Origin of the sequence: Streptomyces caelestis, from assembly GCF_001279005.1 — a bacterium.
GTDB classification, from domain to species: domain Bacteria; phylum Actinomycetota; class Actinomycetes; order Streptomycetales; family Streptomycetaceae; genus Streptomyces; species Streptomyces heliomycini.
In genome coordinates this window covers 115,344-314,898 of the sequence record NZ_LGCN01000001.1, presented here as the reverse complement: position 1 = coordinate 314,898, position 199,555 = coordinate 115,344, and the positions used below count along the sequence as shown (strand labels likewise).

Genomic DNA, 199,555 nt, shown 5'->3' with positions numbered 1-199,555 from the left:
GCCGGGGGGTGGGGTGGCGGGGTGAGGTTTCTAGTTGGGCTTGGGTTTGGTTGAGCGTGTGGGGGTGATCCCGTTCCGGTGTTGCGTATTCGCGTTTCGATGTGTACTGTAGTTATCACGAGGTCGGGGGAACGAAGAACCGGCCGAGAACCACACCACCTGAACCCTGTTGGAGGGGATCTTCATGTCCGGCACCCAGACGTTCACCACCCCGGCCGGTAACACCTACGCCTACACCGTCGAGGCCGGCGAGAACGGCGAGGCCGTCTACGACCTGTCCCAGGTCTTCCAGGACGGCGTGTTCCCGATCGGCTCGGTCGTGGTCCACCCGAACTGGGAGCTGTTCCCGGCCGTCAAGGGTCTGCTGAACGTCCAGTTCGGCAAGGGCAGCCCGGAGGACCGGCACGGCCGGACCGACCTCCCGATGCTCGGTGACGGCGATCTGCCGTACGTCGTCGGCTCCCACCTGGTCAACCCGGCGGACCTGACCGCCGAGACCGACGGAGAGGGCGCGGCGCTGCTGAAGTTCCGCAAGCGGATGCTCGGGGCGGCGTTCCCGACCAACTCCCCGGCCGAGAGCGCGAGCCAGGAGACGTTCGAGAAGGTCCGGGACCTGGTGACCGGTCTGGTCAAGGTCTACCAGGCCGACAAGGACACCGAGACGCGCGAGGCCGCGTACGAGAACTTCCTCAACGGCAAGCGCGCGGAGGCCATCGAGGCCGAGATCGGCAAGCTCGACGGCAGGGTCCAGGCGCTCATGATCCAGCGCGCCGCGCTGGTCGAGAAGCTGAACCGCTACAAGGCCGCCTGAGCCCCCACAGACCGCCCGGCGGCCCCAACCCCCCACCCCAGGGCCGCCGGGCCCCACACCACCCAAGAGGAAGCAGCCAAGATGCGCGACAGCCGGTCTGAGATATCCACGTGCCCCGGATGGGGCGAGGAGTGCGGCAACGAGACTGAGGGGTCCGACCTCTGCCCCGACTGCCTCATGGCGCGGCTGAACGCGCAGTCCCCCCGAATTCCTCTCTGACTCGTCCCTGCCCGGTGCGGGCGGCCCTATCCCCAAGGGCCGCCCGCACCCACCACCGGCCCCGCCCCACCAACCCGCCTACCTGGGAGCACTGATGAACCGGAAGATCGGACGCAGGACCGGAATCGTTCTGGGTGCCTTGCTCGGGGGCATCGCCCTTGGCCTTACCTGGCTCGCGTTCCAGGTCTCTATGGACGCTGTGCGCGCCATGCCGGACTTCGGCGCTGTCGCTCCCCCGGGACACAGCTGCCGATAGGGGTCGCTTCCCACCGGGAATCGGCTCCCACAGGCCGCCCGTGTCGCTCCCGCACGCCCACGGGCTCCGGGCAGTGCAGGCGACAGACACGGGCGGCCCCTGACCCCGCTACAGATCCCTTGCAGATGGAGAGGACACCCCATGGCCACCGACAAGCTCACCGAGCTGCTGGCCCGCGCGGCTGACGGCGACGTCGAGGCCGCCGCCGCGTTCCTGCGAGCGCGGGCGGTCCGGGCCCGCGCGGCGGATCGCGTCACCTCTAGCGCACGGGTCGCCGCTCTGCGGATGATCCGCGCGGACCGGTAGGCCCCTCTGCCCGACCCCGCCCCTCCTGACGCGCCCCCCTCCCCCACCTCCTTTGCACGCGCCCCGCTCAGCGTTTCGCTGGGCGGGGCCGCTTGCGTTCCGCGCCGATCTACGACGGCTCAACTCCCCGGCCCACTCGAACCTCGGACCCCGTCTCGGCCTCCTGGCTCCTGTGGCTCGTAGTCCTTCGCGTTTCCCGTTCCCCTGTCCGTCTCCGGTCTCGTGTTCTGTCTGTCTCTCGTTTGGTCGTTGTCCCCTGCGGCTGCCCTCTATCTCCTCAGCTCTTGCGCTTCTGGGGTTCTTCGTCTCGCTTGCTGTTGTCGTCTAACTGCTCCCGCTGCTCACTGCCCTCTTTCCTCTTGTTCTGCTGCTCTCCCATCCATGTCGCTTGCTCCTCGCTTCCCTCCGGCTTCCTCCCTCCTGTCGTTCGTCTGTGGCTCTTCGCTAGTGTCCTCAGTGCCCTTGGGGGTCTCGTAGAGAAGTAGTCGGCGCGCTCAGGCCCCCTTGACTGTGCCGCTGAAGTGCATGTTTCCCCGTTGAGGGTGCCGTGTGGGGGCAACTTGTAGGGCAACTTGCAGGGCGACTTGAAAAGCAACTTGAAAAGCAACTTGTAGGGCAACTTGTAGGGCAACCTGGTGTCGGGCCGTGTGTGCAGGGTCAGGACCGGTCTGTCATGGGGGGGAGATCTCTCCCCTCTCGGCGGTTCTTCTTAGGGGGAGAGAAATCACCCCCCGAAGCTGGCTCTTTCAGGGGGGGAGAAATCTCCCTCGCGCGGGGAGGGAGATTTCTCAGTACCGCGAGGGGGGAGATTTCTCCCCCCTCGCGGGAGGGGGGGAGAAATCACAGTCCCAAGGGTGCAGCCCCGGGCGACTGGCGGCCGCGCAGGGCCGGCAGACACCGAGGTGCCTGCCGGCCCTGCGCCGCTCGGGTGCAGCGTGCTCACGCGTCCCGTGGCACTACGCTGCTCGTGGCCGGCTCGGAGGCGGGGATGCGACCGTCGAGGCAGAGTTCGCGGTAGCCGGGCGTGTAGGTGAAGCCGTGTCCCTCGCAGGTAGCGCAGTCGAGGGCATGGGTGGTGGGGGCGCCGTAGCAGAGGATCGGTTCCTGGTGGACGGCGGTATAGATGTCGTCGCCGTGGTGCTCCCAGGTGAGCACGGTGAGGACTTCGCCGGTGCCGGCGCAGCGCCCTGCGCAGTCGTGGGGGTGTGGGTCGACGTCTTCGTCCTGGTCGTCGAAGTCGCGGAAGGCGTCGAGGAGGTACGCGCGGGCGCGGGGGTCGCTCAGCGTGGATCGGCGGTCGAAGGCCCGCAGGGCGTGGCCTGCGTTGGCCGCGGCCGCCGCCGTGGCGTTGTCGGTCGGGGCCGCGGTGGCGGCCCAGTCGAGGAGGAGTCCGCGGGTCATGATGTGTAGCCGCTGTTCGCTGGCGACGTCGACGGCGGGGAATCGGGGAGTGCGGCCGAGGTTGGCCCAGGCGTAGGTGTCGAGCATTTGGCGAACCAGCCGGGGGCCGGATCGGCGGAACGTGCGTTGGGGCGGCAGAGAGTCGTCAGTGGCTTGGGACGCTCGGCATGCGTCGCCGTGGGTGTGGTGGTGGAGTCGGGCGTATTGGGCTCGTAGGTGGTTGAGGCCGTTGTGGGGATGGTCGTTGAGGGCCAGGCCGTCGACCTCGCGGAGGAGGGCGCCGTGGTCGCGGGCGGCTTCGTAGAGGTCGGTGTCTCGGGTGCGCAGGGCAAGGATGTCGACGAGCGCGCCGGCGTGCAGGAGCTTGAGGCGGCGCAGGGCGGGGACGCCGTTGTGGTCGGGGTCGTGTTCGAGGACATCGGTGAGGCGATAGTGCGCCGACCGTGCTTCGAGGATGAGGCGGGCGATGGACGGGCGTTCATCCCAGTACGCCTTTACGGCGTGTTCGGGGTGGTGGCCGACGGGCATAGGGCTTCCCCTTCAGGGTGACTGGTCGCGGGTGAGTGAGGTTTGGTCAGCCTGCGGCCTTGGGTGTGCTGCGGGCGAGGTCACGATGGCGCGGCGCAGGGGTGTGCTCGGTCGGGGGCTTGCGCTGTGGCTAGCGTCGTTCTTCGTCGAGGAGGTGCGCGTGGCCCCAGGGGTTGGGCTGGGGAACCGGTCGTCCGTGTGCGATGTCGCGGCGGCGCTCGGGGCGGCGTTCTTGTACGTAGCCGCGGCAGTGCAGGGCGTCATGCTGGGAGGTGGGCCAGGACGAGGCTGTGGCGCACCAGGGGCAGTGCGGTTTCCGGGTCATGCGCCGGCTCAGGGCGAGAGCGAGCAGGGTGACGGCGGCTCCGAGATGGTTCCGAGAACGAAGGCGTGCATCTGGTGTCTCCCACTGGATGATGCGGGGCCACCGGGTGGTGGCCCCGCATCGGAGGTCGTCGGGGGCGGGTGTGTTGGGGTGGGTAACTGGTCGCGTGGCAGCGGATCGCCAGGGAAGAGGGCCTGGTGGGCCTCGTCGGGGCTCTTTGGCGTCGGTTTTCGTGTCGCTTCGATCACCACCAGTGCCGGAACAGGTAGTTACCGCGCGGGAGTTCGCTGCGGCGGATGAGATCGGCGAGGATCAGGTTCAGCGACGGGGAGAAGGCGCGATCGGCGAAGAATCGGCTCTCGAACACGGTGTTCTCAAGGTCTTGCGTATCGGGCGGGTTCGCCTCGACAGTGGCGGGCGTGTTCTCGTCAGCGACGCGAATGCTCAGCCAGTAGTCCAGCTCGGTCATGCCGGTCTTGTAAACGACCTCACCGAGACCGGAGTCCCAGCCCAAGTACACCCTCGCCTCATCGAACTGGTCGAGCGCCTCCTCGTAGTCCCCCTCGGAGGTGAGTTCGTACAGCTTCACGCTGTCATTGGGGATGTGCTCGTCGTCCCGCTGGCAACCGCGCAGCGAGTTGTACGGCTTGCCGTAGACGCGCTCGGCGATGGCTTCGATCGGGATGTGGCCGTTCTCGGCGGTCGCATACTCAGCGTGCGGCTCCAGCATGTAGATGCTGTAGGGGGTGTACTCGGGTGCACCGGGCATGACAGATCTCCCTCTGGGTCTCGGGGGGGTCAGATGCGGTCGTGGAGATCGGTGTCGTTGTAGGTGGTCTCGGAGACCGTGATCCAGCCGGTTCGGTCGCCGTCGCGGAGCTGGAGCTCCCACTTGCCCGGCTGCCAGTGCTGACCGGTCTGCTTCCGGCCGACGTGGTGGCGCTGGCACTGCTTGGTGGACTGGCTGCTGCCGTCGGTGGTCGAGCCGGACGATCCGGGCTGGGTGGTGCCGGAGGTGCCCCCGTTTGTGAGGGGCTTGCCGGGCGGGGTGCCGCCGGACGAACCTCCGGAGCCGTCGGGGTTGGTGTCGTTGTTCTTCTTGCCGGTACTGCCCGACGAGCTGGACTTGCCGCCGCTGGACTTGCTGCCGCTGGAGCCGCTGCTGCGGCCCGCGAAGGCGGTGGTGGTGAACGAGCTGGTGCGGATGGTCGAGCAGTCCTGGCGGTACACGTCCTCGTACTCGGGGATCCAGGAACCGGCGTAGCCGCGCTTGTCGATGACCTCGCCGTGCTTGATGGGACTGTTGGTGCAGCCGGTGATGATGAGGGCGGTACTCGCGAGGGCGGTTCCGATCATCAGGGTGCGGGGCGTGGGCACGTTGGGCTCCAGGAGGTGTGTGGGTGCGCTCGTCTGCTACAGGTGTTGTGCGCGAGCGGCGTGTGACACAGAGGCGGAACTTTCTCCGCGACCACCACAGTACATATTGAAATACTAATAAGCAACATCGAGTTGAGGGGGTAGGCCAGCTCGCGCTGCGAGGTGTTGGTTGGAGCAGCCGTGGCCCTGGGAGTGCGGCTGGACGATCGTGCGTCAGTGCATGGTCTGGATGATCCAGGCGAGCAGACAGACGACGGCGATGGCCGCCCACATGCGCAGGGCGGCCGGATCCTTAGCGATCGACTTGGCGTTGGACTCGAACACCTCGGCCGTTGGGGTCATGCCGGGGTGGACGGTGTTCCGATGTTCGTCCCGCTTGGCGGAGGCCTGATCCTTCGGCAGCCATCCTGTCGTGACCCCGCACGGGCCGCACTCGTACCGCCATGCCATCGCGGACCCCTCCACTGGTCTTGCGGGTGTGGTTCGACGGTACCGGGCGGCCGCGCTCTACGGGACGGGAACAGGCTGATAGGGCACGGTAGATGGGGGTGATAGATGCATCTAGCGTTGGGGTAGATCCGCAGGTCAGGCGGTCGTAGATGTGACCGATAGATGGCTGGTCGAGCCCCTGTGGGGGAGGGGAGTGGCAGCCGGCCGGAGGACATTTGCGGACGCCCGGGAGCCCCCTCTGGCCGGCGGCCGAGGGAGCTCCCGGGCGGATGGTTCAGTCGGCCTCTGCAGGAGCCTTGAGGAAGGCCACTTCGGGGGGCGGAGCGGGAGGCTCGGCAGGGGGCGCGGCGGGGGCGTTCGGGGTGAGGTCGGGGACAAGCTGGGCGGGGATCCTCAGGGGCCTGCCGAGGGCCTGCTCGAGGTTCTCGACATGCACACCGAAGTAGTTCCTCCCCTGGATGCCCATCTGGGTCCGGACGGGGATGCCAAGGGACTTGCACTTCTGCCTGAGCATGGGCTCCGTCCAGTCGGCCAGCATGTGCTCCTGGTGGATCCGCTTGAGCAGGGTGTCGGTGTGGACGCCCTTGCGGCCTTGGCGGACGGCGAAGGCGACGCTGTGCTCAATGAACACTGCGAAGGCGGCGTCGGCTTCGGCCGAAGTGGCCTGAGGAGTCGTTTCAGGGCCTCGCTCCCCCGCCATTTCATGATCGTTTACGCTGTCGCTCCCCTGCGGCTCCTCCTCGGATGGGGCATGTGCGGCTTCCAGGTCCGCTACTGTGCGGCCGGCTGACAGGCCGGTGCGGACGGCGACGGTCGTGACGACGACCAGCCCAGTGGCGCTGTAGACGTACCAGAGCCCGGGGTGCTTCTCGCTGAAGTGCAGGGCGACGTAGCCGGCGAGGCCGAGTGCGGTGAGGCGGACGAGAAACCCGCCGCGTTCCTGGTCGCCGGCGCGCAGCCAGGCGCCGACGTAGCGCAGCGCGACCATGGTGGCGCTTACCAGGACCGGGACCTCGCGCACGAACGGGATGTGCTCCAGCCTGATCTTCCGCCGTTCCTGCTTGGTGGTGCTCGTCTTGTCCGGCTGCCTGGTCATGCGCCCACCAGGGACAGTGCGGCGGTGGCGACGGAGATGACCGCCCGCCAGATGGAGCCCTGCGCGGCGGCCATGGCGGCCGCGGTAAGCATTCCCCACAGGGCACCGGTGAACGGCACGATGGGGGCGAAGGCGGACAGCACAAGCAGGATGATCACCACGGCAGTCATGCCGATGGATCCCAGGTCTGGGTTCGCGGCGACCTGGCGCGGGATGTCCTGGACGGCGATGCCGAGGTCGTGGGGCCAGCTGTCGGCGCGCAGGAAGGCGAGCTCGGCGAAGAAGCCGATGGCCTGGGCGGGGCCTCGGGCCAGCTTCTTCTTCCCCTTGCCCCAGATGCCGTAGATGAGGGTGACGATCAGGATGATGCTGACGGCGGTGGCGGACATCGGGCCGAGGGCGCTGGTTCCGGCCGCGGCGGCGAGCGGGGTGGTCACGGGTGTCCTTCAAAGGTGGAGGGCAGGAACAGCAGGACGGCAATGCCGGCGGAGGCGACCGGGATGTGGGTGAGGAAGCGGACGGCGGCGCAGAACGAGGGCAGGCGGTACAGCCACTTCTCCACGAAGGCGGTGATGGCGCCGCCGGCAACCGCGGCGATCAGCATCACGCCGCCGCCGACGATGAACGGAGTGGTGGGCTCGTTGCTGCTGGCGGCAGCGTCGTGCATGACGGCGAGCGTCCACTGGGGCAGGCCGGTGTTCCACTGGGCGGTGAACAAACCCCAGCTCCAGGCGCCGACGGTCGCGGCCGCTCCGTTGTGGAGGATGAACCGCTGCAACGGGGTGAGCGACACCCACCAGGCGGTGAGAGAGCTGCGGTTGCGGCCGGGGCCGGTCCCCTCCCCTGCGCGTGCCGGCGGCTCCTGGCCTGTGCCGTAGTAGTGGTGATGCACCTCGTACGTGTCCGGGTCTGGTGCCTGCAGAGCGGCGGTCTTCTGTACGCGGAACCAGTCGGGCTCGTCGCCCTCCGGCTCCGGGAGGTCTTCGTCCGCGTCCGAGGCGGCCGCGCCCTCGGCCTGGTCGTCGTCCTTGTGTCGACGCCAGGGATCACGAGGTGGCCACACCCTCTTCACCGGCTCACCCGCGGGCTGCGCCTCTGCGGGCCCGGCCGGCTCAGGCGTGGCGTCCTGGCCCTCTGCGGGCATCGGCTCGTCGGCCGGGGCCTGCTGCTCGGGGATGTCCGTGAGGTCGATGGTCTGCCCGGGCACGGGCAGCCGGCCGCCGGGCGACATCGAGATCCGACGGGTGGCACCGGCGGACGTCAGTTCCTGCTCGGGGCGGGCCGCGGCCGGCTCGGGCTCCTCGTCGACGGGCTGCTCGGCGTGACCGAGGGGCCGGACACCGATGCGGGACAAGAGGCGACGCAGCTGCGTCTCGTCGTCCGGGACTCCGCTCTCCGCCTCCGCGGTCTGGGGCGGTTCGCCCTGAGAGGTGTTGGAGTGCGTCCGGTTTCTCCGGCCGCGATTGGAAGGGGTCGTGCTCACTGCTCGCTCACCTCTCGGGAGATGGGGCGTCGCACGAGGGCGAGGCGGGGCCGGCCGCGCTGCGGGGCGCTGGCCGACCCGGCCGGTCCGGTAGCGGTGACGGGCCGGCGGGCCGGTGCGACGAGGGCGAGGGCCTCGTTGACGTGCTGGTCGAAGGTGGTGGCGGACATGTGTGGTCCTCACGGTCGTGCTCGCGGGCAACCCTCCTGAGCGCCCTGCGGAGCGGGGCGTCAGGGTCGGCTGCCGGCGGCGGGGACGAGGAGGCCGCTGTCGTGCTGCTCGAAGTGGTCGCCCACGGTCGGGTCGAGGTGGACGAGCTCGTCGAGGAGCGGCTGCTGGCCAGCCGGCGCCGGGTCGGGCTGGAGGTCTTGGCGGCCGGCGGCCGACTGCGGCGGCTCGTTCGCGAGGGCGAGGGCCTGGTCGAAGTGGTCCGGTTCTTCGCCGTCGGCGCCGTGCGCCGCGGGATGGGCGGCCAGCGCCTTGGGCAGCCACTCGGCCTGCGTCTTCAGGAACTTCTCGGCCCGCGGGTTGCCAATGCCGAGGGCTTCGGCGCACTTGTTGATGCCCCAGGCGAACGTGCCGTCATCCTTGCGCGGGACGATCTCGACGAAAGCGGCCATGACCTCCTCGTCGGTCTTCCGCTCCGCAGCCGTGGTCTCATCCTGCTCGGCGTCGACGTCCGGGTGCGGCGAGACGGTGTTCTCGTCATCGCTGGCGTCCTCGGGCCCACCGCTCTCGGTCATCCTGGCCTTGACCTGTGACTCTTCGCCGTCGGCGGGGTGGGATGAGGGCGCAGGATGAGGTTCAGTTGCCTGGGATGGGATGGTCGGGATGGTGCCGATCAGGGTGTTGAGGATGCCCTCGAACGCCGCGGGATTGCGCAGGTTCATCCCGGCGATGTCAGCCTGGCGCACACGGAGCTGGAGCCGGGCGACGACGCGCTTCAGGATGACGGGGTCGGAGCATCCCGCTCGTTCGCTGGCATCCTGGGCGCGGGCGTCGGCGTGCATCTCGGCGAGGCGGTATGCCCAGTGGGTCATCCAGCCGCTCCTCTTGACCGCGTCCTGGGCGCGGCGCAGCCGGTACCAGCGGTAGGCGGCCCGGGAGATGCGGACCTCGGTGGTGGCTTCCTCCTGAGCCAGGTCCTGGCGGGCGGCGAGGAGCAGCGCGACGCGGAAGGCCTCGACGGGGTGGAGCAGGCGCACCAGGGCGATGCGGCGATCCGGGCGTCCGCCCTTGTTGCGGGCGGCGCGGCGCTCCTCAAGGGAGCCGATCTCCCAGAGCACGGCGGCCAGGACTGGCCACACCGCGCGGACGGCGCCGCCGAGGACGGAGTCGGCTTCGGACGCGGAGAAGACGGCGCTGATGCCGGCCAGGGTCCAGAAGAGTGCTCCGGACAGGCCCGGTCCGTCGCCGTCGTGGGCGCGGCGGCGGGCGCGGCGGCCGCAGACCATCGCCGCGACGTCGAGCGCGACGAAGGGCAGGAGGTCGAAGGGGGCATCCAGGCCCATCTGGTGGTGGCCGACCCGGCGCAGACCGGTGGCCGACAGGGCAGCCGCAGCCGCAGCGATGACGACGGTGAGGAGGTCCTCGAACCGGCGCCCGCGGCGGTCGGCGGCCGCGGCCCGCTCGTTGTCGGTGAGCTCGGCCAGGGCCAGGCGGCGCCGGCGCAGGGCGATCGCTGGCCCGAGGGTGAGGACGAGCGTGCCGAGGACGAACTGCCAGCTGCCGAGGAGCTCGGCGAGGTCCGCGCCCTGGGGGGCGAGGTCGGGTGTCACGGGGAGTCCCTCCGGGCAAGGTTGCTGGCCGCATCGGCGGCCCGGGCGCGCAGCGGGTCGCCACTGGGCTGGATCGGGTCCTGGGTGACCCAGGTCCTGAAGGCGTCACGCTCGGCGGTGACCTGACCGAGCAGGCCCAGGAGCATCGCGGTGAGCGGGTTGACGGGCGGTACGTCGGTGCCGGCCGGTACGAGGACGGGGAGTAAGAGGACGTCGTCGCGGCGGGCGAGGGCGCTGACCAGGGCGCGGTTGAGGGCGTATGCGTCGTCGGCGGGGTTCATGCGGCGACCGTCCAGCCGGCGGAACGGCGGTGGGCGGCGACGAGCTCGTCGCGGCGCCGGGTGGCCTCGCGGATGTTCTCCATGTTCTCCAGGCGCTTCTCGCGCTTGCCGGAGGTGCCGAGGTACTGACCGGCCAGCCGCTGAACCTCGCGCGCCGCGGCGATGCGGGCCTGCTGCTGCTGGGCGGCGTGCTGGTCCTCGGCGAGGGCCTGGTCGAGCCGGTCGCGCTCCATGACGAGCCGGCGCTTGAGCTTCTCGGGGGACAGCCCGCCGCGGATGCCGACGGTGTCGCCCTCACGGAGGGCGAGTTCGGCGCACGCGGCGCGCACCGGGCACACAGAGCAGTGGTCGCGGACGGTCTGGGCACGGCGGCGGCGCCAGTCGGTGTCCGGCTCTCCGTCCTCCTGGTAGAAGTGGCCGATGTCCGGTTCGGCGGTGAGGCAGACCGAGTACTTCATCGCCTGGCGCAGTTGCGGGGTGCGCAGCTCCTGTGCGACGTAGTGGCCGTCCTGCCGATCAAGGAAGCCGCTGGCGACGAGGCTGTCGAGCGGGCCGGTCGAGGCGACGAACTGGGCGATGCTCGCCTCGGCCGAGCCCGGGTTCGGGCGGGAAGTCGGCGGGTGGGCTGCCATCATGGTGTTCACGCGATCTCATCTCCTGTGACGCTCTGGTGGGTGGATGAGGCGCGTTCACGGCCTCCGGGGGGACCAGCCCCGGGGGCCGCTTGCGTTTTCACGCCCCATCTGACTTAACTGACTGCGTCAGTTGAGTCAGATCATGCATGGCGATGCCGATCACGTCAAGGAGAGGGCGGTCGATCACGTGACGAAGCAGCTGTGGCTGGTGCGGCAAGATGTGGGCATGACGTCCCATCACCCGCACGAACGCGCCGCGGCGGCGCTGCGCGCCGACATCACGGCGGGAACGTTCGCCGCCGGCGAGGCGCTGCCCGGGCAGCGGGAGCTCGCGGAGAAGTACGGCGTCGCCCAGAACACGATGGGACAGGCGCTGCGCCTACTGGAGGCCGAGGGGCTGGTCGAGATGGCACCCCGCCGCCGGACCCGGGTGCTGCAGTCGTTCCCGCAGGTGGAGGTGCAGGTCTCCGACGCCGGCCATCTCTGGCCGGTCGACAGCGAGAGCCTCGGCCATACCGACCTTCACGCCGGCGCCAGAGTCGCCAACCAGCAGGCCGCGGAAGCACTCCTCCTCCCCCCCGGCGCGCGGCTCTTCGAGCGCCAGGCCGTCCTGCTCCACACGGGGACCCCCTGGGCCTGGCAGACGCTGTTCACCGCGACCGAGCTGAACTCGGACAGTGGCGGCCACGCCGTCACCGTCGCCCCCTTCGTCACCGGTGGCGCGCGACAGGAGAGCGGGCACAGCAGCCGTTGGTCCGCGCGGCCGGCGACTGCCGAGGAGAACCGGCTGCTCCGGGGTCACAGCCTGACGGTCCTGGAGGTCCGCAGAGTCGGATACGTCGAGGAACGCCCCAATACATACCTGTTGACGGTCGTACGGGCAGATCGAGCGACCGTCCTCACGGGAAGCTCCAGTTCGTAGCCCTCTGCCCCAACTGCCCTTTTTTGTTAGTACTTTTCGACGCCGAGTGGAGAACGCGCCGAGAGCGTGTGCGCGACGGCTGTCAGGGGATAGGGTGACTTTCGCTTGATCCAATACGCCTCACCTCGGGCCCCCGGTGCACAGCGCCGAGGATGAGCCCGGTGAACCGAGAAGGCGGTTCTCCCATGAGCAGCACCGCACAGCTTCTGAGCGGCTCCGCCGCCCCGGGCGCGATGCTGCCATGGGCGCCGTCCGGCGCGATCGGGCCCAGAGATGCGAAAGCCCCCTGGAAGGGGGAGTTGAGGATGTCGTAGACCTTCCGGGCGGGCGCCTCTAGCAAAGGCTGCTCCTCGCCCCTCTCCACCGGCTTCGGAGTTAGCGGCTCCTCTGCCGGCCGTCACCGCTCAGTCCTGGGTTAGCGGCCCAGTTTTGAGCGAGGGCCAGACCGAATGGTCCGGCAATCACTGCCTCCAGCAGCAATCCCCCCGAAGGGGTTTGTCGTTTCCCGGGGCAACCCGGGAGAACGGGGTCCATCTTGCAGTACACCCATGCCCTTTGTCAGCTCGGACGCCACCGAAGCAACCCGATCGCGATGGTTTTTCGCCCGTCCGTGACGCCAACGCCACGCTCCGTTCCCACTCTCGCGGCCAGCGCTCCCGCCGGGATCCGTCGTGGCCCAGCTCGGTCCAGTGGCCGGCCCTTGACCAGCTCCAGCCGGCACCCCTTGACCAACAAGGCCGATGCCTCGCTCCCCACAGCTGGCCGATGTCCCTTCACGGGCTTGGTCAAGGGGCTGGTCAAGGGGGCCCGCCGCCACCCCGGACACCCCCTTGACGCGCAGGTCACAGGCTTGCCAGGGATTTTCTCGGCCCGACTGTCACACCGTCGGCTTTTTCGACACCCGTAGCAGCTGAAGGGCCCTTTCCTTCAGCTTCCGCCCGAGTGCCTCTGGCCAGACCCCAGACCGCGCGTCCCCGCCGGACGCCGTCGAGACCCAGCGCACACGAGTCGCCGCCCCGCGGCGCCGGTGCGCCAGGAGAAGCGTGCCCCGCACAACAGCAGTACCGAGCAGCCCGCCGCCAGCGGGCGATCAGGCGCGCCCGCAGCGCCGCCAGCGGGTCAAGGTGCCCCTGCGCCTCGTCACCAACCCGCACTACGCCGACGTCGCGGTGACCACGTACGTGAAGATCGCCGCGTTGGCCTCACGTCCCGAGGGCTGCACGGCGGCGACCGCGACCATCGCGGAGTACGTCGGCCTGTCGAAGGCCTCCGTCGAACGCGGCATGACGCAGCTGATGCGCCCCGGGCCCGACGGCGTCGTCGAGCTGTCCTCGACCCGCCGTTCCCTGCCCGGCGGATGCGGCACCTCGGCGGTGCGCCGTACCCGGCCGCTGTCCGCGACCGAGCGATTCGTGTGGATCCCGGTGGCCGCGGCCGAGGACCTCACCCCGCGCCAGCTGCGCGCGTACGCGCTCATCGCCTACGCCCAGGCCCAGAAGATCCCGCTCACCGAGTCGGAAATCGCAGGGGCGCTCCACCACCACAGCGGCCAGCGGGCCGGACAGCCGCTCACCACCGCGGCAGCCGGTGCGATCGTCGACGAGCTGGAAGCAACGCGGTGGATCACCGTGGAGCGGCGGGCCGGCGTGCGCGGCCGCCACCACTTCATCGCTCACGACATCCCGTCCGCCGCCCAGGACCTGCCCTGTGGACAACCGTCCCCCACGGGCGTCGCGCCCTCCTCCACCTCTGCTCCTGGTGAGGGATCGGGTTCCTCGGCTGGTGCGGGATCACTCGCGACTAAGGAAGAACCTAGGACTGACCGACCTGATGACGAGCGCGCACTCTTCTCACCCGCCGTAGGCGAGGTACAGGTAGGTGAAGGTGTGGAAAACCGCTGTGCTCGACTGCCACACGACTCCGGCGAAGACGGCCTCGCGCTGCGCGCGGATGACCACCAGACCCCCTTGACCACCCCCTTGACCAACCCCAGCGGCTCCTACGACGGGCCCGGGCTGACCGTCAGCGCCCGGGTCCACGCCGTCCTCGAGCCGGTGCACTGGCTCTTCCGGCAGACCAGCGTCTACATGCAGCGGCGCATCGCCAGGGAAGTCGGCCGCCAGTTGCGCTCCGGCATCGACGACGCCCGGCTGCGGCAGCGGCTGGAGACACGGGTCTGTCGCACCTTCACCGACGAGATCCGCGATCCCGGCCGGTGGATCCTCGGTGTCGGCCTGCCCCGCTGGGGCTGCGGCATCTTCGACTGCGAAGCCGGCGTCCTGTGGAGCAGCGGCCGCCGGTGCTCAGTGTGCGAGGAGATCGTCCGTGACCGGCGCCGCACCACGGCTCAGCCCGAGGCACCCACTCCCGCCATCGTCCATCCTGTCCCTGCTCCTGTTCCCGTCCAGCCGTCCGCTCTCGCAGCTCCCCGGGGCCGGTGCCCGGAGTGCGGCTGCGCCGTCCTGGTGCTGAACCGCGCCCAGCCAGCCCCCCGGTGCAAGCCCTGCCGAGAGGAGCACGAGGGTGGACGGGCAAGTGGTCCGCCCCCGTCGGCACACCCCGAAGTGTGCGCGGGATGGGACGGCAGTGGATGCACCCGTCCGGCCCTCGGCTCCACCGGCCTCTGTGTCCGATGCCGGACCCGCCGGATGGAGCGGGCCGCATCATGAGCCGCCCACTTCACCCGTCGAGACTCACCACTCCCGGGTCGCCCCGGGCCACCTCCACCGGAACGCGTCCCACTCCGCAGGCGCCGAAGGAGCAGAGCTCGGCATCAACCGCACCGCAGCGCCGTCAGCCGTTCCGGACATCGGGACCGCGGGCATGGTCGACGTCCCGGCACCGGACCAAGGTTTCTCGTAGCGCCACGGCCCCCTTGACCGGCCTTCCCCACCCGCCGGGCTCCTCCTTGACGCGCGGTCCGGGTCAAGGGGAAACCTGACCGCCCATCGCCGGGTGCCGCAGCACCTCGAAGTCACCATCGTGGAGTGGCGCCGAGGGTCGCGGCCGCCGGATGAGTGGACGCCACCGAGGCCGATGCGTCGGCCCCATCCTTCCCGGTCCACTCGCGCAACCGCCATCCATCGCCCGCCGCCGCGCACTAAGTGGGCTCCACCGTGTGCGCGGTGGAGCCCACTCAGTGGAGTGGAGTGAGGCCCGACCCCCGCCATCGGGTGTCGCTCATCGGCCACTCCCCCCGGTGGACGACACCCGATGCACCGGCCGGCCCGGTCTCCACTCAGTGGCCTCCACTCGATGCCCCCGGATCCCCTCGCACCGGTAGCACCCGCCGATGGGACCCGGCGGACAAGGCGAGAGACGACGAATGCCCGAAGCACAGAAGGGATCGTGGAGAGCGGGAGCATCCGTCCAGGACGTCCGCCGACGGCACCCTCTGTCAGAGCCCCTCTGCCCTCTCGCCCCCTTGACCACCTGCCTCGCGCAGGTTGCCCCACCCCCTTGACCGGCCTCCGTTCCACCCCTTGACCACCGGCCGTGGCCCTGCCCTGCCGTTTCCCCTTGACCTCGGCCCAGGTCAAGGGGAAACCCGGCGTCCGATCAACGTCCAGGAACCGATGCGGCTGGGGCGCAGCACCGACTCCAGCGGCAACCGATTCGACACGGGCCAGCCGATCAGCGGACGAACGACAGTGCGGACAGGCTTCCTCCCGGGCGAGCACCGGGGCGGGCGGAACACCGTGCAGGGGTGATGGGGGTCCGGGGCTTCAGCACGACCTCGCGGTGGCGTCCATCGCAATGGACCGAAGTGTGGGTGGACGGCGCAGCGCGAGGCCTGAGTGCGGATGGACCCGAGCACCCCGCGATGGGGCCGGCCCATCCACTCGATGTACTCCATCCAATCCAGTGGACCGGAGTGGGCAACCGGCGCCGGAGTCCACCCACAGAGTGGAGGGTGGACTCCATCCGGGGCTCCGCGCACACCTTGGTGCCCACCCGATGGAGTGCCGGCCGCGCCATCGGGTGTCGTCCACCGGCCAGCCAACCCCAGTGGGGCGACACCCAGCCGCCCACCCACACAGTGGGCTCCGCCCGGTCGCGAGAGGCCAAAGCGGAAGGCCGCCCGAAGTGTCGGTGGAAGGTGAAGCGGAGCGTGCCACACACCGAGACGGCCCCCAGCGAGCATCTGCTGACGGCGCCCTCCGGCCGCCCTTGCCCACCTGCACTGCGCAGGCTCCCCACCCCCTTGACCGGCCTCCGTTCCACCCCTTGACCACCGGCCGTGGCCCCTGCCGTTTCCCCTTGACCTCGGCCCAGGTCAAGGGGAAACCCGGCGTCCGATCAACGTCCAGGAACCGATGCGGCTGGGGCGCAGCACCGACTCCAGCCGAGCCGTGGGTCGATCTGCTGGGACCAACCTGCGGATGAGCATCGTGGCCGCAGGGCTTCATCCCCGGCACGCACCGAGCGCCCCGGCGGCGATGGCGGCAGCCCGAGCCTTCGATGGCGTCCATCGCGATGGGTGGATGGGTGGATGTGGGAGCACCGAGCCCACTGGGTGGCCACCACATGGACGTACGCGAGCGCCGCGACAGAGGCGCGGTCCATCCACTCGGTGGGCTCCATCCACTGCCAGTGGCCTCCACTCCTGCCCCTGGTCGGAGTGCGGCCACACCCCCATCCACCCGCCCAGTGGACGCCCCTTGCCCACTCCGCCCGCCCTTGACCATGGCCCTCCTGCTCACCCAGACACCCGGAGCGGGCCGAGCCCTAGACTCATAAACCCTTGACATCGTTTAGGGTTTATGCCAGAGTATCTCTAGACGGTGTTTAGGGATTTGGGGTAAGTTGGATGAACAGCAAGGACGTCCGGCAGCTCATCAAGAAGCTGAAGGCTCAGGGCTTCGAGGCCACCCCGACTAAGGGCGGCCATTGGCTGGTGAAGAAGGGCAGCGTTCGAGTCACCACACTGCCGGGCACGCCGTCTGACCCACGCAGCCTGAAGAACTGCATCGCCGCCCTCAAGCGGCACGGATACACCCCGTAGACCACGGGGCCCGCCCGGCAAACCGGGCGGGCCCCCCAACCGCCCCCACCGAGAACTGGAGACGATCATGACCCAGGCATGGAGCATCTACGTCGAGCTCGGCTGCTGCGATGCTCCGGACGACCTCTACGACGACCTGCACGACCGGCTTGCCACCGCCCATCCCGCCGTCGGCACCGCTCCCAACGGCAACCTGTCCGTGCGCATCTTCGTAGAGGCCTCCACCGCCCGGCAGGCCGTCGACACCGGCCTGAAGACCGTCTCCGCTGCCCTGAAGGACCTCGGCGTCACCGCCCCCGTTGTGGGCGTCGAAGCCATCACCGAAGCCGAACTGGACCGCCGCAACGCCGAGAAGGACGTCCCGGCACTCGCCGGCGTCGGCGAGATCGCCGAACTCTTCGGCGTCACCCGGGGCCGCGCTGGACAGCTCACCAAGCGCGACGACTTTCCCCCTGCGGTCGCCATCCTGAAGTCCGGACCGGTCTACGTGAAGGAGCAGGTACAGGCCTTCGGGCAGCGCTGGGACCGCAAGGGAGGCCGTCCGGCGAAGCCCGTCGTCCTGACCGAGGCGGAGAAGGTTCTGCTTGCGGCGCTCCGGGATGCACAGGCCGCCCACTCCCGCGCGACCGTGGGCTGGGCGGAGCAGGGGGACCAGCTCGTCGTCACGAGCGGAGAGGGCCGTGCCTTCGTGGTGGAGCTGAAGGCCTCCGCGACCGGCGAGGCGCAGATCCCCGATGAGGTCATCGAGAAGCTCTCGAAGGAGAAGTTGGTCAGCGTGACCCGCCGCAGCGACGAGCTGGATGTCGAACTGACGGCGAAGGGTGAGAAGCACGCCGCCGAGATGTGAATGGCGGACAACCGACGGAGGCCCGCCCCGGCATCGGGGCGGGCCTCCACACGTTCCGGGGGACCACGCCGGCAACTCGCGGTCCACTCCCACCGCGGGCGCTGCGTACTGAGGGGGCTCCATCCAGTGCTCCGCGGTCTGATGGAGCCCACTCGGTGGAAAGCCACCCACCCATTGCATGTCGTCCATCGGCCCGCACCATCTGGTCGACGAAACCCGATGGACCGGGTCTTGTCCACCCACGCAGTGGGCTCCATCCAACCCGGTGCACCGGTGGCATCCATCGATGACGCACGGTGGAGGAGGCGGGGAGCGGCATGTGCCACCACCCGGAGTGGGTCTCAGGCAGGCGGCTTCTGGTGATGCCTCCTCTGTCCTTCCCACCCCCTTGGCCGGCCCCCCTTCCGCCCCTTGACCACGGGCCTGCGCCTCTGCTGTTTCCCCTTGACCTCGGCCCAGGTCAAGGGGAAACAGCACGGGCGTTCCCAACCCAGAACCGCAGAGGCTGGCGCACTGCACGGCAGGTGCGGGCGGCCGGTCCAATGGAGCCGGAAGTGTCTCTCCCTTCGCGCACCGGAGGGGTACGGAACGACGTCCGGATGTGATGGCGGGGCGCAGGTCTCCACCCGAGCTGGCGATGGGGTCCATCGCGATGGCGATGGGTAGGAGCGCCGAGCCCACTGGGTGGCCACCGCGTGGGCGTGCGCAAGCCCCGCGAGGAGGGGCGCGGGCCATCCACTCAGTGGACTCCATCCAAGCCGGTGGATGGAACCGGCGCCGAAGTCCGTCCACTCCACCCTGGCCCCAGCCGGAGTGGGCGCGCACCTCCGTCCACCTCACCCGGTGGGCGTCCATCCCCTTGACCACTCCGCCCACCCCTTGACCACGGCCCCCTTGCCCACCTGGGCCACTCAGGTGCCAGGGCCCGTTTCCCCTTGACCTCGTCACGCCGCGAGAGCGGTCAGACCGCGGTCAAGGGGGGTGTCGGGAGTGTGAGCGCCATCGAGACCAGATGGCGCGAAAGGACGGACACGGACGTGGCCACCACCCAGCACACCCCGGCAACCGACTCCTCCGAGTCCGTGACCCGCTACACCACGATCTCCCTGATGAACCGCGACTGGGACGTGCTCTGCCGCGACCTGAGGGCCGCCGACCGGGTGGCCGCCTGGGCGGAGGAGCACGCCGAGCTCGCCGGAGCAGCAACGCCCCAGGACGTCGTGGACAAGATCTCCGACCTCCACCGCCGCGGCGAGTTCGACCAGCACGACCGCGTGATGCACCTGCTGGTCGAGCGGGCCGCCGAGGTCGGCTTCGATGCCCACCTCGCGTGGAGGATCACGGTCCGGGTCCTGCTGCCCAAGGCGATCCTCATGGCCAAGACCCAGCGCCGTACCGGCCTGCCGTGGGACGACGTGTGCGCGGCCGTGTTCGGCGCCGCCTTCGAGGTCGTCCGCACCTACCCGCTCGACCGGCGGCCGCGGCGGATCTTCAACAACCTCGCCCTCGACACCCTGCAGCTCGCCCGCCGCACCCTGGCCGCCTGTCTCGACGACATCGAGGAGGTCCAGGAGTTCGCCTCCGGTGTCGCCCCGCTGGCCGCAGCCGAGCACCACACCCGATACACGCACGTCGTCTCCAGCGAGGACCCCGACACCCCCCACCGCACGGTCGAGCTCGCCGACCTGCTGATGCGGGCCGCCCAGATGGAGCTCGTCGACGTCGACGAGCCGGCCCTGTCGCGTCACGAGACACGGACCGAGGTCCTCGACCTGCTGCTGTGGGCGGTGGAGGTCGGAGCGCTCAAGGAGCTCGAGGCGCAGCGCATCGCCCGGTACTACCTGTCCACCTCGCAGCGCCCCAACCAGCGCCACATGACCACCCGGTCCATGGGCCACGAGGGAGACCTGCTGCGGCAGCACGCCAGCCGTGCCGTACGCACGCTGCGCGCGAAGTCGGACCTCTCGCAGTACCGCGCCGCGGCCTGAGAGCTGCCGGCGCCCGTCGGAAGGGCGCCGGCGGAAATCGCCCGAAAAAATTTCAGCCCGACTGTCACACCGCGCGCTTCCTCAACACCTGTAGCAGGCGAGAGGGCCGCCAGATCGGTCCAGCCCCACCTGAACACCCACCCCCACTCTTCTCGACTCCGGGAGAACCGACGTGACCACGATGTCCCCGGCCGGCACCGGCCGACAGCTGCTCGACGCCGATGAGGCCCGTGTGGCCCGTGCTTCGCGCGAGCTGACCAAGATCGCCGCTGCTCTGGTGAGCCGGCCGATGGACCGTGACCTGCACGAGCAGATGCGCGCCTTCCTCGACAGGGAGTCGGAGGCCTCTCTGGCGTCGTGGGATGTGCTGCTGCAGCGCACGCCGGACCAGCTCAAGGAGCGCATCTCGACGGTCCTGACCGTCCAGGCACTGCGGAGGGCTTCGTGAAGCGGCCGCGTCGGCAGCGCAAGGCGGCCAAGAAGCACCTCGTCGAGGCGGAGGTCTGGGACGAGGAGGTCGAGGAGCTTCAGGAGACGTCGGCGGACGAGCCGGACGAGACCGGGTGGAAGACCAGCACGGCCCAGATGGCCGGGCTCTCCCGCCTGGTCAGCGCCGGGGTCTGGGTGCTCGTTGTCTCCGGCCCGGTTCTCGGAGCGCTCGCGTTCCTCTCCTCGTCCGCTCCGGCCCAGGGCGCGGCCAAGCCTGTCGCCACGGCGACGCCGGCGTCGCCGGTCGGGCCGGCCGGCTTCGCCGAGCTGTTCGTCGCCGCCTACCTGCAGGCCGGCCAGGGAACCGAGCGGGACCTGGCGCCGTACTACTCCGGCTCCGTCGCGCTCGCGGTCAAGCCCGGGACCCGCACGGCCACGCAGTCCACCGTGATCGCATCCCGCGAGGTTCAGCCCGGCTACTGGTCCATCACCGTTGCCGCCGACGTCACCGCCCACGACGACAAAGGCAAGTCCACGCGGCTGGGCGTCCAGTACTTCCGCGTCGGCATCCAGGCCACCGGCCCGGCCGGCGCCGGCGGAACCGCACAAGGCGCTGCCCCTGCCGGCTACGTGGCGACATCGCTGCCGGCGCAGGTGGCCGCGCCTGCCGCACTCAAGCCGGGCGGCCTGGCGTACGAGACCGACCGCGGGTCGAGCAGTGCGGACCCGTCGGTCGAGACCGCGCGCGGGTTCCTGACCGCCTACCTGACCGGTACGACCGAGCTCGACCGCTACACCTCGCCCGGCACCCGACTGCAGCCGATCACCCCTGCGCCGTACGCCGCGGTGAAGGTGACCGGCGTCCAGGACGACTCGTCCGGCCCGGGCCAGCAGAAGGTGCCAGCCGACGGCACGGTGCTGCACCAACTGGTCCAGGTCGACGCCACCGACCAGGCCGGCAGCCCGGCATCGCTGAGCTACGCACTCACCCTCAAGTCCCGCGCCGGCCGCTGGGAGGTCGCCTCCGTCGACGACGCCCCGGCCATCCGCGCGAGCAGCCCGCCGTCGGCGGCGCCGCACACCACCACGAGCCCTGACGCAGCTACGGCATCTGACTCGCCGTCGCCGTCGCACTCCTGAAGAAAGAGGAATCGTTCATGCACACCCTGGCAGCCGCCAACCCCCACCACGTTGTCCTCGCCGGCGACGTCCTCGACTGGGCCAACACCAAGACGGGGCAGGTCCGTGCACTGGTCCTCACCGTGGCCGCCCTCATGGCGATCATCGCCGTGCTGATGGCCTGGTGGAAGACCCGCTCCTTCGTCGGCACCCTCGTCGCCTTCGTCCTGGCCGCCCTCGTGCTCTGGGGGATCAGCAACCTCAACGTCCTGCAGACCAAGGTCGGATCCGAGATCAACGACACCGGGGCCGCGGCAGCCTCCAGGTTCCACGTCGCCGGTGACGCCCCCGCTATGGCGGGTGAGGGCTGGCAGGTCTCGTGAGCGCCTCGGAGGAGGAGCTGATCGGGCACTCGTACACGCGAGCCCGTAAGCACCCACTCGTCATCGGCAAGCTCCCGGGAGCCGGCCGGCTCCCGGGAGGGCCCTACACGATCACCCAGGTCATGACCATGGTGATCACCTTCGGGCTCCTCGTCATGACGAAGGATCTGTGGGCCCACTTCGGCGCCATGAACTTCATCCTCATGGCGCTGATCCCCTGGGGCCTGGCCTGGGTGCTGCGATACGCGCGGCTCGACGGCCGCGATCCGGCACGCGCCGTGCGCAGCCTGCTCATCTACTCCTCCACTCCGGCCCAGGGGCGCCTGGCCGGCAAGCCACAGCGGGTCGCTCGACCTCGACTGGCGACCGCCACCTGCACGGTGCGCGTCCGGTCCGTCGAGCGACCCGCCCCGGCGGCGGCCCCGCAGCCTGCTGCAGCGCCCGCACCCGCGGCCAGGCGCAGAGCCCGCCCGGCACCTGTGCCAGCGGCGGCCGCAGCGAGCCGGCCAGAGCCGAAGACCGGGCTGCAGGCCCTCCTCGCCTCCCTTGACGAGCAGTAACCAGCCGCCCCGCCGTCACCACCAGCACAGAAAGAAGAACCCCATGCGTCTCCCCGTCCGGCACATCAGCGGCCACCTGATCTGGACCACTGCCGCCACCGTGTGGGCGGTGTGGCGCGTCGACACCGAGAACTACACCCACGCCTCCAAGTCCACGAAGCGCGAGCGGCTGGACGCACTGGAGTCCCTCTTCAAGTCCCTGCGGGGCGAGGCCCTCCTGCTCAGCCTGTGCCCGAGCGTCGACGCCGCGTCGGTCGTCACCCGCATGACCGCCGGCGTCGACCTCGACGCCTCCCCCGAGTACGTCGACCTGGCGCTGAAGGTCCTCGACCAGCTCCAGGACCTCGAGCTCACCGGCCGCGTCGACTTCCTCGCCGTCCCGTTGCCTCACCTCGACTTCAAGCAGAGCGCCCGGGCGGTCCTCTCCTCCCTCCAGGCGGAGGTGATGGGCACGCTCGGTCTGCCGGTCGCCCCGATATCGCTCTCCGAGGAGCGCCAGCGCCTGGAGCAGGCGACCCGCCTGGCCGCCGGCTGGCCCTCCGGCATCAAGATGCGGCCTGCCACCGAGGCGGAGATCTTGTGGATCTACGGGCACAGCGCCCGCCGGGGCCTGAGCGAGCCGCTCCTGCCCGAGGACGGCGCACCGCGCGGTCTTCGCGGTCGCGGCCACACGGTGACCGCCCACACCCAGGTGATCCTGGACGAGGGCGGCCGCGGCACCCGGGCCTCCAAGGGCCCGACCAACCCTTTCAAGCGCCGCTACCTGCGCGCCACCAGCGAACACGGCGACTCCTACCAGGCGTTCTGCGTGCTCTCCGAGATGCCGGAAGCCTTCCGGTTCCCCGGCAGCGAGTACCTGGCCGCGCTGGACGAGTTCAACTTCCCCGTGGACTGGGCCGTCCGTCTGCACGTCGAGTCCGGCTCGAAGGCCGAGCCGAAGTCCCGGCGCCAGCAGCGCGAGCTCGCGCACCAGCGCGGTGAGTACGACGGCGAGACCTCCGGCGTGCCGGCCTCCCTCGACAAGGCGTCCCTCGCCCTGGACGAGTACCGCGACCGGCTCACCGCCTCCTCCACCGAGGTCGAGATCCGTGCCACCGTCGCCACCTGCGTGTGGGGGACCACCCCCGAGGAGGCCGACGAGAAGGCGACGTCGCTGGCCAACCACTTCGGCGGCAACGACTACACGCTCGTGAGGCCCACCGGCGACCAGGTCGCGCTCTTCCACGGCATGCTGCCCGGCACCAAGACGCCCGGCCCGATGCTCGACTACACCCAGTACCTCCTGGCCCGCGATTTCGCGATGTCGATGCCGTTCTGCGGCGCCGGCCTGGGCGACGACTCCGGCAGCCTCTTCGGCCTCCAGCTCAACGGCGGCGGCGTACGCCCGGTGCTCGTTGACTTCTCCCACGGCCCCCGCGTCAACGCCTCCGCGTCCGCCGCGTTCGTCGGCGAGCTCGGCTCCGGCAAGTCGGTGGCGATGAAGTGCGCGATGTACTCGATCCTGACCACCGGCCACCGGGCCGGGCAGAGGAACTCCCGCGGCCGTGCCCTGGTCATCGACCGGACCCCGCAGCAGGAGTGGTCGCGGTTCGCGAACGCGTGCCCCGGCACGACCCAGATCATCAACGTCGACGAGAACGCCGGCGTCTCCCTCGATCCCCTGCGCGTCTTCCGCGGCCCGCGCGCCGCCCGCTACACCGAGTCGTTCCTCACCCCACTCCTGGACATCGGCTCGATGAGCATCGAGGGCATCACCCTCGCCGAGGCGATCGAGGCCACCCGGCTCGGTCCCAAGCCGAGCATGACCGCGCTGATGGACACGCTCGCCAACCGGGCCCGCACGCCCGACCCGGAGGAGCCGAACGACGCCGCGGTACGTGCCGCCGCCTCCGAGCTCGTCCGCAAGCTGCGGTCGCTGGCCAAGAAGGACCTCGGCCGCGTCATCTTCGACCCCACGCTGCCGGTCGTACGGATCACCGACGCCGACAGCATCGTCTTCGCCGTCGACCGCCTGGGCCTGCCCACCAAGGAGGAGCTCTCCGAGCACCGCCTCCCGAGCCTGGAGGTCGAGAAGCGGTTCGGCTGGCGGCTGATGTACCTGATGACCGCGCTGTGCCGCGAAATCGCGTTCGCCGACCCCAACGAGTTCGCCGGCGTCTTCCTCGACGAGTGCTGGTGGCTCACCTCGTCCGCCGAGGGCTCCAACCTGCTGCTCGAGCTCATCGCCGACGGCCGCAAGCACAACGCCGGCGCCTTCGCTGGCAGCCACGACCCCTACGACATCGGCCCGAAGTCCGAGATCGGCGACAAGATCCGGGCGCTGCTGTCCCACATCTTCGTCTTCCGCCACCGCGGCAAGGCGCTGGCCGCGCGCTGCCTGGAGTTCCTCGACCTCGACCCGACTGACGACGAGATGCTCAAGGTCATCACCGAGAACCTCAGCCCGCTCAACGTCAGCGAGACCGAGCGCGCCCTGCGGGCCGGCGAGGGCCTGTACCGAGACCTCCGCAAGCGCATCGGTGGGATCAAGGTGCTGATCCCCGCCGATGAGAACGCGGCCGCCGCCATCACCACAACGCCTGGGCAGAGCGACGAAGAAGACGACGAGGCCGTGGAGTTGTTCGCCGAGGCGGACGGAGCCCTGGCATGAGCCACATACAGCGAGGGCGCGTCAAGCGGCGCCTGGGGCTGATCGCCGTCCTGCTGGCCCTGTTCAGCGTGGTGCTGGCCCCTGCCGCCATGGCAGATCCGTCGCCGTCGCCCAGCACGTCCGCTCCTGCGGCGGGCCCCCCGAACTTGAACCAGAAGCCTAAGGACGGCAGTGACGGCCTCCTTCAGCCGTTCAATGTGACGGACAAGGACGGCGTCCCGATCAGCTCCTACACCGTCAAGACGGACACGGGCGGTTGGAAGGACATCGACCTCAAGATATGGAACATCGTCGCCCAACTGTTCTTCGGCGTCTCGAAGTGGGTCATCGGCTTCACCTGCTGGCTGATCAAGTGGGCGCTGAACTTCGGCCTGGCCAAGGTCATGGTCGGACCCGTCGAGGACATCTCCAGCACCCTCAAGTCCCAGGTCATCGACAGGTTGGGGCTTCCCGGCTTGTTCCTGACGTTCGCCGGCTTCTACTGCGGCTGGCTGATCCTCTTCAAGGAGCGCTCGCGCGGTTTCGCCGAGATCGGGGTCTCCCTGGTCGTCGCCGCGCTGACCACCACCGTGCTCGTCTCGCCGGCCCAGGTGCTGCTCGGCCAGCACGATCAGCCGCAGCCGCAGGGCTCCACCATGCTGCTCTCCGAGGAGGGCCTGCTGGGGAAGTCGAAGGACTTCACCCTCGAGGTCGCCAGCATCGTGCTGGCCGACGATCCCGCGAGCGCCCAGGGCAGTGCCGACCCCAACAACGTGGCGAAGCCGATCACCGACGCCCTGGTGGAGGCGTTCATCGTCAAGCCCAACCAGCTCATGGTCTACGGACAGACCTTCGACGGCGCCTGCGACAAGGCCTTCCGACAGTTCAAGCTCGCCGAGTTCAACCTCAACCAGCTGGGGATGAACTACTGGGACGCCATCGTGATGGATTCGATGTACGACACGAACTTCATCGGGCAGCTCAACGAGAACTCCAAGAAGTTCGAGGCCGCGTGCGGGGACGTGAAGCCTAAGGCCAAGCGGGCCTCCGCGGACCTCGCCTTCTCCGCCCTGTTTGTCGCCATCGCCGCCGTCATCGTGGCGATCCTCATGGTCCTGGTCACCGGCACGTTCCTTACCGCGCAGGGCTGGCTGGCCTTCGAAGCCATCCGCGGCCACTGGGCACTGACCGCCGGCATCCTGCCAGGCGGCGGCCGCGCCACCCTGTGGCGCTGGTGCTCCGCAATCACCAAGGCCGTCCTCGGCATCATCATCGCCATTCTCTTCCTGGCGATCTTCATCCTCATCGTCCTGGCCCTGATCGACGCGGACACCGGCGACGTCCTGGCCGTCAAGTTCATCGTCATCGACGTCACCGCCATCGCCGGCCTGGCCGGTCACAAGCGCATCAAGCAGACTGCCCAGAGCATCGCGGTCAACCTCAACCGGAAGCTCGCCAACGCCCGCGTCGGCGGGGCCGGCCGCCGCTCCGTGTTCAGCAGCCCCGGCCGGTACGCCGAGACCGCCCCCGGCCTGAAGCAGATGTGGAGTGAGGCCCGCGGCGAGGCCAGGCGCGTGAGCAGGCCCGTCGGTCAGGGCCTGAGGAGCGCCAAGAAGGCCTGGGTCGGCCCGCCGCAGGCGAACCGCAAGGCCAGCCGGCTGCGGACCGCAGCCCGGGTCGCTACCAACGCCGCCGCGGCTGTGGGTACCGGCGGCGCCAGCGCGGCCGCGAAGGTCGCGGCGCAGCAGGCGGCCAAGCAGACCTTGAAGAAGAGGCTGGCCACGGCGGCCGCGAACAAGATGTCCCAGACCCGGGGCGGCAGGGCCACCATGGCCACCGGCAAGGCGGCCGCCGCCACCGCCAAGTACGGCGCCAAGGCGACCAAGTTCGCCTTCATGGCCACGGTGGGCGCGCCGGTGGGCATTCCCCGTGGAGTCGCCGCGACGAAGCGAGGCGCTGCCGCGGCAACGGCCCGTGCCGGGCAGGTGCGCGACCAGCTGAAGGCCGTCAAGGCACGGACCGTCGACAAGAAGGTCCAGGAGGCCAAGGACTTCGGAGCCGAGTACAAGCGCAACGTCGTCACGGCCGGCAAGTTCGTCGCGAAGCAGGGAACGAAGGCCCAGGTCAACCTTGGTCTGGCCCAGATTCAGCCGGATCCGAAGGCAGGGAATCCTCCTGGGCCCCGGGCCGGTGCCGTCGCGCCGAAGACCCCCGGCGGCGCGCCGGCGGCGGCTGGCACGAAGACACCGAGCTCGGTGAAGCCCCCGGCCGCCGGGCCGACCGCGGTGCCGAAGATGCCCACCCCGCCCACCCCTGCGTCGGCGACGGCCCCGGCTGCGAAGAAGTCGACGCCGGCCAAGCCGCCGGCTCCGCCTCGGACCATCCGGCGTGCCACTCGGCCGCCCGGCCCGCCCAAGCCCCGGCCGTAGCCGGACTGCGGCCGGGACTCCACAGGTCCCGGCCGCCCAGATCACCGCACCAGAACCACCTGACGGGGGACCCCCATGCCTCAAACCGATGCCGCGCGTGCCCGCACCCAGCGCGCGACGATCGCGCTGTTCGTCGCTGCGGCCGTCCTGGCAACTGTCGGTGTCACCCTCCTGTTCGGCCTCCCTGATGAGGCTGACCGTCCTGCCACCGACTCGACTCCGGTCACGGCCTCTTCCTCCGCCCCTGCGGTCGGCAGCGCCTCCGGCGGCACGCGCCCGGCCGAGGCCTCCCCCGCGGCGGAACCGCCGACGTCTCCTGAGCACTTGAGCCCGAGGCAGGTGCCGACGCCGGTCGAGGAGGCGGCCCGGTCCTTCGTGACCGCGTGGGCCAGCCACGACGCCCGACCGGGCCGGGACACCTCGTACGACGACGCGTCCCGGCGGGCCACGACCTACGCTGCCGGAGATCTTGCCGAGGACCTGCGCACTCACACCAGCGGCAGCGCCGCCAGGCAGCAGTGGCTGAGCTGGAAGGACCATCAGGTCCAGGTGGCGGTAGCGGTCGTGCGGGTGTCACTGCCGGACGGAGCGCCCGCACCGAGCGAAGACTCCGCCTTCGCGCGCGTGATCTACAAGCTGACCGAAACGCCAGCCAAGGGCCCTGCCAGCCAGTCGGAAGAGCACGTGGCGCTCAAGCTCCGCCGCGGCGCCGACGGAAGCTGGCGCGTCGTCGGACTCCCCAATGTCTGAGCAGGGCAAGTCCAAGACTCTGCGGAACGTGCTGATCGCGGCGATCCTCTCCTGCCTGCTCGGATTCGGCCTGATCCTGAGTGCCGTACTGGCGCTGTCGTCGGCAATCGGCGAGGACAACACCAGCAGCGCACTGGAGAACGCGGGCTTCGGCGGCGGTCTGTCGGACACCAAGGAGATCCCTGACTGGCTGCGTCCCATCATCCTCGACGCTGTGGCGAGGTACGGCTGTGCGGAGGTCACCCCATCGCTGATCGCCGCCCAGCTCTACCAGGAGTCCACCTTCCGCAAGAACCCGCCCGACGGTGGAGCCGGCGCGATGGGCATCGCCCAGTTCATCCCCTCCACCTGGGCGACCGAAGGTATCGACGCCAACAACAAGGGCGGCGCGGACCCGCTGGACCCTGAGGACGCAGTTCCGTCGATGGTGGCCTACGACTGCAAGCTCGCCGACGAGATCCGCAGCGTGCCGGGCGACGTCATCGACAACATGCTCGCCGCCTACAACGCCGGCGGGAACAAGGTGAAGAAGTACGGCGGCATCCCGCCGTACGAGGAGACGCGCAAGTACGTCCGCGAAATCCGGGACCGGGCGGAGAAGTGGTCCGCGCCGATGGACGGCAAGGTCTCCGGCGGACTGTCCAAGGTTGTGGCCGCAGCCAAAGAGGCGCTCAACACCCCATACGTCCTGGGCGGCAGCTGCAAGCCTCCGTTCCAGGGAGCCAAGGGATGCGACTGCTCCAGCCTGGTCAAGTACGCCTGGAGCAAGGTCGGCGTGAACCTTCCACGAGTCACCTACGACCAGGTCGACATCGGCACCAAGGTGACGTCGGCGAACGACCTGCGCCCCGGTGACCTGATCTTCTCAGGCGGCAGCGCGTCCAGCCCGGAGCACGTATCCATGTACATAGGGGGCGGCGAGGTCATCGACGCGCCGCACACCGGCGCCCGTGTCCGCATCAAGCCCCTGTCCTTCTGGAAGGGCCGGATCCTGATCATGAAACGGCCCAACTACACCGAGCCGGGGTCGGGTGGCACCTCAGGCACGTGGGTCGCCCCTGTCGCCGACGATCACGTAGGCACCGGGTACCGGGTCTCCGGATCGATGTGGTCGAGCGGCTACCACACCGGCGTGGACTTCCCCGTGCGCACCGGAACTGCGACCCGCGCGGTGGGCCCGGGCACCGTGGTGACGGCCGGCTGGAACAACGCGTACGGCTACCAGGTAGTGATCAAACACGGCGACGGCATGTACTCGCAGTACGCCCACCACTCCTCGCTGGCGGTGGTCGTCGGCCAGAAGGTGAAGGGCGGCGACCGGATCGGGTACTCCGGCGCAACGGGCAACGTCAGCGGTGCGCACCTCCACTTCGAGATACGCACCGGCCCGGAGTACGGATCGGACATCGACCCACTGGCCTACCTCCGTAGTCACGGCGTCAAGATCTGACCTGCCGGCCGGCGTCACGCTCTCCCGCAGGGGCATGACGCCGGCCGACGCCATACCGCGAAGAAATTCGGAGCGGAGTGTCACACCGAGCCGGATCCCGACACCTGTAGCAGGTGAAAGGCCCGTTTGCTCTTCGGAGGTGCCGCCATGCTCCCGACTTCCCCCGTGCCCGCTCCGGCCGCCGCGGTGCCGCCGTGCGCCTCGTCCTCGGACGGTGGGCGATGACCACGACCGACCTCATCGATGGCGCAATCGGCTTCGTCGACGACCTCCCGGGCCACGTCGAGCGCCTGGCGGACTCGGTGATGGCCAACGCCTGGTGGGTTGCGCTGGTCGCCCTGGCAGCCAGCGGGGTAGCCGCCGCGGTCCGCTGGGCCCTGTCCCGTGGCCCGATGTCCAAGCGAACGGCTCTGGAGGTGCTGCCGACCACAGGCTTCGACCCGAAGCCGGAAGAGGTCGTCCGCTTCGGGCACCAGATGGCCCGCGCGCACAAGAGCGTGTCGCGCTGGCTCGTGTCCTCGGCCCGCACCAATGCTCTGCGCATCCGGTTCACCTGCTCCAACGGGTCGCTGTCCATGAGGGTCGAGGGCCCGGATCGAGCGATGTCGGTGCTGCGCCACCAGGGCTACGCCCAGGTCGAGATGCGGCCTATCGAGGCCGACGGGCGTGCCGCGCGCGAACGTCCACAGATCCGGCTCGGCTCCTGACGCACCGACGGACACCACAGACAGGTAGATCATGACCACCGCACCACACCCGACCGCCGCCCCGCCGGTCGATCTCGCCAAGCCGGAAGCTGATGACCACGGCAAGCCGGCCACCCAGGAGATGCACTACGCCCGCGCCGAGCTCGCCCTGGCCCTTCCTGACCACCTCGCCCTGCGCGAAGTGCCGCTCACCCCGGATCCGCTCGAGGCCCTGGCCAACGCGGTAGCCGACGTCCGCGAGGACCTCGGCGAGAGCGCCGACGTCGTCCTGGACCTCGTTCCCGTCGCCCCGAACCGTGTCAGCAGCCGCCGCCGGCGCCTGCTGGCCCAGGCCCGCCGCAACCCCACCGACGGGCCGGCCATACCCGGCATGCCGCAGCAGCGCGGCAACCGGTTCGGCTTCGACCTCGCCCAGGTGCTGTCCGAGATTGCCACCGAGATGAAGGGCAACCAGGGCGGCGGTGCCCGGCAACGGCAGCACCAGCAGCGCGCTCACCGCGTCACGGACATGAAGGCCGCCATGGGCAAGCTCGCCCCCGGCGCCGAGCCCGTCTTCTCCATGCAGTTGCTCGTCCGCACCCGCGCGCGCGACGAGTACCGGGCCCGGATGCTGCTGGACCAGGTCCTCGCTGCCCTGGAGCCGTGGTCCGGCGACAACCACCTGCGTCCCGTCGGGCTCCACCTCGGCGTCACCCGCCTCCGGGCGGACCACTGGCTCCACCGGCGCAAGTTCGACCGCCGTTTCGAGAGCGGGCTCTTCATGCCGCGTCGGCATTCCTGGGTGACCGCCCAGGAGATTGCCGGGCTGCTCAAGCCGCCCACCAAGCACAACATGGCCCCGAACATCGCCCGCTCGGGCGGAGTCGTCCCACCGCCGCCCGCAGCGCTCCCGACGTGGACAGGACAGCGAGGCCTGCTGCCCCTGGGGTGGGTGGCCAAGTCCGGCGGCGGGGAGCGCCTCGCCGGCGTCCCGCTGAAGTACCTGCTCTTCGCCCTGTTCCTCGGCAAGTCCGGCTTCGGCAAGACCGAGATGTCGCTCGTGCAGGCGATCGCGATCGCCCACGGCGGGTACGGCGTGCTCTTTCTCGACCCTCATGGTGACGGCTGGGTACGCGCTCGCCCCTACCTGGCCCACAAAGAACTGGCCGACCGGATCTGGGAGATCGACCTCACGAGCCCCGAGCTCGACAAGATGGTCGGCTCCTGGAACCCGCTGTCCATGGAACGCCGGCGCGAGTCCGAGATCCCCGACATCGTCCAGTACATCGTCACCGGCTTCGCCGCGGCCCTGAACTGGTCCGACTCCGCCGGACGTGCGAAGACCATCCTCACGCGTGCGGTCGAGTCACTGGTGTACCTCTCCTGGCATGTCTGCCGCGCCGGCCGGCCCGACCTGGCCCCCACCGTCTTCCAGATCCGCACGATCCTCACCGATGCCGTCTGGCGCACCAGCGTCTTGCCGTACCTGCCCAAGGACATCCGGGACTTCTGGGAGAACGTCTTCCCGGGCTACAGCAAGGAAGCCATCCCGGTCGTCACCAACATCATCGAACGGCTCTCGTCCAGCAACGCGATCAAGGCGTTCCTCGGGTCAAGCCGGTCGACGTACGACATCCGGCACGCCATGGACACCGGGAAGATCGTTTTCGTCTGCCCCGCCGGCACCGGCGATGTCGACCGCATCATCAGCTCCCTGCTGATCTACGACTTCTTCCGGGCCGGCCTGTCACGGCGGGACACCCCGCCCGACCAGCGCCGCGACTTCTATACCTTCATCGACGAGCTGACCAGCGTGGACGGCGCCTCCAAGGGCACGCTCGCCCAGATCACCGAGCAACTGCGCAAGTACAACGTGAAGCTGCTCGCCATGACGCAGATGGCGCAGCGGCTGAGCGCCACCACCCGGCAGGGACTGCTGCAGAACCTGTCCATCCTGTCGACGACCGCGTCCGACGTCGACGAGGCGACGCTGGTCACCCGCCGCTGGGGCAAGAAGGTTGCCCCCGACACGATCGTCCAGCTCAACCGGTACAGCTACGTGATGTCCGTGACCCTCGAAGGCGGCACGACCGACCCGTTCCGCGTCCGCGGTGCCTCGGTGGAGGACCTTTACGGCGACTACTACCGGCCGCAGAACGAGAAACTCCTGACGCAGGCCATCGACGAGAACCTCCAGCGCCGCTCAGTCCGCGACATCCTCACCGACCTGCGCCGACTGGACCCGCGGCTGCGCCGGTTCCTCGTCACCCTCCCCGTCCCGCCGGACGACGACGAGCCCGCCGCCGCCGATCTGCCGGCCGACGAGCCCGAATCCGACGAGACCGCACCGCGCGACCCCGAAGGGCCGGACGGACCGGCCGGCGGCACTGCGTCCGGTGGCGGGGAGGCCAAGCCGCGCGTCCACGACAGCGAAGGCACCGTCATCAGCGGTGGGCCGGACCCGGCCGATGAAGCCCACGACAACGTCCACCCGATCAACCCCCACCAGAACCAGTCGAGGATCGGATGAACCTGCCCCCTGTCGAAGCGACCGCCGCGGCAGCGCTCACGCGCAGTTTCCACGCGATCAGCGGCGAGGTTTTGGAGCTGCTGTACCAGCACCGGGTGCTCTCCACTCAGCAACTGCACGTGCTGCTCACCCCGCCCGAGAAGCGACCGGCCCGCCCCGTGTACCTGCGTCGGCAGCTCGGCGAGCTCCACAAGGCAGGGTTGGTCGAGCGGATCCGGGCGAAGGGGCCCGGTGGCCGCGGGCGGCTACAGAGCCAGCCGTTCCTGTGGTTTCTGACCGAAGCCGGTGCCGAGTCCGTGGAGGAGGCCGGTGAGCTGCCCCCACGGCCATACCGGGTGACGCCCGAGTCCGTCGCCGGTGCCCGCCAGGCGCACACGCTGGGTGTGAACGAAGTCGGCATCGCCTTCGTCGAGTGGGCTCGCCGACTGGGGCACGAGTGTGGGCCGCTGGACTGGACCCCTGAGGTCGCCAACCGGATCCGCGACGGTCAGCGTCGATTCGAGGACGACCACGTCATCAGCGACGCCGTCCTCAACTACGTACACGTAGAGCGTGGCGGCCGCCGGACGATGCTCAGCTTCTTCGTCGAGTTCGACCGTGCCACGATGACCTCCGCGCGGCTCGCCGCGAAACTCGAAGCGTACGGCCGACTGTACGAGTACGTTCCACAGAGCGCGGACCGCGCGCGCCGGACCTCGAACGCGACCCGGCCAGCGTGGATGTACAACTATCCGGTCTTTCCCCGCGTCCTGGTGGTCCTCGACGCGGCGCCCCCGAAGGCCGGGGAGCCGGACCGGCGGGCCCAGCGCCTTGCCGCCCGTACCGAAGACCTGTACGCGCGCGCCGGCGCGGACGTCCGTCTCAGCCGGCTGAAGGGCGACATCAACATCGGCGTCACCACCCTGCAGCAACTCCAGGAGCACGGGCCGCTCGCCCCGATCTTCACCCCGTTGCTGCGTGGCACGCCGTCCGCCCGCCCCGCCCCCACCGACCTCTACCTCGCCTCGAAGTGACCGGCCGCTCCCCGCGGTCTTGAAGGAAGCAGCGCCATGACCAGTACCTCGCTCGAGGTCCCGCCCGACGGCGGGAGCATGATCCGGCTCACCGAGATCCTGCACCGCAGCGTCAAGCTGCGGCAGCGGCGATTCGAGATGCTGCCGCTGCGCGGCCAGGGCGCGCCCTTCACCGAGACCCACGCCCGCAACCCCTCCGACTCCCTGCCGCCGTCCGAACTCGCCGACTTGATCTCCTCCATGTCCGTCATCGGCCTCTTGGAGCCGGTCCTGGCCGAAGAGATCGTCGTCGACGGCAAGGCGCCGACGATCCGCCTGGTCACCGGGGAGCGCCGCCTGCGCGCCATGCGCTGGGGCGCCGTCAATAGACCGGACAACCCGCACTTCCAGGCCCTGCCGGCTGTGGTCTGCCCGGGCCCGTTGTCCGAGGAGGAGCGCCACATGTGGCGCTTCGTCGAGAACTTCGCCCGCGAGCCCCTCCGCCCCGGGGAGCAGGCCGCCGCGTTGCTGTACCAGCGGTGCGCCATCCTCGTCGGCAAGCTCCTCAAGGCCGGCAAGCCCGTGCCACAGGAGGTTTACGCGATCCCCGACCCGGCCGAGCGGTTCCTTGCCCTGGAGAAGATCCGCGGCACCGACAGTTCCTGCGCCGCCCCCTGGAGCGAGGTGCTGGACCGCCTCGGGCTGCAGCTCAACGAACGCAAGGCCAGCGAGCTCGTACGTGCCTTCCGCGCGCTGCCCCGGGACCTCACCGAGGAGATGGACGAAGCCGCGATCCGTCTGAACACCCGGATCCGGTTCGCCGAGCTCCGCAACGGCCGGGCACAGGCTGCAGAGGGCATCTGGGCCGCCTTGAAGTCCTCCAAGCGGCTCCACCTGCTGCCGACCGCCGTGAACGTCGGCCTGGAGGACCCCGACCTCGGACCAGAAGAGATCATCGCCGAAGCCGAAGAGCGGCAAGACACGGCGAACGCCGGCCGCCGGGCCAAGCTCACCCGGGTGCCCACGCAGACGGAGGACCAGGAGGAACCCGAAGACGGCGAGGACGTTGGAGACCCCTCGGCACTCGGCCCAAGCACGGTGCCAGAGGTCACACAGCCCGGCGATCCGTTGGCGCCCGCGGCGCCAGCAGCGGCCGCAGATGCGATACCCGCCGACGCTCCCCCGCGTCGACCGGCTGTGGAGTCGAACACGATCCGCACCGCGCTGGACGGGATCCGGGGGCTGCTGGCCGAGGTCCGGGCCGGCAAGGAGATCGCGCGGTACGACCGTGGCTCGCTGCTCCTCGCCCTGCGCGAACTCAGTACCCACCTCGACGACGCCCCCATCGACGGCGCGACGGACCACGATGCAATCAGCGAAGGAAGCGAAGCAGCATGACCAGTGTCTCCCTGCCCATCCCGACCGTCGGCGTGCCCCTTCCGGGCCGCGGCTGCGACTGCAACAGCTGCGCCTTCTACGCCGGACCCGACGGCCGCGGAGGCCCGGCGACCGTCGAGCCCCTGTGCACCGGCCAGAACTCGGACTGCCGGTTCTGCGGGTGCTCGGCGGCCGAGGCGGACGCGCCGGCGAACGCGTGCGTGACCCGCAAGTGCCCGATCCGGTGCGGGAGCCGTACCGACATAGCCGGGTGGATGGCCGACGTGGGCGGCACCCTGACGTTCGACGACATCAGCGTCGACAGCACGCTGCCCGACGGCCTGCCATCCTTCATCCCCATGACCGACGGCTCCGCGGTCACCAAGCTCGACGCCAGCCTGAACTGGCCGGCCTACGGCGTCGGACTGCGACGCGTGTTCTCGCCCGACACCCACACGCTCTACAAGCGCTTCACCGAGCAGACCGCCCGTCAGGCCCTCGCGCTCGGGGACCACCAGAAGGCCGTGCTGGTCGGCTACGGCGAGGACCCGCTCGTCGAAGCCTTCTGGACTCGCCGCGGACGCGACAGGCTCGTCGAGCGCATCGCGGAGCAGGAGTGGGACCTGGTGCTGTCATGCAACTACTCGATCTATGGCGACTGGCCGCGGACGGAGCACCTGCTCAACATGCGCCGCTCCCTCCTGCTCGCGCAGGAGTTCGCCGAAGCCGGCGTGAACGTCGTGCCGAACGTGTACTGGTTCCGGCTCGAGGATCTCCAGCGCTACCTCTCGTGGATCGAGGACACCCAGCCGGCCGCCATTGCCATCAACGTGCAGACCGTCCGTGACAACGCCGACTGGGACAGCTGGGAGCGGCCCGGCCTGCACTGGCTTGCCGAGAACCTCCCCGAGGACATGCCGGTCATCCTCACCGGCCTGTCCCGGGCCAACCGGATCGCCGAGATGGTCCAGATCTTCGGCTCCCGGCTGACGCTGATCTCCCAGAACCCGCACCAGTACGCCCTGCACGGCGCGATCATGACGCCCAACGGCCGCGAGGACGTCCATGCCCGGACCGAGGATGCCTTCGCCGCGACGGTCCAGTACATGGCCTCGCTCCTGCCGAGCCGCTGAAACTTCTTCGCTCGCACTGTCACACCGGCGGCTCCTCCCACACCTGTAGCAGGTGAAACGACCTTTGGGAGGAGCCTCCGTGACGACCGAACCCAACCCCACCATCGCCGAGACCGCGGAGCTGTCGACGGCCGCTCCGGCCTGGCGGCTGTGGATCCTGCTCGTTTGGCACCCCACCCTCGGCCTCCCCGTCGATCCCGTCGCCGTGCTCGGCCTCGACGAGAGCCGACAGCCCGCCGAGCGGATCGTGCGCTGGGTGCCCCTCGTCTACGAGCAGGCCGACCCCTGGCGCGAGCGCCTGGGCCAGACCACCACCAGCGAGGACATCGAGCGCTGGATCGCGCACTCCGGCGGCGCGTGCTCGCTCGAGCCGGCCGACGTCCCGGAAGGCGCGCTCGACCTCACACACGCAGCCGACCTCGTTCTGGACGAACTGCTCGCCGAGGTCATCCCTGCGCTCCCGCCGCGGGGTGACGGCTGATGGGCACGGGCAGCAAGTCCTCCCACGCCTCCTACGCGGTGGGCCCCACCACGGCGTCCGAAGCGGACGACGTAGTGGCCGAGGCGCCGGCGCAGGCGATGTCCGAGGAAGAAGTCCAAGCCAAGGCCGACCTCCTGATGGCGATGAACCTCATGGAGGAGATCGCCGACCCTCCGTTCGCCATCGACTTCGAGGACGCAGTCCCGACCGACCCGGTGGAGCGGTACGACCTCTTCGTCACCCAGGTCGAGCAGGCTCAGGAGGCCATCGAGAAGCTGAAGGAAGCAGGCGCCTCCGAGGAAGAGATCGAGGCCCACACCAAGGCGCTCAAGGCGCAGACGCTCGCGTACCTGAACTCGCTCGACGAGGATGACCTGCGCGAGATCGCCGAGGCCAAGGGCTTCGAGCACCCTGCGCTGGTGGGCCTGTCCGGCAAGGGCCAGCATCCCCTGGTCCACTGGCTCGACCCCGCGTACCCGGGCGACATCCCGTCCAAGGAGAAGATCCAGGCCGCCGCGCTCAACCGGTACAACGAGTTGCTCGCCGGCAAGACGGTCGGCGGAATGACGCTCGCCGACCTGCACGAGATCGAGGGCACCAAACCGCCCCTCAGTGGCGGCGCATGGAAGGCCACGCCGGACGACGTCGCGGCCTCCGCCCAGGCAGTAACCGCGTCGATCGACGCCTGGAACGAGGCGTCGAAGACCTACGGGCCCCAGTGGCAGGAACAGCGGGCCGAGGCCCTGCAAACGATGCTCGCGGCCGAGCAGAAGCTGGCCTCAGCCGACTGTCCTGAGCTCGGCGAGGACCTGGCCAAGACCAAGGCCGAGGCCAAGTTGGCGGTCGATGAGGTTCTCACGCACACGTACATGCACCCGAAGGTGGTCCAGCCCTCGGTGCAGGAAGCTCTCGCCTCGGGCCAGCTGAGCGAGACCGAGGCGATGCATCTCGGGGGCCACCAGCTCGTGGCTCTGATGCGGCCGAACACACCCGAGAGCGAAGTGGAGTCGCTGAAGGCCCTGGCGGTCAAGCGGCAGGAGCAGCTGGCGAACCTCGACGCCGGCTACGCCGCTCACATTGCGATGGCCCCCGAGGGCGGGCAGCCGTTGAACCTGCCGTCGGCTGGCGACCCGGGCGCGCCGCAGGCGATCGCCGCGTGGGCGAAGAACGCCGGCGACGTCCAGGACATGCAGATGGACGTGAAGGGCTGGTACGCCTACACCCAGCAGGGAGGCGCCAGCGACACTCCGTACGCCGAGCACCCGGCCCTGGGACCGGGGAAGCACCTCCACTCTGGCGATCTGACGAGCGACTTCAAGGCGTGGGCCGCGAAGCAGAAGCTCTCCGACCTGCGCGCCGTCGCGGCCGAGCTGGGCATGGACAACAACGCCAAAGCCACACGGGCCCAGGTCCAGAACTACATCGCCGCGAGCTTCAACAAGAAATACGACCAGCAGGCCATCAAGGACAAGGTCACCGCGGACGTCGCCAAGAAGGAGGCGGCCAAGGCCGCCAAGGCAGCGGGCGCGGCGGCGCCTGCGACGAAGCCCGATGCCGGTTTGGCCTCCGACGAGGCGGTCCAAGCCCTGGCGAGCAAACTGCCATCGAACAGCACCGGCGCCAAGGCGAAGCCAACGAAGACTCCAAAGCCGGGGTCGTTCAACGCCAACGTCCAGGCCATGATGGCGGCGGTACAGCACGCCAAGGCGACCAGTCAGGACCTGCCGGCCCGTGTCGACGCCAAGGAGGTCGCGAGCTGGAACTTCGGTTCTGGCACCAAGGCGTCGAACCTGGGCGGCACGTACGCCAAGACCGTCCATGTTGGCCCTGACGGCTCGCAGTGGATGTTCAAGGCCGACCACAACCACGGCGGTGCTCTGGGGCACACCGAAGCCGCCGCGTCTCACGTCCTGTCGCTGGGCGGCGTACCGGCAGTGCCGGTGTACCACCACAAGAAGGCCGACGGCACGGCTGGCTCCATCCAGCCGCTACTCAAGGACGCCAAGCCGTTCACGTCCAGCCCTAGCCAGTGGACTCAGTTCCAGGTCGACGCGATCGTCCGGTCGCACGTCGGGTCGTGGCTCGTCGGCGAGCACGACGGTCACCAGGACAACTGGCTGGCCACGCCCTCCGGCGGGCTCGTGCAGATCGACCGCGGCCAGGCCTTCAAGCACTTCGGCGCCGACAAGCTGTCGGTCGACTACGCCCCCAGCGGCGGAGGCGGGTTCACCCCCGTCCACCAGAAGCTCTACCAGGCGGCCCTGGGCGGTGGTCTCGCCAACGGCGTCAAGATCAACCCGGCTGCCGCACACCCGGTGATCAAGAAATTCGAGTCCATGCCGGACGCACAGCTGCGCTCCATCCTGCACTCCACTGCGCACGAGGGCGCCAAGGCCGGAGTGGCGTGGGTGCCGCACATGCGCAGCCGAGCAGCCAAGGCCCTGAAGATCCCGCAGTCCCAGGTCACGCACGACCAGATCGCCACGGCGTTCCTCGACCACGCCGTAGAGAGGAAGAACAACTTGCGCCAGAACTTCTCCGACTTCTTCGTCAAGCAGCTGGGCCTCCCCTCCGGCGCCTCCCTCAAGCACGGCGGTGGTAACTGATGGGAACCGGATCCAAGTCGAGCCACCAGAGCTACGCGGTCAGCCCCACCGCGCTCGCCGAGGCCCCTGCCGCCCCGTTGGACATCACCAGCGCGCCGGCTGCGGGCGAGGGGACCGACCTCACGGGCGCGGCCGCGGGGGGCCAGGCGTTCGAGGTGCCCGAGCTCCCCGAGGTCGAGTCGGCTCCCCCTGCGGAACTTCCGGTCGACGAGCCGCCAGCGGATCTCGACGCGCTCCTGGGCGGCGCTGAATCTGCCCCCGAGCCTGTCGTGTCCGCGCCGCCGCCTGAGGACGAAGTGGAGGAGGCGTCTGCCGAGGCCGAGGGTGTCGTGGCCGAAGAGGAGCTGCAGAGCAGCGGCGAGGAGCCGCCGGCCGACCAGGCCGTGCTGCTCCAGGCCGAGGACATCGAGGAGGTCCAGGAGGAAGAGGAGGAAACGGACCCTCCGCTGACACCGGTGCCAGCAGCGCCTCCGGTCGGCGAGCCCACCGGCACGCCGATCCTGGTGGGCGGCGATGACTTCATCAACTCCGAAGCGACCCTGGTTGCCTACGACTCTCCGGACGGGCCGCGGGAAGTGCTGCTCACGCACATCTCCGAGGAGGCCGAAGAGAAGCTCCTCGACGCGCTGAGCATCCCCGGCACGCACATGGAGGAGATCCAGGTCGAGGAGGAGGTCAAGGAGCGCCTCGACCTCGACAAGGAGAAGAAGCTGGCCGAGCTGACCAAGACCGCGGTCAGCTCGGTGCAGCACAAGCTGAAGACCGGCTCTCCGATGTCGGACGCGTCGATCGCCAAGCACCAGGCCGCCGTCGACGCCGTTTCCGCCGTCCTCAACGATCCGTCGATCAGCGACGACGAGAAGGCCATGGCCCAGCACTACATGGACCAGCTGAACGTCGTAAAGGACAAGATCGACAACGGCGGGGCGCCCATGCCGTGGATGGACGCTTACGAGGTGACCACGACCAAGATGGTCACCAAGCAGATACCGGTGCCCAACGGGGACCCGGAACCCGGCACGCTCGCCGCGACGGTCCGCAAGGCCAGCCGGATCAAGGCGAACCTGAACCCGGATACCGGGCAGACGTCGTGGGACGGCGTCACCCGCTCCTCCGCCAACGGCACGGAGTACGAGATCGACATGGGCGATGGCTGGAAGGCTGTCTACCGCCCCTACAAGGAGAACGATCCCAAGACCACGGAGTACTCGCTACGGGGGCAGCTCGAGGTCCATGCCCCCGCGGGCGCCGGCCACGGTAAGGACCTCGTGGAGCGGCTGGAACAGCTGCACCTGATGAACAAGCCGATGACCGCAGCCGAGGGCGAGTGGACGTACCTGGCCAACAACATCAAGGCCCAGGGGCTGGAGGGTGCCCCCGGCATGAAGGCCGCCATGGAAACGGCTCAGGGTCTCCAGGATCTCCAGGTTCAGGAAATCGTGCACCAGCGCATGGAGTCCCTCATGGGTCTCGACAGCGACGCCCTGCAGACGGCCATGAAGAGGATCCACCTGGAGGCGTCCCACAAGGTGCTGCCGATGAAGGTCGAGGTCGTCCGGGACGCCGTCGCGAAGGCCTCCGGATTCGCCAGCGGTGCCGAACTGGCGGCCAGCCCGGGCTACGAGCCGACGCCCTCGACTGGAGGGAAGTGGCTGACCTGGTCGCGCTTCGACGTGACCGGTAAGAAGGCCGCAGTCCAGGAGGCTTTCAAGGGCCGGTCACTGACCCACAATCTCAACGGCGGCGATCTCGCCAGCCTCCTCGGAACGGGGGTCCTGGCCTCCACTGAGAAGCGGGCCGTGATGGGCATCGGCGGCGGGCTCGGCATGAGTGAGCAGGCCGACAAGATGACCGGTGGCGCCAACTCGGTGTTCCTGCGCGTCAAGAAGACGCCCTCCAAGCCGGGCGGCGGCCGGCTGATCTGGGACGACCCGAGCGTGCTCATGCAGCGCAGCGACTACTACGCCTACAACGGCGACCACTACGGCGCCATCAACCCCGCGCACGGCCATTACAACGCGGGGGCGATCACCCGGGACCCGATGAAGATCGCCAAGTTCACCGGCAGCAGCAACGAAATCATGTTCCGCAACGGGATCGACCTGCTCGGGGCTGAGGCCCCCAGCCGGATCGTGTGCCACACCGCCGCGGAGCGCAGCAGCATCCTCGCCTCCCTCACCTCTCGGGGCATCACGCAGCTCGGCGGGAAGCCTGTCGAGGATGTCCTGTGCACGGAAGCCGACTACTACAGCTGATCAGGAGCGACTTGATGACAGCAACACAGCAGCAGTGGCGCCAGCGGTTCTCGGACCTCATCGCCGGCAACCACAGTCCTACCGGTGACCCGGTAGACGCCGGCGCGCGCCTGGTCGTGACGGACCCCGACGGGACGGAGGTCTTCCGCGCCGCTCTCGCTCGCCACCACCGCTTCGAGGACGACGGCGACCAGGTCGTGTGGATCAGGCCTCTGGTCGGCGGCCAGGACACCGGGAGCGGATACCTGTTCAACCTCAGCCTGACTCGGCGGCGATCTCTTCCGGTGGTACGGGCCGACCTCGTGGCCGACGGGGTGGAGATAGACCTGGCCTCGGGGCAGAAAGCGCGGATAGAGCCGGCCGACGGCCCTGAGCTTGAGGAGCTGATCCGCTGGGACGACTTCACCAACCGTCTCACCCCCGAGGAGGACACCGCACTCGGGCGGCTGGACGCCGACTCCTGGCACGGACGCTATGCGTGAGCGGCCTCCTCGCCGCTGCCGAAGGGCGGCCGCGGGGCGTGTTGGCATGATGTCCTCGCGGCCCGACAGCCGAGAGATGACCGGCCGGCCCCGAAACCGGGACCGCCGGCCTGGACGACGTAGACGCATGTGCGCCGGACCGCACTCGAGAGGAGGAGAACCATGGCAGATCGAGCACACCCGGTGACTCAACAACGGCACGCTGCCCTGCGGAGCCCACTGCCAGAACACGAGCGCGACCTTCCCGTCGACGTGCACTGGCTGCGTCGGCGCGCCAAGCTGTTCTCGGCCGTGTCCGGGCGCGAGTTCCACCTCGTCACTGACCTCGCGGCGTACGCCTCGGTCAGCGGCATGCCCTACCTCTCGCACTATGCCGCCCAGGTGTATCGGGGCCCGAAGTCCGCACGGTTGAAGGTTCCGTTGATGGCCATGAACCTCGGGCTGGTGACCACGCGCGAGGAGGCCGATCGCGCGCTGGCGCACGAGACCATGCACCTGGTCGTTCCTTCGTACGGACACAAGACGGCCGCCTTCGCCCGGGCTCAGCTCCTGCTCGACAAGGTCGGACAGCTCGCCGCCGCGCCTGCGTAGGTCACGTCCTCTCGAGCCGGCCGGCTATGCCGCTGCCTACGTGTACGACTCCCTATGGGTGCAGCGACTGGCCGGCCACCCCTTCCCCCTGGATATTGCTTATTCTCGTTTCAATGTGTAGTGTCATGTCTGTCGGGCGGGCGCTGCCGCCGACCGGAGCCGCTGTTCGCGGCCTTCGAATCAAGCCCCGGTGACCACGACGCACGTGCCAGCGTGCAATCCACGGGCCCAATCCACCTCGGAGACCCCATGCCGAGCACCATGAGGAAGCCGTTCAACTACGTCGAGACCGCCGCCGTACAGGCCGCAGTGAAGCGCGCACGGACCGGTCAGGCCGGCCAGGTCGGCCCGGACCCGGCCCTCCACAGCGAGGACGCCGAGCTGCGCTGGGTGGAGGCAGTGCTCCGCCACCGCCTCTCACTCCACTCCTTCGACCGCCCGGTCGGCATCCGCGCCCAGAACGACGACACGCATCCGCTCGTCGCGAATGGCCGGCACTTCCCCGCGGTCGCGCTCACCATCCCCTTCGCGGACAGGACGCTGGACTTTCTCGCGACCTACAACGACCGCGGCCGCCTCACCTTCGATGTCATCGCCCCGTGCGCCCAGTGCGGCAAGCCGGTGCCCACCGAGGAGATCAACTCCCTGGAGGACTTGGGCGACTACCTCCTCCAGGCGCGCGACACGCTCGGAGGATCCCCCCGCCTCCGCACCTCCCCGGCGCACGCCAGCGCCTGCCCCGCGCGCGGCAACTGACCGCGCTTCCCCCTTTTCCCTGGCGCCCCCGGCTGTATCAGCCGGGGGCGCCCTGCATGGAGCGGTCCCTCACCATGACGACAACCATTCCTCCCGCCGGCGCCGACAAAGAGCCCGGGCGGGCCGAACCGGGCCCAAAGCCCGTCCCTGACTCGCACGGCCCCTTCGGCCGGGTGGTCACCGCCCCCGGAAACGCCGCGACGGGGGCGTCATCCCCGTGGGTGACGTGGCTGCTGTTCATGGTCCCGCTGTACATCGCTGAGTTCCGAGAGGTCTCAGAGCCCGACATCGAGCGTCTCGCGGCGCGGGCGGTCGACCTGATTGCCAGCCACGGTGACGACGCCCAGTACGGCGGCCACCACCAGCGCAGCGCGCGCACGGCCATCGCTCAGGGGCTCGCCGTGCTCGCGCGGGCCGACGGCGGAGTGACCGCGCTCGGGATCCACGCGTGCGTCCGCCCGCACTTCGACTGCCCCGGCGGTTCACCCGCCCACGTCACTCTGCCGACGAGGAATGATCACAATGCCTGAGAGCACGAGCACGCCCGGCCGCACCGCACGTAAATGGCTCCTCACTCAGAACTCCGATCTGAGGAGGATTGGCGTCTTCAACTGGACGCTTCCCGCATTCGTCATCGAATTGCCCGACGGGAGCCACTTCAACGTCTGCCCTCAGGCAGGTGTTTGCGCCCAGCTGTGCTACGCCAGGGTCGGCACGTACAGGTTCAAGAATGTACGCGCAGCGCACATTCGGAATCTCCTTCTCTGCCGGGACACTCCGGAGGAGTTCGAGAGGCAGATGACGGAGGAGCTGAGACACAAGCGGTACGTCGGCAAGTGGATTCGCGTACACGATTCAGGCGAGTTTTTTTCCGACGATTACCTTCTCACCTGGATGCGCATCATGCGCAACTCACCGGGCGTGCGCTTCTACTGCTACACCAAGGAGATCAGCCGTTTCAAGCGGCTCGTCGTGAACGACGCGCCGGACAACTTCCTCTGGTGCTACAGCCTCGGAGGGAAGGAGGATCACCTTATCGACCTGAATACCGAAAGGCATGCGGACGTCTTCCCCGACGTGGAAGCGCTGATCGCCGCCGAATACACCGACCAGACAGAGTCGGACCTTTTGTCGGTCCTCAGCGAGTCCCCTCTCGTCGGAATCCCGGCGAACCGGATTCCTCACCTTCTCAAGAAACAGGGGCGGGAGACCTTCGGCAGTCTTCAGCGAGCGCGCGACGAGAAGCTGCGCGCGAAGAACGAACGTGCGGGCCAGAGGTTCGCGCTGGCGCACTAAAATCCCGCGGGGGTGTCTTCGGGGCCGGGTGGACATACGCCCGGCCCCGAAGACACCCCCGCCGGCGTGCGGCGGCATCACCCGCGGGCACGTTGCGTATTGTTCTCTCGGGATGTACTTTAGTGCCTCCCCCTGCGCGATCGAGGGCCGGCGCCGTCTTAGAACCGATGATGCTGGCTCCACCTCGAGTTCGACCGACCAGGTCCCCACCCGCGGGACCATGACCACGGCCTGCGGGTCCACTGCCGGTCCGACAAGGAGTAACGGTGATTCCCGCCGACGCAGATGAACTGGTGACTACACAGGACATCGCGGAGAAGTACCAGGCCAACGAGGCCACGGTGACCTACTGGACCACGCTCCCGGGCTTCCCAGAGGGCTGGCCCGCCGGCCCTGGGCGGACCCTGGTGCGCGAAGCAGCTGAGGTGGACGCCTGGCTGAAGGAAAACCTCCCGGTCCACTGGGCGAAAGGGCAAGACTCGGACAACCCGTTCGGCCTGCCCGCCGGCGGCCCGAAGGACCTGGTGACTCTGTCGGACATCTGTGCCTGGGAGGGCAAGGCTCTCGGGCGGTCGGAGCCAGTGCCGGAAGGCACCCTGCGCAGTTACATGTCCAAGAAGCCGCCGAAGATGCCCGGCCCTGACCGCGTGCCCGGAGACGGGAAGACGCCGGAGGTCACGGAGCGGATGTGGTTTCGCGAGACGGCCTACGCGTTCGTGAACCGTCCGCGGCGCATGCGCCGGCAGACGAAGGCCGAGGAACCGCCGGCCGGCGAGCAGACCCCTGCAGCCGGCAGCGCGCTGCCCAGCCGTTCAGCCACCGCGCGCACGGGGCACCTGGACGCCCATGCCATCGCAACCACGTACGGCGTCAGCGGGCAGACGGCCCGGGGGTGGATCCGCGCTGCAGGATTCCCCGAGGCCGGCGAGCACGGCTACAGCGCGGCCGAGGTGGATGAGTGGATGCGCGAGAATCGCCAGCGGACTTGGGCCAAGGCTCAGCGCCGCGCAGAGCTGTCCGGCCAGGCGTGGGCCGGATCATCGGCAACCGACGAGGACGCCGCCGTCCAGAGGGAGCTCGCCGAGCCGACGGCTTCGGCGGAGCCGGCCACCGAGGCGCAGGGCGACCGGGCGCAGCTCACCGCAGAGATGATCGGTCCGCGGTATGGCGTTTCCGAGTACACCGGCCTCCAATGGACCAACGTCAAGGAGAAGCGCGAGGGCGGCAAGGTCGTTCGCCAAGCCTTCCCGGCGCCGCGGCGCACGCAGCCGCGTACATATGACGAGCGCGAGGTCGACGCGTGGGTCGAGAAGCACCGTCCGCATGTCTGGGCGGCTTTCAAGGGCACCGGGCCGGCGCTGGTCCATGAACTGCCCGAAGGGGATCCACGGGACCTGCTGGACATCAACGACTTCGCCGAGGTGCTGGGCATGGCCACCCGTGGCGAGGCCCTCGCACGCGAGACGGTCCACGCCTACCACGCCCGGGGGCAAATCCCGTTTGCCGACCGGACTGCGGATGACGGCAAGAAGCCTCGGGTCTTCCAAGATCATTGGTACCGCGAGACGGTCTACAGGTTCGTCCTCAGCCGCAGGGGGCCCGGCCGCTTCGGCCCCAGGAGCTAGGAGGCCTCCGTTGCCTCGTCCCGTGGAGCGTGTACCTGCTCGTGACCGAGTCGCTGAGCCGGCCTGGATTCCGGTCGGCAGGGCAGACGGCCACGGAAGCGCGAGAGCCCGCCAGTCAGACGACTGGCGGGCTCTCGGCTTTCGCGTGCTGCTGCATGCGGCCGTGCCAAGGTGAGGTCCGATCGGGGACCCGGCTGCGATGTCCTGCGTAACGACGGGGGCTCGGCAAGAGCCGTGATGCGGTAGGTCCTTTCGCGGCCTGCCTCATGCGTCGTTCCCGTCCGCTCGGGGTGACCGTCACCAGTTCAGTTTCTGTCCTAGGCAGGGACGTCGCCCATAAGGCGCCGCTGGGCGCGGTCTCCGGGTGGAGGCCGCGCCCAGCCGTATGGCGCCCCGGGTCAGGTGCGCTTCCGGAAGAAGCGGCGGCGAGGGCGGGGCTTCGGCGGGTTCGGCGGCTGCCCTGCCAGCTCGTAGACGGCGTTGTGGAGCTGCGGGTGCGCCAGGAGGGTCCAGTGCTTGTCCAGGGCCGCCCAGACTTCTGTCAGGGCGGTGCGGGGGTCGGTTCCCAGGAGCGTGCTGTAGGCGGCCGCCACGGCGGGGGTGCGCGAGCGGCCCGCAACGCAGTGGACGAAGACCCGCTTGCCCTCCTTGCGGAGGCGGAGAATCTGGCGTGCCGCCTGGTCGAGGGCGTAGTGAAGGTTGGGGTTCTCGCCTTCCTTGTCGACCAGCCAGACGCGGACGTGCTCGACGTCGGCGTGGGAGAAGATCGGCCCCTGTCCGACGCGGCACAGAGACACGACCGCATCGACCGGCGGTGCGCCAGCGAACTCGGTCATGGGGAGGTTGCCGAGCAGGACGCCAGGATCGGCGGGGTGCCGCGCGACGTAGCCCTTTCCGGCGTAGCCGGGGATCTTGACGCGCGGGGCCGAGGGCCAGCCGTCACCGTCGTCCATGCCCTTGCGGGCGGTCAGGACGGCCAGGCGGACGAGATCGGGGCCGGACATCGTGGGCCAGCCGTTCACGGCCTGCTGCCAGGCGAGGGGGATGGCCGAGACTCCCCAGCGCGCGCCCAGGAGGGCGCCTGCGATCGCGGCTACGGTGTCCGTGTCGTTGCCCGCCCGGACGGCCGCTTCGGTGGCGAGCTGGAAGTGCTGGGCGGGGAACGATCCACGCTCCGGTGCCAGCTCGGGAACGGGCGTGCGGGTGATTGCGGACCACGCGGCCTGGAGGGCGGTGACGACGTACCCGTTGCGGTCCCAGTGGTGCGGCGGGTTCGCCTCCGCCTCGTCCAGCCTTGCGTGCCAGATCTCCTGCCGGTCCTCGGGAAGCAGCGCGATGCCGTCACGGACGCCGTCGAAGGTTCCTTCCAGCACAGCGACCCGGATGCCTGAGCACCACAGGATGCACGCCTCGATGCACTCGGGGTCGCTGTGGGTGAGGGAGCTGATCATGGTCGCGGCCCTGATCATTCCGTCAACGTCGTCCAGGTAGGCGAGGGCGACGACGCCGGTCCGCATCAGCGAGCCGTTGCCCGCGCTGAACCGGGTGCGGGCGGTGTAGGCGTCAGCTTCCGCCGTCATGGCCTGGGCGGGCGTGCCCGTCTTGTGGGTTTTCGCAGCGCGGAGCACGCTGCTGGTCTGGTTCCCGATGTCGGTGGCGCCGCCGTCGCGCCAGCGGTGGAAGTTGCGGGCGATCTGGTCGAGTGCGGTCGGGCTGGTGAGGTCCGTGCCGGTGGACGCGACGGCGGCGATGCACACGTGCATCTGGGTGTCGTCGGAGTATTCACCGGGCTTATAGGGGCCCAGGCCGCCGCCGATCATGGCGGGTCGTTCCTCGGCGCCCAGTCGGCGGGCGAACTCGTAGGGCACGCCGAGGGCGTCACCGCACGCAGCACCGAGGAGGACGCCGGCTGCGCGGTCGGTGGCGTGAACGTTGAGCGGGTGCGCCGCCGGGGTCAGGGTGGGGGTCATGAAGTCAACGGGCTTCGTTTTCACGGGTGTTCTCCCGAGGTCATGTGCTACGTGCGTGGTCTGAGGAGGGCGGGGGCGGGGAGCGCGGCGTCAACTCGCCTCGCGCTCAGACCCGCTGTCGCTACGTCAGAATGGCACGACCGAACGACTTTCGTCAACATGACGATTAGCGTTGCGTGTTTTTTTTTCAATGTGTACTGTGATTGCTGTCGGAGGCGCTCGGACCGTCCTGGGTGACGCGCCCCCGTTCCTTTCGTCGGCACCGCGCCCTGAATGTCAGCGGCCCTATGTCCGGCATCGAAGTGCACGCCCACCTACAGGAGTTCTGTCATGAACAAGGCCCAGCTCATCGACGCGATCGCGGACAAGATGGGCGGCCGCCAGCAGGCCGCCGACGCTGTCGACCACGTGCTCGACGCCATCGTCCGCGCTGTCGTTGCCGGAGATCGCGTCTCCGTCACCGGATTCGGCTCGTTCGAGAAGGTCAGCCGACCGGCCCGCTACGCCCGCAACCCCCAGACCGGCGAGAGGGTGCTGGTCAAGAAGACCTCCATCCCCCGCTTCCGGGCCGGGCAGGGCTTCAAGGACCTGGTCAGCGGCGCCAAGAAGCTCCCCAAGGGCGAGGTCTCCGTCAAGAAGGCCCCCAAGGGAAGCCTCACCGGCGGCGCCCCCGCCGTGATGAAGAAGGCAACGGTCAAGAAGGCCGCCCCGAAGAAGGCGGGAGCAGCGGCCAAGAAGACGGGCCCGGCCATGAAGGCCGGGGCGAAGAAGCCCGTCAAGACCTCCTCCAAGAAGGCGCTCGCCTGATCAGCCGTTGCCGGGTCCCACCCTCCCGGCGTTCCTGCTCGACGGCCGGGCGCTGATGCGCCCGGCCGGACCGGAGAGATCCTGATGAACTACCTCGTGATCGACGGCGCCCGCGTCGTCTCTGCTCACCGAACTCTGGCCTCTGCCCGCTCATCGGAGCAGCAGGGGCTCGGGTCCAGCACCGAACCCGGCCCACTGCTGGACGGCGAACCGGCATGGTGGTCGCGGACTCGGCGAAACGGCGATGTCGCTGAGCTCGGCATCCTTCGGAGCGAGGCGACCGAGCTCGGCTTCCGCTTCGAACTGCGCGCCTGCCAGGCCCCGGCCGGCTCTTGCCGTCATAGCCCATGCGGCACCTACACCACGTGGGCCGTGAGCCGCTGCTACGAGCTGCTCAGCAAGCTCGCCGCGTTCGTTCCCCTGTCGTGGATCTGGGTCGGCAAGCGCAGCGACGACCCTCGCGGCGACGCCCCGCAGTTCCTCGCCGAGGGCTGGGCCCTCATCGACCGCCTGACCGCAGAGATGCAGGAATCCCTGCGGGTCGTCGAGTTGTTGCCGGCCGACACCCGAACCCTGGACGAGCGAGCCCAGGCAGCTCACGCCCTTGTCGTACGGTTCCTGGCGGGGCATTTCGGCCCCGCGCCCGAACCGGAGTCCGTTCTTGTCCGGCCGGTCCTCCACGGCCAGGACCTGCACCTGCACCCGTTCTCAGCGGACCTTCCCATCTGCGGCGCCGTCTTGTCGGGCCGTGGCACTGACGCCACCGGCGCCGAACTGAACGCACACACCTGTGACCAGTGCTTCGGGCGCGCCCCCATCGACCCGCCCCCGGTTCTCACCGCCGCCGAGTACGAGGCGTGGACCGCGTACATCCACCAGTCCGGCTCGTGACCGGCGAATCGAGGAGGACTCCCCTCGTGTCCGAGGATTCAGCCGCCGTGCGCACCAACTCGCCCAAGCAGCAGGCACTTCGCCTGCTCCGCCGCAGGTCCTTCAGGGCCGGATACCTGGCGCAAGTGATCGATCTTGCCGTACGGGAGGTGGTCCGTAGCCAGTTCGACGAACCCGACGAGCGCGAAGCGACCCAAGTCCAGCAGCGGCTGACCCGCTACGCCGCGAACGGGCAGCCCGGCGCCACCGAGCTGGCCCGCGCCATGCTGGACGTCAAACACGCCATAGACCTTGTGCGGCACGGGCACTACCGAGCTACCACCGTTCCCGAGAGCGGACCCGCCACAACCGTCTCAGCGGAACAACTGCTTGAGCTGATCACCGAGGCCGGCCGTGACCGCGTGCTCGCGGCGCAGGGCGGAGCACTGGTTCTCCTCGCCGAGGACGAGGAGACCAGCACCGTCTACCGACCGGTGTCCGCAGCAGAGGCGAATGCACTGCGGCAGGCAGCGCGGAGCGCCAAAGAGGAGGCGATCCGCCTCTACGAAAGTGCAGTTGAGACGCTGCGACCGCACGTACGCATGGCCGACTGGAGCAAGAACGACGGTTACGGAGTCGCCGTCGACGTGGCGAACGGAGAAGTGTCGGTGCAGTGGTGGCCGGCCTCGCTGCCCGAGTCCCAGGAGCTGTGGGAGCGGGGCGGAATCCGGGCGCTCTGCGCGGCGCTGCTGTCAGCCAGGTTCACCGTGTCCGAACGAAATGAAAGGGCACCCCACCCCATCATGTTGCGTATTTAGGTTTCAATGTGTAATATGGTGTTGTCTGGTTGATCAGCCGTCCTATGCCTCGCAGCCCGTACGTCGGTCCTCGCCGGCGCCATGAGGGCGGCCGCCAGGCCACCGCACAGCTGCGCGGCGAATCCCGCAGCCTCATCTCACCGCCCCGGGCCGCCGAATCGCCCGCCTCGTACTGGGAGACCGCCATGGGTATGAGCAGCCCCCACCCGCGCCGGACGCCGCCCCTCGACACCCTCAGAGAACTGGTGCCGGGCGCCGAGCTCATCAAGGTCCGCGCCAACCCCAACAACTGGGACCAGGCCATGCTCCTCGCCGCGTACACCTGGCCGCAGCACCAGGGCGACCGCCTGGTCCCCCTCGAACACGGCGCCTACCCCGACGACTCGCACCACACCGCACTGACCATCGGCGAGTTCCTCAGCCGGTACCGGCAGCTCCCCGTCGTGCGTGTGCTCCAAGCCAGCGCCGCCGCCTACACCTTCCTCGTCGAACTCGCCCGCCCCTCCTGGGAGCTCTCCGGCGGTGATTCCCAGTGAGCGCCCCGGCGATCCCCGCAACGTGCGCGCACCGCCCCACCCACGGGGGTCTGGTGGTCCCGTACGTCTCGTTCGAGCACAACGGACTGCCGGTCTTCGGCGGCCTCGACCCGGGCAAGCGAGCCCGGGCCTTCGAGAACGGCCTGTGCCAGATCTGCGAAAGCCCTCTCGGGCGGTGGTTCTACGTGCTGGTCCGTCCAATGGACGTGAGCGTCGGGCACGCGCCAGAACCGGGACTCCACCCGCCGTGCCTGATGTATTCGGAGAAGGCGTGCCCGATGCTCAACGGCACCAGCGCCACCTACCGGCCGGGCGGCGTCATCGCCCAGCACCCGGCGGGCCGCCCGTGCGACGACCCGGCCTGTTCCTGCCCAGCGACGGCCCCCACAGCGGAATCCCAGGTGCGGGCCGGGCGCAAGGCCGACGACTGGGACGCCTGGATGCTCTCAGCAGACCAGTACGAGCTGCGCCGAGACGCCCACAGCACCGCCGTGGGCATCCAGCTTCCTTCCGACCCCAAGCGCATCCGCCGCGTGCGGATCTCCCCCGAGCGCGAGCGCGGCCTTGCCCTGATCACAGCGCTCCTGGAACTGGGCGCGTAGCCCTCCCCCTTCCATGCCCGGCGGGCCCGCCCATGCCCGCCGGGCGCTGCACCAACGAGGATGACCATGCTTGCTGAGCGCTTCCGCCCCTCCGACATCGAAAGCCTGGTGCGCATCGCCGGCACCCTGGCCCACTCACCGTCCGCGGCTGAACTGCCGCCGCACTACCGTGAGCTCGCCCAGCGCGTTCACGCCGAGATCGTCGCCGAAGCCGCCGGCCGCCGGTCCCCGGCCTCCTCCGCACTCCTGGGGCCCCGCCCGGGCGAGCAGGTCTGGATGCTGCGCATCTGGACCCGCCACGAGGACACCACGGAGCCGTACGCCACGAAGGGCGCCGCGCTCGCGGAGCTCGCCGCGCACGTGCGCAGCAGCTGGGACAACGTAGGCGGCCAGGGCGACGTGCCGGAAGAGCCTCCGGCCGACGACGCTGAGGCCATCGACCTCTACTACGGCCCCGACGGCGACGCGGTGCCCGATCAGGGCTACGAGCTGTATCCCGAGGAGATCAGACGGCAGCAGCGCTCGCGGACAGTACCCCTGAACTTCCACTTTCCCGACGACGTGACAGCCGAGGCCCTCAACCGCCGCGCGGTCTTCTACGCCGCCGACGACGACGGACCGTCGTGCAGCGAGGTGGCTGGCGTACTCGTCTTCGGCTACCTGGACGCCAAGGACGGCGTCGTGCGGGTCTCGGTCCACACCGACAGCGCCGACCCCGAGCACGTCGTCCGGCCGGACGGGACCGTGCCGCTGCGCGTCGTCGTCGACGACACCGTCGTCTTCGACGACAGCAACCACCACGCCCCGCACCCCCCTGTGCTGGAGCAGCTCCTGGACGCGGCCGACCCGGAGCAGGAAGCGGTGGTCTACTCGCTGGCGGTCTCGGCGGGGCTGATGTGGAGCTGCCCGAGGTGCCGGTGGCCCAACCCGCGGGCGACGGAACGGTGCGCACGCCCCGGCTGCGGACGCAAAGCCAAGGCGGTGGCGATCGATTCGCAGGCAGCCGCACTCCCGGCGCCGACTCTCGCGCTGGAGGGACCGCGATGACCGTCAAGACCTATCCGCCGGCGCCCAAGCACCTCCGGGCCGCGTGCGCTCACCCTCAGGGGCACCTCACGTCACACGGCAGCCGTGCAACGCTCCAGGCCTACCTGGACGACGGCCTGGTCTACCGCAACGACGCCGACGGCTACCGGCTGCCAGCGGAGACGGCGCAGGCGCACGGCGTCGGACCGTACGTCATCACCGGCGCCGGGCGGCGGGCGATCCTGAACGAATCGCAGTTGGCGGCCATCGATTCCGCTGACGAGGACGGCGCGCTGCGGAACGTCAGCTGGCCCACCGCCGCCGCCCTCGCCCGCCTCGCCCTCGTCGAGTACCGGGACGCCACCGGCACCCCGCAGCCCACCGACGGCGACGACGGCCGCACTGGCCCGAAGCACCGGCCTTTCCTCACCCCGGCGGGCGTCGAGGCCGCACGCGCCTCGAAACCCCAGCCCTGATTCCCCGCTCCCCCGGTGGGTGCGGCCTCCCCGCCGCACCCGCCCTGGTCTCCGCAGGTACGCGCCCATGACTTCCCTCACCCTGTTCGATCCCGACCTCGACGAGGCCAGCCTCACAACGTCGCCCGGCGGGGCGGCTCCGGCCGAGGTTGCCTCCGCGGAGGCTCTGCAATCCTTCCGCGCGACGAAGCACAAGTCGCTGAACTTCGGTCTCGGCGTCGACTCGACGGCCCTGGTCCTGGCGATCATCGACGATCCAACCGCCTTCGGGATCGCCGAGGACTTCTCCGACTTCTCGATCGTGACGGCGATGACCGGGTTCGAGTTTCCCGACACGATCGCCGACGTCGAGAGCCACGTTCTCCCGCTGCTCCGGAGTAAGGGCATCCGGTACACGCAGGTCGCGCGGGCCGGGCGTCAGGACTCGGCAGGCGTCGAGGTCCTCTCCGACACCACGAGCCCTGGCAAGGTGTTCGGTAAGGGCCCGTGGACGCTCATGGACGAGCTGGAGGAGAACGGCACGGTCCCCCAGTACGCCGGCGGTCACGTATGCAGCCAGAAGCACAAGGCCTTCCCGATCGACCGCCTCCAGCTCAAGCGGTCGGGCGGGCAGACCGTCGGCAAGCTCTTCGGTTACAACGCCGACGAGCACAAGCGCGCGGTCAAGGCCAACAAGTTCCAGGCCGAGCGCAACCAGACGGCGGGCTACGAGACCTTCGCCCTGGACTACCCGCTGCTCAGGCTCGGCTGGTCTCGTCAGGACGTGCAGGGCTACGTGAAGAACCGCCTCGGGATTGACATGGCCAAGTCATACTGTCCAGTATGCCCGTTTTCTGGGGTGTGCTCACCTCAGCCGGATCACCTGAAGCGGCTGCGGAAGTACCCCGGCCTCGCGGCGCGCGTGCTGCGTCTGGAGTACCTGTCGATGGCCCTGAACGACAACATGTCCCTCTACAAGGACGACACCCTGTTCAGGCGGGTCACCGACGACCAGAACACCGAGGCGATCGGTCGGTTCAACGCTCGGCTGGACGAGGAGCCGTGGGCGGTCTACCGGTTGCAGCGCGCCTACACCGCTGGCCGTCGACCCGAGTGCAAGACCGCACACGGCAACCGCTGCGCCAAGCCGGAGTGCCGCGACAGCAGCTTCAAGGGCACCGTCTACCGGTCGGTGAAAACCGTCCGCACCGGCAGCCGCGCCGAAGTCGGCACCTTCCTGCACAACGCCGCCACGGCCCTCAACCGACCGGTTGAGCACTCCACGAGGGCCCACGGCGTCGGCATCGACCGCGTCCGCACTCGCGTCCGCCCGGACCCCAAGGTCTACGGCACGGTCGAGGACTTCTACGTGACCGCCCCGGCTGGCGTGCAGGACAAGGCCCGCGACGGCTTCGCCAAAGTGTGGGCCGCGATGACCGCCGGCCAGTAGACCACCGCCCCTGCGAGGAGAGATGACCACGCGCACCCTGCCCCCCGCCGCCTACGACAAGGTCACCGCCACGGTCGGGCGCGACACTGGCGAGCAGCGCACGGCGACCCTCTGGACCCATGCTGCGGCCCTCGTCCGGCACGCTCATGACCACGGCCTGGCCCCGACCGACGACCGCCCGGCGGGCCCGGACGGCCTGCTCAAGTCCCTGGAGAGCCTCGCCGACTGCCACCCCTCCCTGGCCCCGCTCGCCGATCCGGCCGTACTGCCGCTGTGGGAGCAGCCGCTCAACGCCACCGCCTGGGCCGCCATCGAGGAGTTCTGGGATCGGCACCCCGCCCTCGAAGACGAGCACCGCGTGGACGGCTACGCCCTCGGCGACACCTACCAGCTGCTGTCCGAGGAGGCCCGCAAGGGGCGGGCCCTGTGCCAGACGCCGCCCTGGGTCGCCCGACTCCTGCTGCGTCTGTCGCTGGAGCCTGCCATGGAGGAGTGGGGGCCGGCCAACGTCCGGATGATCGACCCCGCCTGCGGGACCGGGCACATCGCCGTCGCCGCGTTCCACATGACCCGCGTTCCGCCAGTCCGCGGCCGCCGGCCCGCCCCGGTTGGGCACGGGCCGCAGGCAGTCGAGCGTGCTCTGGCAGCGGTGACGGGCGTGGACCTCGACGCGTACGCCGTGGCGCTGACCGCCTACCGCCTTCTGGCCAGCTCGGCGTCCGTCCTCGGCGTGAGCCTGGACCGCGTCCCGGCGTCGTGGCCCGTCAACGTGACCGCCGCCGACTCCCTGCTGGACCGCACCGAGCCCCTGCTGGCCGCTGGCACGTACCACGCGTGCGTAGCCAACCCGCCTTACATCACCCCGAAGGACCCCGTCGTCCGCGACCAGGTCCGCGCCGCGTACCCGCAGGTTGCGGCCGGCAAATACTCACTGGCTCTGCCCTTTACCGCGCTGATGCTCGAGCACCTGGCTGTCCCGGACGGCTTCGTGGCGCAGCTGACCGCGAACTCGTTCATGAAGCGGGAGTTCGGCAGGCGGTACGTCACGGAGTTCCTTCCCCGCTTCGACGCGCGCTGGATCATCGACACCTCCGGGGCCTACATCCCCGGTCACGGGACGCCCACCTGCATCCTCGTTCACCGAGCCCGTCCGCCGGTCGGCGACACGGTCACGGTGGTCCGGGGCAACCGCGGGGAGCCGCACATTCCAGAGGACCCCGCGCAAGGGCTGGTCTGGAGAGCGATCGAGGAAGCGGTCGACAGCCGGCTGGCCTGGGACCGGTTCCAAGCGGGTGCGGACCTCGCGCGGCGCGACGGAGGCGACACCGCCTAGGTGTTGCGTATCCTCATTTCAATGTGTACTGTCATTCTCAGGTCGGGCCAACGCCCCGCCTCGCCAAACCACTTGACGAGCGCCGCTCCAGGCGTCGCGCCGTCTCAGCGCATCCGGGGACTGATACAGATGAAGCGGAACAAGCCGCTCATAAAGCGCCGCAAGGCGGGAACGCAGTACATGCGGCGGAGACCGTACCGGTGGCAGGTAAGGTCCACTGGCCACTGGGTGCTGGCCGTGCCTCAGGCGTTCGTCGGGACCAGCCAGACCGTCCTCGACATGACCGGAGCCGTGCCCGCGGGCGCTGACGAATCGTCCCCCGACGACCCGCGTTACGACGGCTCTATATTGCGCTGGCGGCTCGACCGCGACGGCCAGACCCAGTTCGTCTACGGGTTCTGGACATGGGGTCGGAGCCAGTCGGCCAAGGGTAAGCGCTTCTCGGCCAGGTTCCGTCTCTCTCTCCCCGCTACATCGGACGTGTACCACGTGTTCGCAGCGGAACGTCCCGCGTGCGCACGCGGGACGCGGTGCCCGCTCGCGCAGCACTGGTACACGGCTATCGAGGCCGACCTGGCGACGCACCGACCCGATCAGTGCCCGATGGGCGTGCTGAATGACGGTCCGCCCTGGCGCCTGATCGGCCGGACAGTGCCCGACGGCCGCCACATCTACTGACGCCTCAGCACAGGACACCGGGCCGCCCGACAGTTGTCTCAACTCCGGTCGGCCCGGTCCCAAGCCCGAACGCAATCCAGCCTGGCCAAGGCCGCCGCTGGAACTCCTCCACAGCTCTTCCCTTCCGCCATTCCAGAGGCGACGCACCGCGTCTCATACACCCAGGAGCCATCATGGGCACCGCCCGTACCCGTCTGCCTGGCATCACGCTCCGCGACGTGGCGCCCACCGACGCGGACGCCGTTATGCGACTCCTCGCCGACGTGAACCCCGGCGATCCCGACGCCTTCGAGGACGTCCGGCCGAACCTGTCTTTGCCGCAGGAGGGACCCCTCTCGCACTTCCGGAACCTGATGGTCGTGGCACTAAGCGATGCAGGCGAGATCCTCGGCGTCCTCATCGGAGGCGTCCCGCTCTGGCTCTTCAGCCACATCGGTGTCGATCCCGTCCTGGCACACCGCCTGGCGGAACGAATCGCGACCATCACGGCAGTGGCCGTGCTGCCCCAGCAGCGCGGGCGCGGCATCGGAGCCGAACTTGTCCGGCACTCGGTGCGCCGTTTCACGCGCGCCGGCTACGGACTGCTGACCCTCAACTGCTTCCCTGAGCTGGAAAGCTACTACCAGGGCTTGGGCTTCACGATCATGGACGACCTGAACGTGTCCCTCGGTCCTCTGAACCCGGTACAGCAGCAGTGGGGCGACACGCGAGTGGCCGCCCGGGCTCTGGACCGGTACACCGCACTCGTCGATGTCCCCGGTCTTTCCTCTCCGGTCGTCTCGGGCATTCTCCCCAACACGAGCTTGCCCCGAGGTACCTACTTCGACGGTGAGCGGCTGTGGCCCTGAACTGCCGAAGGCCAGGCTGAAACGTTCATCCCGGCTAGAGCATGCGTACGAATGCAGGTACGGATCTGCATCCACAACCAAGGAGAATCTGATGCCAGTTGCTGAGAGACAGGGCCCCGCGCCGCGCCCCTGGGCCCGGTGGTCGCTTCGCTGGGGCGCGCCGAGTGCGGCGGTCGCCCTGGTCAGCGTGTGGGTGATAGAGCCCGGCAGCTCGTCGGCGGGATCGTTGCGGTCGGGGTGGCGCTGGCGGCGCTCCTGGTCTTCGTCGGGACGATGCCCCGGCGACAGCCCCAGGAGCGGCGAGCGCGCAGGGATGCTGCCGGCGCGGGCGAGTAGCGGGAGCCCAGTGCCGCGGCCGTTGCGCCGCGCACCTGAGACTCCGGATGGTGGTCCGGGTGAGCGTGTGAGCACCCCGGCCCACCATCCGGGGGCGTGGGTACTCTCGAGCATCCTGGATGTTGCTTATTCTCATTTCAGTATGTAGATTGGTTGCATTGCTGGCTAACCTTCAAGCCCGCGCCACACCTCCCCCCTTCTCCTCAGGAGTCCTCCCATGCTTGCTGTCGTCCATGAGGTTGACGCCGCGCTTCTCGCCTACCGGCGGGGCTGGGCCGATGTCTGGCTGACCCTGGTGGACATCACCACCGACTTGATGCACCTGGCCAGTCACATGCGCACCGACGTCGAACGCTGCCTCGACGGCGACGCGAAGGCGCGCCTGGACGAACGCCCCCTGGCCGCCATGCCGAACCTCGCACCCTCCGTCGAGCCGATCCACAACACGGATGACTCGGCCGCCGAGGACCACCTCTTCGACGTATACGTGCACGCCAGCGACGCTGCTGCCGCCCTTCGAGTACACATGGCAGACGCCCCCTACCCCACCTTCTCGAAGGCGCTGCACGTCCTGCTCAACGATCTGCGCGCCTACGCCCAGGACCTCGGCTTCGACTGGGACGAGGTCATGCGCGCGGCTGCGCAGGCCCACCGGGTCGACCAGCGCAAGGCCAAGTAGCCGGACGCCGCCCGGCGCCGTCACCACGGTGCCGCCGCCCCACGAACGATTCCGCCAGAAAGGGACCAGCATCATGACCAGGGCCGTGATCCGCACTCCGGAAGCCGACTACCCTCCCCGCGGCTCCATACGGATGTACCTCGACCGCGGTGTGCACCCGGCGACCGGGGCGCCGCTCCTCGGCGCCGATCTCGACAACCCGCCCGCCGTCTGCGGAGGCTGCGCCCACACGGTGCTGAAGCGGCTCGCTGACGGTCGCGAGCGGCTCAAGTGCGGGCGTCGGCCGTGCGGGAGCCGCGGGCTGCGCGGTCCCGATTTGCGCGACTCCATGCCCGCGTGCGCGGAGTACACCGCCGCATCCGCCGCACTGCACAGCACCTGATCTCCCTGACCGCCGCGCCCGGGTGCGTTCCGCCCAGACCTACGCGGTCCTGCACGCCGCAGGCGGCAGGACCCGGGCGTAGGCAGGTCCCCCGTAGCCCCAACCCCCAACCCGCTTCACCCGGAGATGTGATCATGCTGCCCGGCCTCGCCCAGCACATCGACTTCCAGCCGGCCCACAACGACTACACCCGCGGGTTCCTCGTGGTGAGCAAGACCGACCGCACCACCGTGTACGGGTACGTGTGGGAACACACCCTCCCGGACCGCACCACCACGTGGGTCGCCCAGCCCGACGCGACCAACCACGCTTCGCGTATCGCCGGCTTCCAGTCCCGGGAGTGGGGCGGCGAGTTCCTGTACGAGCGCGAGTGGCCCAAGTTCGTCCATCGCGAGGGCGCCAAGGCCGACGCTCTCCCGCAGGTGGGATGCACCGAGCACACGCCGTGCGGGACCTGCTCCCTGTGCGAACCCGACCTGGCCCGCCGCGGAATTCTCTGAGCGAAACGGCTGCGCCGCTCGTACGGCACTCATCACCACAACGTGCAGGCCCGGTGCCGCAGACGGCGCCTTCCCACCCGCGGCACCGGTCCCGACTCCCTGTTCCCGACCACAACACCCCACCCATGCCCTGGAACCCTCATGCCCGCTGATTCCACCGCCACCATCGTGACCAAGGCCATCGATCAGGTGATCACCCACAGGGAAGGGGACTGTACCGATCCGAGTTGCGCCCGGCACGCCGGTACGACCAACTGCCCCCCGATCACCGTCAGCCGTAGCCCCGGCTCCGTCCTCGGCGAAGCAGTCGCCGAGGCCTGGCACGCCGCCGGCGGCAGCCGGCTCGACATCCCCGCAGGGGTCGTCGCCGCCCTCGCTCTGTGGCCCCAGAAGTCCCCCGGCGCCGAGGCCGCCGACACAATCGCCGCGTACATCGCCGCACAGCCCCCGCGCGTCCTGGTCCGCGGCCTGGCCGACAGCGCCGACTACTACTACCGCCTTCGCCCCGACCTGTGGGCCACCGCCCGCCCGCTGTTCGACTGGACCAGGGAGGACCTGCACGACACCCACCTCGCGGGCGTACGCGCCGTGGCCCGTGCCGCGCTGCGCCACGGAGTCCTCCAGCACACCGGAGACACCGACCCCGCCGAGCGGTCCCGGATCGACCTCATGTCCTGGGTCATCACGAGCCTGCGCCACCACCACTCCCGGCGCAGCCTCGGCGAGTACCACACCCCGCCCGACATCAGCAATCTGATCGCCACCGTGCTGGCCGACGAGGGCCGCACAGGAAGGCGACCCCACCGACGCGGCGAATGGGCGCTCGAGCCGACCGCCGGAACAGGAGGGCTCTTCCGCTCCGCCGCGCAGGACCTGCGCCGCGCCGGCGAGGACCCGGCAGAGCGCGGCTGGGTCATGCTCGAACTCGATCCCCTGGCCGCCGCCGGAGCCGCCGTCAACGCCCTGGTTTGGGAACTGGGCCCCCGCGCGTTCGTCGGATGCGGAGATGTCCTCGCACAGCCCAACCTCGCCGAGGACACCCTCGCCCGGGCGCGCGACATGGCCCGCCACCGCGACGACGTCATGGATCTGATCCGCTTCGCGATCGCCACACGCACGACCGACCGCCTGCTCGACGCCCTCATGGCCACCAACTAGCCGCCCCACCCGGCCCGCGACCTCGTGGGCCGAGCCCGAAGGAGAGACCATGGGCCAAGCCCACGACCACCGCGAGAGCCAGGCCGTAGCCCAGGCGCTGCGCACCGTCCTGCCAGCGCCCAGCCGCACCTATGTGTACGTGCTCGCCTGCGGATGCACCGACGCCGAGGGTCTGCTGTCCTGGCACATCGACACCGAGGCCCGGTCCTACGAGCTCGAGCTCTCCCCCGCCGCAGTCGGCCCGAGGGAGGTCCGGCTGACGAGCCGGCCGCTCATCGGCGACGAGCCCGCCTGGAGCGAGGAGTTCCTCATCGGCGGCGCATCAGCCAGCTGGGCGCACTCCCTCGCACGTCTGGTCGCCCGGCTCACCCTCTCCGACCGGAGCCCTCTCCCCCTCGACTGAGCAAAGGACCCCCGTGTTGAGCCCCGCCCCCCTGTCCGACTGCCTGCCGGCCTTCGGCCGGCACCGCGGCTACCCACCGCGCTACGGGTGGCTCCGCAAGGTCTACGACGCCCTGCTCCAAAACCCCACCGCCCTGCGCCGCCCCGACGCGACCGTCGTGCTCGGCGTCGGCAAGAGCATGGTGCCGTCCATGGCCTTCTGGTCCCAGGCCTTCGGACTGGCCGTCCGCAACAGCCAGGGCCTGGTGCCCACGGACCGCGCCCACTGGCTCCTGCACGACGAGACCGGCGCCGACCCCTACCTCGAGCTCGATGCCAGCCTGTGGCTGCTGCACTGGTGGCTGGTGAGCGCCCGGCCGTGCCATGTGCCCACCTGGCGGTACCTCTTCGGGTACTCCCCGCTCAGCCGGTCCAGCCGCGCAGAGACGCAGGGGCGCCTGGCGGCCGCCGCTGAAGCGGCCGGCCTCAGGAGCCCGGCTTCGTCGGTGCTCGCCTCGGACATCGCCTGCCTGGTGAGCATGTATGCGCCCGGCGACCGCTCTGCCGCGAACATCGAGGACGAGCTCTCTAACCCGTTCCGCACCCTCCACCTGCTCGACCCAGAACCGCCCGCCGACCGCATGGCCGACCGCAGCCACCTCGTCGTGCTCCGCCGAACGGCCGGCCGACACTGTCCCGCGCCCGTTCAGGTGTACGCGAGCCTGGACTTCGCAGCCCGGACCGCCGGCCCGGAGGTCGGCTCCGTCACCCTGGCTCGGCTCGCCTCCGATCCCCTCGGGCCCGGCCGGCTCCTTCTCACGAGCACCGCCGGCCTCCGCCGCGCCCTGCACCAGATCGCCGGCCAGCATGGGGGTCTGGCCGTCGTGGAGTCCGGCGACGGCCAGGAGAAACTCGTCTACTCATGCCCGCCCGCACTGCTCGCCGAGGACGTCCTCGCCGACGCCTACCCCTCCCTACGGCCGACCACATGCCGTGCTGGGAGATGGGGAGTTGCCCATCCCGGCCCTGACGGACTGACTCCCGACTTCCGCTCGCCGAGGCGGGATCCCGGGCTCGGCGAACCCAGCACTCATGTTGCTTATTAGGTTTTCCATGTGTACTGTGATCCTTGTTGGTGGTGCTCGCCTCCGGGCTCGAGCACCCCCGCGTCTTCCCCTACCGACGAGACAGGCCCAGGAGACACGCATGCGCATCAAGACCGGTGGACAGCACCAGGGATGGACCGTCGTACACCAGGCGCGACGCGCGTGGCGCGGCTCCTTCGAGGGCGTGTGGCTCGGCGTGGAGGAGTCCGCCGGTCACTGGATGGTCGGCCGCCAGCACGACGGGCAGTCGATGGACGACGGCTTCGACGCGGACGGCAACTGGGCCACGTCCCGGCACTTCCGCGAGCGCAACGAGTACCTCAACATGCGCCGGGCTCTGGCCGCGTACGACGAGGAGGCCCAGAATGCGAGCGACGTCTGGAACGGAATGTGGGACCAGCGCGCCCACGAGGCCGTCGCCCGGCACCTCGCGCACCGCGTTCCCTTCCCCGCGCCGGTCCGGCTCTCGGCCGGATGGATCGGGCGCGGCCTGACCGATCACCACCCCCCGCGCGGGTCGACGTTCCCGCTCGACGGGCCGGAGGCCAAGTACGAGCTGATCCGCTACCTCCAGGGCCAGACCCGGTTCGACGAGATCGTGACGGAGCCGGGCTCGGTCTCCGAGGAGGAGGCGTACCAGCTGGCCATCAACGCGACGGGGCCGATCCGCTTCGTGTGCCGTGGCGTGACCTTCTACCTGGGCGAATGAGCCCGACGGCACGGGCGCGGGACCACAGCGCGCACCGCGCCCGTGCCGCCGGACCACAAGTCGTCCAGCCAACCACCGACGTACCCACCGAAGGCGAGGACGCCGCCCCTGGGGGCGGTTGAGACGAGATGGACCACAAGAACCTCATCGGCCACGACGGCGCCGTTCACGAGGGCCTGCTCAACAGCCACACCGGATTCATGATTGACGTGGCCTGCGACGCGGGCCGGTACGCGGTCGTCCACCACTACGAGAAGCTCGACCCGGCGCGCGTCACCGACGCTCCCCTGACCTGTCCTGAGTGCGTCGCCGCGAACTCCCCCGCCACCGCACAGCTGCACCGCGGACGCATCGCCCATCGGTACGCCGAAGACGTCCTCGCCCTCGCCGATACCCGCGCATGCCCGCCTGCCCAAGACGACGAAGGGCTCCGACTGGCCTTCGTGGCACTCGCGACAGAGAACCCGCCGCCCCGGGCCCTATACGCGCTGATCAGGGAGCACGTGACCGACATGCTGACCGATCGCGCCCTGGCCGTGCCGGAAGGGGTCCCGCAGGTCCTCGTGCCCTACAAGCGGTACACCGGCGGCACAGTCCAGGCCCCCGTCGGCCCTGGGGACCGCCTCATGCACTACAGCGCCGCCGGCGGGTACTTCCAGTACGTCTGGGTCGATGGGCTCGATGAGTCTCCGGACGGAATCGTCGTCACGGTCCACGAGAAGGACCGGCGTCCGGTCACGTACTCGGCGCGCGAGGTCAGCCAGCGGTACTCGAAGCTCGACCGGGCGGCACCGCTGCCGTCGAGCGGTGGGTGATCGAAGCTGACGGCTACGGCCTGACCTCAAACAGTCCTGGGCAGGCCGGGCACTGATGACGCTCTCTGAAAGCGACCACTGGGTGCTCTGAGGTGGGGGCAAACCTGCTCTGTTGATCTCCCCACCCATCGTGTGATCTTGCTCGGTGTGTCGGAGTGTGTGGGTGTTCGACGGGAGAGCCTGCGTGCGCATGAAGTTCGGCCTGTTCGGGGGCCTGGATGCTCACGCGGGAGGAAGACGTGGACGCTCATGCTCTGCGTCGGCAGGGTTGGACGATCTCGGCGATCGCTAGGCATCTGGGTCGTGACCGCAAGACGATCCGTGCCTATCTGAACGGCGAACAGGTCCCTGGGCAGCGGCGGCAGTCGCCGGACGCGTTCGTGCCGTACTTGGAGTACTGCCGACAGCGGCTGGCTGATGATCCGCATCTGTGGGCGTCGACGCTGTTCGACGAGGTCACCGGCCTGGGCTATGAGGGCGGCTACTCGACGTTCACCCGTGCCCTTCGCCGGTATCAGGTCCGGCCGCACTGCGAGCCGTGTCACGCGGCGACGGGCCGCAACGTCGCGGTGATCGCGCATCCGCCGGGTGAGGAGATCCAGTTCGACTGGCTGGAGTTGCCGGACGCGCCGGACGGGTGGGGAGTGGGTGAGCACGCCCATCTGTTGGTCGGGGCGCTCGCGCACTCGGGCCGGTGGCGGGCGGTGCTCGCGGAATCCGAGGACTTCCCGCATCTGGTCCAGGCCCTCGATCAGGTGGTGCGCAAGCTGGGCGGCACCGCGAGGCGGTGGCGCTTCGACCGGATGGCGACGGTCTGTTATCCGAGCAGCGGCCAGGTCACCGCGTCCTTCGCGGCGGTCGCGAAGTACTACGGGGTCGGGGTGGACATCTGTCCGCCGCGCCGCGGCAACCGCAAGGGCGTGGTGGAGAAGGCCAACCACTCGGCCGCGCAACGCTGGTGGCGCACGGTCCCCGATGCTCTGAGCGTGATCCAGGCCCAGTCCGGCATCGACAAGCTGGCCGTCCGGATGGACGACCGGCGCCGGGTCGTGGCCGGGATCAAGATGACAGTGGGTGAACTCGCCGCCTGTGAACCGTTGTTGGACATCCCGGTTCGTCCGTTCCCGGCCGAGCTGGAGGTCGAGCGGACGGTCAGTGCCCAGAGCCTGGTGTCCTTCGACGGGAATCTGTACTCGGTGCCGCCGGGCCTGCCCGGCGCCCAGGTCCGGGTCCTGCACCGGCTCGGTGAGGACCATCTCAGCATCGCCACCGCCGGCCGGGCGGTCATCGCCCGCCACCGCCGGGCGCCTCGCGGCGCCGGGCAGACAGTGCGGGACGCCGGGCACGTGATCGCGTTGGAACGCGAGGTGCTGGCCGCCTTCTCCGACCGGGCTCCGTGCAAGAACAAGGTCCGCCGCCCGCCGTCGCCGGCCGCGCTCGCGGAGGCCGAGCGGCTGCGCGGACAGCAGGCCGCGGGTGATCCGGCCGAACGGGTCGTGATCGACCTGTCCCACTATGCCGCCGTGGCCGACCGGCTGCGGAGTGTTCCCTCACCGAAGGAGGAGAACAAGGAGTGAGTACATCGCCGATGCAGATGAGCGAAGCACGCCGCTTCCAGCAGCTGCGGGGCCATCTGTCCTACCTCAAACTCAACGACGCCGCCGAGGCGTTGAACCGGGTCTGTGATCAGGCTCGCGCCGAACGGATGTCGCTGACCGCGGCCCTGGAACGGCTGCTGGAGATCGAGGTCGAGGCCACCGAGGCCCGACGGCTGGCGGCCCGGCTGCGGTTCGCCTGTCTGCCCGAACCCTGGACCCTGAACGACTTCGACTTCGCCGCCCAGCCGGGCGTCGACGAGAAACTCATCCGCGACCTGGCCACCCTGCGCTTCCTCGACGACGCCTCCAACGTCCTGTTCGTCGGGCCGCCCGGAGTCGGCAAGACCATGCTGTCCGTCGCGCTCGGGCGGGCCGCGGTCGAGGCCGGCAACCGCGTCTACTTCACCACAGCCGCCGAACTCGCGGCCAAGTGCCACAAGGCCGCGCTCGAAGGGCGGTGGAAGACCTGCATGAACTTCTTTGCCGGACCGAAGCTGTTGATCATCGACGAGCTGGGCTATCTCCCGCTGCCCGAGGACGGGGCCTCGGCCCTGTTCCAGGTGATCAACCAGAGGTATCTGAAATCGTCCACGATCTTGACGACCAACGTCGGGATCGCCGACTGGGCCGGGGCGTTCGGGGACGCCACGGTCGCGGCCGCGATGCTCGACCGGCTCCTGCACCGGGCCGCGGTCGCCGGCATCGACGGCCCCTCCTACCGGCTTCGCAGCCACCAGACCACAGCCGATGCCTTGCGGGCGGGAGTGAACGCGCGTGTCTCGTGACAGCATCCCCAACACCGCCGAGGTCCCTTCGGACACGGCCCGACGCTGCCCGTTCTGCGAGACGGACTTCACCGTCACCGACCACACCAGCCGCCAGGTCTACTGCTCTCCCGCCTGCCGGGAAGCCAACCGCCAGAGAGTGCCTGTCCAGCGGACCTGCCCGGTCTGCAGCACTGAGTTCACCACCGACGTCAGCCCCAAGCGCGTCTTCTGCTCGCGTGAATGCCGCACCAAGGCCCGCTCCAGCGAACACGCGCTGGAGAAACGCGCCTGCCCGGTCTGCAACGACGCCTTCGCGGCACCCAGAACCGTCCGGCAGGTCTATTGCTCGCCCGCCTGCCGCAAGGACGCCGACCGGCGCCGGGGCCAGGCCCGGGACGACGACCGGGCCCGTCGTCTCGGCGAGAGCCCGCGACCGGCGCGACCGGTGGGCGAACTGCCCACCGCCCGGCCCGCACCCCGTCAACAACCGGGAGTCCGGGACCCGTTGGAACCCACCGCGACCCGCAACTGCCCGCACTGCGACCAGCCGATCACCATCGTCGCCCTGCTGGCCACCCCGGAAGCCGCCCGCCCCTCGATCACCAGCCGCGTCCCGGACATCACTCCGCTGCGGCGGACACCGTGAACACGTCCCTGCACCCCGGTGACCTCTCCGTCTGACCCTCACCGATCACCAGGACCCGGCGGCCTTCGGCCGCCGGGTCCTCACACATGCTCTTCGCTCCCCAGCCTCCCCACTCACTTCAAGATCCAACGATGTGAAGGGAAGAGCGACCCTGGCCGATTCCAAAGATCCTCATCAGCACGTACCGTCGCGGCTGATCCCGCCCCCCACCAGCAGGTGTGCGCCGGGATAACGCTCGTCCATCGCGGCCAGGTCCCCACCGCGATGGCGTCGGCCAGTTCAGGTCTTCTCACCCGCGGCCCGTGCCGGGATCCCCTCGGCCCCAGCACCGCGGCGGATGCGCCCCACCACCGTCCTGCCGTCCAACTGCCCCTCTCTTTTCAGGATGCTGCGCCGCGCCGTCGCCGCGCCGCCGCCTCACCCGACTCCGGAGGCGCCCACACCATGACCACCGACAGTCCGCACGTCGCCTACCTGGCCCCTTCCGATCCGGCCCGCCCCCAGCCCGGCCGAGACAACGACGAGGAGGCCGACCGCTCCGAGAACGCGGTCCTGACCGCCTACCTCTTCCACCTGACGGCCAAGGGACACCGTGTCCTGCGGCACCGCGTCGTCACGGATCCCGTCCTGGCGTCCACCGACCTCTTCGACGCGACTGCCGGAGAGGTGGTGATGGCCTGTCACCGATCGCACTACCCCGCGCTCATCGCCGCGTATGGAGTGATCAGCGACTGCGCGCGGTTCTTCTCCCCGGCCCGCCGCGCACTGCTGTTCACCGCCGAGCCGGGCTCGGTCGCCAAGGAGTTCCTGTCCCACCACAAGATCATCGCGATCTGGCCCGAGGGCGAGTCCTTCGTCCGCGCGGACCCGGCAGCCGAGACAGGCGGAGCGTGAACCGCCAGAGCTTCGGGCCACCGTCGACGAGAGCCGAGGAACGCGGCTGGCGCGCGGCCGGTCTCCTCGTCGACGTGGCCGGGCGCGTACTGCCGGCCACGGCCCCGCTCTGCGGCTTCTGCGACGGCGAGGACATCGGCGACACCTGCCCGGCATCCCTGACCTGCCCCACATGCAAAGCCACGCCCCGACAAAGGTGCCGCCGGCCGAGCGGTCACACCGCCGAGCAGTGGCACCGCAGCCGCGTCCGCGCCGCCGACCTGGAAGACCAGCGCCGCGAGGAAGACGGCGACACCACCCTGCCCGCCCGCTGGGCTGACACCCCGCCGGCGCCGACCCCATCACGAGGAACACGATGACCACCGACCACCCCCGCAACAGTGCCACGGCCACGTCGCCCGGCGCCCCGGACCGGCCGCGTACGGCCGGAGCCTTCACACCCCGCATCACCCCCGCCCAGCGCCGCGCCCTCCTCGCCGGGGCCAGGGACCCGATCGGGCTGCTGCCCAAGTCCGTCAACCTGCGGACCCTGGCGTCCCTCGCCGACATCGGCTACGTCGGCCTGGATCAGAGCCGCGACGTCCTTCGTGGACAGGAGGCAACGCGGGACGCGCTGGACATCTGGGGCGGTGCTCTGACCGAGGACGGCTGGGAGCGGGCCCGCGCCGAGGGCGCGGGCAGGTTCCGGATCGTCGTCGTCGGCTGCGGAAAGGCCAAGCAGGACCGCCGCGTGACCGCCGGCGTGATGTACGTCGGCACCTTCCACGGCTCCTGCCGGGAGACGGCCAAAGCCCTACTCCAGGACGGCGGCCGCCAGTACATCCTCTCCGCCGCCCACGGGCTCCTCGACCTGTCCACGCAGATCGACCCGTACGACATCACCGTGGGCGACCCCGGCAGCGTCAGCGCGGACTTCGTGCAGGCGCAGGTCTGGGAACGCGGCATCGAGTCGGCGGAGGTGACAGTGCTGGCCGGCAGCAAGTACGTGGCCCTCGCCCGGCACTCCTGGCCGGACCTTCAGGCGCCGCTCGCCGGAGCCGGCGGGATCGGGGAGATGAAACAACGCCTCTCCCAGATCCGTCTCGCCGCGCGGGCCGAAGCCGGGCAGGAGCGGTGAGCGCACCGCTCGGGCCCGCTCCGGCTCGGTGGGAGGCCATGGCTGCCGGCAGCGCCGAGGGCTGGGCTCAGCGTTGGAGCCGCGGTGTGCCGACGTGGGTCCATACGTCGCAAGGCGGCTTCGACCGGCGCCGCTACGAGGTGGTCGAGCTGGCGGAGGCGCCCGCCCGGCGACGACGGCGTCCGGCATCGTCTGCTCGATGAGCAGCGCGGGCGGCAGCGCGATCTCCGCCGCGATGACGCTGGCCGCGACCGCGCGCCAGAGACGAACGTCCCGGTCGGTGAGGTTTCCAGCGTGGCGGCGGACGAAGCCGGAGCGGCAGGCCCCAGGGGCCGGGGTGCCGCAGGGGGTCAGCGCTCGGGCTTGGGGGGCCGCTGCATCAGCGCGGACGCGGCCTGGTCGAGCGTGACCTTCTCGTGCAGCAGGTCGGAGACGATCTCGGTGATCGGCATCTCAACGTCGTGGGCGCCGGCCAGGGCGAGGATCGCCTCGGCGCTCTTGACGCCCTCGGTGGTCTGCCGGGTCGCGGCCGTGGCCTCGGCCATCGTCAAGCCGTGGCCGAGGTGGGTGCCGAAGGTGCGGTTGCGCGACAGCGGGGAGGAGCAGGTCGCCACCAGGTCGCCCAGGCCGGCGAGCCCGGCGAGGGTGGCCGGGTGGGCGCCCATCGCGGTGGCCAGCCGGGTGGTCTCCGCCAGTCCCCGGGTGATGAGCATGGCCTGCGCGTTGTGTCCCAGGCCCATGCCGGAGGCGATGCCGACCGCGAGGGCGATGACGTTCTTGACCGCGCCGCCGAGCTCGCAGCCGGTGACGTCGGTGGAGGTGTAGGGCCGGAAGTAGGGGGTGTGGCACGCGCGCTGGACGCGGTGGGCGGCGTCCTCGTCGGGGCAGGCGATGGTGGCGGCGGCGGGCTGGCCGCCCATGATCTCGCCCGCGAGGTTCGGGCCGGACAGCACCGCGACCCGGTATGCGGGGATGCCGGTCACCTCGGTGATGATCTGGCTCGCCCGCAGCCCGCTGCCGATCTCGATACCCTTCATCAGCGACACGATCACGGTGTCGGGGCCGATGTGCGGGGCCCAGGCCGCCAGGCTGGTGCGCAGGGACTGCGCGGGGATGGACAGCACAAGGAAGTCCGCGCCCGCGAGCGCGGCGGCTGGATCGGTCGTCGCGCTCACCGTGTGGGGCAGCTCGACGTCCGGGAAGTAGCCTGGGTTGCGGTGCGTGGTGTTGATCGCGTCGCCGATCTCGGCGCGGCGGGCGTGCATGATCACGCTGGTGCCGGCGTCGGCCATGATCTTGCCCACGGCGGTGCCCCAGGAACCAGCCGAGAACACCGCCGCACGGACGTGGTGCTGATTCACTGCGGGGTCTCCATGCTGGACGCGGGCCGGGCGCCGAGACGGCGGCCGGGCGCCGCCATCCTATCGGCCGACACCACTTCGGGCGGGGCGTGAAGACGCCGCAGGGTCAGCAGCACGGCCCGCCGACCGCGCAGGGTGGGGAGAACCTGGTGCGCCTCGCGGAGCACCCTGGGATCCCAGTCGGAACGGACCAGGAAACCGGTGTTGCTGTCAGAAGTCTTGACAGGTGGTGATCCGGGCCGCGTCACCAAGGACGAATGTGGTTCGGCCGTAGCGTCGTACGCGGTGTATGTGACGAACAGCCTCCGGGCGGGCATCCTGAGCGGCATGGACTTCCATCCGGTTGAGCGTGCCTCGCAGGCGTTCCAGCAGTCACTGACGGCGGAGGAGATCGAACAGGTCTGCCGACGGGCCTTCGGCGGCGACGCCGCGCCTGTGTCCGCTGTCGAGCTGGGCACGGGGATGTACAACAACGTCTACCGCGTCACCCTGGCCGGCCAGGTCCGGCCGGTGATCCTGCGGGTCGCGCCGCCGGAGAGCCGTCAGTTCCGGAGTGAGCGCCACCTGATGCGCAACGAGTTCGCGAGCCTGCCGTGGCTGGCGGTGATCGCGCCGCTGATGCCGCGGGTGCTCGCCGCCGACTGGTCGCACGAGGTGATCGGCCGGGACTGGATGATCCAGACCCACCTGGACGGCATCGCGGCCCCGGAGCACCTGGGAACGTATCCGCGTACCACGTGGCCGGCGTTCTTCCGGCGGATGGGCGATATCGCCCGCTCCGTGCACGACGTGCGCGGCCCGCACTTCGGGCCTGTCAGCGGCCCGGGGTACGCCACCTGGAGCGAAGCGGTGATCGCTTCGTTGGAGGAGATCGCTGCCGACCTGGACGGCGTCGGCCTGGACGCGGCCGACGTGCGGAAGGTCGCGGCGGTGGCCGCGCACGAGAGCGCCGTGTTCGACGAGGTCACCGAACCGAGGCTGCTGACCGGGGACCTGTGGACCGTCAACGCCCTGATGGACCCGGCAGCCCCCGAGCCGGTGATCACCGGCGTCCTGGACTTCGACCGCACATGGTTCGGTGACCCCGCCGCTGACTGGACCATCCGCATGGCGACGGCCAAGGCGGACGAGCGCGAAGCGTTCTGGGAGCCCTATGGAGTGCTGGACCGCTCGACCGCCGCAGTGTGGCGGGCGCGGGTGTACGAGGCCCGGCACCTGGGCGCGATCCGCCTGGAGCGCCACCGGCTGGCCAAGGCGGACGCGGTCCGCGAGAGCTACGGCGCGATGGCCGAGGTGCTCGCCGGACTGACCTGACCGGGCCCGTCCATCGGTTCGACGTGGATGCGGAATTGCCGCAGGAGCGCGTCGGCCCGCTCCTCGACCTCGGCGGCGTCCGGGCCGGTGACCACGAACGACCCCAGCCGGTGGCCGTTGGCGTCCGGCTCGTGGACAAGGCCGCCGATCGCCACCCGCCGGCGGACGAACGGTACGCCCGGACCCGTCCCCGGGAGCCCAGAGAACGACGTCAGCCGTCCCGCGCGCGGGCTGGTCACGAACCGCACGGTCGCGTAACCGCGGGCGGTGGGGGTGAGTGCGGCCGGGCGTCCGAGGGCGACGTCGAGCAGCGCCGCCCACACGTCTACGCCCAGGGCGTGCTGGATCAGGAGCCCGATCTGCCCGGCGGCGAGGCGGGCACCGATCTCGATGACCACGCACCGCCCGTCCCTGCCGACCATGACTTCGGTGTGCGAGGCGCCGTGCCGGATACCGGCCGCCCGGATGGCCGCCTCCGTCTCCCTGTACACGGCTGCCTCGACGGCCGGGGGCAGGTGGACGGGGAGGCTGTGCCCCGTCTCGACTCTGTTCGCGCCGCCCGTCACCTGCTTGTGGGTGACGGCGAGGTGCGTCGTGGTGCCGCCCTGGGTGAAGGACTCGACGCTGTACTCCGTCCCGGCGGCGTACGCCTGGACCAGGACACGCGGGTCGCCTCCGCTTGCGTACATGCCGGCCACCGCGCGGGCGGCGTCGACGGCCTCGGCCGCACCAGCCGGGCCGCTCACCACCCTGACGCCGGCGGAGCCCGCCCCGGCAGCCGGCTTTATGACGCACGGGAAGCCGACCCGCGGGTCCGCCAGCGCGGCCCGCAGCCCCTCCTTGTCCCGGACAAGGACCGTGTACGGGGCGCGCACCCCTGCCGCGGCGAACGCCTCGGCCATGGCCGCCTTGTCCCGGGCCGCCCGTGCCCGGCCCGGGTCGTTACCGGGCACCCCCAGCTCGGCGCAGAGATGCGCGGCGAGTTCGGTCAGGTACTCGTTGACGGTCAGCACCGCGCCGACACCGCGGCGACGGGCATGCGCGGCAAGCTCGGCCAGGGCCCGGTCGGGCCGGGCGAAGTCGGTGACGATGTGCCCGGCCAGCAGGTCCTTCAGCTCAGGCCCGTAGCCCTCGTACGCCGTGGCGGTGGTCGCGGCGTGGACCTGGTGCCCCCGGGCGGCGGCCGCCATGGCGAGGGCGCCCGCTTCGGGGCCGGCCGCGTCCAGCAGCAGCACGCCCGGGAGGGTCACGACAGGTAGTCCTCGAAGCCGCCGGTGCGGTGCGTGTCCAGGGTGAAGCAGTGGAACCCGCCCCCGAACAGGCGCCGGTGCCGGTGGCGTACGGGCACCACGCCGAAGCCCTCGGCCTCCAGCAGCTTGGCCAGGCCGGTGCACTCCTCGTTGACGAGCACCGTGCTCTCGTCGACCGAGAGGACGTTGAGGTCGATGTAGGGGCTGGTGAGGACGAGGTCCTCGTAGTCGTCGTAGACCGGGAACGCGCCCGCGTCCGGCTCCGGCGGCACGATGTAGCGCCACGAGCGCAAGCGTTCGGGCATCAGGTCCCGGATGCCGTCGTGCCGGGCCAGGAACACCCCCGGCTTCAGGGCGAGGACCATCGAGTCGATGTGGTTGTCCGCCATCCGCCACACCCGGTGGACGCGGTACTGGTGGCCGAGGTGCCGCTCCAGCCACTCCGCGCCCCGGGTGTGGTTCTCCTGCGCGACGTTGACGACCAGGTCGCGGCCCAGCCGCAGCACCTGCGCGCCGTCCAGCATCATCTCCACGCCGACGTCGTACGGGCTCGGCTGCGGGTCCTCGATCGCCTCGGTCGGCCCGCCCAGGGTGGTCGCGGTGTCGCGCGCGTACGACAGGTCGAAGCTGTTGTCGGTGAGGGTGGGGCGGGGCATCGTCGTCCACCGCGCGCCGTCCTCCCAGTAGCTGGTGAAGACCGGGGCGAGCAGGCGGGTCTCCAGGTAGCGGGAGCGGATCGCGGGCGGCGTCTCGATGATCTCGGCCCCGAGGATCAGCGTGTTGTCGCGGATGTTCAGCGCGGGCGTGGGGGCGGCCTCCCAGCCCAGGCCCGCGATCGGGGCCGCGTTGGCAGGCAGGGGCAGCGGCCGGTGCACGGCGATTCCGAGCTCGGCGAGCGTGGCCGCCAGCGCCTCCACGTCCTCGTGCAGCTCCTCGGCGTACCGCGCCTTGATGGTCCAGCTCTCCCGGTGGCCAGCCGCCGCCTTCGTCAGGCGCGGATAGGCCCAGTCCGACCGGAAGCCGCTCAGGTTCTCGTGGTGGAACAGCTCGAAGCTGACGTCGCGGTCGTGTCCCACGTAGTTGGCGGCGGACCCGACGATGACCTCCTTGAGCGGGGTGAAGTCGTCGTGACTGTTCAGGCGGGGCATGGGCGTTCCTCTCCGGCGGACGGGGCGGGTCAGGGGGTGCGGGGGGCTGCGGTCATGTGCCGGTCGGCGAGCGCGCGGCCCCGGCGGACGCGCAGGGTCAGACCGGCGCCGTCGTTGTCCGGCTGGAGGGTGCGCTGCTCGCTCCAGCCGGAGAACCGGAACTCTCCGGCGTCGCCAGCCGGAACGAGGGCGAAGGTGGGCCCGGCGATCGTCAGGGTGAGGACGCCGTCGGCGTCGCGGGCGATGCGGGCGGGGATGAGGGAGCCGTCCAGCGGGGCGGCCGCGTCGAAGTCCGCGAACCCGGACGGCAGCAGCGCCTCGTAGGGCAGTCCGGCGGGCCAGGCAGGGTCCGGGCCCGGGCCGGTGCGGTTGAACAGGACCTCGCCACGGGTCAGCAGTTGCTGCCAGGAGTCCGGGAACCAGTCCGCGAGGTCCGCGGTGAGCAGGGCGTCGATGACGACGTGCACCCGGGTCACCGCGGTGCTGGTGTTGCGTACCAGGTGCTCGCGGGAGAAGTCCCCGTACCAGAGGGTGCCCGGCTGCCAGCAGTGTTCGACGCCGCCCAGGACGAGCACGGCGCCCGGGTCGGTGATGACGGGGATGTGCAGGCGGACGATGCCCCGGTCCAGGCGGTACTTGGGGTCGCTGTGCGGGTTGGAGACGGCGCCGGGCCCCAGCGCCATCAGCCGCACTGCGTTCAGCGGGGCCGGGAGCGAGTGAAGGATCTGAGCGAGGTAGGGCAGCTGGTCGAGCCAGCGGGTCGCCGCGAAGGGCTGAGGGCCGGGGCCGCCCGGGTCGGTGCGCTCCGGGTCGCCGCCGAGGCTGCGCAGGGGCAGGACGCGCCAGTCGATCGAGGCGGCTTGGCCGACCTGCCCGCCGTAGGTGTGGATGCGCTGCGGGTTCCACGTGTGGGCGGTGACGGCGGCGAGTTCGGCGGCGAGCTTGTCGGCGTCGAAGACGGGGGAGAGCTGGGCGGCCTCGGCGGCCGCGGTGAGCGAGGTGGTCATGGTGAGGCTCCCGGGTCAGGAGGAGAAGGACACGGCGCCGGTGCCGATGTGCTGGCTGGCGTCGTAGGTGCCGGCGGGCACGGTCGCGAACCGCGCGTCGAGCCGGCCGAAGGCGCCCGCGTGGCCCTCGGCGGGGTCGTAGGCGATGCAGAACACGAACTGCACCGGCTCCCCGGGGGCCAGGGGGATGGCAGGCATCGACACGATCACCCCCATGCGGGTGGCCGGGTCGTACGTCAGGCCCAGCTCGTCGAGCGCGGCCAGGAACGCGGTGAAGGAGGACACGGCCCAGGTGGGCGGGACGTGGTACTCGACCACCTGCCGGGCCGGGGCGGCGGCGACCTCGACGATGCCGTGGGCGATCGACTGGTAGATGTGCAGCGATCCGCTGACCTGGGCGTTGACCTCGGTGAACACCACCCGCCCGCCGGGCAGGACCAGGGCGTCCGCGCTCAGGTGCCCACGGTAGCCCATCGACCGGTACGCCTCGGCGAGGCGGGTGCCGCCGTCCAGGAGTGCCGTACGCACGGGCTCGGTGACGCCGTTGAGGGGTACCACCTGGTGGCTCAGGCGGCGACCGACGTAGTGCAGGCGGCCCGTCTCGGTGGCCCGGGTGCCCTCATCGGACGTGTAATGCTCGGAGTACACCGCATCGGCGCCGGGCGCGAACTCCTCGATGACGACCGGCCACCGGTCTTCCCTGCTCGCCCACGGCCACCGCTTCGCCCAGTACGCGGTGATGCCGTCCGGGCCCGGGGCCAGGTGGTGCAGGTGCCGGGCACCGACGTGGTCCACCGCCATCTCCTGATCGCGCACGAGCAGCTGGTTGCCGACTCCGGCACCGTTGTGGGCCTGCTTGACCACGACGGCCCCGCTCGCAGAGGTCTCCAGCAGCGCGCCGGTCGCCTCGATGGCTTCGGCGCGGCTGCGGCAGATGCGGCCCGGCAGGATCGGCACCCCGGACGCCGCCGCCAGGGCCCGGAAGTTCGCTTTGTTGTTGCCGATCTCCCCGCCGCCCTGCTCGAAGAAGGCCGCCCCGGGGAAGCGGTCGCTCACGCCCAGGGCGTTGGCGAGCCGTGCCACGGCGGCCGACGGCCACAGCGCGAACACCTCGCTCACCGCGCCGCCCCCATCCGGGCCGAGCGCGGCCCGCACCTGCTCCACGAACGCGGGCACGGTCAGCGAGGCGGGATCGAGCAGCCGGTTGCCCCACGCTCCTGCCGGGGCGGTCAGCACGGTCAGCTCCTCGCGCTTCACGCCGGTGTGGGCCAGGGCGTAGTCGACGAACACCGCATCCGGCTCGCAGCACAGGATGAGCAGGTCACCGGGGCGGGCGAACCAGAACAGGCGCTGCGTCCAGGCGCGCATGTCGCCGCGCGCGCGGATCGAGGGATCGATGTGGTTGCCGATGAGGATGCGCACGACGGACTCCTTCAAGAGGTGGGCGGGCGGCGCCTCGCGGCACCGGGCGAGGGGGAGGGGATCAGCGATGAAGCAGGGCGGCGGGCAGCGTGTCGAAGGCGCGCATGGTCGCCGTGCGGCGCCGTACGCCGTCGTCGGCAGCGGCCAGGTGGGCTCGGTGGTCGCTCAGGGCGGCGACCAGGGCGCGCAGTCCGGCCTGGGCGACGGTCGTACCGATGCAGGAATGCGGCCCCCACCCGTACCCGAGATGCGGGTTCGGGGTGCGGTCCAGCACCAGCTCGTCCGCCCGCGCGAAGGCGGCCGGGTCACGGTTGGCCGCCGCGAACAAGGTGACGACCTTCTGCCCGGCGGCGATCTCGACCCCGCCGATCCGGCACGCCCGTACCGCCGTGCGCGTGGTGCCCTGCACCGGCCCGTCGAAGCGCACCAGCTCGTCCACACCCGTGGCCAGCAGCGCCCGGTCCCGCAGCCGGTCGAGGACTCCCGGGTGGATGAGAAGGGTGTGCACGGCGTTGCCGACGGCGGCCGCCATCGTGCTGTAGCCGCCCTGGAACATCACCCGCGCGGTGTTCTTCACGTACAGCCGGGCAGCCGCGTCGCCGCCGGGGGCCGCCGCCTGGCGGACCCGGGCCAGCAGGCCGGGCCGGGCCGAGGCCGCGAACCAGGAGTCGACCAGGTCGCTCAGCTGCTGACGAGCAATCCGCCCCGGCTCCACGAGCGCCGGGTTGAGGCCGCCATCCATGCTCCGCATGATCGCGTCCGACACGGCGGCGAACTCCCCGTACGGCGGGGGCTCAACACCCAGCAGATCGGCCACGACGGCCACGGACAGCGGCACGGCAAGCTCGGCCACCACGTCGAACGGACCCCCGCCGGCCAGCACGTCGAGCCGCTCCAGCACCAGGCGGCGGGCGCGCTCCTCGATCGCGGTGAGGTCCTGGGCGCGCAGCGCGGTCATGAACAGGGAGCGGACCTGGCTCTGCTGCGGCGGGTCGAGCGTCTGCACGCTCAAGGACGGCTCGGGCACCGTGCCCCCGGTGCGCCGCGGGTCACGGGCGAACGTGGCGTGGTCGCGCAGCACGCGCACGCTGTCCGCGTACCGGGTCAGCGCCCACGAGTCCATGCCAACGTGCCAGAACACGGGCTCGCGCTGCCGCAGTTCGGCCAGCACCGGATACGGGTCGCGCAGGACCTCCGGGTCCAAGGGGTCGTAGCGGTCGGTCACAGAGGGCATCGCGGGTCCTTCCAGAGCGGGGAGGGCGGGCCCGCCCCAGCGGACCCGCCCCGAATGCCTCGGACTCAGTGGTCGTACGACATGGCAGTCCCCTTCCTCGGCGTTGGCGACGGCGGACGTCCCGCAGGGTGGCGAAGGCTCCGTTCGGCCCTCGCCCGACGGGCGGCCAGGTGCAGCCCGGCGGGCGGGACAAAGGCCGTAGGAAACGGGTTCGTCACCGTGGTCCCGCCCGGTCGCACAGGCGCCGAGCGGAACACCACGAAGTACAGCCCCCGCCGAACTCCGTGCCCAGACGCGCGCCCTATCCCCGCCCTATCCCCGGTCTGCACGAACCGCTCCCCCTGGGGGCGGAGCGGGTGGTGCAATGAGCGGGTGGACGACGAAATCCGCCACCCCCTCGCGTACGCCAGGAACGAGCGCGGATGGTCGCAGGAGGAACTGGCCCGCCGCATCCGGCGGGCCGCCGAGCGCCGTGGCCTGCGCTCAGGCACCAGAGGGTCACGGATCTACAAGTGGGAGACCGGCCGGGCCACCCCCGACGAAGACGAATCCCAGCCCCTCATCGCCGAGGTCTTCGGCATCGACTACGCGGCCGTCGCCCATCTCGGCTGGCCCCACTGGCTCCCGAGCCAGGACAGCCCGCTGCCGCTGGGCCCGCACAACGCCGTCCCCTCCCTCCGAGAGGCCCTGATGACCTCCCTGGACCGCCGCTCCTTCCTCGCCTACACCAGCGGCTCCCTGGCAGCCCTCGCCCACCAGTGGGCCATCACCGAGCCCGGCCGGTTCCCGCGCCTCACCGCGCGCGGTGAAGTCGACGCCGAGATGGTCGCCTGGCTGGAGAACAGCGGCGCCGAACTGATCCGCCTCGCCACCGAACGCCGGCAGCACACCCACCGTCTGCTCGACGCGCACCTGACCGCCGTCACCGACCTCATCAGCGAGGGCCGCTACACCCGCCCCGTCGAACAAAGGCTGCATACGCTGGCCGCCGCCCTCTCCCAGGCCATCGCCTGGCAGCACTTCGACGAACGCCGCCACGCCTCCGCCGGCCGTTTCTGGCACGCAGCCCTCCACAACGCCCACGCCGCCGACCAGCGCGACCTCGGTGCGGGCATCTTGTCCGACCTCGCGTACCAGTTGCTGTGGCTTCGGAACGCGCGTACCGCGGCCGACATCCTCGAATACGCGATCCCCCGCACTCGGCACCCCGCCGCGCGATCTCTCCTGCACCTGCGACAGGCCCGCGCCCTCGCCGCCCTCGACGAGGGCGGCCGGTGCCGCCGCGCCCTCACCGCCGCGGAGAAGGCCCTGGACACCTCGTCGTACGACCCCGCACCCGCCTGGTGTTCATGGATGTCACACGCCGATCTCGCAGCGGACGGCGGGCGCTGCCTCGCGGATCTCGGCCAGCGGCGCCAAGCACACCAGCTGATGGACGAGGGCATTGCCCTGCTGCCCGCCACCCGCTCCAAGACTCGATCCGTCTTCCTCACCTACCAGGCCGAGACCTACCTCCGGGACGGCGAACCGGAGATCGCCGCAGCGACCGCTACCCATTCCCTGGACCTGGCCAGCCGGATCGCCGCACCCCGGTGCGTGACCATGGTGCGCGACCTCGAACCGGAGCTGTCTCGGTACGCGCACACACCCGGCGTCGGCGAACTCCTCGAACGACTCCGAGCCGTCGGCTGAAACTCTGCGACCGGCTGCCCGGCCCCGCTTGTGAAGCTCGAACGGATGCGCCGCCATTGGACGTTGCTCATCCTGAAGTTGGTCGAAGGCGACCGCGCCATCGCCGGACACCTCCACGAAGCCCACATCGGCACCCACTTCGCCCGCGCCTACGTCATCCCCGTCGGCCGACCCCGCATGAGAGTGCCCGCAGTCGGCCCCGGCACCGCTTTTCCCCCGTGCCGTGGGGCGCTGCGGGGGCCGACGCAGCGGCCACTCTCGACCCCGGAGCATCCGGCCTACGCGAGCGGGGCGTTGGCGCCGGTGAGGTCTTCGACCACGCCCGGGTCGAGCTCCGCGGCGCGATCCCGCAGGCGCATCTGCTGCGCGGGGGTCAGGCCAAGCTCGTCGTCGAAGGCGAGGCGTTCGAGGGCGGCGGCGATGTAGCCGGGCGCGGCTGCTGCCAGGGCCTGGCGCACGGCCTCGCCGACAACGTCTGCCACGGGCAGGTCAGCGGAGTAGTGCGCGGCGATGCCGTTTGTCTCGGCCGCCCGCATGTTGATCCGCTCCAGAGCGGCCTGCACGCTGGCGTCACCGTGGTCGGCACGCAGGACGAGGTCCACTTGGTCGCGGCCGCTTGCGGCAGCGGTCACCGGCCGGAGACCAGACGCAGCCGGCCGCTCGGGGGCAGCCTCCTGCACCACCTCGGCGGCCAGAGTGTCCTTGGGCCTTCGTCGCACCTTCTCCTTGAAACGACGCGCCCCCTCCTTGAGGTATGGGGTGGCAACCTCCACGGCGGCGACCGTCACGGTTCGAGCGACCTCCACCGCAATGTCGGTGGCGCAGTTGACGAGGATGTTCCTTAGGCCGTCCTTGTAGCCCTCGTCGTACCGGTCGTCGGCGTCGAAGAGTTCGGCCTGGGCAACGAGCGAGTTGTCCCGGTCATCGCGGGCGGTACCCCGCATACCGCCGGAGGAGGCACGGGAACGGTCGAGGTGAGTGCCGGCGGGGAACTCGACCAGCATGAACTTTCGATTCGGCTGCAACCGTTGATAGTTGGACATGACGGAACTGTAGGGGGCCGCACCGACAGCGCGGCCGTTTCCAGGGATCGCCATCTGCCGTCGCTGAGGAAGTCGTTTACCTCGCCCTCGCTCTGCTCGAGTGCCTCGGCCGTAGCCCCTATTGTGCCGACCCTCCCGCGTCCGGCGGCGAGGAACGTGCCTGATGTGCCTGAACAGGATATGGGCCTGTGACCAGCAGGAGCACTTGACAGATGCAGATAATCCCCTCGGCAGTCCACCGGTTCGGGCTGGTGGACCTCGAGCCCGCAGGGGGCGACGACGGCCAGGTGGTCGACGGCCAACTGCTGGTGGGTGTCGACAACAGCCTCAGCAGCTCCAAGTCTCCCGGCCGTTGAGGGTCGCGCATGCCGCGTCGGCGGCAGTCGCGCAGCAGGTCGGCCCACGACTCGGTCGACTCCCGCAGGCCCTCGGCCAGGGCGATCAGTGTGCAGAAGCGCCTACTCGCCGCCTGAAGACGCCCGCCTAGTCGTCGTTCGGCAGGTACCACCCGTGCTCGCGATGCCTGGGCTCTGGTGGGTTCGGGTTCTCGCGGGCATAGGCCTCGTTTGCACGGCGAGTCATCTCTGCGTCGTAGCGGTGCAGCTCGTCGTAGAGTTTGTCCGCCTCGTTGACATCCCCAGCGGATACGTAACGCTCTCGCAGCGCCTCGCGCTCGTCTGCGAGTTCCGCGTCGGACAGCGGGCGGAGGCTACCGAGGCCACGCGCGATGGCGTCGAAGATGCCCATGCGTTGATGTTGTCACACTGGCGGCTACCGCCGCGCCGTTGTCCGCCAATACCGCCTCGAAGGTACGCGAAGATGCCCGGCTCGCGGCCGCCGAGATCACCGCGCCGGAAAGCCCCATCCACAAACTCTTGACTGTTACTCGAGGTTTTTGACCGACACCACGGCCGTCTCGAACCCGGTGGACGGAGTCCGGCACGGATCTGCCCGCATAGCAGGTGATGCCCCTCCTCCGGAGGGACCTCGGCAGTTTCCAGGACCAGTGCCGTCGGCAGTCGACCTCGTTCGACTGCCGACGGCAGTTGGAATGGCCAGCCCTTGTTACTGGGTGGCGCGGCCCGGGTCGCGTGCCTAGATCTCCTTGAAGGTGGCCGCGATGCCCAGTTCCTGAAGGCGCTGCTGAATCTGCTCGGCGGCATAGGCGTTGAGGACGACCTGGATCGTTCCCTGCAGATAGCTGATCTGTCGTTCGTCCAGGGCCATGTAGAACGCCCGGAACAGTGCGGCAAACCCGTCGGCGCTGTCGGCGCTGGCCAGCAGGTTACTGGTGAACGAGAACGCCGCCTGCTTGTCCTTGGCGGGTGGAGGGGTGTCGGCGTCTGAACGGCCGCCGCTTGTTGTTCGGCTGTCGTCGTTAGTCGGACCGTTCGACGCACCGGGGCTGGCTGCGCCGCTCGGGGTCGCCTCATCCGGGGCTTCCGGGGCACTGTTGGTCACGCACGGGCCCTCGTGGGCTGGTTCGCTGCACGCCGGGCATGCCCGAGGTTGCGGTTTCGCCAGCCGCAGGCTCGTGCTCGCGAGGTTGACCTGCCCGGGTGCGGTGACAGCAACTTCCGTGCCCATGCCGTCGACGATGCTGACGAGGTTCTCGTTGACGGCGTCGTAGATCGCTTGCTGGAGGTCACGGTCGCCGCCGTAGAGCAAGGGCAGCCGCGGGGCGCTGTAGAACGCGGCCCGGATGTCCGAGAGGGTTTTGCCGTAGTCCTGGTCGCGGAGGTTGTGCTGCAGGGCCCTGGGGGTGAACTCCCCTACGTCGAAGACCTTGTCCCGGGCGGCGAGTGCCTTCCAGACGGCGGTGCCGTTGAGGGCGGTGAAGTTGTCGTCGTCGTGCGTGAGCTCGTCGAGGTAGCGTTCTCCGTCCGGGTCGGGCTGGGCGAGGAAGACGATGTGCTGGTAGGCCCGCTTGAGGGCCTTCTCCATCTGGTCCTTCGCGGCGGCGAGCTCCTTGGTTCCGGTCGTCTTGAGTTCGCTGTCGTTCTGTACTTCGGGTGCAGCCAGGGCCCTCTGCCGGGCCAGGTACTCGACGGCCAGGCTGCGTACGAGGCTGCGGCGCTGAGTGTTCGCTACCGCGTAGACCGCGCTGCTGGCCCACTGGACGGGGAGTCGCTGTGCGCCCTGTCCGAGTCCCATCGCGACGGTGAGCGCCTCAAGGGTCGACTTTTCCATGCCGTTGCGCAGGCTGAACTGCGCAGGGTCGAGCACGATGAGGCGGGTCGTGTAGGCGGTGTCCAGGCCGCTCGTGGCCATGACCTCGGTCGCGGTGCGCTGAAGGTCGGCGGGCAGGAACTTGAGCTCGCGGAACGGGCCGTTGCTGGCCAGTTTCTGGGCGAACTCAGAGATGACTTGGTCACGCTCGTCTTCGGTGATGGTGCGCCGGATATTGGTGACGAGCATTCGGTGGGTGAGCCGGGTGGACAGGAAGTACCGGGCCGGCTTGTTGTTGCCCTGTCCGCGGACGATGTCGAGGGCGCTTATGCCCCGGCCCTGGTCGACGAGTTCGTCGACCACGCTGTCGGCATCCGTGATCGTGTAGCGCATGTCCGGCACGCTGGTGACGGCTTTGACCTCGGGTGCGCTGGCGCCGCGTCCGCGTCCAGGGCGCAGGGTTCCGACGATGCTCGCCAGGAAGATGAAGGTGGCCGCGCGCTCGGCCGCGTGCGGATTGGCTTCGATCCAGGGGGCTTCAGACCGCTTGAGATCCTGTCGGCGTGCGGTTCCCGTGGATCCGTCGTGGTTGACGATCTCGATCTCCGCGAGGCTGCGGTAGTTCGCGATCGTGCGGTCGTCCTCGACAAGGCCGCTGCCCAGGAGTGCTTCGCGAACAGTGCTGTCCGAGAGCGGGAGGTCGCCTGGGCCAATGAGCGCTGGCGCCCACTCACCGGCCTTGCCGCGCTGCTGGAGGGCATACACCGTGGCGGCGAAGATGCGGATCGTGGAGCGGACCCGCTGGAACCCGGTGACCCTGCTCCACTCGTCCTTCGCCAAGGCCATCAGCATGGGGTGGAAGGGATAGCAGGCAGCGACCTCGTCGGACCAGTTGCGTCGCCAGTCAGCACCGATCTGCTCCCAGACGTGCTTGGCCCAGGCCCGGTCGGTGAGCACCGGTTCGTAGAGTGCGGCTGTCGCGGCGAGGACTTCGCGGGCGGGTTCGGTGTCGAACAGTCGCCGGCGCAAGATGTCGGCGAAGTCTCCCACCTCGGTGACCGTGGCCGGGAGGCCGTTGCGTTCAAGCTGGCTGTTGAGGTCGTCGCGGCGTTCCTTGGCGGCAGCCGACAGGGCGGTCTTGTCGGTGTCGGAAGCGATCATCACCACGAGCATGGCTACGTGGGGTACGTCGTTGACTGTGTCGAGCAGGGCTCGGAGGAAGGCCATGTCCTGGGCTGCGAGGTCGGGCTTGTTGCTGCCGTCGAGGCCGTTGCCGATGTAGTCGAGGATCTCGTCGACGATGATCAGCACAGGCCGGTTTACGGCCCGGATTGCCTCGGCGATCTTGTGCTTGTCGCTCCAGAACGGCTGATAGCGCTCGTAGAGGGCGTAGTCCTTGGAGAACAGCCGCCACAAGAACCTTTCGTGAAGGCTGACAGCCGGCCCGTCGAGTTCCTTCACTCCAGCGCCTGCGGTCATGTTGTCGCAGGGAAGAACGACGACATGCGGCTGGCCGAGGTCGCGGGCGAGCGGTCGCCCCATCTTTGCACGTGCCCGCTCGGCGACCCTCTCGCCGAGCTCTGTGGCCAGGAGGACCTCAGGGGCGGCGGCCAGGTGGAAGGCACCGATGCAGGCGTGTGACTTGCCGCCGCCCATGCCCTGGTCGAGACGGGTGACGGCCCGAGCCTTGAGGTAGTCCTCGCCGCCGCCGACACGGACCGCGATCTCGGTGAGTAGGTCGATGAGGCGTTCGGTGGGGTGGGTGATGTCCCCGTAGTAGCCGGCGTCCGCGTACGGCGGCCGATCCGCACCGGTTGCGTGGACGGCCCGGAACAGTGACATCTGCACGTCATCGATCTGGCCGGAGGCATTGAGGATCTCCTGGCGGATCTTCAGTGCCTTCCACCACGGTGTCACGCTCGTCGTCACTGCTGGTCTCCTGGGCTGGTGGTCATGGATGCTCGTACGGTGTTCGTCATCAGTGCAGCCTCAGCTGGGCGTCCTGCTCCTGCTGACGGCGGGCGCTCTCGAGGACGCTGGCAGCGGCGGCTTCGGCGGCGCTGCCGATTCCGGGACGGGTGCGCAGGACGCGGGTGAAGGCGATGGAGTCCGGGTCGTTGTCGGGGAGCCGGTCGGCGAGGAACTGCACGGTCGACCACAGGTAGGTGTCGTCGACTCCTCGCTCCGAAGCCGCCAGTACGTGACCCATCGCTTGCAGTCCTTCGCCGGATGCTGCGGCGAGCGCCAAGGCGACGTCGATGGAAGCGGAATCTCCGTCGACCTTGCCGCTGTATTCGCGGGAGGTGATGAAGCGGACGCCCTTGTCGGCGTCTGCGACGAGGTTGCGCACCGAGGCTAGGTCGAGGGAGGACGCGAGTGCCTGCCACCGCAGCTCGGACTTCGCCTGGACCTGACGGCCGTAGAGCCTGATCCACCACAAGGCGAATCGGGTGCGGGCGTCGAAGGCTGCCAGCGGCTGACGGTTGACCTCAACCGCCATGGCCTCTTGGACCGCGGCGCGCGCCAGCGGCAGGAAGGTATAGATGTCGACGGGCTCGCCCTTGGCGTCGAGGACTTCGCTGTAGCGACCCACAACTTCCATGGCAGGGCCGGCGGCGGCCATCAGCATGTCTGCAGGCGCCAGGCCCCATCGCTCCCAGTTGGGGTAGCGCTGCTTGATCTCCGTTTTGATTTCCGCCTCGACGGCGCCCTTGCGGCCGGCAGGGCGGCCTGCCGGGGCCGGGCGGCAGGCCATGGTCAGGGTCGTCTCGATGTTGGCCTTGCCCTGTTGGCCACCGGACTCGGTGTTGGCCGGCCAGGAGCCGGTCATCACCAGTCCGGCTCGCTCGATCGAGTGCAGCAGTCGCTGCCACACCTCGGGCTCCCCGTGGCCGAAGACGATCGTGACCACACCGTCGTCGCGGACGACCTGCCGCATCTGGGTGAAGGCGTCGGCGATGAGGGTGTCGTAGTGCTCGCGGGTGCGGTGCTCGTCGGGGGCTTCACCCCGTACCCGCTTGACGATGATCTCCTGGCTCTTGTCCTGGCAGCCGTGCGGGTCGGCCGTGATGGCGAGTTCCGGCCAGGTGTTGTGTAGGCACCGCTTGGCCCACGTGTAGAAGAGGTCGGAGGCGTCCGCGTACGCGATCATTTGGTCGTACGGCGGGTCGGTGACGACCGCGGTGAAGGTGCGGGGCGGGAAGGGCAGGGCGGTGGCGGTTCCCCGCTGTACGGAGGCCGGTGCGCCGCGCAGGTCGGCGAACAGGTTGCGGCAGGCGGTTAGAACGTTGTCCGCAATGGACTTCCACGTTCCGGGACCGTCTCCGATGCCGGCCTCGAAGAAGTCGTGGGAGAAGGTGATCGACCCTTCGTTGACGAAGAGATCCCCGACACGGGCACCACCTGAGCTCTGGAACCGGGCGCCGCGTGTGGAGCGGCGCAGCTTCTTCACCACGACTGCGGTCGCATACCCGGTCAGGGCCCGCACGTAGTCCCGTGACATTCCGGCGGCGGTCAGTTCGTCGCCGAGCTCGTTGATGATGCGTGCGAGCCGTACGTACGACAGGGTCTGGCGGGTGACCATGAAGTCGCCGTAGGTCTTCGCCCCGTAGATGCTCGGGCCGATGATGTTGTTGTTGCCCGGTGCGATGCCTTCGTCCGGGATCGCAGGCAGGAATGGGCTGAACGCCGGCTCTGCGGCCAGTGCCCGGTCGGCCGCTGCGACGGCCTCGCGTTCTGCGTCTGTGGGCTGGCGGAAGGTCTTCTGGCTCTTGACGTCGATGTCCGCAGCGAGGACCAGAGCGTCCTGACCCTGTCCCTCGTCCAGCAGGCGGCGGTGCACGGCGAGCGGGTGGACGTGGTTGCAGAACACGCAGATCGCGCTCTTGCCCGCTACCTTCTTGCCGTTCACCACGGCGTTGGTCAGCGTGGGCGTCCGGGTGGGCTTTCCGGGGGTCACGACCGCTTCCCACGTGCCGGTGGCCCGGTCCGCGTCGATGTAGAACGACACGGCCCCTCTGTCGCCGCGGGCCGGCATCAGCTCGTAGGAGCCGATGAGCGGGAACCGGTGGTGGCATTCCTGGCAGGGGATCGTGACGGACCACAGATAGCCCCACGGCAGGGCACCGTTGTGGCGGGGGTAGACGTCGCTCATGGCGGCCGCGTGCCGGGTCTGGATCTCCGCGAACAGCGATTCGAGGTCGCCGAGCAGCCGGTCCGTACGGGACATCAGGAGGTGGTCCCGCTCTTCCCCGAAGGGAAGCTCGGGCTCCTCGCTCCAGTCTTCGAACGGTGCGGAGGTGAGCAGGTGGCTGGCGAGGACCGCGATCGGGCTGTAGTCGACGGCCGACGCCTGGACGCCCAGGCGCGCGGACTCCAGGGGGATCATGCCCCGCCCCGAGAACGGGTCGAGCGTGGTCGCGCCTTCGGGATTCGTCTTGGCGATCTCGGCCTGCAGTTCGTTCCAAGCGGCGTAGCGGCCTGTCATCGCCTCCCGGACCAGATTCTGCAGCCGCGTCTGCTCCTCGGCGTCATCGGGCCACGGCAGCAGCGAGCAGATGGTGGCGGCCTTGGCCTGGGCGGTGGGTCGCTTGGCGAACCACATGAACAGGGAGATCTCGCTGTTGCCGGAGCCCCAGCCCTTGTCGCTGTTGGCCGACACCTCCGCGCTGGGAAACCATCGTTCGATCATCCTGGTCATGCGTTGCTCCCCGGTGCGTTCTTGAGGCTGCTGCCCGGGACGCGGAAGACCGCGTTCCCGGTCATGTCGTTGGCGAAAAGGGTGGCGGGGTCCTGGTAGGCGCCGAAGAAGCGGCCCCGGCCGTCGGCACACTGGTCGATGACGTAGAGCCAGTAGTCCTTGCGGTGCTGGGTGGCGATCAGGACCTCGTTGCCGGTCATCCGGATGCCGTCACTGGCCGCGCTGCCCAGCACGCCCTTGACCTCGACGTGTCGGATCTGGCTGTTGCGGCGGGCCTCCAGGTCGTAGCCGCGGCTCTCCGTGTGGACGTCTTCCACGGTCCACCCGTCGTCTTCAAGGAGGTTCTGGACGTGCCGCATGGAGACCAGTTCGGCATCGATCTCCGCCTGGACGGTGACGTCGGCCGCGGCCAGGACGCGGATCCGGCCGATCAGCTTCGGGTCGGTCAGCTGCACGTCCGCGAGCCGTTCGAGTTCGTCGAGCCGCTGGGCGGTCTGGGCCTGAAGACGGCGCCGTAGCTCCACCCGCTTGGTCCGGTCGTCGATGTCCTCGGTGAGGCTCAGTGGCAGGTTGGTCAGGTCTCGGCGCGCCTGGGCGAACCAGTCGGCCCGTACCCGTCGGTGCTCGGTGACCGTGGCGGCGGCCACCTCGCGGGCCGTCGTGAGCGCATGCCCTTCACGTGCGGGATGAGGCGCGGTCCCGTGGTGCTCGGTGGGCACCAGGTTGGCCAGGGTCTCCCACCGCACCGGACGGGCGTTGCCGCTGTCGTCGACCTTGACCAGGCTCGCCCAGATGCTGGCGCGCTTGCCGTCGCTCTCGGTCATGGTCGCCGTGTACGCGTACAGGTCGTACGGGGTGAGGCTGGTGGGGTCGGCGGCGGCGCCGGACTGGTGCAGGTCCTCGGCCAGGGTGTGCTCGGCCATGCCGATCAGGTCGGCGAAGCCGGGTTCGCCGGGCCCGAGGGTGATGGTGTCGCCGACGTCGATGCTTTCCGCGGCCTCGCGTACCGCGTCGCCGCTGGTGGCGATGTGGACCTCGCTCGTGCTGCCGAGCGTGGCCGGGAACCGTGCCCCGCCGGTCAGCGACAGTCTCCGGAATCCGGTGCCGGCGGCGGTAGGCGCGGATTGCAGCACGCCGGCGGCGGCGAGCCGGTCGAGATACGCCTCGACGATAGCGGGGTTGATTCGGGCGAACAGGTCGCGCTGGAGCAGGGTCAGCGCAGCGACTGCGTCGACCTGGCTGGCCAGGCGACGCTCGTTGTCGCGCACCTGCCGGGCCGCCCGGGTGAGTTCTTGCGCCTTGACTGCGCGGGCGGCATCGATCGCCTGCTGCTTCTTGATCTCGTCGTTGCCGTACAGGTCGGACAGCCACTTGTCGTAGTCGATGCCCGTGATCTCGGCGACGGCCGACAGGCTGTCGAACATCTGCCCGCGCAGCTCGTTCGCCGCGGTGACGAAGTGGTCCAGCAGCCGCAGGAGAGTCTCGCCCTCGCGTGTGTCGGTGGCAACCAGGTTGTACAGGTGAACGTCTCGGAGCTGGCCGACGCGGTGGATGCGCCCCATGCGCTGCTCGAGGCGGACCAGTGACCAGGGGATGTCGTAGTTGACCAGTACGTGGGCGGCCTGCAGGTCGATGCCTTCGTTGCCGGCGTCGGTGGTGACGATGACCTGGAACTCGCCTCGCATGAAGGCGCGGCGCACCTCGTCGCGCTCGGGCTTGCTCTGTCGTCCGGAGTAGAGACGGGCGGTGAACCCCTCGGCTTCGAGGCGCCGGGCGATCCACTCGGCCGAGTCCGCGTACTCCGTGAACACCACGGCCTGCTCGCCGTTGCCGGGGAGAATGCCGTGCTTGGCCAGACAGTCCTCGGTCAGCCGCTTCCACTTCGACGGCGTCCACGCCGGGTTACCGATCGTGGCGTTGATCTGGTCCGCGAGGTTCTTGATCGCCGCCCGCTCGGCTCGCGTGGACGTCGAGCTCGTGTGGATGACCTTGGCCTCGTCGATCTCCGCCTCGTCACCTTGGCCCTCGCGGTCGGCGATGAGGGCCGCTTCGGCCTCGCTCATGGCGCCCATGTGGTCGTGGCGCCGCCGGAGCGTCTCGGCGAGCGCATACAGACTGGACGCCGCCCGCTTGCCGTAGACCATGCGGGCGAGCGGCTGGGCCGAGGGCGCGAAGTACCGGTCGACCATGTCCAGCGCGGCCTGGTAGAAGCCGTACTCGGTCTGCGACAGGGCAACGCTGTGGTTGTGGGCGGTACGGCCCTTGAACAGGCGTGTCTTGCCGTCGTAATCGACCAGGTCTTCCTTCATCCGTCGCAGGAAGTGGATCGGGCCCGGCCGGAGCGCGCTGAGCTCGACGTTGGGATCGCTACCCGGGTCTGGGTAGATCTCCGGGTCGACCAGATGCAGAAGATGCCGGAAGAGCCACTCCTTGCCCCGATGCGGGGTCGCGGTCATCAGCAGGGCCCTCGGGGTGTTCTTGGCCAGCAGGCGGCCAACCTGATGGAACCCGGCCGCAGTCGGGGTCAGCCGGTGTGCCTCGTCGAAGACCACCAGGTCCCAGCCGGCCTTGTCCGGCCGGATAGCGTCCTGCACAGCGGGGTTGACCGCGGCCAGCTCCAGGGAGGTCACCCACAGGTCGTTGGAGTTCAGCGCGTTCTCACGGACTGTCGCCGAGGTGAGCTGCCGCAGCCCGCCGCCCAGCAGCCGCTCGAAGTCGTCCACCCACTTTGTGGCCAGGTTCGCAGGGCACACGATGATGGCGCGTTTGACCAGGCCCAGCCGCTGCATCTCCCGGATGTAGAGACCGGCCATGATCGTCTTGCCGGTGCCCGGCTCGTCGGCGAGCAGGAAGCGCAGCAGCGGTTGTGGCAGCATCGCGCCGTACACGGCCGTGGTCTGGTGCGCATACGGCTTCAGCGGCGTGGCCGCCATGGCACTCGACTCTGCGTTCGTGGCCGCCGCGTACATCCACTGGGTCCACATGGCTGCCAGCACCCGGGCAGAATCGGCCCGGCCATCACTGACCAGCGGGCGAACGGTCTGAGTGTCTCCGGCCGCCAGGTTCACCTCGTGCCGACGGTCCTGGTCGTCGACGAGGATGAGGTCCCACGAATTCGGCTCGTCGCCCGGAAGGGCAAAGCGGATGGTAGCGAACTCGGGCACTCCGGCGGCCCGGACTCGCACTCGCTGTCCGCGTTCGAACACCACCTCGTGGTCAGGCTGCATGCTCATGCGCGTGTCCCGTAGTTCGTCCGGATCCAGCGGGCCAACAGCGGATCGATCACGCGCCACCCCTGGTCTGTGTCTTCGATGAGCCCAGTGGCGACCAAGTGCGGGGCCGCCTTCTGGGCCGTGGTCTTGGGGAGCCCCAGGGCCCGCAAGGCCCGGGCCGCCATGGGCGTGCCGTACTCGGCCACCGCCCGCAATACCTTGCGCTGCCCCACAGTGAGCCCGCTCATCGTGGCGCGGGCCTCCGCGTCGACCTGTCGCAGGGCCGCGGTGATTGCTGCCTCAAGATCATCGGTGGTGGCCCGCTCCCCCGCAGGGACTTCTTGCCACAGCAGGTGGGCCAGCAGCATGGTCCTCTGGGGATGCCGCTCGCTTGCCGCCATGAGTCCGTCCACAACATCGGACACGTCCCGGTTCCTCGCGGCGAACCGGTCCTTGATCACTTCGCGAAGCTCTGCGGCCGGCAGCCGGTCCAACTGAAGCGTCCGCATCTGCCCTACGGGGCGTTCCCTGTCGTCCGGCGCAGTCGACAGCATGCCTGGTCCGCCGCCGGCGAAGAGGTAGGAGACTGTCTGCCGCTGCTGCCACGCGTGCTGCCAGATCAGGGCCTGCGCCTCCGGGACCCTGGCGACGGACTGGAACTCGTCCAGCACGATCAAGATCCGTCCAGGCCTGTGCTGAGCTAGCTGGGCGGGCAGTTCCAGCAGCGCGTGCAGCGCCGGCTCCGGGTCGGTGGTGGGCTTGTCGGCCATGGTCAGCGCGAAGCCAGCCCCAGAGATCGACACGCCGGCCTGAGCGCTGCTGAGGATCTTGCCTGCCGTTGGTCGGAGCTCCTCAGGTGTGTGCTGGGCCCACGCACGCTCCAGACGGAGCACCAGATCGGAGAGACTGGCAACCTCGAAGAGGTCGGCGGTGACCACCATCAGTCCGACCTTCTCACCCTCGGACGCGATCTTGCGGATCAGGCTTGTCTTGCCATAGCGCCGCGGAGCCACCAGGGCCATCAGTTGGCTCTCGTGGGTCCATGCCCTGATCGTGTCGGCCTCCGCCCGCCGGTTGATCATGCAGTCAGGAGGGACTGGCCCGTCGAACTCGAACGGGCTCGCGGTGTCCCGCATCGCCGACTCCAAGATGTATGCCGCGGAGATCTCCATAAGGTACGCCGACAGCGTACCCGTCCGGTACGCCACCGGCGTACGTATTTGACGATCCGCCGCATCGGCCCCAGAACGTGATCCGCCATAGCGTCGACACCCCTCCCGCAGGCCGTGAAGCCCATATGGCAGTCGCTTCACTCCGGCCGCAGGCGTAGCGGCACCGGCGAACGAGGGCGCGCGCTTCTCACATCAGATTGGGTGATAACGACTTAAAAGAGACCGTAAACGGCAGGTAGGGCGTCCACGCAGGTAGCTGGGGCCAGTCCAGCGCCTCTGCTCGCGGCGAGGAGTTGGTGACCGCGCACGACCGCAGCGAGTTCGAGCGATCCGACGTCACCAGCTCGCAGAACGGCGCGGACGACAACGGCGACCTGAACTACCCGAAGGAGTAGACAGCCACGGTTGGAAGCCCGAGATCGGAGCTCTGCCGAAGACGTTCCCAATCCATCAATGCATTGACTCATAGATGGCGCGCAATGTGACCTGCGACGACGACCACTCCCGGTGCGCAGAAGCGCCCCTATACCGAGGCCCTTGAGATGTCTCGGGTGTGCTTGTCCCCCTCGGTGGCGAGCAACGGGGAGAGCTTCGCGGTCGCGGCGGCATTGCGCCTGGCCGCGGGGCACGGCGTACGGGGAGTGGTCACCTACGCGGACCCCGTCCCACGGCTGCGGACCCTGTCGGACGGACGCACGGCCGGCTCGCCCCGAGGGCACCTCGGGATCATCTACCAGGCCCTCTCCGCTACCTACACCGGCCGCAGCACGGCGCGGACGGTCATCGTGCTGCCGGACGGCCAGGTGCTCCCAGCACGGTCGATCGCGAAATTTGTCGCCGGTGACCGCGGTGCCGACGGGTTCGAGCGGCGCATCGTGGCCCTGGGCGCCTCGGAGCGACCTGCGGGTGCTAGCCGACGGGCCTGGCTGCACAACGCGCTGGAGCAGATCGGAGCACGGCGCTCGCGGCACCCTGGGACTCACCGCTACGCCCTGCCTGTGGGGCGTAATCGGGCAGAACGGTCGAGAGCAGTCTTCGGCATGCCCGCACTCCCGTACCCGAAGTGGGCAGACGCCCGTCTCCCTGCCTAGCTTGTTGCTTATTCGTGTTCCAATGTGTAATGTGATGGTTGTGATCGAGCGGCGCCCGCGCTGCTCTCACCGTCATCTCTGCCCGTCACCCCGAGGAACAACCGTGGACACTTCCATCCCCGAACGCAAGGCTGCTCGCTACGCCGCGGCGCTGGAGGCCGGCGTCAACATGGATTCCGCGCGGGAGTGCACCCTCGCGGACCGTGCCGCATGGGCCAGTGCGGCGCTGGAGGCCTACAACAGGCAGGCCCCCAATGCTCTGTTGCCCGTCCCCAAGCTCGCCGAGCGGGTACGGCTCGGCGTCCTCGCGGCCGAGACGATGGCCCAGATCGCCTTCCACCGCCCCGACGAGCGGGTCGTGAACGACCAGGAAAGCGCCGATCGCGTGATCGGAGATCTGGTCGCTCAGGTCTTCTGCCTGACGGACGGGCGGGTCACTGCCCATGAGCTCCACCAGGCTGCTGAGGGACTGCGCAGCGAGGCATATCCCGTGAAGCTCGACGTCCTGTGCGCCGTCGCTGCCGCGGGGGCTGAACGGGAAGCTGCCATGCTCGCGGCGCTCCTGGACGCGGCCCAGTCCTTCGGGTGTGACGTTCCCGGGTTGGTCGACAGCGCCCGCGCCTACTTCGAAACCCTCAAGGCCGAGGAGGAGGGAGAAGTGGAGACCGAGGCGGCGCGCGCCTGAGTCCCGCCGGGGAGCGAGGGCGGGCCCCGGCTGCTGCGTTCGCTCCCCGGCTTGGCCGCCCACAGGACACACCTGATGAAGCTGGTCATCCCTACCTTCGAGCAGCACTGACGCGTCTCCGCACTCGAGTCACCGCGACGAGGCCACTACCGAGATCACCAGCCGCCTCACCCGGGACGCCTTCTACGTGCCCGGACGTGATTGGCAGGGCGCCGAAACTCGCAGGTGCATGGCCGAAGTCTTGGGCCTCACCTACGGCACCGGCACCGGCCTTCACCGCGCCCGGCCTCGCTGCCACGCCGCACCCACGAACTGACGCGCTCGGCACGGACCATTCGCCAGCATCCCGCCGCCCCCAGGAAGGGCCCCATGGACACCATGCACCCGGACACCCATGCTCAGCAGCACTGGTACCTCGCCACCCTCGGTCACAAGGCGCTGGTGCGGGAGCTCGCCTCGCTGGGGCTCCCCGCCTCCGCCGCTACTCACGATCCGCTCTCCCTCGCCGGACGGTGCCTGATCGCCGACCCGATCGGCTACCCCGAAGCTCACCGGGCCGCAGAACTGGTCCTGGCCCCGCTGCACACCGCCCAGACGTTCACCGCCACCGTCACCGACGAGGACAACGCCCTTGAACACACCGGCGTCGTGCCGGTCCTTGAAGAGCGCCAGGCCGGAGCCGTCACCGGCTGGTACGCCGAGCTTCTCCTCTTCGAGCACAGCACGCGGCTCAACAAGGCCGCTTACCGCCTGTCCCGGATGCCCGGAGACCCGACCTGGATCATCGACAGCGACTTCCTGCCCAGCGGCCATCCCGGGATGCTGCGGCCCTTCGGCTCGCGGCGCCCGGGAAGCGGCAAGCGGACCCTCCTGCCGCCGTTCGTCGCCGAGCTCAACCGTCTCATCGCGCAGGGGCCTGGGAGCGCGGCGTGACCCTATACGGCATCCCGCCCGCCGGTATGCGCCGCGCCATGGCGCCCGAAAGCGGGCGGGACCACGCCCACGCCATCGCCGAGGCCGCGCACGCCTGGTGGACCTCCAACCGCGGAGGCTCCAGCGACCGCGCCATCGCGGTCGGCACCCTGGCCGCCCTCGCCCTCTGCGCGCCCTCACGACCGGACGGACCCGACTACGGCCCGCTCCTGCTCCCCCTCGACGACGAACAGCTCGTCGACACGTTGCGAGCCGGCTGGAACTCGTTCTGGACCTACGACCCGGACCTGACCGAGGCCGCCCGCCCGCTCCACGACTGGCTCTCCCACCCCACCGACAACGCCATCCGCGGCCTGGCCGAATACGCCCGGATCCTCCTGCGCGCAGGACTGCTGGAGTACTGCTCCGACACCGCCCGCGCCGAGGCCGACGATGTCCTCGGCCTGCTCATCACCCGCATGCGCAGCTACAGCGAACGGCAGAGCACCGGTGAGTTCTTCACCCCGGCCGTCGTCACCAACTTCATGGGCGACACGCTGTTCTCCGCCGACCGCAAGCCCGGTGACCTGTTCCTCGAACCCGCCGCGGGCACAGGGGCCATGGCCCGGTCAGCTGCCGCCACGATGCGGTTCTTCGGCACCGACCCCGCCCTCTACCACTGGTGGCTCAACGACCTCGACCCGCTCAACGCCGCCTGCTGCGCCGTGAACGCCCAGCTGTGGAGACTCGGCAGGCAGGTGACCGTCTCCTGCGGCGACGCCCTGAACCATCCTCGGCTCCTGGAGCAGGCCGTACGAGAGCGCGCCGAGCGGGCGACGTCCAAGCAGAAGGCCCGGCCGGTGCTGTACCCCACCACGACTCGCCCGCCGTTCTGGCCGTGGAACTTCGTTCCGCCCTCCTGATCCGACCCGGCGGCCGTGCCGCATCCCGCCGCCGGCCACCGCTCACCCTCACCCCTGCTCGATACGGAGCCTCCTCATGGTCATCAACACCACACCCTCGCCCGCCATCGCCACCTTGGTTCCCGACTCCGAGGGGCACGGCACGGTTCTGAGGATCGTCTACGCCCATCACCTGGACGGCGAGTCCCTGGCCTTCCAGCTCTTCCACCGGTACGTCCACCGCCTGCAGGCAGGCTCCCCGCTCCCGGACGAGATCACCCGCTCCGAGGTGATGACCCTCCTCGGCGAACAGGGCGCGGACTGCGCCGAGGGCTGGCACTCCTCTGCGAACGAGCCCACCGAGGAGGCCTCGGCCGAGGCGTGGCAGTGGGTCTGCGCGCAGGTGAACCGCCTGTTCCCCGGCCTGTCCTGGAAGGTCGAGCCCGACCGGCGCATGAACATCCCCGGGGTAGACGACGACAAGGTCGCCGACATCGTGATCCGTGCCCGCCCCCTGGCATCGGACGTGACCCGCCCCGCGACCATGTTCGATCCCGCGCTCACGTACTACGCGGACGGAACGCACGTGGTGATGCGGCGGGGGACGGAGCGCTCTGGGCGCACCTTCGGTGTGGCGGAAGGTGCCGCCCCGTACGCCCACCAGGCCGTGCGCTGGGACGACGTGGGAGCCGACTTGGTCGCCCCCCACGTGCTGCGTCGCGCCGAGAACACGCCCCAGGACGGCGTGGCGTAAGCGGACGCAGGGGCCGGCGTTCGGAAGGCGGCGCCGTGGCTTCTGGGATTCTCCGACGGCCGAGTCCGGGAGAGCGCAGGGGCCACGGTCCACCCCGGCGATCAGGCGCTCGTGACGGACTCAGGTCAGGGGAGCGACGCACAGTCTGTTGCGTATTACTGTTTCAATATGTATAGTAGTTGTCGTGAGGGCGGGGAGCGCCCTCGTTCAAGCCAATCCGAAGGAGCCGCTCACGCGGCTCGCCCTGGCCGTGGCACTCCCCTCGGCGGCCGGGGCCGCGAGGCCCGGACCGACTTCCCTCCGTGGTCCGGGCCTCGCCCCCTCCACAGGCCCCAAGGAGACGACGTGACCATAGGGACGGACACAGACACAGCCCTGAACAGCGCTTCGGGGTACCGGCTGCGGCTTGTCTTCGATGCCGGTCCCACGATGCCGATGTGGCGGCCGCTGCTGCGCAAACTGCGCCAGTCCCTGGCGCAGAGCGGCCACTTTCAGAGCGTGACGGTGTCCGTCCTCATGGCCGACGGCACAGTGCGCGGGCGAGAGGGTGCGGGCGACCGACTGGTTACCCTCGTGCTCAGCGACTGCTCCGGTCCGCAGTGGTACCCCGGCCCGGCTGGTGAACGCTGGTACGGGACTTTGGGCGCCTGGGCGCGTGTGCGGCCGGTGGCGGTGGTACAGCCGCTGCCGGAGCGCATGTGGCAGCGCACTGCACTGCCCGTGATGCCCGGTCTCATCCATACCCCGGCCGCCACAGCAGCCAACTCCGAACTGAGCTTCACGGCGTACGACAACGCGCCGGACATGGGAGCGGACAGCATTCCTGTTCCTGTCCTGGAGCCCGCTTCTCCCTGGCTGGACAACTGGCTCGCGCTGATCGATGGCCGTGCCGAGGTCCCGGCGGCAGTCGCGTTCGTTCCTCCCGCACTCCCGGCCGAAGGGGCCACCTCCCCGACGACACTCACCGCCGAGGAACTGGTCCTCCGCTTCCGCGCCACTGCTTCCCCCGAGGCATTCCGTCTCGCGGGCCACTTGGCGGCAGGCGTCCCCCAGTTGCCCGCGATGCACATCGTGCACAGCTCTGTCGAGACGACTCCGTGCCCGAGCCACCTGGCCGAGGTGATTCTGAGCGGCATGCTCCGCGCAGTCCCCGGTTCCCCCGGCAGCTACGCCTTCCGAAAGGGCGTTGCCTCCGTGCTGCTGCGCACGGTGCCGCGTTCCTCGCTCGCCCGCACGGTGGCTCGGCTCAGGGAAGCTGAGTCGTCAACGCGGCGCGCTCTGGTGAGCGAGGAGGCTTCGCGACCTACCGGCTAGGCGTGCGGTCTCCCGATCCACCACTATCTTCCGCTGCTGCCTCCCTTCCCTCTTCAACGCGCTTGGGGCGTCCCGCGTAAACGGCCGCCCCGGAGCGAAGTCAGCCGCCCATCTCCGGTGGCCCGTGTTGCCCTGCCCGCCGTCGCATCCGGGCCGGCGGCCATTGTCAGACCCCTAAGAGAGGATCACCCTCATGACGACTCTTCCCGCCGTTCAGGCGCAGTTTGCCGTGTCCAGCCGCACCCAGTACGAGGCTGCGATCGAGCGTCTGCGTGAAGCCTCTCAGGCGTATGAAAAGGGCGTCAGCGTCCTGGACGACGCCTCGTACGACCAGCTCCGGCGCTCCGTGCAGGCCTGGGAGCAGGCGAATCCCGGTGAAGTGTCCCCCGACTCCCCTATCGAGCTGGTCGCCGACGGCGCGGTACCGGGCGGCGACGTCGCACACACCACGCCTCTCCTGAGCCTGAACAACGCCTTCGACGCCGACGACCTGATGAAGTGGGGGGCGTCGCTCCAGAGCCGTCTGGGGCGCGCGCCGCAGGGCGGGTACGCCGTGGAGCCGAAGATCGACGGCGCCGCCGTGGCCGCTCGGTATCGTGACGGCCGTCTGGTACAGCTCATCACTCGCGGGAACGGCAGCCACGGCGAGGACGTCAGCCACGTCATCGGCCAGATCGACGGTCTTCCCGAGCAGCTGGCCGTGCCTGCCACCGTCGAGGTCCGCGGTGAGGTCGCCTTCACGCAGGAGCAGTTCGAGAAGGCGAACGAGGTCCGTGCCGCTCACAACGCGCAGGTTTTCGCCAACCCCCGCAACGGCACGTCGGGGACGCTGCGGGCTAAGGACCGTCCGTACCGGCTTCAGATGACGTTCTGGGCCTACGGCGCAGTCGAACTGGACGGCGTATCGTTCCTGCCCGCCGGAGCCACGCACGCCGAGACGCTGGCCGCTGTGGCCGCAGCCGGTATCCAGACGACCGCGGACTCCCCGGCCGGACTCCACGTCGTCGCCGACCTGGCCGCCGCCCAGGAGCGGGTTGACGCGATCGCCGCCATGCGTGCGGGCCTGCCCGTCGGGATCGACGGTGTGGTGATCAAGATGAACGATACGGCGGAGCAGGCCGTGGTCGGGGTCGGCACCCGTTTTCCTCACTGGGCCATCGCGTTCAAGCTTCCGGCGGTCGAACGGCACACCGTGCTGGAGGACGTCGTGTGGGAGACCGGGCGCACCGGGACCCTCGCGCCGACCGCGATTCTCGCTCCGGTGGAGATCGACGGCTCCACCGTCACCCGGGCCACGCTGCACAACCCCGCCGACATTCGCCGGCGCGACCTCCACATCGGTGACACCGTGACGGTCTACAAGGCCGGCGACATCATCCCGCGGGTGCAGGGGGCCGTGGTCCAGCTGCGTCCGGAGGGGGCCTTGGAGGTGCCGCTGCCGGAGGTTTGCCCGAACTGTGGCGGTGAGATCAACAAGGCGCAGGAGCGGTGGCGGTGCGCGAAGGGCACCGCGTGCGCGCTCCCGGCACTCATCGAGTACGCCGCGCAGCGCGAGATGCTCGACATCGACGGCCTCGGGAAGACCTACGTGGCGGCCCTGGTCGCGTCCGGCGACGTCAGCGACGTCGCCGATCTGTTCACCCTGACCGTCGAGCAGCTCACCAAGGCGGCCAAGAGCGCCAAGCGGGCCGCCAAACTCGCCGAGCAGATCGAGGCCGCCAAGGCCCTTCCGCTCAGCCGGGTCTTCTGCGCACTGGGCGTGCTCGGCACCGGGCGCAGCATGTCCCGCCGCATCGCCCGGCACTTCGGAACCATGGAGGCCATCCGGCAGGCCGACGCGACCGCTCTGCAGGGCGTCGAGGGCATCGGCCCTGAGAAGGCCCCGGTCATCGTCGAGCAGGTCGCCGCCCTGGCACCCGTCATCGACAAGCTGATCGCCGCGGGCGTCAACATGACCGAGCCCCAGGAGGCGTCGGCGGCGGAGGGTGCAGGTCCGCTGGCGGGCAAGGTCGTGGTGGTCACCGGCAGGATGAGCGGACCGCTGGAGGCTTACGGACGGTCCGAGATGAACACCCTGATCGAGAAGGCCGGCGGCCGTCCGGGCAGCAGCGTAAGCACGAAGACATCCATCCTCGTCGCTGCCCCGTCAACTGGAGGCAAGCCGAGTTCGAAGGCAGTCAAGGCGGCCGAACTCGGCGTCACGGTCCTCACCCCGGAGGCCTTCGCCGAGCTGGTTGCCGACTTCCTGGCCTGACGCAAGGGACCGGGGCGGGCGTCGCACAGTAAGGGCGGCCCCGCCTCGCCGCCCGCGCGGCCCAGCGCACCGAACGGCCGAGCCAGGACACGTGCCCGCTGACCGGGTACCGGCCGGGCGAGGCTCCCACTCCGTGCGATGTTGCCTATTTCCGATTCAATGTGTACTGTCATTCCATCGCCTGGTGCTCGGCACCCGCGACCTTCTCCCCAACTCCCCCGCGTCCAGGTAGGGATGGCATGCACTCGAACACGCCCGAGCTGTCGGACTCCGAACTTCTGGCGATCGCGGCCCGGGCCGCCAAGCGGGCCCCGAAGAAGCCCAACGATCTCCTGATCCTCACCCAGCTCCAGTTGGAGCTCTACCGAGAACTGCACGCATCAGTAGGTCAGTTGGTACGGCCGCCCGTCCCGGCCGAGATCTCACCGTCATCCTCGGCGCGGGTGCGGAGCGCCATCGACGCCATCCTCGCCGAGGAAGAGGAGATGGCCGTCTTCCGGCAGATGTACGACCACCTGGCCCTCGCGGCAGGAGACCGCCAGGTGGCCGACCGGATGCTTGCGCTGTCCAGCGGCCAGCACGGTCCGGGCGGCTCGTTCCTCAAGCGCATGCTGCGGTTCGCGGTGGCCGACGCGTACGCGAACACGGTCCAGATGCTCGTCGTCGACTTCCTGAGAACTGCGGACAAGCAGACGATCCGCGCGGTGCTGGCCCAGCTCGCGGGCATGGAGTGGACGCTTGATCCGGACGACAGGCACCAGCGAATGACCCCGCCGGACTTCGTCGTGAACGACGCCGACGCCGAGATCCGCCGTTTTCGCGAACTCGGCCTGATTCCCGGTGACGCCCACCCGGGCCGGAGTCTGGCACGCTCGGACGAAGTGACCTGGGAGGTCCCCGACCAGCACCGCATCCGAACCTGGCGGCGCCGGTACGTGGAGGCCCACAGGCAGAGTCTCGACTGGGCCCGGGCGAAGGCGGAGGAGTACCGCTGGGAGCGCGAGCGACTTGCTCCCTACGGGCACCCGGACGGCCTGGAGGCGGCCGTCGTGTTGCAGCTCCGACAGGAAGCCGACCGGGCCGCCTCCGCCCGTCTCTTCCAGATCGACGATTCCCTCGGCCGGATGGCCTTGCGCCGCGTGATGCGGCGGGCGGAGAAGACGACGACCCCGTTCGATCCCGCCCACCTTCCGACCTCGCGCGGCATGCTGTTCCTCGACACTCCCCTCGCACTGCCCACCGGCCGCCGCATCGTCGGCTATGTGTGGGGCCCGTGGTCGCCCAGGGCCGAAGAAGGCTGGTGCATCGTGCGGCCGGACCAGTTCCTGGAGCCGGTGGACCCTCCGCACGACGACGCCCCCTGGACATGGGTCACTGCGCTGACGTGCGACCAGTCGCTGCTGAAGCTGCCGTGCTCGCCGTACGAGACCCTTCTCGCGCGCCCCGGCGACGTTCTGGACCCCGAGACCCGGCATCGCGACCCGGCCAACCCTGAGCGCTACCTGAGCGGCTCGGGCCGCCAGGGCTGCCAGGAACTGATGCTCCGCCACGTGCGGGCCCTGTGGGAGCTGCTGACCCAGCACAAGCGGTCCACAGTGCGGGTTCTCGCCCACCAGGTCCACCAGCTCAAGCCCAGCAAGCGCGATGCCGAACGGCGACGGGGCATCTCCGACTCCGGCCAGGTCGAGAACTGGTGGGTGGACCCGGACGCGGGCGAGCGCTACCAGGAGCAGCAGCCGCGCCAGCCGCGCGAGGGCGGAACCGGCCGCACGCTGGCCGTCCGCTACTGGCGGGATGAGCATGAGCGCCAGCAGTGCCCGAACTCCCACCAGCACGCCGCCCTTGAGGCGGTGAAGCCCGGCAGCTGCCCGCACTACGAGATCACCATCCCCGAGCACCCCGTCGGACCCGCCGACGCTCCGTGGTCCGACCGGCTGCGCCACGCCCGGCATCGCCCCTCGGCGCCCCGGCGCACCTCAGACACCTGACAGCCCCCGTGGCCGGGCGGCCCCGTCCCGCCCGGCCACAGGCCACGCGGTCTGCTGCATCAGGCCGACATCCCCATCGCCCTCAGCCGAGGAGAGCCATGTCCGAAGAACTCCGTCCCCGCACCGTCCAGCACCGCCGCTGCCAGCCGCTACACACCGTCTACGGGTTGGTGGCACTGCTGGCCGGCTGCGGCGTCCTGCTGGAGCAGCCCGTCATGTGGCTGTTCGTCGTCCCGCTCGCTGTCCTTGTCGTCGGAACCCGCCGGCTCGCCTGGAACCGGGCCTGTACCGCCCTCCGCAGGCGGGAGGAACGCAAGACCGCACCAGCACCCAGCTGGGTGTGGGGCGCTGCTGCGGCCGGTCTGGACGCCGCTCTCGTGGTAGGCGCCTTCGCCCTCTGCGCCGTGCTGCTGCTCGGCCACGGTGACGCTCTCGTCCTGCGCGGACGGGCAGCGGACTATCTGGTCCTCGGCGCAGGGGCGGTGTTCGCCGGCGCCCACGCGCTCGCTCACTGCATGTCCGCCCACGCCCGGGAGACAGAGGAGTCCGGGGCGTGACAAGTCCCTTCTCCCGCGGAGTGACCGCGGTGTTGCTTCACCCCGAACGGCTCGGCCGCGGCACCCCTGTTCCGCGTATGGTGCTCCCTGCGCGATGCCGGTCCCGGGCGCCGCCGGAGGCCGCGGAGCCGGCCCGCCCCCTGCGAAGGTCGAGCCGCCCGGCGCGTAAGAGATCTTCATGGTCCTCGGGCTGAGAGACGACCACGCCGGCGCGCTGGCGGACGCCGTCGCCACTCGGGTGGGCAGGCGGATCGACACCTTCCACGCTGAGTCGGAGGGACGCGGCAGGGCCGCGCGAGCGCAAGTCGAAGGCGGTGACTGCTGAGATGCCCCACGCCGCTTGTTGCCTATTTACGTTTCAATGTGTAATGTGATTGAACGTCGGGTCCGGAGGCAAGCCCCAGACCCGGACCACGTCCCTTCCCCTCCTCCAGCCCAGGAGACGACTGTGCCCACCCGTGTCGTGACCCGCACCCCCGACCGCCGCGTGCCCAGCCAGCGCGGCCTCCAGACCCGCCAGAAGCTGATGGACGCGACGATCGAACTTCTTGCCACGAAGTCCTACCGCGACATCAAGGTGCTGGACATCGCCCAGGCGGTAGGCACGTCGCCCGCGACGTTCTACCAGTACTTCCCCGACATTGAGGGCGTCGTCCTCGAAGCGTCCCGGCTCCTGGTCAAGGAGACGAACGCGGCACTGGACAGCTTCGAGGACGGCTCCTGGTCCTCGGACGGGCTGTCCGGCGCCACCCGGCTCGTCGACGCCGTACTCGACGGCTGGAGCGATTACCTCCCCCTCATGCGTGTACTGACCGCCGTCGCGGCCGAGCGGGACCCCCGCTTCGTCAAGGCGTACTTCGCGGCCACCAGGCCCATCGTCCGGGCCCTGACGGCGGCCACGCCCAACGCCGAGGGCAAGGAACTGGTCCACGCCCTCGTGTCCAGCCTGACCGGCGCCGCCGGACACGAGAACGCCGGAAGCCTCCAGGGGCTGTCCAAGCGCCAGCGTCGCCGGGGCCTCGCCCGCCTCGTCCACGCCGCCGTGACCACGGCCGACGCCTAGGCCTCCCGCTTCACCACCAGCCCGGCCGCAACCCCAGGGGGAACACCTTGATCCAGCCAGCCTCTCTCGCTATCGGCTTCGCGCTCGGCGTCCTCAGCGTCCTGCTCCGCGCCCTTGCACTGCGCATCCGGCCGCGCCGCCCGCAGGTCCCCCTCTCGGTCGCCTCGCCGAGCCCCGAACTCGTCACCGCACTGTCTCTGGCCGTCGCCGAGCGGTACCCGGACCTCGGAGGGTTCGACTACGCCACCGTCAGCGTCTTCGAGCACAACTCACCGGAGAACACGGTGCACCTCTACCCCGCACGCGGGCCCCACAGGGGCGCCATACGCCTGGACCCGAGCGACCCGAGCAGCCCCAGCGGCAAGGCCGCCCGACTGCTGGCCGAGATGAACCTGCCCCAGGTCGGCGTCCTGGTCATCCCCCTCAGCTCGCGCTGACCCGGATCTCGCCGCCCCCGCTCGACTCCGGGGCGGCGTCCGACCGGCCTGCCGTGGACGCCAGCCGCCCTCTCCCATCCCCGATCCCCGACCCGACAGCGAGGAACCGTGACCACCCCTTCCCGCCAGATGTTCAAGTACGGAGGCTGGGTGTTCGACATCGACCGGGCCATGCGCCTCCTGGAGGAGCACCCCCGCGCCGTCGAGCAGACCTCCGTGGCCGACTGGTCGGCGGCCTACCACTTGAGCCTGCTCAGGCCGGACTACAACGGCCCGTCCTGGTGCCCGATCTTCGGCCCGGACCAGTCTCACTTCGACGTCGAACACGCCATGGGCACCGACCTCGACCAGCCGGTGATCATCGCCACCCTGGAGTTCGACAGCGGCCCGGCTCGCCTGCTGATCGACGGAGTGCACCGCATGTACCGAGCGATGACCGAAGGACACCCGACGCTGCCCGCGCACGTCCTGACCATCACCGAGACCGCCAAGATCCGCCTCGACTGACGCCGCCCTCCACCCCTGGGAGTCCCGCATGACCTCCATCGGCACCGCCCGTCACTTCCAGCCCCACGGCACGCCTGGCCACGTGTGCCGCGACCACAACCGGGCAGTCCTGGCCCCGGCTGTCGCCGTTGAGGCCCTCCGCCAGGGCCTTGGGCCCGACCTGACCGACGCCCAGCTCGACCAGTGCGCGGTGATCGCCGAGCGCAACCCCCTGTCCGACACCTCCCGCGCCGCCGTCCGTACCGCGCTGGAGCCCGCGCTGTCCGTGCGCAACTCCCCGGCGACCGTGCACCATCAGCTGTTCAACCTCCCGCCCGGACACCCTCTGCGGGTCCGCGTCGGCGACACCGAGTACTTCCTCGTCCCCATCCCCATCACGCTGTGAGTCGCCGCCCAGCCCCGCCGGCGCCGAGGGAACGACTCCGAACACCGCCGAAAGCCGATACGGTCGGCATTCAGGATTGGAGTTGCCGATGATCGCCACCAGCGCCGCCCCGTCGCTCCTCGACGTACGAAACGCTCTGCGGAACGCAGGCCTGCGCCAGGCTGAGGACCACCCGGGGCTGCCCGTGGTGCCGGAGGTTGAGACGTGGGCCTCCAACGGAGAGATCATCATCAAGATCGGCGTGGCGCCCCATGAGCGCCTGGGTGCCGATGCCATCCCGGCGCGCGTTCACGATGCCCTCCTGGCATGCGGTTTCGGCCTCAGCATGACGACCCGCTGCGATGACACTTCGGACAGCCGCTCACCAGCCGCTGTCCTGGCTTCAGGAGATGCCGTCGCCATCATCTGCACCCGCTAGCCATCGCGGCCGCCGGGAGGCGACCCGCTCAGCATGGGAACACCCAGGAACACCCCTGCCGTCCGATGACAGCGACCCGGGTCAGGAAGTTCGTCGGGGCTCGCAGGCACGTGACTGGCTGAATCGGACACCCCCCACAAACGCGCCCGGCCCCGGCCTGGCGCGTTTTGGCATGATCCCTCTCAACCGAGATCCGGTACCTGACGAGGGGGAACCATGTCTGTGCGCCTGCGCCACGCCCTTCCGGCCGTGCTCCTTGCCGGCACGGTCGTGATCTCCGGCTGCGCCGGCTCCGACAGCGGGCCCAAGGCCGACGGCAAGCCGACGAACAGCGCCCCGCGGCCCAGGCCGTCGCCTTCCACGGTGCTGCCGGACGGCATCGCCAAGCCGGGGACCGCCCTTCCGGTCGGCGATGGGGCATGGACGGTGACACTGCGGGGCTTCGAGCGCCTGCCCGCCGACACCGAGCTCGGCGTGCCGGCCGGCTCGAGCGCGTACAGGGCGCGGGTGACCGTGGCCAACCAGCGGGCGCAGGTCGCTACCGCGCCCCGGACTGCGGTCACCGCCCGCTATGGAGCTCTCGGGCGCACGGCTGTGGAGGCCACCGACAGCGGCGCTTCCTCTTCCACGGACGAGCCGCAGCAGGTGCGCCCCAACGGGTCCGTCGACAGGGATCTGAAGCTCGTGCTTCCCGATCAGGCCCAGGGCCTGCCGGTCACGGTGACCGTGGAAGCGACCGAGGAGGGGCTGGCCGAGCCGGAGCTGCTGTTCTTCGAGGGCGCCCTGCCGGGCAGGGCCGCCACCTCCCCAGCCCCGCAGGCGCCGCAGCAGGGTGCGCCGGCCAGGCAGTCGGTTACGCCGGTTGGGCAGTGGAACGGCAACGTGCGCGTGGGCAAGGTGACGGTGAGCGGCGAAGGGTCCTCGCGCGCTGCGAGCCTGGAGCTCAGCGTGGTCAACCGCTCCGGCGACCCGATGCCCGGCCTGGGCACCACGCTGCGCATCCTGACCGGCGACGACCTGCGCCTGGCCGCCACCGTCCGTCCTGTGTACGGGTACCGTGACGCGGCGATCGCGCCGTACCGCACCGCCACGCAGACCGTCTCCTTCACCGTCCCCGACGCGGCCGTCGGCGGCCCGGTAACGGTGGAGGCCGTCGACGCGGCCGGCTCCCGGGTCACCTTCGAAGGCGTCCTCGGACAGTGATGAGAAGGGGCTGGATGGTGCCGGCGCGAGCAGGACCGTCGTGCTACACCCGAGCCCGCGATTCAAGTGCTGGCCCGGTAGCGATGAGGACAACCCCGATCACATTGCGGAATTCTATGAGTTTGGCTAATCTCGCTTGCGAGGCCGCCCCCTGCACTTGCCGGCCAGCGCCTCTGGATCCGGCTTACGGAGCCGCGACGCGCGACCACTGCAGAACCCGGCGCCTCACATGGGCGGACCGGCATGACTCGCCGGCCCGGCTGGCCACGGACGGAGCGACATGATGCCCGCAGGCACCGATCGCACGTATACGAGCTTCGACAAGATGGCGGAGCGGTACGGCGTGGACCGTACAACGTCCGCCAAGTGGTCTCACGAGGAGGGGTTTCCCGACCTCCTCTTCACCGAGGGCCAGGGCGGCCTCCATGTCTACGACGCGGAAGATGTCGACGCCTGGGTCCGCGATCACCACTTCGGCTCGTGGTTCCGGTCTCGGCAAGGCAAGGACAACCCGCTGGATCTGCCCAAGGGCGGGCCCCGTGACCTCCTCTCTCTGCGCCAGATCGGCGAGCTTGAGGGACAGGCCCTGAACCGGCCTCCCACGTCGATCACCACCCTGCGTACCTACCTGTCCCCGTCCAAGAGAGTCCTCCCGCCGGCCGACAGAACGCCGGGCGACGGCCTGCAGCCGACGGTCTCGGAGCCAATGTGGTTCCGCGAGACCGCCTACACCTACATCTGCCGACCTCGCCGCACGCGCCGTACGACGCCTGTTGAGGCGAAGCAGCCGAGCGGGAGGAAGTCGGCGCCGAAGCAGCGGGCGGCCGGCGCCTTGCTCGACCTGGACCTGCCGGACGGCGCGGACACCGACCTGCTGACCCTGCAGGAGATCGGCGAGCTCGACGGGAAGGCGCGCGGGCGCGGCAAGGCCACCACCGTCGGTACGTTGAAGAACTACCAGTCGCAGGAGCTGCTGGCGAAAGCGGACCGGACGCCTGGCGACGGCCAGGAGCCAGCCGTCGATGAGCCCATGTGGTTCCGATCCACCGCCTACCGCTTCATCCGCCGGCCGGGACGCCTGGGAGCAGCGGCACGTGCTTCACGCGAGATCGTCGACGCCTCCGAGCCGCTGCGCGAGGACTTGAAGCTCCCGAAAGGGGCGGACAACGACCTGCTGACCTTGCAGCAGATCGGCGAGCTCGACGGGAAGGCGCGCGGGCGCGGCAAAGCCACCACCGTTTCGTCGATGCGGACGTACCTGTACAACGGACTGCTGGCGGAGGCGGACCGGACGCCTGGCGACGGCCAGGAGCCAGCCGTTGACGAGCCCATGTGGTTCCGATCCACCGCCTACCGCTTCATCCGCCGGCCGGGACAACTCGGAGGATCCCGCAGATGACCCGCACTTCGATGCCCGGCCACCGCCGACCGTGGGCGGATGCGTCAGGAAGTGGAGCTACGAGCTTCGGCACGCCTTGACGGACTTGTCCTCCACGGTGGGGTCGCAGGAACGACGGCAGTACGTCCTCGCCTTTCCGCGGCGCTGGGGGTCGAGGCGGTTCTCATCGGGCCCGACCCGGTGGTTGCCGACGAGGCAAGCACCGGCCCCACGGCCGCGGTGGCCACACCGGCATGAAGCCGGACCTCACCGGGCCGCTCGCGACGGCCGCCCCGCCTGGGTGACGCTGGACTGCGGCACCTGCGCCCCGTACTCGCCAGCCGGCCACGCACCAGCGTGGAATCGGCTCGCCGCGCTCTCCGTCGCATACCTGAATGTGCCTGGCGTCTCGCTGCGTAGCCAGCCCGGGAAGCGGATTGCGCAAAGCCCCGGCGCGACACGGCCGGGGAGCCGGTCACGCCGGGGCGCGAAAGCGTTTGTCCGGGCGGGTTACGCCGCTGTCGGGGCGCGCCGGACGCCGCCACGGCGGCCCAGTCCGAGTGCGGTCCGGTAGACGTCGGGCATGTCGAGTTCCCCAGTGGTACGGCGGTCCAGCACGCCTGCGTCGACCAGTTCCTCCAGCAGAAACGGGTAGCTGGTCGGGTGACGCGGTCCGGTCCGTGAGCGGCTGGCATCCGCCACGGCCCGTCGTGTCATCTCCTGGAGCCGGTCAGCCAGACCGATGTTCGCCCACAGCTCGAAGACGTCCTCCTCCCGCATCGGGAGCTGCTGCCCGGCCAGCGGTTCCAGGGCCAGCCGGGCCCACGGCAGCGCCTGGTGGAGTTCCTCGGCCCGCGCACCACAGCTCACGCCGTGACGGAGATCGTCGTAGTGCAGCGGACGGTCGTGCCCGGAGTGGCTGCGGCTGGTGTTCTCCAGCGCGGCAGCCAGGGCGGCGAGGAAGGGGCGCGGGGTGATGGTGCCCAGGGCGTCCTGGAGGTAGCAGGACAGGTAGTTGTAGGTGAAGCCGTTGCGGGCGTTCACGCCCATGTATCTGCCGACGAGGGTGGTGAAGACCTCTTCCTGCGCCTTTCGGTCCCGGCTGAGTTCGTCGGGAGCGAGGAACCGGCCGTCGGCGTCCTGCTGCCAGGTGGGCCAGGCCGCCCGGAAGGCGGCCGCCTCGGCACTGGGGTGGTTGCCCAGAACGTGGAAGAGCAGTCCGAACAGGTCGGCCCTGTCGAATCGGTGGAGGTAATGAGTCCTGCTCCAGGAGAGGTCAGCGGCCCGCGCGGTGAGAAATGCGCGGTCGGCGCGCGGGACACCATTCAAAGCGCCGTCCAGCATGTCCGGGCGGATGAAGACCTTCGCCCGCAGCCGGGTGGTGCGCCGGGACAGGGTGGCGGCGAGGTTGAGCACACCGGAGGCGAGGTGTTCGGCTACGGTGCGGTCGGGGTGGAACTGGTCGAGAGAATCGAACAGGACGATGCGGACGGTGTCGGCGGTGCGCGCGGACGCCTCGATCTCGGCCAGAGAGCGGTCGGTGGCCCCGGGGTTGCGAACCAGCCAGTCGACGCGTTCGGTCCACGTGGCCAGGGTGGCAAGGTCAGGCACGCCGAGGGCCGTCAGGGCGACCGTGGTCCACAGGGTGGTCGGCTGGACGCCCCACGCGGTCAGAGCCCGCAGTTCCCCGGATGACGGCTGGAAGGTATCCGGCCGGGCACCGAAACCGGTGGCCGCTTCGGTCCGTTCCAGACGGGGCAGGCGGTACTCCCGGGCGGCAACCGCGCGCAGCTTGGGGTCGGTCAGGGCCCGGGCCCAGAAGGTCTTGCCCTCCCCCACCGCTCCGCGGACCACGGTGCTGTCCGCGTACAGGGCGGCCCGGTGGGCGTCCGGGGTGTACATCATCGGGATGGGGAGCGTGAGGGCGTCCGTGGCATGGGCTGCGGACAGTGCGTCGTGCAACAGCGTCCGGTATTCCGCGACGGAGAGTGTGCGAGACATCTTGTCCTTCCATTGCCGCTGCGCGGCTCAACTTGCGCGGCTCGCAGCGATGTTGCGGGATGCGGCCCAGTAGGGCGTACCGCAAACATACGCACACTCATAGAGTTAAGCAACTCCCGGCGGCGCAGCCGATCCAGCTGCGGGGGCGCATCCTGCAAGAGATTGCTTAATTCTATGAGTCTCGGTAGTCTTTGAGCCCTGCCGGGGCCCCAGAGCCCAGGCGGGCCCGGACCGCGCGGGCACCGAAGCGCCTACCACCCGGTCCCGAACGCGCACGTCGAGCACCACACTCACCGGCTCCCGCCCGACGAGACCGTCACCCGCGGCGGGACCGGACATCGCCAACTCCCCTGCCTTCGCTCGCCATGCATTCGTCCGCGATCCGTCGCTGGGCCCCATGTCTGTCGAGCCGTCCCTCAGCCACAAGGAGAAGAATCCGTGGAACCCGAGTTCAGTGTCGGAGACCGCATCAAGGTCGTCCTGTGCACCGACGAGCACGACCCCATTCCCGCCGGAGCGACCGGCACCGTCACCCACTGGAACCCCCACCCGCTGGTCCGTCAGCTCGGCATCGCATGGGACGCCCCGCACGCCCACCGTCGGCTGATGCTCACCCTCGTCGGCGACGGCGACCGCGTCGCCCGCCTCTGACCGGCTGCCGGGCGGCCCCGGCCGCCCGGCAGCGCCTCAGCCCCGCCTCCAACACTGCGAGAACCGACTCACCATGTTCCGAAGCACCATCGCTACCGCCGCCGGCCTCCGCGCCGAGATCGACTTCGAGTCCGAATACGTCCTCCACGTCCGCGAGGACGGCGTCTGGACACGCCCCAAGAACGCCGAGCACCGCGCACTGCACGGCATCGACGTCTGGCACGCCATCCGACGCTCCCCCCACTACGGGGCCAACGTCCACGTCTTCGAATCCGGCGTCCTCATCCTCGCCAGCTCCACCGCGGCGCTGCGGTTCATCCCGGCCGGCACCTACGAGGAGTACTTCTGCTCGGGGGAGGACTGCGACGACTACAGCGCCGACGGCGAAGGCTGGGAAGGCCTGTGCGGCAACTGTGCCGACCGCGCGTACGCCGTCGAGTGCGCAGGGGAGGAGGACTCGGACCTCAATGCCGCTCCGCTTACGCCGTCCCAGCCCGCCGTACTTCCGACAACGTCCTGACCCCGTCCGTACACCATTACCTGGAGACCTTGGTGACCTCTTCGCCCAAGCCGCTGCCGGATCAGTGGACGATCAATCTCCACCCCGTCGCCAACCTGACCATCCTCACCCTCCTCGACGATGCCGGAGTCCAGCGCGAGATCGGCTTCTCTCCCCTTACCCCGCCGGGCACGACCGACCGCACCGTGGGCGCGCTGTCGGAGATTGCCGATCCCGGACTGCGCGCCAGCGCACAGAAGTTGATCAGCACCTTCTACGAGCGCACTGCGCGGGCCCAGGCGAACGCCGACGCCTTCGGCGCGGCCGTTCCCGACCAGCGGCACCTCTTCGACCGGCTGCGCTCCGTCGTCCCCGGCTGTCTGATCGAACTCGACGTAGACGACGAGACGCTGGCGGTCATCCTCAAGATGACCGCCACAGGCTCGGCGGCAGGGGCTCTGCTCTCCTTGGTAGCCCGCTGGCCCGGCTCCATCACCGCGGACGGACAGGCCGACGGCATCACCCAGGACTTGGACGGTGGTGACCTGACCATGCGGCTCGACCAGGCACACGCCGAGGACTTCCTCACCTGGTTCCGCAGCCAGCCGTGAACTGCAAGGCGGAAGCCGATTACGACGGCCAGATACTCACCAGCGTCTTCACCGCGTCCACCAAGTAGTCAGCCAAGGACAGAGCCGCCGCGGCACTGCTGGAAGCGGTCAGCAGACCCTGAAGCGGCGAGGCCAGGCTGCACACGGGCAGAAATTTCGGACCGAGTGTCACACCGCCGGCCAGCGCCGCACCTGTAGCAGGTGAACGGTGTTTCCTCCGACACGAACAGGACTCTCTGCCCATGGCCCCTCGCATCTCGGCCGCCGCCCTCGTGCTCGCCGGCGCGCTCGCTGCCTCCGCCTGCGGCCCACAGCCCGCTCCCGGCCCTGCGGCTGAAGCCGCACCCGCTCACGGACCAGTCGCGGCTGGAGACGGAACGGCGCTGACCCAGCTGAACAACCTGACGGTCCGAAAGCGCGTCCCCCTCGCCGGCTACAGCCGCGACGCCTTCGGACCGGCATGGAGCGATGAGGGCACCGTCGAGATGTCGGGAAACTCGTGCCCCACGCGTCAGGACGTCCTGGCCCGCGACCTGGACGACGTCGCAAGGGCCGAGGACGGCTGCACCGTGCTTTCCGGCGTTCTCCACGACCGGTACACGGGCCGGACGATCAACTTCAAGCGCGGCCCCCGCACATCCATGGCCGTGCAGATCGACCACATCGTGCCCCTGGCGCTCGGATGGCGATCGGGGGCCCGGGAGCTGACTGCCGAGCAAAGGCTGAATTATGCGAACGACCCGGATAATTTGATTGCGACCGATGGTCCGACGAACGCGGGCAAGGGGGCCAAGGACGCCGCCGCGTGGATGCCCCCGCGGGCCCAGGCCCACTGCTGGTACGCGACCGCGCAGGTCCGCGTGAAGACCAAGTACCGCCTGTCGGTCACGCCGGCGGAGAAGACGGCCCTGCGCGCCGCGCTGGAATCCTGCCCGGCCGAGGCGGGCCCGCGATGAGGCCGTCCGCACAGCCGCTGCCCTTCGATGCGGACCGAGACCGGTGGACCCACGCCGTCCGGGAAGCCGCCCGGCTCCACCACGCCGTGCGCGCCGAGCTGGCTGGCAGGCTCTCGGCCCCGGCCGCCGTTCGGGCCGCCATGGAGGCGCTGCTGCTGATACGGGAGCGGACCCGGGGTGGGTGGCTGCGCTGGGACGTCTTCGGACCGCACCCGGGGGGTGTGCTGCGCGAGGCGGGCGTCTTCGACCCGGGGCAGCACCGGCTGGGGCGCTGGGCGTGTCGGACCGTGTGGGGGCGCCGTGCTCCCCTGCACATCTGGACGCTGGGAGGCCTCGAGCTTCCCCGCCCCCTCCCGGTCGGTCGGACCGCGCTGTTCACCGTGGTCGCCTTCGCCGCTCTGGGCCCGGCGGCCTCCCTGCTGCCGGCGACAATCGGTCTCCTCGCGGCCGGCGCGGTCGGTTTGGCCGCGGCCGTCGGACTGCCGGCGGCCGTCCGGCGCCTCACCCGGCATCGCGTGCGCGTGGTCGAGTCGGAGGAGGCGTACGCGGCGGTCTTCTTCCGGCTGCTGGCCGACGAGCAGCGCTTGCGCATGCTTGCCGAGCGCAGCGGGCGCTACGAGCTGACGCGCGCGGCGGCGGCGTTGCCGCGGCTGGTGTGGGACACGGCCGGGCTGGTGCCGCTGGCGGCGAACGACGTGGAAGCCCGTGAACTTCTTCTCGGATACGCCCAGTCGCTCGCGCTCCTGGTCGACCAGGCCGTCGAAGTCGAGCGGCAGGAGGAAGCGGTGGAGTCGGCGATCCGCGAAGACGGCGCGGCCGCCGCGCCGGTCAGGCCCGCGCTGCCCGAAGGGCTGCTGCCCCAACATCTGCTGGATGAAGTGCGGCTGGAGCTGGAGGAGCTGGGAGAAGGGCTGCGCCATGCCCGGGAAGTTTTGGGTGGGGCTCACGACGACGGAACTCGGCATGCGACGAGCGGAGAGAGCCATGCGTGAGCACGAGCGGACCGGTCGACGTGTTTCCTGGCGGAGGGCGAATCCGGAGGCCTACGCCGAGCTGAAGCGCACCTGGGGGGTGATCGGGCACAGCAGTGTCCTGATGGTGCTCAGCCTGAGCCTGATCGGTACGTCGCTGACGTTGGGCTACCTGCACTGGCCGGGGTGGCTGGAGACGTCCGCGCGCCTGAGCGCCAGCACGGCGGCGGTCGGCTGCGCAGCTGTCGGTCTGTGGCGGCTGGTGCGTGCCCTGTTCCGTTCGGTGAGGGCGGTCGTCCGCACGCGCCAGCGCGACGCTGAGGGCAAGGCTCAGGGGGAGACCGTCGAGGAGTCCGTTGAGTCCGCCGCCACAGCGGCGGGGTCGCCCTGAACGGGAAGAGGATGTCGTGTTCCGGTTCGAGAGCTTCGCGGTCGGGTTCGTCATCGGTGCCGTGGCTTGGTGCGTGCCGTACGTGCGTGGCTAGGGTCGGCGCGGGGTCACCAGGGGGCTCGTTCTCTGGCGTCGCAGACGGCTTCCCACTCGGCGAAGGTGAGGCACTGCTCGGCGGTGCGTGCGCGGCGGGCCCGGTCTGCCTGTGCGAGGGAGGCAAGGATCCTGTCGCGGATGACGAAGCCGGGCGGATCGGGAGCCGGCTCGACGGGCGGCGACACCCTGGTGAGGCGGGCACGGACCGCGGCCATGGCCGCCAGGAAGGCCGCGTTGGGCGGGACTGCGGAAGCCGTGTCCTCGCGGCTGTCGGGGTCGGCAGCGCGCTTGTTCTGGCCCTCGGTCTCGCTCCAGCGGGCCATGATCAAGCTGGCTGGGGAGGCCGGCCGTCGGGGCACGCGCCAGACCGACAGGTCGGCGGCGATGTCAGCTGCGGAAAGGCCGGTGGCGATCCAGGGGCGCAGGGCGAAGGCGAGGCGGCGCAGGCCCTCGCCCTGGGTCCAGCGCACCCGGGGGCGTACCCAGGCGGCGACCGAGACGGCGTGGGCGGCCTGGTCTGGGCTGGCCCGGTAGGGCTCCGGGATCTCGTGCCGGCGGCGGGGGCGCGGCCGCGCTCCGCGGGGCGCGCTGGTGTTGTTCTTCTTCCCTCTCATCTCAGCTGTAGGACGTGGGTGGTTGGTCTTACAGGAAGGGGTGTCACGGCATCGCGTCGGGCGGGCGCGGCGACGGGCGTCGGCGATGGCCAGCTGCCGTCCGTATTCGGTGAACCCGATGTGCCGGGCGTGGTAGCCGTGGCCGCTGACACGGTGGCCGAGGGCGTCGTCCCAGGCACGGGGGACGACGGCGGCGTAGATGGTGGCGGTGCCTGCCCACTCGCCGCTTCCGGCAGGCCGGGTGTTGGTCCGGGTTCCGTGGACAGCCCAGACGAGCAGGCCGAGCTCGCGCAGGACGGCGATGTGCCGCTCCAAGGTGCGTCGGCTGATACCCAGGCGACGCCACATCGCGTCGCGGCAGTAGGCGACGTGCCCGTCCGCGTTCAGGCGGGCGGCGAGATCGCGGGCGACGCGCAGCGTGGTGTCGCCGGCCTTGGGGTGCAGGCGATGGGTAATGGCCCAGGTGGCCGCGCGCAGGAAGTCCCCGCGCCGGGTACGTCGGGACGCGGTTGTGTCGACCTCCTGGTCTGCATGCTCATAGACGAGGTCGAATCGGTTGTTCAGGGATATTCGGTTTTCTCCGCGCGTAGGGCACGGCGGAGCGGCGGCTGCGTGGACCGGCGCGTGGGCATGCTGCATCATGGGCAGGGCACGCCCTCCTTTCGGGCATGCGCGAGCCCCTCTTCAGTGGGGCTGGGTTCTTCGGGAACCAAGGTGATCCGCCCTGGCAGGGGCGGTGTTGCCCGGTCTTCGGACCGGGTTCTTCACCGGGCGGGCTGGACACTCGCCGGGTGGTGGCAGAGATGCGGCGCGCAGGCCGAGGTGCTGGACACACCAGGGTTTGCTGCCGCAGGGCAGCCCACGGGGGGCTGCCTGCTGTCAGGTCATGCGCTCATGGGGCTCCAAGGTGGCGGGCGGTCGCGGTGGTCAGTGGCCCATGCCGGCGCCGCCGTCGACGGGCACCACGGCGCCGGTGATGTAGGCGGCTTGCTCGGAGGCGAGGAAGGCGACGGTCGCGGCGATCTCCTCGGGGCGGGCGAGGCGGCCGAGGGGGATCTGGGTCTTGAGGTTCTCGAGCTGCTCCGCGGTCAACTGCTCGCTCATGGACGTCTCGGTGAGGCCGGGGGCGACGACGTTGAAGGTGATGCCGCGGGAGCCGAGTTCGCGGGCCATGGAGCGGGCGAAGCCGACGAGGCCGGCCTTGGAGGCGGCGTAGTTGGCCTGGCCGCTCTCGCCGCGCAGGGCGACGGCGGAGGAGATGAAGACGACGCGGCCCTTCTTCGCGCGGAGCATGCCGCGGGAGGCGCGCTTGGTGACGCGGAAGGCGCCGGTGAGGTTGGTGTCGAGGACGGAGGTGAAGTCGTCCTCACTCATGCGCATCAGGAGCTGGTCCCTGGTGATGCCGGCGTTCGCGATGAGGACCTCGACGGGGCCGTGCTGCGCCTCGACCTCCTTGAAGGCGGCGTCGACCTGGTCGGTGTCGGTGATGTCGCAGCGGACGGCGAGCAGACCCTCGGGGGGCTCGCCCGAACGGTAGGTGACGGCGACGCGGTCGCCGGACTCGGCGAGGTGACGGGCGATGGCGAGGCCTATGCCGCGGTTGCCGCCGGTGACCAGGACTGAACGGGACACGGAATGGCGCCTTTCTATAGTGCTTCGTGGGTATTTGTCGTGAATTAACTGGCCCGGCGAGTGCCGGAACGGGTGAGGTGTCCACTCATCGCCGCGGCGGTGTCCATGACGGCGGTCACGTAGCGGGCTCGGGTGGCGGCCCGGCGCATGGGCACCGCCTTGGCCAGTAGCGCGACGGATCCGGCGACGGCCGAGCCGTACCAAATGGGCGCCGCGATCATCGTGCGACCCGCCAGCGGGGACGGACCGATGGCGTGACCTTCCTCACGGATCTGTGCGACGTCGATCTTGTTACCGCCGACGGAGCCGAGACAGGCGAAGATCGCCAGGCCAGCGGCGTCATCCTCCAGGGGCGCAGATTCAAGAGAGCGCAAGGCGGTCTGAGGCGAAGTAAGGACCTCGTCAGCGTGTGGCCCGTATGCCCGTTCCGCGCAGATCCTCATCGGAGTGCCGATCAGGTGGGGTCGGTAAACAAAAGCGAGCTGGCCGGTTCGCGACTGTAGTGTGACGATCTCGGCCCTCACAGCAGGAGAGGGCGGGCCAGCCTGGAGGGGCTGGGCGGGTGTCGACGAGGGGGGACCGTGCAGCGCGTCAGTCAGCGCGTAGCCAGCGCGCGGCCCAAGCTGCTCCACGGCGCCCTCCCGCATCAAGGCCTGCAGATACCGGTGGGCAGTCGCCGCGGGAAGGTCCGCGGACTCGGCGACCGCGGCCAGGGGATGTTCACCCGGCCCAAGGCTGATCAGTGCTCTGAGCACCGCCATGGTGCGTCCCACGGCTCCACCGACGCTGCCGGCGCGGTCGGGCGGGGTGGCAACAGGCTGCAGCAACGCGAACTCCCCCTCGCGGTTGTGGAGGACCCTCGCGTCTCCCACAACGCGGATGCGATCCAATGGCCGATTCTTCCCGGCCAAGATCTCGCCCACCAGGCTCTGAATTTTCCGGTCCCTGAATTTCAGGAGCGCGCACTTCCGTTATATCGCGTGGCTGGTACGGGGATGGCACCACGGGGAAGGGTTGAAAGTTGAATCAGAAGGAGGCCTTGCAGCAGCTGCTGCAATGGAAGCGGGGACAGATAGACCCGGTCGAGCTCGGCTGGCCCAAGCGCGTCGGCCGGGGTCGGCGCTCGCGCGGACTGTCGCAGGCGCAGGTGGCGCAGGCGCTGTTCGTGACGGAGAGGACCTACGCCGAGTTCGAGCGCGGGAACACACCCCAGCCGAGCACCGAGTTCCTCGACAACGTGGCCACGGTTCTCAAGATGAATGAGCGCGAGAGGAACGTGCTCTACGTCTACGCGCTCGGCTACGAGCCCCCGTTCCCCATGGATCCGTGCGCGGGGACGAACGTCGACCCGGCATGGCAGCTGGCCGTGAACGGCGTCTCCGGGCAGCCCTGCTACATCAACGACGTCGCCTGGAACGTGCTGGCGGCAAACGACGACTTCAAGCGGATGTTCCCGCAGGTCGAGGGCAAGGCCCCGGAACTGCCCGAGCGCAACCTGATCCGGTGGATGCTCCTACGGGAGGACGCGCGCGAGCACCACCTGGTCGACTGGGACACGCGCTGGGCCCCACAGGTCGCGGCCCAGCTGCGCACGGCGGTCGCCGCGCACCCAGAGAACGAAGATCTCCAGCTGCTCGACAAGGAGGTCAACGACGACCCGGTGGCGGGGCCCATCTACCGTGACCACAGCCTCGCGTACATCCACCCCGACGGCGACGCCCGGCCGATGCGGCACGCCGGCTACACGCCGCCGCGCGACGGCGAGGACCACCGCAGCCGCTGCTGCGAGCGCCACGCACCGTCTCAGCTGGGCACGGTCACCATGTGCGCCGCCCAGCCGTTAGGCAGCCCGGGCGCCCGGTTCTTCCTCCTGCCGTTCGCACCCCACCACTGAGGTCGCGCCCGCGGCTGCCCTGGCGGAGGGATTTCCTTGGGGCGGCCGCGGCACGCACAATGCATGCCCATGGCAACCACTGACCTGAAGCAGATCGCCCCCGGCGTCTTCGCCTGGCAGCCGGGAAACAAGGCGACCTGGGGCATGGCCAACTGCGGTCTCGTCGTCTCCGAGGGCCAGGCCCTCGTCATCGACACGCCCTACACCCCCGCCCTGACCGACGCCTTCCTCACTGCAGCCCGCACGGCCGCAGGGCCGGATGCCCTACTGGACCGGGTCGCCGTCACCCACGCCAATGGCGACCACACCTGGGGCCTCCAGCAGCTGCCCGGCGCCGACATCTTCGCCACTCGCGCCGCTCTTGAGCACCAGTGCCTCGAGCCGAAGCCTCAGCAGCTTCAGGCACTCATCCACGACACCGACCCCGGCCAACCGCTCGGCTGGTACTTCCGGGAGCACTTCGGCAACTTCGACTTCACCGGCATACAGGTACTGCCGCCGACCACGACGTTCACCGGACGCCACGACCTCACCGTCGGCCAGATGCCCGTCGAGCTTCACGAGGTCGGCCCCGCCCATACGGTCGGCGACCTCATCGTCCATCTGCCCCAGCAGCGCGTGGTCTTCGCCGGCGACATCGTCTTCGCCGGAGACCACCCCTCGCACTGGGCCGGTCCGCTGGAACACGTCTCCGCCGCCTGCGCCCGGATCCTGGACCTCGCCCCCGAGTGGATCGTCCCCGGCCACGGCCCGCTCATGACCCCGGCCGATCTCCAGGACTACGTGGCCTACCTCGACGACCTCGCGGACCAGGCCTACGTGATGCACGGCCAGGGCCGGACCGCCGTCGGGGCGGCACGCATCCTGATCAAGGAGGACCGCTACCCTGGCCTCGGTCTCCCCGAGCGGCTCGCCATCACCCTCAGCACCGAGTACCGCCACCTCGACCAGGACTCCACCGCCCCGGACCTGCTAGAGCTGATGAATCACGCGGCACACATCGCCTGGGACCGCTCCTCCACCGGCCCGACCACGCTCTGAGCCCTGCCCGGCAGCCGCACCTCGCCTATTCCGGCAGGTGAAACAGCGCGGCCCCAGCGTTCCGGTCATTGAAATATGAACCGCTTGCGCGGCGTGCGGGCTTGCACTGCGCTCCCCGGGGCCGGTCAACTACCGACGTCGGCGCGCCGTGCACGCACGGGGGAGCGCCGCCCAGGCACCGAGGGCACTCCCACGCCCGTTGACGTGCGCGGTCGAGCAGCACGCGTTGCTGGACTCGATTCCGGATGCCGCCGCTGGCCCCCCGGCGGCGGCATCCGCTCGCAGCCGCCTCGACCAGGGAGAGTTATGACGCCCGCCGCCAGCACCCTGCCGGTCCCCGCCGCCGTCCCCGAGTTCCTCGCGCCCCGCATCGAGAACCTCCGCCACACCCTCCTCGCCGGTGGGCGCGAGGAAGCCCTCACTCTCGCGCGGATCCTCAGCGAGGAACTCGCCGAGAGCCATGGCCCCCTGCACAACTACACGCTCCACGCCCTCGAGCTCGTCGCCTTCTGCGCCCAGCTCGCCGGGCACCCCACCATGGCTACCGAGGTGTCGGTCTACACCGCCGCAGCCTGGCAGCGGGTCCTGGAACCCAAGCACCGCCAGATCCGCCGGCAGGCCCGCAACGGCGCCGCCTCCTGGCTCACCATCACCCACGCGCCCGACGCCGTCAGGACCGGCACGGCTCTTCTGGCGCTGCTGCAGTCGGTTTACGGCAAGGACCACCCCTCCACCCCCTTCGTCGAACGTCGACTTAACGCCATCACCGGCTCAGACCGCGAGGCCGCCGAAAGGGCCCTTAGGGCTTCCGGTCCGGCCCTCATGATCAAACCCTGAGGCCCTGATCAAGGCGTTCCCAAACCACCTACGCCGGAGGCATATACCGGAAGTGCGGCTACAGGAAAAAACGGGACCTGGCTGCATCTGATCTTTCTGGCCAGAATCAGGCTCGGACTGATCGCGTTGTGGGAGACGCCCAGTCCCAGACCGCGAGGGGGATTTCGCGTTGAACCAGACCACCGTCGGCTTCACGACCTGGAACGTCAGCTTCGCAGAGACGGCTGGCGCCATTCCTGTCGTGCCCTTCGGCGTGCCCGAAAACGGCCCCCCGCCCGCAGCGCCGCGGCACCTCGCCTGCCTGCCGACCGGCACCCAGTGGCCGGCGAAGTCCAGCCTCGCCGTACGCGCTGCAGGTGCCGCGACCGGCTCCGGCCGCGCCCTGGCCTGAGGCAGCTCCTCCGTTTCCTACGATCCAAGCCGTCACCACTACTCACAAGGGGGATACGCCAGTGTCGATCTCAACCGCTCACGACACGACTCGCTGGCTGCGCCGAGCGGTGGTTGCTGCCACGGCTCTCAGCGTCGCGGTCACGGCTACTGGCTGCGGAGGCGGCGGCGAGGAGAAGAAGCCGAAGGCCTCCGCCAGCCCCAGCGCCACCAAGAGCTCCGACCCACAGGCCACGGCCAAGGCCGAGGTGTTGGCGGTCTACCGCAACTACTGGGAGGCGCAGGTCAAGGCATACGCGAAAGCCAGCCCCGTCGACACGGGCCTGGACAAGTACGCCTTCGACAAGGCCCTCGGCAAGGCCGAGTCCGAACTCGTCGCGCTCAAGTTGAACGGCAACGTCATCAAGGGTGAACCGAAGCTCTCCCCGGAGGTCACCGCGGTCAGCCTTGACGAGACGCCGAAGAAGGCCACCATCACCGACTGCGTCGACGTGAGCAACTGGAAGCTGGTCAAGGAGAAGACCGGCGAAGAGGTGAAGCTGCCCAAGGAGCGGCTCACCCGGTTCGTCACCACCATCAACGCCCGGACTGTCGGCGACAAGTGGATGATCACCGAGACGCAGCAGCAGGACCGCACATGCTGACCCGCAAGACCGCAGCCGTCATATCCGCGCTCGCCGGCATCATCTACCTGCTCCTCCCCTCCCAGGCCTGGGCGGATGGAGGTGACACGGACGTCGGCTCCTGCAACAGCGCCTGGATCTGCGCCGGTGTGGAAGTCCCCGGTGGAAACGGCGGAGGCAACGGTGGCGGTGGCGGTGGCGGCCACAACGGCGGCGGAGGTGGCGGCGGCGGCAAGGGCGACGGCAAGACCTGCGAGACCGGCGCGAAGGAGCGCCCGGGAAGCCCGGGTTGGGAGTGCTACATCCCTGGCGTCGGCACCTGGAGCGAATCCTACGGTTGCTACATCCGCAAGCTCGACCCGCAGCCGCCAAAGTCCGACCCCATCTGGGAAGGCCACACAACCGGCGCGATCTACGCCTTCGCATGCATGTCTCAGATCCACGCCCGCCCCACTCCCACCGACGGATTCGCCCGCTGGTCCGAGACGGACCCGCTCGGGCAGACCGGTCCGTCGGCAGCCGAGCTGGCCCAGCGCGCGCTGAGCATGATGCGCCTGGACGGCGCCAAGATCGGCAGCGCTCCCCCGGCCGGCTCCAAGGGTCTTATCGGCATGCCTGTGTGGCTGTGGACCGAGCAGACGCCCAACACGTGGGGACCGCTCTCGACCACCGCGTCGGCCGGCGGCCTGTCGGTGACGGCGACCGCACGCGTCAAGTCCATCACCTGGGCCATGGGTGACGGCACGTCCGTGACCTGCACGAAGCCCGGAACGCCGTACGAGAAGTCCTACGGGAAGCAGGAGTCCCCGGACTGCGGCCACACCTACACCAAGGTGCCCGACGGCGGCTCCTACAAGATCACCGCGACGAGCACGTGGGTGATCGACTGGACCGCCACCAACGGTGAGACGGGCACGCTGCCGAACGAGACACGCACCGCCGGAACCGCGATCAACATCGGCGAGCTCCAGGTCGTCAACTAACGAGGAAAACAGCAACCATGGCGACGACGTTCGCGAACAAGAAGCCAGCCGAGAAGGCGCCCGCAGCAGCCCCCGGGCCGCTCCCGATATCCCAGGACGCCCCCCGCCGCCGGCGACGGCCGGTCGTCGTCGGCGCCGGCCTGGCGCTGGCCGCGGTCGGCGCGCTCCTCGCCGTGTGGCAGGTCGACGAGGCCGGGAACCGGGTTCCCGTGATCGCGTTGGCCCACGACGTCAAGGCGGGCCAGACCGTCAAGAAGAGTGACCTGGTCGTGGCGCAGATCGCTCCCGACGCCGCGCTCGCACCGGTGCCGGTCAGCCGCAGCGGCGACATCGTCGGCAAGACCGCGGCCGCCGACCTGCCCAAGGGAAGCCTCGTCACCGACGCCTCGGTCCACGAGGGCACCCCTGTCGCCAAGGGCCGTGACACCGTGGGCATCCTGGCCAAGCCCGGACAGCTCCCTGCGCAGCGGCTGCGCACCGGCGACGCGGTCGCGCTCGTCCACACCCCGCAGGACGACGCCGAGGCGGCGAAGTCGGGCACACAGAAGGCTCCGGACAGCATCAACGCGGTGGTCGTCGGCCTTTCGTCCCCCGACGCGAACGGGGCCGTCGTCGTGGACGTCGCCGTTGCGGGAACGGACAGCCCGTCCCTGGCCACCTGGGCGGCCAGAGGCGCGGTCACCGTCGTGCTGAAGGCGGCCGGCTGATGTCGGTCATCGCGCTGGTCTCCGGCAAGTCCGCCGGCGTCACCTGCTCCGCACTCGCCCTCGCGCTCTCCTCGCCGAAGCCCTCCCTGCTAGTGGAGGCCGACCCGGCGGGCGGCACGATCCGGGCCGGCTACCTCGGTGGCGAAGGCAACGCGTCCACCGGCCTGCACCGCTTGGCGGCCGCGGACCGACAGGGCACGCTCGCCCGCGAGTTCAGCCAGCACTTCGTGAGCCTGGACCGAGATAACACCGGGCAGCGGCTGCTCCTGCCGGGCCTGACCGACCCCACCCAGGCCGCCTCGCTCAGCCGCACCTGGGAGCCGATCTCCCGGCTGCTCGGCGTGATGGACCAGACCGGCCACGACGTCATCATCGACGTCGGACGCATCCTGACGGAGTCGGAGACCCGGCTGTCCACGACCCGCTACCCGACACCGCTGCTCCACCGTGCCGACGCCGTGCTCATGGTGGTGCGCACCACCCAGGCCTCCATCACGACGGCGGCGCCGGCCATGCGGGTCCTCAGGGAAGAGCTGGCGCACCACGGAACGGGCTCCGATGCACTGGGCCTCCTGCTGATCGAGGAAGGGCCCTTCAACAGCAGCCAAGTCCAGCAGTACCTCCAGGCCCCCGTGGTCGGCATGCTCGCGTGGGATCCCGACAGCGCCGACGTCTTCACCCACGGGGCTTACAAGAAGCTGCCGCGCACGCTGCTGCGCTCAGCCCGTACGGCCCACCAAACGATCAATGAGCTGGTGACCAGGCGCCGGGTTCAGCTGCAGCCGGCCGCAGTGCCGACGCTCGCCGGGAGGGCATCATGACCGACACCCGGCCGGAATCCCCGGCCACCGACTACACCGCCCTCTTCACCCAGGCCCTCAGCGAGCACTCCGCGCAGGGCGCGCCGGTCCTTCGGCCGGTTCCCGCACAGGTGTCCCCAGCTGGCCTGCCCCAGAGCGTCGCCGCCCTCGCCGACGCCTCTGCCCCGGCCACGCTCCCGGTCGGGCACGAGGTGCTGGCCGAGCTGCGCTCTCGCGCCAGCGTGAAGATCGGCGAGGCCGCAGGCGCCGATGCGTCCATGACCGAGCAGGACCGCCGGCAGCGCGGACAGTCGATCATCAGGCAGGTCGTCTCGGAATGGGCGACGAAGTACGCCGCCAGCGGCCAGGACCTGACGCCCCAGCAGGAGCGTGCCGTTCGTGAGGCCGTGTTCGACGAGCTGTTCCGCGCCGGCCGTCTCCAGCCGCTCCTGGACGACCCGAACGTCGAGAACATCATCATCTACGGCGACAAGGTCCGGGTCGACTATGCGGACCGTCCAACGCGCACCTGGGACCCGATCGCGAAGACCGACCGGGACCTCATCAACCTCATCAACCACCTCGCGCGTATGCAGGGGCAGGGCGAGCGTGCGCTGACGCCCGCCACGCCGAACCTGAACCTCCGGCTGGCCGACGGCTCCCGCCTGGCGGCCTCGGCGTATGTCACGCCGCGGCCGAGCATCGTCATCCGCCGCCACCGCACCCGCGGCCAGGGCCTGGACGACCTGGTGCGGTGGGGCACGATCGACGCCTCGCTCGCCCACTTCCTGCGAGCTGCGGTCAAGGGCCGCAAGAACATCATCGTGGTCGGCTCCCAGGGCGTAGGAAAGACGTCCCTGTTGCGTGCCATGGCCCGGGAGATCCCGCGCAACGAGCGGGTGGGCACGCTGGAGTCGGAGTACGAGCTCCACCTCCACGAGGACCCCGAGGGCCCGGAGGTTGTCGCCTACGAGGGCCGCGAGTCCAACGGCGAACGCGGGGCGGACGGCAAGCTCCAGGGTGAGCTGACCCTGTCCGACCTCTTCCCGCAGCTGCTGCGTATGTCGCTGCGGCGTGTGATCGTCGGCGAGGTCCGCTCCAAGGAAGTCGTCCCGATGCTGCACGCGATGAACGAGGGCGAAGGCGGGTCGATGGCCACGCTCCATGCCCGCAGCCCCCAGCTGTCGATCGAGCGTCTGGCCACCCTGTGTCTGGAGGCGGGCATCGGCATGACCGAGGCCTTGGCCTACCGGCTCATCGCGCAGGCCGTTGACTTCGTCGTCTACGTACGTCTGGTCGACGAGACCGAACTCGTCGGCCCGGACGGCAAGCCGGGACGCAAGCATCGCTTCGTGTCGCACGTCATGGAGATCACCGGCATCGGTGAGGGCGGCCGCCCCTCGTACCAGATGGTCTTCGCCCCGCGCGAGCAGGACGGCCGCCGTGAGCCTCGGGCCGTGCCGCACGGCAACATCTCCCAGGCCTGCCTGGAGGACCTGGTGCGGGCCGGGCTGGACCGCAGCGTCCTGCAGCGGCCGTGGGGAAGCTGGGGTGCTCCGTTGGAGACGGTGGTGCCGCTGTGACGCTCACCTTGAGCTCTCTGATCGCCGCGCTCGGCGGACTGGCCGCCGTCGGCGGCCTCGTCCTGGCTGTGGCCGGTGGCGTCGGCTGGGCACCCTCGACCACCGTGCGCCGCCGCAGTCGCCTGGAGCGCAAGATCCGTGCCTTCTTCGTCAAGGACGCCCGCACGCCCACCTCTTGGTGGGCCCGCGGCCAGGCCCGGTTGGCCGGCGCCGTCCTGGCGGGCCTGGGAGTGTGGCTGTTCACCGGCTGGCTGACCGGCGGGCTCGTCACCCTCGCCGTCGTGCTCGGTCTGCCCTGGCTGCTGAACACCTCCGGCAGCGGCAAGTCGCAGATCGACAAGCTCGAAGCGATCGAGGAGTGGGTGCGGCGCATGTCCGACATCCACACCGTCGGCGTGAGCCTGGAGGCCACCATCCAGCGCAGTCTGGAAACCGTCCCCAAGGCGATCCGCGAGGATGTACGGCTGCTCGTCTCGCGCCAGCAGTCCGGCTGGGTGCCCCAGGACGCCTACCGGGCCTTCGCCGACGACCTCAACGACGCCATGGTCGACGAGGTCGCCGCCCTGCTGATCCTGCACGTCGAGGACCGCGGCAGCGGCCTGAGCAAGGCCCTGCGCGAGCTCGCCGATGCCCTCCAGCACGAGGTCCTCGCGCGCCGCGAAGTCGAAGCCGACAGGCAGAAGCCGCGGACGAACGACCGCTGGGTGACCATCTTCTGCCTGGGGATCTTCGGCATCACCGCGTTCTCCGGGACGTATGTCGAGCCCTACAACACCCTCACCGGGCAGCTCGTCCTGGCCTTCGTCGGCGTCGCGTTCGTTCTGGTCAAGATCTGGATGCGCCGCATGGCGATCATCGAGCCCGCGCCCCGGTTCCTGTCTCCTGCCGACCGCTCCGGCGGCCCGATCGCCGAGGAGGCGCCGTGATCTTCTCCCCTTATGCCGTCATCGGCGGCGCCGTGGCCGGCCTCGGCCTGGTGATCGCCGCCCGCGGCATCCTTCCCGGACGGCCCGACCTCGGCGACGTCCTTAACCGGATGGACGCCACCCGGCTCGAGAACCTCGACCGCAATCGGGACAGCCAGCCCAACACGCTGATGGAGAAGGCCGGTGCGTTCCTGCTGCGCACCGCCGGGGAAGGCACCCTGCGCCTGCCCCGCCAGCAGCTGGAACTCGTGGGCCGGTCCCCCGCCGCCCACCTCGGCCGCAAGCTCGGACTCGCCCTTTACGGGCTGCTGCTGCCCCTCCTGGTGGTGACCCTGGCGAACTTGGCCGGCTTTCCACTGCCATTCGCGATTCCGGCGATCGCCAGTCTCGGTCTCGCGGTTGTCTTCTGGCTCCTGCCCGACCTCCAGCTCAAGCAGCAGGCGGTGGAGGCGAAGGAGGACTTCCGGTATGCCGTCAAGGCTTACCTGCGCTTGGTCCAGCTCGAACGTGCCGCGGACGCGGCCCCGACCCAGGCCCTGAAGAAGGCTGCCGAAGTCGGGGAAGGCTGGGTCTTCGCGAAGATCCGGGACACCATCACGCGCGCCGAACTCGAAGGCATCAGCCCGTGGGAAGGCCTCAAGCGTCTGTCCCTCGAGCTCGATGTCCCCGAACTCGGAGCACCGGCCGACATCATCGCGATCGCCGGCGAGGAGGGCGCGGCCGTCGGCGACACCCTCGGCGCGCAGGCCAAGTCGCTCTCCGGCGCCCTGGTCACCGCCGCGAAGGCCCAGGCGAACATGGCATCCGAAAAAATGGTGATGCCCGTCGCGATGCTGGTCCTGATCATGACTGTCTACATCGGCTACCCCGCGCTCTCGCGGATCATGGCCAGCTAATTCCGTTAAGAGACAAGGAAATTCACGATGGGTACCGACCCGAACTTCACCTTCCTGAAGGCATTCTTCAGCGCCCGGATCGACCGGCTGCGCAACGTCCGCGACGACCGCGGCGCCATATCGATCGAGACCATGATGATCATCGCCGGTCTCGTCGTCGCTGCCGGCGTGGCCGTCGCCATCATCGCCACCAAGGTCAGCGAGAAGGCGGCAACGATCAAGTGACCCGCCTCCGCAGGGCCGTACGGCGCTGGTCCCGCGCGCTCGCAGAACGCGACGTGCGGGACCGCGGAGCCTTGTCCCTGGAGATGCTGATCGTCTTTCCCGTCGTGCTCCTGGCCATCCTGCTGGTCGTGCACGTCGGGCTGTGGTGGCACGCGCGCAATGTGGCGATGTCGGCCGCCCAGCTGGGAGTGGAATCGGCCCGCGTCCGGGGGGCGTCCGCAGGCACCGGCACCGCCGAGGCCCGCGACTTTCTCTCCCGGGCAGGCAGCAGCATCTCGGGTCTGTCCGTCAGCGGCAGCAAGGGGGAGACGGTGCGGATCCGCGTCACCGGCTACGTCGACACGATGATCCCCGGCCTGAAGCTCAAGATCGACCAGCACGCGGACGCGGCCACCGAGCGCATCACGGAGGCCCGGTGACCATCGCCCGAAGGCTCAGGGACGACCGCGGCGCGCTGTCGCTGGAAGCCGTCATCCTGTTTCCCGTCCTCATCATGGTGCTCTTGCTGGTCATCGCGTTCGGCCGCATCGGATCCGCCAGCAACGCCGTCGACACCGCCGCCCGCAACGCCGCCCGCGCCGCCTCGCTGGAACGCAGCGGCGGCTCGGCCAGCAGCGCCGGTTCACAGATGGCGCGCAGCGTCCTGAGCCAGCAAAGGCTGGAGTGCACCTCCACGTCCATCTCCATCTCCACCGGCGGGTTCTCCGCACGGATTGGCGAGCCGGCCTCCACCACCGCCACGGTGACGTGCACGGTCCGCCTCTCCGACATCGGACTGCCTGGACTGCCCGGTTCCAAGACTCTGACCAGCAGCTTTACCTCGTCAATCGACTCCTACCGCCAGCGCGGCTGACAGGACCACCGCATGACACCCGCCCGCTTCGCGTTCACCCGCCGGATCCGTCGCGCCCTGCGCGACGACCGCGGGTCGATGAGCCTGTTCGTTCTCGTCACCGTCGTGGCGCTGTTCCTCGTGGCAGCGCTCGTCTACGACGGCGCCGGCAAACTGCGGGCCCTCACCCACGCCGAGGGCGTCGCGCACGAGGCCGCGCGGGCCGGCGGCCAGGCCGTCGATGCGGGCAAGGCCATCTCCGGCGGAGGCATCACCGTCGACCGCAACGCCGCGGTCGCCGCCGCGCGGAACTACCTCAGCCGCGAAGGTGTCAGCGGCACGGTGAGCGTGAGCGAGGACGGCGGGTCCCTGGAAGTGACCGTGACCGAGTCGTACCGCGCCCTCTTCCTAGGCGGCGCCAGCGGCACCGTCACCGGCCACGGCAGCGCCAACCTGGTCTACCGAGGGTGACGATCATGAGAAACCGCAGTACCGCAGCCCGACTCATACGTGCCCTCTTCGCCCTGGTGGCCCTGGTCGCCCTCCTGGCGGGCGTGCCCGCTGTTCTGCTCGGCATCGGGGTCCTGCCCGACCACGTCCCCGGCTTCGACGAGATCACCGCCGCGCTCACCAGCCCCGACTCCGGCCAGCTGTTCCTGGGCGCCGTCACCCTCATCGGCTGGTACGGCTGGCTGAGCTTCGTGGTCTCGGTCGTCTTGGAAACGGGCGCCGCGCTGCGGAACGTCCGCGCGCCCCGGATCCGCATGCTCGGCGGATCCCAGCAGCTCGCCGGCGCCCTCGTCGGCGGCATCCTCGTCCTGCTGCCGACCGGCACGGCGATGGCATCACCTGCCAGCGCCGCCCCCGCCACCGTGGCCACGGCCACCGTTACCGCCGACGCCCACTCTGCGGCGGCCACCGCCACCAAGGCCGCGGCTTCTTCTTCCGCCGCCTGGGACGGCCCCGTCCACCACGTTCAGGACGGCGACACCCTCTGGGACATCGCAGAGAAGCGTCTGGGCGCCGGAATCGAGTGGCACCGGATCGTAGACGCCAACGAAGGCGTACGCCAGGCGGACGGCTCCCTCGTCACCCCCGACACCACCGTCCTGCAGCCCGGCTGGATTCTGCGCCTGCCGGCCGACGCCTCGCCCGCGCCTTCCACCGATCAGGACGGAGCCCGTCCGCAGACCTCCGGCTCCACGGCCGCCACCGACCAGACCCACACTGTCCGCGCGGGTGAGACGCTGACCGGCATCGCCGAGGACGAGCTCGGTGACGCCGACGCCTACCCGAGGATTGTCGAAGCGAACAAGGGCGTGAAGCAGGACGACGGGCGCGTCCTCGCCGACCCCGACGAGATCTACCCCGGCTGGAAGCTGCAGATTCCCGCCGCGGCCAGCACCGACGACAGCGACCAGAGCGACTCAGCTCCGGAGAAGGCGCAGCCGCCGCACGAGCAGCCCGCCGCCCCGGACCAGGCCGAGGAGCGGCCCGGCGCAGAGCAGACGCAGCCGCCCGGCCAGGGCGCCGACAAGGGAGACGAGGGCGAGACTGCCCAGACCCCCGGTCAGGGCGCGGACAAGGACAGGCAGGGCGGTGGGCAGCCGACCGCCCGGCCGGACACCCCGACGGAGCAGCCGGCCGTGCAGAGCCCTGCACCTGACCGTGAGCGGGAGCAGCACGGCACGCCCACCCAGACACCCGAGACGGACGAGACCGCGGAGACCGCCGACAGCGGTGACCAGAGCGTGCGGACCATCGCCGCGACGGGGAGCATCCTGGCCGCGGCCGTCCTCGCGGTCGTCGCGACCCGTCGCGCCCGCCAGCAGCGCCGTCGGCGCCCCAAGCGGCGTATCCCGATGCCCTCCGGTGCGACCGCCGACTTCGAGAAGCAGCTGCGTGTGGCGTCCGACATCACCGGCATTGCGCTCGCCGACCGCGCCCTGCGCACCCTGGCCGCCAACTGCCTCCAGGCCGGCCAGCCTCTGCCCGAGGTCGAGGCGATGCGCATCACCGCACGCGGCATCGAGCTCCACCTGGCCGCCGTCACCCCGCCCGTTGCGCCGTTCACCGAGAACGAGGGCATCCCGACGGTGTGGACTTGCCCCGCCCGCGGTGCGGCTCTCCTCGACGAGGACGAGGCCGCCGACGTCACGGTGCCCTATCCGGCCCTGGTGAGCCTGGGCGAGACCGAGGACGGCGACGCGGTCCTGGTCAACCTGGAGGCCATTGGCCTGCTGCGCCTGGCCGGCAGCCCGGCCGACGTGCGTGCGGTCATGCTCGCCCTCGCCGTCGAACTCGCCTCCTCCCGGCTGGCGCCCGACACGCAGATCGCCCTCGCCGGCGCCGGCAGCGACCTGCACCACCTCTACCCCGACCAGATCGAGCACCACGCAGACCTCGGCACCGCCACCACCGACCTCCAGGCGCATGACGCCTTCCAGCGCCAGGCCCTCGCCGACGGCGGGCACGACCACCTGCGGGCCGCCCGGCTCAGCGAGGACGGCGGCGACACCTGGATCCCCCGCATCCTCATCGCCACCGCGCCGCCCACCGGCACGGCGGCCACCGAACTCGAGGACCTCCTCACCTCCCGGCCCCGCACCTCGGTCGCGGTCGTCACCGCCGCTGGCGGCGAACTCGACCTGCCGGGCGCCTGGACCCTGCCCGCCCGGCCCGGCAGCATCGTCGAACTGCCCGACCTGGGCCTCGCGGTCAAGCTCCAGCACCTGGACGCCGACTCCTACGACCGGCTCGTCCAGCTGATCGCTACCTCCAGCCGCACCGATGACGTCGCCCCGCCGGCGTGGACCGGGCACACCGGCCCGGCTGACACCAACGGCCCCCGCCCCGCGGCGCCGGTCGCCGAGGCCTCCGCGCTCGCGCCGGAAGCCACTGCAGCCCCCCGGGTAAGCACCACAGTCGCCGTCCAGGGCAGCAACCTGGCGACCGCCCTGCCGAGCTTCACGGCCTCCTCCCACCTCTCGTCCGACGAGGGACCGGTCGACGGTGATCGCCCGGACGACGAGGACGAGGGCAGCGCTCTGTCCCCCGCGGTCGCCGGGCCTGCCGCCGACGAGGCGCACGACGAGGAGAGCGACAAGGAGAGCGACGGCAACGCGCCGGCCGAGCCCTCCGGCTGGGACGACGAACCTGAGCCGGAGGAGGACTCCGAGGCTGCTTCCGCGCTCGGTGCGGACGTCTGGGGCGAGCCCGAGCCGGACGAGGACTTCGAAACGGTCCTCGAAGAGGTGCTGGCGGAACAGGAAGACGACTCTCCCCTGCAGCCGGAGGACGACGACGAGGCGGGATCTGGCCTGTCCGCGGCCGCGCTCGGCGAGGACCTGGCCGCCGAGGAAGCAGGAGAGGCAGGCCCGGCGCTGCCTGGGGAAGACGACGACGCGGAGTCCGCGCTGTCCCCAGCCACCCTCGCCGATGCCACGGCGACAGCGGCGGCACCGCCCGCGCGGATCATCCCCCGGCCGAGCGCCGCGACGTCCACCATCCTGGCCGCGCTGGCCACTCCGCCTGCCGAGCCCGAAGGCCCTCAGGTCCAGGTTCTCGGCCCGGTGGCGCTGACGGGTACGCAGGGCCGCGTGAGCAGCGGTCGGCGCAACCACCTCATGGAGATCGCCGCCTGGCTCGTGCTCCACCCGGGCCTGGGCCGCCAGGAGCTGGACAACGCGATCTGGCCTGGGCTGCGCAGGACCGCCAGCACCCGCAACACCGCGATCTCGCGCTTGCGTTCCTGGCTGGGCCGGGACCCCAACCTGCCCGCCGAGGACCCCCGCGGCGCCTACCTCCCGGACGTCACGGACGGTGTCTACCAGCTCGGTCCCGCCGTCACCTCGGACTGGGACCGGTTCAAGGAGCTGTACCAGCAGGGCATGCACCACGACGGGCAGGACGCCGACATCGCCCTCGCCCATGCCCTGGCCCTCGTACGCGGCCGCCCCTTCGCGGACGTCGACCCGTCCAAGTACACCTGGGCGGAGGCCGACATCCAGGAGATGATCAGCGCGATCGTCGACGTCGCCCACGAGCTCGCCGAACGCCGCCGTCACGTCCGCGACTACCGGGCCGCGGCCCAGGCCGTCACCAAGGGCATGCTCGTCGACGCGCAGTCGGAGCTGCTCTACCGGGACCTCTTCACGATCTGCCACGAGATGGGCGACCGCGAGGGCCTGGAGCGCGCCGCCGCGCAGCTGGCCCGGATCAACGCCGAGGAGGGCGTCGACTCCTCGCCCGAGACCGTCGGGCTGCTTCGCACGCTCCTCAAAGGGGAGAGGATCCAGCCCACTTTGGGGTCCGCCGCCTCATGACCACGATCCGTCCGTCCGAGATTCACCGACCTCCGGTGTCACACCGCACCGCTCGATCACACCTGTAGAGAGCGAGGGGCCTCTTCGGCCGACCGTCCGACGAAGGAGACCGCGCACATGAGCCGCCGCCGGCAGCACGCCGCCGTCCCGCCCGCCGAGCCCACCACCCCGGCGGCCCGCTCCAGGGAAGGGAGCTGCCGATGACCACCTTCCAGTGGTCGCTGTCCGCCGGCCTCGCGGTGGCAGGGATCGGGACCGCGACGACCGCTGCCCTGTTGCTGGGCAGTCGCCGCAGGGCCGCCGAGCAGAACGCCACCGCCGAGGAGCGCGCCGAACTCGCCCTCCAGCGCCGCCACGCCTGGCAGCGCCGCCTCGCCGTGATCGCGCTCGGCATCGGCTGCCTGATGATGTTCGTCCTCGCCGGCATCGCCGCCTGGCTCTCCTTCGGGGCGCAGCGCGAATATGCCCACGCGCACAACGGCGGCGACTGGGACGCTGCGACCGGCTTCGCCTTGCTCCTGGACGCCGGCGCCCTCAGCCTCTCCCTCATCCGCTTCTTCGAGGCCCTGACGCTGCGGTCCAGCGCGATCACGCGGATCCTGCTGCTCGCGTTCGTGTCCGCCTCGGCGGCGATGAACCTTCTCCACGCCCCCGGAACGGGAGCCGGCAGCGCGTTCCTCGCCGTGGTGCCGCCGCTGGTGTACGCGATCCTGCTCGAGATGCTGCTCTACAAGATCGAGCAGGTCATCATGGGCCGGCAGAAGCGCCGCAAGGCCGACCAGGACCGCGGCTACAGCCTGCTGCTGTGGCTGCCCTGGCCGATCGGCGCACCGGTCAAAATGTGGAAGGCGTGGCGGTCCGAGCTGCTGGCGACCGTCGACAACGTCCGCGTGATCGGCTCCCAGCGCCCCCGACCGTCCGGCCCGGCGGAGGTGACCGTGGAACGCGTCGCCCCGGCCGAGATGGCGTCGGTGAACGCGCTGGCGGCCGGTGCCCCGCGTGCCGCCACCGTCGAGGAGATCGAAGAGCCCCTGGTGAGCGCGGTGACGCCACCGGCCACTGCTGCGTCCGCGCCGGTCATCAGCTCGCAGGGCGAACAGGCGTCGGCTGCGGAGGAGACTCCGGAAGCTCCCACGGCGGAGCCCCGCCCGGCGGCCATTCCGGAGCCGGAGGCAGAGCCGGAGCCGGGAACTGAGCGAGAGCCTGTCGAGTCTGCCGCCAAGGGCGCGCCCGCCAGCGAGCCGGATGAGAAGTCACGGCCAGGTGGTGGCGAGGACGCGCACGAAGACAAGGAGCAGGAAGAGAAGCGCGAGCGCGAGAAGCCCGTCGCCGAGCAGCACACCCCGCCGAGGGACGAGGAAGACGAAGAGACTCAGGAGCTGAGAATCGACATCGACCTCTCGGTGTTGCCGAAAAACCTCACCCATCGGCAGCGCGCCGAGCGGATCTACATCGCCCACCAGGCCGCTGGCGTCGCCCTGTCGCAGGCCGACCTCGGCAAGTGGGCCGGGTACAAGAACCCGAACTCCGGCGGGAACGAGTACCGCCGCCTGGAGAGGGAGCACGGCCCCATCGTGGTCCGCGAGGGTGCCACCCACGTCGACCTGAACTGGTCCCTCGAACCGGTGGCGGCCTGAACTGGTCTGACTCGCACCTCCCCGGCCGGTAGGACCGAGCCGGGGAGCGTGGTGTATCGGACCATGCGGGTAGCCTCACTGGGCGACACCACACCGGGTACAGAAGGGGGCGGCCGGTGAGCAGCCGCTGGCATCGAGCGATCGCCGAGCTGAGCGCCCAGGGTCATGCCGCCCGGGCCGCCGCCCAGCGCGTGGACGACGCTCCGAGCGAGGAGCGCACGACCGCTGTAGCGATCTCCTACACGGCCGAGACCGACTATCTGCGCAGCGCGAGCACGCTGCTGCGTGCGCACCTCACCGACCGGCGTCCGCCCCGGCGACTGCCGGTCGCCCGGATCGCGCGCGGTCATCGGTGAGGCGTGGGGGCCTGGCGCCGACTGCACGCTGGAGACACTGCCGGCCCTGCTGGGCGCCGAGGACGAGCCCGGCGAGTTCACGGCACGGCACCGGATCGTCGCCCAGGCCGTGCGCCGGAACCCAGGGCTGCACCTGACGCGGACCGGACTCGTCATGGAGGCCCTGGTCGCCAGCGTGCTGGAACAGAAGGTCTCCACCGGGAAGCGTTCACGGCCTGACGCCGACTACTGCTGCGCTACGGCGAGGCCCCTCCCGGGCCCGCACCCGACGGCATGCGCGTCTCGCCCACGCCGCGGCAGTGGTCGATGATCCCGTCATGGGAGTGGCACCAGGCGGGCGTCGACGACAAGCGCGCCTCAGCGATCCTGCGCGCCTGCCGCTACGCGCCGCGCCTCGAAGAAGCGGCCGACATGGACCTGCCGGAGGCCATGCGACGTCTCCAGCTCGTGCCCGGGATCGGGCCATGGACCGCCGCCGAGGTACTGCAACGTTCCAACGGGGCTCCGACGCCCTCACCACGGGCGATCTGCACCTGCCCGGACACATCGGCTATGTCCTCACCGGCCGCCGCGGCCTCGGCGACGCGGAGATGCTGGAACTCCTGGCCCCCTACGCCGGGCAACGCCACCGGGCCGCCCGCCTCATCCTGCTCACCGGGCGCATCCCCTCCCGCCGCGAGCCACGGGCCCCGCTCGGACGCATCGTCCGCCTGTAGTGGTGTGCGCGGGCGCGGCCGCAAGCCGGCGCAGGCCTGAGACGGCGCGGGGGCGTTCTGCTGCGACCAGCCCCTAGAAGGGTTCAGCGGACTGCAGGAGGCGCTGCGGGAGGTAGGGAAATTCGACGCGGATGGCCCAGCCGCGGCGACGGGCGTGGCAGGCCAGGGCGAGGATGTCGAGGTTGACCGAGGCGTCCGGGTCGTCGGCGCGGTCGGCGACCTGGTAGTAGTCGCGGTGGGCTTCGAGCGCGTCGGCCAGGGCCAGGTTGAAACTCTCCTCGTCCCCTTCCACGAGCTGCGACAGCAGCACGGCCGGCGGCATGGCGAAGCCCCAGTCTTTGGCCTTCTCTGCCTGCTGGAGTGCCCGCTGCGCAGCCTGTTCGGGGTCGGTACCCCGCTCCCAGGATGAGAGCTGGGTCATAGTAGTAGCGTCCACTCGTGGACGACGGCCTCCACCTCCGACGGTGATGATCAGATCCTCAGCCGTGTCCAGGAGGGGGTATCGCTGTGCCGGTCCTGCGCCAGATCACCACATGCACCGAGCCGTCGACCGTTGTCATCGAACGCCGCGTCCGCGCCCGCGACCGATCGGTGGACTACCGGCTGGAGGTCTGCCGGCGCCACCGGTGGCTGGCGAGCAACTGGACCGGACGCCGTAGCACCGCCGGTGCCGGCGGACAGTGCGGCACCGTCACCGACTACCGCCCCTACGCCCAGATCGTGCAGTCCCATACCGACCTGTGGCTGCGGCCACTGGCCGCGAACGGCCCCGAAGACCACGGCGGTAACCTCGCGGCCGCACTGCGCGCGGGGTACGCGTTGCTCACGGCGCACCGGGAACCGACCGGCGTGGCGATCGCGCTGGAGCACGCGGCGCGGATCGCCGAGGCGGTCGCCGCCGGAACCCTGCCCCTGGCCGAGGGACAGGCTCAGGTCCTGGCGGCTCTCAGCGCGGCGGAGACCCTTGACGCCGGGGCACGCGGGGCCTGACGCGCTCCGCCCCATCCCGATCCCGTCCGAAACCACGGCGGCGGCGTGGCGGAAAGGTACGGTCGCGCGGGCCATAGGGTCGAAGCCCACCGGCCCGTCACGGGGAGGCCGGGCCGCGAACGAGGAGTCTGTCTTGTCCGCCCTCAATGTTGCCCTGACCACCGCCATCGGAGCCGTGGCTGGCGCTGCGGCGCGCCCCGTGATCTTCGCCCGGTCTGTGCCGGCGCCTGAGGCCGCACGCAGCAGCTGTCCGCACTGCGGCAGCGCCGTCCTCGACCGCGGGCTGCCGGTTTTGCCCCTCTCCGGGCGCTGTCCGGCATGCGCGAAGGCGATCGGCCCGCGCCCGCTCCTGCCGGAGGCGGCGGCCGGGACCGCCTTCGCCGCCATCGCCGTGGGTGGGGCGAGCGGATGGTTCGCCGCAGTCCAGTACTGGGTGGCCGCGTGCGGGGTTGCGCTGGCACTGATCGACCTCGCCGTGCAACGGCTCCCCGACGTCCTCACCCTCCCTGCCTGCGGCGGGACGCTTGTCCTGCTCACCGCGGCCGCCCTTGCGAGCGAGCCTGGAAGCCTGGGCCGCGCGGCGGCCGGCGCTGCCGTCCTCACTGCCGTCTTCCTCCCCATGGTGTTCGCCGGAGCCATGGGCTTCGGCGACGCCAAGTTCGCCCCGGCCATCGGGGCGCTTCTGGGCTGGAGCAGCTGGACGGTCCTGTTCTGGGGAGCGGCTGCGGGCTTCGTCGTCGGCGCTGTCTCGGAGGTGGTGCGGATGGCGGCCGGCCGTGCCCGTCGCACGCACGTGTCCTTCGGCCCCTACATGGTCATCGGGGCCCTGGCGGTCTCCGTCACCGCGTCCTGACCACCCTGAACTGTCGGAAACTCCGCTTCCTGTAATCGCTCTTCCTGAATATCGATTTCCGGAACGCCTTCTACCTGGCCTCGATGTTCCGGAATTCGATTTCCCGGAATGAACCGATCTTGGTCAAGTCTTCCACGCGGCTCGAAGATCGAGTCCTGAATCAAGACGAGACGCGTTCCGGACTATTCCTCGCCTGCCTCCGCCAGCCTCACCGGCACCGTGATGGTGAGGCCTTGCGCAGGCCCGGCGAGCGCATTCTGGCCGACGACACTAGCCTCGATCTTTCGTGACGGTCCGCCGACGTAGTCGGTGGACCGTTTCGCTTTCTGTGGCTCGTGGTGGGCAGGCCGAAAGCCCGGGTGTCGTCTCGGGTGGACGCCGGGTTCCACTGCTCCGGTCTGGACTGGTTCCCTCATAGGGGCGGGAAGGTTGCTGGTCAGCCGGGGTTGGGCAGGAGTGCAAGACGTTCGAGGGCGGTGGTGACCTCATCGGTCCAGGGCCAGTGGCGGGCGAGGCGGAGGATGCGGCGCCGGCCGGTGGTGACGAGTTGCCCGGCCGCGGAGAACAGGCGGAACCGCAGACGGCGGGGCTCCCAGAGGCGGGCCTGGCCGGTCAGTGCGAGCATGGGCATCCAGGCCAGCAGGTCGAGAGCGATCTGGACGATCTCGAGCCAGATCTTGTTCTGCGCGGTGTCGTGCAGGGGCAGGTTGCGCAGTCCGGTCGCGCGGGCGGCCCGGATTCGGTCTTCGGCCCGGGCCCGCAGGCGGTGACGGAGCTCGAGTTGGGCGATTGGGCGGTCGGCGGTGTTGGTGGCAAAGCAAGTGACCCGCATGCCATCCGCGTCGGTGATCCTCAACTGGGCACCGGGGTGAGGCCGTTCCTTGCGAACGATCAGCCTCATGCCCTTCGGCCAGCCCTGAAGGATGTCGCCGGTGAGTTCGGCGACCCATGCTCCGTCGCGGACCTCGCCGCCGGTCTCGAGGGCCGGGGTCCAGGCGGATGCCGGGATTTTCAGGACGTGCTGGTGGATGGCTCCGGTGATTACCATGCCGACGGAGTAGGACAGCCAGCGTCCGCGCCGGGCAAGCCAGGCCACGAACTCGTGGGTGCCTCCCGCGGAGTCGCAGCGGATCAGGGTCTGCCGCCCGCGCCGGTACTTCTTCGGCAGTTGGGTCAGGGCGAGGCGGGTGGCCTCGATGTGGTCGGCGGCAGTGTTCGAGCCCGCGTTCCCGGGCCTGAGCAGAGCGGCGACGGGTTCGCCGGTTCCGCCCGGCCCGTGGTCGACGAACCCCATCAGCGGGTGGTGACCGTAGGTCTTCTTCCAGGTCGGGGCGGCATCTTGCTTGTCGGAGTGGGAGACGACCAGGACTCCGTCCAGATCCACGATCACCTGCCCACCGGTGTTCGGTGCCCGATTGCCGGCCAACGTCCAGGCGAGTTGGCGTACTTCGGATCGTGCGGAGCGGATCGCGGTCAGTGCTTCCTTGCCCGCGGTGGCGAGGATGTCGACCAGACGGGAGACCGTCGGGTCGGAGGCGACCGGCCCGAACACGGCCGGCTCTGCCCGCAGCATCGCGATGTCGGCGAGGCAGTCCCCGCCCAGCGCGACCGCCACCGCAAGATCCACGAGTATCTTGCCCGGGTCATGGACGGCCCGCGGCTTCCGCCAGGGAGCGAGTGCTGCGGATATGGCCTGGTCGAGGCCGGTCTTGCGGACCGTTTCGACCAGCAGGACCGAACCGGCCTGCGAGACCACGGCGCGGCCGTCATCCCGGACAAGGACATGGGGATAGGACCCGATAGGCTGCTTCACCTGGAAAGTGCCTCCGACAGGGGCGGGAACAAGGACCTCAGCAATCCTTATTCTCGCTGGTCAGGGGCACTTTCTGCTTGCCTGATCACCTGCCGGACAGCACGCTTCATGAAAGCGCGAGGCTAGGAAGAGCCGCACATGAACACCCTCACCCGCCGCGTCGCGACCGTGGCAACCACCGGCGCGCTGCTCCTCGGCGGCGCCGTCGCCACCGCCTCCACCGCCAGCGCCGCGACGGTCGGCAGTGGAGCCTGCACCCACCAGATCAAGCTGAACACCGACGTGTACACGACAGTGAAGTTCCGCACGGCCCCTGGCACCGGCTACACCGCCACCGGTCAGCTCTCCAGGGGCACCGACGTGTACTGGCAGTGCAACAAGGGCGACAACGGCAAGCCCGGCGCCTGGGGCTACGTCACGGTGAAGTCCGGAGCCCACAAGGGCAAGAAGGGCTGGGTCGCCGCCCAGTACATCAACGTACCGATGCATCTGGACTGACCCCGACCCTGCCGGCAGAGACGCCCGACCCGAGCTCTCCCGGCCCATCCAACGCCTGAGCCGTCACTACGAACAGGTCCAGGACGACGCGACGGCGGCCCGGCCCCCCTGCGAACCCGGGCCGCCGTCCGCGTACCCCGCACCCGGAAACCGGCTCCCATCCCGCAGATGGTCTTCCGCCGGTCCGAGCCCGAGAGCCGCCGACCGGGCGATCGAGTCCCAGGACGGGCACCTTGAATCTCAGTTCCTCGTCACTCCGCACCCGGCCCCGCCGGCGCCCTCCAGTCCGCTCTCCTCGCCCAGCGCCTCACCGACGGGCTCCTGCGCTCACGGCCTGCCGCAGCCTGACATCGACAAGGTGACGGACTACCAGAGAACGCTTTCAGGGCATCCCGCCGCATACGGGGAAGACCACACATGACGATCTGGCCCAGAGCTCAGAGGACCGGTGTGCCTACCAGGCAGTAGACGTCTAAGGTGCCGACCGGACCACCAGACTGCCGACCGCTCATGGACGAGCACACAGGAGCGGACCCCATGCTTTCAATGCGCCCCGCCACGCCAGCTGACCAGACCGGCCTCACCGCGATGATCCAGGCACGCTCCGACTGGATGAAGGCCAACCAGCTCCCGAACTGGCGCAGCTGGGGACGACACGTCCACGAGCTGGCCAGCAACTGCACACGCCGCCAAAGCGAGATGTGGGTCCTCACCGAACATGACAACCGGATCCTGGGCTGCACCACGATCCTGCGGACGTCCGCGCCCTGGACCTGGACCGCGGCCGAAGCCGCCGACACTGCCTACTACCTCAACGGCACCGTCACCGACCCTGCCGAACGCCACCGCAAGCTCGGCACGCTCATCGCGGAATGGGCGGTCGACCGCGCTGCACGCGAGGGCGTCAGCCGCGTACGCCGGGACTGCAGCTCCCCAGCACTCGCCGCCTACTACCAGCAGCAGAACTTCCAGCTCATTCGAAAGGTGTCGCCCCCCAGAGGCCTCCCCTCGTACGCCTTGGAACGCAAGGCAGAACGCATTCCCGAGCTCGGTGCCCGTGTTGTCTCAGGCATTCCGATGCCAGGACCCCCGGAGAGTCCGCTGACACCCCCCGCCAGAAATGCGCTATCGAATGCGATGAAAGCAGCTCGATTCCTATCGCGGTCATTGCACGGCACGGCTGCGGTATCCGTTTCGATGGAGACCGCGATCGGGAGATGAGAACCAGAAGGGCCCGTCTCCGCTCCAGAGACGGGCCATCTGTGAACGCGCAGCGGCAGGACCGCTTCAGTGGCGTGAAGGGGCAGCGCGCCAAGGTGAGGCGGCGTCCTCAGCACTATCCGGACCTGGTGCCGGCGGTAACACCGCTAATCACCGGGCTCGTCCGGTGCGTGGAGAAGCTGTGGCGGGAGCCGGACGAGGGGATCTGGGAGATCCGCGGACCGCGCCGGCACTTCGTCCACTCCAAGATCATGGTCTGGGCGGCCCTCGACCGGGCCGTCCGGTTCACCGAGGCCAGCCACATGGACGGGCCGCTGGAGCAGACGAATACAGCGAACTCGAGGAACACGAGCACAATGAGAGCCGCGCAACCGACCGTCATCGCGTGGCCTGATAAATCAGCTGATCGGCGACGTACTGCGCCTGAGAGGCACAGAACGGCCTAAGCATGACATCTTCTTCCTACGGCTTTTGCGCGACACCGACATAGAGGGGCACCTGTTCGTCGATGAACTCCTGGTCAGAATCCGGGTGCCAGTCGGTGACGAGCTGGACACCCGGGTCGATCAAGTCGAGTCCCGTGAAGAACTTGCTGAATTCGTCACGCGAGCGCACCTGCGCAGGGACGCCGCTCTTCCGGTAAATGTCGACGGCCTTGGCCCACCCTGCGGGGTCGAAGTCGCCCGTGACGTGCGAGAGCATGAGGAAACTACCCGAGGGGAGCGGGGCCAAAAGATCGTTGACGAGGTCGTAGGGCTCGTACTCGTCGGAGACGAAGTGCAAGAGGGCCACGAGCGAGAGGGCGACAGGCTCGTCGAAGTTGAGGGTCTCCTGGGCGCCTTCGATGATCATCTCGGGCTCGCGGACGTCCGCCTCGATGTACTTCGTTGCTCCCTCGGGCGTGCTCCGCAGGAGTGCCTCCGCATGGCGGAGAACGACGGGGTCGTTATCGACGTATACCACGCGTGATTGCGGGTTGACCGCTTGGACGACCTGGTGAAGGTTGGGTTCGGTCGGGATGCCGGTTCCAATGTCGAGGAACTGATACACCCCACGGTCAGCGAGGAGCCGGGCAGCCCGATTCATGAAGCTCCTATTGGTGCGGGCGGCGATCCTGATGGCCGGCAGGAGCGATATGACCCTCTCGGCAGCCTCCTCGTCGACCGGGTAACTGTCCTTGCCGCCGAGGTAGTAGTCGTACATGCGGGCCGGGTGGGGCCAGCTGGTATCGATGGGCTTTAATGTCATCGCTATTCTATTTGCCCTTCGTTCGGATTTTTGACGCGGCATTGCGAGCTACGCGGGGCTCAAGAGAGAAGAAAATCCGCATCCCCGGCCTTTGCCCCGATAATGAAGGCCGCGATTTCTCCCCGCGTGTAGATCAGCGCGGGGCCGTCAGGGTCGGTCGACTGGCGCAGCGCCACACGGCCATCGTCGAGGGGCTTCGCCTCCACGCAGTTTCCGGCGTTGCTACCACTCCAAGGCTTCACCCACTCTGCCGCTCCAAGCTCTGTGGCGGCGCGGAGGACGTGACTCATAGGTACAGCTCCTTGCGAATATCACCAAGGCATTTCTTGGTTTCTTGCTTTGAGAATGCGTACACACTCATCTCGCCCAGCGCTTCACGGAACAGGGCGACTTCTTCCTTGTCCTCGCTGTATCCGGCGCGGCTCAGGCTGTCGGTGCAGACGATGTCGGGAAGTTCGGGGATTTCGAATCGGAAGATGGTGAAAGGCCCGAAGGCGCCTGGGTGGAGCCCTGCTGCAAAGGGGCACACCTGCAGTGTGACGTTCGGGAGGTCGGTCACATCCAAGAGGTGCTCGATCTGCTCGCGCATGACGGCCGCATCGCCGACGGGGCGCCGTAGGCTCGTCTCGTCCGTTACAACCCACAGCTGGGGTGGGGCCGGCTTCTCGCGCGTGAGGATCTCCTGGCGCTTGATGCGCAGGTCGACGCTTCGTGCAAGAACGTCAGGCGCCATGCGAGGGAGTCCTCGCTCCATGACGGCGCGGGCGTATCCGGGTGTCTGCAGCAGACCAGGGATGACTCCAGGCTCGTAGCCGCGGAGGCTGGTCGCAGCCCCCTCCAGCGATACGTGCACCCCGAACCAGCCCGGGAGTACCTCCCGGAAACTCTGCCACCAGCCGGGCGTACTCGCTTGGTCAAGGAGGGCGAGAAATTCCTGGATCTCGGCCTGGGGGACGCCGTAGATCTCGAGAAGCGTCTTGACGGTGGCGTACTTCAGGGAGGTCTCGGCCTTCTCCATCCTGGTGACCGTCGTCGGCGCGATCCGCAGGGGCTTGGCGGCCTGAGCAGCGGTGAAGCCGGCCGCCTCGCGCAGGGCGGCCAGGCGCCGGCCCAAGACGATGGCCAGCACGGTCGGGGCGGACTTCGGTTCGCTCACGCCGGTTCCTCTCCCCTTCGGCCGACAGCTGTCGTTCGCTGAAGTGTGCCACGGCACCCACGAGGCGAACAGACTGCAGCCCGAACTATGCAGGTTGCAGAGTGAGGCTTGCCAACGCCACAGAGTAGCGAGCATAGTTGCGTGGTGACCCAGCTCACGTAGCCCGGATGCACGCTCCCCCGCCTTCGCCCCAGGAAGGTCCGCGATGTCCGCCCGCCCCACGTTGTTCCGCGTTCTCCTTGAAGAACGCCGATGGGACCGATGGGTGGTCTTCTGCACCCACTTCGAGCGGACCGCACGGGAGCTGGCCAACGAGACCGACTCGCCGCGCCTGGCGACCGTCTCGGTCTCACGTTCCACCTTTGACCGGTGGGCGAAGGGCTGCTGGTTCGGACAGCCCTGGCCAGATGCGGCGTTAATTCTGGAGCGCCTGTTCGGAGTCCCCTGTTCCGACTTGTTCAGTCCCGCGCCGTCCGTCATGCAGGTGCGTTCCTTGCCGCACAGCCGGGGAGACATACGTGCGGCCGCCACGATCACCGAGCGCTGGCCCACCAGCAGGGTGTTCCTGTCCAGTTCCGATGAAGTCGCCGACTCGTGGCAACTTGCTGGTCGGCAGGTGCTCGACGGCACAACCGCTGCGATCGGCATTCGGGCTGCCACGGTCCGGGACAGCTCCGTCTATATCGAAGCCTCCGACCCAGCGCTGCATCAGTTCTTACGACCGGCCCGCCGCGGGATGCTCGTAGGCGTCGCTGAGCAGGGCGACGACACCCAGCTCTACGTGATCGACGCGGCGAACGCCCGCCGCGCGCTGACGGTGTCTTCCGACGCCGAGGTGCTTGCCCTGCCGGCCGCGCACCTGCTGGACGATCTGACGTACGGACTGCTGTGGTCCCTGGTTCAGCTCGATGACGGGCTCCTGGCGGACGACCTCGCCCTCGCCGAGGAACAGGAGGCGCTGGACACCTACCTCTCGCTGCCGCGTTCCGCGCCGAGCCGGGTGACGCTGCCCGATCTCACGACGGCCGGAGCACAGTGGCTCGGATCTGTGTTCTGCGCGCGGCACATAATGCGGCGACTCGATGGGGTGACGGCACCCCCTGTCTTCTGGACGCGGGAACAGACCGGCGAGCAGGCCGCCCCGTGGCTGTGGTTCCGTCACAAAGCCGAATATCTCAAGGCACTGGCAGCCGAGTACACCGACGCGGCGACGCCCATGGTCCGGGTCTTCTGCATTCCGGAGGGCGAGGTGACCCGCAGCAGCCGGTACGAACGCATCCTGCTGATTCTGGCTATCGCCCTGATGGAGCTGTACGGAATCAAGGTCGACGTTCTCGCTGATCCGGAGTACTCCGAGGTCGACGGATTCGCGCTGGTACCGAGTCAGCGTGCAGCCGTCGCCAACTGGGTTCGCACCGAGGCGATCTGGGCCGCGGATACCGTCACTCAGCGCCCCGCACTGCGGGCGTATCACGAGGCCTTCAACGAGGCGCACGCGCACAGCGTGGCGACAGGCCCTGACCCGGAAGCCCGGTTGCGGACACTGGCTGGTTTTCTGGACATCCCGTGGCCGTGGCTGGTTCGCCGATGCCGGGAGTTGAGTGAGTGCGGAACAGCGAGCATCGTGCGTCCACGCAGTCGGCACCTCAGTGTGAGCGCACTCGACGATGTCTTCCAGTTCCTCGGGGCCCTTGCCCCGGACCGTTGAGGGCCCCGACGCTGACCCATACTGCGTGATCCACTTCCCCGAAAGGCAGCCGCCGTGATCTCCACCCCCCGGGCCCTGCGCCCCACCGTCCTGGTGCTTTCACTCGGCGGCACGATCGCCATGTCGGCACCGAGCGGTGGAGGCGGGGCGGCCCCCCGTCTGAGGGCGGCCGATCTCGTGGCCTCTGTTCCGGACCTGGCCGAGGCAGCGACGCTGGAGTTGCAGGACTTTCGGCAGACCCCCGGCGCTTGGCTGGAGATTGACGACATCGTCGCTGTCGCAGATCTCCTGAACCAGCGGGCGCAATCCGGCACGGCCGGCTTCGTCATCACCCAGGGCACCGACACGTTGGAGGAGACCGCCTTCCTCCTCGACCTCCTGTACACCGGGGAAGCCCCAGTCGTGATCACAGGCGCCATGCGCACGGCGGAGATGCCCGGCGCCGACGGTCCCGCCAATCTCCTGGCCGCTGTGCGTACCGCGGCGAGCCCTTCCGCGCGCGGCCTCGGCGTACTCGTCGCCTTCGCCGACGAACTGCACGCCGCCCGCCATGTGCAGAAGGTTCACAGCACCAGCACCTCGGCCTTCGCCTCACCCGGAGCCGGTCCCGTCGGGTACGTGGTGGAAGACCAGCCCCGCTTCCCCTTCGCCGTGCCGCGGCAGACGCCTGTGGGACTGCCATGGGTTCGTCCGGCGTCTGTGGAGGTGATCGAGGCGAACCTGGGCGCTTCCGCAGCTCTTCTGAACGCCGCCGCCGGCCTGGCGGACGGGCTGGTCATCGCAGCCTTCGGGGCCGGGCACACCCCCAAGACGTGGGCTGAACCGCTGGGCGACCTGGCAGCCCGTGCACCGGTCGTCCTTGCTTCCCGCACCGGTGCGGGAAGCATCCTGTCCAGCACCTACCATTTCGGCCCCGGCTCCGAGACCGACCTGCTCAAGCGAGGCCTCATCAACGGCGGCGACCTGGAGCCGCGCAAGGCCCGGCTCCTCCTTCTGGCTCTCCTACGCTCCGGAGCGGAGCTGCCGGAGATCAGAGACGCCTTCGAAGCCCGTCGACGCTGATTCCCCACCACAAGATCCGATTCGGAGATCCAGGAGCCACATGCGTGCCACCGAAGTCACCACTGGCCGACGGTTCGCCGTCGCTTTCGATCACGGCGAAGACTTCTTCCCTGCGCTGGACGCGTTCTGCCGTGACACCGGGATCCGGGCTGGCCACATCCCGACGTTCATCGGCGGCTTCAGCAGTGTCCGGCTGGTGGGCTCGTGCGACCCGCTCGAACATCCGGAGCGTCCGCTGTGGGACGAGATCAAGGTCGAGACCCTGGAGGTTCTCGGAGCTGGCACGCTCGCGTGGGACACCGTGAACAGCCGGGTCGCACCTCACATTCATGTTTCCGCCGGCCTCAAGGGAGCCTCAGCCGATGGGCGAACCAGTCATCTGCTGGGTGGCACCGTGCAGTTCATCAGCGAGCTCGTCATCGAAGAGTGGACCGCCCCTGCGGTGACCCGGCCGCGGAACCCGCATCTGTATGACGTTCCTCTGCTCACCTTCAGCGAGACGAACTGATCCGAGGAGAAGGCGATGCGGCGCGCGACGCGGTTCCGGCAGTTGGTCGAGGAGAACCACTGGACGGTGTTCGCCACGTTCTGCATCCACTTCCAGCGTGCCGCCCGTGACGTTGCCCGTATTGACGGCGACCCGCGGCTGGCGGCGGTAACGGTCTCGTCCCGCAGTTTCGACCGGTGGATGGCCGGGGACCTCAAGAGGATGCCCTGGCCTCCTACCTGCCGTGTGCTGGAACATCTGCTCGGCGAGCCGGCCGTGGCACTGTTTGGATCGCCAATAGGCGAGACCCGGGGTACATCCGATGACGCGGCGTCCGAGCCCGCCGGTCAGGGTATGCCGGCCGCTGCCCTAGCGCCCTTACTCGCGCTGCCGGGAGCCACACCGGCCGAGAGCACTGGCCCGTTTCCGTACTTGGGGGCCGTGGAGTCGTTCAGGCACGTGGACCGTCAACTCGGCGCCGGGCATGTCTACTCGTCTCTCCAGCAGTATCTCCAGACCTCTATCGCAGTTGATCTGTTCGAGCCCAAAGGGCGGCCCCACAGTGCTGACGTGTTCCTAGCCGCGGCTGTTCTCACGGAGATGGCGGGCTGGATGGCTCACGACCTTGGGCGCAATGCAGAGGCCTCCGAACACTTCACCATGGCTTTCGGTCTCGCGCATGCGACTCCCGAGCCGTCTGTAGGAGCAAACGTCCTGGCGAGCACGAGCCACTTGGCGCTGCAACTCGGCAACGTCGACCAAGCGCTGAGCCTAGCGCGCCGCGGGCACGAGCGCATGGCGAACATCAAGCCCATCCCGGTGCTCACCGCGCGCCTTCACGCCATGGAGGGCCGTGCTCAGGCCCAGCTTGGGGACGACGTAGCCGCCCAGCGAGCTCTGGAGGCAGCGGGGGCAGCTCTGGAAGGTGCCTCGACCGCACCGGCCCCGCATTGGGTTGCCCCCTTTGACCAGGCCGCACTCGCCAGCGAGTCAGCGCTCGCCCTGCGGGACCTAGGGATGCTCAGTGCGGCAACCGCCGAGGCCGAGCGCGCTGTGGCGCTGCGTGGAGAGGACCGCGCACGTAGTCGGGCCTTCAGCCAATCCGCGCTGGCCGCACTTCTCGTTCAAAACGGGGATCTCGAAGCGGCCTGTGCCACCGGGGTGCAGCTTCTGACCGCCTGTGAGCCGCTCGGATCGTCGCGGATCACCGAACACCTGCACGCCTTCAAGCGGGCCCTAGCTCCCTTTCACGGTGTCCCGCAAGTCCGTGACTTGCTGGAGCAGTTGTCCCACGTCAACCGCCGCCGGTCGGCACTGCTCGCCAGCTTCGATGCCCGCCCCGGAACGAGTAGGCGTCCATGACGAAACCACCTCCTCCCGGAACGCCCGAGTGGGATGCCTACCTCGCCGAGGGCAATGCCAAGCAGGCCCGCAAACGGGTGACTGCTGACGCGTTGCTTCGCGATCCCGACGGCCGGCTCCTCCTGGTCAGGCCCACCTACAAGCCGGGCTGGGACCTTCCCGGAGGGATGGCTGAGTCCAACGAAGCCCCCTCCGATGCCGTGCGGCGGGAACTCGGCGAGGAACTCGGCCTCGACGTCACGCCGTTCGCCCTCCTGTGCATCGACTGGGTGCCTCCCCACGGACCGTGGGACGACCTCATGGCGTTCGTCTTCGACGCTGGGCAACTGCCCTGGGACATGTGTGCAACGCTGCGACCGCACGACGAGGAACTTTCGGAGTGCGCATTCTTCCCCGAAGACCAGGCGCTATCGCTGCTCCGGGACCGTCAGCGGCGCCGAGCGGAGCAGGCTCTGGTCGCCCTGCGAACGGGCGTCCCGCGCTACCTCCAGGACGGGCAGCCGCCTTGGAACCGGAACCCCGCTCCTGCACATGAGGGGCAGCAGCCGACCACCCGCACCGATCCCGAGGGGGGAACCCGTTGACCAGCACGAGCACCACGCGGTTCGCACTCCTGGTCCAGGAAAACCAGTGGGATTCGTACGAGAAGTTCTGCATCCACTTCGCCAAGGCCGCGGCACGCGCCGCCGAGAAAGAGAGCGATCCCCGGCTCGCCCGCGTCGACGTGTCCCGCAGCAGTTTCGACCGGTGGATGGGCCGCCGCGGCTCGATCAAGGGCACGCCCCGACGGGACGCCTACCTCGTACTCCGCTACATGTTCAACATGTCCGCCGAGCGGCTCTTCGAGCCCGTGGAACCGGGAGCGCTGGCCTCACGCCGGGTCAGCGCTGCCATCATCAGCGCCCCGGCGGCAAGCCTCGGCTTCGACGATCCGCTGGCCATCGTCGCCCAGACGCACAAGCTGACCAGCTCCAACGCGGACAACCCGGTCCTGGTGATGATGAGACGATCCATCTCGGGCATCATCGACCGCTACGAGGCGCAGGGGCCTCAGCAGCTGGCGGGCGAAGCGCGAGTCGTGCGCGAAATGCTGCACGGCGTCCTGGCCGGCCAGCAGCCCCCGCGGGTCCGTGCGGAACTCTTTCGCCTCGCTTCCCAGGCCGCCGGACTGCTGGGGTACATGGCCGTCAACGCTGGTGCGACCTATGACCTGGTGGACGCGTACTGCTCGGAGGCGGAGTCCCTGGCACGCGAGGTCGGCGACGTCCCCATGGAGATGTGGGCGAGCGGGACCCGGTCTCTGGGCCTCTACTACCAGAAGCGGTACGCGGAGGCCGACGACGCGGCCCTGGCCGGAATCGCTCTGGCACCGGACAACCCGCAGGCGATCCGGCTGCTCGTCAACGGGCGCTCTCGCGCGCTCGCCCGACTCGATGACCGCGGTGGTGCCGAGCAGGCGATCGGCCAGGCTCTGGAGCTCTCCGACCGGCAATCCGCCCTGCCGGGCGGCCTCACATCCTGCATCAGCTTCGAGCCTTACTCCATGGCCCGCACCTTGGCCAACGCCATCACTACACGCCTCTCACTCGGCGACACAGCCGAGGTTCTGGCGCACGCGGAACAGATCGACGAGCTGATCGCACACTCCGACTCCAACTGGAGCCGCGCCCTGGTAGGCCTTGATCGGGCAACGGCCCTGCTCCAGCAGCCGTCTCCCGATGTCGAGCAGGCCATGGCGTTGGGCCGCCGAGCCCTCAGGTCCGGCGGCCCAGCGCCCATCAGATCTGTTTGGGAACGCGCGAACGAGCTCTACCAATGCGCCGAGCGGTGGCATGACGAACCTGATGTGGGGGACTATGCCGAGGAGCTGCGGACGTGGCGGGCACAGCCGCAGGCCGGAATGATCGTGGTCGGCTCGCGCGCTCAGATCGCGCCTTGACATACCTAGGAGATCCGTGGCGCCCGAGCTGGCCGTCGACACCAGGGCCTTCCCCTGCGCTCCCCCCGCCGACCTCGACGACTCCAGCGTGATCGTCGAGCACGACTGGCGGGCCTTCCAAGCTGTCGACCGCATGAAGAACCATTGGGACCGCCCGGGATGGTCGGAACAGCAGCACGCCTACTACTGGATGCTGACGTTCGCCGACGCCTCTGCCCTGTTGCGGCGCGCCGAGCACTGCCAGGGCGCGCTCGAGCGCCTCGGCATGGACCCGGTCCCCGCCGACGGTCTGCACGTCACCATGCTCCGGATCGGCGCCGCGGAACAGGTATCTCAGCCTCAGCTTGAGCACCTGATCTCCCTGGCGGAGCACCTGCCCGTCAGCGGGTTCCGCATCCTGGCTCATCCTCTTGCCGGCTCGCGTGGTGCCGTCCGCTTCAGCCTCACCCCGTGGAGGCCGCTCGTCGGTCTCCACGCCGCGCTCTGTACGCTCGGCGCTCAAGCTGGCGTACCCGGCGGCAAGCCGACCAGCGCCTTCCGGCCACATCTCGGAGTGGCTTACAACAACGCCGAGCGGTCGGCGGCGCCAGTCATCGACGTGGTGTCGCAACTGCGGTCGCTTCCCCCGGTAGGCCTCGACGTCTCGTCAGTGGACCTTGTGAGGCTCCGCCGCCAGGGCAGGGCCTACCGGTGGGAGACTATCCGCACGCTTCCGCTACGCCCGGTGGAACCGGTCTCGGCTGTCCAGGGAGCCGCGCCAGGTGCGCAGTGATCCTTCGCGTTGGCTCACGTGACCGGAACCAGAGTGGTGCCGCTCACCGTCAGCAGCCGCATGCCCGCTGACCGAGCTGCGGCAATGCCGTCGGGTGCATCGTCCACCGCCAGGCAGCGCGAGGGCGCCACCCCCAGCTGACGCGCCGCTTCCAGGTAAACGTCGGGAGCTGGTTTGCCGCGCGCCACGGACTCGACGGTGACCACGACCGGAAGAAGCCGGTCCAGTCCCAGGCGCTCGATCCCGGTGTGCACCAGAATTGCGGCCGCGCTGGACGCGACGGCCCGGGGAATGCTGCGCGCACGGGCCTGCTCGAGCAGGTCCAGGGTCGCCGTGATCACTTCGGGCGGGGGGCCGTTCAGCAGGCGATGTCGGCTGGCGCCAACGACCTCTTCGACCGGAACCTCGCGTCCGTCGGCCAGGGCGTACAGCAGGTCGCGTACCGGCAGCCCGGCATGCGCCGTGTACCAGTCCTCTTCGACCTTGAGGCCGTACGGCACGAGCGCCTGGCGCAGCGCATCGAAACGGCGCCGGTGGTTGTCGACGACCGTGCCGTCCCAGTCCACGACGAGACCGTCGGTGTCGTCCAGGAGATCAGTCATGAAGGCCTCGACGGTGGAGGATCCGGCCGTTCGGATCGACGGCCACGATGGTGTCCGGCACGTCGCCGCCGTCCATTGGCCACAGCAGGCGTCCGAGCTTCAGACGAACCACTTGGAAGCCCGGCAGCTCCGGGGTGGCGACGTCCTCGTCCACGATCAGCACCCCCACCGTCCCGTGCTCGGCCGACGCCGTGGGGGTGGGGAGAACAGGGCGTTGCCCTGACGGTGAGTGCAGCAGGAGCGTAGCGGCACGCCCGTCGCGCGGGGCGATGGCCGGCAGGTGCTGGACCACGACCGCCTCTCCGTCGAGTCGGTCGCGTTCCGTCCGTTGCTCTGGGATGCCCGCGACGGGACGCACTGTGCCTTCAGTGCCGTTGACCTCGATCAGGTGCCCCGCCGGGATCTCTGTCGCGGCCTTGACGTTGGTGACGCAGGGGATGCCGAGCTCGCGGGCGATGATCGCGGTATGGGAGAGCGGCCCGCCTGTGGTGGAGACGACCGCGGCGGGCTGTTCAAGCAGGGCGCCGGCAGCTTCGGGACCGAGCGCGCCGCAGATCAGCACGGCACCGGTCAGGGCTGTGCCGTCGCCGATGCGAACAGCGGGGCCTGCTCCGGTGCCCGCGACGGCGGGGATGCCGCTCCAGCCGTCCTCACAGTGCCGACCAGTTGCACGGCCTTCGTGGAGGGCGCGGGTGAGCGGGCGTGCTTGCACCAGGTGCAGGGTGCCGTCGGCGGTGAAGGCCCACTCCACGTCGATACGTTCGATGCTCAGCGCTGCCGCGGCAGCAACCGCTCTGTCCAGGAGGACCTGGCAGCGTTCTTCGCTCAGTACGGGAACAGCCGCCCAGGACGCCGGTGTGTAGAGGTGAAGAACGCCTTCCTGTGACGTCTTGATCTTCGCGAGCGTCTCGTCTCGGTGGAAGCCGGCGACCGGCGCCCACTCCCCCGGTGGAAGCCGCAGCTCGTCGGGGGTGGCCGGCAAGAGGATAACCCGCTGCTCGGCGGGCTGGACTGGATGGGTGGTGTGACGCAGGCCGGCGTGGACCTCGCCTGCCTGGGTGCCGTTGACGAGTGGCTCGGCCAGGCCACGGACGGCTTCGATCCGCCAGCGGACGCACCGGCCGGCGAGCACCTCGGCTGCCAGTACGCCGGCGGCAGTTGGACGAAGCGCGGGCTGGATGACCACGGCCATCCCGGGAGCGGCCGTGACGCCATGAAGCCGCGCGTAGGCCTGGGCCGTCGGCTCCAGTGTGGAGGATTGGACCGCGGTAATCGCGGTGCGCAGTGGGAACGGGCGGGCAGGCGTGAAGCGGGAGGTGTACATCCCGGCGAACGAGGCGCTGGCGCCGTCCTCGGCGACGGCGGAGGATCGGGCGATCAGGCCGTACGGAGCACGCTGTTCGGCCCAGGCCAGAATGCGGTCGACGAGGGCCGGCACGGCGTTCTCCGGTGTTCCGACCGGGACCACCAGGCCCTCGGGAACCGGCAGGCCTTTGCGGATCAGCCGGGCCAGGGCGGCGGCCTTCCCGCCGGCGCGGGACCCATCGTGGGCCTGGTCGAGGGCCAGCAAGGCGTTGGGGGTCATCGGCCTTCTCCCAAGGCGAGCAAGTCGGGTGTGGTGACGCGGGTGGCATCGTGCTCGCTGGCAGTGCACCAGCGGCGCACCAGCGACAGGTAGCGGTGGCGCAACTCCTTGCGGCGTTCCTCGCTGTCGGCGGCCCAGGCGAGGGCGGCGCTCAGGGCGCGGACGGCGGCGAGTTGGGCGGGGTGGCCGCTGGCAGCCAGTAGGGCGCCGGTGTCCCATGCCGCGCGTACGGCGGCGGAACGGTCCAGGGAGCCGGTGAGGGATACAAGCTCGGATTCGGGGTCGGCACTGGCTGACAGGGTTCGCAGCAGGTCGGCGGCACGGTCGGGGTCCTCCAAGGGCATGGCGGCAGCCGCCGGTGAGCCCGCCCCGTACAGAGTTCCGGCCCGGGCGCTGACGTCGGCCGCGGCCAGGGCAAGGGGACGTCCGTCACGGATACTCGCGGCGGCTTCCAGGAGGAGACGGTGCGCCTGCAGCAGGTGGCCGGTGCGGTTCGGGGTGGCCAGGGCGAGGATGCAGTCCCGGGCGCGGGCCCGGCTGGACAGCACCTGGCTCAGGAGGTCCTCCCACGGTTGCTCGGGAAGCAGCCAGTTGACAATGTGGGCGGACATGACCTTCAAGAACGCCGCCGTCCCCCGTGCGATGGCTTCGTCTGCGGCCTTCAGGTCCCGGTCGGCCAGGGCTTGTTCGGCCTGGTCCAGTGCGTGGGCGGTTTGTTCCCGATGGAGAGCCGTGCGATCGGCCAGGTCCCGAACGCGATCGGGGTCGGACAGGAACTTCTCCAAAGCGGCGAGGAGCCGATGGTGCACGGGCTCGTCGATGTCGACGATGCCCGGCCGCCGCAGCCGCCCGTACGGGGTCGGATCCTCCAGGAGCACCCTCGGCCAGGCTATGAGTGACGTGGTGTAAAGGTCCCACTCCAGCAGCGTGCTCGCGGGGCGGCTGCGCTCGTAGTCGCAGGTCAGCATCCCGTTCCAGACGGGTTCCATGGGGGTCCTCCCGAGGGCTGGGGGTCGGATCGGCGAAGGCGCGGGTGATGTGGCGCGAATCTGCGGTGGTGGCCTTGGGAGCTGTGGGAGGCTCGATGCGGGCCTGGGGCGGCCGTGCCCCGTTGGGCCGGGAAGTGCCTGTCGAACCGAGGGATGTGCGCTGATGGTCGTCAAGGAATCCACCGCGAGCGTGTTTGTCTTCAACCGTGGCCAGAAAGGGGTGTGGCGCTGCGCGTTGGTGTGGCATCCGCGTCTGGAGGAGTGGCTTCCCGCCGGCGGACACGTGGAGAGTGACGAGAGCGCCGCCGAGGCGGCGGTGCGTGAGGTGGACGAGGAGACCGGCCTGACCGCCCGGCTGCTGCCAGGGCCGGCGCTGCCGCTGCCCGCCGGTTTCCCGCACACGCAGGTCATCGCGCCGTGGTACGTGTGCGAGATGCGGGCCGGCGCCGACAACCACACGCGCGCGCCGCACCGGCACGTCGACCACGTCTTCGTGGCCGTAGTGGACGACACCACGCCGTCGCGGCAGCCGGTCCATGAGGTCCGCTGGTTCACCGAGCAGGAACTGGCCGAGGCGCCGAGCATCGCCGAGGACTCCCGGCTGCAGGCCAAGGAGCTTTTCGGACGGATCGGCGACGCAGTCGGGGTTAACAGCATCTGAGCTACCCGCCGCCGGGCCCGAACAGCGTGTCCTGGACAGTGGCTTCCACCGACGGTTTGGGACGCGGTTGAAGACCGGCAGCCGCGTCGAGTTCCAGAAGCGTCGACCAGTGGCCCGCGGCCGCTCCCTCCTCCAACAGCAGCCTGAAGACCTCGGCTGTCACCTCCACGTCCGGCATGGCCCGGTGCCGCTGCACGGGCTTGGGGATGCCGTAGTAGCGCAGCAGCTCGTCCAGCCCGTACGAGGACATGCCGCGGACGGTCTTCCGGGCCATCCTCACGGTGTCCACGAGCGGCGTCGTGGCCAGGGTGGGGCAGTGCTCCCCCTGTCGGGCGATGATCCCGGCCTCAGTCGAAGCGTGCTGCGCCACCAGCCGGTAGGGGGGTGTCGACAGCAACCCGTCCAGCTCGCCGAGCACCGCGGCCGCGGGTGGGGCGGACCGCAGCGCCGCCTCGGTGATCCCGTGGCTCATGTCGCGGGAGGTCACCGGCACGTCGTCCGGCGGCTGAATCAGCGACTCGAAGCGGCCGTCCTCCACCAGCTTGCCGTCCCGCACGACGAGCGCCATCGCGGCGACCTCGGTGGGCTCGGCGGGCCGCCCCGCGGGAGTCAAGGCCTCGAAGTCGATCACGACGAAGGTGCAGTGCAGGCGGGTCAGGATGTCCACTGTGCGGCCTCCCGGCGGATCGTGGCCGCGATCTGGTGGAGGTCTTCCTCGTCCATGCGAGCGGTGAAGGGCACGGCCAGGAGTCGGTCTACCGCACGGGCTGCGTTCGGACACGGATTCTGGCCAAGCTCACGGCATGCAGGATGCTCGGGGGCGGTGCGCAGACCGAAGGTGCCGACGCTGTTGGTCACCCCGTGTTCGGCAAGGCGCGCGCTGAACGCCCGCGGGCGGTCGAGGGTGAGGTGCCACAGGGCGCTGTAGCCGTTGGGCTCCTGCTCGTCCGGGGCATGGTTCGGGACGAGGCCGGGCGTGTCGTCGACGAGTTCGTGCAGCATCCTGCATTGGTGTCTGCGGCGGGCGAGCGCGTCATCGAACGAGGCGAGCTGGTGGCGGACGATGGCGGCCAGCGGCTCGGCGAGCCGGAGGCCGAGCCCCAGTCGGCTGCCGGCCGGGGCATCGGGGGCCGGGGTGTGCCAGTGGGTGCGGAAGGCGGCGGCGCGCGCGGCGAGTTCCGGATCGTCGGTGAGGAGGTAGCCACCCTCTCCGCTGGAGATGATCTTGCCGTCCTTGAGGGAGAAGCAGCCGATGTGGCCGATCGTGCCGGCCTCGCGGCCGCGGGTGCGGCTGCCTTGCGCCTGGCACGCGTCCTCGATCAGGCGTAGTCCGGTCGCCTGGGCGTACGCGGCCAGTTCGTGGATGCCGTCGGTGCGGCCGGCGAGGTGGACAGGGAGGATCGCCCGCGTGGCGCGGGTCCTCTTGGCTGAGAGGTCCTTGAGGTCGATGCCGCCTCCGTCTGGGGCGGAGTCGACGAAGACGGGCGTGGCGCCCGTCGCGGCGACGGCCTCGACGGGCATGACCACGGTGGTGGCAGGCATGAGGACCTCGTCGCCAGGGCCAATGCCGCAGGCTACGATCGCGGTGTGCAGCGCTGACGTTCCTGAGGCCACGACAACGGCGTGCCGCGCGCCGAAGGCGGACGCCAGTTCGCTCTCCAGCGCTTCGGCCTCGCGGCGCCCGGCCGGGTCGGGCATGCGGGCCAGAACCTGCTCCAATGCCTGCATCAGCGCGGGATCGACTTCGGCGTTCACGATGTGCTCCCGGCGGGTGCGGGGTCCACGACACGGTCGAATCCCATGAGGGGCCACATGTTGACGCAGTCCACGCTGAACAGCGCGCAGTCCGCGCAGCCCGCCGGGCGGAACGCGTCCGCCGCGGTGGTCTCCCGGATGTTGCGGCGCCGCTGAGGCGGGGTCTGGGCGATGCGCAGCGCGGAGGGGCAGTCCCATACCGAGCCGTCGGGTTCGACGAAGAACAGGTCGTTGCCGCCGAAGCAGTCTCGGACCAGACCGGTCGACTCCTGGACGGCCGAGACGAACTGGCCGGGGTAGTCGGCGGAAGGCAGGGTCAGCGGCAGGCCGGAGGCGTAGAGCTGCCCGAACTCCCGGCGCAGGCGCGGAATGTCCGTCTCGGTGAGCACGAGCTCGTCGTGGAGATTGTGGTCGGCGGGCAGCGAGACGGGCTGCGCGACGAAGTAGTCGCAGCCCAGCTCGGCGGCCAGACGGGGCACCGTGGTGATGGCGTCCAGGTTGAGCTTAGTGATCATGCTGTAGATGCCGACCCGGGGTTGCGGCCGGTCACCGCGTGCCGTCAGGACGGTACGGATACCGTTGACGACGCCCTCCCAACCGAAGCCGGGCTTGCGCGGCGGGCGCCAGCGGTCGTTGTACTCGGCGTCGGTGGAGTCCAGCGAGACCGAGAACGCGTCTACGCCGAGGTCGACCAGCCGCTCGGCCATGCCCGGCTTGTTCAGGGCCGGGCCGCTGGTGCACACCACGACCTCGATTCTCTGGGTCTTGAGGATCTCGATCAGCTTCAGGGCCGGGGCCCACAGCAGCGGCTCGCCGCCGGCGAGGAAGACGCGGCGGACAGGCGAGTCGCCCAGGGTGCGGGCAAAGGCGAACAGCTGCTGGGTGGGGACGTCGTCCGGCGACTGATGGTCCAGCACGCCGGACCGCGGCAGGGCCTGGAGCGTGGCGTTCTCGGGCCAGTTGAAGTAGCACGGCAGGCACTTGTGGGAGGCGCACCATGAGCGCAGCGCCCACAGCACGGTCACGTTCCGGTCGGGCACGGGACGGCTCCTTTCGGCGTGGCGGCGGCCGCGGCGCGCTGGCACACATCGGTGATGAAGGCGACGGCGTGCGGCTCGTCGACCTGTTGGCGGTCGAGGACGTAGTACTGGCCCTGCTGGGTGTGGGCGAGCAGACGGTAGAGGCGGTCGGCCCGGGCCATCAGGGAGCGCTCGCTGGCGGTGGCGGTACGGCCGATGCGTTGCTCGAATCGCTGGAGGCAGCGGCGAGGGTCGTCGAACAGCAAGATCGTGGCGGTGGGTTGCGGGCGCCAGGATTCGATCGTCGACAGGATGTGCCAGGCGGTCGTCAGGGCCTGTTCGTCGGAGTGCTGTTCCGTCTCGGCGAGCACGGCGGCCTGGTAGATGGCCACGGAGTGCGGGCCGCGGTCCTCCAGGACGACCTGTCCCGGTGTCACCGGGCCCAGGCTCTCGAAGCGGTGGACCTGCAGTCCCATGAGGAGCAGGGTCTCGGTGCGCGGGTGGCCGGTGCGCAGGAAGAGGTCGCCGTCCTGGTGCAGTGCGGCGATCACCTGGCCGGGCAATCCGGCGGGCGGGGCGTCGGGCAGTTCGACCAGCGGGACGCAACGGGGGCCGAGGCGCTCTGCGGCCTGGCGGCTGAGGTGGGTCTTGCCGACCCCGTTGGTGCCCTCGACGTTCACCAGCGCGATCCGCCTGCTCATCGCGCCCCCAGAGGGAGGAAGGCGGCGGTGCGCAGCCGTTCGGCGAGTCGGTCGTCGCTCTCGAGCCGGCCGAGCAGACAGGCTGTCGTCGTGCGGGCGGCCTGGTCGCGGACGCCGCGCATGGCCATGCACAGGTGCTCACCGACCGACCACACTCCGACGTCGCCGCTGCCCGAAAGCGCGGCGACTTCGTGAGCGACCTGCGTGGTCAGCGCCTCCTGGATTTGCAGCCGGTGGGCGTAGGTCTGGACGATCCGCGGCAGTTTCGACAGGCCCAGAACCCGCCCGGCCGGCACGTAGCCGATGTGGACGTCCAGCCGGAACGGGAGGAGATGATGCTGGCACAGGCTCCAGGCCCGGATGCCGCTGACGACGACGTACTGGCCGCCGGATTCCTGGTGTGTGAAGGCGGTGTCGGTGGTGCCGGGGTCGTGCTGGAGGAAGTCCTTCCAGAAGCGGGCGACTCGAGCGGGGGTGTCGCGCAAGCCTTCGCTGTCGACGTCCTGGCCGAGCGCGACCAGGAGCTTGCGGTAGAGCGCCTCGACCTCGCCGATATCGATGCCGCCGGTGGTGGGGAGGCGGGTGTCGGTGGTGGTCATCCGAGCACCGCCATCTCCGGGGCCCACGGCCGCAGGTGGGCGCTGTCGGTGAGGACTGCGCGGGCCTGGGGCCCTTGATGCAACAGCAGGTCCAGGGCGGAGAGACCGGGGGTGAAGGGCCCGCGTCCCTGGTCGTACGGGGGGCTGCTGTAGGTGGCGACCTCGACGCCGATCTTGGCCTTCGCGAGAAGGCCAACGTCGAGGTACTCGGCAGCGCCGGTGCCCACCCGCAGCACGCGAGTGCCGGTGTTCGTGCACAGGTCGATGAGCATGTCCGTCTTCGTCCCCCTGGGGGTGAGGACGGAGGAGCGGACCAGTTCGATCTGCAGCCCGAACGCGTCGAGGAGGAGCCGGATCAGCTCCTGGTTTAGGTCGGCCAGGTGCGTCCAGGAGCGGCCGTAAACCGCCCGCAGCGGCCCTTCCCACTGCGGCCAGTAGCGGGCGTGCCGGTAGCACTCGGTGAGGGTGCGCCAATGGCGGGCGCGCCAGCGATCGTCGGCGATGCGGGCGCTACGGATCGGCTGCCCGAACCGCCCCGTGACCGGCACCGTGAGGCGCACCCGCTCACCGCGGGGACTGCGGACGAAGTTGCGGTTCTGCCAACCGCCCTTGGTGTACTGCACGTGGTCGAGCAGGATGAGCCGGTCGACGTCGAGCAAGCGGGAGAAGTAGCCGGGCCACGGAAGGTACGCGGGCTGGTGGACGACCAGTACGTCGGTGCGAGCGGTCATCAGAAGGCCATCCGGTAGGGGAGGAACCGCTCAGCGGTCTCCGTTCCGACCATGGCACCGGCCGCTTCATCGAGCGCGCGGATCTTGGCCGTGCTGCGCGGGTGCGGGGCCTCACGGAGCTGGCTGGTGTAGCAGCGCAGTGCCTTCTCCTTGGTCGGCCAGGCGGTGCTGGTGTCCACCACGACGGTCCGCGGTTCGTCGGCGGCTCGCCAGGACCGGTCCTCGGGTCCGTCGTAGCCGAGGACGAGGGGCGGAATCCACCGTGTGTCCGCGGCACCGGGCCGGGCCGCGGCGAGCGCGGCGGTGTGGACGGCCTGGTGGTCCTGGTGGTGGGCGTCGGCGGTAGGGATGAACAGGACATGCGGCCGACTGGTGTTCAGGCACGGGCCGGGCCCGGATTCGATGAGCGCGACCAACTCGGGCAGGTACGTTCCGGGGTGGGCGGCGTGGTCGGTGTCGACCCAGGCCACGTGGTGCTGGTGGACGCCGAGGACGGAGCAGGCGGCGTCGAACTCGGCGCGGCGGGTGCCGGCGTCGGAGCTGCCGCCGTACATGGGCGCGGTAGTGCAGGCGACGGCAAGGACATCGACGTCGACGCCGTGCTCGGTCAGCTTGGCGATGGTGCCGCCGAGGCCGAGGGTCTCGTCGTCGAGATGGGTGCTGACCACGAGGGCGCGGTCACCGGGTTTCAGGCCGAACATGAAGGCCCTCCTCTTGTCCGTGGGAAGGGAGCGACGGGACCGCACGGCGCGCCCGTGCGGCAAGGCGGAGACTGATCGCGTCAGATCTGCAGTGCGGCCAGTAGCGTCCGGGCGGCTGCGGCCGGGTTGAAGGCCGCGACACGGTCGGGGGCGGCCTGGCTGGCGGCCTGGTAGTCGTCGGGGCTGGTCAGCAGGGCGCGCAGGGCCTTCCACAGGGCGTCCGCGCCGTGCTCGAGGGGGACGGCGCGGCCGGCGGGACCCGCCAGGCCCGGCACGTTGCCGAAGTCGAAGGTGATCACGGGTGTGCCGACGGAAAGGGCTTCGGCGGCGGTGTGGCAGAAGGTTTCGGGTTCGGTGGAGGAGATGACAGTTGCGGCGGCTCCGGCGAGGAACTGCGGGACCTCGCGCCAGCCGAGCGCGGGCAGGATGCGGATCAGCTCGGGCCGAGCGGCCTGCTGTTCCTTGCAGGCGGCGATGACGTCGCGCTGCATGCCGGGGAAGAACTCGAAGTCGGCTTCAGCCAGGACGAGTTCGATCGGCCGCTCCCAGTCGGCGGGCATAGCCTTGAGGAGCTCGGCCAAGCCCTTGGCGGGCTCCACGCGGGAGGCGATGCGAATGGGTCCGGCGGCTCGCAACGCTTCGCGCTGGTCCGCGGGGACGGGTGCGGGGTCGGTGAGCAGCGCGTTGGGGACGGTCACCCAGCGGCTGGTGTCCAGGCCGGCCTGCGCGCCTTCCGCGGCGAGGTAGTCGCTGGCCGGGCACACCACGTCGACGGCGGCCAGGGCTTGCTGCCAGCGGTCCTCGCCGCTGCGACGGATCTTGTGAACCATGAGGGCAGAGCGGACGCCGTCCGGCACCGGGTTCAGGTAGCCCAGGCCCCACAGGGTGTCCGCCCAGCACACCGCGTCCACCTGGTGGCGGGCGAGGATGCCGCGCACTTCCTCGATGACCGGCTGCGGGTCGGCGAGGGCCCGCAGGACGTCGTCGTTGAGGGCGGGACGGGGCAGGCGGACCGAGTCCAAACGGACCATGCCCGGCTCGGCGACATCGCTGGGCGAGGCGGGGCCGGCCGCCAGGATGAGGGGGGTGTGGCCGAGCCGGCGTACGCCCTCGACGAGGGCGGCGATGCTTCGCTCGATGCCCGAGGGGTGGTCGGGCCGGTAGGTGAGCAGGCAGAACGCGATCGTGCTCACAGCGACTCCTTCGTCCGCACGGCGGCGGGCACCGCAAGGTCTTCGGTGTGCTGGTCGGTCGGCTCGTTCCAGGGGAAGAGGACCCAGTCGAGGGTGTCCCACACCCAGGTGTCGGGGCTGAAGTCGGCCGCCCGGCTGCGGCACAACACAGCGCTGCGCAGCTGCCCGGGGGCGAGGCGCTCGGTGAGGAAAGGCAGGACGGCCTTGAAGGTGGCGCCAGTGCCGCAGATGTCGTCGGCGACCAGGAGCCGCTGCCCGGACGCCAGCCGGCCGAGGGCATCGGCGGCCGTGGTGGGCAGCTGCACGCGGCCCGTGGCCTCCAGGAAGAGGTCATCGGTGGTGTTGTGCCGGGCCGTGATCTCGATAGCCTCGACGCCGAAGTGCGCCGCCAGTTCCCGGGCGAGCGGGACGCCGCCGCGGGCGATGCCAATCACGGCGTCGGGGCGGGGCTCGTGGGCGGCGATCAGAGTGGCGGCAGTCTGGAAGGCCTCCTGGTCCAGGTTCCAGATGCGTTTGTGCTCGAAGACGCGCTGCACGGGCGCGGTCTCGGTACGGGTGAGGGGCTGGGTCACGGGTGTCCTCCGAAAGGGGAAGGTAGTCGGGTCAGCGGGCGCGCTTGTCACCGAAGGCGAAAATGTGCATCCGCTGGGTGAAGTGCCAGCCTCGGGCGGGGACGTGGTCGGCCAGCAAACGGGTCGTAGCCACAAGCCCCTCCGCGGTAGCGCCCTCCGGCATGACATAGACCGGGGCGAGCCCGAACTGCTCGGCGTAGGAGGCGATCTCGTCGAGATCGCCGACGGTGCGGGTGACGAACTTGAAGATCGCCTGGCCGCTGGCGGCGAAGGCGCGCAGCGCCTGCGGGACGATGCGCTTGTGCTCGGCGACGTCGGAGTTGGCGAGCTTGGGCGAGACGCTGAACCGCACGCCGTCGATGAGGAGTTCCGGGAGGGGGGCAATGGTCCCGTTGGTCTCGAACTCGATGCGCTTGCCGCCGGCGAGGAGGCGCTGGACGAGGGGAACGAGCTTCTTCTGCTGCAGCAGCGGTTCACCGCCGGTGATCACGACCAGTTCGACGTTCTGGCCCAAGGCCCAGGCGGCGAGGTCGTCGACGGTGCGCTTGTGGGACTCCTTCTTGATGTCGTAGTTGACCCAGTCCCAGGTCTCCTTGGTGTCGCACCAGAGGCAGGTGAGGTTGCAGCGCGACAGGCGGATGAAGAGGGCGGGTGTGCCGGCGCTCGGGCCTTCGCCCTGGAAGGTGGGCTGGGTGTCGCCGAAGGTGTAGGCGATGATCAGTTCGAACTCGTGGTCCGTGTCCAGCTGCAGGTTGGCAGTCACGCAGTCCTCCGGTTCAGGGTGTAGGTGGCCCAGGTCTTCTCGGTCTCGCTGACGCGGATCTGGATCAGCCGGTCCGCCACAGCGGGGGTGAAGTGGGTGAGGAACCAGTGGGCGAGATGGCGGGCGAGCAGTTCCGAGGTCGGCTCGAAGCCGAGTACCTCGTTCAGGTTGCGGTGGTCGAGCGTGTCCTTGATGTACCGCGCGAGCGGCTCGAGGTCCTTGAAGTCGACGACGAAGCCCGGTGGCACGAGTTCGTCCTCTGCGCAGGACAGGACCGCTTCGACGCGGTAGCCGTGCCCGTGCAGGCGGGCGCACATGTGGTCCGGCCCGAGGCTGGTGAGCTGGTGCGCAGCGTCGAAGGTGAACCGCTTGCTGATGGTAAAGGTCCCGTCCGGGGCCTGTTCCGTGGTCGTCGTCATCCGTGTCTCCATGCGGGGTGGGCGCTGGCGGGCTGTTGCACGCGGCGGGGTCAGACCTTGGCCCTGCGCGCGCCTTGGCGCTCGGTCGACTCCTCTATCCCTGTGCGGATCTGGGCGTAGACCTCGTCGACCAGGGCGAGCTCGGCCGGCGTGAGGGGTGGTCCGAGGCAGCGGAAGTTCTCGGTGACCTGGTCCTCGCGAGTGAAGCCGACGACCGTTGCGGCGTGATCGGCCTTCTGCAGGCATGACCGCAAGGCGAGCCGGGTCAAAACGCCAGGCGTGTCGCCGAAGTGGTCGCGCAATGCGTGGAGGCCGGCAGCGATGGCATCGAGTGCCTGCGGGGCCAGGGCGCGGGTGCTCGCCGCTGCGTCAAGGGGACCGAGACGGGGCATCGCGCTGGGAAGCGCCTTGCCGGTGAGTAGTCCATGGGCCAGCGGCGCGGCGAGGATGACGCCGACATTGTGGCGGGCGGTGAAGCCGAACAGGTCTTCGCCTTCCAGGGAGATCACCGACGTGAGGGCGTTGAACCGGGTCCAGATGATGTCCGGCTTGATGAGCCGGAAGAGGTAGAGGAAGCGCTCAGCACAGGCGCTGCGCTCCACGGGTGTCGCTCCGTAGTGGATGTACGGGCCGCGCATGCCGATCGCCTTGATGTCGCCCAGTTGCTGCAGTGTGCGCACCTGGTCGATGGCGCCGCCCAGGTAGCGGTCCTGGAGGCCGAAGTCCCAGGAGTCGAGGGTGTAGATGTCGACCTCGTCGACGTACAGGTTGTCGCGGGTCTGCTGGAACTGCCGGTGGATGTTGCGGTCGGCGTAGGCGTGCGGCGCGGACCCGCGAATCCGTCCGACCTTGCTGCTCACGATCAGACCTTCGTTGCGGTACTCGCGCAGGATGCGCTCGAGCATCCGTTCCGCACGGCCTGCGCCGTAGGAGTCTGACGTGTCCAGGAGATTGGCGCCGAGCTCTACTGCACAGCGCAGGCCGTCGAGAAGGCACCCCTCGTTGGCGGACGTGCCGGAATCACGCTCATCTGTCAGGCCGACGGATCCGGTGTTGACGCCCAGCGGATGAGCCCACAGGCCTCTGCCGAGGTGGCGCGGCGTGAGGGTGTATGCGCCCGTCAACGCGCACCTGCCGTCCGTTCGAGAACTGCGGTGACGATCTTTCCGCCGGCTACCGGTTCCACTTTCAGCTCGCGGGCGAGGCAACTAACGATGAGCAAGCCGCGGCCTCCGGTGGCCTCAATCATCTCGTCCGGGTCTGCAGTGGCCGGTACCACCGTGAGGGGGTCGAAGTCGGCACCGCGGTCGATCACGCCCATGGCCACACCTCGTTCGTAGATCTCCAGGCGCATCCGGACCACTCCAGGGGTGTGTTTCAGGGCATTGGTGACGACCTCGCTGGCGACGACGTCGAGGTCGTACATCCAGGCCTCGTTGGCGTCGCTGTCCAGCGCGTCGTGGACTGCCGCGCGGGCCACGCGCTGCGGGGCGTCGAGACCGGCGAGTTCGACGTTGCTGTGGCTCACCATCTCTCCGAGGCTCCGGTCACGGATCAGCTCGGCGGTTGTTGAGGGCACCCTCGTCTCCTCGTGTTCGAGACGCCCTGGGGCGTGGCCACGATCGCGGCCTGCCTCAACGGTGACGGAAGGCGCACGGCATCGGTACGCCAAACCGTCGCCACTTCTTCGCCACTTCGCTTCGCCCGGCACGAGATCGCCCTCCAGAGAATCCATATCAAAGCGGGACAAAAGTGTGTCCTGCTTGAGGCTCTCCCCCGTCCAAGTGGCGAAGAAGTGGCGATGGTTTGGCGTACCGGTGCGAAGAGATCACCGTCATCGTGGTTGTGGATCAGCGCGTGGCCTCCCCCGCTGACTCTTGGCGGGGGCCGTGCGCTGGCGGGGCTTGTGATGCACCGCCAGCGCGCAGGTCACCGTTCCATGCGCGTGCCGGCTTCCCGGCCGGACCGCGACGCCGGCCACGGCACCCGACCAGAGAGCCCGGAGAGCCGCAAGCCGGGTCAACGGCAGACACGCCCGGCCCGTTGTCGTCTCAAGACGGCAGTGACCACCCGCCCCTACCGCCCCACGTCCCCCTCGGAGTGACTGTGTTCCATGCTCTGCGCCGCCGTCGGCCGGCGGACCCTGTCGTCGCGCAGACGACGGCCGTGCTGAAGGAGGACATCAACGCGTTGCAGTCGGTGCCCTCCAGGGGCACCGTTCGCGCCCACGACGGTGGCCGCGTGGCGACCGCTACCGTGCAGAAGGGCTTCAACGAGGCGTGCGCCGCACTTCGAGGCTTTGTCGGTCAGTACCCGCATAACAAGGCGCTGCCACCCGTCAAGGAACTGGCCCGCCGTATGGGCCAGTCGGCGAAGGTCACCCGAGCAGCGCTCCGTGAGCTGGACGCGGACGGCGACATCACCGCCCCGCGCCGGGGGCCGGCTCGGCGCCTCCGTCCGAACGAGGCGCACCCGAAGGACAGGAAGCTCGTGCGCGAGATCCGTGACGGAATCCGCTCCGGGCGCTACCGAGCCGGTACACCACTGCCCATCGGGCAGCTCGCCCATCGGCATGGCCTCAAAGCGCGCCGGATGGCGCGGGTGTGTCGACCGCTGCTCGCCGACGGTCTCCTCGTGAACTGGACCGAGCCCAGTGGCCTCCGCCTGTATGTGGCCGCCTGTGCGCCAGGGGCGAACAGACGTGTGGGGCATGCGGGGCTAATCGAGGACTACGGCCTGCTCGGCGACCAGAGGGGAGCCGCTCTGGTCCGTCTGGATGGCAGCATCGACTGGTTATGCCTGCCCCGGTTCGACTCGGCCGCGGTCTTCACCCGCCTCCTCGGCACCCCCGAGCACGGCTTCTGGCAGCTCGCCCCTGCCCTCCTCGCAGGCGACGTCTCCGCGCCCGTCCCAGTCCGCCGGTATATGGGTGACACGATGGTCCTGGAAACGGAATGGACCACCGAGTCCGGCACGGTGAAGGTCACCGACTTCATGGTGCCAGGTGACGAGGCCCCGCAGGTCGTCCGCATCGTGACCGGCGTACAGGGGCAGGTCACGATGCGCTCGCTGCTACGGGTCCGGCCCGGCTACGGACACACCGTCCCTCACCTCGAACGCGCCGACGACACACGCCTTGCCATCGATCTCGGTGAGGACGGCGACGGGCGGCTCTGGTTCGAAGCCACCGAGCCCGTCCATGCCGAGGCCGGCGACATTCACACCGACTTCACCGTCACCGAGGGAGAGCGGATCTCGTTTGCGCTGTCGTGGCGGGAGGGCACCGACAGCCCTCCGCCGCAGACTGCCCCTGATGCCCTGCTGAAGCACACCCTCAACCACTGGACGAAGTGGGTCGCGCGCTGCACCTACACCGGCCCGGACCGGGGTTCGGCAGTCCGCTCCCTGCTGACCCTGGCGGCTCTCATCTACAGTCCGACCGGGGCGATCGTGGCCGCGCCGACCGCCTCCCTGCCGGAGGAGCTCGGCGGAGTCCGCAACTGGGACTACCGCTATGCATGGCTCCGCGACGGCGCGTTCATCGCCAGCGTCCTCGCGCACTGTGGGTACCTGTCCGAAGCCCTCGCTTGGAAAGACTGGCTGGTACGGGCGTGCGCCGGCACACCGGGCCGTCGGCAGATCATGTACGGGATCGGCGGCGAACCTGACCTGCCCGAGCAGGTGCTGCCCTGGCTCCCCGGGTACGAGGGCTCGGCGCCGGTCCGGATCGGCAACGACGCCGCCGGCCAGCTCCAGATCGATGTGTACGGTGAGGTCGCCGACGCTCTCTGCGAGATCGCGCTCTCCAGCCCGGACGAGGCGCCCGACATCGCTGCCTTCATCATGGATCTCGTCACTGAGCTGGAGACGCTTTGGGACCAGCCCGACATGGGCATCTGGGAGATCCGTGGCCCGCGCCGCCGGTTCACGCACTCCGCGATCATGGCGTGGGTCGCCGTAGACCGGGCAGTCCGGCTCATCGAACTCGGCTACGCCACCGGTCCGCTGGAGCGGTGGAAGGCGCTGCGCGAGAAGATCCACCGTGAGGTGTGCGCGAAGGGCTACGACGCCGAGCGGAACACCTTCACCCAGTACTACGGGGGGAGCGCGCTTGACGCCTCCCTCCTGCACGCCATGCTCAGCGGGTTCCTGCCGGCGGAGGACAGGCGGGTCATTGGCACGATCAAAGCGGTTCAGAACGATCTGGGCACCACCGGTGGGCTCGTGCTGCGGTACCCGACCGAGGGCGAGCACGCCGGTGTTGACGGCCTGGCCGGCGACGAGGGCCACTTCCTGATCTGCACCGGGTGGCTGGCCGAGTCGCTCGACAGGATCGGCCGCCATGAAGAGGCCGCCGCGGTCCGCAACCGTCTGCTTTCGCTGCGCAGCGACGTGGGCCTGCTCGCCGAGGAGTACGACTTGCGCAACGGACGCCAGTTGGGGAACTTCCCCCAGGGCTTCAGCCACTTGGCCGTCCTGCGTGCGGTGCTGATGACGGGACCCGTATCCGCCAGCCGCGACCACGTCGACCCGCTCCCCGCCTTGCCTGCCGGGACGGCGTCATGAACCGCCGCTCCCCTCTCCCCCCAACGCCCACGGTGACGGAAGGCCGGGCAGGTGAGACCGGGCGAGGGGGCAGTTCATTACCGGAGTTCTGCTGCCGTGTCAAGAGGAGACTTGGAAGTGGCGAACAAGTGGCGACACGGTCGCCCGCGTGCGCAGCCGTGGAGCCTACGAAGAGAAATCATCCGATTCACACCGTCTGTGCTCGCCCTCTGAGCCCGTCGATCACCGTCCGCGACTGTGAAGTGGCGAGGAAGTGGCGGCAGTTTGGCGTATCGGTGGCACGCGAAACGCATCACGCTGGATTCACGATCATTCCGCCTGTCGAACCGTCCACTTTGCCGCTGATGGAGTTCCGATGATCCTGGCCACTCGCCTCCCCTGGCACGTCCAGTTCGCGGAAAACCCCCGGCCGCGAGCGGCAGCTGCTATGGGCGTCGACGTCGTTGTCACTGCACTGCGCGTGGGGATGCCCGCACTCGAGGCGCTGCGTTCCGAGGGTGAGCCCGTCGGTCCGGCGCTCTGCTGCCCGGCCCACGGATCCATGTTCATCCCTGTGGAGGCTGGCACCATCCACCGCTGGGGCGCCGCGCACTCCCAGTGTCTGCACGACTCCTGGGTCTGCGGCGCGGCGTACGGATCAGGATGGTCGCGCTGTCCCCGTCGGTTCTGGTTACTGCCGTACGAGACATCGTTTCCCACCACCTCGCCCGGCAGTCTCCACCAGCAACTCAGCTTCAGCCGTGCTCAGTTGAGGATGGTGGCCGCGTGATGAAGGATCCGCGTGTTTCTCACTCTGCCGCTCGTGGTCGTCCTCGGCATCGTCGTGGTGCTGCTCGTCAGGAAGTCAGGGCTCAGGCCCGCGCACGCGGTGGCCGCCGTGCTGCTCGGGTTCTACCTGCACGACTCCACGCTGGCCCCGACCATCAGCAAAGCCGTCCAGGGCGTTGCGGACGTCATCGGCGGCATCTCCCCCTAGACCGGTCGTCGGGACGGGTGCGCACCCCTGAGCGCGAAGGCCTCCCCCCGTGGCCGCAGCGCTCGGTGAGGCCCGTCCCGGCGGCCCTCCTCCCGCACGGTGCCCGCCGGCCGGACCACCGCGGCTTCGACACCCGCCATGCCCCCGCATCTGAAGGATTGTCATGAATCTCTTCCCGCACGTTGTGGCCGAGATAGCGCTGGGCGGTGGACTCACCGCTGTCTCCGGCGCGCTCGTCCTTCAGACCCGCGGTAAGCGTCAGGCAATCCGGGGCCGCCTGGCTGCGGAGGAGCGCGCTGCCAAAGCCGAGGCGGCGACGGACCAGAGGGTGGGCGAGGTCCGACGGCAGGCGGCCGCCAAGCAGGAGGCGCTGCAGGAACAGCTCACCACGAACTGGCACTGGTACGAGGCCGTCCGCGAGGAGTTCCACCACCTGGTGGAGCAGCGTTTGCCAGCCGTGCTCGATGTGGAGGCCCGGCGACACCCGGGTGTCTTGGTCCCCGGCCTGGCCAGCGAGATGTTGTCCGGTACCGAGTTCGACAAGTTCCACCAGGCGGTCGTGGAAATGGTGCGCGAGACCGTGACCGTGACCCGTGAGGGCATCGGCCGCTCGGCCCGGGCCGGCGTCCGCGGAACCGCGGACGAAGTCCAGACCTTCCTGACCAAGCTCCAGATGAAGATCGATGAGGAGCTGGGCAAGCACTCGCAAGCCAGCGCCTACCACCAGAGCCTCATTGAGATCGACCACTTCGCCACGCGAGCCCTGCACATGGTCCAGCGCCTGCGGATTCTCGCCGGTTCATGGCCCGGCACACAGCGGGCGAACGCCACCTTCCGCGAGATCATCGAGAGCGCGCGCGGACGCATCGGCCCGTACGACCGGGTGAACTACACCTACCTGCCCGACGTCGGCGAGCAGTACGTAGAGGGCCGGGTCGTCGAGCCCATTGCTGTCGCCCTCGCCGAGCTGATGATCAACGCGACCACCTACTCCAGCGACGAGGTGACGGTCTACGTCCAGCGGGTCCAGGCCGGCTATCGCATCGTCGTGGAGGACACCGGCCTGGGCATGAACCCGTACCAACTCGCCGACGCCGAACGGCTGCTGTCCCACAAGGTTCTGCTGGACGCCGCGGGCCTCGAGGACGAGCGCAAGCTCGGGTTCGCGGTCATCGGGCGTCTCTCCTACGACTACAAGTTCCGCGTCGACGTGGGCGCCCCCTCGGCGAGCGGTGGGGTCAAGGCCGTGCTCCTGGTCCCCAGCGCTCTGATGGGCGAGCCCCCAAAGACGGTCGAGCCCGAACATGCCCCGGTCGCGCCCAGCGCACCCGTTGCGGCGCTCGCGGCCCCAGCGCCTGAACCTCCCGCGCATCCGCCGGTGGAGGCCACGGCGCGCCCGGCGCCGCGAACCACAGTCTCGGGCCTGCCTAAACGCACACCACGAAACCTGATGCCCCCGCCTCAGGGACCCACCCAAGAGGCGCTGACCGATTCCGCCGACCCCGATGCCCTGACCGCGGGCTTCGACAGCCTGAATCAGGCCTTCCGCACAGGCTACGAGGCCACCGAACCCGAAGGACTGCAGCAGTGACCACCGCCGATCAGCACACCGCCGACTCCACCGACATGACCTGGGCCCTGAACCGCCTGTGCGAGGAGCCGGGCGTCATGAACGCAGTCCTGTTCTCCAGCGACGGACTGGTGATCGCCAAGTCGGACGACCTGACCCGCGACGACGCCGAACGCACGGCAGCCGCCCTCTCCGGCGTCAAGTCTCTGCAAGCCGACCTCGGCGCGTTCTGTGGTTACCCCGACCAGAACAAGAGCTCCTTGGTCATGCGGCACGTGGTCAGCGATCTGAAGGACGCCACCGTGTTGCTGTTCGCGGCGGGCGAGCGCACCGGAGTGGGTGTCTCCGTGCGCGGCGACGCGCTCAGCAAGGAGGCCTCGCTCGCCATCACGGGCACGCTGAAGATGATTCAGGGCTTGCGCCCGGTGCTCGGCGCCCGCGAGCGGAGCAGCACCGTATGACCGCGCACGGGCGTCAGCGGCGTGGAATGGTGCGGTCCTACACCGCCACGGGCGGCCGCGCCACGCCCTCGCGCACCACGCTGGACGAGGCCACCCTGCTGATCGCCGACCCCAATGTGCCGCTGGCTGGCCTGGGTGCACAGGCGTACCGGGTGATGGACCTGTGCCTTCCCGGCGTCCTGGCCGTGTCCGAGGTCGCCGTCCACCTCGAACTGCCCGGGGCTGTCACCAAGGTCATCGTCTCCGGTCTCGTCGACAGCGGTCACTTGGTCGCCCGTGCACCGTTCGTTCCCGCTGCGGAGCAGCACGATGAGGACTTCCTGAGAAGGGTTTTGGATGGACTACAGAAGCTCTGACCGTTATGTGTCGGCCGGGGCCCGCTCAGTCAAGGTGGTCGTCCTCGGTCCGTTCGCGGTGGGCAAGACCACCCTGGTCGGTTCGGTCTCGGAAATCCGCCCCATGCGCACCGAGGAGCAGATGACCAAGGCCGGGGAACTTATTGACGACCTCGGCGGCATGAAGGACAAGACCACCACCACCGTCGCGATGGACTTCGGGCGCGTCACGCTGGCCGAGGACATCGTGCTCTACCTCTTCGGTGCCCCGGGCCAGCCGCGCTTCCACCGCATGGTCCGCTCTCTGCTCGACGGCGCTCTGGGCGGCCTTGTCCTCGTCGACACCCGCCGCATCGAGGAGAGCTTCGACGCGATCGACCTGCTGGAGTCCGCCGGACTGCCGTACACCGTCGCGGTCAACCACTTCGCTGAGGAAAGCGCCCCCCGCTACAGCGACGCCGAGATCCGCGACTCCCTGACCATGGCCGACGACCGCCCGCTGGTGTGGTTGGACGCACGCTTCCGCCATTCGGCGAAAGAAGGCCTGATCGCCCTGGTCACCGACATCCTCACCCGCCCCCGCCTGGAGCCCGTCCGATGATTACTTCCCCGCGCCCGCCTCGCCTGTTCGGCGACGCCTTCGCTCTGCGGCCGCAGGGCGCTTACTCCGAGCTGCGGGCCGCCGGCCCGGTGGCCTGGGCCGAGATCGCGGAGAACGCGTACGCCCTGGTCGTCACCAGCCATCGGGCCGCGATCACCCTGCTCAATGACACGGCCACCTACAGCAAGGACAGCCGCCGCTGGGCCGCGCTCAACAACGGCCGTGTCCCGCCGGACAGCCCGATCCTGGCACTCATGGCCTTCCGCCCGAGCCTGCTGTACGCCGACGGCCAGCGCCACGAGCGGCTGCGGATCGCACTGGAGCAGTGCCTGGCCCGCGTCGACGTCCACATGCTGCGCGAGACCACCCAGCTCCACGCCAATTTGCTCATCGACCGGATCGCTCCTAGCGGGCACGCCGACCTGATGGTCGACTTCGCCGACACCCTTCCGCTGCTGATCTTCGCCGACATCCTCGGCTGCCCGACCCATTTGGCCGGGCGGATGGTCACCGCCTGCCAGGGCATCATCAGCGCTGGCGCCTCGGCCGCGCAGGCTGCCGAGGACTTCGCGGGCATCCTCTTCGAGCTCATCCAGACGCGGAAGCAGCAGCCCGGTGCCGACTTCACGTCCTGGATGCTCGCCCATCCCGCCCGCCTCACCGATGAGGAGATGGTCCACCAGCTCTTCTGCTTCGTCGGAGCCGGCACCATCCCCACCGCGGCGTGGATCGCCTCGGGCCTGCGCCTGCTCCTGGAGGACGACACCTACGCGGGCGACCTCGCCGGCGGCACCGTCACCGTCCGGCGCGCCATGGAAAAAGTGCTGTGGACCCGCAGCCCGATGGCGAACTTCAGCGCCCACTTTGCCCGTCACGCCACCATGCTGCACGGCGTCCCCATCCCCGAAGGCGAGCCGGTTCTCATCAGCCATGCCGCTACCGGCACCGACCCCGCTCTGCCGCCCGGCCTCGGCTACGACAACCGCTCTCATCTGGCCTGGTCGGCCGGTCCGCACCGCTGCCCGGCCGACGGCCAGGCCAGCGTCATCGCCCAGACCGCCATCGAGACGATCCTGGACCGCCTGTGGGACCTCAACCTCACCGACCCCGACGTCCCGAACCGGCCGGGCCCGTTCCACCAGTGTCCCGTCTCGCTGAACGTCAGCTTCCGCAAGCAGCCCGCCGATGTCCTCACCGCCACCACATCCGCAGGAGGTAATGCGTGACCAGCTCGCCGATCCCCCTCGACACCACCGGACGACACCTGTACGCACAGGCCGACCAGCTCCGCGCCCAGGGCCCCGCGGTCCGCGTCACGATGCCCAGCAACCTGACTGCCTGGTCGGTCACCCGCGGCGACGTCGCGCGGATGCTGCTGGTGGACCCGCGGGTCTCCAAGGACGCCCGCAAGAGCTGGCCCGGGTACCGGCCCTTCGCCATACCGTGGCTGGCCGCCTGGGTCGACGTCATCAGCATGTTCACCAGCGACGGCGCCGACCACAAGCGCCTGAAGGACCTCGTGGGCCGTGCGTTCACCGCCCGCCGGATCGAGGCGATGCGCCCCGCCGTGGAGGCGATCGTCACCAGCCTGCTGGACGCCATGGAATCGGTGGAGCCGGACCAGCCCGTCAACCTGCGGGCCGTCTTCTCCTACCCGGTTCCCACCCGTGTGATCTGCGACCTCTTCGGTGTCCCGGACGAGCAGCGGCCCGAGATGCTGCGGGTCATCGACTCTGTCCTGGACACGAGCGCCTCCGACGAGACGGCCGCCCAGATCCGCGATGACATGTTCGCCGCGATGCGCGCCCTGATCGCCGCCAAGCGCGCCACCCCGGGCGACGACATGACCAGCCTCCTGCTGGCCGCCCACCAAGCCGACGGCGACCGGCTCAGCGAGGACGAACTCGTCAGCACCCTCATCCTCATGATCGGGGCGGGCTCGGAGACCGCCGTCTCCATGATCAATCACGCGGTCGTCGAGTTGCTCGCCCACCCCGAGCAGCTCGCCGCCGCGACCGCTGACCCCGCACGCTGGGACGACGTCACCGAGGAGACGTTGCGTAAGCATCCCCCGATCATGCACCTGCCGCTGCGCTACTCCGTCGCCGACATCGACCTCGGCGAGGGCGTCACGATCCGCCAGGGCGACCTCATTCTCATCGGCTTCGGCGCGCACGGCCGCGACCCGATGACCAACCCCCAGCCCGACCACTTCGACATCGACCGCGCCGACCGGCAGCACCTCGCCTTCGGCCATGGCATCCACTTCTGCCTCGGCGCTCCCCTCGCCCGGCTCGAAGCCCGCGTGGCCCTGCCGGCCCTCTTCGCCCGCTTCCCCCGTCTGCGGCTTGCCGCCGACGAGAACGGCCTGCTCCCCCAACCGTCGTTCATCGGCAACGACTACCGCGAACTGCCCGTCGTCCTCACCACCACCCAAGCCGGGAACACCGGCGAAGCAGCCTGACGGAAAGGGCCCGAGGATGCTCACCAACGAGTGGGGCTGGGCAGGCGGTGGCGCCGCACCGATGTGGATGCCCCAGACACAAACCCCCACTCTGCCTTCGAAATCTAGTGCGAGAACTCGCCCGAAAATAGCCGTGACGCCACCGGAGAGGGTCGTTTCCCTCGGCGTTCCGCTCATTCGTTCGACATGAAGGGGCGCAATGCAGTGCAGACCCGTTCACCTGGTACGGAGTCAAAAATTCGAACGCGCCGCATGTCTCGCCGTCAACCCGCATCCTCCGGCTGGCGTGCGCCCGGAGGCATACCGATGAGCCGGAACGCGGTAATGCCGCCCGAGGTGGAACTATGGGTGAAGCGCAAGATGCCGGACATCGACTACATCGCCGACGCTCCATGGCCAAGGCGGTCCAGCTCACGGGTGTGGCGTGTGCACGTACGGACGCACTCCGTGTACGTCAAAATGAGCCGGAACGCGCTCCGCTACCAGCGTGAGGTGTATGCCTACCGGCATGCCGCGGCCGCGCTGGGTGCCGGCCGGGCACCTCGGCTGCTCGACACGGACCCCCGCTTGGGCGTGATCATGACGTCGACGCTGCCGGGCTCCCGGGTTCTGGGGCTGAAACTGCGAGCGGAGCAGGAGCGGACGGTGCATTCGCTCGCCGGAGGTCTGCTGCGGCGTTGGCACGATCTGGAGCGTCCTGATCCAGCGGCCCGCGCCCGAGCCATCGCCGATGTCGATGAAAAGGTGGATGCGGCGACTTCGCACGTGCCGAAGGTCTCCCATCTCCTGTCCGACCGGCACAGAAAGGGGATCGAGCGGGCCAGCCAGGTCCTGCGGCTGCTCGCCCCCTACCTGCCGATCGGATTTCGCCACGGAGATTTCCAGGCCAGGAACTGGCAGTGGGACAGCGCGGCGCGGCTCCTTGGGCTCTTCGACTTCGAGGACTGCGGCAACGGCATAGTGGTCGAGGACTTTGTGTGGCTGGCCGCCGACACCTGGCCCTCACATCCCCAGCTCAAGGCCGCGTGCCAGGCAGGGTACGGCCGAGACTTCTCTGCTGACGAAGCCCGTGCCTTGGACGCCTACTCGGTGCTTGCTGTCCTCGACGACCTGCAGTGGGCGTACCGCAACGCCAACGCCGCTGAAGTCGCCCGAGCGGTGAGCATTCTCGAGCAGGTGATCCCTCGACTGTACTGAACAACCCGCTCGGTCCGCCTGCCGCAAGGAGCGCCCCTGCCCGGCCTCGCACCGTGGGGGCCGTCCCTTCACCTGGACGGCCCCGCACCTGACCGCCACGAGCGCGGACGACGGCGGGCGGATCACCATGCAGACGCTGATCCGCCCTACCGCACCATCGGACCGGCTCGCCAGCGTCCCGGTCCTGCGTCTCGCCGACCGGTCCCCCGGCATCGCCGTCGCTGATATCGCCGCCAACCTACGCCTCAAGCTCACCCCCACCGCGGCCCTCGTCGTCGAACTCGAAAACCGCGAACTCGTCATCCTCCAAGGCCTCGTCGGCGGAAACGACCCCGACACCGACTTCCTCCTCAGAATCAGGACCGGACTTGAAAACCTCTGATCGCCTCGACCCGCCCGCGCAGAACGTGAAGATCCTCGTCGCCGGGGGCTTCGGCGTCGGCAAGACCACGCTGATCGGCGCCATCAGCGAGATCACTCCGCTGCGCACCGAGGAGCGCTTGAGTCAGCTCAGCACCACCGTCGACGACCTGGCCGGCACCCCGGACAAGAACAGTGCGACCGTCGCCATGGACTTCGACCGGATCACTTTCACCACGGACGTCGCCACGGACGTGCTGATGCTCTTCGGCACCCCGGGGCAGGACCGGTTCTGGTTCATGTGGCCGGACCCCGTGGAGGGCGCCAAGGGCGCGATCATTAGGACGACATCGTCATGGTCGACGCCCGTGAGCGCGGCTCCGTGCGCGACGCCCTGCTCGCCGTGCTCGACCGGGTGATCTCCCGTTCCCGCGTGACCACCTGACCACCGCTGATCAGCCCTCGACCGGGAGAAGTCATGCAGAGCAGCATCGGGCCCAGCAGCTCTCTCCGTTTGTTCGACGACCGCGTTCTGGCCGACCCGTACCCGTCGTACGGCGCCCTGCGGTGCACTGGTGCTGCCGTGTACCTGGAGGAGTACGGCGTGTGGGCCATACCCCGGCACGCCGACCTCCTCGCGATCCTCAAGGCCCCGGACGTCTTCGGCTCCGAGGGCGGGATCGCCCTCACCGCCCTCGCGAATCGGGAGATCCTTGCCGGTACGGTTCCGGCCTCCGACGGCTCCGCTGACGCCAAGCTCCGCCGAGTCCTGTCCAAGCAGCTCGCTCCCCGCGCGATGAGGGCCCTGGCCCGCCGGATCACCGACCGTGCCGAGCGCCTGGTGGACCAGTACACGAAGCCGGGTCGGTTCGACGCCGCCGTGCTGGCCCGGCACATGGTCTGCGACACGGTGATGGAGCTGATGGGCCTGCCCGACGCGGACCGGGAGGTACTGCTGTCCGGTGCCGCGGCGACGTTCGACGTGTTCGGCCCGCACGGCGACCGCTACCAGCAGGCGCTGCCGCTGGCGTCCCGCATGGTCGGGATGCTCCACGAGAGGCTGATCCGCGAGAACGTGCCCCCTGAGTCGTGGATGGGGGCCATCTTCGAAGCCGTCGACGCTGGGCAGATCGAGGAGAGCGACGCGGTACCCCTCGCTTCGGCGTACACGGCCGCGGCCATCGACACCACCGTCCTCGGCCTCGCAGACTGCCTCGTCCAACTCGCCCGGCACCCGGAGCAGTGGCAGACCCTCCGCCGCGACCCCGTCCGCTGGGCCACACCCGCCTTCCACGAGGCTCTGAGACTCGAAGCCCCCATACAGGGCTTCGGGCGGCTGCTGACCAAGGACGCCGACATCGGCGGCGTCCACCTGGCCGCGGGCGACCAGGTGTGGCTGCTGTACGGCTCCGCCGGCCGCGACCCCCGCCACTGGGGAGACGAAGCCGACGAGTTCAACATCAGGCGCCCGCGCAACCACCAACACCTCGCCTTCGGCGGCGGACCGCACCTGTGCGCCGGCATCCCGCTCGCCGAGCTCCAAGCCCGAACCATCCTGCGCGCCCTGGCCGCCCGCTGCTTCCACCTCACGCTCGACGGCGAGCCGGTCCGCGTCCTGAACAACGTCCTGCGCGGGTACAGCAGCGCGCAGCTCGCCGTCGAACTCGCCCCCCGCCCGCCCGCCTCCGGCACCCTGGCCCTCTCGGCCAAGGCGTGCCAGCAAGGACCCGTGACATGACCCTCGCGACCTTCGCGACTCGTACCGCTCCCGACCCGCCGAGCGATCTCCCCCTGGCTGCCCAGTTGCGGCGGGTCGGGCCCAGACTGGGAGGTCCTGCTCATGCCCGAAGGGCTTGGCCGGTTCCTAATGAGCGCCCTCGCGGGAAGGGGCGCGGACCGCTCCTCTGGGCTGGGTCTTCGCGCACGCCGGTCAGTGGGGGATCTTCCTCCCACCAGAGTCCGATGTGCCTGCCTGGCCGCCGGGCACGACCTACCTGAAGGCAGGCACCAGCCTCGCCCTCCCCACGTTCGCAGCCCGGCCGGACGCGTGGCCAGCGCCTCCGGATGGGTGAGCCGGGACGGCAACCGGCTCAGCCGGCCACTGCTAGCCCACCCCGTCCTCACAGCCCTCGCCGCCGACGCATAGGGCTCCGCCCTGCCGCCCAACAGTAACGGCCATGACCGCGGCCAGCGGACCTCGGGTCGCGATCGCCACTGCCGAGCGCGCCAAAGAGACCGAGCAGATCCGCGCCGCCTGACCAGGAGACGTCCGTGCAAGCCCTCAGCGCTCCACCGTCCACAAACCCGCCCCATAAGCGGCGCATTCCCCTGTACATCGCTCCGTTCGAGGGCGAGTTCGCCTGCGACGTCACCGTGCTGTTCGACGAGAACGGGCACGTCTACTTCGCCGACGAACGGCCCGAGGACCGTGACGTCGACGGCCTGCTCTGGGGGCGATGGGAAGGGGCACCGACCGGCGAGCCGGACTGGGCCGCGCACCACCCCGCGCGCCATGCGAGGTCATGGACGGGCGGCCATTGTGCGGAGTCTGCAAGGGCGACCCGGACCGCGACGAACGCGGAACGCTCTGGCTCCTGCACGCCGATGAGAACACCCAGGCGCTCGTGTCCTTCCCCAGCAGCATCACGACCGCCACGCCCGCGGTCTGCATCCCGTGCGCCCGGCGCGCGTACCAGGCGCTCCAGCGCGGGTTCATCGCTCTGCGCGTGCGCGAAGCCCCGGTCATCGGCGTGCGCGGCACCCTGTACTCCCCCACCGACCCTCCGCAGACCAACCAGGTCGTCCGCTTGGGCGATGACGCTCTGCACCGGCTGGTCGTCCGCCAGTTGATGCGGGAGCTGATCAACGCCGAGCTCGACGAAACCACCCTGGCGGCGGCTGACTTTCCCACAGCGGGGCTGGCCAGGGTCGCGCTGTCGGGCCCCGGTCCGGTGTGGGGGTGACCACGATGCGCAAGGCAGCGCTCTTCGACCTGTACGGCACTCTTACCGACCACGCGGCGGCATTCGCCAGGTGGGCGGAGGAGTTCTGTGCTTCCACCGGCATCCCTCCGTCCGCGCTCATGAGAGCCGAGCCGTGCCACGCCGACGCCCGCCACACGTTCTTCGCCGAGATCAAGAGCACCTTCAAACTCCGGCGCTCCATCGCGTTCCTGCACGCCGACTACCGGCGACGCTCCGCCGAACTTGTGCCCTACCGTCCCGAGGTCTGCACCGCCTTGCAGCAACTCGCCGGCCATGACTGGGAACTGGGCGTCGTCACGAACGGGTCGCCCGACGCGCAACGCTGCAAGCTCGAAGCCGCTCGCCTGACCCGGTACTTCCGCTCGTTCGTGATCTCCGGCGACGGCATCCTCGCCGCCTCCCGGGTCGACATCAGCGACGACGACAGGGAGTACGAGGCGATGCTCGAACAGATCCGAACCCTGGGCGCCGGACTCGCCCTCGCACGCGAGGGAGAACGTCCTGTGACCCCACCGAGAACGCACGCCGCCATAGGCAGGAAGCTCACCGGCGCTGCGCGGGAGGAGTTCGCGGAGAAGGTCGTGGCCGCCTACCGCACTCCGGGCCGCACGGTCACCATCCACTCCCTCCTGAGCGAGGTCTGGGTCACAAAGCGCGGGCCCCGCCCCGCCGGCACAGAAGCACAGGTGAGCTCGTGAACGAGCACCACCAGCCCGCCCCGGGCGACCCCACTCTCGCGGAGGACCTGCTGAGCCGCGCGCTGCGCGCCAAGGCGCACTGGCGCACACCCGGCGCCGAACGCCTCGGCATGACACCGGACGCGCTCGCGGCCCTCGCCCAGACCCAGCACGACAACACCACCGGGCTGAAGCGGATCGTCGCACAGCTCGGGCAATGGCCACGCCGGAGCACCGTGGGGGCGGACGCCTGCCAGGCCGCCGTAGACATCGCGGTGCAAAGCGACCACACCCCGGCGCTCCAGCGGATACTGCTTAGCCTGCTGCAGAATGCCGTGAAAGCCGGTGACGCCACCAGCGCCCAACTCGCCCACCTACACGACCGCTGCCTCGTCAACGCCGGGCAGCTGCAGGTCTACGGAACCCAGCACTGGTTCCGCCCCGACGGGCTCCTCGAGCCGCACCCGATCACCGATCCCGAACAGCTCAACCCCCGCCGGGCCGGCGCGGGCCTGCCACCGTATGCCGAACAGGCTCACCGTCTGCGCGAGCGGCACAGGCAGATCGCCTCCTTACCCCCTCTCGCCGCCTCGCCCGTCCGGCTCGCAGAAAGGCCCGCCGCATGAGTGATTCCCGTCTGCAGATCGACCTGCTCCCGAGCCTTGATGACGACGTGTGTGAAGAGCTCGCGGTCCTGGCTCAGCGGTGCATCAGCGGGTACAGCGACGACCGGCCGGTCAGCGCCTCCCTGGTGCGCTCACGGCTGACGAACGCGCTGACCGGCGTGCCGCCCGTCCTCGCGGTGGCCCGCGACGGGCAGAACCTGACCGGCTGGTGTGCCGTGCGGCGCCCGGAGCCCGGTGAGACGAGGGCGCGGCTGTGGGGTCCGGTTGTGGAGCCCTCGGCGCGACGAGCGGGTCTCGGTCGAAGGCTGCTGCAGACGGTGGTGGGCGCGGTGCAGTGGCCGCTGGTGACCACGGACGTGCCCGTGGACCGTGACGGCGCCGGCGTGTTCTTCACCGAGGCCGGGTGGGAAGTGCTGGACACCATCACGGTGCTGCACGGCACCCCGTCCGCCGACGTGCCCGGTGCCGTCACCGCAGTCGGCATCACCGGGCTGGAGGCGTACGTCGCTGCGGCCGGCCGCCGGTTCGCCGGTCTGGAGTCGTCGTTCGCCGAGTCGACGCTGTTGCGGTGGCGGGACGACGCACGCTTCAGCGCCGAGACGCTGTTGCTCGACCCGCCAACCGGGGCGCTGCTGCTGGCCCTGGTCCAGCGAAACACCACCGGCAGTGAGCTGCTGGTGGCCGAGGTGTGGGCCGCCGATACGGAGGTCTGCAGGCGGCTGATCGCCCAGGCGCACGCCCTGGCCGCCAGTCAGCGGGTGGCGACCGTGCGCGCGGTGACGCGGCAGGACCCGGCCGACTTCACCGCCAGCGGCATGCGTGTCACCGGCCGCTGCCGCACCTACATCCTTCCCGGCGAGCGTTGAGTCCCGGGCATCCCGTGATCCACACCCTGACAGGAGGGCGTCCATGCCCGTATCCGTGAAACCGCCGCTCGTCCACGCGGTCGACGTCATCGGCACTCAGGACGAGGTCCGGCATCTGGCCGGTGAACTCGCCGCCCGACTTGCTCTCACCCCCGGCGTGCAGAGCATGGACTGGGACGAGACATCGGCGTCGTGGCAGTGCTCGCTCGCCGACGGCGGCCGCGGCCGGCTGACGCTGGCCGTTCCGGCGGACCCGGCCGCGGCGGTCGCGCACACCTACCGGATCGTGGCGACGTTCGAACAGGGCACCCCGGCCGCGGCTGAGGCGTTCTTCGCGGCCGTACGCCATCTGCCGTTCACTGCCACCGAGGTCGCTGCGGCCGTGTCCGAGCTGCCGCTGACGAGCCGGCTGGCCGACCGGTGGGCCGACAAGCCGCTGTCCGGCGTCGGTGTGCTGCTGACGATTCACCACATGCGGGACTTCCTCGTGCTGGTCGACAGCCTGCTCGCCCTCGGTGTGGACCCGGGGCACATGACCGTGATCGACAAGGAGTACCCCTACGCGCACACCCACCGGGTGGACGCGCACCTGGTACATCGGCACGGCATCACCGTGTGGCGCTACCGGGACCTGCGCGAAGGGATCGAGGACCACATCAGCCGCGTCGCCGCCTCCGGTAAGCGCACCGTGGTGATGGACGACGGCGGCTACGTGTTGCCCACCGTCCTTCGCGAACTGCCCGGGCAGGCGGACCACTTCGTTGGGCTGGTGGAGCAGACCACCTCCGGTATTCGCAAGGTGGAAGGGCTCGACCTGCCGCTGCCGCTGTTCAGCGTGGCCGAGAGCGACATGAAGTCCATGATCGAGTCGTACGGCATAGCCGACGCGGCCGTCCGCAACACCTTGAGGCTGCTGCCGGACGAGAAGCTGGAGGGTCAGGCCGCGCTCGTGCTCGGCTTCGGCCGGATCGGGCACGAGGTCGCCCGCGTCCTGGAGATGCGGCGGATGCGGGTCGCGGTGTTCGACTCCGACATCACCCGCCTGGTCGCCGCGCACGAGGAAGGGTTCCTCACCGGTAAGTCGCTGAAGCAGCTGGTGCGTACGCACCAGCCGCGGCTGGTTATCGGCTGTGTCGGCAGCCGCAGCTTCGGCGCGCGCGAGGCCCGGCTCCTGCCGGAGCGGTCGTTCCTGGTCAGCACCACCAGCCGGAACTTCGAGTTCGATCTCGACGAGCTGCGCGCCGGCAGCACCGCGGTGACGGACCGGGGCGTGCTCGGCACCGGCTACCAGCTCGCCGGCGGCCCCGAGATCGTCGTCCTCGGGCACGGTATGCCGATCAATTTCCACTACGCCGAGTCCCTGTCCAACAGGTACGTTGACCTGGTCCTGGCCGGGCTCGCGGTCGGCGCGGTGGCCCTGGCCCGCGCCGACGAGCGGCTGCGGCCCGGGCACAACGTCGCCGCGACCAACCTGATCCTGGCCGAGGCGGGCATCGTCGATGACTACTACCGCCTCTACGGCCCGGCCGCCGGCGGCGGACGTGGCTGAGCGGATCTTCACCCTCGACGACCTCACCGGCGTCCGGTCGGTGTGCGGCTGCCTGGCCTGCAACCTCAGCGCCGTGTTCGCCGAGCACCTCACCGCCCTGCGCACCGGCTACCCCGGCGCCGTCACCACCCTCGGCCACCGCGGCCCGTCGCCCGGGACGACCGCGGTGCCGCACTTCCTCGCCGTACGCCTGGGCGGCGGGATCGCGGACGTCGTGGTGTGGGAGGAAATGCGCCCGCACCAGCTGACCGCATGGTTGCCGGCCCCGGACGCCCGGGCCCGGGTGCCGCAGCTGGCCGCCCGGATCCCGCGCCTGGTCCGTATCCGCCAGGCCCTCCGCACCGGCACCTTCACCCCCTCCGGAGCGGCCGGAGAGGCCTTGTCCACCGGAGGCCGTTACCCCTCGTTCCGCTTCCTCGTCGAACACTGGCCCACCCTCAACAAGGAGTTCACCCCATGACCGCTGCTTCCTCCTCCACCTCCCCGGACTTCGCGACCGTCGGTTCCGGCTACGCCGCGTACTCCGGCGGCGGCCGCGGCCGTCTGCGCCACGACATCACCGCGCGCCGGGTCCTGGCCGAGCTTGGTGACCGGCCCGCCCGGGTCCTGGACGTCGGATGCGGCGACGGGGAGATGGTGCTGCGCCTCGCGGCCGCCGGACACCACGTGTCCGGCGTGGAGAAGTCGCCCGGCATGCTCGAGGCCGCCGCCAAGCGGGTCGCCGCCGTTCCCGAGATCGCCGAGCGAGTCACCCTGAGTGAGGGCGACATCTACACCCTGCCGTTCGATGACGCCGCGTTCGACGCGGTCGTCTGTCACGGCGTCGTGATGTACCTGGCCGACTCCGTCGCCCCCGTCGCCCACCTCGCCCGGCTCGTCGCCGACGGCGGCATCCTCAGCGTCCTGACGAAGAACCGGCTCGCCGTGGGCGTGCGCGAGGCACTGTCCGGCGACTACGCGTCGGCCCGGGCGCAGATCGAGAGCGGGCAGGCAGCCAGCGTCGGCAACCTCGGCATCACCACACGCGGCGACACCCCCGACGACCTGGACGACCTCGCCCGCGCGAACGGTCTCACCCCCCTGCCGTGGCAGGGCGTGCGGATCTTCCACGACCACCGCACCGACTGGAAGCCCACCGAGGAGGAGTACCAGGCGGCGCTCGAGACCGAGTGGGCCGCCTCCAGCCGTAGCCCGTACCGGGAGCTGGGCCGCCTGGTGCACGTCATGGCCCGCCGCGAGGCCACCGCATGACCAGCGGAGCCATCCGGCCGCTGACCATCGCCCACCTCGCCCGGTCCCTTGAGGCCCGGGCGGGGCAGCCGATGGAGGCGCTGCGCTGCTACGAGTCGCTTGCCGCGCTGTGGATCCGCTGCTGCGACACCGGCACGCTGGGGGCCCGGGTGCTGCGGGACATGACGTTCCGTGCCGCCCGGCGGCTCGCGGCCGGCGAGGACATCCTCATCGCGCCCGAGTCCGACCGCATCCCCGACTGGCTGACCAGGGACGCTTCCCTCGTGCGTCTGCCGGCGTCCCTGGCTGTTCAGGGCGTGGAGTGGCAGGACGTCCTCGCCCTGGCCGAAGTGTGGCTGGGGGCCCGGCAGGACGCCGGGCCGGTTCTCGTCGCGGGGGTGCGCACCGGCGGGGCGTATCTGGCGCCGTTGGTCGCCACCCGGCTGGAGGCTGCGGGCGTGGATGTGCGGGTGACGAGCGTGCGGCCCGGCGAGGACCTGGATGTCCGGGACCGGCGGGTGCTGCTCGTGGACGACCCGCCGCTGACCGGCCGCACCCTGCTCTCCCTCGCTCGGGACATTCCGGGGCCGGCCGGGGGCGAGGTGCTGGTGCCCGTCTTCGACGCCGCCGACGTGCAGGGACTGCGCCAGGAGGGGATCGCGGTCACCGTGCTGCCGCGCGAGCGGTGGCAGTCCACCCGCCGCCTTCAGCCGGACGCCCTGTCCCCCTACCTGGACGCGCACGCCCGCTGGCAGGACGCCGGGCCGGCGCCGGCGGTGGACGGGCTCGTGCCCGGGCGGGAGAACTCCGCCCTGACCCCGTGGCCGGGCGTGCGGCGTCGCTCCCCGGCCCGGGCCGCTGTCCGGCTGGCCACCTCTGCGGGCATTCGACACGCGGTCGCCGGATGGGTGCCGCCCGGGATCTTCGGCGACGCCGCCCGGGCCGCGGCCACCTTGGTGCGCAGCTCCGTGGTCCCGGCCACGCTCGCCGTGGCGCCCGCGCTGGTGGTCAGCGAGGACCTCGTCACCACCGCTCCCCTCAGCCCCCAGCCGCCGCCCGGGAAGCTGGAGGAGGCGATGGACTACGTCCTCGACCGCGCCCGGCAGCTCCCGGTGGAATCCCCAGTACCCGGCGGGCCCATGCCCGAGGTCCTGCAGACGGTGGCCCGGGCCCTGACCGGAACGGACGACACCGCGGTGGCGACGGGCGCCGCGCGGATGCTGCAACTGCTGTCCGCGCTGGCCCCGTCGCTGCCGGACAATCGGTGCGAGGCGGAGAAGTGGTTCCTCGACGGCGCCGGACGCCTGCGCAAAACCGGGCACCTCGCCCACGCCTACCGTCGCGACAACGAGCTGCTCACCCCGCTGCTCGATCTGGCCGCGCTCTCCGTCGCGTTCGGCAGCAACCTGGACACCATCGCCGACCATCTCGCCCGCCGCCTGCCCAACACCAGGCCCTGGTACGCGCCGCTCGCCGTAGCACTGCTGTGCTACGGGACGGCACGGGGCGCGCAACTGCCGCGCACCTACAACCCGCAGCGAGCGGCCGAGACCGCCGTGGAGGCGTACCGGCTTCAGCGCGGCATGTCCCAGGCCGCTGAGGCCCTGCAGCCCGTCCTGAGTGACCTGGTCGGAGGCCCGGAGACGGCCGTGCCTGGCGTCGTACACCGGTGGCAGGATCCGCCCGGGGCTCTGGTACAGCCCCGATTGCCGTTCGGCGGCACCGCCACCCGCCCGATCGGCCCCGGCCCGACGGGCGAGGAGACGCAGATGGCGCTGAAGGCCGTCGCCCGCTGGGCCGAGGGCCGCGCCCAGGCCGTGCGCGAAGGCGACGTGCTGCTGCTCGCCCCGCTCCAGGCGCCGTCGGCCTGGGACCGGGCCGCGCTGGAGGACCTCGCCCGGCTGCTGCCCTGCCCCGGACTGCTGGCCTGGTGCGGTGTACCGGTCGTGGCGCTGGGCGAGGTGAGCTGATGCTGGTGTTCGACTTCGACGGTGTCCTGCACGACTCCCGCGCCCGGGCCTGGCGCTGCTACCAGGACGCCCGCAAGGAGATGGAGCTGTGGGCGCTGCCTGACCTGGCCGGGCCCTGCGACCTGCCGGTCATCTACCAGGGCGTGCTGAGCGCTTCGCTGACCCGCTGGATCGACTTCGAGATCGCCGAGCGGTTCTGGAAGCGGCACGCCGAGCTGACCGCCCAGGCCGCCGCCGATGAACCGCACGGCGTCATCCCCGAGTTGACCCACTCGCTGGTCGGCCTGGCCGCCGGGCCCGGGTACGCGGTGGTCACCGGAAGCCACCACACCACCGTCCGCACCCTGCTCGCCCGCACCCTCACCCCGGAGGCGATGCCCCGGATCCTGCTCTCCCGCGACGAACCGGGCAGCAAGACCGACAAACTCCGCGACCTGCGCACCCGGTGGGGCGCGAGCGCGTACGTCGGCGACACCGGCAGCGATGTCCGGCACGCCCACGCCGCCGGGCTGACCGCGATCGCCGTCGCCTACGGCTACGCGAGCCGTGAAGACCTCACCCGCGCCGAACCTGCCCGGCTGCTGGACACCCCGGCCGACCTGGCCGCCTGGTGCCGGATTCAAGCCGCCGGCCACACCACCGCACCGGAGCCGTCCACCACCTGACCTCCTCCCGAACACCGCCCGCCCTCCCCCGGGGACCGCCTGCACACCCCGGGGGCCGGTAGGCCCTGCCCAAAAGGCCCCTTCCACATGGCCGACACCACCACTGCGGCACTGGACCGGCTGGACCTCGCCGTCACCACCGCACACCCCGCCAGCCGCCCGCTGACCGATACCGACCGGGCCGCCTCGCCCCCCTGCTCACTTCACCCAACGACCTGCGGGCCCGCCTGGAGGCCCACCTGGAGGGCGCGCCGGGGCGGGTGAGGGTAAGCGGCACCCTGGACCGGCGCCTGCTGCTCCTGGAACGCCCGAACGGCGGGTGGGTCGCGGCCGACCTGGCCGGCGCCGAGCACGTCTCCCGCCACTGGCCGCGGTGGAGCGAGGGGCACATCCGGCTGGACATGCCGGACTCCTGGCTGTCGCACGCCGAGCTGACCGAGACCGCCGTTTACCGGCTGACCCGGCCGGACGTGCACCTGATGGCCCTGTACCACCCGGAGTTCTTTCCGCTGCCGCGCTTCCCTCTCGGTATCAGCGACGTGGCCCGCGCGGCCCGCTCCACGCTGGTGGGCACGGTCGCCCTGTCCGACATGCAGTTAGGTGTCACGCTGGAGGACCTGCTCAAGCAGCTCTCCACCCAGGCGCCGGACATCGTCGGCATCTCGGCGACGTTCGGCCAGCACGACCTGATGCTCCAGCTCCTGGATGCGGCCTTCGCCCTGCCCGCACCGCCGCTGGTGGTGGCCGGCGGAAGCCTCACCGCCCGCAACGAACGGCTGCTGCTGGAGCGCTACCCCGACCTGCTCGTCGCCCGCGGCGGCGGCGAGGCCACCATCGAGGGTGTCCTGGCCCACTGGCACGGCGACATCCCGCGCCAGGAGATACCCGGCATCGGCTACACCGGTGCCGCCCGCGGCGGCGGCATGGCCATCGGCCGGCGCCGCACCGCCAAGCCCGTCGCCCGCGACACCGCCAGCGACATCCTGCCCGAGCTCGACCTGCTGCCGGCCACCTTCGCCCACCACGGTGTGGCCCAGCTCGAGACCAGCCGCGGCTGCACCAACACCTGCTCCTTCTGCCCGCGTGGCCACAAGGGGCTGTGGGCGGGCGCCGCCCCCGGGCAACTTCCGTGGATCCTCGACGAACTGGGCCAGGTCTTCGACCGCCACCCGGGTATCTCCCGCACCCTCTACCTGGTCGACGAGGAGATCATCGGCGGCGGCGACGACGCCGTCAGCCGGGTCCTGGAGCTCGCGCGCACCCTGCACGAGGCCGGGTTCGCCTGGGAGTCCAGCTGCCGCATCGACCAGACCGTGCGTACCGACCAGGACGAGGCGTGGCATGTCGAACGGGCCCGCATGTGGCGCACCCTGGTCGACCTGGGCCTTCGGCGGATGCTGTTCGGCGTGGAGTCGGGCGTCGACTCGATCCTGACCCGCTTCAACAAGGAGACGACCGCCGAGCAGAACGCCCTGGCGATCCGGACCCTGTCCGCGCTCGACGTCCCCACCCGCTACACGTACATCACCTTCGACCCGCTCATGAGCCTGGACGAGCTGAAGGCCACCCACGCCTTCCAGGGGCGCACCGATCTGCTGCTGCGCCCCCAGCCCGGCCTGGCGCCGCGCCAGATCGTCCGCGGCGTACGCGACGAGGAGTGGGTGGCCGCGCACACCACCGGCCGGCCGCTGCACACCGGGATCAGCTACATGCTCGTCAGCATGGAGTGCCTGATCGGCGCCGCCTACACCCGGCAGGCGAGTGCCGAAGGGCTCACCGGGCAGCCGGAGCCGCTCATGGGCCGGGTCGCCTGCCGCTACCGGGACTGGCGCATCGGCGTCGCCAGCGGCTGGGCGCAGCGGTGGGTGGACCGCCACTTCGCCCTCGACTACACCTTTAAGAGCCTGGAGAAGGTCCTCGACGGCCCGCCCAGGCACGCCGTCCGGCAGGCGCGCGTGGTGCTGAAGGACGCCGCCTACGACGTCCTCGGTGACGTGATCGACGCCATCGAGCAGTACGACCTCGAGCGGCCCGAGCAGGAGGCGGCCCTGTCCGCGCGCATCGAGACGGCGCTGGAGGCTCGGGCCGGGATGCTCCGTGACCGGATGGCCGTCACCGTGGCGGAGGTCGGCCGGCACCTGTCCGGTGAGCACGCGGCCACTATCGCCCGGGAGCACGGCCGGTGGGCGGCGGCGACGAGCTGGGAGCTGATCAACGCGGGCGAGTCCTGTGCGTGAGCGTCCGGCCAGGGCCCGGGCGTCCCGTCACCGCGTTGCGGTCGGGGCGCCCGGCGCCCCGTGCTCAGGCGCCGGTCTTCTCCGGGATCGGCACCCAGTTGAACTCCGGGCAGAAGCGGGCGTACGTCGTCAGCTTCCAGGCCGCGTACTCGTCGGTGCGGTCCGAGCTGCGCAGCAGGTGCTTGACCCAGGTGTGCGCGATGCGCTCGTCCAGCGTCATGGTCGTGTCGATCTGGTCGAGCATCCGGCAGGCCACGGCGTAGTCCTCAACCGTCAGCGCGCTCAGATCGATCTCGACGCTCTCCAGGGTGAAGGAGAACACCAGCCGCGAGGTGGAGAAGCGGGTCTTGCGCTCGCCCAGGAACGTGGTGTGGGGCGCCAGGACCTCCCGCAGGCGGTCGCGGTCCTCGACCGGGTAGCCGATGCCCAGGTCCAGGTCGGAGCTCTCCAGGTTCAGCCGGGTGCCGAAGGAGCCGACATCGCGCGGCTTGTGCCCGGTCCACTCGCTGATCAGCGCGGCCGCATCGGCGCGCACCCGCTCCAGGCGGTCGTCGTGGACGCGCATCTCCTCGTAGAAGGCGCGGGCGCGGTCGAACTCGGCGTCGGTGAAGTCGCCGCGGTCGACCCAGCGCCGCTCAGTGATCGCGTTCAAGTCAAGTTCGGTGAAGGGAGGTTGTGTCGTCACGCGAGGCACCATACTCACTCCCGCACATGATTCATCAGTGTTTGCTACTAATTGAGAGGTAAGAGGTACTTTCTGTGAGTGCTCCGACTTCCCCCGCGCGCCGCACACTCGCCCGCGGCTTGTCCGTTCATCCGATCGGGATCGGTGCCTGGGCCGTGGGCGGCGCCGACAACAACCTCGGGCTGCCGATGGGCTGGGGCACGGCCGACGACGCCGCCTCCCGCGGCGGCCTGGAGAGGGCCTACGAGCTCGGCGCGAACCTCATCGACACCGCCGACGTGTACGGGCACGGGCACTCCGAGCGGATCATCGGCGACTTCACCGCCACCGTCCCCCGCGACACCGTGGTGCTGTCCTCCAAGGTCGGCTACCACCGCGGCACCGCCCGGCACGCCTACCTCCCCTCGGCCATGCGCCGCCAGCTCGAGACGAGCCTGGAGAACCTGCGCACCGACCGTCTGGACATCTACTTCTTCCACAACGCCGACTTCGGGCCCGACGACCGCTACCTGGAGGAGGCCGTCGCCCAGATGCGCGACTTCCAGCGCCAGGGCCTGGTCACCGCCGTCGGGATGCGCGGCCCCCACCGCCACGCCACCGAACGGGTCACCGTCGCCAAGGACCAGCGCGGCGACAAGTACGCCCGGTTCGCCCACCTCGCCGAGCAGATCCGCCCCGACTACCTCGCGGCCCGCTTCAACGCCCTGACCCCGCCGCCCGCCGCCGGCCGGCCGGACATCTTCGCCCTCGCCGCCTCCCTCGGCGCCAGCGTGCTGATCAACAAACCGTTGGCCCAAGGCCTGCTCACCGGCAAGTACGACCCCGACCACCCGCCCGTCTTCGCTACCGGCGACCACCGGCTGCGCAAGGCCTGGTTCACCCCCGAGGCACTGCGGATCATCTCCGACGGCCTACGGCCTCTCCGCGAGCGCTTCGGCGACAGCCCGGCCGCGCTGACCCGCGTCGCCCTCCAGGTGTGCCTGCAGCGAGCCGAGAATGCCGCCGTCCTCGTCGGCTTCACCCGCCCCGAGCAGGTCGAAGCGAACCTGACCGCCGTCGGCACCCCGCTGACCGACGACGAGCTCGCCTTCGTCCGCGCCACCCTCGGCCGCCTCCAGCAGAACCTGGACGCCAACAGCGAGGTCTTCCTGGACGAGAAGGAAGCCGGCCGATGAACCCCGCCTCCGAGCAGCTGTCCCTGCTCGCCATCGACGAGCCCGCCCACCAGCCGGCCACCGACGCCGTGCGGCTGCTGCTGTTCAACGCCCAGCACGCCTCCCCGGACCGCTCCCGCCGCCAGGCCGCTTGGATCGCCGGCCGGGAGGGCGCCGATATCGCCGTCTTCACCGAGGTGTCCTCCACCCAGGGGGGCGACGCCCTCGTCACCGCTCTCACCGAGCGCGGGTACGCCGCCGTGATCGCCCCCCAGCCGTCCACGCCCGACTACCGCACGGTCATCGCCTGCCGCACCAGTGCCGTCCGGACCGTCCCCAGCCCGGTCACCGTCACCCCCCATCGCGCCCCGGCGGCCCGCGTTACCGTCGGCGGCTACGACATCGGAGTGCTGGGCCTGTACGTGCCCTCCCGCGGCCCGAAGGACCAGCGCAACGTCGCCAAGCGCGCCTTCCAGGAGGCGGTCACCGAGAGCCTGCCACGGCTGCTCGCCGCCTTCCCGGACATGCCCGTCATCGTGGCCGGGGACCTCAACGTCATCGAGCGCGGCCACCAGCCCCCGCACAAGGTGTTCGGCGACTGGGAGTACGACTTCTACGACTCCTTCCAGGCCGCTGGCCTCACCGACGCCTTCCGCCACCTCCACCCCGACGAGGTCACCCACTCCTGGTTCGGACGCAGCGGCAACGGCTTCCGCTTCGACCACCTCTTCGTCTCCACACCCCACGCCGAGCGCATCCTGGCCTGCGACTACCACCAGGAAGCCCGTGAAGTGGGACTGACCGACCACGCGGTCATGACGCTGCGCCTGGGCCTGCCGTCCACCACGGGCGAACAGGGTGAAGCCCCAGGGACGGGGGCGGGCTAACAGCTGGCCGCCGCAGCGATCGAACGTCGGCGTTTCGGCCAACCTCCCCCGAGCCGCAGGCTCTTGCGTGGCAAGGGTCGATGCACTGCGCACCCTCGGAGAACCGCTGAATTACAGGGTGCGCAACGCGTCCGAAAGGAACAGGTGCTCGAAATCGTGCGGCGTCGTTGAGCACGGCGACGCCACCGCCACGTCCACGAGAGGGGAACGCATGGACGCCAGTCGAACCAGGCGGCGACAAGGCCCACGAGGACCTGATCTCCCGTAAGTGCGGCTTGTACCGGGGCGTGTGCACCGCCGAGGCCCCCCAGTACGAGATCGCGCCGTCGACTGGCGGCGCACCCGGCCCCCGAGGCGCCAAGCCGTCCGGCAACGGAACGGCGAGCTGAACCACTGGAGCTTCCTTCCCCCGCCTGCCCTCCCCCGACATCGAAGGCGAGACGACGTCCATGCCACCCAGCTCCACCGCGATCCGCAAGATCGTCGAGGCATACCTCGGCCGGCACCCCGGCGAGCGTGACGCCCTGGCCGAGCTCCTCGCCACGCTGGGCCGACCCGTCGACGCAACCGCCCGGACGACGCTGCCCGGGCACGTCACGTGCAGCGCCGTCGTCATCGACCGGCAGGGCCGGGTCCTGCACATCCAGCACCGGGCCACCGGCGGTCTCATGCTCGCCCCCGGCGGCCACATCGAGCCCCAGGACCGCACACTGCTCGCCGCGGCGCTGCGCGAGGTGGCAGAAGAAGCCGGGATCCCACCGGGCGCCCTGTGCCTGACCCGGCAGCTGCTCGGTTCTCCGATCGACATCGACATCCACGACATCGACGCCAGCCCCTCCAAAGGGGAACCGGCCCACCGCCACTACGACGTCCGCTACGTCTTCTACCTCGTCGGGGAGGAGCCGCCGACGATCGCGCTGCAGGACGAGGAGGTCTCCGGCGCCCGGTGGCTCCCGCAGCCTGAGGTCACCTCGCCGACACTGCGCGCCAAGCTCCTCGCGGCGGGCCTGGACGGCCTGCCGGAGCCGGTGAACGCTTCCGCCCTGATCCACGACGGGAACGGCCGGTACCTGCTTCATCTGCGTGACCACAAGCCCGGCATCATCTGGGAGCCGGGAGCGTTCGCCCTTCTCGGCGGCGGCCGCACGCACGACGACCAAAGCCTGCAAGGCACCCTGCTGCGCGAGCTGTCCGAAGAGGTGCCCGACCTCCGCCTCGAGGACGTGAAGCCCTACGCCATGGAAGCCGCCACCAGCATCGACGGCCTCAGTGTCCCGGTCCAGGTCTTCGCCGGCCGGTGGCGCGGCAACCCCGACCGACTCGCGCTGCACGAGGGCGTGCTGCTGCGCTGGTTCACGCCCGACGAACTGGACCGGCTGCGCCTGAGCCCCGCCACCCGGGACCTGATTCGCCGGCACGCGGCCGAGAACCCCCCGGACAACCAGCCCACCGCGGCCCCGCCCGTCTGGGACGGGGGCAGCCGGACCGTACTGAACGGCATCGGAGTCCATCTCCACCTCGAAGACGCCGATGGCCGAGTGCTTCTCGGTCTGCGGCATCCCGACTCGAAATACGCGGGCGACACCTGGCACTACCTGGCCGGTCGGTGCGAGCAGGAGCCCGCGCTCGCGTGCTTGGTGCGCGAGGCGTGGGAGGAAGCAGGGCTGGTCATCGACCCCGCCGACGTAGAACTCGTCCACGTCGTCCACGTCGTCGACGCCCCGGGCAGTCTGCCCCTGATGCAGCTCGTCTTCCGGGCTCGCCGCTGGGAGGGCATTCCCAAGGTGCGCGAGTCCGACAAGTGCCTGACCTGGCAGTGGTGGCCACAGGACGAGCTGCCGGACCCGATCGTCTCCTACACCCGCACGGCCATCACCGCCATCGCCGAAGGCCGCTCCTACTCGCAGCTGGGCTGGTGAGCAGGGTGAGCACACTCACCGGTAGCGGATTCGGCCGGCGGGCCCAGGCTGAGCCCAGGTACGTGTTGCGGGGGCTTCTGGCGGAGCCGAGGGAGGTGCCTCGTGCCGTCCTGCACTGAGCCCCTCTCCGCCGCCGGCACGTCGCTGTGGCGGCACCGGGACTTCCGCCGGTACCTGACCGGCCAGGCAGCGAGCGTGACCGGCAGCTCGATCACGCAGATGGCGCTGCCGGTGCTGGCCGTGCTCCACCTGGACGCGAGCACCGCCCAGGTCGCGTGGCTGGCGTTCCTCGGACAGCTCCCGCCTGCGCTGCTCGCCCTGCACGCCGGCGCGCTCGCCGACCGGCACTCCAAGCGCCGGCAGATGATCACCGGTGACCTGGTAAGCGCGACGGTGCTCGCCACCGTGCCGGTGGCGGCCGCGCTGGGCACCCTCACCCTCGCGCAGCTCATGATCGTCGCCGTGGTGCAGGGGGCGGCGAGCGTGCTCCACGACGCGGCGGCCATCAGCCTGCTGCCCAGTCTCGTCGACCGGTCGTTGATCCAGCGGAGCAACAGCCGGGTCGGCGCGCTGTTCGCGGTCGCCGCGACGGCCGGGAGCCACCTCGGCGCCGCGCTGACCGCGCTCCTCGGACCAGCCCGGGCCCTGCTCGGCGACGTCGCCTCCTACCTGATCAGCGCCGTGTGCACCGCCCGCATCCAGACCGCCGAACCCGCCCACACCCGCCCGGAGATCCGCCGGCTGCGCGGCGAGATCGGCGAGGGCCTGCGGTACGTGCGCGGCGATGACCGGCTGTGGACCCTGACCCTGGTCAACGCCACGACGTCGTTCGCCCTCGGGCTGCTCAACACCCTCTGGGCCCTCTACCTCCTGAGGTCACTGGCGATGAGCGCGACCGTCTTCGGAGTGGTGTTGGGCCTCGGCGCGCTGGGCGCGGCCGCCGGAGCGCTCACGGCACCGGCGTTGGCCCGCCGGTACGGGCCGGGGCCGATGATGCTGACCGCGCTCGCGATCACCCCGCTCACCCAGCTCCCGCTGCTGCTCGCCTCCCCCGGCCTTGCCTGGCAGATCACGATCGGGGCGGCGCTCTTCCTGCAGCTCGCATGCGCCGGCGCCGCTGGCACCACCCAAAGATCCATTCGGCAGATCGTCACCACGGCCGGGATGCAGGCGCGGATGCAGGCCGTGAGCACCTGGCTGACGTCCGGCGCCCGCCCGGCGGCCGCGCTCCTCGCCGGCGGGCTGGGGACGTGGATCGGTGTGCGGCCCGCCTTGACCGTCGGGACCTTCCTGCTGGTCGTCCCGCTCGTAGTCCTCGCCTGCTCTCCGCTGCGCGCCCTGCTGCACATGCCGGACCAGCCGCCTTCCGCGCCGGGGACAGGCGGCGAGCCCGCACCGCCGTCGCCCGTACTGCGGGCGGCCCCTGCGGCCGTGCCCACGCCCGCGTGTACGGAAGGCGCCCGTTACGACCGCTCGCCCGGAGGAGATGCCATGTGAACACGGAGCCGAAGACGGCGGGGATGCCGTCCACCGTCGCGCTGGGGCCGGCGGCCGCGGCGGGTACGACACAGCGGTCCCTCCGCTAACAGTTGTTCCCTCCCGACCGGCGAACCTGCGCGCCGCAGACCGCTGTCTGGCTGGAGACCAACCTGCGGCAGGCCGCCGGGCTGGTGGTCGGCGCCAGCGTCGTCGTCTCCTCCGTGCAGGCCGCGCTGATCACCGGGACGGTCTTCTGCCTCGTGCCGGCTGGGCCGCCGTGGCCTTCTCCGGTCCGCCGCCTGACCAACATGCCCTCTGCTACTTCCACTCCCGCGAAGGGCCCCGTTCATGCCTCTTGACCTCCACGAAGCGACAAGCCGTCGGCGGGCCGGCATGGTCGACCGGCTCGCGGCCGAGGGTGTCCTGACCGACTCGCTGCTGCGTGACGCGCTGCTTCGCCTGCCGCGCGAGGTTCTGCTCCCGCATGCGTACGTCCGAGTCAGCGGCCCGGGCGCGGACCCGATCGACTGGCGCCTCCTCGACGGCTCCCACCCCGACGACCGCCTGGAATGGCTCGACCTGATCCATGGCGACGAGTCGATCCTGCTCCAGCGCGACGGCGAACCCCTCAACGCCCTCCCCCGCGGGCCGGTCACCGGCGGACACATGACGTCCATGTCCACCTACACCCCCGCCACCATCGAAGCCCTCCAAGCCATGGAACTCGACTCCGGGCAGCGGTATCTGGAGCTCGGGCCGGGTCCCGGCGTCTCCCTCGCACTCGCCGCCGCCATCACCGGCCCCGGACTCGCCACCGGCGTGGAGCGGGACGGGCACATGGCGGCCTTCGCCCAGCAAAACCTGGACCGTCTCGGTATCGGTGCGGAGGTGATCGAGGGTGACGCGCTCGATGGGCACGAGGCCCGGGCGCCATACGACCGGATCCACTCCGGCATCGGCGTGCCGTGTGTCCCGGTGCCGTGGGTGGAGCAGCTCGCGCCGGGAGGCCGGCTGCTCACGACGCTCGTGACCCGTACGCCGAGCTGGCCGGGACAGCTCCTCGTCACCCGCACCGCGGCTGGAACGGTCGAGGCGGTCCTGCGGGGCCGGCCGCGCGGGTATCGACCCTTGCTCGGCTACCGGTGGCTCAAGGCCCTGGACCACCGCGCACGCATCAAGGCCGCCCCCGGCACGGCACGGTCCACGCGGCTCACGCCGCCACCGGACGAGGCGTACGGATACTGGCTCGCCGCCGCCTACCTCGCCCCCGGTCTGGTCCGGGACTTCCAGGCCGAGACGATGACCATCGTCGCGCCCGAGAACGACTCCTGGGCCGTGGCCGGCCCTGGCGACGGCACCGTCCGAGTCCATGGGCCGCGTGACGTCTGGGCTGAACTTGAGAACCTCCACGCGCGCTGGGAGCAGGCCGGACGGCCCGAGCAGTACCGGGTCGATCTACGCGACAGCGCCGGGGCCCAGCACGTCACCTCCGGCGTGGGCCCGAAGGCCCTGGCCTGGACGCTTCCTCCTCTCGCCGCCGTGCCCCGGCAGGCGTCATGACCACACCTCCTGGGATCGCCGTCGAACTGTATGCCCCGGACCCCACGGACCAGGCGGGGGTGGCCAACCTGCTCAGGCCCTACCCCCCACCGGCACACCAGCCGCACACGACAAGGAGTTACGGGTGTTCCAGCCACCAAGCCCTCTACATCCCCAAGCCGTCAGCCCCGCCGTGCCGGCCAGCTGGCCCGAGACCTTCCTCCGCCACCGCGCCGGGGACGGATGTCCCATGTGCGCGAACGACTACGCCGCGGACGACATCGGCTGGGGCCTCCTGCTCCGCCGCGGTGAAGCGGCCAACGCCTACCTGTGGCGAAGCGGACGCCTGCGCGGCTACTGCGTGCTCATCCACCGCGGTGCCCCGCACGTGGCCGAGCCCACCGACCTGTCCGAAGCCGACGCCGCCGCCTACTGGCGCGACACCCTCGCACTCGGCAGAGCACTGACGGCCTTCTACGAGCCCGTGAAGCTGAACTTCTCCACCCTCGGGAACGTCGTACCCCATCTGCACAGCCACATCTGCCCTCGGTACGCCGGTGACACCGACCCGGCGCCGGGCGGGCCGCTGCCCTGGGACGTCCTCGACAACGGGCGCCAGGACGAGGCACAGCTGCAGGCCGACGCCGCTGCGCTGCGGACCCTGATGGAGCACGCATGACCACCCCACCGCCCAACGAGCCCAAGGGGCTGTTCACATCGGCGGCGGCGGACTACGCCCGCCACCGTCCCGGCATCCCGCCGGAGGTCGTCTCGCTCCTCGCCGACACGATGCGGGACGCCGACCGGCCGGCCCTCCTCGACCTGGGCTCCGGCACAGGTCAGGTACCTGCCGCCCTGCTCCCGGCCGTTCCCCGGATCGACCGCGTGGACCTGGTCGACCCGGACCAGGACATGCTCCGCCAGGCCGCCGCTGCTCTCGAACCCCTGCTGAGAGGCCGTCCAGCCGGCTTCCACCCGGTGGCGGCCGAGGCCTTCACGCCCCCGTTCGACGACTACCGGGCGGACCTGGTCACCTGCGCACGGTCCTTCCACTGGATGGACCGGTCCGCCGTCCTGAAGATGGCCGACCGTGTCACCGCTCCCGCAGCCACGGTGGCGATCATGGGGGACGGCAGCCTGTGGACCTACCGGGCGGACTGGACGGCCGCGCTCAAGCAGCTCATCCAGTCTTACCTGGGCGAGGAGCGCCGCGCGGGCACCGCCGGCGTGTATGGCGGACCGGGCCGCCGGTACGAGGACAACCTCGCCGCGTCGACGTTCAGCCAGGTCACCGAGCGCCGATTCCCTGTCCGCCGTGTCTGGACGCCGGCTCAGATCCTCGGCTACCTGCGCAGCACAAGCTTCGCCCGCCCGGACCTCTTCGGCGACCGCCACGACCGTTTCGAAGACGAAGCCCTGGAGCTGCTGGAGCGGCACAGCGAGCGCGGCGGCCTCGTCGAGGACGCGGTGTTCACCGTGCTGCTGGCCCGACGTCCGGAAGGCAAGGCGTGAGCGGCGGGCGGCACACCGTGCCGGTGGACGTGCATCTACTCGCCGTCCGTGACGGAGATCAGGGCCCGCAAGTGCTGCTGTCCCGGCGGGCCGGCAACGTGTACGCGGCTGGCTGCTGGCATCTCGTATCCGGGCATTTGGACGGACCGTGGGAGGACATGGCCGCCGCCCTGGTGCGTGAGGCCCGGGAGGAGGCCGGTGTCATCATCGACCGGGCCGATGTCCGGGCGGCTGTCACTGTGCACCACCGGGCCCCTGCCGGCGGCGCCCGGATCGGGGTGTTCTTCGTGGTGGATCGGTGGGAGGGCACCCCGGAGGTCATGGAGCCTCATGTGTGTGACGCCATGGGGTGGTTCTCCTTCGACGCCCTGCCGGAGCCGATGGTGGCGTACTGCCGCGCCGGGTTGGACGCCTATCGGGCCGGCGCGCGGATGGCCGTGCACTTCCAGGAGCCCGGCGACCCGATCGCCTACGACCGGTCCGTCGACCGGCTGGTCCTCCTCCCTGGACCCGCCGCGCGCGGCGCGGTCCCGGACCGGGCGGTGCGCGCGTTCGCCGCGCAGGCGGTCGGCCGGATCACCGCGTGGACGGACGTGTCCTGGGCGCGGGAGGAGAGCCGCGTATGGCGGGCGCGCGGCGCCGAGGGCGGCGAGTGGTACGTCAAGCTCCACCAGAACGACCGGTTCCACCGTCGTGAAGTGGATGCCCTTCGCAGCTGGGTTGCCGGCCTCGGGGCGGCCGCACCCCGGCTGGTGGCCGCCGACCTCACACTGCGGGCTGTCGTGCTCACCGCGGTGGGTGGCCAAACCCTGCACGGTGTCCTCCACCCGCCGGAGCAGCAGCGCCTGATCTTCCACCGCATCGGGCAACTCGCGGCGGCCATCCACCACAGCGCCCCGCCCCGGTCGGCCGCCGATGGTCTGCCGCTGGGGAAGCTGGAGCGCCACCTCGCGGGCGCCCTGCCCCACCTCGCTCCCGGGGACGAGAAGTTCGTCCGCGCCACCGCCGAGAAGGCCGTCGGCCTGGCCCCCTTGGAGGCGGTGCCCACGCATGGTGACTTCCAGCTCCGCAACCTGCGCTGGGACGAGACCACCGGTGCTCTCTACGTGATCGACTTCGAGCGGTCGGAAGATGGCCCGGCCGTGCGGGACTTCGTACGGCTCTGCGACGCCTGGCACGGCCGGCCCGACCTCTTCCAGGCCGTGATGGACGGCTACGGCCGCAGCTTCACCCCGGCCGAAGAGGCTCACCTCACGATCCTGTCCGTCCTGGATTCCGTCTCTGGCATCTCCTACGGCACAGCTCACGACGATCCCGAGCTCGTCGAGCGCGGCCGGCGCACGCTGGCCCGGCTCCGCGCCGCCCAACGCCCCTGAACACCGCCACGCCTACGTACGAGGAGCAGCACGTTGACGTACACCACCCGCGACAAGTGGGAGAAGCACTTCAGCGACGGCAAGAACTTCCGGCAGGTCGGTGAGCGTGAGCGGGAGCTCCTCGCCGAGCACACCTCCGCCCCGGACGGCGGCGGCCGGGCGCTCGACGTGGGCTGCGGCACCGGCGAACTGGCCGCCTACCTCGCCTCCCTCGGCTACACCGTGGACGCGTGCGACTTCACCGACAGCGCCCTCGCCCGGGCCCGCGAGGAGCACGCCGACGTCGAGGGCGTGCGGTGGCTGCACCTGGACATCGAGCGCGACGACCCCGCCCCGCTGCATGAAGAGGGGTACGACCTGATCACGCTCCGCCTGATGTACCCGTTCGTGCAGGACAGGGGGCGCGTCCTTCACGGGCTGGGTGAGCGGCTGAGGGACGGCGGCGCTCTCGTCGTCGTCACCCCGGTGGCGGCGACCACGCCCGAGGAGCGGCGCGGCATCGCCTTGGACGAGGACGAGATCGCCGTGCTTGCCGCCGGCTGGGAGACGGTGGAGCGGCTGGACGCGGACGGCCTGGCCTTCCTGGTCCTGCGCGGCCCTAGCCATGCCGACACCAGGGCCGTCGAGAAGCGGCCGACCACCGCCCATGCCCTGACCGGCGCGCTCGCGGTCGTCACCGACGACGCCGGCCGGGTCCTGCTCGGCCGATCCCGCCGCGGCATGCTCGAACTGCCTGGTGGCAAGACCTGTGGCCCGGAGGGCTTCGCGGCCGCGGCGGTCCGCGAGCTCGCCGAGGAGACGGGCCTGGCCGCCGACCCGGCGGATGCGTACGTGGTAACGATGCTGGTCGACGACAGCCACGGCATCCCGCGGCTCACAGCCGTCGTCCGCATCACCGCGTGGACGGGAACCCTCACCAACACGGAGGCGGACAAGTTCGACCGCTGGGAGTTCTTCGACCTGCACTCTCTCGCCTGTGTCGGCGACGTCTTCGTCCCGGCCGCACTCGCGATCGACAGCGTATGGCCCGGCGTCATCCCAGACCTGCCTCCCGTGGTGTCCTACCCGCTCGCCGCCGATCGGCCGCCCGTGCCGGGCGAGCCGGCTGAGGCCGCCCGGCTGCGGCAGGCGATGGCCCAGACGGTGATCAACGGCGGCTGGGTCCCGACCGAGCCCGTCCGCGACGCGCTGCGGACCGTGCCGCGCCATCGTTTCGCCCCGGAAGTGAACCTGGCGGCCGCGTACTACGGCGGCGACCGGGCCGTCACCACCCGCCGCGACAAGACCGGGACGGCCATCAGCTCGGTGTCCGCGGCCTGGCTCCAGGCCGACATGCTCGAGAGCCTGCGTCTTCGGGCGGGTGCGATCGTGTTCGAGGCGGGATCCGGTGGCTACAACGCCGAGCTGATCGCCCACGCCGCCGGGCCCGACGGTCGCGTAGTGAGCGTCGACATCGACCCGTGGGTCGTACGCCGCACCCGCGCCTTCCTCACAGAGGCCGGCAGCGGACGCGTCACCGCCGTCGAAGCCGACGCCGCACTCGGCGCGCCCGCCCACCTCGTACCGCGCGGCGGCTTCGACGGCAGCGTGATCACTTACAACTGCTGGGACATCAGTCCGCCGTGGCGCGATCAACTGGCCGAGGGCGGGCGCCTGGTCATGCCTCTGGAGATGGGCGGCTACACCCGGGCGATCGAGTTCGAGCGGCGCGGCAAGGTGCTGCACGCCCGCCGCTTCACCTACTGCAGCTTTGTCCGCG

189 protein-coding genes and 3 pseudogenes (1 of these 192 running past the window's edge) are annotated in these 199,555 nt (G+C 70.0%); 141 read left to right on the top strand and 51 right to left on the bottom strand.

The features are described from left to right. Window positions 1–184: 184 nt before the first annotated feature. Entirely contained in the window at window positions 185–811 is a 627-nt protein-coding gene (locus ADK41_RS01460; RefSeq protein WP_078662251.1) for a DUF4200 domain-containing protein, read from the top strand. 616 nt (window positions 812–1,427) lie between these two features. Continuing rightward, a complete protein-coding gene (locus ADK41_RS41520) occupies window positions 1,428–1,592 on the top strand; it encodes a hypothetical protein (RefSeq protein WP_157846297.1) in 165 nt (54 codons plus the stop codon). A gap of 939 nt (window positions 1,593–2,531) precedes the next feature. On the opposite strand, the gene ADK41_RS42710 is transcribed toward ADK41_RS41520, so the two are convergent. Continuing rightward, complete coding sequence (locus ADK41_RS42710; RefSeq protein ID WP_030819261.1) at window positions 2,532–3,080, bottom strand: hypothetical protein; 549 nt, start codon at window positions 3,078–3,080, stop codon at window positions 2,532–2,534. Window positions 3,081–3,209: 129 nt separating this feature from the next. Here ADK41_RS42710 and ADK41_RS42705 point away from each other — a divergent pair, with 129 nt between their 5' ends. Further along, the gene (locus ADK41_RS42705; protein ID WP_030819263.1) at window positions 3,210–3,542 is read left to right on the top strand and encodes a hypothetical protein; all 333 of its coding nucleotides are present in this window, start codon (window positions 3,210–3,212) and stop codon (window positions 3,540–3,542) included. Window positions 3,543–4,090: 548 nt separating this feature from the next. On the opposite strand, the gene ADK41_RS01445 is transcribed toward ADK41_RS42705, so the two are convergent. The 10 genes from ADK41_RS01445 to ADK41_RS01405 all read right to left on the bottom strand — a co-directional run bounded on the left by ADK41_RS01445 (window position 4,091) and on the right by ADK41_RS01405 (window position 10,946). Then, a complete protein-coding gene (locus ADK41_RS01445) occupies window positions 4,091–4,615 on the bottom strand; it encodes a hypothetical protein (RefSeq protein WP_030819265.1) in 525 nt (174 codons plus the stop codon). 29 nt (window positions 4,616–4,644) lie between these two features. Next, window positions 4,645–5,223 carry a hypothetical protein gene (locus ADK41_RS01440; protein WP_030819266.1) on the bottom strand — a complete coding sequence of 193 codons (579 nt, stop codon included), beginning with the start codon at window positions 5,221–5,223 and terminating at the stop codon, window positions 4,645–4,647. A gap of 213 nt (window positions 5,224–5,436) precedes the next feature. Beyond that, on the bottom strand, window positions 5,437–5,673 hold the full coding sequence (locus ADK41_RS01435) for a hypothetical protein (RefSeq protein ID WP_245174591.1): 237 nt from the start codon (window positions 5,671–5,673) through the stop codon (window positions 5,437–5,439). Between the two features lie 274 nt (window positions 5,674–5,947). Continuing rightward, window positions 5,948–6,769 carry a hypothetical protein gene (locus ADK41_RS01430; RefSeq protein WP_234318519.1) on the bottom strand — a complete coding sequence of 274 codons (822 nt, stop codon included), beginning with the start codon at window positions 6,767–6,769 and terminating at the stop codon, window positions 5,948–5,950. Continuing rightward, window positions 6,766–7,206, bottom strand: coding sequence for a hypothetical protein (locus ADK41_RS01425; protein ID WP_030819272.1), 441 nt, complete (start codon window positions 7,204–7,206; stop codon window positions 6,766–6,768). Before ADK41_RS01425 ends, ADK41_RS01430 begins: the two co-directional genes overlap by 4 nt. Next, window positions 7,203–8,252, bottom strand: coding sequence for a hypothetical protein (locus ADK41_RS01420; protein WP_037803302.1), 1,050 nt, complete (start codon window positions 8,250–8,252; stop codon window positions 7,203–7,205). Before ADK41_RS01420 ends, ADK41_RS01425 begins: the two co-directional genes overlap by 4 nt. Further along, window positions 8,249–8,422, bottom strand: a complete 174-nt coding sequence (locus ADK41_RS41960; RefSeq protein ID WP_167353438.1) for a hypothetical protein — start codon at window positions 8,420–8,422, stop codon at window positions 8,249–8,251. Before ADK41_RS41960 ends, ADK41_RS01420 begins: the two co-directional genes overlap by 4 nt. A 60-nt stretch (window positions 8,423–8,482) precedes the next feature. Then, complete coding sequence (locus ADK41_RS01415; RefSeq protein ID WP_030819276.1) at window positions 8,483–10,030, bottom strand: DUF2637 domain-containing protein; 1,548 nt, start codon at window positions 10,028–10,030, stop codon at window positions 8,483–8,485. Further along, the gene (locus ADK41_RS01410) at window positions 10,027–10,311 is read right to left on the bottom strand and encodes a hypothetical protein (RefSeq protein WP_030819278.1); all 285 of its coding nucleotides are present in this window, start codon (window positions 10,309–10,311) and stop codon (window positions 10,027–10,029) included. The genes ADK41_RS01415 and ADK41_RS01410 overlap by 4 nt, the downstream gene beginning before the upstream one ends. After that, on the bottom strand, window positions 10,308–10,946 hold the full coding sequence (locus ADK41_RS01405; protein ID WP_234318574.1) for a WhiB family transcriptional regulator: 639 nt from the start codon (window positions 10,944–10,946) through the stop codon (window positions 10,308–10,310). The genes ADK41_RS01410 and ADK41_RS01405 overlap by 4 nt, the downstream gene beginning before the upstream one ends. 226 nt (window positions 10,947–11,172) lie before the next feature. Here ADK41_RS01405 and ADK41_RS01400 point away from each other — a divergent pair, with 226 nt between their 5' ends. The 27 genes from ADK41_RS01400 to ADK41_RS01265 all read left to right on the top strand — a co-directional run bounded on the left by ADK41_RS01400 (window position 11,173) and on the right by ADK41_RS01265 (window position 46,267). Continuing rightward, window positions 11,173–11,868 (top strand): GntR family transcriptional regulator, encoded by a 696-nt coding sequence (locus ADK41_RS01400; protein WP_234318520.1) that lies wholly within the window; start codon window positions 11,173–11,175, stop codon window positions 11,866–11,868. A gap of 1,043 nt (window positions 11,869–12,911) precedes the next feature. Further along, entirely contained in the window at window positions 12,912–14,537 is a 1,626-nt protein-coding gene (locus ADK41_RS01390; protein WP_234318523.1) for an SMC-Scp complex subunit ScpB, read from the top strand. A 2,141-nt stretch (window positions 14,538–16,678) separates the two neighbouring features. Then, the gene (locus ADK41_RS01385; protein ID WP_030381387.1) at window positions 16,679–16,873 is read left to right on the top strand and encodes a type II toxin-antitoxin system HicA family toxin; all 195 of its coding nucleotides are present in this window, start codon (window positions 16,679–16,681) and stop codon (window positions 16,871–16,873) included. A gap of 67 nt (window positions 16,874–16,940) precedes the next feature. Next, window positions 16,941–17,720 carry a hypothetical protein gene (locus ADK41_RS01380; protein WP_051842827.1) on the top strand — a complete coding sequence of 260 codons (780 nt, stop codon included), beginning with the start codon at window positions 16,941–16,943 and terminating at the stop codon, window positions 17,718–17,720. A gap of 1,037 nt (window positions 17,721–18,757) precedes the next feature. Next, entirely contained in the window at window positions 18,758–19,708 is a 951-nt protein-coding gene (locus ADK41_RS01375) for a hypothetical protein (protein ID WP_030819288.1), read from the top strand. A gap of 181 nt (window positions 19,709–19,889) precedes the next feature. Further along, window positions 19,890–20,156 (top strand): hypothetical protein, encoded by a 267-nt coding sequence (locus tag ADK41_RS01370; RefSeq protein ID WP_030578818.1) that lies wholly within the window; start codon window positions 19,890–19,892, stop codon window positions 20,154–20,156. Continuing rightward, window positions 20,153–21,277: a conjugal transfer protein gene (locus ADK41_RS01365; protein WP_051842835.1), complete on the top strand. Its 1,125-nt coding sequence runs from the start codon at window positions 20,153–20,155 to the stop codon at window positions 21,275–21,277. The genes ADK41_RS01370 and ADK41_RS01365 overlap by 4 nt, the downstream gene beginning before the upstream one ends. A 17-nt stretch (window positions 21,278–21,294) precedes the next feature. Next, window positions 21,295–21,639: a hypothetical protein gene (locus ADK41_RS01360; protein ID WP_030819291.1), complete on the top strand. Its 345-nt coding sequence runs from the start codon at window positions 21,295–21,297 to the stop codon at window positions 21,637–21,639. After that, window positions 21,636–22,199, top strand: a complete 564-nt coding sequence (locus tag ADK41_RS01355; RefSeq protein ID WP_051842836.1) for a hypothetical protein — start codon at window positions 21,636–21,638, stop codon at window positions 22,197–22,199. The genes ADK41_RS01360 and ADK41_RS01355 overlap by 4 nt, the downstream gene beginning before the upstream one ends. A 43-nt stretch (window positions 22,200–22,242) precedes the next feature. After that, window positions 22,243–24,849, top strand: coding sequence for an ATP-binding protein (locus ADK41_RS01350; RefSeq protein WP_030819295.1), 2,607 nt, complete (start codon window positions 22,243–22,245; stop codon window positions 24,847–24,849). Further along, window positions 24,846–27,257: a hypothetical protein gene (locus ADK41_RS01345; RefSeq protein WP_234318525.1), complete on the top strand. Its 2,412-nt coding sequence runs from the start codon at window positions 24,846–24,848 to the stop codon at window positions 27,255–27,257. The genes ADK41_RS01350 and ADK41_RS01345 overlap by 4 nt, the downstream gene beginning before the upstream one ends. Before the next feature lie 75 nt (window positions 27,258–27,332). After that, complete coding sequence (locus tag ADK41_RS42700) at window positions 27,333–28,007, top strand: hypothetical protein (protein ID WP_051842838.1); 675 nt, start codon at window positions 27,333–27,335, stop codon at window positions 28,005–28,007. Then, window positions 28,000–29,457 carry a peptidoglycan DD-metalloendopeptidase family protein gene (locus ADK41_RS01335; RefSeq protein ID WP_234318527.1) on the top strand — a complete coding sequence of 486 codons (1,458 nt, stop codon included), beginning with the start codon at window positions 28,000–28,002 and terminating at the stop codon, window positions 29,455–29,457. The genes ADK41_RS42700 and ADK41_RS01335 overlap by 8 nt, the downstream gene beginning before the upstream one ends. 221 nt (window positions 29,458–29,678) lie before the next feature. Further along, window positions 29,679–30,164, top strand: coding sequence for a hypothetical protein (locus tag ADK41_RS01330; RefSeq protein WP_078618411.1), 486 nt, complete (start codon window positions 29,679–29,681; stop codon window positions 30,162–30,164). A 31-nt stretch (window positions 30,165–30,195) separates the two neighbouring features. Further along, window positions 30,196–32,673 (top strand): ATP/GTP-binding protein, encoded by a 2,478-nt coding sequence (locus tag ADK41_RS01325; protein WP_030819303.1) that lies wholly within the window; start codon window positions 30,196–30,198, stop codon window positions 32,671–32,673. Beyond that, window positions 32,670–33,686 (top strand): replication-relaxation family protein, encoded by a 1,017-nt coding sequence (locus ADK41_RS01320; protein WP_051842840.1) that lies wholly within the window; start codon window positions 32,670–32,672, stop codon window positions 33,684–33,686. The genes ADK41_RS01325 and ADK41_RS01320 overlap by 4 nt, the downstream gene beginning before the upstream one ends. Before the next feature lie 36 nt (window positions 33,687–33,722). Then, window positions 33,723–35,063, top strand: coding sequence for a ParB/RepB/Spo0J family partition protein (locus ADK41_RS01315; RefSeq protein WP_030819308.1), 1,341 nt, complete (start codon window positions 33,723–33,725; stop codon window positions 35,061–35,063). Then, on the top strand, window positions 35,060–36,175 hold the full coding sequence (locus ADK41_RS01310; protein ID WP_030819309.1) for a DUF4417 domain-containing protein: 1,116 nt from the start codon (window positions 35,060–35,062) through the stop codon (window positions 36,173–36,175). The genes ADK41_RS01315 and ADK41_RS01310 overlap by 4 nt, the downstream gene beginning before the upstream one ends. Window positions 36,176–36,254: 79 nt before the next feature. Continuing rightward, window positions 36,255–36,656: a hypothetical protein gene (locus ADK41_RS01305; RefSeq protein ID WP_234318528.1), complete on the top strand. Its 402-nt coding sequence runs from the start codon at window positions 36,255–36,257 to the stop codon at window positions 36,654–36,656. Next, a complete protein-coding gene (locus ADK41_RS01300) occupies window positions 36,656–39,262 on the top strand; it encodes a hypothetical protein (protein WP_030819313.1) in 2,607 nt (868 codons plus the stop codon). Before ADK41_RS01305 ends, ADK41_RS01300 begins: the two co-directional genes overlap by 1 nt. Further along, on the top strand, window positions 39,262–41,517 hold the full coding sequence (locus ADK41_RS01295) for a hypothetical protein (RefSeq protein ID WP_030819315.1): 2,256 nt from the start codon (window positions 39,262–39,264) through the stop codon (window positions 41,515–41,517). The genes ADK41_RS01300 and ADK41_RS01295 overlap by 1 nt, the downstream gene beginning before the upstream one ends. Before the next feature lie 14 nt (window positions 41,518–41,531). Then, window positions 41,532–41,999: a hypothetical protein gene (locus ADK41_RS01290; protein ID WP_030819317.1), complete on the top strand. Its 468-nt coding sequence runs from the start codon at window positions 41,532–41,534 to the stop codon at window positions 41,997–41,999. Between the two features lie 162 nt (window positions 42,000–42,161). Then, window positions 42,162–42,590, top strand: coding sequence for a hypothetical protein (locus ADK41_RS01285; RefSeq protein WP_030819319.1), 429 nt, complete (start codon window positions 42,162–42,164; stop codon window positions 42,588–42,590). A gap of 249 nt (window positions 42,591–42,839) precedes the next feature. Beyond that, window positions 42,840–43,346, top strand: coding sequence for a hypothetical protein (locus tag ADK41_RS01280; protein ID WP_030819321.1), 507 nt, complete (start codon window positions 42,840–42,842; stop codon window positions 43,344–43,346). Between the two features lie 221 nt (window positions 43,347–43,567). Beyond that, complete coding sequence (locus ADK41_RS01275; RefSeq protein WP_234318529.1) at window positions 43,568–43,876, top strand: hypothetical protein; 309 nt, start codon at window positions 43,568–43,570, stop codon at window positions 43,874–43,876. Continuing rightward, a complete protein-coding gene (locus ADK41_RS01270; RefSeq protein ID WP_158717621.1) occupies window positions 43,869–44,642 on the top strand; it encodes a GP88 family protein in 774 nt (257 codons plus the stop codon). The genes ADK41_RS01275 and ADK41_RS01270 overlap by 8 nt, the downstream gene beginning before the upstream one ends. 266 nt (window positions 44,643–44,908) lie before the next feature. After that, complete coding sequence (locus tag ADK41_RS01265) at window positions 44,909–46,267, top strand: hypothetical protein (RefSeq protein ID WP_030819326.1); 1,359 nt, start codon at window positions 44,909–44,911, stop codon at window positions 46,265–46,267. A gap of 398 nt (window positions 46,268–46,665) precedes the next feature. On the opposite strand, the gene ADK41_RS01260 is transcribed toward ADK41_RS01265, so the two are convergent. Next, window positions 46,666–48,237, bottom strand: coding sequence for an ADP-ribosylglycohydrolase family protein (locus tag ADK41_RS01260; RefSeq protein WP_051842842.1), 1,572 nt, complete (start codon window positions 48,235–48,237; stop codon window positions 46,666–46,668). 330 nt (window positions 48,238–48,567) lie between these two features. On the opposite strand from ADK41_RS01260, the pseudogene ADK41_RS01255 reads away from it, so the two are divergent. From ADK41_RS01255 to ADK41_RS01140, 24 genes and pseudogenes are all read left to right on the top strand, one after another. Then, window positions 48,568–49,041 (top strand): annotated as a pseudogene (locus ADK41_RS01255) (HU family DNA-binding protein); the annotation flags it as partial. Between the two features lie 87 nt (window positions 49,042–49,128). Next, window positions 49,129–49,935: a hypothetical protein gene (locus ADK41_RS01250; protein ID WP_030819332.1), complete on the top strand. Its 807-nt coding sequence runs from the start codon at window positions 49,129–49,131 to the stop codon at window positions 49,933–49,935. 26 nt (window positions 49,936–49,961) lie between these two features. Further along, on the top strand, window positions 49,962–50,732 hold the full coding sequence (locus ADK41_RS01245) for a hypothetical protein (RefSeq protein ID WP_030819334.1): 771 nt from the start codon (window positions 49,962–49,964) through the stop codon (window positions 50,730–50,732). 44 nt (window positions 50,733–50,776) lie between these two features. After that, entirely contained in the window at window positions 50,777–51,268 is a 492-nt protein-coding gene (locus tag ADK41_RS01240) for a hypothetical protein (protein ID WP_158717622.1), read from the top strand. Continuing rightward, window positions 51,265–51,870: a hypothetical protein gene (locus ADK41_RS01235; protein WP_030381417.1), complete on the top strand. Its 606-nt coding sequence runs from the start codon at window positions 51,265–51,267 to the stop codon at window positions 51,868–51,870. Before ADK41_RS01240 ends, ADK41_RS01235 begins: the two co-directional genes overlap by 4 nt. A 66-nt stretch (window positions 51,871–51,936) precedes the next feature. Further along, a complete protein-coding gene (locus ADK41_RS01230; protein ID WP_053670191.1) occupies window positions 51,937–52,917 on the top strand; it encodes a hypothetical protein in 981 nt (326 codons plus the stop codon). Further along, on the top strand, window positions 52,914–53,372 hold the full coding sequence (locus ADK41_RS01225; protein WP_033226252.1) for a hypothetical protein: 459 nt from the start codon (window positions 52,914–52,916) through the stop codon (window positions 53,370–53,372). The genes ADK41_RS01230 and ADK41_RS01225 overlap by 4 nt, the downstream gene beginning before the upstream one ends. 67 nt (window positions 53,373–53,439) lie before the next feature. Further along, window positions 53,440–54,801, top strand: coding sequence for a hypothetical protein (locus tag ADK41_RS01220; RefSeq protein ID WP_234318530.1), 1,362 nt, complete (start codon window positions 53,440–53,442; stop codon window positions 54,799–54,801). Between the two features lie 22 nt (window positions 54,802–54,823). Continuing rightward, window positions 54,824–56,134 carry an Eco57I restriction-modification methylase domain-containing protein gene (locus tag ADK41_RS01215; protein WP_030819342.1) on the top strand — a complete coding sequence of 437 codons (1,311 nt, stop codon included), beginning with the start codon at window positions 54,824–54,826 and terminating at the stop codon, window positions 56,132–56,134. A gap of 129 nt (window positions 56,135–56,263) precedes the next feature. Further along, window positions 56,264–56,812, top strand: coding sequence for a hypothetical protein (locus ADK41_RS01210; protein WP_030819345.1), 549 nt, complete (start codon window positions 56,264–56,266; stop codon window positions 56,810–56,812). 173 nt (window positions 56,813–56,985) lie between these two features. Further along, window positions 56,986–57,660: a GNAT family N-acetyltransferase gene (locus tag ADK41_RS01205; protein ID WP_030819349.1), complete on the top strand. Its 675-nt coding sequence runs from the start codon at window positions 56,986–56,988 to the stop codon at window positions 57,658–57,660. 553 nt (window positions 57,661–58,213) lie between these two features. After that, window positions 58,214–58,675: a hypothetical protein gene (locus ADK41_RS01200; RefSeq protein ID WP_030819350.1), complete on the top strand. Its 462-nt coding sequence runs from the start codon at window positions 58,214–58,216 to the stop codon at window positions 58,673–58,675. 73 nt (window positions 58,676–58,748) lie between these two features. After that, window positions 58,749–59,057: a hypothetical protein gene (locus tag ADK41_RS01195; RefSeq protein WP_030819351.1), complete on the top strand. Its 309-nt coding sequence runs from the start codon at window positions 58,749–58,751 to the stop codon at window positions 59,055–59,057. A gap of 134 nt (window positions 59,058–59,191) precedes the next feature. Then, window positions 59,192–59,557 (top strand): hypothetical protein, encoded by a 366-nt coding sequence (locus tag ADK41_RS01190; RefSeq protein WP_030819352.1) that lies wholly within the window; start codon window positions 59,192–59,194, stop codon window positions 59,555–59,557. Window positions 59,558–59,698: 141 nt separating this feature from the next. Further along, complete coding sequence (locus ADK41_RS42695; protein ID WP_051842846.1) at window positions 59,699–60,715, top strand: N-6 DNA methylase; 1,017 nt, start codon at window positions 59,699–59,701, stop codon at window positions 60,713–60,715. Window positions 60,716–60,764: 49 nt separating this feature from the next. After that, on the top strand, window positions 60,765–61,118 hold the full coding sequence (locus ADK41_RS01180) for a hypothetical protein (RefSeq protein ID WP_030819355.1): 354 nt from the start codon (window positions 60,765–60,767) through the stop codon (window positions 61,116–61,118). Between the two features lie 16 nt (window positions 61,119–61,134). Then, window positions 61,135–62,202, top strand: coding sequence for a DUF4007 family protein (locus ADK41_RS01175; RefSeq protein WP_234318531.1), 1,068 nt, complete (start codon window positions 61,135–61,137; stop codon window positions 62,200–62,202). 100 nt (window positions 62,203–62,302) lie between these two features. Further along, entirely contained in the window at window positions 62,303–62,911 is a 609-nt protein-coding gene (locus tag ADK41_RS01170) for a hypothetical protein (protein ID WP_030819358.1), read from the top strand. 128 nt (window positions 62,912–63,039) lie between these two features. Continuing rightward, window positions 63,040–63,726, top strand: coding sequence for a hypothetical protein (locus ADK41_RS01165; RefSeq protein ID WP_030819360.1), 687 nt, complete (start codon window positions 63,040–63,042; stop codon window positions 63,724–63,726). A gap of 239 nt (window positions 63,727–63,965) precedes the next feature. After that, a complete protein-coding gene (locus ADK41_RS01160; RefSeq protein ID WP_234318534.1) occupies window positions 63,966–65,303 on the top strand; it encodes a Mu transposase domain-containing protein in 1,338 nt (445 codons plus the stop codon). After that, window positions 65,300–66,109, top strand: coding sequence for an IS21-like element helper ATPase IstB (gene istB / locus ADK41_RS01155; protein ID WP_030819364.1), 810 nt, complete (start codon window positions 65,300–65,302; stop codon window positions 66,107–66,109). The genes ADK41_RS01160 and istB overlap by 4 nt, the downstream gene beginning before the upstream one ends. After that, window positions 66,099–66,737 (top strand): hypothetical protein, encoded by a 639-nt coding sequence (locus tag ADK41_RS01150; RefSeq protein ID WP_030819366.1) that lies wholly within the window; start codon window positions 66,099–66,101, stop codon window positions 66,735–66,737. The genes istB and ADK41_RS01150 overlap by 11 nt, the downstream gene beginning before the upstream one ends. A gap of 444 nt (window positions 66,738–67,181) precedes the next feature. Further along, entirely contained in the window at window positions 67,182–67,631 is a 450-nt protein-coding gene (locus tag ADK41_RS01145; protein WP_030819367.1) for a hypothetical protein, read from the top strand. A 355-nt stretch (window positions 67,632–67,986) separates the two neighbouring features. Next, on the top strand, window positions 67,987–68,748 hold the full coding sequence (locus ADK41_RS01140; RefSeq protein WP_051842849.1) for a DUF6884 domain-containing protein: 762 nt from the start codon (window positions 67,987–67,989) through the stop codon (window positions 68,746–68,748). Between the two features lie 350 nt (window positions 68,749–69,098). Here the strand turns inward: ADK41_RS01140 and ADK41_RS01135 are convergent, their stop codons facing one another. Next, on the bottom strand, window positions 69,099–70,109 hold the full coding sequence (locus tag ADK41_RS01135) for an NAD(P)H-dependent glycerol-3-phosphate dehydrogenase (protein WP_030819371.1): 1,011 nt from the start codon (window positions 70,107–70,109) through the stop codon (window positions 69,099–69,101). Beyond that, window positions 70,106–70,357, bottom strand: coding sequence for a hypothetical protein (locus ADK41_RS41515; RefSeq protein ID WP_158717623.1), 252 nt, complete (start codon window positions 70,355–70,357; stop codon window positions 70,106–70,108). The genes ADK41_RS01135 and ADK41_RS41515 overlap by 4 nt, the downstream gene beginning before the upstream one ends. A 43-nt stretch (window positions 70,358–70,400) precedes the next feature. Between ADK41_RS41515 and ADK41_RS01130 the strand changes: the two genes are divergently transcribed. Beyond that, a complete protein-coding gene (locus ADK41_RS01130; RefSeq protein WP_234318535.1) occupies window positions 70,401–71,423 on the top strand; it encodes a phosphotransferase family protein in 1,023 nt (340 codons plus the stop codon). On the opposite strand, the gene ADK41_RS01125 is transcribed toward ADK41_RS01130, so the two are convergent. The 5 genes from ADK41_RS01125 to ADK41_RS40515 all read right to left on the bottom strand — a co-directional run bounded on the left by ADK41_RS01125 (window position 71,384) and on the right by ADK41_RS40515 (window position 77,484). Then, the gene (locus tag ADK41_RS01125) at window positions 71,384–72,673 is read right to left on the bottom strand and encodes an ATP-grasp domain-containing protein (protein WP_051842851.1); all 1,290 of its coding nucleotides are present in this window, start codon (window positions 72,671–72,673) and stop codon (window positions 71,384–71,386) included. The two genes, ADK41_RS01130 and ADK41_RS01125, sit on opposite strands and share 40 nt — an antisense overlap. Then, window positions 72,670–73,821, bottom strand: a complete 1,152-nt coding sequence (locus ADK41_RS01120; protein ID WP_030819377.1) for a glycine amidinotransferase — start codon at window positions 73,819–73,821, stop codon at window positions 72,670–72,672. The genes ADK41_RS01125 and ADK41_RS01120 overlap by 4 nt, the downstream gene beginning before the upstream one ends. Before the next feature lie 29 nt (window positions 73,822–73,850). Continuing rightward, window positions 73,851–74,828: an aspartyl/asparaginyl beta-hydroxylase domain-containing protein gene (locus ADK41_RS01115; RefSeq protein WP_030819379.1), complete on the bottom strand. Its 978-nt coding sequence runs from the start codon at window positions 74,826–74,828 to the stop codon at window positions 73,851–73,853. A 15-nt stretch (window positions 74,829–74,843) separates the two neighbouring features. Next, the gene (locus ADK41_RS01110; RefSeq protein WP_030819381.1) at window positions 74,844–76,250 is read right to left on the bottom strand and encodes a hypothetical protein; all 1,407 of its coding nucleotides are present in this window, start codon (window positions 76,248–76,250) and stop codon (window positions 74,844–74,846) included. 61 nt (window positions 76,251–76,311) lie between these two features. Beyond that, a complete protein-coding gene (locus tag ADK41_RS40515) occupies window positions 76,312–77,484 on the bottom strand; it encodes a cytochrome P450 (RefSeq protein ID WP_030819383.1) in 1,173 nt (390 codons plus the stop codon). Window positions 77,485–77,856: 372 nt separating this feature from the next. Between ADK41_RS40515 and ADK41_RS01100 the strand changes: the two genes are divergently transcribed. After that, on the top strand, window positions 77,857–79,176 hold the full coding sequence (locus ADK41_RS01100; RefSeq protein WP_030819385.1) for a helix-turn-helix transcriptional regulator: 1,320 nt from the start codon (window positions 77,857–77,859) through the stop codon (window positions 79,174–79,176). A 278-nt stretch (window positions 79,177–79,454) separates the two neighbouring features. On the opposite strand, the gene ADK41_RS40505 is transcribed toward ADK41_RS01100, so the two are convergent. After that, window positions 79,455–80,219, bottom strand: a complete 765-nt coding sequence (locus tag ADK41_RS40505) for a hypothetical protein (RefSeq protein ID WP_158717624.1) — start codon at window positions 80,217–80,219, stop codon at window positions 79,455–79,457. A 212-nt stretch (window positions 80,220–80,431) separates the two neighbouring features. On the opposite strand from ADK41_RS40505, the gene ADK41_RS41955 reads away from it, so the two are divergent. Continuing rightward, complete coding sequence (locus ADK41_RS41955) at window positions 80,432–80,575, top strand: hypothetical protein (RefSeq protein ID WP_167353436.1); 144 nt, start codon at window positions 80,432–80,434, stop codon at window positions 80,573–80,575. 127 nt (window positions 80,576–80,702) lie between these two features. On the opposite strand, the gene ADK41_RS01090 is transcribed toward ADK41_RS41955, so the two are convergent. The 5 genes from ADK41_RS01090 to ADK41_RS01070 form a co-directional block, all read right to left on the bottom strand. After that, complete coding sequence (locus ADK41_RS01090) at window positions 80,703–80,966, bottom strand: hypothetical protein (RefSeq protein ID WP_030819389.1); 264 nt, start codon at window positions 80,964–80,966, stop codon at window positions 80,703–80,705. A 348-nt stretch (window positions 80,967–81,314) separates the two neighbouring features. Next, complete coding sequence (locus ADK41_RS01085; protein ID WP_030819391.1) at window positions 81,315–84,317, bottom strand: DUF499 domain-containing protein; 3,003 nt, start codon at window positions 84,315–84,317, stop codon at window positions 81,315–81,317. A 49-nt stretch (window positions 84,318–84,366) separates the two neighbouring features. Then, window positions 84,367–87,087: a DUF1156 domain-containing protein gene (locus ADK41_RS01080; protein WP_030819393.1), complete on the bottom strand. Its 2,721-nt coding sequence runs from the start codon at window positions 87,085–87,087 to the stop codon at window positions 84,367–84,369. Next, window positions 87,084–90,320 carry a helicase-related protein gene (locus ADK41_RS01075; protein WP_234318537.1) on the bottom strand — a complete coding sequence of 1,079 codons (3,237 nt, stop codon included), beginning with the start codon at window positions 90,318–90,320 and terminating at the stop codon, window positions 87,084–87,086. The genes ADK41_RS01080 and ADK41_RS01075 overlap by 4 nt, the downstream gene beginning before the upstream one ends. Then, complete coding sequence (locus ADK41_RS01070) at window positions 90,317–91,471, bottom strand: helix-turn-helix domain-containing protein (RefSeq protein ID WP_158717625.1); 1,155 nt, start codon at window positions 91,469–91,471, stop codon at window positions 90,317–90,319. Before ADK41_RS01070 ends, ADK41_RS01075 begins: the two co-directional genes overlap by 4 nt. Window positions 91,472–92,665: 1,194 nt before the next feature. Between ADK41_RS01070 and ADK41_RS01060 the strand changes: the two genes are divergently transcribed. The 15 genes from ADK41_RS01060 (at window position 92,666) to ADK41_RS00990 (ending at window position 107,340) form a co-directional block, all read left to right on the top strand. Beyond that, window positions 92,666–93,247 (top strand): hypothetical protein, encoded by a 582-nt coding sequence (locus tag ADK41_RS01060; RefSeq protein WP_051707805.1) that lies wholly within the window; start codon window positions 92,666–92,668, stop codon window positions 93,245–93,247. 369 nt (window positions 93,248–93,616) lie between these two features. After that, window positions 93,617–94,180 (top strand): hypothetical protein, encoded by a 564-nt coding sequence (locus tag ADK41_RS01055; protein ID WP_234318538.1) that lies wholly within the window; start codon window positions 93,617–93,619, stop codon window positions 94,178–94,180. Further along, window positions 94,177–95,082 (top strand): N-6 DNA methylase, encoded by a 906-nt coding sequence (locus ADK41_RS01050; RefSeq protein ID WP_030819404.1) that lies wholly within the window; start codon window positions 94,177–94,179, stop codon window positions 95,080–95,082. The genes ADK41_RS01055 and ADK41_RS01050 overlap by 4 nt, the downstream gene beginning before the upstream one ends. 76 nt (window positions 95,083–95,158) lie before the next feature. Beyond that, complete coding sequence (locus ADK41_RS01045; RefSeq protein ID WP_030819406.1) at window positions 95,159–95,815, top strand: hypothetical protein; 657 nt, start codon at window positions 95,159–95,161, stop codon at window positions 95,813–95,815. Between the two features lie 345 nt (window positions 95,816–96,160). Then, entirely contained in the window at window positions 96,161–97,129 is a 969-nt protein-coding gene (locus ADK41_RS01040) for an SAV_2336 N-terminal domain-related protein (protein ID WP_030819408.1), read from the top strand. A 193-nt stretch (window positions 97,130–97,322) separates the two neighbouring features. Next, window positions 97,323–99,383, top strand: coding sequence for an NAD-dependent DNA ligase LigA (gene ligA / locus ADK41_RS01035; RefSeq protein WP_030819410.1), 2,061 nt, complete (start codon window positions 97,323–97,325; stop codon window positions 99,381–99,383). A 239-nt stretch (window positions 99,384–99,622) separates the two neighbouring features. Next, window positions 99,623–101,371, top strand: a complete 1,749-nt coding sequence (locus ADK41_RS01030; protein ID WP_030819412.1) for a hypothetical protein — start codon at window positions 99,623–99,625, stop codon at window positions 101,369–101,371. Between the two features lie 98 nt (window positions 101,372–101,469). Then, window positions 101,470–101,928, top strand: coding sequence for a hypothetical protein (locus tag ADK41_RS01025; protein ID WP_030819414.1), 459 nt, complete (start codon window positions 101,470–101,472; stop codon window positions 101,926–101,928). 448 nt (window positions 101,929–102,376) lie between these two features. After that, window positions 102,377–102,991, top strand: coding sequence for a TetR/AcrR family transcriptional regulator (locus tag ADK41_RS01020; RefSeq protein ID WP_030380988.1), 615 nt, complete (start codon window positions 102,377–102,379; stop codon window positions 102,989–102,991). Window positions 102,992–103,038: 47 nt separating this feature from the next. Then, window positions 103,039–103,428 (top strand): hypothetical protein, encoded by a 390-nt coding sequence (locus ADK41_RS01015; protein WP_030819416.1) that lies wholly within the window; start codon window positions 103,039–103,041, stop codon window positions 103,426–103,428. A gap of 108 nt (window positions 103,429–103,536) precedes the next feature. Then, window positions 103,537–103,935: a hypothetical protein gene (locus ADK41_RS01010; protein ID WP_158709360.1), complete on the top strand. Its 399-nt coding sequence runs from the start codon at window positions 103,537–103,539 to the stop codon at window positions 103,933–103,935. A gap of 28 nt (window positions 103,936–103,963) precedes the next feature. Then, window positions 103,964–104,320 (top strand): hypothetical protein, encoded by a 357-nt coding sequence (locus ADK41_RS01005; RefSeq protein ID WP_030819418.1) that lies wholly within the window; start codon window positions 103,964–103,966, stop codon window positions 104,318–104,320. 88 nt (window positions 104,321–104,408) lie between these two features. After that, window positions 104,409–104,738, top strand: a complete 330-nt coding sequence (locus ADK41_RS01000) for a hypothetical protein (protein WP_030819420.1) — start codon at window positions 104,409–104,411, stop codon at window positions 104,736–104,738. A gap of 216 nt (window positions 104,739–104,954) precedes the next feature. Then, window positions 104,955–105,941 (top strand): hypothetical protein, encoded by a 987-nt coding sequence (locus ADK41_RS00995; RefSeq protein WP_030819422.1) that lies wholly within the window; start codon window positions 104,955–104,957, stop codon window positions 105,939–105,941. Between the two features lie 283 nt (window positions 105,942–106,224). Continuing rightward, window positions 106,225–107,340 carry a hypothetical protein gene (locus ADK41_RS00990; RefSeq protein ID WP_234318539.1) on the top strand — a complete coding sequence of 372 codons (1,116 nt, stop codon included), beginning with the start codon at window positions 106,225–106,227 and terminating at the stop codon, window positions 107,338–107,340. 489 nt (window positions 107,341–107,829) lie between these two features. On the opposite strand, the gene ADK41_RS00985 is transcribed toward ADK41_RS00990, so the two are convergent. Beyond that, the gene (locus tag ADK41_RS00985) at window positions 107,830–109,320 is read right to left on the bottom strand and encodes a hypothetical protein (RefSeq protein WP_030819426.1); all 1,491 of its coding nucleotides are present in this window, start codon (window positions 109,318–109,320) and stop codon (window positions 107,830–107,832) included. A 438-nt stretch (window positions 109,321–109,758) separates the two neighbouring features. Here ADK41_RS00985 and ADK41_RS00980 point away from each other — a divergent pair, with 438 nt between their 5' ends. From ADK41_RS00980 to ADK41_RS00955, 6 genes are all read left to right on the top strand, one after another. Then, window positions 109,759–109,971 (top strand): hypothetical protein, encoded by a 213-nt coding sequence (locus tag ADK41_RS00980; protein WP_030819428.1) that lies wholly within the window; start codon window positions 109,759–109,761, stop codon window positions 109,969–109,971. A gap of 73 nt (window positions 109,972–110,044) precedes the next feature. After that, the gene (locus ADK41_RS00975) at window positions 110,045–110,491 is read left to right on the top strand and encodes a hypothetical protein (protein ID WP_030819430.1); all 447 of its coding nucleotides are present in this window, start codon (window positions 110,045–110,047) and stop codon (window positions 110,489–110,491) included. Window positions 110,492–110,523: 32 nt separating this feature from the next. Beyond that, window positions 110,524–111,081: a hypothetical protein gene (locus ADK41_RS00970; RefSeq protein WP_030380998.1), complete on the top strand. Its 558-nt coding sequence runs from the start codon at window positions 110,524–110,526 to the stop codon at window positions 111,079–111,081. Between the two features lie 242 nt (window positions 111,082–111,323). Further along, the gene (locus ADK41_RS00965; RefSeq protein WP_030819432.1) at window positions 111,324–112,037 is read left to right on the top strand and encodes an HNH endonuclease family protein; all 714 of its coding nucleotides are present in this window, start codon (window positions 111,324–111,326) and stop codon (window positions 112,035–112,037) included. Continuing rightward, complete coding sequence (locus tag ADK41_RS42690) at window positions 112,034–113,029, top strand: hypothetical protein (RefSeq protein WP_051842857.1); 996 nt, start codon at window positions 112,034–112,036, stop codon at window positions 113,027–113,029. The genes ADK41_RS00965 and ADK41_RS42690 overlap by 4 nt, the downstream gene beginning before the upstream one ends. After that, window positions 113,022–113,399, top strand: coding sequence for a hypothetical protein (locus ADK41_RS00955; protein WP_051842858.1), 378 nt, complete (start codon window positions 113,022–113,024; stop codon window positions 113,397–113,399). The genes ADK41_RS42690 and ADK41_RS00955 overlap by 8 nt, the downstream gene beginning before the upstream one ends. A 107-nt stretch (window positions 113,400–113,506) precedes the next feature. On the opposite strand, the gene ADK41_RS00950 is transcribed toward ADK41_RS00955, so the two are convergent. From ADK41_RS00950 to ADK41_RS00940, 3 genes are all read right to left on the bottom strand, one after another. Then, a complete protein-coding gene (locus ADK41_RS00950) occupies window positions 113,507–114,751 on the bottom strand; it encodes a hypothetical protein (RefSeq protein ID WP_030819434.1) in 1,245 nt (414 codons plus the stop codon). A gap of 285 nt (window positions 114,752–115,036) precedes the next feature. After that, complete coding sequence (locus ADK41_RS00945; protein ID WP_030381002.1) at window positions 115,037–115,741, bottom strand: beta-ketoacyl-ACP reductase; 705 nt, start codon at window positions 115,739–115,741, stop codon at window positions 115,037–115,039. A gap of 44 nt (window positions 115,742–115,785) precedes the next feature. Continuing rightward, complete coding sequence (locus ADK41_RS00940; protein ID WP_234318542.1) at window positions 115,786–116,664, bottom strand: helix-turn-helix domain-containing protein; 879 nt, start codon at window positions 116,662–116,664, stop codon at window positions 115,786–115,788. Window positions 116,665–116,762: 98 nt separating this feature from the next. Between ADK41_RS00940 and ADK41_RS00935 the strand changes: the two genes are divergently transcribed. From ADK41_RS00935 to ADK41_RS38560, 19 genes and pseudogenes are all read left to right on the top strand, one after another. Beyond that, window positions 116,763–117,635 carry a helix-turn-helix domain-containing protein gene (locus tag ADK41_RS00935; RefSeq protein WP_030819438.1) on the top strand — a complete coding sequence of 291 codons (873 nt, stop codon included), beginning with the start codon at window positions 116,763–116,765 and terminating at the stop codon, window positions 117,633–117,635. A gap of 69 nt (window positions 117,636–117,704) precedes the next feature. Continuing rightward, window positions 117,705–118,676: an MBL fold metallo-hydrolase gene (locus ADK41_RS00930; RefSeq protein ID WP_037803394.1), complete on the top strand. Its 972-nt coding sequence runs from the start codon at window positions 117,705–117,707 to the stop codon at window positions 118,674–118,676. Window positions 118,677–118,982: 306 nt separating this feature from the next. Beyond that, a complete protein-coding gene (locus ADK41_RS00925; protein WP_030381006.1) occupies window positions 118,983–119,513 on the top strand; it encodes a hypothetical protein in 531 nt (176 codons plus the stop codon). Between the two features lie 169 nt (window positions 119,514–119,682). Continuing rightward, a complete protein-coding gene (locus ADK41_RS00920) occupies window positions 119,683–119,904 on the top strand; it encodes a hypothetical protein (protein ID WP_030819443.1) in 222 nt (73 codons plus the stop codon). Between the two features lie 61 nt (window positions 119,905–119,965). Then, complete coding sequence (locus ADK41_RS00915; protein ID WP_030381008.1) at window positions 119,966–120,547, top strand: hypothetical protein; 582 nt, start codon at window positions 119,966–119,968, stop codon at window positions 120,545–120,547. Then, complete coding sequence (locus ADK41_RS42415) at window positions 120,541–121,509, top strand: hypothetical protein (protein ID WP_030819445.1); 969 nt, start codon at window positions 120,541–120,543, stop codon at window positions 121,507–121,509. The genes ADK41_RS00915 and ADK41_RS42415 overlap by 7 nt, the downstream gene beginning before the upstream one ends. A 17-nt stretch (window positions 121,510–121,526) precedes the next feature. Further along, entirely contained in the window at window positions 121,527–122,216 is a 690-nt protein-coding gene (locus ADK41_RS00905) for an SAF domain-containing protein (RefSeq protein WP_030819446.1), read from the top strand. Then, window positions 122,216–123,037: a hypothetical protein gene (locus tag ADK41_RS00900; RefSeq protein ID WP_030819448.1), complete on the top strand. Its 822-nt coding sequence runs from the start codon at window positions 122,216–122,218 to the stop codon at window positions 123,035–123,037. Before ADK41_RS00905 ends, ADK41_RS00900 begins: the two co-directional genes overlap by 1 nt. Next, entirely contained in the window at window positions 123,034–124,599 is a 1,566-nt protein-coding gene (locus tag ADK41_RS00895) for a CpaF family protein (protein ID WP_030381012.1), read from the top strand. The genes ADK41_RS00900 and ADK41_RS00895 overlap by 4 nt, the downstream gene beginning before the upstream one ends. Beyond that, a complete protein-coding gene (locus tag ADK41_RS00890; protein WP_030819450.1) occupies window positions 124,596–125,525 on the top strand; it encodes a type II secretion system F family protein in 930 nt (309 codons plus the stop codon). The genes ADK41_RS00895 and ADK41_RS00890 overlap by 4 nt, the downstream gene beginning before the upstream one ends. Then, window positions 125,522–126,421 carry a type II secretion system F family protein gene (locus tag ADK41_RS00885; protein ID WP_051842860.1) on the top strand — a complete coding sequence of 300 codons (900 nt, stop codon included), beginning with the start codon at window positions 125,522–125,524 and terminating at the stop codon, window positions 126,419–126,421. Before ADK41_RS00890 ends, ADK41_RS00885 begins: the two co-directional genes overlap by 4 nt. Window positions 126,422–126,448: 27 nt before the next feature. Then, the gene (locus ADK41_RS00880) at window positions 126,449–126,646 is read left to right on the top strand and encodes a hypothetical protein (RefSeq protein ID WP_030381015.1); all 198 of its coding nucleotides are present in this window, start codon (window positions 126,449–126,451) and stop codon (window positions 126,644–126,646) included. Further along, window positions 126,643–127,065 carry a TadE/TadG family type IV pilus assembly protein gene (locus tag ADK41_RS00875; RefSeq protein ID WP_030819454.1) on the top strand — a complete coding sequence of 141 codons (423 nt, stop codon included), beginning with the start codon at window positions 126,643–126,645 and terminating at the stop codon, window positions 127,063–127,065. Before ADK41_RS00880 ends, ADK41_RS00875 begins: the two co-directional genes overlap by 4 nt. Continuing rightward, window positions 127,062–127,499, top strand: coding sequence for a TadE/TadG family type IV pilus assembly protein (locus tag ADK41_RS00870; protein WP_030819456.1), 438 nt, complete (start codon window positions 127,062–127,064; stop codon window positions 127,497–127,499). The genes ADK41_RS00875 and ADK41_RS00870 overlap by 4 nt, the downstream gene beginning before the upstream one ends. Window positions 127,500–127,511: 12 nt before the next feature. After that, on the top strand, window positions 127,512–127,949 hold the full coding sequence (locus tag ADK41_RS00865) for a TadE/TadG family type IV pilus assembly protein (protein WP_030381018.1): 438 nt from the start codon (window positions 127,512–127,514) through the stop codon (window positions 127,947–127,949). 5 nt (window positions 127,950–127,954) lie between these two features. Beyond that, window positions 127,955–131,803 (top strand): LysM peptidoglycan-binding domain-containing protein, encoded by a 3,849-nt coding sequence (locus ADK41_RS00860; protein WP_234318545.1) that lies wholly within the window; start codon window positions 127,955–127,957, stop codon window positions 131,801–131,803. Window positions 131,804–132,003: 200 nt separating this feature from the next. Beyond that, window positions 132,004–133,440: a DUF2637 domain-containing protein gene (locus ADK41_RS00855; RefSeq protein ID WP_030819466.1), complete on the top strand. Its 1,437-nt coding sequence runs from the start codon at window positions 132,004–132,006 to the stop codon at window positions 133,438–133,440. A 116-nt stretch (window positions 133,441–133,556) separates the two neighbouring features. Continuing rightward, window positions 133,557–133,796, top strand: a complete 240-nt coding sequence (locus ADK41_RS00850; protein WP_030819468.1) for a hypothetical protein — start codon at window positions 133,557–133,559, stop codon at window positions 133,794–133,796. Continuing rightward, a pseudogene (locus tag ADK41_RS38560) lies at window positions 133,729–134,512 on the top strand (DNA-3-methyladenine glycosylase family protein); the annotation flags it as partial. The gene ADK41_RS00850 and the pseudogene ADK41_RS38560, both read left to right, overlap by 68 nt. A gap of 73 nt (window positions 134,513–134,585) precedes the next feature. On the opposite strand, the gene ADK41_RS00840 reads toward ADK41_RS38560, so the two are convergent. Further along, entirely contained in the window at window positions 134,586–134,948 is a 363-nt protein-coding gene (locus tag ADK41_RS00840) for an immunity 49 family protein (RefSeq protein ID WP_420706711.1), read from the bottom strand. 71 nt (window positions 134,949–135,019) lie between these two features. Between ADK41_RS00840 and ADK41_RS00835 the strand changes: the two genes are divergently transcribed. Together ADK41_RS00835 and ADK41_RS38555 are read left to right on the top strand one after the other, a co-directional pair. Continuing rightward, complete coding sequence (locus ADK41_RS00835) at window positions 135,020–135,502, top strand: hypothetical protein (protein ID WP_030819472.1); 483 nt, start codon at window positions 135,020–135,022, stop codon at window positions 135,500–135,502. Window positions 135,503–135,719: 217 nt separating this feature from the next. Continuing rightward, window positions 135,720–136,355, top strand: coding sequence for a prepilin peptidase (locus ADK41_RS38555; RefSeq protein ID WP_234318547.1), 636 nt, complete (start codon window positions 135,720–135,722; stop codon window positions 136,353–136,355). A gap of 436 nt (window positions 136,356–136,791) precedes the next feature. Here the strand turns inward: ADK41_RS38555 and ADK41_RS00825 are convergent, their stop codons facing one another. Further along, window positions 136,792–138,168: an IS1380 family transposase gene (locus ADK41_RS00825; protein ID WP_030819476.1), complete on the bottom strand. Its 1,377-nt coding sequence runs from the start codon at window positions 138,166–138,168 to the stop codon at window positions 136,792–136,794. Between the two features lie 138 nt (window positions 138,169–138,306). Between ADK41_RS00825 and ADK41_RS00820 the strand changes: the two genes are divergently transcribed. From ADK41_RS00820 to ADK41_RS42685, 3 genes and pseudogenes are all read left to right on the top strand, one after another. Beyond that, window positions 138,307–138,666, top strand: a complete 360-nt coding sequence (locus tag ADK41_RS00820; protein WP_199822356.1) for an SH3 domain-containing protein — start codon at window positions 138,307–138,309, stop codon at window positions 138,664–138,666. 537 nt (window positions 138,667–139,203) lie between these two features. Further along, window positions 139,204–139,887, top strand: coding sequence for a GNAT family N-acetyltransferase (locus ADK41_RS38550; RefSeq protein ID WP_078661766.1), 684 nt, complete (start codon window positions 139,204–139,206; stop codon window positions 139,885–139,887). A gap of 146 nt (window positions 139,888–140,033) precedes the next feature. Beyond that, window positions 140,034–140,210 (top strand): annotated as a pseudogene (locus ADK41_RS42685) (glycoside hydrolase family 15 protein); the annotation flags it as partial. A gap of 139 nt (window positions 140,211–140,349) precedes the next feature. On the opposite strand, the gene ADK41_RS00805 reads toward ADK41_RS42685, so the two are convergent. The 3 genes from ADK41_RS00805 to ADK41_RS00795 are packed head-to-tail and all read right to left on the bottom strand — an operon-like array spanning window position 140,350 to window position 142,291. Continuing rightward, window positions 140,350–141,135, bottom strand: a complete 786-nt coding sequence (locus ADK41_RS00805) for an SAM-dependent methyltransferase (RefSeq protein ID WP_030819484.1) — start codon at window positions 141,133–141,135, stop codon at window positions 140,350–140,352. Window positions 141,136–141,194: 59 nt separating this feature from the next. Continuing rightward, window positions 141,195–141,425 (bottom strand): DUF397 domain-containing protein, encoded by a 231-nt coding sequence (locus ADK41_RS00800; RefSeq protein WP_030819486.1) that lies wholly within the window; start codon window positions 141,423–141,425, stop codon window positions 141,195–141,197. After that, entirely contained in the window at window positions 141,422–142,291 is an 870-nt protein-coding gene (locus tag ADK41_RS00795) for a helix-turn-helix domain-containing protein (protein WP_030819489.1), read from the bottom strand. The genes ADK41_RS00800 and ADK41_RS00795 overlap by 4 nt, the downstream gene beginning before the upstream one ends. Window positions 142,292–142,496: 205 nt before the next feature. Here ADK41_RS00795 and ADK41_RS00790 point away from each other — a divergent pair, with 205 nt between their 5' ends. From ADK41_RS00790 to ADK41_RS00760, 7 genes are read left to right on the top strand one after another with little or no spacing between them, the layout of a single operon-like run. Next, on the top strand, window positions 142,497–143,999 hold the full coding sequence (locus tag ADK41_RS00790; protein WP_030819491.1) for a hypothetical protein: 1,503 nt from the start codon (window positions 142,497–142,499) through the stop codon (window positions 143,997–143,999). A gap of 54 nt (window positions 144,000–144,053) precedes the next feature. Beyond that, window positions 144,054–145,061 carry an asparaginase gene (locus ADK41_RS00785; RefSeq protein ID WP_030819493.1) on the top strand — a complete coding sequence of 336 codons (1,008 nt, stop codon included), beginning with the start codon at window positions 144,054–144,056 and terminating at the stop codon, window positions 145,059–145,061. Between the two features lie 40 nt (window positions 145,062–145,101). Then, a complete protein-coding gene (locus ADK41_RS00780) occupies window positions 145,102–145,569 on the top strand; it encodes a PPC domain-containing DNA-binding protein (RefSeq protein ID WP_030819495.1) in 468 nt (155 codons plus the stop codon). A gap of 15 nt (window positions 145,570–145,584) precedes the next feature. Beyond that, window positions 145,585–146,910, top strand: coding sequence for a hypothetical protein (locus tag ADK41_RS00775; protein ID WP_051842863.1), 1,326 nt, complete (start codon window positions 145,585–145,587; stop codon window positions 146,908–146,910). Next, on the top strand, window positions 146,907–147,494 hold the full coding sequence (locus ADK41_RS00770) for an NUDIX domain-containing protein (RefSeq protein ID WP_078661768.1): 588 nt from the start codon (window positions 146,907–146,909) through the stop codon (window positions 147,492–147,494). Before ADK41_RS00775 ends, ADK41_RS00770 begins: the two co-directional genes overlap by 4 nt. Then, complete coding sequence (locus ADK41_RS00765; protein ID WP_030819501.1) at window positions 147,491–148,849, top strand: hypothetical protein; 1,359 nt, start codon at window positions 147,491–147,493, stop codon at window positions 148,847–148,849. Before ADK41_RS00770 ends, ADK41_RS00765 begins: the two co-directional genes overlap by 4 nt. 16 nt (window positions 148,850–148,865) lie before the next feature. Further along, window positions 148,866–149,621: a 2'-5' RNA ligase family protein gene (locus tag ADK41_RS00760; protein WP_030819503.1), complete on the top strand. Its 756-nt coding sequence runs from the start codon at window positions 148,866–148,868 to the stop codon at window positions 149,619–149,621. A gap of 14 nt (window positions 149,622–149,635) precedes the next feature. Here ADK41_RS00760 and ADK41_RS00755 read toward each other — a convergent pair whose 3' ends face one another. The 3 genes from ADK41_RS00755 to ADK41_RS41510 are packed head-to-tail and all read right to left on the bottom strand — an operon-like array spanning window position 149,636 to window position 152,797. Then, window positions 149,636–150,223 carry an HAD family hydrolase gene (locus ADK41_RS00755; RefSeq protein WP_051842867.1) on the bottom strand — a complete coding sequence of 196 codons (588 nt, stop codon included), beginning with the start codon at window positions 150,221–150,223 and terminating at the stop codon, window positions 149,636–149,638. Next, complete coding sequence (locus ADK41_RS42410; RefSeq protein ID WP_030819507.1) at window positions 150,216–151,808, bottom strand: PEP/pyruvate-binding domain-containing protein; 1,593 nt, start codon at window positions 151,806–151,808, stop codon at window positions 150,216–150,218. The genes ADK41_RS00755 and ADK41_RS42410 overlap by 8 nt, the downstream gene beginning before the upstream one ends. Then, on the bottom strand, window positions 151,805–152,797 hold the full coding sequence (locus tag ADK41_RS41510; RefSeq protein WP_030819509.1) for a hypothetical protein: 993 nt from the start codon (window positions 152,795–152,797) through the stop codon (window positions 151,805–151,807). The genes ADK41_RS42410 and ADK41_RS41510 overlap by 4 nt, the downstream gene beginning before the upstream one ends. A gap of 163 nt (window positions 152,798–152,960) precedes the next feature. On the opposite strand from ADK41_RS41510, the gene ADK41_RS00740 reads away from it, so the two are divergent. Then, entirely contained in the window at window positions 152,961–153,458 is a 498-nt protein-coding gene (locus tag ADK41_RS00740) for an NUDIX hydrolase (protein WP_030819512.1), read from the top strand. 1 nt (window position 153,459) lies between these two features. On the opposite strand, the gene ADK41_RS00735 is transcribed toward ADK41_RS00740, so the two are convergent. From ADK41_RS00735 to ADK41_RS00675, 13 genes are all read right to left on the bottom strand, one after another. Next, window positions 153,460–154,125: a 3'-5' exonuclease gene (locus ADK41_RS00735; protein WP_030819514.1), complete on the bottom strand. Its 666-nt coding sequence runs from the start codon at window positions 154,123–154,125 to the stop codon at window positions 153,460–153,462. After that, window positions 154,113–155,213, bottom strand: coding sequence for a DegT/DnrJ/EryC1/StrS family aminotransferase (locus ADK41_RS00730; RefSeq protein WP_030819515.1), 1,101 nt, complete (start codon window positions 155,211–155,213; stop codon window positions 154,113–154,115). Before ADK41_RS00730 ends, ADK41_RS00735 begins: the two co-directional genes overlap by 13 nt. Beyond that, window positions 155,210–156,253: a radical SAM protein gene (locus ADK41_RS00725; protein ID WP_030819517.1), complete on the bottom strand. Its 1,044-nt coding sequence runs from the start codon at window positions 156,251–156,253 to the stop codon at window positions 155,210–155,212. The genes ADK41_RS00730 and ADK41_RS00725 overlap by 4 nt, the downstream gene beginning before the upstream one ends. Further along, complete coding sequence (locus tag ADK41_RS00720) at window positions 156,235–156,933, bottom strand: thymidylate kinase (RefSeq protein ID WP_158717626.1); 699 nt, start codon at window positions 156,931–156,933, stop codon at window positions 156,235–156,237. Before ADK41_RS00720 ends, ADK41_RS00725 begins: the two co-directional genes overlap by 19 nt. Continuing rightward, window positions 156,930–157,532 carry a GTP cyclohydrolase I gene (gene folE, locus ADK41_RS00715; protein WP_030819519.1) on the bottom strand — a complete coding sequence of 201 codons (603 nt, stop codon included), beginning with the start codon at window positions 157,530–157,532 and terminating at the stop codon, window positions 156,930–156,932. The genes ADK41_RS00720 and folE overlap by 4 nt, the downstream gene beginning before the upstream one ends. After that, a complete protein-coding gene (locus ADK41_RS00710) occupies window positions 157,529–158,263 on the bottom strand; it encodes a WbqC family protein (RefSeq protein WP_030819522.1) in 735 nt (244 codons plus the stop codon). The genes folE and ADK41_RS00710 overlap by 4 nt, the downstream gene beginning before the upstream one ends. Beyond that, a complete protein-coding gene (locus ADK41_RS00705) occupies window positions 158,263–158,964 on the bottom strand; it encodes a PIG-L deacetylase family protein (protein WP_030819524.1) in 702 nt (233 codons plus the stop codon). Before ADK41_RS00705 ends, ADK41_RS00710 begins: the two co-directional genes overlap by 1 nt. 80 nt (window positions 158,965–159,044) lie before the next feature. Then, a complete protein-coding gene (locus ADK41_RS00700) occupies window positions 159,045–160,157 on the bottom strand; it encodes a glycosyltransferase family 4 protein (protein WP_030819526.1) in 1,113 nt (370 codons plus the stop codon). Beyond that, a complete protein-coding gene (locus ADK41_RS00695; protein ID WP_051842874.1) occupies window positions 160,154–160,729 on the bottom strand; it encodes a phosphoribosyltransferase in 576 nt (191 codons plus the stop codon). Before ADK41_RS00695 ends, ADK41_RS00700 begins: the two co-directional genes overlap by 4 nt. 31 nt (window positions 160,730–160,760) lie before the next feature. Beyond that, window positions 160,761–161,492, bottom strand: coding sequence for a 7-carboxy-7-deazaguanine synthase QueE (locus tag ADK41_RS00690; RefSeq protein ID WP_030819530.1), 732 nt, complete (start codon window positions 161,490–161,492; stop codon window positions 160,761–160,763). Next, complete coding sequence (locus ADK41_RS00685; RefSeq protein WP_030819532.1) at window positions 161,489–161,911, bottom strand: 6-pyruvoyl trahydropterin synthase family protein; 423 nt, start codon at window positions 161,909–161,911, stop codon at window positions 161,489–161,491. The genes ADK41_RS00690 and ADK41_RS00685 overlap by 4 nt, the downstream gene beginning before the upstream one ends. Window positions 161,912–161,961: 50 nt before the next feature. Further along, window positions 161,962–163,035, bottom strand: a complete 1,074-nt coding sequence (locus ADK41_RS00680) for an aldo/keto reductase (protein ID WP_037803341.1) — start codon at window positions 163,033–163,035, stop codon at window positions 161,962–161,964. Beyond that, a complete protein-coding gene (locus ADK41_RS00675; protein ID WP_051842877.1) occupies window positions 163,032–163,490 on the bottom strand; it encodes an ATP-binding protein in 459 nt (152 codons plus the stop codon). Before ADK41_RS00675 ends, ADK41_RS00680 begins: the two co-directional genes overlap by 4 nt. Window positions 163,491–164,269: 779 nt before the next feature. Here ADK41_RS00675 and ADK41_RS00670 point away from each other — a divergent pair. The 22 genes from ADK41_RS00670 to ADK41_RS00560 all read left to right on the top strand — a co-directional run bounded on the left by ADK41_RS00670 (window position 164,270) and on the right by ADK41_RS00560 (window position 187,245). Then, a complete protein-coding gene (locus tag ADK41_RS00670) occupies window positions 164,270–166,477 on the top strand; it encodes a glycoside hydrolase family 15 protein (protein WP_420706714.1) in 2,208 nt (735 codons plus the stop codon). Between the two features lie 781 nt (window positions 166,478–167,258). After that, window positions 167,259–167,453: a hypothetical protein gene (locus tag ADK41_RS00660; protein WP_030819541.1), complete on the top strand. Its 195-nt coding sequence runs from the start codon at window positions 167,259–167,261 to the stop codon at window positions 167,451–167,453. 163 nt (window positions 167,454–167,616) lie between these two features. Then, the gene (locus ADK41_RS00655) at window positions 167,617–169,044 is read left to right on the top strand and encodes a sensor histidine kinase (RefSeq protein ID WP_051842879.1); all 1,428 of its coding nucleotides are present in this window, start codon (window positions 167,617–167,619) and stop codon (window positions 169,042–169,044) included. After that, window positions 169,041–169,484 carry a roadblock/LC7 domain-containing protein gene (locus tag ADK41_RS00650; RefSeq protein WP_030819544.1) on the top strand — a complete coding sequence of 148 codons (444 nt, stop codon included), beginning with the start codon at window positions 169,041–169,043 and terminating at the stop codon, window positions 169,482–169,484. Before ADK41_RS00655 ends, ADK41_RS00650 begins: the two co-directional genes overlap by 4 nt. Further along, the gene (locus ADK41_RS00645; RefSeq protein ID WP_030819545.1) at window positions 169,481–169,840 is read left to right on the top strand and encodes a DUF742 domain-containing protein; all 360 of its coding nucleotides are present in this window, start codon (window positions 169,481–169,483) and stop codon (window positions 169,838–169,840) included. Before ADK41_RS00650 ends, ADK41_RS00645 begins: the two co-directional genes overlap by 4 nt. Further along, window positions 169,821–170,420, top strand: a complete 600-nt coding sequence (locus tag ADK41_RS00640; RefSeq protein ID WP_030819547.1) for a GTP-binding protein — start codon at window positions 169,821–169,823, stop codon at window positions 170,418–170,420. Before ADK41_RS00645 ends, ADK41_RS00640 begins: the two co-directional genes overlap by 20 nt. Then, complete coding sequence (locus tag ADK41_RS00635) at window positions 170,417–171,646, top strand: cytochrome P450 (protein ID WP_030819549.1); 1,230 nt, start codon at window positions 170,417–170,419, stop codon at window positions 171,644–171,646. Before ADK41_RS00640 ends, ADK41_RS00635 begins: the two co-directional genes overlap by 4 nt. After that, window positions 171,643–172,884, top strand: a complete 1,242-nt coding sequence (locus ADK41_RS00630; RefSeq protein ID WP_030819551.1) for a cytochrome P450 family protein — start codon at window positions 171,643–171,645, stop codon at window positions 172,882–172,884. Before ADK41_RS00635 ends, ADK41_RS00630 begins: the two co-directional genes overlap by 4 nt. Window positions 172,885–173,232: 348 nt before the next feature. After that, window positions 173,233–174,081, top strand: a complete 849-nt coding sequence (locus tag ADK41_RS00625; protein WP_158717627.1) for an aminoglycoside phosphotransferase family protein — start codon at window positions 173,233–173,235, stop codon at window positions 174,079–174,081. A gap of 127 nt (window positions 174,082–174,208) precedes the next feature. After that, window positions 174,209–174,463, top strand: a complete 255-nt coding sequence (locus ADK41_RS00620) for a DUF742 domain-containing protein (protein ID WP_030819555.1) — start codon at window positions 174,209–174,211, stop codon at window positions 174,461–174,463. After that, window positions 174,450–174,860: a GTP-binding protein gene (locus ADK41_RS00615; protein ID WP_420706712.1), complete on the top strand. Its 411-nt coding sequence runs from the start codon at window positions 174,450–174,452 to the stop codon at window positions 174,858–174,860. The genes ADK41_RS00620 and ADK41_RS00615 overlap by 14 nt, the downstream gene beginning before the upstream one ends. A gap of 59 nt (window positions 174,861–174,919) precedes the next feature. Next, a complete protein-coding gene (locus ADK41_RS00610; protein WP_030819559.1) occupies window positions 174,920–176,179 on the top strand; it encodes a cytochrome P450 in 1,260 nt (419 codons plus the stop codon). Window positions 176,180–176,963: 784 nt separating this feature from the next. Continuing rightward, a complete protein-coding gene (locus ADK41_RS42680; protein ID WP_234318550.1) occupies window positions 176,964–177,404 on the top strand; it encodes a hypothetical protein in 441 nt (146 codons plus the stop codon). Between the two features lie 5 nt (window positions 177,405–177,409). Beyond that, entirely contained in the window at window positions 177,410–178,123 is a 714-nt protein-coding gene (locus ADK41_RS38530; RefSeq protein WP_078661783.1) for an HAD family hydrolase, read from the top strand. After that, a complete protein-coding gene (locus tag ADK41_RS00595) occupies window positions 178,120–178,728 on the top strand; it encodes a DUF6624 domain-containing protein (protein ID WP_051842883.1) in 609 nt (202 codons plus the stop codon). Before ADK41_RS38530 ends, ADK41_RS00595 begins: the two co-directional genes overlap by 4 nt. Continuing rightward, the gene (locus tag ADK41_RS00590) at window positions 178,725–179,594 is read left to right on the top strand and encodes a GNAT family N-acetyltransferase (protein ID WP_030819564.1); all 870 of its coding nucleotides are present in this window, start codon (window positions 178,725–178,727) and stop codon (window positions 179,592–179,594) included. Before ADK41_RS00595 ends, ADK41_RS00590 begins: the two co-directional genes overlap by 4 nt. Window positions 179,595–179,637: 43 nt before the next feature. Further along, window positions 179,638–181,143, top strand: a complete 1,506-nt coding sequence (locus ADK41_RS00585; RefSeq protein ID WP_030819566.1) for a hypothetical protein — start codon at window positions 179,638–179,640, stop codon at window positions 181,141–181,143. Next, complete coding sequence (locus ADK41_RS00580; RefSeq protein ID WP_030819568.1) at window positions 181,136–181,603, top strand: hypothetical protein; 468 nt, start codon at window positions 181,136–181,138, stop codon at window positions 181,601–181,603. The genes ADK41_RS00585 and ADK41_RS00580 overlap by 8 nt, the downstream gene beginning before the upstream one ends. Next, window positions 181,600–182,394, top strand: coding sequence for a class I SAM-dependent methyltransferase (locus tag ADK41_RS00575; RefSeq protein WP_051842884.1), 795 nt, complete (start codon window positions 181,600–181,602; stop codon window positions 182,392–182,394). The genes ADK41_RS00580 and ADK41_RS00575 overlap by 4 nt, the downstream gene beginning before the upstream one ends. Then, window positions 182,391–184,343 (top strand): phosphoribosyltransferase, encoded by a 1,953-nt coding sequence (locus tag ADK41_RS00570; RefSeq protein ID WP_030819573.1) that lies wholly within the window; start codon window positions 182,391–182,393, stop codon window positions 184,341–184,343. The genes ADK41_RS00575 and ADK41_RS00570 overlap by 4 nt, the downstream gene beginning before the upstream one ends. After that, entirely contained in the window at window positions 184,343–185,008 is a 666-nt protein-coding gene (locus tag ADK41_RS00565; protein WP_030819574.1) for an HAD family hydrolase, read from the top strand. The genes ADK41_RS00570 and ADK41_RS00565 overlap by 1 nt, the downstream gene beginning before the upstream one ends. 260 nt (window positions 185,009–185,268) lie before the next feature. Next, window positions 185,269–187,245, top strand: coding sequence for a B12-binding domain-containing radical SAM protein (locus tag ADK41_RS00560; protein ID WP_234318552.1), 1,977 nt, complete (start codon window positions 185,269–185,271; stop codon window positions 187,243–187,245). A gap of 64 nt (window positions 187,246–187,309) precedes the next feature. On the opposite strand, the gene ADK41_RS00555 is transcribed toward ADK41_RS00560, so the two are convergent. Then, window positions 187,310–187,930 (bottom strand): hypothetical protein, encoded by a 621-nt coding sequence (locus ADK41_RS00555; RefSeq protein WP_234318554.1) that lies wholly within the window; start codon window positions 187,928–187,930, stop codon window positions 187,310–187,312. Between the two features lie 119 nt (window positions 187,931–188,049). Between ADK41_RS00555 and ADK41_RS00550 the strand changes: the two genes are divergently transcribed. The 9 genes from ADK41_RS00550 to fxlM form a co-directional block, all read left to right on the top strand. After that, window positions 188,050–189,105, top strand: a complete 1,056-nt coding sequence (locus tag ADK41_RS00550) for an aldo/keto reductase (RefSeq protein WP_234318556.1) — start codon at window positions 188,050–188,052, stop codon at window positions 189,103–189,105. Then, window positions 189,102–189,971 (top strand): endonuclease/exonuclease/phosphatase family protein, encoded by an 870-nt coding sequence (locus tag ADK41_RS00545; protein ID WP_051842887.1) that lies wholly within the window; start codon window positions 189,102–189,104, stop codon window positions 189,969–189,971. The genes ADK41_RS00550 and ADK41_RS00545 overlap by 4 nt, the downstream gene beginning before the upstream one ends. 449 nt (window positions 189,972–190,420) lie before the next feature. Then, the gene (locus ADK41_RS00540) at window positions 190,421–191,890 is read left to right on the top strand and encodes an NUDIX hydrolase (protein ID WP_030819587.1); all 1,470 of its coding nucleotides are present in this window, start codon (window positions 190,421–190,423) and stop codon (window positions 191,888–191,890) included. A 102-nt stretch (window positions 191,891–191,992) separates the two neighbouring features. Continuing rightward, complete coding sequence (locus ADK41_RS00535) at window positions 191,993–193,387, top strand: MFS transporter (RefSeq protein ID WP_030819589.1); 1,395 nt, start codon at window positions 191,993–191,995, stop codon at window positions 193,385–193,387. Window positions 193,388–193,717: 330 nt separating this feature from the next. After that, entirely contained in the window at window positions 193,718–194,929 is a 1,212-nt protein-coding gene (locus ADK41_RS00530; RefSeq protein ID WP_063756462.1) for a methyltransferase, read from the top strand. Window positions 194,930–195,158: 229 nt separating this feature from the next. After that, window positions 195,159–195,587 carry an HIT family protein gene (locus tag ADK41_RS00525; RefSeq protein ID WP_037803351.1) on the top strand — a complete coding sequence of 143 codons (429 nt, stop codon included), beginning with the start codon at window positions 195,159–195,161 and terminating at the stop codon, window positions 195,585–195,587. After that, on the top strand, window positions 195,584–196,420 hold the full coding sequence (locus ADK41_RS00520; protein ID WP_030819594.1) for a class I SAM-dependent methyltransferase: 837 nt from the start codon (window positions 195,584–195,586) through the stop codon (window positions 196,418–196,420). The genes ADK41_RS00525 and ADK41_RS00520 overlap by 4 nt, the downstream gene beginning before the upstream one ends. Window positions 196,421–196,443: 23 nt before the next feature. After that, the gene (locus tag ADK41_RS00515) at window positions 196,444–197,796 is read left to right on the top strand and encodes a phosphotransferase (RefSeq protein WP_245174589.1); all 1,353 of its coding nucleotides are present in this window, start codon (window positions 196,444–196,446) and stop codon (window positions 197,794–197,796) included. 33 nt (window positions 197,797–197,829) lie between these two features. Next, window positions 197,830–199,555, top strand: partial view of a methyltransferase, FxLD system gene (gene fxlM, locus ADK41_RS00510; protein WP_030819597.1) — the 5' portion only. 650 nt of this gene lie beyond the right edge of the window; the window shows 1,726 of its 2,376 coding nt (coding positions 1–1,726); the start codon lies at window positions 197,830–197,832; the stop codon falls past the right edge of the window.

Coding starts and splice junctions, on each gene's coding strand:
- ADK41_RS42410 (WP_030819507.1), bottom strand. CDS start 151,808: ATGACCCCCAACGCCTTGCTGGCCCTCGACCAGGCCCACGATGGGTCC.
- ADK41_RS00860 (WP_234318545.1), top strand. CDS start 127,955: ATGAGAAACCGCAGTACCGCAGCCCGACTCATACGTGCCCTCTTCGCC.
- ADK41_RS01430 (WP_234318519.1), bottom strand. CDS start 6,769: ATGACCAGGCAGCCGGACAAGACGAGCACCACCAAGCAGGAACGGCGG.
- ADK41_RS01205 (WP_030819349.1), top strand. CDS start 56,986: ATGGGCACCGCCCGTACCCGTCTGCCTGGCATCACGCTCCGCGACGTG.
- ADK41_RS00670 (WP_420706714.1), top strand. CDS start 164,270: ATGGGCCAGTCGGCGAAGGTCACCCGAGCAGCGCTCCGTGAGCTGGAC.
- ADK41_RS00900 (WP_030819448.1), top strand. CDS start 122,216: ATGTCGGTCATCGCGCTGGTCTCCGGCAAGTCCGCCGGCGTCACCTGC.
- ADK41_RS00720 (WP_158717626.1), bottom strand. CDS start 156,933: ATGAGCAGGCGGATCGCGCTGGTGAACGTCGAGGGCACCAACGGGGTC.
- ADK41_RS00895 (WP_030381012.1), top strand. CDS start 123,034: ATGACCGACACCCGGCCGGAATCCCCGGCCACCGACTACACCGCCCTC.
- ADK41_RS00525 (WP_037803351.1), top strand. CDS start 195,159: ATGTGCGCGAACGACTACGCCGCGGACGACATCGGCTGGGGCCTCCTG.
- ADK41_RS01055 (WP_234318538.1), top strand. CDS start 93,617: ATGGACACCATGCACCCGGACACCCATGCTCAGCAGCACTGGTACCTC.
- ADK41_RS01410 (WP_030819278.1), bottom strand. CDS start 10,311: ATGAACCCCGCCGACGACGCATACGCCCTCAACCGCGCCCTGGTCAGC.
- ADK41_RS42690 (WP_051842857.1), top strand. CDS start 112,034: ATGAGGCCGTCCGCACAGCCGCTGCCCTTCGATGCGGACCGAGACCGG.
- ADK41_RS00585 (WP_030819566.1), top strand. CDS start 179,638: ATGCCCGTATCCGTGAAACCGCCGCTCGTCCACGCGGTCGACGTCATC.
- ADK41_RS01210 (WP_030819345.1), top strand. CDS start 56,264: ATGAAGCGGAACAAGCCGCTCATAAAGCGCCGCAAGGCGGGAACGCAG.
- ADK41_RS01360 (WP_030819291.1), top strand. CDS start 21,295: ATGCACACCCTGGCAGCCGCCAACCCCCACCACGTTGTCCTCGCCGGC.
- ADK41_RS01405 (WP_234318574.1), bottom strand. CDS start 10,946: ATGATGGCAGCCCACCCGCCGACTTCCCGCCCGAACCCGGGCTCGGCC.
- ADK41_RS42680 (WP_234318550.1), top strand. CDS start 176,964: ATGGACGGGCGGCCATTGTGCGGAGTCTGCAAGGGCGACCCGGACCGC.
- ADK41_RS00710 (WP_030819522.1), bottom strand. CDS start 158,263: ATGACCGCTCGCACCGACGTACTGGTCGTCCACCAGCCCGCGTACCTT.
- ADK41_RS00790 (WP_030819491.1), top strand. CDS start 142,497: ATGTCCGCCCGCCCCACGTTGTTCCGCGTTCTCCTTGAAGAACGCCGA.
- ADK41_RS00565 (WP_030819574.1), top strand. CDS start 184,343: ATGCTGGTGTTCGACTTCGACGGTGTCCTGCACGACTCCCGCGCCCGG.
- ADK41_RS01190 (WP_030819352.1), top strand. CDS start 59,192: ATGCTGCCCGGCCTCGCCCAGCACATCGACTTCCAGCCGGCCCACAAC.
- ADK41_RS41520 (WP_157846297.1), top strand. CDS start 1,428: ATGGCCACCGACAAGCTCACCGAGCTGCTGGCCCGCGCGGCTGACGGC.
- ADK41_RS01090 (WP_030819389.1), bottom strand. CDS start 80,966: ATGGGCATCTTCGACGCCATCGCGCGTGGCCTCGGTAGCCTCCGCCCG.
- ADK41_RS00950 (WP_030819434.1), bottom strand. CDS start 114,751: ATGATGCAGCATGCCCACGCGCCGGTCCACGCAGCCGCCGCTCCGCCG.
- ADK41_RS00520 (WP_030819594.1), top strand. CDS start 195,584: ATGACCACCCCACCGCCCAACGAGCCCAAGGGGCTGTTCACATCGGCG.
- ADK41_RS01460 (WP_078662251.1), top strand. CDS start 185: ATGTCCGGCACCCAGACGTTCACCACCCCGGCCGGTAACACCTACGCC.
- ADK41_RS00530 (WP_063756462.1), top strand. CDS start 193,718: ATGCCTCTTGACCTCCACGAAGCGACAAGCCGTCGGCGGGCCGGCATG.
- ADK41_RS00780 (WP_030819495.1), top strand. CDS start 145,102: ATGCGTGCCACCGAAGTCACCACTGGCCGACGGTTCGCCGTCGCTTTC.
- ADK41_RS01335 (WP_234318527.1), top strand. CDS start 28,000: ATGTCTGAGCAGGGCAAGTCCAAGACTCTGCGGAACGTGCTGATCGCG.
- ADK41_RS01435 (WP_245174591.1), bottom strand. CDS start 5,673: ATGGCATGGCGGTACGAGTGCGGCCCGTGCGGGGTCACGACAGGATGG.
- ADK41_RS00575 (WP_051842884.1), top strand. CDS start 181,600: ATGACCGCTGCTTCCTCCTCCACCTCCCCGGACTTCGCGACCGTCGGT.
- ADK41_RS00685 (WP_030819532.1), bottom strand. CDS start 161,911: ATGACGACGACCACGGAACAGGCCCCGGACGGGACCTTTACCATCAGC.
- ADK41_RS01315 (WP_030819308.1), top strand. CDS start 33,723: ATGACCAGTACCTCGCTCGAGGTCCCGCCCGACGGCGGGAGCATGATC.
- ADK41_RS00705 (WP_030819524.1), bottom strand. CDS start 158,964: ATGTTCGGCCTGAAACCCGGTGACCGCGCCCTCGTGGTCAGCACCCAT.
- ADK41_RS00880 (WP_030381015.1), top strand. CDS start 126,449: ATGGGTACCGACCCGAACTTCACCTTCCTGAAGGCATTCTTCAGCGCC.
- ADK41_RS01170 (WP_030819358.1), top strand. CDS start 62,303: ATGCGCATCAAGACCGGTGGACAGCACCAGGGATGGACCGTCGTACAC.
- ADK41_RS00930 (WP_037803394.1), top strand. CDS start 117,705: ATGGCAACCACTGACCTGAAGCAGATCGCCCCCGGCGTCTTCGCCTGG.
- ADK41_RS40505 (WP_158717624.1), bottom strand. CDS start 80,219: ATGTCCAACTATCAACGGTTGCAGCCGAATCGAAAGTTCATGCTGGTC.
- ADK41_RS00905 (WP_030819446.1), top strand. CDS start 121,527: ATGGCGACGACGTTCGCGAACAAGAAGCCAGCCGAGAAGGCGCCCGCA.
- ADK41_RS01295 (WP_030819315.1), top strand. CDS start 39,262: ATGGGAACCGGATCCAAGTCGAGCCACCAGAGCTACGCGGTCAGCCCC.
- ADK41_RS01260 (WP_051842842.1), bottom strand. CDS start 48,237: ATGACCCCCACCCTGACCCCGGCGGCGCACCCGCTCAACGTTCACGCC.
- ADK41_RS01380 (WP_051842827.1), top strand. CDS start 16,941: ATGACCCAGGCATGGAGCATCTACGTCGAGCTCGGCTGCTGCGATGCT.
- ADK41_RS01290 (WP_030819317.1), top strand. CDS start 41,532: ATGACAGCAACACAGCAGCAGTGGCGCCAGCGGTTCTCGGACCTCATC.
- ADK41_RS01115 (WP_030819379.1), bottom strand. CDS start 74,828: ATGACCACCTCGCTCACCGCGGCCGCCGAGGCCGCCCAGCTCTCCCCC.
- ADK41_RS00985 (WP_030819426.1), bottom strand. CDS start 109,320: ATGTCTCGCACACTCTCCGTCGCGGAATACCGGACGCTGTTGCACGAC.
- ADK41_RS01140 (WP_051842849.1), top strand. CDS start 67,987: ATGACCACCGACCACCCCCGCAACAGTGCCACGGCCACGTCGCCCGGC.
- folE (WP_030819519.1), bottom strand. CDS start 157,532: ATGACCACCACCGACACCCGCCTCCCCACCACCGGCGGCATCGATATC.
- ADK41_RS00540 (WP_030819587.1), top strand. CDS start 190,421: ATGCCACCCAGCTCCACCGCGATCCGCAAGATCGTCGAGGCATACCTC.
- ADK41_RS42700 (WP_051842838.1), top strand. CDS start 27,333: ATGCCTCAAACCGATGCCGCGCGTGCCCGCACCCAGCGCGCGACGATC.
- ADK41_RS01070 (WP_158717625.1), bottom strand. CDS start 91,471: ATGGAGATCTCCGCGGCATACATCTTGGAGTCGGCGATGCGGGACACC.
- ADK41_RS01215 (WP_030819342.1), top strand. CDS start 54,824: ATGACCACGCGCACCCTGCCCCCCGCCGCCTACGACAAGGTCACCGCC.
- ADK41_RS01030 (WP_030819412.1), top strand. CDS start 99,623: ATGCACTCGAACACGCCCGAGCTGTCGGACTCCGAACTTCTGGCGATC.
- ADK41_RS42695 (WP_051842846.1), top strand. CDS start 59,699: ATGCCCGCTGATTCCACCGCCACCATCGTGACCAAGGCCATCGATCAG.
- ADK41_RS01025 (WP_030819414.1), top strand. CDS start 101,470: ATGTCCGAAGAACTCCGTCCCCGCACCGTCCAGCACCGCCGCTGCCAG.
- ADK41_RS00545 (WP_051842887.1), top strand. CDS start 189,102: ATGAACCCCGCCTCCGAGCAGCTGTCCCTGCTCGCCATCGACGAGCCC.
- ADK41_RS01350 (WP_030819295.1), top strand. CDS start 22,243: ATGCGTCTCCCCGTCCGGCACATCAGCGGCCACCTGATCTGGACCACT.
- ADK41_RS01400 (WP_234318520.1), top strand. CDS start 11,173: ATGACGTCCCATCACCCGCACGAACGCGCCGCGGCGGCGCTGCGCGCC.
- ADK41_RS01285 (WP_030819319.1), top strand. CDS start 42,162: ATGGCAGATCGAGCACACCCGGTGACTCAACAACGGCACGCTGCCCTG.
- ADK41_RS01225 (WP_033226252.1), top strand. CDS start 52,914: ATGACCGTCAAGACCTATCCGCCGGCGCCCAAGCACCTCCGGGCCGCG.
- ADK41_RS01075 (WP_234318537.1), bottom strand. CDS start 90,320: ATGAGCATGCAGCCTGACCACGAGGTGGTGTTCGAACGCGGACAGCGA.
- ADK41_RS00645 (WP_030819545.1), top strand. CDS start 169,481: ATGACCGCGCACGGGCGTCAGCGGCGTGGAATGGTGCGGTCCTACACC.
- ADK41_RS01220 (WP_234318530.1), top strand. CDS start 53,440: ATGACTTCCCTCACCCTGTTCGATCCCGACCTCGACGAGGCCAGCCTC.
- ADK41_RS00635 (WP_030819549.1), top strand. CDS start 170,417: ATGATTACTTCCCCGCGCCCGCCTCGCCTGTTCGGCGACGCCTTCGCT.
- ADK41_RS00570 (WP_030819573.1), top strand. CDS start 182,391: ATGACCAGCGGAGCCATCCGGCCGCTGACCATCGCCCACCTCGCCCGG.
- ADK41_RS38530 (WP_078661783.1), top strand. CDS start 177,410: ATGCGCAAGGCAGCGCTCTTCGACCTGTACGGCACTCTTACCGACCAC.
- ADK41_RS00740 (WP_030819512.1), top strand. CDS start 152,961: ATGGTCGTCAAGGAATCCACCGCGAGCGTGTTTGTCTTCAACCGTGGC.
- ADK41_RS00610 (WP_030819559.1), top strand. CDS start 174,920: ATGCAGAGCAGCATCGGGCCCAGCAGCTCTCTCCGTTTGTTCGACGAC.
- ADK41_RS00640 (WP_030819547.1), top strand. CDS start 169,821: ATGGACTACAGAAGCTCTGACCGTTATGTGTCGGCCGGGGCCCGCTCA.
- ADK41_RS41960 (WP_167353438.1), bottom strand. CDS start 8,422: ATGTCCGCCACCACCTTCGACCAGCACGTCAACGAGGCCCTCGCCCTC.
- ADK41_RS01165 (WP_030819360.1), top strand. CDS start 63,040: ATGGACCACAAGAACCTCATCGGCCACGACGGCGCCGTTCACGAGGGC.
- ADK41_RS00820 (WP_199822356.1), top strand. CDS start 138,307: ATGAACACCCTCACCCGCCGCGTCGCGACCGTGGCAACCACCGGCGCG.
- ADK41_RS01005 (WP_030819418.1), top strand. CDS start 103,964: ATGACCTCCATCGGCACCGCCCGTCACTTCCAGCCCCACGGCACGCCT.
- ADK41_RS40515 (WP_030819383.1), bottom strand. CDS start 77,484: ATGCCCTCTGTGACCGACCGCTACGACCCCTTGGACCCGGAGGTCCTG.
- ADK41_RS01080 (WP_030819393.1), bottom strand. CDS start 87,087: ATGACCAGGATGATCGAACGATGGTTTCCCAGCGCGGAGGTGTCGGCC.
- ADK41_RS01230 (WP_053670191.1), top strand. CDS start 51,937: ATGCTTGCTGAGCGCTTCCGCCCCTCCGACATCGAAAGCCTGGTGCGC.
- ADK41_RS00865 (WP_030381018.1), top strand. CDS start 127,512: ATGACACCCGCCCGCTTCGCGTTCACCCGCCGGATCCGTCGCGCCCTG.
- ADK41_RS01000 (WP_030819420.1), top strand. CDS start 104,409: ATGATCGCCACCAGCGCCGCCCCGTCGCTCCTCGACGTACGAAACGCT.
- ADK41_RS00620 (WP_030819555.1), top strand. CDS start 174,209: ATGCAGACGCTGATCCGCCCTACCGCACCATCGGACCGGCTCGCCAGC.
- ADK41_RS00855 (WP_030819466.1), top strand. CDS start 132,004: ATGACCACCTTCCAGTGGTCGCTGTCCGCCGGCCTCGCGGTGGCAGGG.
- ADK41_RS01270 (WP_158717621.1), top strand. CDS start 43,869: ATGCCTGAGAGCACGAGCACGCCCGGCCGCACCGCACGTAAATGGCTC.
- ADK41_RS01120 (WP_030819377.1), bottom strand. CDS start 73,821: ATGCCCCGCCTGAACAGTCACGACGACTTCACCCCGCTCAAGGAGGTC.
- ADK41_RS41510 (WP_030819509.1), bottom strand. CDS start 152,797: ATGGAACCCGTCTGGAACGGGATGCTGACCTGCGACTACGAGCGCAGC.
- ADK41_RS00990 (WP_234318539.1), top strand. CDS start 106,225: ATGCCCGCAGGCACCGATCGCACGTATACGAGCTTCGACAAGATGGCG.
- ADK41_RS01325 (WP_030819303.1), top strand. CDS start 30,196: ATGACCACCGCACCACACCCGACCGCCGCCCCGCCGGTCGATCTCGCC.
- ADK41_RS00590 (WP_030819564.1), top strand. CDS start 178,725: ATGAGTGATTCCCGTCTGCAGATCGACCTGCTCCCGAGCCTTGATGAC.
- ADK41_RS01310 (WP_030819309.1), top strand. CDS start 35,060: ATGACCAGTGTCTCCCTGCCCATCCCGACCGTCGGCGTGCCCCTTCCG.
- ADK41_RS01145 (WP_030819367.1), top strand. CDS start 67,182: ATGACCACCGACAGTCCGCACGTCGCCTACCTGGCCCCTTCCGATCCG.
- ADK41_RS01250 (WP_030819332.1), top strand. CDS start 49,129: ATGAACTACCTCGTGATCGACGGCGCCCGCGTCGTCTCTGCTCACCGA.
- ADK41_RS00775 (WP_051842863.1), top strand. CDS start 145,585: ATGCGGCGCGCGACGCGGTTCCGGCAGTTGGTCGAGGAGAACCACTGG.
- ADK41_RS01300 (WP_030819313.1), top strand. CDS start 36,656: ATGGGCACGGGCAGCAAGTCCTCCCACGCCTCCTACGCGGTGGGCCCC.
- ADK41_RS00655 (WP_051842879.1), top strand. CDS start 167,617: ATGAATCTCTTCCCGCACGTTGTGGCCGAGATAGCGCTGGGCGGTGGA.
- ADK41_RS01345 (WP_234318525.1), top strand. CDS start 24,846: ATGAGCCACATACAGCGAGGGCGCGTCAAGCGGCGCCTGGGGCTGATC.
- ADK41_RS01280 (WP_030819321.1), top strand. CDS start 42,840: ATGCCGAGCACCATGAGGAAGCCGTTCAACTACGTCGAGACCGCCGCC.
- ADK41_RS01330 (WP_078618411.1), top strand. CDS start 29,679: ATGACCACGACCGACCTCATCGATGGCGCAATCGGCTTCGTCGACGAC.
- ADK41_RS00975 (WP_030819430.1), top strand. CDS start 110,045: ATGTTCCGAAGCACCATCGCTACCGCCGCCGGCCTCCGCGCCGAGATC.
- ADK41_RS01200 (WP_030819350.1), top strand. CDS start 58,214: ATGCTTGCTGTCGTCCATGAGGTTGACGCCGCGCTTCTCGCCTACCGG.
- ADK41_RS01195 (WP_030819351.1), top strand. CDS start 58,749: ATGACCAGGGCCGTGATCCGCACTCCGGAAGCCGACTACCCTCCCCGC.
- ADK41_RS42415 (WP_030819445.1), top strand. CDS start 120,541: ATGCTGACCCGCAAGACCGCAGCCGTCATATCCGCGCTCGCCGGCATC.
- ADK41_RS01240 (WP_158717622.1), top strand. CDS start 50,777: ATGCCTCGCAGCCCGTACGTCGGTCCTCGCCGGCGCCATGAGGGCGGC.
- ADK41_RS01045 (WP_030819406.1), top strand. CDS start 95,159: ATGGTCATCAACACCACACCCTCGCCCGCCATCGCCACCTTGGTTCCC.
- ADK41_RS01320 (WP_051842840.1), top strand. CDS start 32,670: ATGAACCTGCCCCCTGTCGAAGCGACCGCCGCGGCAGCGCTCACGCGC.
- ADK41_RS00955 (WP_051842858.1), top strand. CDS start 113,022: ATGCGTGAGCACGAGCGGACCGGTCGACGTGTTTCCTGGCGGAGGGCG.
- ADK41_RS00995 (WP_030819422.1), top strand. CDS start 104,955: ATGTCTGTGCGCCTGCGCCACGCCCTTCCGGCCGTGCTCCTTGCCGGC.
- ADK41_RS00965 (WP_030819432.1), top strand. CDS start 111,324: ATGGCCCCTCGCATCTCGGCCGCCGCCCTCGTGCTCGCCGGCGCGCTC.
- ADK41_RS38550 (WP_078661766.1), top strand. CDS start 139,204: ATGCTTTCAATGCGCCCCGCCACGCCAGCTGACCAGACCGGCCTCACC.
- ADK41_RS01370 (WP_030578818.1), top strand. CDS start 19,890: ATGTCCCCGGCCGGCACCGGCCGACAGCTGCTCGACGCCGATGAGGCC.
- ADK41_RS00805 (WP_030819484.1), bottom strand. CDS start 141,135: ATGACATTAAAGCCCATCGATACCAGCTGGCCCCACCCGGCCCGCATG.
- ADK41_RS41955 (WP_167353436.1), top strand. CDS start 80,432: ATGCAGATAATCCCCTCGGCAGTCCACCGGTTCGGGCTGGTGGACCTC.
- ADK41_RS01385 (WP_030381387.1), top strand. CDS start 16,679: ATGAACAGCAAGGACGTCCGGCAGCTCATCAAGAAGCTGAAGGCTCAG.
- ligA (WP_030819410.1), top strand. CDS start 97,323: ATGACGACTCTTCCCGCCGTTCAGGCGCAGTTTGCCGTGTCCAGCCGC.
- ADK41_RS00925 (WP_030381006.1), top strand. CDS start 118,983: ATGACGCCCGCCGCCAGCACCCTGCCGGTCCCCGCCGCCGTCCCCGAG.
- ADK41_RS00800 (WP_030819486.1), bottom strand. CDS start 141,425: ATGAGTCACGTCCTCCGCGCCGCCACAGAGCTTGGAGCGGCAGAGTGG.
- ADK41_RS00755 (WP_051842867.1), bottom strand. CDS start 150,223: ATGACTGATCTCCTGGACGACACCGACGGTCTCGTCGTGGACTGGGAC.
- ADK41_RS42710 (WP_030819261.1), bottom strand. CDS start 3,080: ATGCTCGACACCTACGCCTGGGCCAACCTCGGCCGCACTCCCCGATTC.
- ADK41_RS01445 (WP_030819265.1), bottom strand. CDS start 4,615: ATGCCCGGTGCACCCGAGTACACCCCCTACAGCATCTACATGCTGGAG.
- ADK41_RS01180 (WP_030819355.1), top strand. CDS start 60,765: ATGGGCCAAGCCCACGACCACCGCGAGAGCCAGGCCGTAGCCCAGGCG.
- ADK41_RS00770 (WP_078661768.1), top strand. CDS start 146,907: ATGACGAAACCACCTCCTCCCGGAACGCCCGAGTGGGATGCCTACCTC.